Annotated in this window: 230 protein-coding genes, 4 tRNA genes, 2 pseudogenes and 1 riboswitch (2 of these 237 running past the window's edge); of the genes and pseudogenes, 114 read left to right on the top strand and 122 right to left on the bottom strand. The window is 66.7% G+C overall.

Annotated features, from left to right (window positions below; all coding sequences use genetic code 11):
- The 24 genes from E3O39_RS10835 to E3O39_RS10715 all read left to right on the top strand — a co-directional run.
- Positions 1-153, top strand: partial view of an RNA ligase family protein gene (locus E3O39_RS10835; protein ID WP_198413424.1) — the final stretch only. Its footprint begins 435 nt before the window's first position; the window shows 153 of its 588 coding nt (coding positions 436-588); its start codon lies beyond the left edge, outside the window; its stop codon occupies positions 151-153.
- Positions 150-359, top strand: coding sequence for a hypothetical protein (locus E3O39_RS10830; RefSeq protein ID WP_134447788.1), 210 nt, complete (start codon positions 150-152; stop codon positions 357-359). The genes E3O39_RS10835 and E3O39_RS10830 overlap by 4 nt, the downstream gene beginning before the upstream one ends.
- Positions 353-505 (top strand): hypothetical protein, encoded by a 153-nt coding sequence (locus E3O39_RS18975; protein ID WP_166787318.1) that lies wholly within the window; start codon positions 353-355, stop codon positions 503-505. The genes E3O39_RS10830 and E3O39_RS18975 overlap by 7 nt, the downstream gene beginning before the upstream one ends.
- A complete protein-coding gene (locus tag E3O39_RS10825; protein ID WP_134447786.1) occupies positions 502-777 on the top strand; it encodes a hypothetical protein in 276 nt (91 codons plus the stop codon). Before E3O39_RS18975 ends, E3O39_RS10825 begins: the two co-directional genes overlap by 4 nt.
- Positions 774-1,181, top strand: coding sequence for a hypothetical protein (locus tag E3O39_RS10820; protein ID WP_134447784.1), 408 nt, complete (start codon positions 774-776; stop codon positions 1,179-1,181). Before E3O39_RS10825 ends, E3O39_RS10820 begins: the two co-directional genes overlap by 4 nt.
- Positions 1,178-1,591, top strand: a complete 414-nt coding sequence (locus tag E3O39_RS10815) for a hypothetical protein (protein WP_134447783.1) — start codon at positions 1,178-1,180, stop codon at positions 1,589-1,591. The genes E3O39_RS10820 and E3O39_RS10815 overlap by 4 nt, the downstream gene beginning before the upstream one ends.
- Positions 1,588-2,262, top strand: a complete 675-nt coding sequence (locus E3O39_RS10810; protein ID WP_134447781.1) for a YqaJ viral recombinase family protein — start codon at positions 1,588-1,590, stop codon at positions 2,260-2,262. Before E3O39_RS10815 ends, E3O39_RS10810 begins: the two co-directional genes overlap by 4 nt.
- Before the next feature lies 1 nt (position 2,263).
- A complete protein-coding gene (locus E3O39_RS10805; RefSeq protein ID WP_134447779.1) occupies positions 2,264-2,569 on the top strand; it encodes a hypothetical protein in 306 nt (101 codons plus the stop codon).
- A gap of 5 nt (positions 2,570-2,574) precedes the next feature.
- The gene (locus E3O39_RS10800; RefSeq protein ID WP_134447777.1) at positions 2,575-3,147 is read left to right on the top strand and encodes a hypothetical protein; all 573 of its coding nucleotides are present in this window, start codon (positions 2,575-2,577) and stop codon (positions 3,145-3,147) included.
- On the top strand, positions 3,144-4,448 hold the full coding sequence (locus E3O39_RS10795; protein WP_134447775.1) for a DNA cytosine methyltransferase: 1,305 nt from the start codon (positions 3,144-3,146) through the stop codon (positions 4,446-4,448). The genes E3O39_RS10800 and E3O39_RS10795 overlap by 4 nt, the downstream gene beginning before the upstream one ends.
- Positions 4,449-4,478: 30 nt before the next feature.
- Positions 4,479-5,258: a hypothetical protein gene (locus E3O39_RS10790; RefSeq protein ID WP_134447773.1), complete on the top strand. Its 780-nt coding sequence runs from the start codon at positions 4,479-4,481 to the stop codon at positions 5,256-5,258.
- Positions 5,255-5,689, top strand: coding sequence for a hypothetical protein (locus E3O39_RS10785; RefSeq protein WP_134447771.1), 435 nt, complete (start codon positions 5,255-5,257; stop codon positions 5,687-5,689). Before E3O39_RS10790 ends, E3O39_RS10785 begins: the two co-directional genes overlap by 4 nt.
- A gap of 213 nt (positions 5,690-5,902) precedes the next feature.
- Positions 5,903-6,091, top strand: a complete 189-nt coding sequence (locus tag E3O39_RS10780; RefSeq protein WP_134447769.1) for a hypothetical protein — start codon at positions 5,903-5,905, stop codon at positions 6,089-6,091.
- 2 nt (positions 6,092-6,093) lie between these two features.
- A complete protein-coding gene (locus tag E3O39_RS10775; protein ID WP_134447767.1) occupies positions 6,094-6,609 on the top strand; it encodes a single-stranded DNA-binding protein in 516 nt (171 codons plus the stop codon).
- A gap of 444 nt (positions 6,610-7,053) precedes the next feature.
- Complete coding sequence (locus E3O39_RS10770; RefSeq protein ID WP_134447765.1) at positions 7,054-7,986, top strand: hypothetical protein; 933 nt, start codon at positions 7,054-7,056, stop codon at positions 7,984-7,986.
- A 316-nt stretch (positions 7,987-8,302) separates the two neighbouring features.
- Positions 8,303-8,521 (top strand): DUF3039 domain-containing protein, encoded by a 219-nt coding sequence (locus E3O39_RS10765; RefSeq protein ID WP_134447763.1) that lies wholly within the window; start codon positions 8,303-8,305, stop codon positions 8,519-8,521.
- A 69-nt stretch (positions 8,522-8,590) separates the two neighbouring features.
- Positions 8,591-9,346: a hypothetical protein gene (locus tag E3O39_RS10760; protein ID WP_134447761.1), complete on the top strand. Its 756-nt coding sequence runs from the start codon at positions 8,591-8,593 to the stop codon at positions 9,344-9,346.
- Between the two features lie 575 nt (positions 9,347-9,921).
- Positions 9,922-9,994: transfer RNA gene (locus tag E3O39_RS10750), tRNA-Trp, on the top strand.
- 312 nt (positions 9,995-10,306) lie between these two features.
- Positions 10,307-11,599 carry a hypothetical protein gene (locus tag E3O39_RS10745; RefSeq protein WP_134447757.1) on the top strand — a complete coding sequence of 431 codons (1,293 nt, stop codon included), beginning with the start codon at positions 10,307-10,309 and terminating at the stop codon, positions 11,597-11,599.
- 632 nt (positions 11,600-12,231) lie between these two features.
- On the top strand, positions 12,232-12,687 hold the full coding sequence (locus E3O39_RS19865; RefSeq protein WP_134447753.1) for a phage terminase small subunit P27 family: 456 nt from the start codon (positions 12,232-12,234) through the stop codon (positions 12,685-12,687).
- Between the two features lie 26 nt (positions 12,688-12,713).
- Entirely contained in the window at positions 12,714-14,402 is a 1,689-nt protein-coding gene (locus tag E3O39_RS10730; RefSeq protein ID WP_134447751.1) for a terminase large subunit, read from the top strand.
- Between the two features lie 8 nt (positions 14,403-14,410).
- A complete protein-coding gene (locus E3O39_RS10725; RefSeq protein WP_134447749.1) occupies positions 14,411-14,734 on the top strand; it encodes a hypothetical protein in 324 nt (107 codons plus the stop codon).
- A 9-nt stretch (positions 14,735-14,743) separates the two neighbouring features.
- Positions 14,744-14,968 (top strand): LSm family protein, encoded by a 225-nt coding sequence (locus E3O39_RS10720; RefSeq protein WP_134447747.1) that lies wholly within the window; start codon positions 14,744-14,746, stop codon positions 14,966-14,968.
- The gene (locus tag E3O39_RS10715; protein ID WP_134447745.1) at positions 14,965-17,028 is read left to right on the top strand and encodes a phage portal protein; all 2,064 of its coding nucleotides are present in this window, start codon (positions 14,965-14,967) and stop codon (positions 17,026-17,028) included. The genes E3O39_RS10720 and E3O39_RS10715 overlap by 4 nt, the downstream gene beginning before the upstream one ends.
- Here E3O39_RS10715 and E3O39_RS19860 read toward each other — a convergent pair.
- Positions 17,008-17,466 (bottom strand): HNH endonuclease signature motif containing protein, encoded by a 459-nt coding sequence (locus E3O39_RS19860; protein ID WP_134447743.1) that lies wholly within the window; start codon positions 17,464-17,466, stop codon positions 17,008-17,010. The two genes, E3O39_RS10715 and E3O39_RS19860, sit on opposite strands and share 21 nt — an antisense overlap.
- A 148-nt stretch (positions 17,467-17,614) precedes the next feature.
- Positions 17,615-17,875, bottom strand: a complete 261-nt coding sequence (locus E3O39_RS10705) for a hypothetical protein (RefSeq protein ID WP_134447741.1) — start codon at positions 17,873-17,875, stop codon at positions 17,615-17,617.
- Between the two features lie 73 nt (positions 17,876-17,948).
- On the opposite strand from E3O39_RS10705, the gene E3O39_RS10700 reads away from it, so the two are divergent.
- The 16 genes from E3O39_RS10700 to E3O39_RS10630 all read left to right on the top strand — a co-directional run bounded on the left by E3O39_RS10700 (position 17,949) and on the right by E3O39_RS10630 (position 30,338).
- A complete protein-coding gene (locus E3O39_RS10700) occupies positions 17,949-18,854 on the top strand; it encodes a hypothetical protein (RefSeq protein ID WP_134447740.1) in 906 nt (301 codons plus the stop codon).
- A gap of 72 nt (positions 18,855-18,926) precedes the next feature.
- Complete coding sequence (locus E3O39_RS10695; RefSeq protein WP_134447738.1) at positions 18,927-20,153, top strand: phage major capsid protein; 1,227 nt, start codon at positions 18,927-18,929, stop codon at positions 20,151-20,153.
- Between the two features lie 66 nt (positions 20,154-20,219).
- Positions 20,220-20,345 (top strand): hypothetical protein, encoded by a 126-nt coding sequence (locus E3O39_RS19700; protein WP_255454111.1) that lies wholly within the window; start codon positions 20,220-20,222, stop codon positions 20,343-20,345.
- Positions 20,345-20,905 (top strand): hypothetical protein, encoded by a 561-nt coding sequence (locus E3O39_RS10690; RefSeq protein ID WP_134447736.1) that lies wholly within the window; start codon positions 20,345-20,347, stop codon positions 20,903-20,905. The genes E3O39_RS19700 and E3O39_RS10690 overlap by 1 nt, the downstream gene beginning before the upstream one ends.
- Positions 20,902-21,270 carry a hypothetical protein gene (locus E3O39_RS10685; protein ID WP_134447734.1) on the top strand — a complete coding sequence of 123 codons (369 nt, stop codon included), beginning with the start codon at positions 20,902-20,904 and terminating at the stop codon, positions 21,268-21,270. Before E3O39_RS10690 ends, E3O39_RS10685 begins: the two co-directional genes overlap by 4 nt.
- Positions 21,271-21,313: 43 nt before the next feature.
- The gene (locus E3O39_RS10680; protein WP_134447732.1) at positions 21,314-21,583 is read left to right on the top strand and encodes a hypothetical protein; all 270 of its coding nucleotides are present in this window, start codon (positions 21,314-21,316) and stop codon (positions 21,581-21,583) included.
- Positions 21,583-21,993 (top strand): hypothetical protein, encoded by a 411-nt coding sequence (locus tag E3O39_RS10675; RefSeq protein ID WP_134447730.1) that lies wholly within the window; start codon positions 21,583-21,585, stop codon positions 21,991-21,993. Before E3O39_RS10680 ends, E3O39_RS10675 begins: the two co-directional genes overlap by 1 nt.
- Before the next feature lie 63 nt (positions 21,994-22,056).
- Positions 22,057-22,866, top strand: a complete 810-nt coding sequence (locus E3O39_RS10670) for a hypothetical protein (RefSeq protein WP_134447728.1) — start codon at positions 22,057-22,059, stop codon at positions 22,864-22,866.
- Positions 22,863-23,198 carry a hypothetical protein gene (locus tag E3O39_RS10665; protein WP_134447726.1) on the top strand — a complete coding sequence of 112 codons (336 nt, stop codon included), beginning with the start codon at positions 22,863-22,865 and terminating at the stop codon, positions 23,196-23,198. The genes E3O39_RS10670 and E3O39_RS10665 overlap by 4 nt, the downstream gene beginning before the upstream one ends.
- Before the next feature lie 65 nt (positions 23,199-23,263).
- A complete protein-coding gene (locus E3O39_RS10660) occupies positions 23,264-23,563 on the top strand; it encodes a hypothetical protein (RefSeq protein WP_134447724.1) in 300 nt (99 codons plus the stop codon).
- On the top strand, positions 23,563-25,863 hold the full coding sequence (locus tag E3O39_RS10655) for a phage tail tape measure protein (RefSeq protein WP_134447722.1): 2,301 nt from the start codon (positions 23,563-23,565) through the stop codon (positions 25,861-25,863). Before E3O39_RS10660 ends, E3O39_RS10655 begins: the two co-directional genes overlap by 1 nt.
- A complete protein-coding gene (locus E3O39_RS10650) occupies positions 25,863-26,711 on the top strand; it encodes a hypothetical protein (protein WP_134447720.1) in 849 nt (282 codons plus the stop codon). Before E3O39_RS10655 ends, E3O39_RS10650 begins: the two co-directional genes overlap by 1 nt.
- Positions 26,712-26,719: 8 nt before the next feature.
- On the top strand, positions 26,720-27,691 hold the full coding sequence (locus E3O39_RS10645) for a hypothetical protein (protein WP_134447718.1): 972 nt from the start codon (positions 26,720-26,722) through the stop codon (positions 27,689-27,691).
- A complete protein-coding gene (locus E3O39_RS10640; RefSeq protein WP_134447716.1) occupies positions 27,691-28,407 on the top strand; it encodes a hypothetical protein in 717 nt (238 codons plus the stop codon). Before E3O39_RS10645 ends, E3O39_RS10640 begins: the two co-directional genes overlap by 1 nt.
- A 9-nt stretch (positions 28,408-28,416) precedes the next feature.
- A complete protein-coding gene (locus E3O39_RS10635) occupies positions 28,417-29,682 on the top strand; it encodes a hypothetical protein (protein WP_134447714.1) in 1,266 nt (421 codons plus the stop codon).
- 50 nt (positions 29,683-29,732) lie between these two features.
- Positions 29,733-30,338, top strand: coding sequence for a hypothetical protein (locus E3O39_RS10630; protein ID WP_134447712.1), 606 nt, complete (start codon positions 29,733-29,735; stop codon positions 30,336-30,338).
- Here the strand turns inward: E3O39_RS10630 and E3O39_RS10625 are convergent.
- Positions 30,335-30,742 (bottom strand): hypothetical protein, encoded by a 408-nt coding sequence (locus tag E3O39_RS10625; protein ID WP_134447710.1) that lies wholly within the window; start codon positions 30,740-30,742, stop codon positions 30,335-30,337. The genes E3O39_RS10630 and E3O39_RS10625 overlap by 4 nt on opposite strands.
- A 286-nt stretch (positions 30,743-31,028) precedes the next feature.
- On the opposite strand from E3O39_RS10625, the gene E3O39_RS10620 reads away from it, so the two are divergent.
- The 5 genes from E3O39_RS10620 to E3O39_RS10600 are packed head-to-tail and all read left to right on the top strand — an operon-like array spanning position 31,029 to position 33,773.
- A complete protein-coding gene (locus E3O39_RS10620; RefSeq protein WP_134447708.1) occupies positions 31,029-31,547 on the top strand; it encodes a hypothetical protein in 519 nt (172 codons plus the stop codon).
- A gap of 22 nt (positions 31,548-31,569) precedes the next feature.
- Positions 31,570-31,818 carry a hypothetical protein gene (locus E3O39_RS10615; RefSeq protein WP_134447706.1) on the top strand — a complete coding sequence of 83 codons (249 nt, stop codon included), beginning with the start codon at positions 31,570-31,572 and terminating at the stop codon, positions 31,816-31,818.
- A gap of 6 nt (positions 31,819-31,824) precedes the next feature.
- On the top strand, positions 31,825-32,028 hold the full coding sequence (locus tag E3O39_RS10610) for a hypothetical protein (protein WP_134447704.1): 204 nt from the start codon (positions 31,825-31,827) through the stop codon (positions 32,026-32,028).
- Positions 32,029-32,031: 3 nt separating this feature from the next.
- Entirely contained in the window at positions 32,032-32,400 is a 369-nt protein-coding gene (locus E3O39_RS10605) for a hypothetical protein (RefSeq protein ID WP_134447702.1), read from the top strand.
- Positions 32,397-33,773, top strand: a complete 1,377-nt coding sequence (locus tag E3O39_RS10600; protein ID WP_134447700.1) for an SGNH/GDSL hydrolase family protein — start codon at positions 32,397-32,399, stop codon at positions 33,771-33,773. The genes E3O39_RS10605 and E3O39_RS10600 overlap by 4 nt, the downstream gene beginning before the upstream one ends.
- Before the next feature lie 218 nt (positions 33,774-33,991).
- On the opposite strand, the gene E3O39_RS10595 is transcribed toward E3O39_RS10600, so the two are convergent.
- Positions 33,992-34,067: transfer RNA gene (locus E3O39_RS10595), tRNA-Arg, on the bottom strand.
- Positions 34,068-34,190: 123 nt separating this feature from the next.
- Between E3O39_RS10595 and orn the strand changes: the two genes are divergently transcribed.
- From orn to E3O39_RS10575, 4 genes are all read left to right on the top strand, one after another.
- Entirely contained in the window at positions 34,191-34,811 is a 621-nt protein-coding gene (gene orn / locus E3O39_RS10590; protein ID WP_134447698.1) for an oligoribonuclease, read from the top strand.
- A 48-nt stretch (positions 34,812-34,859) separates the two neighbouring features.
- Positions 34,860-34,935, top strand: a tRNA-His gene (locus E3O39_RS10585).
- A 72-nt stretch (positions 34,936-35,007) separates the two neighbouring features.
- Positions 35,008-35,373, top strand: coding sequence for a metallopeptidase family protein (locus E3O39_RS10580; RefSeq protein ID WP_134447696.1), 366 nt, complete (start codon positions 35,008-35,010; stop codon positions 35,371-35,373).
- A gap of 23 nt (positions 35,374-35,396) precedes the next feature.
- Positions 35,397-36,671 (top strand): hypothetical protein, encoded by a 1,275-nt coding sequence (locus tag E3O39_RS10575; protein ID WP_134447694.1) that lies wholly within the window; start codon positions 35,397-35,399, stop codon positions 36,669-36,671.
- Between the two features lie 3 nt (positions 36,672-36,674).
- Here the strand turns inward: E3O39_RS10575 and E3O39_RS10570 are convergent, their stop codons facing one another.
- Genes E3O39_RS10570 through E3O39_RS10550 form a run of 5 tightly spaced genes read right to left on the bottom strand, consistent with a single transcriptional unit; the run spans position 36,675 to position 40,555 of the window.
- Positions 36,675-36,935, bottom strand: a complete 261-nt coding sequence (locus E3O39_RS10570; protein WP_134447692.1) for a hypothetical protein — start codon at positions 36,933-36,935, stop codon at positions 36,675-36,677.
- The gene (locus E3O39_RS10565) at positions 36,932-37,576 is read right to left on the bottom strand and encodes an ATP-binding protein (protein ID WP_241975441.1); all 645 of its coding nucleotides are present in this window, start codon (positions 37,574-37,576) and stop codon (positions 36,932-36,934) included. Before E3O39_RS10565 ends, E3O39_RS10570 begins: the two co-directional genes overlap by 4 nt.
- The gene (locus E3O39_RS10560; RefSeq protein ID WP_134447690.1) at positions 37,563-38,354 is read right to left on the bottom strand and encodes an energy-coupling factor transporter transmembrane protein EcfT; all 792 of its coding nucleotides are present in this window, start codon (positions 38,352-38,354) and stop codon (positions 37,563-37,565) included. The genes E3O39_RS10565 and E3O39_RS10560 overlap by 14 nt, the downstream gene beginning before the upstream one ends.
- Positions 38,351-39,919 carry an ABC transporter ATP-binding protein gene (locus tag E3O39_RS10555; protein ID WP_134447688.1) on the bottom strand — a complete coding sequence of 523 codons (1,569 nt, stop codon included), beginning with the start codon at positions 39,917-39,919 and terminating at the stop codon, positions 38,351-38,353. The genes E3O39_RS10560 and E3O39_RS10555 overlap by 4 nt, the downstream gene beginning before the upstream one ends.
- 3 nt (positions 39,920-39,922) lie before the next feature.
- Positions 39,923-40,555 (bottom strand): ECF transporter S component, encoded by a 633-nt coding sequence (locus E3O39_RS10550; protein WP_134447686.1) that lies wholly within the window; start codon positions 40,553-40,555, stop codon positions 39,923-39,925.
- 36 nt (positions 40,556-40,591) lie between these two features.
- Positions 40,592-40,701, bottom strand: a riboswitch (TPP riboswitch).
- Positions 40,702-40,831: 130 nt separating this feature from the next.
- On the opposite strand from E3O39_RS10550, the gene nhaA reads away from it, so the two are divergent.
- Positions 40,832-42,205 carry a Na+/H+ antiporter NhaA gene (gene nhaA, locus E3O39_RS10545; protein WP_370294804.1) on the top strand — a complete coding sequence of 458 codons (1,374 nt, stop codon included), beginning with the start codon at positions 40,832-40,834 and terminating at the stop codon, positions 42,203-42,205.
- A 3-nt stretch (positions 42,206-42,208) separates the two neighbouring features.
- Here nhaA and E3O39_RS10540 read toward each other — a convergent pair whose 3' ends face one another.
- Both E3O39_RS10540 and E3O39_RS10535 read right to left on the bottom strand, forming a co-directional pair.
- Positions 42,209-42,568, bottom strand: a complete 360-nt coding sequence (locus E3O39_RS10540) for a spore germination protein GerW family protein (RefSeq protein ID WP_134447684.1) — start codon at positions 42,566-42,568, stop codon at positions 42,209-42,211.
- 39 nt (positions 42,569-42,607) lie between these two features.
- Entirely contained in the window at positions 42,608-43,894 is a 1,287-nt protein-coding gene (locus E3O39_RS10535; RefSeq protein WP_134447682.1) for a DNA polymerase IV, read from the bottom strand.
- Between the two features lie 116 nt (positions 43,895-44,010).
- Between E3O39_RS10535 and E3O39_RS10530 the strand changes: the two genes are divergently transcribed.
- Entirely contained in the window at positions 44,011-44,568 is a 558-nt protein-coding gene (locus E3O39_RS10530; protein ID WP_134447680.1) for a TIGR03086 family metal-binding protein, read from the top strand.
- Positions 44,569-44,580: 12 nt separating this feature from the next.
- On the opposite strand, the gene E3O39_RS10525 is transcribed toward E3O39_RS10530, so the two are convergent.
- The 11 genes from E3O39_RS10525 to E3O39_RS10475 form a co-directional block, all read right to left on the bottom strand.
- Positions 44,581-45,381, bottom strand: a complete 801-nt coding sequence (locus E3O39_RS10525; RefSeq protein WP_134447678.1) for an ABC transporter permease — start codon at positions 45,379-45,381, stop codon at positions 44,581-44,583.
- A gap of 8 nt (positions 45,382-45,389) precedes the next feature.
- Positions 45,390-46,322: an ABC transporter permease gene (locus E3O39_RS10520; RefSeq protein ID WP_241975442.1), complete on the bottom strand. Its 933-nt coding sequence runs from the start codon at positions 46,320-46,322 to the stop codon at positions 45,390-45,392.
- Positions 46,301-47,497: an ABC transporter substrate-binding protein gene (locus tag E3O39_RS10515; RefSeq protein ID WP_134447676.1), complete on the bottom strand. Its 1,197-nt coding sequence runs from the start codon at positions 47,495-47,497 to the stop codon at positions 46,301-46,303. Before E3O39_RS10515 ends, E3O39_RS10520 begins: the two co-directional genes overlap by 22 nt.
- 26 nt (positions 47,498-47,523) lie before the next feature.
- Entirely contained in the window at positions 47,524-48,582 is a 1,059-nt protein-coding gene (locus E3O39_RS10510) for an ABC transporter ATP-binding protein (RefSeq protein ID WP_134447674.1), read from the bottom strand.
- A gap of 167 nt (positions 48,583-48,749) precedes the next feature.
- Positions 48,750-50,375, bottom strand: a complete 1,626-nt coding sequence (locus E3O39_RS10505; RefSeq protein ID WP_134447672.1) for an HNH endonuclease signature motif containing protein — start codon at positions 50,373-50,375, stop codon at positions 48,750-48,752.
- 338 nt (positions 50,376-50,713) lie between these two features.
- Positions 50,714-51,865: a VIT1/CCC1 transporter family protein gene (locus tag E3O39_RS10500; protein WP_134447670.1), complete on the bottom strand. Its 1,152-nt coding sequence runs from the start codon at positions 51,863-51,865 to the stop codon at positions 50,714-50,716.
- 5 nt (positions 51,866-51,870) lie between these two features.
- Entirely contained in the window at positions 51,871-52,179 is a 309-nt protein-coding gene (locus E3O39_RS10495; RefSeq protein ID WP_134447668.1) for a hypothetical protein, read from the bottom strand.
- Positions 52,179-53,684: an Asp-tRNA(Asn)/Glu-tRNA(Gln) amidotransferase subunit GatB gene (gatB, locus tag E3O39_RS10490; protein ID WP_134447666.1), complete on the bottom strand. Its 1,506-nt coding sequence runs from the start codon at positions 53,682-53,684 to the stop codon at positions 52,179-52,181. Before gatB ends, E3O39_RS10495 begins: the two co-directional genes overlap by 1 nt.
- Positions 53,684-55,231, bottom strand: coding sequence for an Asp-tRNA(Asn)/Glu-tRNA(Gln) amidotransferase subunit GatA (gatA, locus tag E3O39_RS10485; protein WP_134447664.1), 1,548 nt, complete (start codon positions 55,229-55,231; stop codon positions 53,684-53,686). The genes gatB and gatA overlap by 1 nt, the downstream gene beginning before the upstream one ends.
- 2 nt (positions 55,232-55,233) lie before the next feature.
- Positions 55,234-55,530 (bottom strand): Asp-tRNA(Asn)/Glu-tRNA(Gln) amidotransferase subunit GatC, encoded by a 297-nt coding sequence (gene gatC, locus E3O39_RS10480; RefSeq protein ID WP_134447662.1) that lies wholly within the window; start codon positions 55,528-55,530, stop codon positions 55,234-55,236.
- Positions 55,531-55,565: 35 nt separating this feature from the next.
- On the bottom strand, positions 55,566-56,813 hold the full coding sequence (locus E3O39_RS10475; RefSeq protein ID WP_166787315.1) for an alpha/beta hydrolase: 1,248 nt from the start codon (positions 56,811-56,813) through the stop codon (positions 55,566-55,568).
- 256 nt (positions 56,814-57,069) lie between these two features.
- Between E3O39_RS10475 and E3O39_RS10470 the strand changes: the two genes are divergently transcribed.
- Both E3O39_RS10470 and E3O39_RS10465 read left to right on the top strand, forming a co-directional pair.
- Positions 57,070-57,606, top strand: a complete 537-nt coding sequence (locus tag E3O39_RS10470) for a PadR family transcriptional regulator (RefSeq protein ID WP_134447658.1) — start codon at positions 57,070-57,072, stop codon at positions 57,604-57,606.
- Complete coding sequence (locus E3O39_RS10465; RefSeq protein WP_134447656.1) at positions 57,603-58,367, top strand: alpha/beta fold hydrolase; 765 nt, start codon at positions 57,603-57,605, stop codon at positions 58,365-58,367. The genes E3O39_RS10470 and E3O39_RS10465 overlap by 4 nt, the downstream gene beginning before the upstream one ends.
- Positions 58,368-58,388: 21 nt before the next feature.
- Here the strand turns inward: E3O39_RS10465 and ligA are convergent, their stop codons facing one another.
- The 3 genes from ligA to E3O39_RS10450 all read right to left on the bottom strand — a co-directional run bounded on the left by ligA (position 58,389) and on the right by E3O39_RS10450 (position 63,211).
- Positions 58,389-60,743, bottom strand: a complete 2,355-nt coding sequence (ligA, locus tag E3O39_RS10460) for an NAD-dependent DNA ligase LigA (protein ID WP_370294798.1) — start codon at positions 60,741-60,743, stop codon at positions 58,389-58,391.
- The gene (mnmA, locus tag E3O39_RS10455) at positions 60,703-61,911 is read right to left on the bottom strand and encodes a tRNA 2-thiouridine(34) synthase MnmA (protein ID WP_194088543.1); all 1,209 of its coding nucleotides are present in this window, start codon (positions 61,909-61,911) and stop codon (positions 60,703-60,705) included. Before mnmA ends, ligA begins: the two co-directional genes overlap by 41 nt.
- A 64-nt stretch (positions 61,912-61,975) precedes the next feature.
- A complete protein-coding gene (locus E3O39_RS10450) occupies positions 61,976-63,211 on the bottom strand; it encodes a cysteine desulfurase family protein (RefSeq protein WP_134447652.1) in 1,236 nt (411 codons plus the stop codon).
- An 84-nt stretch (positions 63,212-63,295) separates the two neighbouring features.
- Between E3O39_RS10450 and glgX the strand changes: the two genes are divergently transcribed.
- Together glgX and ybaK are read left to right on the top strand one after the other, a co-directional pair.
- Positions 63,296-65,338 carry a glycogen debranching protein GlgX gene (gene glgX / locus E3O39_RS10445; protein WP_134447650.1) on the top strand — a complete coding sequence of 681 codons (2,043 nt, stop codon included), beginning with the start codon at positions 63,296-63,298 and terminating at the stop codon, positions 65,336-65,338.
- Between the two features lie 29 nt (positions 65,339-65,367).
- A complete protein-coding gene (gene ybaK, locus E3O39_RS10440; RefSeq protein WP_370294844.1) occupies positions 65,368-65,856 on the top strand; it encodes a Cys-tRNA(Pro) deacylase in 489 nt (162 codons plus the stop codon).
- On the opposite strand, the gene glgP is transcribed toward ybaK, so the two are convergent.
- A complete protein-coding gene (gene glgP, locus E3O39_RS10435) occupies positions 65,853-68,441 on the bottom strand; it encodes an alpha-glucan family phosphorylase (protein ID WP_134447646.1) in 2,589 nt (862 codons plus the stop codon). The two genes, ybaK and glgP, sit on opposite strands and share 4 nt — an antisense overlap.
- An 80-nt stretch (positions 68,442-68,521) precedes the next feature.
- On the opposite strand from glgP, the gene E3O39_RS10430 reads away from it, so the two are divergent.
- Together E3O39_RS10430 and glgB are read left to right on the top strand one after the other, a co-directional pair.
- The gene (locus E3O39_RS10430; RefSeq protein ID WP_370294796.1) at positions 68,522-70,627 is read left to right on the top strand and encodes an alpha-1,4-glucan--maltose-1-phosphate maltosyltransferase; all 2,106 of its coding nucleotides are present in this window, start codon (positions 68,522-68,524) and stop codon (positions 70,625-70,627) included.
- A complete protein-coding gene (gene glgB, locus E3O39_RS10425; RefSeq protein ID WP_134447644.1) occupies positions 70,624-72,861 on the top strand; it encodes a 1,4-alpha-glucan branching protein GlgB in 2,238 nt (745 codons plus the stop codon). The genes E3O39_RS10430 and glgB overlap by 4 nt, the downstream gene beginning before the upstream one ends.
- A gap of 94 nt (positions 72,862-72,955) precedes the next feature.
- Here glgB and E3O39_RS10420 read toward each other — a convergent pair whose 3' ends face one another.
- Together E3O39_RS10420 and E3O39_RS10415 are read right to left on the bottom strand one after the other, a co-directional pair.
- Positions 72,956-73,930: a tetratricopeptide repeat protein gene (locus E3O39_RS10420; protein WP_134447643.1), complete on the bottom strand. Its 975-nt coding sequence runs from the start codon at positions 73,928-73,930 to the stop codon at positions 72,956-72,958.
- Positions 73,927-75,735 carry a hypothetical protein gene (locus E3O39_RS10415; protein ID WP_134447641.1) on the bottom strand — a complete coding sequence of 603 codons (1,809 nt, stop codon included), beginning with the start codon at positions 75,733-75,735 and terminating at the stop codon, positions 73,927-73,929. The genes E3O39_RS10420 and E3O39_RS10415 overlap by 4 nt, the downstream gene beginning before the upstream one ends.
- Before the next feature lie 226 nt (positions 75,736-75,961).
- On the opposite strand from E3O39_RS10415, the gene E3O39_RS10410 reads away from it, so the two are divergent.
- Positions 75,962-77,575, top strand: coding sequence for a DivIVA domain-containing protein (locus tag E3O39_RS10410; protein ID WP_134447639.1), 1,614 nt, complete (start codon positions 75,962-75,964; stop codon positions 77,573-77,575).
- A 28-nt stretch (positions 77,576-77,603) separates the two neighbouring features.
- The gene (locus tag E3O39_RS10405) at positions 77,604-78,653 is read left to right on the top strand and encodes an AI-2E family transporter (protein WP_134447637.1); all 1,050 of its coding nucleotides are present in this window, start codon (positions 77,604-77,606) and stop codon (positions 78,651-78,653) included.
- Positions 78,654-78,671: 18 nt separating this feature from the next.
- Here E3O39_RS10405 and E3O39_RS10400 read toward each other — a convergent pair whose 3' ends face one another.
- The 9 genes from E3O39_RS10400 to rpsB form a co-directional block, all read right to left on the bottom strand.
- The gene (locus E3O39_RS10400; protein ID WP_134447635.1) at positions 78,672-79,397 is read right to left on the bottom strand and encodes an alpha/beta hydrolase; all 726 of its coding nucleotides are present in this window, start codon (positions 79,395-79,397) and stop codon (positions 78,672-78,674) included.
- A 31-nt stretch (positions 79,398-79,428) separates the two neighbouring features.
- Positions 79,429-79,731 carry a hypothetical protein gene (locus E3O39_RS10395; RefSeq protein ID WP_134447633.1) on the bottom strand — a complete coding sequence of 101 codons (303 nt, stop codon included), beginning with the start codon at positions 79,729-79,731 and terminating at the stop codon, positions 79,429-79,431.
- A gap of 60 nt (positions 79,732-79,791) precedes the next feature.
- The gene (locus E3O39_RS10390; protein ID WP_241985041.1) at positions 79,792-80,469 is read right to left on the bottom strand and encodes a lytic transglycosylase domain-containing protein; all 678 of its coding nucleotides are present in this window, start codon (positions 80,467-80,469) and stop codon (positions 79,792-79,794) included.
- A 54-nt stretch (positions 80,470-80,523) separates the two neighbouring features.
- Positions 80,524-81,072: a DivIVA domain-containing protein gene (locus E3O39_RS10385; RefSeq protein ID WP_134447631.1), complete on the bottom strand. Its 549-nt coding sequence runs from the start codon at positions 81,070-81,072 to the stop codon at positions 80,524-80,526.
- 68 nt (positions 81,073-81,140) lie between these two features.
- Complete coding sequence (locus tag E3O39_RS10380; RefSeq protein WP_241975525.1) at positions 81,141-82,172, bottom strand: phosphatidate cytidylyltransferase; 1,032 nt, start codon at positions 82,170-82,172, stop codon at positions 81,141-81,143.
- 16 nt (positions 82,173-82,188) lie between these two features.
- Positions 82,189-82,743 (bottom strand): ribosome recycling factor, encoded by a 555-nt coding sequence (frr, locus tag E3O39_RS10375; protein ID WP_134447629.1) that lies wholly within the window; start codon positions 82,741-82,743, stop codon positions 82,189-82,191.
- A 90-nt stretch (positions 82,744-82,833) separates the two neighbouring features.
- Complete coding sequence (gene pyrH, locus E3O39_RS10370) at positions 82,834-83,550, bottom strand: UMP kinase (protein WP_134447628.1); 717 nt, start codon at positions 83,548-83,550, stop codon at positions 82,834-82,836.
- A gap of 126 nt (positions 83,551-83,676) precedes the next feature.
- Complete coding sequence (gene tsf, locus E3O39_RS10365; RefSeq protein WP_134447626.1) at positions 83,677-84,504, bottom strand: translation elongation factor Ts; 828 nt, start codon at positions 84,502-84,504, stop codon at positions 83,677-83,679.
- 10 nt (positions 84,505-84,514) lie between these two features.
- Positions 84,515-85,420 carry a 30S ribosomal protein S2 gene (gene rpsB / locus E3O39_RS10360; RefSeq protein ID WP_134447624.1) on the bottom strand — a complete coding sequence of 302 codons (906 nt, stop codon included), beginning with the start codon at positions 85,418-85,420 and terminating at the stop codon, positions 84,515-84,517.
- Between the two features lie 335 nt (positions 85,421-85,755).
- Here rpsB and E3O39_RS10355 point away from each other — a divergent pair, with 335 nt between their 5' ends.
- Entirely contained in the window at positions 85,756-86,388 is a 633-nt protein-coding gene (locus tag E3O39_RS10355) for a M23 family metallopeptidase (RefSeq protein WP_166787314.1), read from the top strand.
- A 5-nt stretch (positions 86,389-86,393) separates the two neighbouring features.
- Here the strand turns inward: E3O39_RS10355 and E3O39_RS10350 are convergent, their stop codons facing one another.
- The 3 genes from E3O39_RS10350 to E3O39_RS10340 all read right to left on the bottom strand — a co-directional run bounded on the left by E3O39_RS10350 (position 86,394) and on the right by E3O39_RS10340 (position 88,927).
- Positions 86,394-87,350: a tyrosine recombinase XerC gene (locus E3O39_RS10350; protein WP_134447620.1), complete on the bottom strand. Its 957-nt coding sequence runs from the start codon at positions 87,348-87,350 to the stop codon at positions 86,394-86,396.
- A gap of 23 nt (positions 87,351-87,373) precedes the next feature.
- Positions 87,374-88,300 (bottom strand): phosphodiesterase, encoded by a 927-nt coding sequence (locus E3O39_RS10345; RefSeq protein WP_134447618.1) that lies wholly within the window; start codon positions 88,298-88,300, stop codon positions 87,374-87,376.
- Between the two features lie 69 nt (positions 88,301-88,369).
- Positions 88,370-88,927 carry a DinB family protein gene (locus E3O39_RS10340; protein ID WP_134447616.1) on the bottom strand — a complete coding sequence of 186 codons (558 nt, stop codon included), beginning with the start codon at positions 88,925-88,927 and terminating at the stop codon, positions 88,370-88,372.
- Positions 88,928-89,091: 164 nt separating this feature from the next.
- Between E3O39_RS10340 and E3O39_RS10335 the strand changes: the two genes are divergently transcribed.
- The gene (locus E3O39_RS10335; RefSeq protein ID WP_134447615.1) at positions 89,092-90,519 is read left to right on the top strand and encodes a pyridoxal-dependent decarboxylase; all 1,428 of its coding nucleotides are present in this window, start codon (positions 89,092-89,094) and stop codon (positions 90,517-90,519) included.
- 26 nt (positions 90,520-90,545) lie between these two features.
- Here E3O39_RS10335 and dprA read toward each other — a convergent pair whose 3' ends face one another.
- From dprA to E3O39_RS10310, 5 genes are all read right to left on the bottom strand, one after another.
- Entirely contained in the window at positions 90,546-91,793 is a 1,248-nt protein-coding gene (gene dprA, locus E3O39_RS10330) for a DNA-processing protein DprA (protein ID WP_241985040.1), read from the bottom strand.
- 36 nt (positions 91,794-91,829) lie between these two features.
- Positions 91,830-93,374, bottom strand: coding sequence for a YifB family Mg chelatase-like AAA ATPase (locus tag E3O39_RS10325; protein WP_134448073.1), 1,545 nt, complete (start codon positions 93,372-93,374; stop codon positions 91,830-91,832).
- 41 nt (positions 93,375-93,415) lie between these two features.
- Entirely contained in the window at positions 93,416-93,772 is a 357-nt protein-coding gene (locus E3O39_RS10320) for a YraN family protein (protein WP_134447613.1), read from the bottom strand.
- 148 nt (positions 93,773-93,920) lie between these two features.
- Positions 93,921-94,613, bottom strand: a complete 693-nt coding sequence (locus tag E3O39_RS10315) for an SGNH/GDSL hydrolase family protein (RefSeq protein ID WP_134447611.1) — start codon at positions 94,611-94,613, stop codon at positions 93,921-93,923.
- Between the two features lie 76 nt (positions 94,614-94,689).
- Positions 94,690-95,784 carry a dipeptidase gene (locus tag E3O39_RS10310; RefSeq protein WP_134447609.1) on the bottom strand — a complete coding sequence of 365 codons (1,095 nt, stop codon included), beginning with the start codon at positions 95,782-95,784 and terminating at the stop codon, positions 94,690-94,692.
- Positions 95,785-95,893: 109 nt separating this feature from the next.
- Here E3O39_RS10310 and E3O39_RS10305 point away from each other — a divergent pair, with 109 nt between their 5' ends.
- Positions 95,894-96,334: a nitroreductase family deazaflavin-dependent oxidoreductase gene (locus E3O39_RS10305; protein ID WP_134447607.1), complete on the top strand. Its 441-nt coding sequence runs from the start codon at positions 95,894-95,896 to the stop codon at positions 96,332-96,334.
- A 13-nt stretch (positions 96,335-96,347) separates the two neighbouring features.
- On the opposite strand, the gene E3O39_RS10300 is transcribed toward E3O39_RS10305, so the two are convergent.
- From E3O39_RS10300 to rpsP, 10 genes are all read right to left on the bottom strand, one after another.
- A complete protein-coding gene (locus tag E3O39_RS10300; RefSeq protein WP_134447605.1) occupies positions 96,348-96,671 on the bottom strand; it encodes a DUF2469 family protein in 324 nt (107 codons plus the stop codon).
- Positions 96,672-96,683: 12 nt separating this feature from the next.
- Positions 96,684-97,328 (bottom strand): ribonuclease HII, encoded by a 645-nt coding sequence (locus E3O39_RS10295; protein ID WP_134447603.1) that lies wholly within the window; start codon positions 97,326-97,328, stop codon positions 96,684-96,686.
- Positions 97,329-98,078 (bottom strand): signal peptidase I, encoded by a 750-nt coding sequence (lepB, locus tag E3O39_RS10290; protein WP_134447601.1) that lies wholly within the window; start codon positions 98,076-98,078, stop codon positions 97,329-97,331. It lies immediately after the preceding gene.
- Positions 98,079-98,164: 86 nt separating this feature from the next.
- Positions 98,165-98,509 (bottom strand): 50S ribosomal protein L19, encoded by a 345-nt coding sequence (gene rplS, locus E3O39_RS10285; RefSeq protein WP_134447599.1) that lies wholly within the window; start codon positions 98,507-98,509, stop codon positions 98,165-98,167.
- A 185-nt stretch (positions 98,510-98,694) separates the two neighbouring features.
- Positions 98,695-99,210 carry an MFS transporter gene (locus E3O39_RS10280; RefSeq protein WP_134447597.1) on the bottom strand — a complete coding sequence of 172 codons (516 nt, stop codon included), beginning with the start codon at positions 99,208-99,210 and terminating at the stop codon, positions 98,695-98,697.
- A 9-nt stretch (positions 99,211-99,219) separates the two neighbouring features.
- Positions 99,220-99,996, bottom strand: a complete 777-nt coding sequence (trmD, locus tag E3O39_RS10275; protein WP_134447595.1) for a tRNA (guanosine(37)-N1)-methyltransferase TrmD — start codon at positions 99,994-99,996, stop codon at positions 99,220-99,222.
- Positions 99,997-100,005: 9 nt separating this feature from the next.
- Complete coding sequence (locus tag E3O39_RS10270) at positions 100,006-100,875, bottom strand: formate/nitrite transporter family protein (protein ID WP_134447593.1); 870 nt, start codon at positions 100,873-100,875, stop codon at positions 100,006-100,008.
- 92 nt (positions 100,876-100,967) lie between these two features.
- Positions 100,968-101,642, bottom strand: a complete 675-nt coding sequence (gene rimM / locus E3O39_RS10265) for a ribosome maturation factor RimM (RefSeq protein ID WP_241975527.1) — start codon at positions 101,640-101,642, stop codon at positions 100,968-100,970.
- Positions 101,643-101,658: 16 nt separating this feature from the next.
- Positions 101,659-101,895: an RNA-binding protein gene (locus E3O39_RS10260; RefSeq protein ID WP_134447589.1), complete on the bottom strand. Its 237-nt coding sequence runs from the start codon at positions 101,893-101,895 to the stop codon at positions 101,659-101,661.
- A 2-nt stretch (positions 101,896-101,897) separates the two neighbouring features.
- A complete protein-coding gene (rpsP, locus tag E3O39_RS10255) occupies positions 101,898-102,317 on the bottom strand; it encodes a 30S ribosomal protein S16 (RefSeq protein ID WP_134447587.1) in 420 nt (139 codons plus the stop codon).
- 280 nt (positions 102,318-102,597) lie between these two features.
- Between rpsP and E3O39_RS10250 the strand changes: the two genes are divergently transcribed.
- Positions 102,598-103,737, top strand: coding sequence for a glutamate--cysteine ligase (locus E3O39_RS10250; protein ID WP_134447585.1), 1,140 nt, complete (start codon positions 102,598-102,600; stop codon positions 103,735-103,737).
- Here the strand turns inward: E3O39_RS10250 and E3O39_RS10245 are convergent.
- The 4 genes from E3O39_RS10245 to ftsY all read right to left on the bottom strand — a co-directional run bounded on the left by E3O39_RS10245 (position 103,734) and on the right by ftsY (position 107,639).
- Positions 103,734-104,525 (bottom strand): LLM class F420-dependent oxidoreductase, encoded by a 792-nt coding sequence (locus E3O39_RS10245; protein ID WP_134447583.1) that lies wholly within the window; start codon positions 104,523-104,525, stop codon positions 103,734-103,736. The genes E3O39_RS10250 and E3O39_RS10245 overlap by 4 nt on opposite strands.
- A gap of 94 nt (positions 104,526-104,619) precedes the next feature.
- The gene (gene ffh, locus E3O39_RS10240; RefSeq protein ID WP_134447582.1) at positions 104,620-106,212 is read right to left on the bottom strand and encodes a signal recognition particle protein; all 1,593 of its coding nucleotides are present in this window, start codon (positions 106,210-106,212) and stop codon (positions 104,620-104,622) included.
- 40 nt (positions 106,213-106,252) lie between these two features.
- Positions 106,253-106,756, bottom strand: coding sequence for a DUF2004 domain-containing protein (locus E3O39_RS10235; RefSeq protein ID WP_134447581.1), 504 nt, complete (start codon positions 106,754-106,756; stop codon positions 106,253-106,255).
- 7 nt (positions 106,757-106,763) lie between these two features.
- Positions 106,764-107,639: a signal recognition particle-docking protein FtsY gene (gene ftsY / locus E3O39_RS10230; protein WP_134447580.1), complete on the bottom strand. Its 876-nt coding sequence runs from the start codon at positions 107,637-107,639 to the stop codon at positions 106,764-106,766.
- Positions 107,640-107,788: 149 nt separating this feature from the next.
- Here ftsY and E3O39_RS10225 point away from each other — a divergent pair, with 149 nt between their 5' ends.
- The 4 genes from E3O39_RS10225 (at position 107,789) to E3O39_RS10210 (ending at position 111,981) form a co-directional block, all read left to right on the top strand.
- Positions 107,789-109,201, top strand: a complete 1,413-nt coding sequence (locus tag E3O39_RS10225; RefSeq protein ID WP_166787313.1) for an FAD-binding oxidoreductase — start codon at positions 107,789-107,791, stop codon at positions 109,199-109,201.
- An 88-nt stretch (positions 109,202-109,289) separates the two neighbouring features.
- Positions 109,290-110,039: a sirohydrochlorin chelatase gene (locus tag E3O39_RS10220; RefSeq protein ID WP_241985039.1), complete on the top strand. Its 750-nt coding sequence runs from the start codon at positions 109,290-109,292 to the stop codon at positions 110,037-110,039.
- 89 nt (positions 110,040-110,128) lie between these two features.
- A complete protein-coding gene (locus tag E3O39_RS10215; protein ID WP_134447575.1) occupies positions 110,129-110,710 on the top strand; it encodes a helix-turn-helix domain-containing protein in 582 nt (193 codons plus the stop codon).
- The gene (locus tag E3O39_RS10210; RefSeq protein ID WP_134447573.1) at positions 110,707-111,981 is read left to right on the top strand and encodes an MFS transporter; all 1,275 of its coding nucleotides are present in this window, start codon (positions 110,707-110,709) and stop codon (positions 111,979-111,981) included. The genes E3O39_RS10215 and E3O39_RS10210 overlap by 4 nt, the downstream gene beginning before the upstream one ends.
- A gap of 68 nt (positions 111,982-112,049) precedes the next feature.
- Here the strand turns inward: E3O39_RS10210 and E3O39_RS10205 are convergent, their stop codons facing one another.
- Positions 112,050-112,604 (bottom strand): dihydrofolate reductase family protein, encoded by a 555-nt coding sequence (locus E3O39_RS10205; RefSeq protein ID WP_134447571.1) that lies wholly within the window; start codon positions 112,602-112,604, stop codon positions 112,050-112,052.
- A gap of 248 nt (positions 112,605-112,852) precedes the next feature.
- On the opposite strand from E3O39_RS10205, the gene E3O39_RS10200 reads away from it, so the two are divergent.
- The 10 genes and pseudogenes from E3O39_RS10200 to E3O39_RS10155 all read left to right on the top strand — a co-directional run bounded on the left by E3O39_RS10200 (position 112,853) and on the right by E3O39_RS10155 (position 122,372).
- The gene (locus E3O39_RS10200) at positions 112,853-114,562 is read left to right on the top strand and encodes a nitrite/sulfite reductase (protein WP_241985038.1); all 1,710 of its coding nucleotides are present in this window, start codon (positions 112,853-112,855) and stop codon (positions 114,560-114,562) included.
- The gene (locus E3O39_RS10195; RefSeq protein ID WP_134447567.1) at positions 114,559-115,314 is read left to right on the top strand and encodes a phosphoadenylyl-sulfate reductase; all 756 of its coding nucleotides are present in this window, start codon (positions 114,559-114,561) and stop codon (positions 115,312-115,314) included. Before E3O39_RS10200 ends, E3O39_RS10195 begins: the two co-directional genes overlap by 4 nt.
- Positions 115,315-115,349: 35 nt before the next feature.
- Positions 115,350-116,279, top strand: coding sequence for a sulfate adenylyltransferase subunit CysD (gene cysD / locus E3O39_RS10190; RefSeq protein WP_134448069.1), 930 nt, complete (start codon positions 115,350-115,352; stop codon positions 116,277-116,279).
- Positions 116,279-117,637, top strand: a complete 1,359-nt coding sequence (locus tag E3O39_RS10185) for a sulfate adenylyltransferase subunit 1 (RefSeq protein WP_134447565.1) — start codon at positions 116,279-116,281, stop codon at positions 117,635-117,637. The genes cysD and E3O39_RS10185 overlap by 1 nt, the downstream gene beginning before the upstream one ends.
- 119 nt (positions 117,638-117,756) lie before the next feature.
- On the top strand, positions 117,757-118,485 hold the full coding sequence (locus tag E3O39_RS10180; RefSeq protein WP_198413428.1) for an ABC transporter ATP-binding protein: 729 nt from the start codon (positions 117,757-117,759) through the stop codon (positions 118,483-118,485).
- Complete coding sequence (locus E3O39_RS10175) at positions 118,475-119,419, top strand: ABC transporter permease (RefSeq protein WP_134447563.1); 945 nt, start codon at positions 118,475-118,477, stop codon at positions 119,417-119,419. The genes E3O39_RS10180 and E3O39_RS10175 overlap by 11 nt, the downstream gene beginning before the upstream one ends.
- Positions 119,338-120,222 (top strand): annotated as a pseudogene (gene cobA, locus E3O39_RS10170) (uroporphyrinogen-III C-methyltransferase); the annotation flags it as partial. The gene E3O39_RS10175 and the pseudogene cobA, both read left to right, overlap by 82 nt.
- On the top strand, positions 120,219-121,622 hold the full coding sequence (locus E3O39_RS10165; RefSeq protein WP_134447559.1) for an FAD-dependent oxidoreductase: 1,404 nt from the start codon (positions 120,219-120,221) through the stop codon (positions 121,620-121,622). The pseudogene cobA and the gene E3O39_RS10165, both read left to right, overlap by 4 nt.
- Positions 121,619-121,936, top strand: coding sequence for a ferredoxin (fdxA, locus tag E3O39_RS10160; protein ID WP_134447557.1), 318 nt, complete (start codon positions 121,619-121,621; stop codon positions 121,934-121,936). Before E3O39_RS10165 ends, fdxA begins: the two co-directional genes overlap by 4 nt.
- A 46-nt stretch (positions 121,937-121,982) precedes the next feature.
- On the top strand, positions 121,983-122,372 hold the full coding sequence (locus E3O39_RS10155) for a four-helix bundle copper-binding protein (RefSeq protein WP_134447555.1): 390 nt from the start codon (positions 121,983-121,985) through the stop codon (positions 122,370-122,372).
- A 43-nt stretch (positions 122,373-122,415) separates the two neighbouring features.
- On the opposite strand, the gene smc is transcribed toward E3O39_RS10155, so the two are convergent.
- On the bottom strand, positions 122,416-126,102 hold the full coding sequence (gene smc, locus E3O39_RS10150; RefSeq protein ID WP_134447553.1) for a chromosome segregation protein SMC: 3,687 nt from the start codon (positions 126,100-126,102) through the stop codon (positions 122,416-122,418).
- Positions 126,103-126,228: 126 nt separating this feature from the next.
- Here smc and E3O39_RS10145 point away from each other — a divergent pair, with 126 nt between their 5' ends.
- Positions 126,229-127,398, top strand: coding sequence for a GNAT family N-acetyltransferase (locus E3O39_RS10145; RefSeq protein ID WP_134447551.1), 1,170 nt, complete (start codon positions 126,229-126,231; stop codon positions 127,396-127,398).
- A gap of 16 nt (positions 127,399-127,414) precedes the next feature.
- Here the strand turns inward: E3O39_RS10145 and mutM are convergent, their stop codons facing one another.
- The 10 genes from mutM to E3O39_RS10095 form a co-directional block, all read right to left on the bottom strand.
- The gene (gene mutM / locus E3O39_RS10140; protein WP_134447549.1) at positions 127,415-128,320 is read right to left on the bottom strand and encodes a bifunctional DNA-formamidopyrimidine glycosylase/DNA-(apurinic or apyrimidinic site) lyase; all 906 of its coding nucleotides are present in this window, start codon (positions 128,318-128,320) and stop codon (positions 127,415-127,417) included.
- A 69-nt stretch (positions 128,321-128,389) separates the two neighbouring features.
- A complete protein-coding gene (gene rnc / locus E3O39_RS10135) occupies positions 128,390-129,079 on the bottom strand; it encodes a ribonuclease III (RefSeq protein ID WP_134448065.1) in 690 nt (229 codons plus the stop codon).
- A 135-nt stretch (positions 129,080-129,214) separates the two neighbouring features.
- Positions 129,215-129,418 carry a 50S ribosomal protein L32 gene (rpmF, locus tag E3O39_RS10130; RefSeq protein WP_134447547.1) on the bottom strand — a complete coding sequence of 68 codons (204 nt, stop codon included), beginning with the start codon at positions 129,416-129,418 and terminating at the stop codon, positions 129,215-129,217.
- A gap of 2 nt (positions 129,419-129,420) precedes the next feature.
- Positions 129,421-129,996 carry a DUF177 domain-containing protein gene (locus E3O39_RS10125; RefSeq protein ID WP_134447545.1) on the bottom strand — a complete coding sequence of 192 codons (576 nt, stop codon included), beginning with the start codon at positions 129,994-129,996 and terminating at the stop codon, positions 129,421-129,423.
- An 11-nt stretch (positions 129,997-130,007) separates the two neighbouring features.
- Complete coding sequence (locus tag E3O39_RS10120) at positions 130,008-132,407, bottom strand: DUF3488 and transglutaminase-like domain-containing protein (protein WP_166787312.1); 2,400 nt, start codon at positions 132,405-132,407, stop codon at positions 130,008-130,010.
- Positions 132,394-133,791 (bottom strand): DUF58 domain-containing protein, encoded by a 1,398-nt coding sequence (locus E3O39_RS10115; RefSeq protein WP_134447542.1) that lies wholly within the window; start codon positions 133,789-133,791, stop codon positions 132,394-132,396. Before E3O39_RS10115 ends, E3O39_RS10120 begins: the two co-directional genes overlap by 14 nt.
- 98 nt (positions 133,792-133,889) lie before the next feature.
- Positions 133,890-134,849 carry a MoxR family ATPase gene (locus E3O39_RS10110; RefSeq protein WP_241985054.1) on the bottom strand — a complete coding sequence of 320 codons (960 nt, stop codon included), beginning with the start codon at positions 134,847-134,849 and terminating at the stop codon, positions 133,890-133,892.
- Positions 134,850-134,983: 134 nt separating this feature from the next.
- On the bottom strand, positions 134,984-135,472 hold the full coding sequence (gene coaD / locus E3O39_RS10105; RefSeq protein ID WP_134447540.1) for a pantetheine-phosphate adenylyltransferase: 489 nt from the start codon (positions 135,470-135,472) through the stop codon (positions 134,984-134,986).
- A 146-nt stretch (positions 135,473-135,618) separates the two neighbouring features.
- Positions 135,619-137,856 carry a cell wall-binding repeat-containing protein gene (locus E3O39_RS10100; protein WP_241985053.1) on the bottom strand — a complete coding sequence of 746 codons (2,238 nt, stop codon included), beginning with the start codon at positions 137,854-137,856 and terminating at the stop codon, positions 135,619-135,621.
- A gap of 434 nt (positions 137,857-138,290) precedes the next feature.
- Positions 138,291-140,531, bottom strand: coding sequence for an ATP-dependent DNA helicase RecG (locus tag E3O39_RS10095; protein ID WP_134447537.1), 2,241 nt, complete (start codon positions 140,529-140,531; stop codon positions 138,291-138,293).
- A gap of 55 nt (positions 140,532-140,586) precedes the next feature.
- On the opposite strand from E3O39_RS10095, the gene rsmD reads away from it, so the two are divergent.
- Positions 140,587-141,165, top strand: a complete 579-nt coding sequence (rsmD, locus tag E3O39_RS10090) for a 16S rRNA (guanine(966)-N(2))-methyltransferase RsmD (protein ID WP_134447536.1) — start codon at positions 140,587-140,589, stop codon at positions 141,163-141,165.
- 15 nt (positions 141,166-141,180) lie between these two features.
- Here rsmD and thiL read toward each other — a convergent pair whose 3' ends face one another.
- Positions 141,181-142,173 carry a thiamine-phosphate kinase gene (gene thiL, locus E3O39_RS10085; RefSeq protein ID WP_241975542.1) on the bottom strand — a complete coding sequence of 331 codons (993 nt, stop codon included), beginning with the start codon at positions 142,171-142,173 and terminating at the stop codon, positions 141,181-141,183.
- Positions 142,174-142,286: 113 nt separating this feature from the next.
- Between thiL and E3O39_RS10080 the strand changes: the two genes are divergently transcribed.
- Positions 142,287-142,799 carry a DUF3515 family protein gene (locus E3O39_RS10080; protein WP_134447532.1) on the top strand — a complete coding sequence of 171 codons (513 nt, stop codon included), beginning with the start codon at positions 142,287-142,289 and terminating at the stop codon, positions 142,797-142,799.
- Positions 142,800-142,819: 20 nt separating this feature from the next.
- Here E3O39_RS10080 and E3O39_RS10075 read toward each other — a convergent pair whose 3' ends face one another.
- The 8 genes from E3O39_RS10075 to E3O39_RS10040 all read right to left on the bottom strand — a co-directional run bounded on the left by E3O39_RS10075 (position 142,820) and on the right by E3O39_RS10040 (position 151,449).
- Positions 142,820-143,950, bottom strand: coding sequence for a D-alanine--D-alanine ligase family protein (locus E3O39_RS10075; protein ID WP_134447530.1), 1,131 nt, complete (start codon positions 143,948-143,950; stop codon positions 142,820-142,822).
- On the bottom strand, positions 143,853-144,944 hold the full coding sequence (locus tag E3O39_RS10070; RefSeq protein ID WP_370294842.1) for an NAD(P)H-dependent glycerol-3-phosphate dehydrogenase: 1,092 nt from the start codon (positions 144,942-144,944) through the stop codon (positions 143,853-143,855). Before E3O39_RS10070 ends, E3O39_RS10075 begins: the two co-directional genes overlap by 98 nt.
- Before the next feature lie 37 nt (positions 144,945-144,981).
- The gene (locus E3O39_RS10065) at positions 144,982-145,722 is read right to left on the bottom strand and encodes a 1-acyl-sn-glycerol-3-phosphate acyltransferase (protein ID WP_241985037.1); all 741 of its coding nucleotides are present in this window, start codon (positions 145,720-145,722) and stop codon (positions 144,982-144,984) included.
- Between the two features lie 79 nt (positions 145,723-145,801).
- The gene (gene murA, locus E3O39_RS10060; protein ID WP_134448059.1) at positions 145,802-147,130 is read right to left on the bottom strand and encodes a UDP-N-acetylglucosamine 1-carboxyvinyltransferase; all 1,329 of its coding nucleotides are present in this window, start codon (positions 147,128-147,130) and stop codon (positions 145,802-145,804) included.
- 104 nt (positions 147,131-147,234) lie between these two features.
- Complete coding sequence (gene leuD / locus E3O39_RS10055; RefSeq protein ID WP_134447526.1) at positions 147,235-147,843, bottom strand: 3-isopropylmalate dehydratase small subunit; 609 nt, start codon at positions 147,841-147,843, stop codon at positions 147,235-147,237.
- A gap of 2 nt (positions 147,844-147,845) precedes the next feature.
- The gene (gene leuC, locus E3O39_RS10050) at positions 147,846-149,354 is read right to left on the bottom strand and encodes a 3-isopropylmalate dehydratase large subunit (protein WP_174774847.1); all 1,509 of its coding nucleotides are present in this window, start codon (positions 149,352-149,354) and stop codon (positions 147,846-147,848) included.
- A 153-nt stretch (positions 149,355-149,507) separates the two neighbouring features.
- The gene (locus E3O39_RS10045) at positions 149,508-150,296 is read right to left on the bottom strand and encodes a PP2C family serine/threonine-protein phosphatase (protein WP_241985036.1); all 789 of its coding nucleotides are present in this window, start codon (positions 150,294-150,296) and stop codon (positions 149,508-149,510) included.
- Positions 150,297-150,423: 127 nt separating this feature from the next.
- A complete protein-coding gene (locus tag E3O39_RS10040) occupies positions 150,424-151,449 on the bottom strand; it encodes a TerC family protein (RefSeq protein ID WP_134447524.1) in 1,026 nt (341 codons plus the stop codon).
- A gap of 256 nt (positions 151,450-151,705) precedes the next feature.
- On the opposite strand from E3O39_RS10040, the gene E3O39_RS10035 reads away from it, so the two are divergent.
- Both E3O39_RS10035 and E3O39_RS10030 read left to right on the top strand, forming a co-directional pair.
- Positions 151,706-153,046 (top strand): hypothetical protein, encoded by a 1,341-nt coding sequence (locus E3O39_RS10035; protein ID WP_134447522.1) that lies wholly within the window; start codon positions 151,706-151,708, stop codon positions 153,044-153,046.
- Between the two features lie 150 nt (positions 153,047-153,196).
- Entirely contained in the window at positions 153,197-154,369 is a 1,173-nt protein-coding gene (locus tag E3O39_RS10030) for an MFS transporter (protein WP_241985052.1), read from the top strand.
- 41 nt (positions 154,370-154,410) lie between these two features.
- Here E3O39_RS10030 and E3O39_RS10025 read toward each other — a convergent pair whose 3' ends face one another.
- Entirely contained in the window at positions 154,411-156,900 is a 2,490-nt protein-coding gene (locus E3O39_RS10025) for a transglycosylase domain-containing protein (RefSeq protein ID WP_241985035.1), read from the bottom strand.
- A 209-nt stretch (positions 156,901-157,109) separates the two neighbouring features.
- Between E3O39_RS10025 and E3O39_RS10020 the strand changes: the two genes are divergently transcribed.
- Positions 157,110-159,404, top strand: coding sequence for a bifunctional diguanylate cyclase/phosphodiesterase (locus E3O39_RS10020; RefSeq protein ID WP_166787310.1), 2,295 nt, complete (start codon positions 157,110-157,112; stop codon positions 159,402-159,404).
- A 13-nt stretch (positions 159,405-159,417) separates the two neighbouring features.
- Here E3O39_RS10020 and E3O39_RS10015 read toward each other — a convergent pair whose 3' ends face one another.
- The 7 genes from E3O39_RS10015 to E3O39_RS09985 form a co-directional block, all read right to left on the bottom strand.
- Positions 159,418-160,323: an amidohydrolase gene (locus E3O39_RS10015; RefSeq protein WP_134447515.1), complete on the bottom strand. Its 906-nt coding sequence runs from the start codon at positions 160,321-160,323 to the stop codon at positions 159,418-159,420.
- Positions 160,316-161,260 carry an NAD(P)-dependent oxidoreductase gene (locus tag E3O39_RS10010; protein WP_134447513.1) on the bottom strand — a complete coding sequence of 315 codons (945 nt, stop codon included), beginning with the start codon at positions 161,258-161,260 and terminating at the stop codon, positions 160,316-160,318. Before E3O39_RS10010 ends, E3O39_RS10015 begins: the two co-directional genes overlap by 8 nt.
- On the bottom strand, positions 161,257-162,204 hold the full coding sequence (locus E3O39_RS10005; RefSeq protein WP_166787309.1) for an NAD(P)-dependent oxidoreductase: 948 nt from the start codon (positions 162,202-162,204) through the stop codon (positions 161,257-161,259). The genes E3O39_RS10010 and E3O39_RS10005 overlap by 4 nt, the downstream gene beginning before the upstream one ends.
- Entirely contained in the window at positions 162,201-163,217 is a 1,017-nt protein-coding gene (locus tag E3O39_RS10000) for an ABC transporter permease (RefSeq protein ID WP_134447509.1), read from the bottom strand. Before E3O39_RS10000 ends, E3O39_RS10005 begins: the two co-directional genes overlap by 4 nt.
- Positions 163,214-164,716 (bottom strand): sugar ABC transporter ATP-binding protein, encoded by a 1,503-nt coding sequence (locus tag E3O39_RS09995; RefSeq protein WP_134447508.1) that lies wholly within the window; start codon positions 164,714-164,716, stop codon positions 163,214-163,216. Before E3O39_RS09995 ends, E3O39_RS10000 begins: the two co-directional genes overlap by 4 nt.
- 36 nt (positions 164,717-164,752) lie before the next feature.
- Positions 164,753-165,814 (bottom strand): substrate-binding domain-containing protein, encoded by a 1,062-nt coding sequence (locus E3O39_RS09990; protein WP_134447506.1) that lies wholly within the window; start codon positions 165,812-165,814, stop codon positions 164,753-164,755.
- A 107-nt stretch (positions 165,815-165,921) separates the two neighbouring features.
- Positions 165,922-167,259, bottom strand: a complete 1,338-nt coding sequence (locus tag E3O39_RS09985) for an NAD(P)H-dependent oxidoreductase (RefSeq protein ID WP_134447504.1) — start codon at positions 167,257-167,259, stop codon at positions 165,922-165,924.
- Positions 167,260-167,450: 191 nt separating this feature from the next.
- Here E3O39_RS09985 and E3O39_RS09980 point away from each other — a divergent pair, with 191 nt between their 5' ends.
- From E3O39_RS09980 to E3O39_RS09970, 3 genes are read left to right on the top strand one after another with little or no spacing between them, the layout of a single operon-like run.
- Positions 167,451-168,500 (top strand): LacI family DNA-binding transcriptional regulator, encoded by a 1,050-nt coding sequence (locus E3O39_RS09980; RefSeq protein WP_134447502.1) that lies wholly within the window; start codon positions 167,451-167,453, stop codon positions 168,498-168,500.
- A complete protein-coding gene (locus tag E3O39_RS19220; RefSeq protein WP_134448053.1) occupies positions 168,493-168,810 on the top strand; it encodes a putative quinol monooxygenase in 318 nt (105 codons plus the stop codon). The genes E3O39_RS09980 and E3O39_RS19220 overlap by 8 nt, the downstream gene beginning before the upstream one ends.
- Positions 168,807-169,328, top strand: coding sequence for a gluconokinase (locus E3O39_RS09970; RefSeq protein ID WP_241975534.1), 522 nt, complete (start codon positions 168,807-168,809; stop codon positions 169,326-169,328). Before E3O39_RS19220 ends, E3O39_RS09970 begins: the two co-directional genes overlap by 4 nt.
- Before the next feature lie 78 nt (positions 169,329-169,406).
- Here E3O39_RS09970 and E3O39_RS19305 read toward each other — a convergent pair whose 3' ends face one another.
- From E3O39_RS19305 to E3O39_RS09950, 5 genes and pseudogenes are all read right to left on the bottom strand, one after another.
- Complete coding sequence (locus E3O39_RS19305; RefSeq protein ID WP_206751293.1) at positions 169,407-169,709, bottom strand: hypothetical protein; 303 nt, start codon at positions 169,707-169,709, stop codon at positions 169,407-169,409.
- Between the two features lie 41 nt (positions 169,710-169,750).
- A pseudogene (locus tag E3O39_RS19855) lies at positions 169,751-170,173 on the bottom strand (glycosyltransferase family 2 protein); the annotation flags it as partial.
- Positions 170,170-171,594 carry a bifunctional PIG-L family deacetylase/class I SAM-dependent methyltransferase gene (locus E3O39_RS09960; RefSeq protein WP_134447500.1) on the bottom strand — a complete coding sequence of 475 codons (1,425 nt, stop codon included), beginning with the start codon at positions 171,592-171,594 and terminating at the stop codon, positions 170,170-170,172. The gene E3O39_RS09960 and the pseudogene E3O39_RS19855, both read right to left, overlap by 4 nt.
- Positions 171,588-172,724: an acyl-CoA dehydrogenase gene (locus E3O39_RS09955; RefSeq protein WP_134447498.1), complete on the bottom strand. Its 1,137-nt coding sequence runs from the start codon at positions 172,722-172,724 to the stop codon at positions 171,588-171,590. The genes E3O39_RS09960 and E3O39_RS09955 overlap by 7 nt, the downstream gene beginning before the upstream one ends.
- Before the next feature lie 142 nt (positions 172,725-172,866).
- Positions 172,867-173,340: a MarR family winged helix-turn-helix transcriptional regulator gene (locus tag E3O39_RS09950; protein ID WP_134447496.1), complete on the bottom strand. Its 474-nt coding sequence runs from the start codon at positions 173,338-173,340 to the stop codon at positions 172,867-172,869.
- 346 nt (positions 173,341-173,686) lie between these two features.
- On the opposite strand from E3O39_RS09950, the gene E3O39_RS09945 reads away from it, so the two are divergent.
- Positions 173,687-175,210: a chloride channel protein gene (locus tag E3O39_RS09945; RefSeq protein ID WP_241985034.1), complete on the top strand. Its 1,524-nt coding sequence runs from the start codon at positions 173,687-173,689 to the stop codon at positions 175,208-175,210.
- Between the two features lie 72 nt (positions 175,211-175,282).
- Here the strand turns inward: E3O39_RS09945 and E3O39_RS09940 are convergent, their stop codons facing one another.
- The 5 genes from E3O39_RS09940 to E3O39_RS09920 form a co-directional block, all read right to left on the bottom strand.
- On the bottom strand, positions 175,283-176,176 hold the full coding sequence (locus E3O39_RS09940) for a glycine betaine ABC transporter substrate-binding protein (protein WP_134447492.1): 894 nt from the start codon (positions 176,174-176,176) through the stop codon (positions 175,283-175,285).
- A 180-nt stretch (positions 176,177-176,356) separates the two neighbouring features.
- Entirely contained in the window at positions 176,357-177,304 is a 948-nt protein-coding gene (locus E3O39_RS09935) for a proline/glycine betaine ABC transporter permease (protein ID WP_134447490.1), read from the bottom strand.
- Positions 177,301-178,572, bottom strand: coding sequence for a glycine betaine/L-proline ABC transporter ATP-binding protein (locus E3O39_RS09930; RefSeq protein WP_134448049.1), 1,272 nt, complete (start codon positions 178,570-178,572; stop codon positions 177,301-177,303). Before E3O39_RS09930 ends, E3O39_RS09935 begins: the two co-directional genes overlap by 4 nt.
- Before the next feature lie 591 nt (positions 178,573-179,163).
- On the bottom strand, positions 179,164-179,784 hold the full coding sequence (locus E3O39_RS09925; RefSeq protein ID WP_166787307.1) for a bifunctional 2-polyprenyl-6-hydroxyphenol methylase/3-demethylubiquinol 3-O-methyltransferase UbiG: 621 nt from the start codon (positions 179,782-179,784) through the stop codon (positions 179,164-179,166).
- A gap of 355 nt (positions 179,785-180,139) precedes the next feature.
- A complete protein-coding gene (locus E3O39_RS09920; protein ID WP_134447486.1) occupies positions 180,140-180,517 on the bottom strand; it encodes a metalloregulator ArsR/SmtB family transcription factor in 378 nt (125 codons plus the stop codon).
- Positions 180,518-180,616: 99 nt separating this feature from the next.
- Between E3O39_RS09920 and E3O39_RS09915 the strand changes: the two genes are divergently transcribed.
- A complete protein-coding gene (locus tag E3O39_RS09915; RefSeq protein ID WP_134447484.1) occupies positions 180,617-181,666 on the top strand; it encodes a permease in 1,050 nt (349 codons plus the stop codon).
- Positions 181,667-181,692: 26 nt separating this feature from the next.
- Complete coding sequence (locus E3O39_RS09910; protein WP_134447483.1) at positions 181,693-181,935, top strand: thioredoxin family protein; 243 nt, start codon at positions 181,693-181,695, stop codon at positions 181,933-181,935.
- Between the two features lie 27 nt (positions 181,936-181,962).
- Here E3O39_RS09910 and E3O39_RS09905 read toward each other — a convergent pair whose 3' ends face one another.
- Entirely contained in the window at positions 181,963-183,216 is a 1,254-nt protein-coding gene (locus E3O39_RS09905) for a chloride channel protein (protein ID WP_166787306.1), read from the bottom strand.
- Positions 183,217-183,443: 227 nt separating this feature from the next.
- On the opposite strand from E3O39_RS09905, the gene lgt reads away from it, so the two are divergent.
- Positions 183,444-184,400, top strand: coding sequence for a prolipoprotein diacylglyceryl transferase (gene lgt, locus E3O39_RS09900; protein ID WP_241975536.1), 957 nt, complete (start codon positions 183,444-183,446; stop codon positions 184,398-184,400).
- On the opposite strand, the gene E3O39_RS09895 is transcribed toward lgt, so the two are convergent.
- The 3 genes from E3O39_RS09895 to E3O39_RS09885 are packed head-to-tail and all read right to left on the bottom strand — an operon-like array spanning position 184,329 to position 185,769.
- The gene (locus tag E3O39_RS09895; protein WP_166788258.1) at positions 184,329-184,730 is read right to left on the bottom strand and encodes a DsrE family protein; all 402 of its coding nucleotides are present in this window, start codon (positions 184,728-184,730) and stop codon (positions 184,329-184,331) included. The genes lgt and E3O39_RS09895 overlap by 72 nt on opposite strands.
- Entirely contained in the window at positions 184,727-185,239 is a 513-nt protein-coding gene (locus tag E3O39_RS09890) for a hypothetical protein (protein ID WP_134447477.1), read from the bottom strand. Before E3O39_RS09890 ends, E3O39_RS09895 begins: the two co-directional genes overlap by 4 nt.
- Positions 185,240-185,250: 11 nt before the next feature.
- Positions 185,251-185,769: a hypothetical protein gene (locus tag E3O39_RS09885; protein ID WP_174774662.1), complete on the bottom strand. Its 519-nt coding sequence runs from the start codon at positions 185,767-185,769 to the stop codon at positions 185,251-185,253.
- Positions 185,770-185,968: 199 nt separating this feature from the next.
- Between E3O39_RS09885 and E3O39_RS09880 the strand changes: the two genes are divergently transcribed.
- Entirely contained in the window at positions 185,969-186,322 is a 354-nt protein-coding gene (locus E3O39_RS09880; RefSeq protein WP_134447475.1) for a metal-sensitive transcriptional regulator, read from the top strand.
- Between the two features lie 21 nt (positions 186,323-186,343).
- Here the strand turns inward: E3O39_RS09880 and E3O39_RS09875 are convergent, their stop codons facing one another.
- The 4 genes from E3O39_RS09875 to E3O39_RS09860 all read right to left on the bottom strand — a co-directional run bounded on the left by E3O39_RS09875 (position 186,344) and on the right by E3O39_RS09860 (position 189,136).
- Positions 186,344-187,108, bottom strand: a complete 765-nt coding sequence (locus E3O39_RS09875) for a sulfite exporter TauE/SafE family protein (RefSeq protein WP_134447473.1) — start codon at positions 187,106-187,108, stop codon at positions 186,344-186,346.
- A complete protein-coding gene (locus E3O39_RS09870; protein ID WP_174774663.1) occupies positions 187,105-187,242 on the bottom strand; it encodes a hypothetical protein in 138 nt (45 codons plus the stop codon). The genes E3O39_RS09875 and E3O39_RS09870 overlap by 4 nt, the downstream gene beginning before the upstream one ends.
- The gene (locus E3O39_RS09865) at positions 187,242-187,703 is read right to left on the bottom strand and encodes a hypothetical protein (protein WP_134447471.1); all 462 of its coding nucleotides are present in this window, start codon (positions 187,701-187,703) and stop codon (positions 187,242-187,244) included. Before E3O39_RS09865 ends, E3O39_RS09870 begins: the two co-directional genes overlap by 1 nt.
- Positions 187,704-187,774: 71 nt before the next feature.
- Positions 187,775-189,136, bottom strand: coding sequence for an MBL fold metallo-hydrolase (locus tag E3O39_RS09860; protein WP_134447469.1), 1,362 nt, complete (start codon positions 189,134-189,136; stop codon positions 187,775-187,777).
- 155 nt (positions 189,137-189,291) lie between these two features.
- Between E3O39_RS09860 and E3O39_RS09855 the strand changes: the two genes are divergently transcribed.
- Positions 189,292-189,660, top strand: a complete 369-nt coding sequence (locus tag E3O39_RS09855; RefSeq protein ID WP_134447467.1) for a co-chaperone YbbN — start codon at positions 189,292-189,294, stop codon at positions 189,658-189,660.
- Positions 189,661-189,694: 34 nt separating this feature from the next.
- On the opposite strand, the gene E3O39_RS09850 is transcribed toward E3O39_RS09855, so the two are convergent.
- Entirely contained in the window at positions 189,695-191,077 is a 1,383-nt protein-coding gene (locus E3O39_RS09850; protein ID WP_134447465.1) for a HAMP domain-containing sensor histidine kinase, read from the bottom strand.
- Positions 191,074-191,763 (bottom strand): response regulator transcription factor, encoded by a 690-nt coding sequence (locus E3O39_RS09845; RefSeq protein ID WP_134447463.1) that lies wholly within the window; start codon positions 191,761-191,763, stop codon positions 191,074-191,076. Before E3O39_RS09845 ends, E3O39_RS09850 begins: the two co-directional genes overlap by 4 nt.
- A gap of 141 nt (positions 191,764-191,904) precedes the next feature.
- On the opposite strand from E3O39_RS09845, the gene E3O39_RS09840 reads away from it, so the two are divergent.
- From E3O39_RS09840 to E3O39_RS18970, 3 genes are all read left to right on the top strand, one after another.
- On the top strand, positions 191,905-192,627 hold the full coding sequence (locus E3O39_RS09840; protein ID WP_134447461.1) for a DUF2202 domain-containing protein: 723 nt from the start codon (positions 191,905-191,907) through the stop codon (positions 192,625-192,627).
- Between the two features lie 169 nt (positions 192,628-192,796).
- The gene (locus E3O39_RS09835; protein ID WP_134447459.1) at positions 192,797-194,260 is read left to right on the top strand and encodes an NAD(P)/FAD-dependent oxidoreductase; all 1,464 of its coding nucleotides are present in this window, start codon (positions 192,797-192,799) and stop codon (positions 194,258-194,260) included.
- Positions 194,261-194,288: 28 nt separating this feature from the next.
- Positions 194,289-194,432, top strand: coding sequence for a hypothetical protein (locus tag E3O39_RS18970; RefSeq protein ID WP_166787303.1), 144 nt, complete (start codon positions 194,289-194,291; stop codon positions 194,430-194,432).
- Here E3O39_RS18970 and E3O39_RS09830 read toward each other — a convergent pair.
- The 4 genes from E3O39_RS09830 to E3O39_RS09815 form a co-directional block, all read right to left on the bottom strand.
- Positions 194,423-194,842 (bottom strand): hypothetical protein, encoded by a 420-nt coding sequence (locus tag E3O39_RS09830; RefSeq protein ID WP_134447457.1) that lies wholly within the window; start codon positions 194,840-194,842, stop codon positions 194,423-194,425. The two genes, E3O39_RS18970 and E3O39_RS09830, sit on opposite strands and share 10 nt — an antisense overlap.
- Positions 194,843-195,106: 264 nt before the next feature.
- Complete coding sequence (locus E3O39_RS09825; RefSeq protein WP_134447456.1) at positions 195,107-195,403, bottom strand: SHOCT domain-containing protein; 297 nt, start codon at positions 195,401-195,403, stop codon at positions 195,107-195,109.
- Positions 195,404-195,461: 58 nt separating this feature from the next.
- A complete protein-coding gene (locus E3O39_RS19495; RefSeq protein ID WP_241975538.1) occupies positions 195,462-195,794 on the bottom strand; it encodes a sulfocyanin-like copper-binding protein in 333 nt (110 codons plus the stop codon).
- A gap of 479 nt (positions 195,795-196,273) precedes the next feature.
- Entirely contained in the window at positions 196,274-198,358 is a 2,085-nt protein-coding gene (locus tag E3O39_RS09815) for a cation-translocating P-type ATPase (protein ID WP_134447454.1), read from the bottom strand.
- Positions 198,359-198,572: 214 nt separating this feature from the next.
- Between E3O39_RS09815 and E3O39_RS19850 the strand changes: the two genes are divergently transcribed.
- From E3O39_RS19850 to E3O39_RS09775, 9 genes are all read left to right on the top strand, one after another.
- Positions 198,573-199,055, top strand: a complete 483-nt coding sequence (locus E3O39_RS19850) for a DUF6153 family protein (RefSeq protein ID WP_370294784.1) — start codon at positions 198,573-198,575, stop codon at positions 199,053-199,055.
- Positions 199,056-199,208: 153 nt separating this feature from the next.
- Entirely contained in the window at positions 199,209-199,802 is a 594-nt protein-coding gene (locus E3O39_RS09810; protein WP_241985033.1) for a DUF305 domain-containing protein, read from the top strand.
- Positions 199,803-199,942: 140 nt separating this feature from the next.
- Positions 199,943-200,308, top strand: a complete 366-nt coding sequence (locus tag E3O39_RS09805; RefSeq protein WP_134447452.1) for a BlaI/MecI/CopY family transcriptional regulator — start codon at positions 199,943-199,945, stop codon at positions 200,306-200,308.
- Positions 200,305-201,378, top strand: coding sequence for a M56 family metallopeptidase (locus E3O39_RS09800; protein WP_134447450.1), 1,074 nt, complete (start codon positions 200,305-200,307; stop codon positions 201,376-201,378). Before E3O39_RS09805 ends, E3O39_RS09800 begins: the two co-directional genes overlap by 4 nt.
- A 110-nt stretch (positions 201,379-201,488) precedes the next feature.
- Entirely contained in the window at positions 201,489-202,466 is a 978-nt protein-coding gene (locus E3O39_RS09795) for a cytochrome c biogenesis CcdA family protein (protein ID WP_134447448.1), read from the top strand.
- Entirely contained in the window at positions 202,463-203,134 is a 672-nt protein-coding gene (locus E3O39_RS09790; protein ID WP_134447446.1) for a peroxiredoxin family protein, read from the top strand. The genes E3O39_RS09795 and E3O39_RS09790 overlap by 4 nt, the downstream gene beginning before the upstream one ends.
- Entirely contained in the window at positions 203,131-203,415 is a 285-nt protein-coding gene (locus tag E3O39_RS09785; protein WP_134447444.1) for a thioredoxin family protein, read from the top strand. The genes E3O39_RS09790 and E3O39_RS09785 overlap by 4 nt, the downstream gene beginning before the upstream one ends.
- 1 nt (position 203,416) lies before the next feature.
- Positions 203,417-203,623: a hypothetical protein gene (locus E3O39_RS09780; RefSeq protein WP_134447443.1), complete on the top strand. Its 207-nt coding sequence runs from the start codon at positions 203,417-203,419 to the stop codon at positions 203,621-203,623.
- 4 nt (positions 203,624-203,627) lie between these two features.
- Positions 203,628-204,062: a DUF3105 domain-containing protein gene (locus E3O39_RS09775; RefSeq protein ID WP_166787302.1), complete on the top strand. Its 435-nt coding sequence runs from the start codon at positions 203,628-203,630 to the stop codon at positions 204,060-204,062.
- A 158-nt stretch (positions 204,063-204,220) separates the two neighbouring features.
- Here the strand turns inward: E3O39_RS09775 and E3O39_RS09770 are convergent, their stop codons facing one another.
- From E3O39_RS09770 to E3O39_RS09755, 4 genes are all read right to left on the bottom strand, one after another.
- Positions 204,221-204,934: a GAF and ANTAR domain-containing protein gene (locus tag E3O39_RS09770; protein WP_134447439.1), complete on the bottom strand. Its 714-nt coding sequence runs from the start codon at positions 204,932-204,934 to the stop codon at positions 204,221-204,223.
- Complete coding sequence (locus E3O39_RS09765) at positions 204,927-205,619, bottom strand: GAF and ANTAR domain-containing protein (protein WP_134560796.1); 693 nt, start codon at positions 205,617-205,619, stop codon at positions 204,927-204,929. Before E3O39_RS09765 ends, E3O39_RS09770 begins: the two co-directional genes overlap by 8 nt.
- Positions 205,620-205,840: 221 nt before the next feature.
- The gene (locus tag E3O39_RS09760) at positions 205,841-206,179 is read right to left on the bottom strand and encodes a hypothetical protein (RefSeq protein WP_134447435.1); all 339 of its coding nucleotides are present in this window, start codon (positions 206,177-206,179) and stop codon (positions 205,841-205,843) included.
- Between the two features lie 219 nt (positions 206,180-206,398).
- Positions 206,399-206,471: transfer RNA gene (locus E3O39_RS09755), tRNA-Glu, on the bottom strand.
- A 137-nt stretch (positions 206,472-206,608) separates the two neighbouring features.
- On the opposite strand from E3O39_RS09755, the gene E3O39_RS09750 reads away from it, so the two are divergent.
- From E3O39_RS09750 to E3O39_RS09710, 9 genes are all read left to right on the top strand, one after another.
- On the top strand, positions 206,609-207,247 hold the full coding sequence (locus tag E3O39_RS09750) for an MBL fold metallo-hydrolase (protein WP_134447433.1): 639 nt from the start codon (positions 206,609-206,611) through the stop codon (positions 207,245-207,247).
- A gap of 228 nt (positions 207,248-207,475) precedes the next feature.
- A complete protein-coding gene (locus tag E3O39_RS09745) occupies positions 207,476-208,198 on the top strand; it encodes an ABC transporter ATP-binding protein (RefSeq protein WP_134447432.1) in 723 nt (240 codons plus the stop codon).
- Positions 208,195-209,496, top strand: a complete 1,302-nt coding sequence (locus E3O39_RS09740; RefSeq protein ID WP_134447431.1) for an ABC transporter permease — start codon at positions 208,195-208,197, stop codon at positions 209,494-209,496. The genes E3O39_RS09745 and E3O39_RS09740 overlap by 4 nt, the downstream gene beginning before the upstream one ends.
- Positions 209,489-210,187, top strand: a complete 699-nt coding sequence (locus E3O39_RS09735; protein ID WP_134447429.1) for a TetR/AcrR family transcriptional regulator — start codon at positions 209,489-209,491, stop codon at positions 210,185-210,187. Before E3O39_RS09740 ends, E3O39_RS09735 begins: the two co-directional genes overlap by 8 nt.
- A 197-nt stretch (positions 210,188-210,384) precedes the next feature.
- Positions 210,385-211,677: a glycosyltransferase gene (locus tag E3O39_RS09730; protein WP_134447427.1), complete on the top strand. Its 1,293-nt coding sequence runs from the start codon at positions 210,385-210,387 to the stop codon at positions 211,675-211,677.
- Complete coding sequence (locus E3O39_RS09725) at positions 211,674-213,680, top strand: right-handed parallel beta-helix repeat-containing protein (RefSeq protein WP_134447425.1); 2,007 nt, start codon at positions 211,674-211,676, stop codon at positions 213,678-213,680. Before E3O39_RS09730 ends, E3O39_RS09725 begins: the two co-directional genes overlap by 4 nt.
- On the top strand, positions 213,680-214,780 hold the full coding sequence (locus tag E3O39_RS09720; protein WP_134447423.1) for a right-handed parallel beta-helix repeat-containing protein: 1,101 nt from the start codon (positions 213,680-213,682) through the stop codon (positions 214,778-214,780). The genes E3O39_RS09725 and E3O39_RS09720 overlap by 1 nt, the downstream gene beginning before the upstream one ends.
- 341 nt (positions 214,781-215,121) lie before the next feature.
- Entirely contained in the window at positions 215,122-216,153 is a 1,032-nt protein-coding gene (locus E3O39_RS09715) for a right-handed parallel beta-helix repeat-containing protein (protein WP_166787301.1), read from the top strand.
- Positions 216,154-216,360: 207 nt separating this feature from the next.
- On the top strand, positions 216,361-216,774 hold the full coding sequence (locus E3O39_RS09710) for a universal stress protein (protein ID WP_241975375.1): 414 nt from the start codon (positions 216,361-216,363) through the stop codon (positions 216,772-216,774).
- Between the two features lie 23 nt (positions 216,775-216,797).
- Here E3O39_RS09710 and E3O39_RS09705 read toward each other — a convergent pair whose 3' ends face one another.
- From E3O39_RS09705 to E3O39_RS09695, 3 genes are all read right to left on the bottom strand, one after another.
- A complete protein-coding gene (locus E3O39_RS09705) occupies positions 216,798-217,124 on the bottom strand; it encodes a DUF805 domain-containing protein (protein ID WP_134447417.1) in 327 nt (108 codons plus the stop codon).
- A gap of 158 nt (positions 217,125-217,282) precedes the next feature.
- Entirely contained in the window at positions 217,283-217,549 is a 267-nt protein-coding gene (locus E3O39_RS09700; RefSeq protein WP_134447415.1) for a hypothetical protein, read from the bottom strand.
- A gap of 200 nt (positions 217,550-217,749) precedes the next feature.
- Positions 217,750-218,565 carry a bacteriorhodopsin gene (locus E3O39_RS09695; protein ID WP_134447413.1) on the bottom strand — a complete coding sequence of 272 codons (816 nt, stop codon included), beginning with the start codon at positions 218,563-218,565 and terminating at the stop codon, positions 217,750-217,752.
- Between the two features lie 160 nt (positions 218,566-218,725).
- On the opposite strand from E3O39_RS09695, the gene E3O39_RS09690 reads away from it, so the two are divergent.
- On the top strand, positions 218,726-219,184 hold the full coding sequence (locus E3O39_RS09690) for a MarR family winged helix-turn-helix transcriptional regulator (protein WP_134447412.1): 459 nt from the start codon (positions 218,726-218,728) through the stop codon (positions 219,182-219,184).
- Positions 219,185-219,198: 14 nt separating this feature from the next.
- Here E3O39_RS09690 and E3O39_RS09685 read toward each other — a convergent pair whose 3' ends face one another.
- The 3 genes in view from E3O39_RS09685 to E3O39_RS09675 are tightly spaced (at most 3 nt apart) and all read right to left on the bottom strand, a layout consistent with a single transcriptional unit that may run on beyond the window.
- Positions 219,199-220,971 carry a hypothetical protein gene (locus E3O39_RS09685; RefSeq protein WP_134447410.1) on the bottom strand — a complete coding sequence of 591 codons (1,773 nt, stop codon included), beginning with the start codon at positions 220,969-220,971 and terminating at the stop codon, positions 219,199-219,201.
- Positions 220,971-225,500: a hypothetical protein gene (locus tag E3O39_RS09680; RefSeq protein WP_134447408.1), complete on the bottom strand. Its 4,530-nt coding sequence runs from the start codon at positions 225,498-225,500 to the stop codon at positions 220,971-220,973. The genes E3O39_RS09685 and E3O39_RS09680 overlap by 1 nt, the downstream gene beginning before the upstream one ends.
- A gap of 3 nt (positions 225,501-225,503) precedes the next feature.
- A protein-coding gene (locus E3O39_RS09675) for a hypothetical protein (RefSeq protein ID WP_134447407.1) crosses the window boundary here: on the bottom strand, positions 225,504-227,151 show its 3' end. Its footprint extends 1,859 nt past the window's final position; the window shows 1,648 of its 3,507 coding nt (coding positions 1,860-3,507); the start codon falls outside the window, past its right edge — the gene reads right to left on this strand; its stop codon occupies positions 225,504-225,506.

Raw genomic sequence — 227,151 nt, 5'->3', positions numbered from 1 at the left:
GGTTCAGTAGCCGCCCCGGGCTTCATGCGCCCTGAGGGTGTCGTTGTCTGGCAGGCCGCAAGCCGAACCATGTTCAAGGTCACTGTGGACGGCGACGATGCACCCAAAGGTGCGGCCGGTCACGCCCTCGACATTGAGCCGGTGGCCGCATGACTTCCGGCGAGAACGTGACCCGTTACACCGTCAACACGTACTGCACAGCCCCGGTAACACTCATGGGTTTCGACCTCGAATGCAACTGGGACGGCGACGTTGACGTGTACGTGGACAGCGACAACACGGCCGTCTTCACATGCGGCAACGGACACCGGAACGACACCACGTGGGATGCGCTGTACGGGGATGAACCGCCGTGCTGACCTTCCGCCTCTGCCTACTCGGTATCGCCCTCGCAATCGTCGGCATCTTCACCAGCACCGAACTCATGGCCGCAGGAATCATCCTCGCCGTCATCGCATACACCGCGCTCGTACTGAGCCACATCGATACAAGGAGCCACGAATGACCGACATCCAGAGCACCCCCGAAGACCGCCGCGCAGTCCTCGGCTGGGACTTCAACAGCGACACCACGCCCGAAGCGTTGGCCGCATGGGAGGCATACGAGGAACTCCCGATCAACGCCGCATGGATTGGCACCGGTGCCGAACAGGACGCGTTCACCGCTGGCTACGACGCAAGACCCGTGATCAACCCAGTCGGCGACAACCTCGACCGCATCGCCGACGCACTCGAAGACATCGCCGCGTTCCACCGTGGGATCAAGGCGAACCGATGAACGGGGTGCCGATCAAACGGGAAGACATCAAGGCCGGGGATCGCTTCACGGTCACCCATTGGTACACGGCAAGCGTAGACCTCACGACCAACGTGGACACAGACGCTACCTACGAACTGATCGAGCGGCCCGTGGTGCTGCCAGTGGTCCCCGGCGTCTATGAGGACTCAAAGAGCAACCTGTGGCGGCTGCACTTCGGGTCAGAGGACGTGCCTCAAGAGTGGACCCTCAACGATGCCTTCGTAACAGACCAGGTAGCCCGCCAATACGCCCCCTTCAAACCGCTCCGTCCGGTTGCCGAGGTAGCCGCCGAAGTGCTGGCCGACGTGCGGAAGAACCTGTCTGCTCGGGTTGCATTCATGGCTGACATCGACGCGATCGAAACCAAGTGGGTCAAGTCGTGACCGCCGACTACAGCGTGCTTCCCGCCCGAGTCGAACCGGAACCGTTCTCAACCACGCTGCGATTCGACTACATGGTTCCCCCTCTCCACGCAAACAAGAAGTGGAAGCACTGGGCACCGAAAGCAGCAATGACCAAATCGGTTCGACTCGCATCGAAGCTCTCCGCTAGCCGAATCCCCGAGCTGGGCAAGTGTCGCGTGACCTTGACCTGGTTCGTGGTCGATAAGCGCGTGCGTGACGTTGACAACCTGTGGCCGCTCGTCAAGGCCCTATGTGACGGCCTCGTGGACGCGGGGATTGTGCGAGACGACCGACCCGAATTCATGGAAAAACCGGCACCCATCATCCAGTGGTTGCCCAAGACGGAAGGTCCCGCGCGTATGGAACTGAGAATCGAGCAGATCGCATGACGCTGGTCATCTACGAGACCTTGGAGCAGGGCAGTGACGCGTGGCTCGCTGCACGATGCGGGCTGGTTACCGCGTCGACCATCAGCAAGCTCATCACGGCCACGCTCAAGGTCGCCGAGAACGAAACGTCGCGCGGCCTCACACTCACCCTCGCCGCCGAACGCATGACTGGATTTGTTGAGTACGTGCACCCATCCTTCGAGATGCAGCGCGGAACCGACGATGAGCCCATGGCCCGCGACATGTATGCCGAGCACTACGCAGCCGTCGAGCAGGTTGGATTCATGACCCGCGACTTCGGCAGCTTCGTGGCGGGGTACTCACCGGACGGGCTGGTTGGTGATGAGGGTCTGATCGAGATCAAATCGCGCAAAGCCAAAGAGCACATGAAAACGGTTCTCGCCAACCAGCCGCCCGCCGAGAACGTTGGGCAGTTGCAAATGGCACTGCTCATTTCGGGTCGGCCCTGGATCGATTACCTGTCGTTCTCATCGGGCCTCGAGCTTTGGGACAAGCGCGTCTACCCCGACCCGCTCTGGCAGGCAGCAATCCTCGACGCGCTCAAGGCGTTCGAGGAGAACGCGGCCCGGATGATCGACGCATACAAGACAGCAACGGACGGCAAGCCTGTTGCGCCACGGATTGACCACTACGAAGAAATGAGTTTCTGATATGGGCGAAGTAGCCGAAGAAATCACCATCACCATTCCCGTCTCTGAGGCGGCCAAGCGTCACATCGAAACCTTGCAGGCCACGCTCACGAAGCGAAACACGCAGATCGAATACCTGGCCGCGCGCCTCGAAGAAGCGTCGGCGGGCGAACCAAACCAGAAGGCATTGCAAAAGGAATACAAGCGCGGGTGGCAGGACGCGGCAAACCAGCTAATGAGCGCCACCCAGTCCGCAGCACAGGCACTCGGGAAAGTCCGCAAAGACGCATTCGATATCTACCTACAGAGCGAGAAACGAGATTTCTGATGGACATGACTCAAAGCATCGCCCCGAAGACAGACCAGATAAATGCCGCAGATCTCGTGTCCGGCCCCATCACCGTGACCATCAACAGAGTTACCGAGGGACCGCCCGAGCAGCCATTCAACTTCCACATGGAAGAGACGCCCGGACGCGCTTACCGCCCGTCGAAGTCGATGCGAAGGGTGATGGTTGCCGCATGGGGATCGAACCCCGCAGCGTACGTCGGACACAGCCTCACGATCTACCGCAACCCGGACACCAAGTTCGGGAAGGAGCGGTTGGGTGGAATCGAAATCAGCCACATGTCGCACATCAGCAAGCCGACCACCGTGGCGCTGACCGTCACCCGAGGCAAGCGCGCACCATTCACCGTCAAGCCCCTCGCAACCACCGCCCCCACTCCCCCAGCCGACACCTCAGGTCGAGAGTGGCTGACCGAACTCACCCTGGCAGCCGACAACCTCGACGCCGTATCCGCGTTGTTCGCAGCAGCCAAGCAAGCACACGCGCCCGCTGAGACTGTTGCGGCCATCCGGGCCGTGGGGAAGCGGATCAGCGACGCGGGGAAAGCGGGCGAATGACACCCCGAATCGGTGAACTGTTCGCCGGCTATGGGGGCCTCGGGATGGGCGTGCAGTCGGTCATCGGCGGTGAGGTCGTGTGGTTCTCGGAGTTCGACGCGGCCCCATCCAAGATCCTCGCGCACCACTTCCCCGGCGTCCCGAATCACGGCGACATCACCAAAATCGACTGGTCAACGGTCGAGCCGGTAGACGTACTCACGGGCGGTTTTCCATGCCAGGACGTATCCCTTGCTGGTGCGCGCGCTGGCCTCATGGACGGCACCCGTTCTGGGCTGTGGTCCGAGTTCGCCAAAGCAATCGACGCGCTCCGTCCGGGGCTCGTTGTGATCGAGAACGTGCGCGGGCTGTTGTCCGCGAAAACGATGGAGGACATCGATGAAGAAATTGGCGATTTGGAGTCCGACCCGGCAGGTCTGGGAGAACTGGGATGGGGAGATCGACCTGTTCTCAACGCATTCGGACGTGTACTCGGAGACTTGGCCGAGCTCGGGTATGACGCGCAATGGGTGGGCCTACGAGCTGCCGATGCCGGCGCTCCCCACGGTCGATACCGAGTCTTCATTGTTGCGCACCCCCATGGCTGCGGAGGCGGATGGTGGGCCGCGGAATCCGAGCAGGCCGAAAGCGACAATGCGCCTCTCGGATCAGGTCGCGGAGCAGCTGACGCTACTCAAGACCCCGACGTCACAACTCGCGATCAACGGCGGGAGCCAGCACCCGGACAAGCGGAAGGCGGGCGGGCACGGGCCGACGCTCGCGGACGAAGTGGAGCACCTTCTCCCGACACCGGTAGTGACGGACTCTGCGGGGACACGGAACGCGACAGCGGTCCGGCGAAACCCGGACTCGAAGCACCACGGCGGGTACACCCTGACGGATGTACTGCTGCCGACACCGGCCGCGATGAATCCGAACGATGGGGAGGGGCTGGAGACGTGGGAGGCCAGGCGAGCCCGCGTAAAAGCAAGGGGGATCAACGGGAATGGGTTCGGGAAGCCGCTGTCGATAGCGGCTCAGGAACTGGCGCGATCCAATGGGGAGCATTTGAGCCCGCCATTGCCCGTTGGGAATTGGTCACCGGAAGACGAGCTCCCGATCCCACCCAAGGGGACGGGAGAGATGGTAGTCACCGTCTCAGTGCACTTTTCGTCGAATTCATGATGGGCCTCCCCGTGGGCCACGTCACGAACCCTGCTATCGGATTGACACGCAATGAGCAACTCAAGGCGCTCGGTAACGGTGTCGTCTGGCAGCAGGCGGCACTCGCGGTCCGAACACTCATGGAGCGCACCGCATGACCCCCAACACAATCGAAAGGAGGTGGCCCCGTGGCAAGACCAAAGTCAAACGGTCCATACGCCCCACTCTCGGCGACGTACTACAGAGATGACGCGATCCTGGCGGCGGGCGAACAGGCGGAATTACTGTTTGTCAGGTGCCTCGCATTCCTTGCCGACTCCGCTTCTGACGGGTACATAACCGACCGTCAAATGCGTCTCGTTGTCGGCATGGGGATGCGCAACGTGTCGGGTAGGTGCGCCCGTCTGGTCGAGTTGGGGTTGCTCACGTGCATAGATGATGCGTACTTGGTGCGAGGTTGGCTCAAGTGGAACAAATCTACGGACGAAATAGGCAAGTACTTGAAGCGGGACAGGGAGCGTAAATCCGCGGTAAAAGGGGATAATTCCGCGCGGAATGACGACGGAATCCGAACGGATTCCGCGCCCCAAATCAATACAAATCAAATCACTACACATCAAATCAATACACAAACAAACAATGCGCTTGATGATGCGTTCGATGATGCCTATTCCCATTGGCCCAAAAAGGTCGAACGGAAGACAGCCCTCGAGAGATTCAAGGTCGCAGCCAAACACCTGCCGACCCCCGAACTCGTCGCCCACATCATCCAGTTCGGGGATGCCTACGCAGCCACGACGACAACCCAGTTCACCCCAGCTCTGGGCGTGTGGATCGGCAAGGAGCGATGGACGGACGCGCTGCCCAGCGCGAACACCACCGAGCGCAAACAGACGCGCACCGAGCAGAACATCGATTTCGTCGCGCAACTCGCACGGGAACAACAGCAAAGGGAGATTGAACGATGAACATGGTCGAGGTTGGGCAGGTCCTAACGATCGCAAGCGGGTTCGACCGGTTCATCACGGTTGACCGGGTAACGACGAGCGCATGGTTCCTTGTGCTCTCGGGTGTCGATTTCGAGGAAGCCAAGGTGGCAACTGTCGCGCACTTCATCGGACCGCAGGCGAAGGAGATTTTCAGCGTCCGGCACATCCTGGCTGCTGTTGCCGATGCGGGCAGGAACGCGCCGGCTGCTATCGAGGCTGACGTGCGCTCGGCTAAGGCGCGCGGGCTGGTTGCAGTGTCGTGGCCAAGTAGGGAGCGTCTGCCCGAGCTGGTTCGGGATGCGTTGTTCACGTTGCGTGAACGGGAGCGCAGGTCGGCGGCGGAAATGTTCGACCAGGACCAGATCGCGGGTTCGCCTGTCGATGTCGGCACTGTTGGCCGGCGCGCATGACCCCCTACGTCGAAACCTCATCCGATACCGGGTTCACCGTTTTCATCGCCTTGTGTGAGGCGGCTGCACGTCGCGCACCCGATGAGTGGCTCTTGGACCAGATGCCGCAGCGACCACCGAACGAGTACGGCCGATGACAAGGCAAGCACGAACGACTATCGCCGCGGCCATTGGGTCACGGCGCACAAACGAGAAGAAATGGGAATAAGCAACATGGCAAACGACAAACTGACCGTCGAGCAGGTCAAGGAAGACATTCACTTCGCCAACGAGATCGCCACTGAATTCGGCTACGAGATCAACGGTGACGGAACCCTCATCGGCATCCAGTACGGGGACAAGGGCCACGTCATCGCGACATACATCATCGACATCACGGTCACCGAAGAAACGAGCAACTGAACATGGCAAACGAAACTGTAATCACGATCATCGGCAACCTAACCAGCGATCCCGAGTTGAGATACACGAGCGGTGGTCTCGCAGTCGCAAACTTCACGATCGCCTCGACCCCACGCAACTTCGACAAGGCGAGCAACGAGTGGAAGGACAGTGACGCACTCTTCCTCCGCGCGTCGGTCTGGCGCGAATTCGCCGAGCATGTCGCGGGTTCGCTCACGAAGGGTTCTCGCGTCGTCGCAACGGGTCGCCTCAAGCAGAAAAGCTACGAGACGAAGGAGGGCGAGAAGCGTTCCAGTTTTGAGCTCGAAATCGATGACATCGGCCCGTCGCTGAAATATGCGACCGCATCCCTCACCCGTGCATCGTCCAGTGGTGGCAGCGCGGGGCACGGCGGGGGTGCCAGCGCGTCGGGAGATGAACCGTGGGCAACCGCTGCTCCGAGTGGGCCAAGCGCTCAGCCGGGCGCTGGTGACGTTTGGAATACGCTGGGCGACTTCACGGATGGGACACCTTTCTGATGGCCGCTGAACTTGGACCGGTCACTATAATCGCGGGCGGAATCACCCTCACCCTGCAACCCAAAATTCCATGTGGCGACAACCCAGCGTTCTATGCGGCTCAGGTTGAGATGCAGCTCAAAGATGTTGCACAGCTAGCGCGCAAGATTCTTGAGGCCGGAACCGGAACACGCCAGTTCAACGAAGACGGATCCCGGGACGCAGCCTAATGCCCGCCTACATCGCAGGCAGCATCGCCAACTCCCACCTCCCGTCACAAGGCAGGAATGAGCCGAACACCGAGCATCGATGTGCGCGCTGCTATGGGCCGTACGGAAAGAGCGCCATACGTTGCGCCAATGAACCGCTGACGACAAAGGAGCGCGCAATGGCATGGGTTGCCAAGCGGGCCGAGATGAAGGAGCAGGGCAATCCGATGAACAGTGACACAGGGGACGACGAATCATGAGCAACGACAAGATGGCCAGATTGCAGAACGCGGTGACGGAGCTCGCCGGATGGTCGGGCAACGACATCGCCGGGCTGATCGAAGACGGGCTGATCGAAGACGGAGACCTCGAAGCCGAATCCCTTCCCACCCCTCCCGCAGACGCGGTTAAACGCGACCCCGATGCTCGCGATCCGGAGTGGATAGTACAGCAGCGCATTGCTGGGTGGCCTGAGATGCACCCTGAGGACTTCTGCCACAGGTGTGGAACTCGCAACATGCTCTGGGCGGCCGCGACCCGTGAGGTCTGGTTGGCTGGAACCTCGAAATGGGCGGCGGAGACCGGACGTGAGGGTATCTGCTGCCCTCGGTGCTTCGCTGATATGCACGCCGATCAGACTGGCCACAGCACGACCTGGATGTTTTCGCCGCATGTCGCCACCCCTCCCGCAGGAGAGCAGAACGAGGAGCCATACCCCGGATGTGCGGGCGATGGGGACTGCCCCGCACCCGCGCACCAGCACGGATGCTTTGCAGACCTCGTGGGCCACTGCAACGAGCCAGAAGCTCACGTCGAGGCCGCAGGAGAGCCGGAACGGGAAGCGCTGGCGAAGAGCGACCTGATCGTTGCGGCGACAGAATGGCTCGACTCACTTGACCGTGATACCAGCGCCGAAGACGAGGTGGATGCCTCGATTCTTGAAGACCTGATCAAGGGCTGCCGGCGAGAGCCTGAGCCGCGAGAGGTCACGACGGTCGAGTACGAAACCGCGACCACGACCGGCCCGCGCAAGAGTTGGGACCGCAGCATCGACGACCCACCCGACGATCGCGAGGGTTGGGAACTCGACCCGACGAAGGGCAGGCCGGGAGAGTCGTGGGATCGATTCGACTACCACGAGGAGCGCTACTGGCGTCGTCTGGTCACCCCCAGTACGGAGCAGCCCTGATGGCCGGGGCCACGTACGTCTGCGGGATGGATGACCGACCGGGACCGCGCGACGAATGCCCGGACCCGTTGCACGACCACCCGTTGCCGAGCGGCTACAACAGTGCGGCCGAAGCGGCACGTGTGCGCCTGGCCAAAGGGTGGCAGAACGTCCGCTGTTCGACATGCGGTCTCTACGGCTGGGTGACGGGGTGGGCGGCGAACGCGGAACCCCCCACCATCCCCTCTCACCCGTCGCCTGAGCGCATCCCGGGCGAATCTGACACAGCTACACCCATGGAGCGTCAAACAGGCGCAGAAACGAACGGAGAGCGCGCATGAGTGACGTACTCGAACGGACCAAGCCAGTCACCACGGACACTGGCGACCATGACACCTGCTCGCACTACTTCGAGAAGACCGACCTCGACAAGGCGTGGATCCACGGCAACCCCATCGAAGCGCTCTGCGGCAAATGGGACGTACCCATGAAAGACCCCACCCGATACCCAGTGTGCGGAACATGCAAAAACATCATCGGAAGGATGAAGCCATGAGCGGCAGACAGCCCGACTACGTACTCACAAACGACGTGCCGGAATGGCTCACAGAGCAGGAGGCGTGCCATGAGTGAACAACCCGAACCATTCCCCTGCGCGAGAGGTTGCACCTGGGACCCCATCGACGACGAACCCCCGAGGCCGAAAGGTGCGCGCCACGGCATCCTCTGTGACTCGTGCTTCTACCGGATCCGGGCGGCACTGAAACTGGTCCCGGATCTCATGGCGAACATGCGGGCGCAACTGTTCAGCCTCGGCGCTGCCGACTACTCCGAACGCGTATCGGGTGGTGGTGGAGAGTCGCCGGCACCCTTGAATATTGGGCCACTCGACGCCTCGGACGCTCTCTTCGCCAAGCTGTTGTCATGGTGCACCGTATTTGCTGCTGAACTGCACGTCGCCCCACCTGCCGTCCCATCATGGGCAAACAGTCACGAGGTGCAAGGGTCCAAGCCCGTATCGGTGGAGGCTGCGCACCTATACGCATCATGGCTGTGCGACTGGCTGCTTGACCGGGCCGAAGATGTCGCACAATCAGTATCCGCGGCCGCCTACCACGACGACCTCACGGCGGGGCACGAGGATGCGCGAGGCGTGTTCACGCTTTCGGCAATGTACGGCGTCGAAGCTCGACCCACTCGACCCGCAGACAAGCGTGATTGCGAGGTCTGCGGTGAGCGGGAAATCTTCGTGAAGCCACCAGACCTACTCGACCCCGAGGTGGCCGTAATGTGCGGCCGTTGCGCTCACGTCGTCGAACCGAACACCGATGCGTTCACCAAGTACCTCGAAGCAATAGCCAAACTCCAGGAGGTAGCGTGATCGTAGACCAGCCGAACTACACCATCAAGGCCGCCGCCGTTCGTACGGGCCGTACAACCCGGACGATCAGCCAATGGATTCACGATGGGATGGCGTGTCGAAACATCAACGGGATCATTCTTATCGAGCACACGGTGCTACTCGCCCGGTTCCGCCTCAAGGCCACCGCAAACCCAAGTGTGAAGAACGGGACAACTCGCCGAGAGAAGAGTTGCACGACTTCATAGTCAGGCACTATGCTATGCATTAGGCACAATCCGTCCCCCGGAGAGTGTCTATATTTTTGAGCAAGAGAGGGCCGTCACCCAACCGTGACGGCCCTTTTTTGCGTTAACTTTCCAGTTCGCTCACACCCCGCAACCAAACCAGCCCCAAGAGGGCAACACCGGGCGAGTGCAGCGACTGGGATGACTTGCCACTGGCTCAGGTCAGATGCTCCATCCCCGAGCTCAGGGGTGGCAAGAAACGAGCGCACGAGAGCGCCTAACAGGCATCGTGCACAAATACGGCCATTTCCGTTCGTCGGTGTCGCCGTCATAGAACAGTGTTGTCCCGTGCTGGCATAACGGGGCTTATGGGACATGGTGCAAATGGCAAGCACGGCGGTCTCCAAAACCGCAGATCGAGGTTCGATTCCTCGTGGCTCAGCTAGTGGAGGCTACTGGTTGGTACAAGGGCATGTTCCCTAAACGTGCAGCCAAACAGCAAGGCGGGTGATGGGCGGGGTAACCGTTCCTGAGGACTGACCTAACTGGTGGCTTAAGAACGAGGCGACGCTACGCGCCTACTCCACTTTCACTTCCGCGTTTCGCCCGCACCCCCGAAAGGCTACGACCTCACCCACAGACGCTGAACACGTCGCGAGTCGGTGAGCGAGTCCTGGCCTACGCCCACAAAGGCGAGTGGCATGCGGGCGAGACGCGGAACCTTCATATGCGCAAATCAACGATAGGGGCCTAATTGTCGCTGCTCGATGATGCGCTTTACATGGTCGACCTGAACGACCGCGAGTTAACCGCTGTTGCCATTGCATCCAAATGGAACCTCGGAAATTCGACGGTCAAAGATCACCGCAAGAAAATTGGCGTTGTGCACATCGCACCAGGCGCAACAATGCCCGGCGACACCAACGAAGACTCGTCAGACGGCTCCAAATCAGTTACCGCAGTTCGCAGCCGGCCAATCACCCTCGACGATGCACGCGCATGGATTCGCTCATCAGGTGACAAGCCCGAGGATTACACGCTCAGCATCAAATCCATTGCGTACGGGCTCGACATGTTCTCAAACAAGATGTCAGCCACGCCGAAACACGGCATCAACACTGAGCGCACCGAATACGGCATCGACCCGGTTGGCATCCTCGCTCAGCTCCGACTTGAATCATCGATCACAGTCGGCCCTTACACCTTTGAGATCGACGGCGACTCATCGGCGTTCTGTATCACCATCAACGACGTGCAGCTCGGCCAGTCATACAACGGCGGCTCGGCTGCAACGATCGCCAACTTCTACCGGTTCGTCGAACTGGCCAAAGAACGCATCTACGAGCTGCGTCTAATCGGCCGCAAGCTCGAGGGCCTAGTCATCGTTATCGGCGGCGACCTCGTAGAAGGCTGTGTCATCTACCCGAACCAGTCATTTAGCCTCGACCTCGACCGCAAACAGCAGATCGAAGGGGTTGTGGCGCTGATCCTCCACGCGCTCGACTCCCTCGCCCCGCTATTCGAGTGGGTCAAGGTTTTGGCGTGCAAGGGCAACCACGGCGAACACCGCATCAACGGCAAGATGACAACACTCGCAGACAACGACGACACGCACTGTGTCGAGATGGCCAAGCTCGCACTCGCCCGCGACCCCAACATGCAGCACATTGAGTGGATCATTGCCGAAGAAGAAGCTGCCGTCTGGACCGAGGTTCACGGCTGGACGCTCGTAACAACTCACGGCGACGTGTTCGCAAAGGGTGTTAGCGGGGCAACCACGGAACGCAAGGCTCACGCCTGGTTCAAGAACATGGCCGCAGCAGTCAAGCGTTTCGGGCGCATCGGTCAGGCCGACGTGCTCATCACACACCACTTCCACCACGGCGAGGGCAAAGACTGGGGTGACACGCTTTGGCGGCAAACACCGTCACAGGATCGTGGATCTCCCGGCTTCTCTCAGGCATCAGGCACCTACTCAGAACCCGGAATGCTCACATGGGTAATGACGCCCACGAGCCGCTACAAAGACGAGGCTGTTCTCGTATAGCCCCAACGCTAAGGAACAGCAATGGCACCCGACACTGACCTATCCACCATTAATGGGATTGAGGTTACGCGAGAAGAAGCTGCTGCTGCGTTGGCTGAAGCGTTCGTGATTATGGCGTCGCTTAGGATAGCCCGGGCCAAGGAGTAGACATGCCAATCTCGCCACCCAGTCTCTGCACTAACCGTTGCGGCACACTCGTCTACGGTGGCGGGCAATGCGACGAATGCCGAACACAGACACGCAAGGAAACAGAAGCGCGTCGAGGCACACGCTACAGCCGCGGGTACACAACCACATGGGCAGCACACGCAAAGAAGTTCCTGCGCTACCACCCAACATGCGAGTGCCCCGAATGTGAAGCGCTCCCCATGTGGAAGCGACAAGAAGCCACACAGGTCGACCACATCGACGGCCTCGGACCCAACGGACCACGCGGCTTCGACAACAACAACTTACAGGCGCTCTCAGCCTCACACCACTCGAGGAAGACCGCATCACGAGACGGCGGATTCGGCAACCCGAAGAGATCCGACTGACCCCCGGGTGGGGGTCGTCAATCTCTAGGAGAAAACTCACAGGGAACCGTGGGGGAGTCTTGTCTCGCGCGCTTCACTACGTCATAGGGGGGTCTTATGCCTCGGGCTACTGCTCCTGCTGCGTTGCGCCTTATTGGCGGCACTGGCAACGGTAAGGATTCGGGCGGTCGGACTGTAAAGCCGCCTCTTGATTTCAAGCGCATCCCCCCAGAGCCGCCTGACTGGTTGTCGCGTGAGGCGTTGGCCGAGTGGGAGCGTGTTGTTCCTGAGATGTCGCGTCTGGACATTCTCAAGCCGAGCGATCGGGCGGCTCTTGCGATCTATTGCGAGAACTGGGCGACGTTCGTTGAGGCTTCCCGGATCATCGCCAACGAGGGTCTGACGATCGAGGCGAAGCAGGGCACGCTCCCCCATCCTGCGGTTGGTATCGCTCGAGCTGCCGGCCGTGAGGCTCGTACTTGGGCTGGGCAGTTCGGTCTCACTCCCGCCGCGGAGAACGCGTTTAGTGCGAAGGAATCGCAACAGTCAGACGGGAACCCGTTTAGCGGGTAGATGGGCTGAGGTCACCGGAGGTTGTCATGGCGAAGGTTGACGACCTCGGCCTCTCTCCGGAGGCGCGCTGGTATTTGAAGGATCGCGGGTATGCGCTCCCTGATTGCCCGCCGCGCATTATGACCCCGGATCCTGGCCGCACTCGTGGGACGAAGTTTGACCCTGACCGTGTTGACCGGGTGCTTGCGGTGTTCAATGCACTCACTCACACGCAGGGTCGGCTTGCGGGGCAGCCGTTGCGGCTTGACCCGTGGCAGGTTGCGTATCTGATCATCCCGGTTTTCGGCTGGGTGAAGAAGAACGAGTTCGGTGAGTTCGTCCGGGTGATCCGGAATCTGTACATTGACGTTCCTCGCAAGCAAGGTAAGTCCACGCTCGCGGGTGGCATCGCGCTTTACATGGCTTTCGCTGATGGTGACCTTGGCGCGCAGGTGGTTACTGCTGCGACGACGGAGCGCCAGGCGGGGTTTGTGTTCAACCCGATCAAGATGTTGGCGGAGAAGTCGCCTATGTTGCGCGATCGGGTGAAGACGCATCAGAAGCGAATCATAATGCCGTCGACGGGCTCCTACGTGGAGGTAATCGCGTCTGCTGCCGACGCGCAGCACGGGCTCAACCTGTCCTGTGCTGTCGTTGACGAGTTGCACGTTCACAAGACGGGCGACTTGCTCCACACTCTTGAGACTGGTACGGGTTCGCGTACGCAGCCGCTCATTGCGATCATCACGACTGCCGACTCTGGCCGGCGTGAGACGATCTACGACCAGAAGCGCACCTATGTGGAGCAGTTGGCTCGTGGCGCGTTCAAGGATGAGTCGACGTATGGTGTCGTCTGGGCTGCGGATCCGCTCGCCGACCCGTTCGTCGAGTCAACGTGGAAGAGCGCGAATCCTGGGTATGGGGTTTCACCGACTGCGGGTTATCTCAAGTCGGCGGCGATCAAGGCGAAGAACAGCCCGGCTGAGCTTGCCGAGTTCCAACGCTTGCACCTTGGGTTGCGCACGAAGCAGGAAACGAAGTACATCGACATGGCGGTCTGGGACCGCAACACGTCGATGGTTTCTGAGCTCGAGTTGACCGGCCGGGAATGCTTCGGCGGTCTTGACCTTGCATCGACTTCTGACCTCAACGCATTGTGTTGGCTGTTCCCCTCTGAGGCGGGGTTTGACGCGATCTGGCGCATGTGGACTCCGGAGTCGAACCTTGTGAACCTTGATAAGAGGACTGCGGGTGCTGCGACGGTTTGGGTTCGTGAGGGTTTTCTGACTCTCACGCCGGGCAACGTGTCTGACTATGACTACATCCGGGCGCAGATCAACCGCGATCGGGAGAAGTTCGAGGTCCGCGGGATTGCGTATGACCCGTGGAATGCGCAGCAACTCACGAACGATCTCATGTCTGACAACGCGCCGATGGTTCTGACCCGTCAAGGTTTGGCCTCGTTGACCTCGCCTACCAAAGAACTGCAACGCGTTCTCCTCGAAGGCACTGAGGAACGGCCCATGTTGCGTCATGGTGGCAACCCTGCCGCCCGTTGGCAAGCAGACAACTTCACGGTGGCTATCGACGCTGCCGGCAACGTGAAGCCTGACAAGGGCAACGCGGCCGACAAGATCGACGCTATCGCCGCCCTGGTCAACGCTCTCTCGCTCGTGCTGGGTACGGAAGCCAAAAAGGTTAGCAAGTATGAAACCGAAGACCTCGCGGTCATCTAAGGAGCCTCGTGCCAAATCTCAATGACGCGCGGGTTGAAGGTCACGCCGAGATGTGCCAGGTCAGGGCTAACCCGATCGTGCCGCATGGCGTGAGGATGCGGCAGCTGGGCGATCTGCGCTACTGCACGCACGGGCGCGTTCAGGTCGTCGTCAAGTCTTACGGACGGATGGCTGGTCCGGGGACTTGGGACTGGGCCGACATATCCAAGCTATTCGATCGCCGCATGTACAACACGGCCCGCCAGTTACTCGATGCCGAGCTTGAATCGCACGCACCATCCGGCCCACCAAGAGATCTGAACCCCGAGTTTCTGCGCCGACAAAACAACTAAGGAGTCCACATGGGCAAGGACAGACTGCTCAAGCAGCTCCTACGTGAACGTTTCGTGGTCACCCTGCGCACTGGTGAGTCGTTCGACGGCTTGCTTGTGGATGCTGACGAGAAGACCGTTCGCATGGTGGATGCGTTCGCGCTTACGGACGCCGGCCGCAAGGTTGTTGACGGCGAGTTGTTCGTTCCGCGCTCAGAAATCGTGTACTTGCAGAGGCCGGGGGTTGCCGCGTGATTGTGTCCAACGGTTCGGTGCTGGGGTTCGCCCCGCAGGCTCTCGGCGAGACGACCCCGACGCTCAGTAACGGCTACTTTTACGCTGATACTGGCATGTTCCTGGCTAACAAGTTCGCGACGTATGCGGCCTTGTACTCTGCCCAGCCGGTGGTGACGACGCTCGTTGACAAGATCGCGAGTTCGCAGGCACGGCTCAAGCTCAAGGTCTGGGATGAAGCCCCGGCGACGGGCAAGGTTGAGGACACGGAATCGGATTACGCGAAGCTGATCGCCAGCCCGTGCGATCAGATGTCTACGTTCAACTTCTACCGGTGGACAACCTCGACGTATGAGGTTTTCGGTGAGGCGTTCTGGTACAAGCAGCGCGCAGGCAAAGACATGGCTGGTCGCCCAACTGGCAAGGTTGTAAACCTTCTGCCGATGCACCCTTCCCGTGTGGCTGTCCACCGTGACGCTGCCGGCCAGGTGGAGTACATCTTCACGCTGGGTGTCGCGTCCGCTGGTATCTTGCACGCGCCGTCTAACGATGTCGTGGCGTTCCTGCGATACAATCCCGAGTCTTTGATGCGCGGCCTGTCTCGCCTCGAGCCCCTGCGTTCGACCCTCGTGAACGAGGACGCCAGCCGGCGCGCGACGACATCGTTCTGGAACAAGGGCGCACGTCCGGGCATGATCATCACGCACCCGGGCGAGCTTTCCCAGAATGCCAAGGATCGGCTCAAGGCGTCGTCGGATGCGCGTCACGGTGGGGCCGATAACGTCGGTTCGACCATGATCCTCGATGAGGGCATGACTGCCGCTCCGGTGCAGCTCACGAACGATGAGATGCAGTACATCGATTCGCGCAAGATGAACATGCAAGAGGGCTGCATGGTCTACGACGTGCCCCCGCCCGTGGTCCACATCCTCGATCATGCGACGTTCTCGAACATCACCGAGCAGATGCGGTCGATGTATCGGGACACGATGACCCCGCGCCTCGAAGATTTCGAGTCCGTGGTTGACTTCGCCCTGCGCCCCGAGTTTTTCCCCATTGGCCAGCGTGTCGCACGGTATGACATGACTGATGTTCTCCGTGGTGACTTCGAGACTCGTGCAGATAAGGCCGTAACTTTGCGGAACTCGGGAATCTTCACCGGCAATCAGGCGCTCGAGCTGGTGGGGCATCCGATGTCGGATGATCCTGAGATGGACAAGCTTTACGCGAATGCCGCCCTCGTCCAGTTGGGCACGCCGTCACAGCGTGTTTCCATCACGGAGGCGGCTACTCCTTCACCCGCTATGGACGCCGAGGCGTCTGCTGCGGCGTCGGGAGCGGATGCTGCGGCGGCTGGTGCGTCCAACCTGTCCAAGGCTGTTACGCGGTCACTGAACGGCTACCTATCGCGCAAGGCGACGACGAAGGATCTGCGCGCCGGCCTGGTTGCGGGTCATCAGTCGGAGTTGGATAAGTTCTTCGGCAAGCAGCGCGAGTCGGTGAAGTCGGCGGTGGGTAAGAAGTCGGCTGGTGCGTTCGATCCCGAAGCTTGGGACGGCGACCTGACGACGATCCTGCACTCACTGTCTGAGGCTACGGCTAAGGCGATCGGCGCGAAGGTTGCGGCGGATCTTGGTGGACGGTATGACGGCGGCGACATTGCCGAGTACCTGACGGCCAATGCGAAGTCAACGGCCCAGAGCATCAACCAGACTACGGCGGATCAGATCGCTAAGGCGCTCGCGAGGGCTGCCGAGTCGGAGGAATCGGAAGATCCCGAAGATGCGATCGATGGCTTGTTCGACGGCGAGATTGCGGCGCGGTCGAATCAGATCAGCCTCACTCGTGTCGCTGTGATCGGCGGTCTGGCTGCACTCGTAGCTGCGCGCCTGTCGAAGGCGAAGACGAAGATGTGGGTTGTCACCTCTGGCAAGCCCCGCGCTTCTCACGCATCGATGAGCGGCGAAACCGTCGAACTCAACACACTGTTCTCCAATGGGATGAACGGTCCTGGCGACTACTCCGGTGGCGCTGACGAAGTGGCGGGTTGCTCGTGCGACCTATCCTTTAGTACTGACTAGGGCCGCACGGCGCTTTCTGTTGTACTCCTGCGACTTGGGATAGGCGCATGCCTTACAGATGCGATAACCCCGCCTTGGCATGTAGGTGTTCTCGCTCCACGGGTGGCCGTTGGGGCAGTTGGGAACTTCCGCCACGCGAGAGATCATCCCGCGGGTTGAGTTCTCTTCGGGTGTGACGATTTCAAGGTGAGCGGGGTTGACGCAGGATCGCACGCGGCATAGGTGGTCCAGCACCATTCCATTTGGGATGGTGCCCTTGGCCCACCGGTATGCGACCACGTGAGCGCCCAGATTCCGCGAGCCTTCCCCGCCAATGCGGAATCTGCCATACCCGTAGCTGCTCGTGCTGCTGGTCCAGATCCAACACTCGCCCGACTTGTTGACCTTGGCCCAGAACCGGGCCTCAGCCGTTCCGTTCTGTCCTTCAATCTCACTCATTTCAAACCCTTCTTCGCGTATCGCTCGAGAAACTTGCGGATCTCTTCGGACAGTATCTCGCCGCGTGCATCGGCGGCAGCTTGGGCCGCTTCCCAGAGCGCGTCAGACGTGCGCAGGGCGCGGGGCCGCATGGCCGGTCGGCTCATACTCACAGCCCCCATGAATTGTTCGCGGCGACCGCGGCGATTGCCTCGCGGCGAGTGTCGAAAGTGCCGAGGTTCTTGCCGTCCTGAGCAACGGCTTTCCACGCGTCTCGGTACGCTCCGCCTCGGACGGAGGGGTTATCGCGGCGAGTCTTGCGGGTGGAGCCAAGATAGTGCTCGCCGCGGTAAACGCGGCACTTCCCGGCGGCGTTGTCGATGCGGAAGGTGAGCGGCTGGCGGCTTTTGCTGTTCTGTGTCGTTGTCATATCTATATTCTAAGCCCAACGTATTACTTTTGTCAATACGCTTGGAGATCAATTCTCGAAGGAAGGCCAACCAATGCGCGTTGAACATAAGGATGCAACGATCACCCCCACGGGTGCGGATAACGACTTCCCCGGCACGTTCGAGGTCATCCTCTCTGCACCCACCCTCGATAGGGACGGCGACACGCTCGGCTCGGACGAGTGGAAGACCCCGCTGCCCGAGAAGATAACGTTCGACAGCGACCACGGGATGTCAGTCGCAACGACCGTCGGCTCTGGCGTCCCGAGCATCAATGAGGCGGGCCAGCTCGTCGTGTCGGGAACGTACTCGAGTCTCCCCCGCGCGCAGGAAGTTCGGACGCTCGTCAACGAGGGCCACATCAACACGACGTCGGTGGCGTTTATGACGCTCCCGAAAACGTCGAAGGATGCGAAACCGCAGCGGGAACTTCTCAACGGGGCGTTCGTGGCGATCCCGTCGAACCGGGAAGCGCTCGTGCTGTCCTCGAAGTCGGGCGCGCGCAACAGCAAGACGGATGCGGCGGCAGTCCAGGGTATCCACGACCACGCGGCCATGCTCGGCGCTGACTGTGCCGGCGCGAAGGCTTACGCCCAGAAGGACGGTATGCCCGCTGACGAAGACCAGGCCGACCCCGTCGCACTGGTTCTCGGCGTTGACGCCGCACTCGATGAGGCCATTGAGGCGTTCGCGTCCGTTGACCTTTCCACTTTGCCCGCTGAGATTCAGCAGGGCATTGCACTCGTTCAGGCCGCTTCGGTGACCATTGACGAGTTCCTAGATGTGGTCGGAATCCCCGACCCAGATGAGAACGCCGAACCTGCCGCCGAAGTTGAGCCTGCCGCCGCCGCTGAGAAATCTGCCGCCGCCGTCGCCGAGACCAAAGCCGCTGATGAAGCCGAATCGGAAGCAGTAACGGCCGCGTTCGTTGATCTGTACGCGGACACCCTCATCCCATAACTCCACTTTTAGCACGGAGCCCTGACACATGTCGGGGCTTTTTTTGTGCCCATTTCTGAAAGGAACTACCCAATGACTTCTGTCATCGAAGCCCAGTCGGGCATCGCGAACGTTGGCGTCAAGGCCAAAAACGTTCAGGCCGACTCCACCCTCACCAACGCCGAGAAGATGACGCGCCTCGACGCGCTCACCCTCGAGGCCAAGGGGTTCAAGGATGCCATCGCAATCCACGACGCGGCCAACCGCCTCATGGGTGGCGCTGAGGCCGCACCCGAGGCCAAGAGCGAGCAGCACGTTGAGACTCGCGGGTTCGCCCGTCAGGTCATCGACTCTGCCGCGTACAAGTCCATGCTCTCCGGTTCGCGTTTCGCGCAGATCGACGTGAAGGCAGCCGCGACCATCGACGAGGGAATCATCCCCGCCTTCTCCGGTGGTGCTGGTCTCGCTGGCCAGCTCAACGCCCCGCAGCTCCTGCCCGGCATCGTGCCCATCCGGTTCCAGCCGCTGACCGTCGCGGATCTTATCGCACAGGGCACCACGTCTGCAACCTCCGTGAGCTACGTCATTGAGGCCGCATTCCAGGACCTCACCGGAGTCGTCGCCGAGAAGGGCGCGATCCCGCAGCTCGACCTCACCCTGACCCGTCGTCAGGACAACGTGTCGAAGATCGCGAACATCTCGAAGGTCACCGTCGAAATGTTCCAGGACGCCGAGCAGTTCCAGGCGTACCTCCAGAACCGCATGGTCTTCGGCCTCCAGCGCAAGGAAGAGCAGCAGCTCCTCAACGGCACGGGCACCACGCCCGAACTTCAGGGTCTGCTCAACCGCGCCGGGCTTGCCGCAGCGATCACGACCACGGCGGGCCTCACCGCCGCGAAGATCATGGAAGGCATTTTCAACCAGATCACCGCCCTGCGCTCGGTCTCGTTCGTTGAGCCGGACGCGATCCTGATCAACCCGCTCGACTGGCAGACCATCCGTCTCGGCAAGGATGGCCAGCAGCAGTACTACGCAGGTGGCCCGTTCACCGGCGCGTACGGCAACGCAGGCCCGTCCAACGTGTCGAACCTTTGGGGCGTGAAGACGGTCATCACGACCGCCATCGCACAGGGCACCGCGTTCGTCGGTGGCTTCCAGGAATGCGCGCAGATCTTCCGCCGCAACGGTGTCGTGCTCGACATGACCAACTCGAACAACAACGACTTCGAGACGGACATGATCACGCTGAAGGCTGAGGAAAGGCTTGCCCTGAGCGTGATCCGTCCCGCCGGATTCGGCAAGGTCCTGCTCACCGCGTAACCCGCATCACCCGGTGGGGCTGGTCTTCGGACTGGCCCCACCCCCAACACTTGAAGGGAGAACAACATGGCACCCACCGATTTCGTTTCGGACTACGAAGAGCTGACCGGGAAGCCCCGCGTCGAGGTCAAGGTCGTCAAGGCCCCGGAGCCCACCCCGATCTTCGACGCGACCACCGCTGAGGTCAAGTAATGGCCGCCCTCGCCACGCCCGCCCAACTGGCGGCATTCTTGCAGCAGCCCCTCGCGGCTGACGACGCTTCGGCGATTCTCATGCTGGACATCGCGTCGGGCATGGTGAGGGATTTCATGCAACTCACGCTTGACCCCGTGATCAACGATGTCGTGCTGATCGATCCGCTCGCCGGGTATGTGGCGCTACTCCCCGAAACCCCCGTGACATCCGTGTCCCTGCTCGAGACGTTCGATGGCACCGTGTGGACCACGGTGGACCCGGCAACGTACACCGTTTCCAAACGGCTCGGGATGATCTCAGCCAACCCGAACACTGGCTTTCACTGGCCGTCTGCGCCTGAGTCGTGGCGGGTCACTTACTCGCACGGGTTCGCGGTGATGCCGATGTCCATTGTCGGTGCTGTCCTCGGTGCTGCAGCTCGTGCGTACTCATCCCCAGCCGGTATTGACCTTGAGCGGATCGGCGGTTACCAGGTGAAGTACGGCATGGAGGCTGATGGGTTCTCGAGCATTGAGCGCAAGGGGTTGGCACGCTACATGAATCCGCGGATCGCATGAGCCTGAACCAGCTTTTAACGCAGCCGCTCAGCGTGCAAACAATGGGTGCACCAACGAAGGATGCTTACGGCGACGAGATCCCCGGTGGCCTTGGTACCCCGTTCGTCGTGCTGGGGTTCCTTGAGCAGAAGGCCAGCGTTGAGTTTCAGGCCGACCGCGACACGACCGTCTCGGATTGGGTTGCCCACATGCGGGTGACCCGTTTGAGCGGTGCTACATGGATTCCAACACTGATCGGCCACCTTGATCAGATCACATTCCAGGGCCAATTGTTCCAGGTGAACGGTGTACCCGAGCACGCGTACAACCCGCGCTTGCAAGCCGTGTCTCATCTCATCTGCAAGCTGGTGGCGATCAGTGGCTAGCGGCGACGTAACCCTCACGCTAAATCCAGACGTTGAGGCCGAGGTGGCAAAACTGGTTGCGGATGGTGACGAGCCCTTCGCCGTTGCAACACAGATCGCATCGGTGGCCCGCTCGAATGCCCCCGAGTCGTCGGGCGATTATGGGGCCAGCATTGTCGCGGAGAAGACGAAGGGTGGCGCTCGCGTCTACTCGTCCAGCGACCATGCGGCGCATGTTGAGTTCGGCGTTCCGAGCCAGGGGCAGGCGGCGCACTTCACTTTCCGGCGCGCTGCTGACGCGCTCGGGCTCACGTTCAAGAAGAAGGGCGGCTAATGCCGAATCCTGTCTACGTGCTCCCCGACGCGGTGCTCGCGACGATCCAATACCTGCGCACGATCCCCGAGCTAACCACCCTCATCGACTCGACGCACATCGTGACGGAAATCCCGAGCGCCCCGACCTACCCGTACATCGTCGTGCAGCTTGGCGGCGGTAACGGGATCTGGCCGGCGCTGGGCAATCCGGCGTTGCAGATCGATTCCGTTGGCGGTTCTAAGCAACTGTGCGGGCAGATAGCGCGCACCGTGCAGGCCGCTGTGTGGGCTGTGGCGAACGATCGCGTGCCCGCTGGTGTCCTCGTATCGGGCACAGAGGAGATGGGCGCCAGTTGGCTTCCAGACACAATTCCTAACCCACCCTTGCCCCGGTACGTCGCCCGGTATCGCCTACTCACCCACCCGTAACCCAACCCTCTCTAAGCCTCCGATCCGGGGGCTTATTCGTCGTGTCTCGAAAGGACAAACATCATGGCTCCTGCTAACAACGCCAGCCAGGTCCGGGTCCCCGGATCGGGCCGGATCTGGAAGGCCCCACTTGGGACCGCCATCCCGGCCGACTCGACCACTGCGCCCGGCGCGGGTTTTGTTGAGCTCGGTTTCTGCACCGACGGCTTCGTAGCCAAGCAGGACTACAAGACCAAAGACGTGACGGTGTGGCAGGCGCTCGAGCCCGTGCGCACCATTCCTACCGCGCTGGTTCGATCGTTCACGTTCGAGCTCCAGCAGACGAACAAGGACACCCTGGGTCTGGCATGGGGCGGCGCTGCAATCACCGCCAACGCGACCAGCATCGGCACGGCAACCATCGCGATCACGACCGGTGTTGTCACGTCCTCGGTCGCACACGGACTCAACGTCGGCGACCCGTTCCAGTTCCAGGGGCTCACGGGTGCAACCCCGTTCGTCGTCGGAACCACGTACTACGTCCTGACCGCCCCGACTGGAACAACCCTGACCCTCGCGGCCACGGTCGGCGGCGCACTCATTGCCCCGACGATCGCGGGCACGGCCACTGGTTTCGTCAAGGTGACCGGCTCCTACTCGCTCGCGATTCCCGACGCAGCGTCTGTGGCAAACTTCATGCTGATCATCGACTGGTCTGATTCCGTGATCTCGCAGCGCATCATCATCCAGCGCGCCGCACTGACCTCGCTGCCCACGGTGAAGTTCAGCCGGCAGGATTCCATCTCCTATGCGATGGAAGTTCAGGCACTCGCGTCCATCGATGGCACCAAGTCCGTCCTTGTGTACGGCGTCGATCAGGCGGTCGGCTATTGAGCATCCTGAGCGAGGCACCCGCAGGTGCAAACGTCCTCGACCTTGGTGCGGCTCGTGTCGCCCGTGCTGAGGCTCGTGCTGCTGCCGGTCTGGCGAACCCGTACATCAAGCTCGCTGCTGGGTTCGTGGAGGTGCGCGCAGAGTTCGACATCGGCGCGGTTATCGACTTCCAGGCGGAGAACATCAAGGGCGGATTGACCAAGCTGCTCGTGGACCCTGCCGACGTGGACGCGCTGATCAACGACGGCCTGTCTGCCGCTGATCTGAAAGCGATCACGGAGTTCGTGACGGGTTCGACGCTGGGGGAATCCTCGGCCTCGCCCACACTCTAGAGACAGAGTGGGGGCCACTCGAGGCCGATTTCACCCGGTTCTACGGGACTGATTTACGGCTGGCCGTGTGGGGTGAGCAGGCGTGGGGTGTCCGCCGCCTGCTCACCCACATCAAGGGCCTGCCGCCTGACTCGGCTTATGTCCGGTCGCAGATGAAGTCCCCGCTCGGTTGGGGCAACGACGTGGAGATGTTGGCGACCGTCGTTGATTCGGTGCGCTACCTGACAGACCTGTTTATCTCGGCCAATTCGGAGAGCAAGCAGGACCCGTCTCCTCGTGTCCCGCGCCCGTATGAGGCAGCTCTTGAACCGGTCAAAGCCCCGACTATTCAGCTTTCGCAATTCGCTTCAATGATGGAGGACTAATGGCCGGGACGCTTTCAGCCGGGCAGGTTTCCCTCGGGGTAAAACCTGACGCTACCGGATTCGGTGCCGCCCTCTCGGCGGCGGTCAAGGGCGAGTCTGCGGGCATTGGCGGGGCGCTTGGTGGCGTCCTTATGACTGGGCTCAAAACGTTCGCCGCACCCCTCGCAGCCCTTGGTGCGGGCCTGTCAATCAAGCACATCGTGGACGACTCGACCAAGGCGTTCATGGACCTTACCGGTTCGGTGAAGGTGTTGCAGCGGGTGGCGGGTGGAAGCATCGAACAGGTGTCAGGTTTGCGCGGCGCAATGCAACTCGCCGGGGTCGACTCTGACAACGCATCGGGTGCGCTGACGATCTTCTCGAAGAACCTTGGGCTTGCTCATGGGGACGCGGCGAAGACGGCGGAGATGACCGCGAAACTCGGCACGTCATTCTTGGACGCGGCGGGCAATGTCAAGCCGATGTCGGACTTGCTGCCCGGTCTGGCTGACAAGTTCAAGACCATGCCCGAGGGTGCCGAGAAGGTGGCACTGGCAACGCAGCTCTTCGGCCGCTCTGGCGCGCAGATGATCCCGTTCCTGAATAAGGGTTCGGAGGGCATCGGGGCGCTGACCGAGAAGGCCAAGACGATGGGCCTGGTTATCGATGACGTTGCGGCAAATGCGTTTGTCAACGCGAAGGTGTCGGCGCGCAACTTCGACGCAGCAAATCAGGGGTTGAAAGTAACCCTCGGTGGCGAGCTAGTCCCAGTTCTCACGTCTGTTCACAACGTATTCCGCAACGCAATGACCCCGGCCATTGAGGCAGTCACGCATGTTTTGCAGGATCACCGTGGCGAGTTCCTCAAGGTTGCTGGGGTAATCGACGGGTTCGGGCAGAAGGTTGCGCCCGTCGCAACCAACGCTTTTACCTTCATCGGGAACGCCGTGCATGGTCTGTCTGACCTGCTCATCAAGGGCGATTTCTCCGAGTCGTTCCGTAAGGCATTCCACGTCGAGGAAGATTCGCCGCTCGTGTCGTTCTTGCTCAAAGCGCGGGATGCCGCTATTGGGGTGGGCGCAACATTCAAGCCGGTATTTGACGGCGTGATGCAGGTTTTCGCAAGCCTCGGCCCCGTGCTCATGCCGCTGCTCCCCCAGGTTCTCGGGTTGGCGTCATCGTTCTCGCCGTTACAACTGATTCTCAAGGTCATTGCGCCGATCATGCCAGCGATCATCTCAGCGCTGACGGCTCTCGGCCAGACTATCGGGGGCGTGCTTGCTACCGCGTTGCCTCTCGTGGTCGGCCTTGTCGGTTCGCTGGTCGAAGCGCTCTCGGGTGCTATGGCCCAGATCCTGCCCGTGGTTGTTTCGCTAGTGCAGATGCTCGCTGATGCGTTTATCAGCATCCTCCCCACGATCCTCGGCCTGTCGCAAACGCTCTGGAGCTTGACGGCCACGGTCATCCCAATTGTCATTCAGGTCATCTCGGCGCTGATCCCCGTGTTTGCTGCGCTGATCCCACCGATCTTGCAGATTGTCACGACGGTCATCACTGCGCTAATGCCCGTCATCGTTATCGTCATCAACCTGTTCGTGCAGCTCGTCCAGTTCATTATGCCCGTACTGATCCCGGTCATTCAGGTTCTCGGCGCGATCATCACCGTCGTCTTCCAGGCGATCGGAAACATCGTGTCGTGGCTGCTGACATCGATCATCATCCCGGTGGTCGGCTTCATCATCCTGTACGTGCAGGCAATGGCGGCTGTATATACGTGGCTATGGCAGAACATCATCAGCCCCGTGTTCCAGGCCATCGGCGCGATCTTCACTTGGCTATGGAACACGATGATCATGCCGGTGATCAACTTCATCATCGGCGGGATTCACACTCTCTCTGACGTGATCAACACGGTGTTCGGTGCGATCGGCGGCATCGTCACGGGCGCGTTCTCCGGGGTCGAGTCGGTGGTGCGTGGAATCTTCAACACGATCATCGGCCTCGTAAACGGGGTCATTGATGGGCTGAACGGTGCGGGCGATCTGGCACGCACCCTCACCAATGGCGCGGTGAACATTCACCTCGGCCACATCCCCCAGCTCGCTGAGGGTGGCATTGTCCCGGCGACTCCTGGTGGGCGTCTGGTGCGTGTTGCTGAGGGTGGGCAGGACGAGATTATTGGCCCGCTTGACAAGGTGCGCGCGACCCTCGGCGGCGGCACTGAGGGCAAGGGCGACACGTACAACATCTACGAGGCGATCTCGCCGCGGGCTACTGCAATGCAGGTTGCTCGCCGGCAGAACGCGATTGGGGCTGTCTGATGGCTGTTCCTCTTGCGCTCTCGTACGTGTCCATCGGCGCTGTGAACCTCACCTCGCGGGAAGATTCCGGGGTCGAATGGATCCTTGAGGACTTCAAGGGGTGGGGTTCACCGGCTGGTTCGTTGAAGCCGACACGGAAGCCACGCCAGCCGGGAGCATGGGGCGGCTTGTCCTATTCGGGCGAGCGTCCCATGACCCTCAAGGGAACGTGTATCGCCCCGACTGCCGCGCTTGCCTCGGATGCGCTGGACCGACTCATTGATTCGGTGTCGTTGGATTCGATGCTGTTTGCGGTGGTCGAGTCTGGCCGGTCCCGCTGGTGCAACGTTCGCCGTGATGGTGACGTGCTGCCGGTGTGGATCGGTGCGACGGCGTTCACATATTCGGTGCAGGTTGTCGCCTTGGATCCGCGCAAACTCGGCGCAACCCTCACCGCGTCAACGGCGCTCCCGTCAACTACGGGCGGTCTGACAATCCCGTACACGATCCCGTACAGCATCAACGCCGTGCAGGTCACGGGTCAGATCAGCCTCACGAACGTGGGCAATGTTGCGGGTCCGGTGACGGCGCGTATCGATGGACCGTGTGTCGGCCCGATCATCACCCATTTGGGCACAGGGATTGCGCTGGTGTTCTCGTCGTCGCTGGTCCTGAACGCGGGCGAATGGCTGGACCTCAATTACGAGAAGCGGCAGGTGCTCGCCAACGGGCAGTCGTCGCGTAACGGGTACATCACATCTCGAGGCTGGTCTGCCTTCGACCCCGGACAAAACACATGGAGCTTTACGGCGGCGAGCTATACGGCTGGCGCTCAACTCACAATCACGGCCATGTCGGCTGACAAATAGGAGACTTCATGGTCAACACGATTTATCCAGTAGATGCCGCAGCGGGCGCACCTTCTTATGGCGGGCGGATGTTGCGTCAAGTGAACGCGGTTGCGTTTGCCGGCGCAACGTCTGCTCGTCCCCTTGGGGGGCGTTCAGGCGTGCGTCCCGGCACGTCTACCTCGACGGTAAGCGCAACGTCTACGACTTGGACGTGTGGCGCGTTCTCTGGTGTCGCGGATCTTGAGGCAGCGGCCGAGTCGGGCATGGTGACGTTCTCGTTTGATGCCATTCAGACTGGTTCGATAACGGCGGCGAGTGCGTCTATTGCCCGCCAGGATCTCATCTATGTGCAGCTCGACATCCCTGTCGAGGATGGTTCCACGGTCCCGGTTGCGACGGTCAAATACATTGCGGGCACGGTCGCGGCCACTGACCCCGCGCTTCCCGTGTCGCGCGCATTCCCAATTGCGCGCATCAACGTGCCCGTGTCTGGTGGTGGCTCTCCGACCGTGACGTGGATCGCCCCGTATGCGGTCGCGGCTGGTGGCATCATCCCGTGCCCGTCATCGGCTTCGTACCCGGCATCCCCGTACAAGGGCCAGATGGTTTATGACATCTCGCTCAACAGTGTGTGGATTCACAACGGGACAACATGGAAGCCGCTTGCGGCAGAAGCAACAACGGCAACGGTTCTCGCCGGGTTCGCTTCCGGTTGGTCTGCTGGCGCGCAGATGACGTTCTCGAAGCGTGCGGGAATGGTTGTCGCACAGATCAATGCTGTCAAGGGCACCGCGATCACGGCGAATGAGTGGATCGGAACATGCCCGTCAGGTTTCGCGCCTGAGACTGTGGTCCGTGGCGGTGCAGCGTACTTCGGTTCTGGTGAGTCTGGGGCGTTCGAGATCCGGGCGAATGGTGACATTTTCACCTTGTTCCCTGCGGCCACGGGTGCGACACAGATCCACGGTTCCGTCAGTTACTACCGGTCGGCTCAGTAATGCGCACGATCGACGATGTTGAGGCGTATGCCCGCGCTCACCCCACCAACGCGAGCGTAAACAACGGCTCCTGGCACAACTGGTGCGAGGCGTTCGTGTACCGTGCGGGTGGGTTCACTCGCAGCTTCGACACGGCCACCCTCGCGGGCGATGCGTCCGGCGATATGTCGCAAGGTCCGGCACCACGCGGCGCTCTGCACTGGTGGGGAACTGGCGAGGGTCACGTTGGTTTCGAGCTTGGCGGCGGGTTGATCCTCATGGCCTCCAACGGCGCTACGACGTGGTGGGGCAACGCGATGGGCACGGCAACGCTTGCCGAATACCACGCCGCGAAACCGACCCCCACCTATCGCGGGTGGACGCTCCTGCATGGCACCGAGACCCTGGCCGCACCGAGTTTCGCGGCCCTCGCTGTCACCCCAATCGCAACTATTCCACCGACCCCGAAGGACGATGACGTGACCGTTTATCTGAAACCGACCGACAACTCCAGCCCCCTCGCGGATGGCATCTCGCGCATCTGGACCGATTACCGCACTATCGCGGGCATCGACTACGCCGACGTGTGGGGCGTCGATGGCAACGGCACCGCACGCCGGCTGACCGCCGTCCAGTGGCGGATCCTCAATGCGCTACCCAAGGAGGCGATCACCCTCAACGTGGTCGAACTCACCGGCAACGAGCTCGAACAGATCGTCTACGCACCGAGCTTCTAGGAGGCCGCAATGCCAGACCTCACATGGGTTGCAACCGATCTGCGGACGGGACTGCTGCTCGCCGACCTGCCCGACCTTGACGTGTCCAATGTGAAGGCAACCATCGGACGGTACGAGTCGACCACGGCGACCCTGCCCATCCCGTCCGCACCGGAGAACTGGCAGCGGGCAACACTCGAGGGTGCGGCGTGCCTCAATCTGCTATCGGACGGCAACCCTATCTGGGGTGGCAATGTCACGAAGCGCATTCGGGACGAGTCGGACAAGATCACGATTTCTTTAGTGACGGTTGAGTCTTACCTTGACCGTCGCTACGTGGGTGACGTGTCTTATGGTGCAACGGTCGCCAACCCGTCTATCCCATCGGTCGGGCAGAACAACATTGTCGCGTCACTGGTCAATGCGTACATTGCGGATGGCGCGAAACCTGGTCTGCCGATTCGAGTTCAGTTCACGACGGCCGGCGTCGGGGCTCTTCGCGATCGCACCTACTTGGACGCCTCCGACAAAACCGTTTACTCGGCACTGACTGAACTCATGGGCGTAATCGGTGGCCCCGAGTGGACCGTTGGCTGGGAATGGCAGCACAACCCGGAACGCATCACCCCTGTCTTGTACGTGGGCGATCGAATCGGTGCCGCCGTCCCCTCTGGCATGGGTCCTGCCGCCACGTTCGAGATGCCTGGTTCCGTCATCTCTGTCTCGATGCTCGAGGACTACAGCGCGGGCAAGGGTGCTAACGACGTCATGGCCGTGTCGTCGGCGTCTGGCAGCGTTCGCCCGCAGTCGCCGCGGCAATTATCGGCAGGTACCAGTCGTCCCACGTTCGAGTACCGATGGACCCCAAGCACTTCGATCACGGACGTGGGCACGCTGTCTGCGCACGCTCAGCAGGCTCTCGGAATTCTCTCGAATGGTTCCGCGACGGTCAACCTATCAGCCGTCGTTTCGGATGCGCCGGTCCTCGGCGTGGACTGGTCAATCGGCGATGATATCGGGTTCGCCATTGGTGGCCTCGAGGATGACCCGGCGATGAAGGCTGTCACGACGAAGACCGGCTTCGACCTTTTCACGGATGTTTTCCATGACATTTTCGGCACCCCTGGTAAGTCGTCCATTGCCCTCGCCAGGGCAAACACGCTCGGCCGCGAATCGGTGCCCGCTTTCCCCGGTGGCTTTGCTGGTGTCGCGCGGTGCATTGGCTGGGAACTGGAAATCTCCGAAACGCCCATCATCACCCCAACCCTTCTGAGCGCGACGATTGCAGGTTCATAATGGCTGGCCCCAGCTCCCTCAGTTCAGCGGTTCCTGCGGGTGAGGACTGGATGCCCCGCAAGGTCCTAGACCTCGAACGTGACCTGCGCGAGGTAATCCCGTCCGTACTTCAAACCCTCGCCCCGGTCATCAAGGTGTTGCAGGACACGCAGGCGACACAGGCTGCACAACAGGTCACGCTCGCAGACCAGCAGACGCAACTGACCGCACAGGTGGCAACACTGGCCGCACAGGTGGCATTGCAGGTGTCGCCGTCTGGTGCGTCCACGTCGGCTAGCGGGTTTGGAATCAGCTCGGGAACGGGTGCCGTCGCGGGGGTTACGTTCACGGTTCCGTCCGGTTACACGCGGGCGTTAATCCTCGGATCCGGAACGGTGACCGCCGCGAACACCTCGGGGACATCGGGCTACCTGTACGTCAAGGTGGTCATCAACGGTGGCAGCGGGCCAGAAGCGGCAACTATCGTTGGCGACTTCAACACGGCACCCTACGCGAACACGGTGATGAATATTTCAGCCTCGCACTCGGCCACCCTGACTGGGCTATCTGGCGGAACGTTCACCGTCCAGATTGCCGCACGCACCGGAGGTAACAACTTCGGCTCAAGTGGCACAAACTCTGCGATGATCGCGGCTCAGGTTATCTTCCTGCGCTAGTTGCAATCAAGCATGTTGTTTGCGGTCGTATAGCTATCAAGGATGCCCTTGATTGGCACACTGTAGTTGATGCCCCACTTGGCGGTGATCTGCTGCATGGCTGCTTGGTTCTGGGAGTTGTAGCTCTTGTATCGTGCGGCAGTGGCGAGGCACAGGGCCAACCGATCATTGAGCGCCGTCTTTTCGGCGGTCAACGCGGTCTGGTCGCTGGTGAGCTTGGCGATCGTCGCGGCCTGTGCTGCAACGGTGCCTGACTGGGCGTTGACGGCATCGTATGCGCGGAATGCGTATGCGCCGGCCCCGAGTGCGATGAGGGTGATGAGTGCGAATGCGGTGATTGCCGCGATTGGTGCCCGTCGTTTGGTTGCTGCCCTGTCCATTGTTTCCCCCGTCGCTGTTGTCATGTCCAGAACATAGCAGGTGTAACTACACCTTGGAAGCCCCCACATAGAGGGTCAAGGCTTCCCGTACCACGTCGGAGAGCGTGCGCCCCTCGCTTTTCGCTTTCGCCTTAGCCGCCGAATACAACTCGTCATCGATCCGAAAAACTCGGGTTGGTGTCTTCGGCTGGTTTGGCATACCCGCATTATCACACACACAAGGAGCCCTAATGTCCCGCCGCCATGCCCCCAGTTCGACCTGCCAGTGCGGTCCGTCGTGTGACTTCTGCCGCTGTGGGGAGGGGAAGTCGTGACGAAGCCCCCCATTGCGATTCACGATGTGCGCTGGACCATCGACACGTATGCCACGCATGCCGAGGCCATGCGCCTCGCTGATGAACGCTTCAACGACGAGCGCGACCGACGTTATACCGAGGTCAATATCGAGAAGGAGAAGGCGCTCAAGATTAAGGAGACCGCTGACCTTGCCGCCCTGTCGCTGGCCCGCGAATCGCAGACATACAAGGAGCAGCAGAACGATGCGCTCCGAGACAAAAACCTGAGTGAGTCCGGCATCTATGCGACCAACTCGAGCCTCAACCAGCTTGGCGAAGAAATCCGCGCCTCAACGGACATGGCAATCCAAGGCCTTGCCAGCTCCACGGCCAAGGCAATCAGTGACTTCATGAACGAGGTCAAGCCGTACATGTCCGGGCAGACCCAGCAGCAGGGGCAGGCGCAGGGCTCCCAGATCACCAAGGCCAACCTATACACCGCTATCGGCGTCGTCGTCGGGCTGCTCGGTGCCTATGCAGCTTTCAAACCGTAACTACAACTCAAGGAGTCACACCATGACCACGATCACCATCATCACCAAGAACGTCCTCAAGCGCGCCTGGACCGACCTCGAGCCCAAGCTGCTCGCGTGGCTGATCTCCGGACTCACCGCATCCATCCTCATCACCGGCCTCGATTACGTGGGCGTGCACATCTCGGCTGGTGCTGCCGGCGCAATCGTCCTCATCGTGGGCACCATCGCTGGGTATATCAAGGCGAGCACCACGACTGTCACCGCCACTCCCGGCGATCACGCAGCGTAGGCGCTCATGGGATTCAACGAAGGACAGACCGGCCACCTCGCCAAACACGACGCGATAGATGTCCTCACCGCAGCCCACACGGCACAGATCGCAGCGGGAGATGTAACCAACCCGGCCAGCGCTGCGGCGATTGCATTGGCTGCCACCTATGCAACACCCGCTCAAGCTGCTGGTCTCTCCGCAGCCCTTTCCATCGTCTTCGGAGGCTAAATCGTGGCTGGTCAGAACGTCATCGTCGCATTATCCATCTCCCCGCAGGTCCTTCTTTCGCAGCAGCTTGCAATCACCGAGGCCGCGCTGTACACGGTGCCAGCCGCAACCTCGGTGAAGATCGCACAGGGTACGCTCTGCAATGTCACCTCAGCCCCCGTCGTCGTCTACCTGTCTATCGTCAAAGCGGGCGGCACTATGGGTGATGGAACACACCGGGTCATCAGCGGCTACTCCCTCTTGGCCAATGACACCCTTTCCCTGCGTGACTACCTGGGCGGGGCCATGCTTGGTCCGGGCGACTTCATCGCCGGATATTCGAGCACGGCAACGGCTGTCGACCTCGTCATCTCGGGAACGGTGCACGCATGACCCGTTCACTAAGCCAGGGGGGCTCGCTTGCCACCCCCTCTGAGGCCGTATCCGTCGTCCGCCGCTCGCCGGACTCTACTGTCGCCCGCTATCTCGCGGCGTTCCGTGGGCGGCTTGACTCGGGCCAGGAAGATGCTGTCCTGGCTATCATCGGCGACTCGACGGGGAACGGTGATGGGGTGATCAACTCCACCGAGGCGCGGTGGCCGTGGCTCTTCACGCAGCGGCTCGCAGCACTCTACCCCGACCGTACGGTCATCTTCCGACAGATCGCTGACATCCCCACGGCTGCCTACGACGCGGGAACAACCGTGCAGACGGGCACAGGAATTGCCAACGCTGGCGTACCGTACAAGCTGACTATCTACAACGGATCAGCGTCCGGAATGAACCCGATTTGGAGTCAGTCACACCTGAATACCCTGATCCCCGTCACCCCACATCTTGTCATCATCAATCACGGGCACAATCAGGGCGGAGCAACCGATGACAACGTAAACGTCGCGTTCTATGCCCTCATTCGTGACATTCTCCGGCTCATGAGCCCCAACGTTCCCGTGCTCGTCATGGGACAGAACCCGCAAAGAACGGGGACACTATCGGTGCCCGCGAATATGCCCCTACACTTGCAGCGGATGAACCGGCTTCGAGAGATGTGTGGCACCGAGGGGTGGGGGTTCCTTGATGTGACGCGTGCCTTCCTTGACATTCCCAACTGGGATGTTACGGCCACCTTTGTCAAAGATGATGGCATTCACCCAGCCTCCCCTGCGGGCAATCTCCTCTGGGTAGACACGTTGTGGGCGTGCTACATGCAAGCGAAATACGCTAGCCCATCCGCGAACCCCGCCCGCGCTGACCGGATCTTCCTGCCCGCCACGGAGTTCGTTCCCTCCCTCATCCTCGGTGGATCGCCCGTCGCGGCCGTCCTGAATAGCTTCCTTCCCGTGCTGTCTTTCACGAAACAGGCGGGGGTAGCTGGTGCGTCAACAATCGTTCACCTCCCTGGTGGATGGAAAAGCGCGAACGTTTGGGCGTGGTGGACGACCACAGACGGGGTGGCGGGGAACGTAGCGTGGCAGATTGACCGCACCTACCTGAGTCGCATCAACTTCGATACCTCGAACGGCTCAAACGCAGTCGCTATGACGATGGCGACAGGGGCTGCACCCGTGGCAGGGGTGGCACCGACAGCGGCATTCGCCGAGGCGCACACTCTCGTCTCCCCCTACTGGTCGATGATCCCCTCAACTGCCCCCATGATGGGGCCGCGTCACACCGTGATCCGTGTTGGCCGCTCTGGGGGGAATGCCGCAGATACTTACGCGGGCACGGCGCACCTGTACGGCGTCATCCTAGAACGCTGCGCCTAACCCCGCCAATTCGACCCAGTACATCCCATTCGCCCGCCAGTCTCTTCGGAGGCTGGCGGGCATTTTCGTCGTTAACGCGCGCACCCCCAGTGTGGGTTACAGGGGCGCATCCCGGCCATGGCCTCACGGAGAGCCTATAAATCGTCTTAGGCTATGGTCTAGGCTTACAAGCCGTTCCCCGAGTGGGGGTGAATGCCCCGTGCTTCCCTTTGTTTCATTGGTGCCCCCGGTTGGAATCGAACCAACGACAAGCGGATTAGAAGGCCGCTGCTCTATCCACTGAGCTACGGGGGCGCGGAGCGCTTCAACGATACCGCAGACCCAGACCCCGCCGCCCCGGCCATCCGCCGGCCAGGCCCGGCCCGGGCTCGCTGGCGGGCCGGGGACCGCGTCGGACCCCGCCGCTAGACTCGGACCATGACAAAAAGCAGTGACCGGTTGGTCTGGATTGATTGCGAGATGACCGGGTTAGACCTGGAAAACGATGAATTGGTGGAGATTGCCGTGGTCATCACCGACTACGACCTCAACGTGATCGACCCGGGCCTCGACATCATCATCAAGCCGAACGCCTCCGCGCTCGCGAATATGAACGACTTCGTGCGCAATATGCACACGACCTCCGGCCTCATCGAGGAGATCCCGAACGGGGTCAGCGCCGCGGAAGCCGAATTCGAGGTCCTCGAGTACGTTCTCAGGTTCATTCCCGCGGAGCAGAAGGCGCCGCTCGCCGGAAACTCGATCGGAACGGACCGCTCGTTCCTCGCGAAGTACATGCCGCGCCTCGACAACCAGCTGCACTACCGTAACGTCGATGTCTCCTCCATCAAGGAACTCGCCCGTCGCTGGTACCCGCGGGTGTACTTCAACGCCCCGGTGAAGGACGGCGGGCACCGCGCACTCGCAGACATCCTCGAGTCGATTCGCGAACTCGCGTACTACCGCCAGACCGTGTTCGTGGCCGACCCCGGACCCACGAGCGACGAGGCAAAAGCGAGCGCGGCAGAAGCCGTGTCAGCATTCACTCCAAACGTGTAATAGAATTCTTGAGTTGCCGCTGCTCCTTCGGGAAGAGCGCAGCACATGGTGGTTGTAGCTCAGTTGGTAGAGCGTCCGGTTGTGGTCCGGAAGGTCGCGGGTTCAAGCCCCGTCAGTCACCCCAAGTAGATCAGGCATCCGTTCAGCACCTCACGATCAGTACTGTGTGAAATCAACACTGTGAGATGCTGAACGGATGCCGCAGCTCAGCCCCGATGAATTCAGTCACGAGGAATTCGAGAAGGTCGTCGTCGACGAGCTGGATCTCCTGCCCGACGACATGGTCGACGGGCTCGAGAACGTCATCTTCGTGGTCGAGGATCGTCCGGAGGACGGCTCCCTCGACACGCTCGGCCTCTACGACGGGGTCGCCCTGACGCACCGCGACCAGTACGGTTTCGGCGAGATGCCGGACCGCATCATCCTGTACCGGGAGTCCCTGCTGGCGATCGTCGACTCCCTCGAGGAGCTCCGCGACCAGGTGCACATCACCCTCGTGCACGAAATCGGCCATTTCTACGGGATCGATGACGACAGGCTGCACGAGCTCGGCTGGGGATGACCCGCACTTGTTAGCCTCGACTCATGAGTAAATTCCGGCCCGGCCGCGCCCTGGGTATCACGGTCGGTGCCCTGGCGATCCTTGTCATCGGCGTCTACGGGCCCGCGACGCTCCTCGGGCCGCTCCCGATGGTGAAGGCGACCGTGGTGTCGGCACCGGCCGCCGCGACAGCCGCCACTCCCCCGGTGCTCCCTGCCGCGGGCACGAGCGCCGTCGTGAGCCTCGTGCCGCCGGCCGCCGGCGCGGCAACGACCGCAACGACGGTCGCGACCACCCCGATCGCCGCAGCGGGCAGCACAACCCCGCTGCCGATGGCCGCCGCGGCGAAGATCGTCGCCGCCCTGGTCGTGCTCTCGGCCAAGCCCCTCGACGCCGGCGCCGCAGGGCCCGGGGTGCCGATCACGCCGGCCGACTACCAGGACTACCTCGATTACGTGGCCAATGGTGCGCGCACGGTCATCGTCTTCCCCGGCGAAACCTGGACGCAGCAGGAACTCCTGCAGGCGATGATCCTCGGCTCGAGCAACAACCACGCGGACACCCTGGCCCGGTGGGCCTTCGGCTCCGTCGACGCCTACGTCACGGCCGCCAACGCCTGGCTCGCGAAGGAGGGCCTGGCCGGCATCCACGTCGCGGACGCCACGGGCCTCGCGGATGCGAGCGTCGGGAACGGAGCGGACCTGGCGCGGCTCGCGGGCCTCGCTGCGACCAACCCGGTGATCAGCCAGATCCTGGCGAGCCCGGCATCCGCCCTCGTCGGCCAGCGCGGAGTCGACAACACGACCGCCTACCTGCCGGAGGAGGGCATCACCGGCCTCTCCCGCAGCTACACGGACGCCGGCGGCGTCTGTTTCCTGTTCACCGCAAGCGTGGGAACCGCGCCGGCGGCCTTCACCTTCGCCGGTGCCGTGATCGGCGAGCCGGACTACGACACGCTGACGACCGACCTGAAGGCGCTCATGGCCAGTGCAAAGGCCGGAGTCACCGACCTCCCGATCCTCGCGGAGGGCGCGGCGTACGTGCGTTTCGACGCTCCCTGGGACGCGACGGCCTCTGGCGTCGTGAAGACGGCCAAGACCCGCTTCGGCTGGCAGGCCGCTCCGGTAGGAGCACCCACGCTTGACCTGGACGCGTTCGCGACCGGCCGCTCCGGTACGACGGTCGGCCGGGTCACCGTGGATGCGAGCGGGGAGGCCGTGACCTCACCCCTCGTGCTCGATACGACGATCAGCGCCCCCGGACCCGGCTGGCGCCTGCTCAACCCGGTGCCGATGATCTCGGCACTCCTGGAGCAGTAGCGGCTACTCCGGCTGGTCTTCCGGCACGTACGGGTCGCTGTCCGTCGCGTCGAAGCGGTAGCGCACATGGATCCGGCCCTGCACGTCGCGTTCGTCGACCTCGTCGTACCAGAACAGGGTCTCGATGCCCTCGACGAGCGAGACCATGCTGATCCGGCTGTCATGCGCGCCCCGCACGAGGACTCGGGAATCGACCTGTCCCTCGAGGGGGCCATCGATGAATTCGGCGGTGTAGAACACTTCTTCGGGAGCTGGACTAGTCATGACCTAACGCTAGTCCGATTTCCCCGATCTCCCCGATTTCCCCGATCTCCACGGAGGCCGGGGGTCCCGTCGAGTTCGATCGTCGCCCATCGTCCGGGTTCTTCCCGCACGAGGAATCCCTGCCATTCTGCCTGCCACTGGTCCCAGTGCGACCGGAATGCCTCACCGTCCCGCGCGAGGGCCCGCTGCTTGCGTTCCTCGTCGTCGGCAGTGAGCCAGATCCGTACGTCGCTCAGGCCGGCATTGGCCGCTGAGAGCGTGCCGCAGCCCTCGACGAGGAGCGGAAGGGCCGGGTCTACCGGATGCCATTCCGCAGGCGCGTCCGCTCCCCAGTCATAGCGGCGCCAGGCGCCGGGCAGTCCGGCCCTGAACGGGCGCAGCACGTGTTCGGTCAGGTGTGCGCTCGCGGCGGCCAGTCCGTTCCAGCCTGGATAGATGTCGTCGAGACGGATGAGTGCGGGCCGCACTCTCGTCGGCCCGGCGGTCGACGGCCAGGCGTCGAGGATGCGGTCGGCGAGGGTGCTCTTGCCCGCACCGCTCGGCCCGTCGATCAGGATCACGATGGGCCCGGCATCCGCCCTCTGGAACGCCGCGATCGCCGCCAGCACCGGGGCGAGCAGCACCTGGTCAGGAGAGGACAAAATGCCACGTCCCCGCCCAGACCGCGACCGCGATCGCGATGCCGGCGATGCCGAGGCCGAGGCCGAGCATCACGGCGTCCCCTGCCCCGATCGCCGATGCGCGTGCCCAGGTGCGCGGCGCCGTCCCGAAGCCGCGGGCCTCCATGGCCGTTGCGAGCTTGCTCCCGCGGCGTACCGAGATGACGAGCAGGGCGAAGGCCGGCCCGAAGAAGCGGCGGAGGGCCCCGATCGGTCCGCCGCCGTCGCCGACACCCCGTGCGCGCCTGGCGAGGCTGAGGAAGCGCCAGTCTTCGATGAACATGCCGACGAGACGCAGGCCGGCGAGTCCGCCGAGCACGAACCGGGCCGGCAGGCGTAGCACCTGCGCGAGCCCGTCGGCGAGGTCGGTGGGGTCCGTCGTGGCCAGGAGGACGATTCCCGGCAGGCCGATCGCGAGTACCCGGAGCGCGATGGCCAGGCCGAGCTGGACCGAGCCGTCCGTCACCGTCACGAAACCGATTGTCAGGAGCACCGCTCCGGAGTCGCGGCCATACAGCACCGTCGTCAGGCCCCCGAAGGGCGCTGCGATCCACAACGTCGACGTGCGCAGCCAAAATTGCCGCGCGCTCAGCCCGCACCAGAACAGCAGCACGCCCTCGAGGGCGAGGGCGACCAGTGCCGAGACCCAGTCGATCGAGAGCAGCAGCGCGAGGCTCACGACGATCGCGGCGCCGAGCTTGGAGATGGGGTTGAGCCGGGCGACCGCGCTCGGGCGGATGCTCGGCGTGAGGAGGCTCATCGGCGCGCCCCCGCCGCTGAGCCGGCCGCCGACCCGGCCCTGCCACCCGCGAGCCGGTATTCGGAGTCGGCGATCGTGTCGACGAGGAGCTCGTCGTGGGTGACGAAGACAAGGGCTGTACCCGCGCTCTGCACCTCGACGAGGAGGGCGACGAGCTCCCGCCAGGTCCGGGAGTCCTGCCCGAAGGTGGGCTCGTCGAGCACAAGCACCCGCGGGCGGCTCGCGAGCACCGTCGCGACCGAGAGCCGGCGTTTCTCCCCGCCGGAAAGAGTGAAGGGGTTCGCTTCGGCCAGGTGGTCGAGCCGCAGCCTCTCGAGGAGCTCGTCGACCCGGCGGACCTGTTCCGCGGGGGCGAGGCCGAGGGCATGCGGGCCGACGGCGAGTTCAGCGCGCACGGAGCCGGAGAGGAACTGGTGTTCCGGGTCCTGGAAGACCGTACCGATCCGGGTCAGCAGGGCGCGGGAACGCCAGCGGACCGGTTCGGTGCCGAGGCCGTCCGCGAGGCCGGGACTCGCAGCGAGACGGCCGCCCGCCGGGGCGAGCAGGCCGGCCAGGGTGAGCGCGAGGGTCGATTTACCCGCGCCGTTCGGGCCCGTGATCGCGGTCGCCGTTCCCGCCCCGATGGTGAGGTCGATCCCGCCAGCGACGACCCGTGCGGTGCGTCGGGCGAACGGCACCCGCCCGACGGCGAGGCCGCTCGCGCTCAACAGGAGGTCGGGAGTCTGGGCTCCCCCCGCCTGGAGTCCGAGGTCGGCAGGTAGCCGGTTCGGCAGCCGGCCGGGAAGCCGCGGCGGGAGGTGCGGCACCCAGACCCCTGCCGCTGCGAGCCGTTCGCCCTCGGACTGCAGCACGGTGCCTGTCGGCCCGTCGGCAAGGATTCCACCGGCGGCATCGAGCACGATGACCCGATCGACGAGGTCCTGCCACACCGCAACCCGGTGCTCGATCACGATCAGGGTCGCCCCGCAGGCGTCGAGGGTGTGGCGCACGGCGTCGCGCACCTCGATGACACCCTCCGGGTCGAGATTCGCAGTCGGCTCGTCAAGCAGGAGCAGGCCCGGCCGCATCGCGAGGACGCCCGCCAGTGCGAGGCGTTGTTTCTGGCCGCCGCTGAGCGCGGAGGTCGGGTGGTCGAGCGGGAGCCGCAGGCCGACCGAGTCGAGGGCGGCACCGACCCTGCGCCAGATCTCGTCGCGCGGCACGGCGAGATTCTCGCAGCCGAAGGCGACGTCGTCGCCGACCCTCGCGAGCACGACCTGGGAATCCGGGTCCTGCAGCACGAGACCGACCCGGCCGCGGGCATCCGCAGGACGCCGCCCGTCGACGAGAAGTTCGCCGGTCTCATCGCCCTCATCCTCAGATCCGAGTACTCCGGCGAGCGCGTGCACGAGAGTGCTCTTGCCCGCGCCGCTCGCGCCGAGCAAGAGCACCCGTTCGCCGGGGCGGATGTCGAGGTCGAGTCCGGAGACCGCAGGCGCGCCCCGTCCGGCGTGCCGCCAGCCCCAGCCGCGGGCGCGCACATGCGCGCCCGCGACCGGGCGTACGGAATCGGGATCCAGGGGCATCCGCTACGCGGTGGCTCGCTGGGCCGCCCGGCCCGCACTGTCCCGGCCTGCGGCGAAGCGACTCAGGGCCCCCGAGCGCACGAGGCCGCGCAGGACGAGCCAGGAGACAAGCCCTCCGAGGAGCACGCCGGAGATCACGGCAGAGACGAAGTAGGTCACCTTGATCGCGTCGTCGACGGCTGCGTAGCTGTTCAGCACGTCGAGGATTCCGACCGCGACGCCGGCGCCGGCGCCGGCGAGGAGTGCGGTGCCGAGCTTCCAGCTCGAGTAGAGGAACAGGGCGAAGACGATCTCCGCGCCGAGGCCCTCGACGACGCCCCAGATCAGGGTCGAGAAACCCCACTGGGTGCCGATGAGCATCGAGACGACGGCTGCGACGACCTCGGTGTAGACGGCGGCGCCGGGCTTCCGCACGACGAGTCCGCCGAGCACGGCTGCGAAGAGCCAGCCGCCGGCGAGGAGGCCCTCGAGGCCGGGCGTGAAAGCCAGGACGGTGCTGAGCGGCGTCCAGGCCAGGCCCCACGCCCAGAAGATGACGCCGCTCGCGACGCCGATCACGCTGGCGACGACGATGTCGACGACCCGCCAGCGGTAGTTGCGAACCCGGGCTGCGGGTGTGGTGGTTGTTGAATGCATGATGTCGCGCCCTTTCAATGGCAATTGAGGGCACGGGTATGAGTGTTTCTGCCTCCCTGCGCTGGCATGATCCAGATCAGGTTTGACGGTCGAAGCTTAGGAAGCTTCCTCTCAGCCCGGTTGACCGGACTCCCGTGTTCGATTCCGAGTATAGACCGCACCGGCTTCCCGCCGCGGGCAGGGGCGCGGCGAGGGCCCCCGTGTACAGTGAAAGCAGGTGTGCCGGGAAGTCTGGTCGGCGTCCGCTCATCGAGCCCGAAACCAGAGGATCCACCCATGACCCCACCCACGAATCCGCCGATGACTCCACCAGGAAGCGCCCCCTCCCCTCGCAATCCTCGGGGAATCGGCGCGGTCTTCCGGCGCAGCAGCTATCCGGAATACGTGCGGATCAGTCAGATCCTCCGTCGTGAGACGGTCGGCGGGGCACTCCTCCTCGTAGCGACCGTCATCGCCCTGGTCCTCGCGAACTCGCCGGCCTCCGGCCTCTACTTCGCCGTACGCGACTTCCAGTTCGGTTACGAGCCCTGGCACCTCCAGCTCAGCGTCGGGGCCTGGGCGGCCGACGGGCTGCTCGCGATCTTCTTCTTCCTCGCCGGCCTGGAGCTCAAACGCGAATTCGTCGCCGGGGACCTGCGCACCCTCGACCGCGCTGTCGTTCCCGTTGCCGCGGCCGTCGGTGGCGTGCTGACCCCCGCCCTCTTCTTCACGCTCGTGAACCTCGGCGGTGGCGCGGAGGCGCTGCGCGGCTGGGCCGTACCGACCGCGACGGACATCGCCTTCGCCGTCGCCGTGCTCGCCGTGATCGGCTCACACCTGCCGAGCGCCCTCCGGGTGTTCCTGCTGACCCTCGCCGTCGTCGACGACCTGCTGGCGATCACGATCATCGCGTTCTTCTACACGAGCGACCTCCAGCCGCTCCTGCTTGCGGCCGCCGTAGTGCCGCTCGCCGTGTTCGCATTCCTCGCGCACCGATACTCGTACCATTTCGGGACGCAACCGTGGCTGGCGTGGCTCGTTCTCGTGCCGCTCGGCGTGCTGACCTGGGTTCTGGTTCATGCGTCCGGCATCCACGCCACCGTTGCCGGCGTGCTGCTCGGTTTCGCGGTGCCCGTGCTACGCAGTCGTCGTGGTGGCGGACCAGACGCGGGAGCGGGGCTCGCCCAGACCCTCGAGCACCGGATCCGGCCGTTGTCGGCGGGATTCGCCGTCCCGGTTTTCGCCTTCTTCTCCGCGGGTGTCGCGATCGGCGGGCCCGCCGGTCTCGCGGCAGCGCTGAGCGACCCCGTCGCGATCGGGATCATCGTCGCGCTCGTCCTCGGCAAGCCGGTCGGCATCCTCGGCGCCACCTGGCTCGTGACCCGCACGACGAAGGCATCGCTCGACCCCGACCTCGCCTGGGTCGACGTGATCGGCGTCGCGATGCTCGCCGGGGTGGGCTTCACGGTGTCGTTGCTGATCAGCGAGCTCGGCTTCGGGCACGGCACGATCGAGGACGACCACGCCAAGGTCGCCATCCTCACGGCGTCCCTGCTCGCGGCTCTCCTCGCCGCCGTCGTGCTGCGCAGCCGCAACCGGCACTACCGGGAGATCGACCTCAAGGAGAAGACGGACGCGGACAACGACGGGGTCCCGGACGCCTTCGAGTAGGGGCTACTTCTTGAGTGCCCGGATCACGTGACTGAGCGTCTTGCCGACGACCCAGACGAAGGGGATACCGACGGCGAGCAGCGAGATGACGTTGGGTTCGAAGCGAACGGTGCCCTCGGACTTCACGTAGGCGCCCACCGGGATGGAGACTCCGCCACCGCCGCCGCCGGCGCCGTGTCCGGGGCTGCCGAAGCCACCCGTGCCGGATCCTTCGGTCGATTCACCTTCGCCGCCGCCGAAACCGTAGTACACGAGCGCGACGGGAACGATCGTGATCCCGTCGACGAGGACGGGGTCACCGTATGCCGACCGCACGCCGGCGGAGCGGGAGATTTCTGCGAGCTTTTCGGGGAGGCTAGTCATCTCTTCACGATACTCCGCCGCGCTCCGCAACGCCCGGCATCAGGGATTCGCGTCGCCGCGTTCTCCCGCACGGGGGTTCGGCTTGGTGGCGTCGAGGCCCACCGGGCGGGCCTGGCTCGGCCCGAGCAGTGAGGCGGGCCGCACCGAACCGCGACCGAAGCGCGCGGTGACGGAGTCCACCGCGAGTTCGGCGCCACGCCAGTCGTCGTCGGGGTCCCAGAGGCCGAGGCCCGCCCCATCGCCGTCGCCCAGCTGCTCCACCCGCACTCCGATCAGTCGCACCCGGATGCCGCGGGCCGCGAGCACGTCGAAGCTCGCCGCGGCTTCCTCGTAGATGCGGCGGCCCACGTTCGTCGCCTCGGCGAGGGTGCGCGAGCGGGTCACGGTGCTGAAGTCGGTGTACCGGAGTTTCAGGACCACGCAGCGCCCGACGAGGCCGGCCCGCCGGAGGGAAACCGCCACCGCGTCGGACTGGCGGAGGAGCTCGCTGCGCAACCGGGCGACATCCGTCACGTCGTGTTCGAAGGTGATCTCGTGGCCGACGCTCTTCTCCTCGCGTTCGAGGGTCACTCCGCGCGGGTCTCTCCCCCACGCGAGTTCGTGCAACTTGCGGCCGGAGGCCTCGCCGATGGACTTCTGCAGCACAGGCAGCGGCGTGGCGGCGAGGTCGCCGATCGTGCGGAGGCCGAGCCCGAGGAGCGACTTCTCGGTCATGGCGCCGACGCCCCAGAGTGAGCCGACAGGCAACGGATGCAGGAACGCGAGGGTGTCCTCAGCCGGTACCACGAGCAGGCCGTTGGGTTTCGCCCTGCTCGACGCCATCTTGGCGACGAACTTCGTCGACGCGGCACCGACGGAACAGGTGAGCCCGGTCTCGTTCTGGACCCGCTCGCGGATCAGCGCCGCGATCACGGCGGGCGAGCCATGCAGGCGGCGGGCCCCGGAGACGTCGAGGAAGGCTTCGTCGATGCTGAGCGGCTCGACGAGCGGGGTCATGTCCGTGAAGATGCCCATCACCTGCTCGGAGAAATCCCGGTACCGGCTCATGTGCGGTTCGAGGACGACCGCCGCCGGGCAGCGCCGCAGGGCGAGCGCCATCGGCATGGCCGAGTTCACGCCGTAGCGCCGGGCGACGTAGTTGGCGGCGGTCACGACGGAGCGGCCGGAGCGGTGGCCGACGATGACGGGTTTGTCGACGAGTTCCGGGTGGTCGAGCAGCTCGACGGAGGCGAAAAACGCATCCATGTCGATGTGAAGCAGGGTCGCGGAGGAGTCGTCGACGCTTGCCGCCGAGACCGTGCGGTCGCTTCCGTCCTGCCTGCTCACCCTGAGACCCTAACCCACACCGCCGACCGTGCGGGCAGACCCGTTCCACGGGTAGCGTGCGAGGCGGAATGCACCGGCGACCGCAGGGGTTGCATCGTGCAACGAAAGGAGCCTTCATGGAATCGAACTGGATCGCACTTCAGCAGCAGGCCCACCAGGAGTTCAGCGCCCGGCTCGCGCACGTCACCAGCTGGGACGCGCCGACCCCCGACTCGGACTGGACCGTCCGGGAACTCGTGCGCCACGTCGTCCGCGGCCAGCAGAGTGTACCGCGGCTCCTCGCCGGACGGTCGGTCATCGAGGCTCGCCTCACCCGCGCCCCGCTCGGCTCCGATCTGCAGGCGGAATGGGACACCTACTCCGCCCTCGCGACCGCCGCCTGGTCGGAGGCCCCGGCGGATGCTCCCGTCCGGCTGGCGTCCGAAACCGTCACCGCCGCGGAGTACCTGCGCGAACAGGTCGCGGAGGTCACCATCCACACCTGGGATCTCGCCAGGGCCGTCTCCGCCGACGAGTCCCTCGACGACGAGCTCGTCGCCGCCGTCTGGACGGTCTTCGAGCCCCAGAAGGACGCCCTCGAAGCAAGCGGCCTCTTCGCTCCCCCGGTTCCCCTCCCCGACGACGCGCCGTTGCAGTCCCGTTTCCTCGCGCTCACCGGGCGCGACGCGCGCTGAACCGAGTGGGTCTCAGGGGGTGACTTTCTCGGCCCCCGCGAGGCGCTGTGCCACGTAGATCGGCACGATCGAGACCAGCACGAGGACAACCGCGATGACGTTGACGATCGGGGCCTGATTCGGCCGGAACAGGTTGTCGAGGATCCAGATCGGCAGGGTCTTTACGCTCGACCCCGCCGTGAACGTCGTCACGATGATCTCGTCGAAGCTCAGCGCGAAAGCGAGAAGTCCCCCCGCGAAGAGTGCAGAACGCAGCTGCGGGAAGGTCACGAGTCGGAAGGTGGTCCACAGCCCCGCTCCGAGATCGGCGGACGCCTCCTCGAAGTTCATGCCGACGCGGCGGAGACGCGCGATGACATTGTTGAACACCGTGACGATGCAGAAGGTCGCGTGCGCGATGATCACGGTCGCGATCGACAGCTGAATGCCCATGATCGTGCGGAACGCATTGTTGAGCGCAATGCCCGTGATGATCCCGGGGAGCGCGATCGGCAGGATCACGAGGAGGCTCACGGCGTCGCGGCCGAAGAACGCGAACCGCTGCAGGGCGAGCGAGATCAGGGTGCCGAGGACGAGGGAGACCAGGGTCGCCACGATCGCGATCTGCACGCTCGTCCCGATCGCGTTGAGGGCGCCCTCATTGTGGAACGCCTTCACCCACCACTCGAAGGTCAGGCCGGGCGGTGGCCAGGTCAGGTTCGTGCTCGTGCTGAAGGAGTTGATCAGCACGACGATGAGCGGCAGGTAGATCACCGCGAGAATGATCCCGGTGAGGACGGCGAGGACGATCCGTGCCGGTCTGCTGAGGCGCATCTCTCCCCTTACAGGTTGTCCAGGGCGCCGGTGCGGCGCACGGCGGCGAGGTATCCGAAAATGATCACGATCGGGATGAGGGCGATCGCCGCCGCGAGGGGCAGGTTGTTCGCCGCGCCGACGTTCGTGTACACGAGGTTCCCGAGCATCTGGTTGGCCCCGCCGACGATGTTGACCGTGATGTAGTCGCCGAGGGTGAGCGAGAAGCTGAAGATCGAACCGGCGATGATCGCCGGCCAGATCATCGGGAGCACGATGAGCCGAAGGGTGGAGCCGGTCCGGCCGCCGAGGTCGCCTGAGGCCTCGAGCAGGGAGTCCGGCACGCGTTCCAGTCCGGCGTAGATCGGCAGGATCACGTACGGCAGCCAGAGGTAGGCGAGGGTGATGACCGTTGCCGGCAGCCCGTATCCCGGGGTCTGACCGCCGAAGGGCGCGACCAGCCAGTCGACGATGCCGTCGCTCGACAGCACGGAGCGCCACGCATAGGCCTTGACCAGGTAGCTCGCCCAGAGCGGCATCAGCACGGCGATCACGAGCACCCGCTGCCACCGGGTGCTCGCGACCTTGGCCATGTAGAACGCGATCGGCAGGGCGACCAGGATGTCGACGACGGTCACGACCACGGCGATGCCGAGGGTGCGCAGGGTCACCGTCTGGTACAGCGAGCCGGTCAGCACGGTCACGATGTTGTCGAGCGTCCAGGTCTGCGTGATGGTTCCCGTGAACGTGTCCACCGTCCACAGGGCCGTGATCAGCAGCGCCGCGAGGGCCACGATGTACACCAGCCCGAGCCAGAACAGCGGAGCCGAGAGCAGCAGGGAGAGTCGGAGCCGGGGGTGCCGGCTCAGGAAGACCGAGATCCGGCGGGCCCCGGTGTCGCGGGGCACCGGTACGGGCCCGCCGGAATCGGCCTGGAGCATCAGCCCTTGATCTCCTGCCACGCGGTCGTCCAGGCCGCGTAGTCGGTGCAGGTCACGTCGGTCCTGCCGTCGACGCATTTGGCGATCGGCGTCGTCCAGTACCAGATCTTCGACGCGTAGTCGGCGTCTCCGGCGTGATAGGTCGCGCACTGGTTGGGGTCCGTCATGAACTCGCAGGCCTTCTGGTTGGACGGGGCCTCTCCGAAGTACTCGGTCGCTTGCGCGTTCGCCTTCGGGCTCGCGATGTAGTTGAGCCAGGCGTACGCGCAGTTGGGGTGCGCCGCTTTCGAGGCGATCATCCAGGTGTCAGACCAGCCGGTGACGCCCTCCGACGGAACCGTGACCTCGGCGGCGGTCCCGGCGGCGAGCGAGTTGCGGATCACCTGCCAGGTGGTTCCGACGACCGTGTCCCCGGTCTCGAAGGACTGCACCGACTTGAGGTAGTCGGACCAGTACTCTCCGATATTCGGGCGCTGCTGCTTGAGGAGGTCGACGGCCGCCGCGAGCTGCTTCTCATCGAGGGCGTACGGGTTCTTGATCCCGAGATCGGGCTGGTGCTTCATCAGGTACATGGCGGCATCCGCGATGTAGATCGGGGAGTCGTATGCCGTGACCTTGCCCTTGTACGCCGAAGACTTGTCGAACACGACGTCCCACGACGTCGGGGCCGGCGTGACGACATCCTTGTTGTACATCAACAGGTTGGCGCCGTAGCCGTGCGGGATGCCGTAGGAGACACCGTCGACGCTGTTCCAGGCCTGCAGCTTGAGGAAGTCGTAGATTCCGGCGTAGTTCGGGATCAGGTCGGTGTTCACCGGGGCGACGTCTCCGGCGGCGACCAGGCGCAGGGAGGCATCTCCCGAGGCCGCGACAACATCGTAGTCGCCCGTCTTCATCAGGTTGAAGGCCTCGTCGGAGGTGCCGTAGGTCTTGCTCGTGACCTTACAGCCGGTCTCGTCCTGGAAGGCGCTGACCCAGTCCACGGTCGGGTCGTTGCTGCCGTCTTCGACGTAGCCGGGCCACGCGAGGATCGAGACGGCCCCCTCGTTCGCGCCGAGGGCCGTCGGTGCGGATGCGGTGGGCTTGGTCGCCCCGGACGTCGTGGTTCCGCACGCCGTGAGGAGCGCGATCGAGGCGATGGCTAGCCCGGTCAGGGCGGTCAGTCTGGAGTTGCGGTGGGGCGCGTGGCGGTTCATTACGGTCTCCATTCTTGGTGAGCTGTTTAAGGTGCCGGGTCCAGTGATTCGGTGCGGCGGTCTGCGACGACCACGACGGTGTCCCTGTCGGACCAGGCCACGCGCACACGGGCGCCGCGTTCTTCGTCGCCGACCCGACGCGCGTCGTTCTGCTCCTGCACGACGACGCGCATGCCCGCGTCGAGGTCGACGATGAGCCGGGTACTGCTGCCCAGGTAGATCACCTCGGCGAGGACGCCTGTCGCCGAGCGGTCGCCGCTGAGCGGGGACTCCAGCCTCTCGACCGTCATCTTCTCCGGACGCACCGAGTGGATGCCTCCTCGGCCGAGCACACGGAGGGACAGCTCGTCGCTGAACACGTTGGACGTGCCTACGAAAGCGGCTACGAAGGGCGATACCGGGTGATCGTAGATCTCAGCGGGGGTTCCGAGCTGTTCGATCCGACCCTCGTTGAAGACGGCGATCCGGTCGCTCAGGGTGAGCGCCTCCTCCTGGTCGTGGGTGACGAAGATGAAGGTGATGCCGAGTTCGCGCTGGAGTTCCTTCAGTTCGACCTGCATCTGCTCGCGCAACTTGAGGTCGAGGGCACCGAGCGGCTCGTCCAGAAGCAGCACCTTGGGCTGGACGACCGTGGCCCTGGCCAGGGCCACGCGCTGCCGTTGCCCGCCGGAGAGCTGTCCGGGCTTCCGGTCGCCGAACCCGCCGAGACGCACGGTGTCGAGGGCCGCCCTGGCCCGCTCGTGGCGTTCGCGCCTGCCGACGCCGCGCACGCGCAGCCCGTATGCAACGTTGTCGAGCACGGTCATGTGCGGGAAGAGCGCATAGTCCTGGAACACGGTGTTGACGTCGCGGTCGAAGGGGGCGCGGTCGGTCACGTCTTTTCCCTGGAGCGACACCGTTCCGCTCGTGGGCTGTTCGAAGCCCGCGATCAGCCGGAGCACGGTCGTCTTTCCGGAGCCGGAAGGGCCGAGCATCGAGAAGAATTCGCCCTCGACGACGTCGAGATCAACCCCGTCAACGGCGTTTCCCGCGCCGAAGGACTTGGTCAGCCCCCGCAAGCGGATTGCCGGTCGGTCTGCGGACACGGAGCCTCCTTTGTCACCCTCGGCTAAATCATATGGAAACGGATGTCTGAAATCCGGTTCCGCGTGTTGCGGTCAGGTCACGATGACCGAACGCCTCTGAGAACGACACCCTATAGCGACGGCCCGCGTCCGGCATGGCCCCCGTTCGCCCTGGTCAGTCGCACTGCTCAGTCGCGGTTGGGTGGTCCGGTGAGGACTTGGTGGGCGCGGTGTCGGTTCGGTGGCCGCCAGAGCCTTTGCGGGTCGATCAACCCAGGGGCCCGCACCTGCGGTGAGCCCTTCACCATTCGGATCTCCCACCCGGAGGTATCGATGCTGTGGTGATGGAACCAGCACAGCAGGACCCCGTTGTCCACGGTCGTCGGGCCGCCTGTGGCCCAGGGCTTCACATGGTGCACTTCGGCCCAGTGCGCCGGGGCTTTGCACCCGGGGATGATGCACCCGCCGTCCCGGGCGGTGATCGCCCGACGTTGCGCCCGGTTGAAGTACCGTCGTTCCGGCCCGAGCTTGAGCACCTCGTTGTTCGCCCCGAACAACACGCTCTGGAAGCCGCCGTCGCAGATGCGCTGGTGCACAGTCTTCAGCGACACAGGGGCCTCGACCCCGTCGATCCAGCCGACCCCGACCCCGGAGGCGAGGTCGGCCGCGTTCACGTGCACCATCACCGTCGGGGCTGATCCGCCCATGCTGGGCGTGTCCTCGTCGCGGGCAGCGTGTTCGAACAGGGCCCGGAGGATGTCCGCGCGCTTCTCCCCGCCCGTGCGGGTATCCGCGCGGCGCTCCCGCAGCTCCGCTTCGATCACGTCCAGATCCGGGCCCGTGTCGCTCTCGCCGTCCGCGGTCTCGGCGCCGGGGATCATCTGCCCGGAGTCCATCAGGGCCTGTTCCTCGGCGGTGGGGAACGCGGGCCGGGCGTGGAAGCTCAGGAAGGCGTCGAAGAGGGTGTTCATGATCCCGAACAGTTCCGGTGTCACTCCGCCCTTGACGGGGTAGAGCCCGTTCTTGAGTTGTCCGAAGCCGATGTTGGACTTCGCTTCGAACAGGTCCTCGGTCGGGAGGACCCCGTCGGGGTCCAGGGCCGCCTGCCACTGCGCGACCATGCCCCGGATCAAGTCCGTCGTCACCGGGACACCCGCCCCCGCCAGGTTCTCCGTCTCCGGGGTGATCATGCCCGCCGCCGACGCGACCAGGGCCCGCTCCGCCGTGAGCAGGTCATCCGGCGCCACCCGGTGACTGATCACCAGCAACCCCGCCACGATCAACTCCGCCGTCTCCACCCCGATCTCCCCCGCCGTCAGCGCCGCCCCGACCGTCGGGAACAGCGGCGGTAACCAGCCGCTCCCGCCGCACGGCCGCGGCAACACCGCATCGCCAAGCTTCGTGCGCCGCTTCACCTCCCGGGCCGACACCCGCGTCACCCGGGTGAGGACATCCCACGGGCCCGTGCAGCCCATCCGCCAGGCCAGACCCTCCCGGCCGAGCACCCGGGCCCTCCGGTCCACATCCGTCGCCGTGCTCACCCGGGCCGCATCCACCGTCCGACCGATGGCCTCCACGGTGCTGAGCGCCGTCACCGCTTCTCTGTCGCCGAGCAGCCCCAGCGGGATCGCGGCCAGGGCGTCGGCGAGAACCGCCTGCGCCTCGGCGAGCCGGGCGACAGCATCCGCATGAACCGACGACACCGAGCCGACCAGACCCTCCGCGCCCTCGGCACCCACGGTGGGCTGGTCCCCCGCAGCCCCGGAACCGGGTGTCTGCGGGGTGTGTGACTGGGGATCCGTAGCTCCTGCCATACCCCGATTCTACCCCGAATCGAAGACAAAGACGAGATTTACTCACATAATTTTGTGCTTCCCATTCCGAGTTTCACACCTGAAGACGGTTGATTCTCCTGCCCGTGGTTCCGAATTCAGGAGATCCGCACGGGCGGGCAACTCCGGTCCGCGGACCAGTGCGGCCGATCCCACCCGACACCAAGAATCTCCTGAATTCGACACCGGGTGCAGACCCGAGGCAGCAGACGCCAACACCGCCGACGAGCGGTGAGACTCCGTTCATCCTGGATGGACTGTGTAACGTCCGTCGCGGCTCGAAGCCCCGACACCCCGCCCGTAGATCGCTCCCGAAGGCGCTACCCGAGCGAGGTGCCGAAGAGCAGGCCGAGCACGTAGGTGACCCCGGCTGCCGCGAAGCCGATCAGCAGCTGGCGGAGCGCACGCCGGAGCGGCGGCCCGCCGGAAAGCAGGCCGACGATCGCACCCGTCGCAAGGAGGGCGAGCCCGACGAGCACGGACGCGACCACGATCGCCGCAAGCCCCTCGAGGCCGAACAGGTAGGGCAACACGGGGAGGATGGCGCCGGAGGCGAAGAAGCAGAAGCTCGAGGACGCGGCACCCCAGCCGGTTCCGATCGCCTCGTGCTCGTCCGTCGCGGGGTCGAGAGCCCCGTGCGCGATGTCGGCGCCCTGGACCGGGGCGGCAACCGAAACCGGTCCGGTCGCCATGGTCAGCGTGCGCAGCACCTCGTGCGCCTGCGCCTCGGCCTCGTCCGCCGCCATGCCTTGCGCCCGGTAGACGAGGGTGAGCTCGTTGGCTGCGAGGTCGAGGTGCGAGAGCACCGTGCGCGCGGTCGCCTGGGGGGTGGATGCCTCGAGCAACTCCCGCTGCGACCGCACCGAGACGTACTCACCCGCACCCATCGACAGGGCGCCGGCGAGCAGGCCGGCGATGCCCGTGAACAGGATGGTCGCGGCGGGGACGCCGGTCGCGCCGATACCGAGCACGAGGGCGAGGTTGGAGACGAGGCCGTCGTTGATGCCGAACACGGCGGCGCGGAACGATCCGGCGAGGCGCTGGCGTCCGCGGGCGGCCAGCCCCCGCACGACCTCCTCGTGGATGCGTTCGTCGGCCGCCATCGTCTTCGTCGCGTCCACGTCGGAATCGTATGGCGAGCGCGCTTCCGCCCGCTGGGCGAGCGCGAGCACGAAGACGGAACCGAATCGTCTTGCGAGAAACCCGAGGAACCGGGTGCGCACGGCTCCACGTTTCGGCGGGCCGGCCTGGTCACCGAGCAGGTCCCGCCAGTGCGCCTCGTGGCGGGCTTCCGCCTCGGCGAGGGCGAGCAGGATCTCCTTCTCCTCACCGGTCCGGCGGGAGGCGAGGTCGCGGTAGACCGCGGCCTCCGCGCGTTCATCGGCGAGGTACTGGCGCCAGCGACGAATGTCAGCGGGGGTCGCCGTGGTCTCAGCGCTCGGGGAATCGGGACGTTCCTGGGCTGCGCTCATCGCAATCACGCTTCCGGGGCCGGTTCGAGGGAGGTCTGGGCGACCCGGGCCGATTCGTGCGGGCCCGAGCCGTCGAGCCCGTAGAACGGTTCGTCGAACTGCACGGTCCAGATCGCCTCCCGACCGGAGACAGGGGCGTAGAGGGCTGCGCCGTCGGTGTCCCCGGCCCCGACGATGACGCCGATGGGGTCTTCGACCATCGACTCCGGGTAGCGGCTCCGGTCGAGCCGCACCAGAACCTGCATCCCGACGCCGAAAACGGCTCGGCTCGCGGGCCCGTCCGGTGCGGGCTCGCGTCGCTTCCAGAGGGCCATTACTCGGCCGTTCCTGCCCTTTCGAGGACAAGTTCCCGTACCCGTGCGGCATCCGCTTGTCCGCGCATGGCCTTCATGACGGCACCGATCACGGCGCCGGCCGCCTGGACCTTGCCGTCGCGGATCTTCGCGAGCACGTCGGGCTGGGAGGCGAGAGCGAGGTCGATGGCCTCGATGAGCGGGCCGTCGTCGGAAACGACGGCAAGACCGCGGATCTCCACGACTTCGAGCGGGGTGCCTTCGCCGGCGATGACGCCCTCGAGCACCTGGCGGGCCAGGCGGTCGGTCAGCGTTCCCGCGGTGACCAGTTCGATCAGAGCGGCGAGCTGCACCGGCTCGACCAGGGAGTCAGCGGAGACGCCGGCGACGTTCGCGAGCCTGGCGACCTCGCCGGTCCACCACTTGCGGGAGGACTGGGCGGATGCGCCGGCTGCGACGGTGGCCTCGACAGCGTCGAGCAGGTCGGAGTTGACGACGTCCTGGAACTCGAGGTTGGCGAAGCCCCAGTCGGCCTGGAGGCGCTTGCGGCGTGCCGCGGGCGGCTCCGGCAGGGTCGCGCGGAGTTCTTCGACCCAGGCGCGGGAGGGCGCGACGGGGACGAGGTCGGGCTCCGGGAAGTAGCGGTAGTCGTCGGCGTCGGACTTGGGCCGGCCCGCGGACGTGATGCCGGTGTCCTCATGCCAGTGCCGGGTCTCCTGCGTGATCGTTCCGCCGGCGGCGAGGAGTGCGGCCTGGCGCTGGATCTCGTAACGGACGGCACGTTCGACGCTGCGGAGCGAGTTGACGTTCTTGGTCTCCGTGCGGGTGCCGAGCTTTCCGGAGCCGCGCGGGCGCAGGGACACGTTCGCGTCGCAGCGCACGTTGCCCTCTTCCATCCGCGCGTTGGACACGCCGAGCGCCTTGACGATCTCGCGGATCGCCGCAACGTAGGTGCGCCCGATCTCGGGAGAGTCGGCCTCGCCGCCCTCGATCATCTGCGTGACGATCTCGACGAGGGGCACGCCGCCGCGGTTGTAGTCGACGAGCGAGTAGTCGGCGCCCTGGATCCGGCCGGTCGCGCCGCCGACGTGGGTGAGCTTGCCCGCGTCGTCTTCCATGTGGGCGCGTTCGATGTCGATCGTGACCTGGCGGCCGCTCTCGAGTTCGATCGTGAGCTGCCCGTTGAACGCGATCGGCTCGTCGTACTGGGAGGTCTGGAAGTTCTTCGCGGTGTCGGGGTAGAAGTAGTTCTTGCGGGCGAAGCGCGAGTATTCCGCGATCTCGCAGCCGAGGGCGAGCCCGAGGCGGATGCTCGACTCGATCGCCTTCGCGTTCACCTGCGGGAGCCCGCCGGGGAGTCCGAGGCAGGTCGGGCAGGTGTTCGTGTTCGCACCCTGGCCGAATTCGTTGGCGCAGCCGCAGAACATCTTGGTCTTGGTGTTGAGTTCGACGTGCACCTCGAAGCCGAGCACCGGCTCGAACAGTTCGAGGGCCTTGTCGTAATCCATCAGTTCAGCCTTCTTCATCAGACGGCTCCCCCTTCGCTCGCGAACATTTGTGTGGGTGCCAGTTTCGGCGCAAGGCTGAGCAGGGTGTGTCCCCAGTGCGCTTCGAGCAGCTGCTCGACGGCGGCACCGAAGGTGTACAGACGGGCGTCCTGCTTGGCGGGCGCCATGACCTGCAGCCCGACGGGCAGGCCGTCCTCCGGCGCGAGGCCCATCGGCAGGCTCATTCCCGGGATGCCGGCGAGGTTCGCCGGGATCGTGGTGACGTCGTTGAGGTACATCGCCATCGGGTCGTCCATCTTCTCGCCGAACTTGAACGCCGTGGTCGGCGCGCTCGGGGACAACAACACGTCGACCTTCTCGAATGCGGCGTCGAAGTCGCGCTGGATCAGGGTGCGCACCTTCTGGGCGCTGCCGTAGTACGCGTCGTAGTAGCCGGCGCTCAGAGCGTAGGTGCCGAGGATGATCCGGCGCTTGACCTCGGGTCCGAAACCGGCGTCGCGCGTCGCGGCCATGACCCGTTCGCTCGTGAGCGGTCCCTCTGCCGGGTCCACGCGGATGCCGAAACGCACCGAGTCGAAGCGGGCGAGGTTGCTCGAGGCCTCGGCGGGGAGGATCAGGTAATACGCGGCGACGGCATATTCGAAGCTCGGTGCACTGACCTCTTCGATCTCGGCGCCGGCTGCGACGAGCATCGCGAGGGTTTCGTTGAAGCGCTGCAGGACTCCGGGCTGGAACCCGGGGCCGGACAGCTCCTTGACGACACCGATCCGGACGCCGGTGAGGGCACCGTCGACCCGGCCCGCGATCGCGGCGGCGGCCATCGAAGGCCAGCGGTCGGTCAGCGAGGTGGAGTCGAGCGGGTCGTGGCCGCTGAGAACGTCGTGCAGAAGCGCGGCGTCGTAGACGGTGCGGCTGACCGGTCCGACCTGGTCGAGCGAGGAGGCCAGGGCGATCGCACCGTAGCGGGAGACTCCGCCGTATGTCGGCTTGACTCCGACGGATCCGGTGACGGCTGCGGGCTGGCGGATCGATCCGCCGGTGTCGCTGCCGAGGGCGAGGGGCGCTTCGAACGCGCTCACCGCTGCGGCGGATCCTCCGCCGGAGCCGCCGGGAATCCGGTCGAGGTCCCAGGGGTTGTGGGTCGGGCCGTACGCGGAGAACTCGGTGGACGAGCCCATCGCGAATTCGTCCATGTTGGTCTTGCCGAGCGGGATCAGCCCGGCTTCGCGGACGAGCCGCACGACCGTGGCGTCGTAGGGCGGGATCCAGCCCTCGAGGATCTTCGAGCCGGCGGTCGAGGGCATGTCGCGCGTCGCGAGCACGTCCTTGATGGCGATGGGCACGCCCGCGAGCGGACCGAGCACGGCACCGGCGGCGCGCTGGGCGTCCACGACGGCGGCCGCGGCGAGGGCGTTCGCCCCGGCCACGTGCAGGAACGCGTGTACGTCGGTGTCGACGGCCGCGATGTGGTCAAGGTGGGCCTGCGTCGCCTCGACGGAGCTGACGGCGCCGCTCGTGAGGAGGATGGAAAGGTCGGCGGCGGAGAGGCGGGTGAGATCGGTCATGGTTACTCCTCGTCCAGGATCGCGGGCACGCGGAATTTGTCGCCGTCGCGGTCGGTCGATCCGGAAAGTGCTTCTTCGACGGACAGGGACGGCACGACGACGTCGGCGCGGAAAACGTTGGTCAACGGCATCGGGTGGCTCGTCGCGGGAACTTCGGGCGTTGCGACTTCGGCGACCTTCGCCACCGAGTCCACGATCTGGCCGAGTTCGGCGGTGAGGCGGGTGATCTCCTCCGGGCTGAGGTCGATCCGGGCGAGGTTTGCCAAGTGCGCAACCTGCTCGGCCGTGATTTCAGACATGTTGCTCCGATTGTGGTTGAGGTGAATACCCAATTCTATTCGGAGCCGTTGGTGACCAAATCCGCGTTGTCCGTTCCGATCAGCGCCATGTTGTGCAGCGACTCGCTCCCTGGCTCGAAATACGCGTTGTGGCCGAGCGAGGCCGTGAGGCTGGCCCCGGTGATCCGGTCGGTCGAACCGCGGACCCCGAGCGGATGCGCCCCGTACGATTCGGCCCCCGGGTCACTCCCGAAGAAGGCACTGTTGACGGCCGGATCCCAGTCGGCCTTGCCGACCCAGACGTTCTCGCCCGTCACATGCAGGCTGGCCGCGGACTGGATCTGGCTGCCCGGCGATCCGACGAGCACGAGGGCGTCGACATCGAAGGAGCCACGGGCGAGGGCGGTGAGCGCGACGGTCGAGCCGTAGGAGTGCGCGTAGACGGAGATGAAAGGCTGGTGCCCCCCGCGGTCCGAGCGGATGCCGAGGGAGGACTTCTCGAGGAAGTCGGCTCCGACGATGGCCTTGTCGAGGCCGCCGACGCTGAACAGGTCGGGGACCTCGTAGCCGATCCAGGCGACCGTCGCGATGCTGGCATTCGCCTGGCCCGCGCCCTGGCCTGCGCGTTCGGCGAGCACCTTCTCCTGTTCCATGTACAGGTCGTTCGCCGTGTCCGTCCAGTGCACGATCTCGGCCTCGACGGTGTAGTTCATTCCGGGAACGAGGAAGCCGACGTAGTCGGCGGTGTCGGGATTGCCGAGCGCGATGGCCGCGCGACCGCCGCCCGTGCTGTCGAGCAGGATCAGGGAGCGGCGCGGCCCCGCGTCGGCTTGCCTGAGTGCGGTGCGCACCTGGTCGAGGACGGCGAGCTCGTGGGTGGCGCTCGTGCGGTCGTCGTCGCTCAGCGTGCCCGCGAGGCGCTGCTGGGTCTCGGTGATGCTCTCGTTCAGGTATCGGGCGTTCGCCCGGCCACGCTCCCGGAACGGGATGCCCTCGAGGTTGCCGACGAGGCGGGGTGCCGCGGCGATGAGGGAGGAGCGTTCGGTGCCGCCGAGGGACGTCCACCAGCCGGTGACCTCTGTCGCGGCCGGCGGAACCGCGAGGAGGGAGTCGAGCTGTTCGGGGAAGTCCAGCACGAAGCTCGAGATGTCTGCGACCGAGAGCCGGGCAAGGCCGGCGAGGAGGCTCGACCCGCGCAGGAAGCGGAGGGAGTTGACGTCTCCGTCGATCGATACGACCGGTTCGAGGCCGAGGGGCTGCAGTCCCAGGTCGGTGTCGCTCGACACGACCGCGTATTCGTGCACCTGAAAGGCCTCGCTGGCCCCATTGAATACCAGCGAGGATGCAAGAAGAATTGCCGCGCCTAACAGCAAACCTGGGTACGTCCCCTCACGAACACCGAGCGGTGGATCGGCACGGTATCAAGTGCACACCCTGCACTTTTAGAGTATCGAAGAATGCGCCCGTTGGGGATGAACTTTGTCCCCGGTCCGGGTGCAAATATTCGGGCAGTGAAACCGGGTATTGCGCGCAGGCATATATGCGTGGTCTTATATAGGCATGTCACTGACCATTGCTTTGCTCGGGATGCTCGAGCTCTCGCCCCTCTCCGGGTACGACCTCAATAAGAGGATCGAGGCATCCGTCATTCATTTCTGGTCTGCGGACCAGTCCCAGATCTATCGCACGCTCAGCCGCCTGGTCGCTGACGGACTCGCCGAGGTCACGGTCATCGCCCAGGACGGCAAGCCAGATCGGCGCGAACACCGGATCACCCCGGCGGGTCACGCGGCCCTCGATGCCGCGCTCAGGGCGCCGCTGGAACCTGAGACCCCGCACGAGTCCTTCCTGATGCGCATCTTCTTCGCCGGCGCGCTCGGAATCGACGGCGTCCGCGAACTCCTCAGAGCGCGCAGGGAGGAAGCGAGCCGGCTGCTCGCGCGCCTGACCACTATCGAGGCCCGGGATCCCGGGCGACCGGAAACCATCGGCCAGGCCCTGCGACAGGCCACGCTCCGCAACGGAATCGTCCACGCCGAGGCGGAACTCGCCTGGCTGGACGAGACCGAATCCATCCTGGTCACGGCTTCACGGTGACCGGGTATCCGCTCGAGCACGGCGCCGAGGCCCCTGGCTCGGAGACGATCGTGTTACTGCACGGCGGCACCGTCGCCTCCTGGTCCTGGCAGCCGCAGGTCGAGGGCATGCCGGACCGGCACATCCTCACACCGGACCTGCCGGGCTTCGGCTCCCGGTCGGGGGAAGAGTGGCATTCGCTGGATCGCACCGCTGACGACGTTGCCGAGATCATCCGCTCCCAGGCCAGGGGCGGGAGCGCCCACGTGATCGGGCTTTCGCTCGGCGGCCTCGTCGCCGTGCACTTGATGGCCCGGCACCCGGAGCTGATCCAGTCCTGTCTGATCTCGGGCGCACCCGTGACCGGCATCCATGGAGCTGCCCGGTTCCTCAACACCCTCCAGCTGCGACTGTGGGACAGGGCCTGGTACTGGAAGGCGCAGGCGAAGGCGTTCGGATTGCCTGCCGACGCCGTCGACCTGTTCGTCGGCCACGGCCTGGGCATCCGGGCAGACAACGCGGCACGCGTGTTCGCGGACGTCAACCGGGGCGGCTGCCCGGATTCGCTCGGCGATTACCGGGGTCCGCTCCTCGCCGTCGCTGGAGAGAAGGAGTCCCGCCTGGTGCGGCGCAGCTTTCCCGAACTGCGCATCAGGCTCCCGCAGACACTCACCTGGATCGCTCCCGGCATGCACCACGTCTGGAGCATCGAGAACGTCGGACTCTTCAACCGGATGGTCCTCGGCTGGGTCGATCACCGCACGGCTCCCGAACCGGACTGACCGGTGACCGATCCGGCCCCGTCAGTCGGTCGGTGCGGTGACCGTACCGTCTGTCACGTCGGCGCCGGTCACGTCGGCGACGGCGCCATCAGCCACGTCGAGCGCGGCGGGGCCTCCGGTGACGAGGAGCCGGAATTGCGCTGCGTCGAGGATACGCAGCCCGAGGGCCTCCGCCTTGGTGAGCTTGGAACCTGCGCCCGGTCCGGCGGCCACGAAGTCGGTGTTCTTCGACACGCTCGACGCGCTCTTTCCGCCAGCGGAGATGATCGCCTCCTGGGCTTCTTCCCTGGTGTAGCCCTCGATCGACCCCGTCGCGACGACGGTGAGCCCGGCGAGCACTCCCCCGGCGGCCGCGGCAGCGCCCGGTCCCGGGTGGTCCGGCGTCCGGAACTGCACCCCGGCGGTGGTCCACTGGTCCACGATGTCGCGGTGCCAGTCCACCTCGAACCAGTCGATGATGGCGTCTGCGATGATGCCACCGACGCCGTCGACCTCGGCGAGCTCGTCCCGCGTCGCCGCTCGGATCCCGTCGAGGCTGCCGAAGTGGCCTGCGAGGGCGCGCGCGGCGACCGGACCTACGTGACGGATGTTGAGCGACACCAGCAGGCGCCAGAGCGGTTTGGTCTTGGCGAGTTCGATCTCGGCGAGCAGCTTGATCGCACTCGAGGACGGCTGCGGACCGGTGAGGCCCGCCCGCTTCTCGGCAGCCGTCGGGTTCCGCCGGAACGGGGTGCGCAGCCGGTTCGTGCCGTCCGCCTCCTCGCGGGGCAGCCCGGTCTCGGCATCGCGCACGACCACCTCGATCGGGGTCAGGTCGTCGAGGGTGAGGTCGAAGAGGCCGGCTTCCGTGCGCAGCGGCGGCTCGATCGGCACGGTCGGCTGGGTGAGGGCGGCCGCGGCCACCTCGCCGAGCACCTCGATGTCGAGCGCGCCGCGGGAACCGATGTGCTCGACCCGCCCGCGCACCTGGGCCGGGCAGCTGCGCGCGTTCGGGCAGCGCAGGTCGATGTCGCCCTCCTTGGCCGGCGCGAGCGGGGTGCCGCACTCCGGACAGTTCGCCGGCATCACGAACGCGCGTTCGCTGCCGTCGCGCAGTTCGACGACCGGGCCGAGAATCTCGGGGATCACGTCGCCGGCCTTCCGCAGCACGACGGTATCGCCGATCAGCACGCCCTTGGCCTTGACGACGTCCTGGTTGTGCAGGGTGGCCTGCCGCACCTCGGAGCCCGCGACCCGCACCTTCTGCATCACGGCGAAGGGGGTGGCACGGCCGGTGCGGCCGACGCTCACGACGATGTCGAGCAGCTTGGTGTTCACCTGTTCCGGCGGGTACTTGTATGCGATCGCCCAGCGTGGCGCCCGGCTCGTTGCGCCCAGTTCGGCGTGCAGGGCGAGTTCGTCGACCTTGATCACGATGCCGTCGATCTCGTGGGACACACTCGCCCGGTGCTCTCCGTAGTACGCGATGAAGGCGGATGCCCCGCTCGCGTCCGGTTCGACGCGGAAGTAGCTGCTCGTCGGCAGTCCCCAGTCGGCCAGGAGTCCGTAGACCGCGGACTGGGCGTCGGCCTCCGGATCGGCCCAGGCCCCGATACCGTGCACGAGCATCCGCAGCCGGCCGAGCCTCGCGCGCATCAGGCGCAGGGCCTCCGGGCTCTTGCCCTCCGCCTTCTGGCGCAGCGAGCCGGCCGCGGCGTTGCGCGGGTTGGCGAAGGGGCGTTCCCCGGCGGCGACCTGCTGGGCATTGAGGTCCGCGAAGGCGACGACGGGGAAGAAGACCTCGCCGCGTACCTCCATCAGCGGCGGATGCCCGGTGCCGGACAGTCGCTCGGGGATGCCGGGCACCCAGTGGATGTTCTCGGTGACGTCCTCGCCGACGACGCCGTCGCCGCGGGTTGCCGCGGTGACGAGCACGCCGTCCTCGTAGCGGAGGTTGATCGCGAGGCCGTCGATCTTGAGTTCGCACAGGTAGTGAACGGGGCGGCCGGCGTCCCGCTCGACTTTGGCGGCCCACGCCTCGAATTCCTCGACCGAGAAGACGTTGTCGAGGCTCAGCATCCGCTCGGCGTGCTGCACGGGCGCGAACAGGCTCGTCTCGGCGCGGCCTCCGACGGTCTGGGTGGGGCTGTCCTGGCTCGCGAGCTCGGGAAACTCACCCTCGAGAACCGCGAGCCGGCGGACGAGCGCGTCATAGTCGGCGTCGGAGATGACGACCTCGTTGCGCTCGTAGTATGCGTCCCTGGCGTCGATGATGCTCGCGGTGAGGTCGGCGACCTCGGCGGCGGCCCGCTGGAGCTCCGGCGGCGTGGAGTCGTCGGGCGCGGCGCTCGCGGCGTCAGGCACGGGCGGCGGGAACGGCGACCGGGGCTGGTTCAACGGCAGCCGATGGCACGGGTACGGCGCTCACGGTGCGGTCGATCGTGCACTGGCCGAGCACCCGGGTGCCGACGTAGAGCACCGCGGTCTGGCCGGGGGCGACGCCCGTCAGGGGCTCGCGCGGCGTGATCACGAGTTCGATTGCTCCTGCGTCGGTTGCTCCTGCGCCGGCCGAGTCTGCGCCAGCCGGAACCGGGACACTCACGACCTGCGCGACGGCGGGCACCGGGTCGGCGTGCGCGCGGATCTGCACGTCGCAGTCGAAGGCGATCCCGGGGTGCTCCGGCGCCAGGCCGGTCCAGGTGAACTTCGAGCCGGCGATGAGGCCGATCGCGAGCGCCTCCTTCGGGCCGACGACGACAGTGTTCGTGATCGGGCGCACCTCGAGCACGAATCGCGGCTTGCCGTCCGCGGCCGGCGTGCCGATCTGGAGGCCCTTGCGCTGGCCGACGGTGAACGCGGCGGCACCCTCGTGCCTGCCGAGGGTGTTGCCCTCGCGGTCGAGGATGTCGCCTGCGGATGCAGGGACGCGCTCGGCGAGCCAGCCGCGGGTGTCGCCGTCAGGAATGAAGCAGATGTCGTAGGAGTCCGGCTTGGTCGCGACCGAGAAGCCGCGCTCGGCGGCCTCCGCACGCACCTCGGCCTTGGACGGCGTCTCGCCGAGCGGGAACATCGAGTGCGCGAGCTGCTCGGCGGTCAGCACGCCGAGCACGTAGGACTGGTCTTTCGCCCAGGCGCTCGCGCGGTGCAGTTCGCGGTTCCCCGCGGCATCCGTCTGGATGCTCGCATAGTGGCCGGTGCAGACGGCGTCGAAGCCGAGGTCGATCGCCTTGTCGAGCAGGGCGGCGAACTTGATGCGCTCGTTGCAGCGCATGCAGGGGTTCGGGGTGCGGCCGGCGGCGTATTCGGCGATGAAGTCGTCGACGACGTCGAGCTTGAACCGCTCGGAGAAGTCCCAGACGTAGTACGGGATGCCGATGATGTTCGCGGCCCGCTGGGCGTCCATCGAGTCCTCGATGGTGCAGCAGCCGCGGCTGCCGGTGCGCAGGGTTCCGGGCATGCGGCTCAGGGCGAGGTGCACGCCGACGACCTCGTGCCCCGCCTCCACCGCGCGCGCCGCCGCCACCGCGGAGTCGACCCCGCCACTCATTGCTGCCAAAACCTTCACCGGGCAAGTGTAATCGGACGGCCCGGTTTGGCCAATGCGGCTCGGGCACGTCGAGCCCGGGAGGTCAGCGGGTGGGCACGCGGTCGTTCATGCCGGCGCGGCTGGCCTGGGCGTGCGCTGCCGGCAGCGCGGCGAGGAAGGCGTCGACGTCGGCCCCTGTCGAATCGCGGCCGAGGGTGATCCGCAGGGCGCTGCGGGCCTCCGCCTCGCTGCGGCCCATGGCACGCAGCACGTGCGAGGGCTCCGGGATGCCGGCCTGGCACGCCGATCCGGTCGATACGGAGATTCCGGCGGCGTCGAGCAGGAAGAGCAGCGACTCCCCCTCGCAGCCGGGGAAGGTGAAGTGGGCGTTGCCGGGCAGGCGCTGCTCATCCGGCCCGTCGGGTGCCGCACCGTTGAGCACCGCGGTGGGCACGACGGCGAGCACCCCCGCGATCAGCCGGTCGCGGAGCGCCCTCAGGTGCACGTTGCGGGCGGGCAGGTCGCCGAGGGCGGATGCCGCGGCCGCGAACGCGACCGCCGCTGCGACGTCCTGGGTACCGCTCCGCACCTGGCGTTGCTGGCCGCCGCCGTGGATCAGCGGGACGATACTGGCCCGGCGCGACAGCACGAGTGCTCCGATGCCGACCGGCCCGCCGATCTTGTGGGCGGAGAGGCTGAGGGCGACGATGCCGCCCGCGGAACCTCCGGCGCCGCCGGAGGCACCGGTGCGGCCCGCGCCGCTGAGCGCGTGGAAGTCGATCGGCACCTGGCCGTACGCGGACACGGCGTCGATATGCACCGGGATCCCGTGGACGGCGGCGATCTCGCCGATCTCGGCGACGGGCTGCAGGGTACCGACTTCGTTGTTCGCGGCAAGCAGGCTGAGCAGTGCGACATCCTCTGCGCCGGTCCCGAGGGCATCCGCCACCCGGGCCGGGTCGACCCGGCCTGCCCCGTCGAGCGGAAGCCACCCGGGTTCTGCCCCGTCGTGGTTTTCGAGCCACTCGACGGTGTCCATGGTCGCGTGGTGCTCGCCGCCGGGGACGAGGATGCGCCTGCGCGGGGCGCGCGCCCAGAACAGGCCCTTGAGGGCGAGGTTGATCGCCTCGGTGCCTCCCCCGGTGAACACGACCTCGATCGGATCGCAGCCCACACTCCGTGCCACGGTCTCGCGGGCTTCCTCGAGCATCCGCTTGGCATTCTGGCCCTGGCTGTGGATGGAGGCCGGGTTTCCGACGACGCTCATGGCGTCGACGTATGCCTCGATGGCCGCTGGCAGCATCGGCGTCGTCGCGGCGTGGTCGAGATAAATCGACAAAATACCCTCTTCCGCTCGGTTTTCGGCTGGCTGAGCGTGCGCCGGTGGTCACGGCCAGTCTCCGTACTCATTACTCTAGAACGCATGACTCACGCCGATCCCCTGCACAACCTCGGCGTGCGGCTTTCAGCCGGGGTCGGCGAACTCCGTGTCTGGTCGCAGAACGCCGAGGCCATGGACCTCTGCATCTTCGACGCCACGGACCCGAACTGGATCGTCAAGACCGTGCCGATGACCCGCGACGCGGACAATGTCTGGTCCGGTCGCAGTCGCACCCTGTCCGCGGGCCGCCACTACGGCATCCGCGTCTCGGGGCCTGCCGCATCCACGAATTCGTTCCACCCCGAGAAGACCATGGTCGAGCCCTATTCTCGAGGCCTCGTCAGGGTCGGCCCTGAGCAGTGGCAGTCCTCCGTCGTCGACGACGCCTTCGACTGGGCCGGTTCGGTGAAGCCGAAGATCGCGCTCGACCACACCGTCGTCTATGAGGCGCACGTGCGGGGCATCAGCAAGCTCAACCCGGCCATTCCCGCCGACCTCCGCGGCACCTACGCAGGCCTGGCGCACGAATCGACGATCACCTATCTCAAGGAACTCGGCGTCACCTCGGTCGAGCTCCTCCCCGTGCAGGCGTTCGTTTCCGAACAGCGCCTGCTCAAGCAGGGTCTCACCAACTACTGGGGTTACAACACCTTCAACTTCTTCACCCCGCACGCCGACTATGCGACCATGGCGTCCCAGTCGGCAGGTCCGGAAGCCGTGCTGCGCGAGTTCAAGGGAATGGTCAAGCTCCTGCACGAGGCCGGCCTCGAGGTGATCCTCGACGTCGTCTACAACCACACCGCCGAGGAGGGTCCCGGCGGCCCCGCGAGCAGCCTCCGCGGCATCGACAACGCTACCTACTACCGCCAGAACGATGCGGGCGGCTACATCGACGTGACCGGCTGCGGCAACACCCTCAACGTCTCCAACGAGGTGCCGCGCCGACTCGTGCTCGACTCTCTCAAGTACTGGGCGAACGACGTGCAGATCGACGGCTTCCGTTTCGACCTCGCCGCGACGCTGAGCCGCGGGGACAACGTGGAGTTCCAGCGCGACCATCCCCTGATCAAATCCATCCAGTCCGATCCGGAACTCGCCGGCGTCAAGCTCGTCGCCGAGCCGTGGGACGTGGGCATGGGCGGCTGGCAGACCGGCAATTTCCCGGACGGCTGGACGGAGTGGAACGACCGTTACCGTGACCGGATGCGCTCGTTCTGGCTCACCGACATCGCGGCGGCCAGGGACGGCCACTCCGGGAGCGGCATCGGCCGCTTCGCGACCCGGCTGGCCGGCTCCGCGAACACCTTCTCCCTCGAACGCGGCCCGCTCGCGTCGCTGAACTTCATCACGGCGCACGACGGCTTCACAATGGCCGACCTGACCGCGTACAACGTCAAGCACAACGTCGGAAACGGCGAGTCCAACCGCGACGGCACCGACAGCAACAACTCCTTCAACCACGGGGCCGAGGGACCCACGCGCGACCGCGGCATCCTCGCGACCCGGCGCAAGGCGATGCGCAACCTCCTCGGCACGCTTCTGCTCTCCGCGGGCGTCCCGATGCTGACGGCCGGCGACGAATTCGGTCGCAGCCAGCGCGGCAACAACAACGCGTATTGCCACGACAGCGAGCTGACCTGGCTGAACTGGGACCTCGACGACTGGCAGATCGACCTGCACCGTGTCACGAAGAAGCTGCTCCAGCTGCGTCGTGACAACCCGGCCCTCCGCCCGGTGTGGTTCGGCCGCTCCGGCGAAACCACCCTGAGCGCGAGCGAGATGGACTGGTACAACATCGAGGGCAAGTCGATGTCGGAGGACAACTGGCACTCCCCGAAGGAGCGCACCCTGCAATACCTCGCGGCGTCGACGCCCGAGTTCGAGGAGTTCAACCGGATCCTCCTCATCGTGCAGGGCCGCGAGCGCGACGTGACGGTGACGCTGCCAGAGCACGCCGGCGTCTCCTCGTATTCGCTGCTCTGGGATTCGAGTCACGACGACCTGAGCGACGCGGTCATCGAGCACATCCCCGGCACCCGGCTGCTCGTGCCGGGTGCGTCGATGCAGTTGTTCCGGGCGAGCTAGTCCGGCTCGGTCGCAGAGGAGTCGCAGTGGTGAAGAAGCACGACGGCGCCGGTGGGACGCCCGCGACCGTCGCGCTCACGCACGCGGGCATCCGGTTCACGCCGCACGCCTACGACCACGACCCGTCGGCGACGGGGTACGGCCTCGAGGCCGCTGCAAAACTCGGGCTCGACCCGGCCAGGGTGTTCAAGACCCTGCTGGCGGATGCCGATGGCACGCTCGTCGTCGCCGTCGTGCCGGTCGCCGGCCAGCTCGACCTCAAAGCCCTGGCGCACGCGGCCGGGACCAAGAAGGCCGTGATGGCCGACCCGAAACTCGCCGAGCGGAAGACCGGCTATGTGCTCGGCGGCATCAGCCCGGTCGGGCAGAAGACCCGCCTGGTGACCGTCGTCGACGAGACCGCCCTGCTGTACGACACCGTGTTCGTGTCCGGCGGCCGCCGCGGGTTCGACATCGAGCTGGCGCCGGCGGACCTCCTCGCCGCCACCGACGCCCTCACCGCCCCTATCGCGCGCTAGCCGGCTACGGCGATCAGGCCCATCTCTGCCGAGCTCACCAGCAGGTCGTTCTTCGGGACGACGCGCACCGTGTACCCGAACGCGCCGCCGCGGTCGAGCGCGACCGTCCCAGTGAAGAGGGTCGCACCGCCCTGCTCTGGCGAGTCGGAACCGTCCGCGGCATCCGGGTCGACGACCGCCTCGAGCGCGAGGGTGTGCACGCCGCTCAGCTCGTCGTTGGCCAGGCTCTTCCCGTAGACGACCTCGACGGTGACATCCGCGGGGTCGAGCCCGTTGAGCTGCACATGGGCACGCAGGTGCAGTTCGTCGCCGACCTTGGGAACGGCGGCGACCCCGCCGGACTCGACGTGGGCGACGGAGACGCCCGGCCACTTGGCGACGATGCGCCCCTTCCACACGGCGAGTTCGCGCGCAGCACGGTAGTTGTTCGCGGACAGGCGTGCCTCGGCGGCCCCGGCCGGGCGGTAGAGCTTCTGCACGTACTGGCGCACCATCCGGCCGGCGTTGAGTTCCGGGGAGAGGGTGGCGAGGGTGTGCCGGATCGAGGCGACCCAGCGTTCGGGAACACCGTCGCCGTTGCGGTCGTAGAAGCGGGGAGCGACATGGTGTTCGATGAGCTCGTAGAGCGCGTCGGCTTCGATCCGGTCCCGCTCGGCGGAGTCGCCTGCGGCATCAGCCGACGGGATCGCCCAGCCGTTCTTTCCGTCGTAGTACTCAGGCCACCAGCCGTCGAGGATCGAGAGGTTCAGCGCTCCGTTGAGTGCCGCCTTCATTCCCGAGGTGCCACAGGCCTCCAGGGGACGCAGCGGATTGTTGAGCCAGACATCCGTGCCGGGGTACATCAGCTGCGCCATGCCGATGTTGTAGTCGGGCAGGAACGCGATGCGGGTGCGCAGCTCCGGGTCGGCCGCGAACTGCACGACCTTCTGGATGAGGCGCTTGCCCTCTTCGTCCGCGGGGTGCGACTTGCCGGCGATCACGATCTGGATCGGGTGCTCCGGGTGCAGCAGCAGGGCACGGAGCCGCTCGGGGTCGTGCAGCATCAGGGTCAGCCGCTTGTACGTCGGGACGCGGCGGGCGAACCCGATCGTGAGCACCGTCGGATCGAAGACCTGGCCGATCCATGCCGGCACGATCCCGCCCGGGTTCTGCACGAGCCAGGCCGCGGCGATGCGCCGGCGGGCGTCCTCGACGAACTGCAGGCGCATCGTGCCGCGCACGGCCCAGAGGTCGTCGTCGGTGATCGCGGGCGAGGCCCAGTCGGCCTCAGAGGTATCGCTCGTGCCGAGGCGGTCCTCGGCGAGGTGAAGCAGCGAGGGGTCCGTCCAGGTCGGGGCGTGCACGCCGTTGGTGATCGAATCGATCGGCACGTCCTCGGCGTCGAAGCCCGGCCAGAGTCCCTTGAACATCCGTCGGCTGACCTCGCCGTGCAGCTTGGAGACGCCGTTGGCGCGCTGGCCGAGCCGCAGGCCCATCAGCGCCATGTTGAAGACGTCGGGAGACCCGCCCGGATAGTTCTCCGCGCCGAGGGCGAGGAGCTCGTCGACGCCGACACCGGGGAGGAGGTCGGTCTCGAAGTACCGCTGCACGAGGCTGCGCTCGAACCGGTCGATTCCCGCGGCGACGGGTGTGTGGGTCGTGAACACCGTTCCCGCCCGCGCGACCTGCAGGGCCTCGGCGAAGCTCAGTCCGTCACCGATCAGGCTCGAGATGCGTTCGAGGCCGAGGAACCCGGCATGGCCCTCGTTGGTGTGGAATACCTCGGGTTCCGGCCGGTTGTTGAGGGCGCTCCAGACCTTCACGGCGCGGGCGCCGCCGATGCCGAGGAGCAATTCCTGCAGCAGCCGGTGCTCGCCGCCGCCGCCGTAGAGCCGGTCCGTGACGAGGCGCAGGTCGTCCGCGTTCTCGGGAATGTCCGTATCGAGCATGAGCAGGCGGATGCGGCCGACGTTCGCCTGCCAGACGCGGGCGTGCAGGGTGCGGTTGTCGGGGAGGGCGAGCGAGACCTGCACGGCGGAGCCGTCGGCACGGCGCAGCACGGACAGGGGCAGTCCGTCGGGATCGAGCAGGGGGTAGCTCTCGATCTGCCAGCCGTCCGGGGAGATCGCCTGGCTGAAGTAGCCTGCCCGGTAGAACAGGCCGACGCCGATGAGAGGGACGCCCAGGTCCGAGGCGCTCTTCAGGTGGTCACCCGCGAGGATCCCGAGGCCGCCGGAGTACTGCGGGAGCGCGGCGGCGATGCCGAACTCCGGGGAGAAGTAGGCGATCGACGCGGGCTTGTCACCCTCGAGGCCCTGGTACCAGCGCGGTTCCTGCAGATAGGAGCGCAGCCCGTCCCTGATCGAGTTGACCCAGGAGACGTATTCGTGGTCTGCGGCGAGCGCCACGAGCCGGGCCGGATCGACGGCGCCGAGCAAGGCAACGGGATCAGTACCGATCTCGCGCCACAACTCTGGTGAGATGTGTTCGAAGAGTTGGCGGGTCGGCTCGTGCCAGGACCAGCGCAGGTTACCGGCAAGCTCATCGAGGGCTGCTAGAGCCTCGGGCACGACGGTGCGGACTGTAAATTTACGGATCGCCTTCACGCGTCCCAGCCTAGAGGCGCTGGCAGGTCTCTGTCCCGTTCCTCCCCCGGAAACCGCACAATTCGCGCTACGGTCATCTTGTGGCAAAGACAGCTAAACGTGCAAATGTTGTTCCCGAATCCGTGGCAGGCGCCGACGCCGGCACGGACCTGGCTCCCCCTGCGGGTCAAGGCAAGCGAGGCAAGGAGGAGCCGACGCGCATCTCACGCATTCCGATCCTCGACCTCGCACCCCAGCTGGCCGACAATCTGTGGCCGGCGAAGGCCTTCGTCGGCGAGGCCGTCCCCTTCGGGGCCACGGCATTCCGTGAGGGTCACGACCTGATCGGGGTCACCCTGCTCCTGACGGATCCCGAGGGGAACCGGTCCGAGCATCCGATGCACCCGGGGGCCCCGGGCACCGACAGGTGGACAGCCCTCGTCACACTTGGAAGGCAGGGCATCTGGCAGTACCGGGTGCGCGCTTGGGCCGATGGGTGGGCCACGTGGCGCCACACCGCCGAGATCAAGGTCCCCGCCGGGATCGACATCGAGCTGACGTTCCTCGAGGGTTCCGTGCTCCTCGCTGCGGCCGGAACGGACAAGCGCCGTCCGGCCGCCGAGCGTCGCGTTTTCGCGCACGCCGCAGCGAACCTCACCAACCCGGGCATCTCGGTCGACGATCGCCTCGCCCTGCTGGACACCCCCTCGCTCAACGCTTTCATCACCGCACGCCCACTCGCAGGACTGTCGTCGACATCGGCACAGCGCGCCGTGCGCGTGGAGCGCACCCGGGCCGGCGTCGGCTCCTGGTACGAGTTCTTCCCCCGCTCAGAGGGCGCCGTGCAGCGCGCGGACCACTCCTGGCAGAGTGGAACGTTCCGCACCGCAGAGGACCGCCTCCCCGGCGTCGCCGCGATGGGCTTCGATGTGCTCTACCTCCCACCGATCCACCCGATCGGCCGTTCGTACCGCAAGGGCCCGAACAACACCCTCAACGCCGGACCGAACGACCCCGGCTCGCCCTGGGCGATCGGATCGGAGGACGGCGGCCACGACGCCATCCACCCGGACCTCGGCACCGTCGACGACTTCCGGCACTTCCTCGCCGCAGCAGCGGAGAACGACCTCGAGGTCGCCCTCGACCTCGCACTGCAGGCCTCGCCGGACCACCCCTGGGTGACCGAGCACCCTGAGTGGTTCACCACCCTCCCGGACGGCAGCATCGCCTACGCCGAGAACCCGCCGAAGAAGTACCAGGACATCTACCCGATCAATTTCGACAACGATCCAGCCGGCATCCGTGCCGAGGTGCTGCGGATCGTGCGCTACTGGATGGGTCTCGGCGTGCGGATCTTCCGCGTCGACAACCCGCACACCAAGCCCCTCGATTTCTGGGAGTGGCTGATCAACCGGGTCACCGAAGAGAACCCCGACGTGATCTTCCTCGCCGAGGCGTTCACGCGCCCTGCGCTCATGCAGGCGCTCGGCAAGGTCGGATTCCAGCAGTCGTACAGCTATTTCACCTGGCGCAACACGAAGACCGAGCTCGAGGAGTTCTTCCACGGCCTCGCGACGACGACGGCGGACTTCTACCGCCCGAACCTCTTCGTGAACACCCCGGACATCCTCTCCGAGTTCCTCCAGGTCGGCGGACACGCCGCCTTCAAGATCCGGGCGGCCCTCGCCGCGACAGCCGCCCCGACCTGGGGCATGTACGCCGGTTTCGAGCTCTTCGAGAGCGTGCCGCGCCCCGGCGCCGAGGAGAACATCGACAACGAGAAGTACGAGTACCGCCCGCGCGATTTTGCGGCCGCGGAAGCGGCAGGCGAGTCCCTCGCGCCGTACGTCTCGTTGCTCAATGCCATCCGCCGCGCCCATCCCGCACTCGGCCAGCTGCGGAACCTCGACCTGCACACGAGTGACGACGGCGCGGTGCTCGTGTACAGCAAGTACCTCGATGCGGCACACACCGGCACAGGGACAAGTGACGCGATCATCGTCGTCGTGAATGTCGACCCGCATTCGGTGCGCGAGACCATGGTGCGCCTCGACGTGACCCGTTTCGGGCTCGAGCCCGGCACGGTCTTCGAGGTCGAGGAACTGATCACCGGTGCCATCTGGACCTGGACAGCAGACAACTTCGTGCGACTGGATGCCGCTGCCGAACCGGTACACATCCTGCACGTCAGAGGAGCAGCACGATGACGCCAAAGACCCCACGCCCCGCCACCGTGCCGGTGGTTCCCCCGGGCATCCTGCAGGCGATCGCCGAAGCCCGCTACTACAACCCCCACGAGATCCTCGGGCAGCACCTGATCGGCGGGACGACGATCGCGGACCCGCTCACCGTCATCCGTGCGCTGCGCCCGCTCGCGAGCGAGGTCTTCGCGATCCTCGAGTCCGGCGCCCACATCGAGCTCGTGCACATCGGCTACGGAGTCTGGCAGGGCGTGAGCACCGTCGGCCTCCAGGCATACGAGCTCGAGGCCCGGTATCCGGACGCCCCCACCTGGATCGTCGACGACCCGTACCGCTTCCTGCCGACTCTCGGCGAACTCGACCTGCACCTCATCGGCGAGGGCAGGCACGAGCGACTCTGGGACGTACTCGGAGCCCACTATCATTCCGGCACAACCGTCGCTCCTCTCCCGACCGACGAAACGGCCGGTCTGGTCGCAGGCACGTCCTTCTCGGTGTGGGCTCCGCACGCGCAGGCCGTGCGAGTGATCGGTGATTTCAATTCCTGGAGCGGCATCCTGCATGCCATGCGCAACATGGGCAGCACGGGCGTCTGGGAGCTCTTCGTCCCCGGCCTGCACCCAGGGTCGAACTACAAGTTCGAACTTCTCGCCCAGTCCGGCGAGTGGGTGCGCAAGGCCGACCCGATGGCCAGGTACACCGAGGTGCCCCCGATGACCGCGTCGGTCATCGGCGAGACGCACTACGAGTGGGCGGATGCGGAATGGCTCGCCGAGCGGGCCAGGACCCAGGCCCACAAACGGCCGATGAGTATCTACGAGATGCACGTCGGGTCGTGGCGGCCCGGGCTCGGCTACCGGGACCTCGCCGACCAGCTGATCGACTACCTGCACGAGCTCGCCTATACGCATGTCGAGTTCATGCCGCTCGCCGAGCATCCGTTCGGCGGGTCGTGGGGCTACCAGGTCACCGGCTACTACGCCCCGACCAGCAGGTTCGGCCACCCGGACGACCTGCGCTACCTGATCGACCGGCTGCACCAGTCGGGCATCGGCGTGATCATGGACTGGGTGCCCGGGCACTTCCCCAAGGATGACTTCGCCCTCGCCCGTTTCGACGGCCAGGCGCTCTACGAGCACGCGGATCCCCGCCGCGGTGAGCAGATGGACTGGGGAACCTACGTCTTCGACTTCGGCCAGACCCAGGTGCGGAACTTCCTCGTCGCGAACGCGCTCTACTGGCTCGAGGAGTTCCACATCGACGGTCTCCGCGTGGACGCGGTCGCGTCGATGCTGTACCTCGACTACTCCCGCGAGGACGGCCAGTGGGAGCCGAACATCTACGGCGGAAACGAGAACCTCGAGGCGATCAGCCTCCTGCAGGAGGTCACCGCGACGGCGTACAAGCGCAACCCCGGCACGGTCATGATCGCCGAGGAATCCACCAACTGGGGCGGCGTCACGGCTCCGACCAGTCGCGGCGGACTGGGTTTCGGCTTCAAATGGAACATGGGCTGGATGCACGACTCGCTCGAGTACACGAGCATCGACCCGATGTACCGCTCGTACCACCACAACGAGATCACCTTCTCCTTCGTCTACGCGTTCAGCGAGAACTTCCTCCTGCCGATCAGCCACGACGAGGTCGTGCACGGCAAGGGCTCCCTCGTCGCCCGGATGCCGGGAGACGACTGGCAGAAGCTCGCGAACGTGCGGGTGTACCTGTCCTTCATGTGGGCTCACCCGGGCAAGCAGCTCCTGTTCATGGGCCAGGAATTCGGCCAGCTCCAGGAATGGAGCGAATCCCGTGGCCTCGACTGGTGGCTGCTCGACCAGTCCCCCCATCGCGGACTGTTCACCCTCGTCGGCGAGCTGAACCGGGTCTACCGGGGCAACGCGGCGCTCTGGGAACGCGACACCGACCCTGCCGGGTTCGAGTTGCTCGACGGAGGGGCCGCCGCGCAGAACGTCGTCTCGTTCCTCCGCTGGGACGACTCGGGCACGCCGATCGCGTGTGTGTTCAACTTCGCCGGCCAGCCGCACACTGGTTACCGGGTGGGGCTGCCGTTCGCGGGCGTGTGGGACGAGATCCTGAACACGGACGCGCAGAATTTCGGTGGTTCCGGGATGGGGAACCTCGGCCAGGTCACGGCGACAGAGGAACCGTGGACAGGGCGACCGGCATCCGCCCTCGTCACGCTGCCGGCCCTCGCCGGCGTCTGGCTGCGCCTGCGCCGCTAGACGCCGCTGCTTGCTGAACTTCGCGAGAGTACGAAAATGGCCCCCTCCCCGGTCGGGAGGGGGCCATTTTCGTACTCTCGCGGGGCTACGCCGGCTAGTAGAGCAGCATTGTCAGGCGCTTGCGCGTGGGGGCGACCCTGGGGTCGTCCTGGCCGATGACCTCGAACAGGTCGAGGATGCGTTCGCGGATGCGGTTCTTGCCCGCGGCGTCCTGGGCGGGAAAGAGCGTGAGGAGCCGGTCGAAGGCATCCTCGACGTGCCCGCCGGAAAGATCGAGGTCGGCGACGAGGAGCTGCGCCTCGAGGTCATCCGGCGCGGCCGCTGCCGCTGCACGGATCTCCGCGAGCGTCTTGCCCTGGAGCCGGGCGAGCAGCCCCACCTGGGCGAGCCCGGCGACGGAGAGGTTGTCCCTGGGATCCCTGGCGAGTGCCGTCTTGTAGATCGCGATCGCGGCGGCGTAGTCGCCCCGTTCGATCGCCTCGTAGGCCTCGACGTGGTGCGGCGGGAGTTCGGGCTCCGGAGGGGCGACCGGGGTCGCCGCATCCGCTCCCTCCGGAGCGACCGCCGTCCCGACGACGCCGTGCTCCGCCGCGAGCTCGAGCACCCGCTGGAGGACCGCACGGACCTGATCCTCCGCGATCACGCCGTTGAAGAGCGCGACGGGCTGGCCGCCGATGACCGCGGCGACGGTCGGGATCGACTGGGCCTGGAAGGCCTGGGTCAGCTGCGGGTTCGTGTCCACGTCGACCGTGGCGAGCACGAACCGACCGCCGTACTCGAGGATCAGCCTGGTGAGGACGAGGGTCAGTTCAGCGCTCTGCTCGCTGCGCGCCGACCACAGATCGACGATGACCGGAACGTTCGCCGACAGGTCGAGGATCTCGCCGAAGTTCGCGTCCGTTCCCTGGAACACGAGACTCGGAACCGAAACCGCCCCGGCCTGACCCGCCTGTCCGGCAGCTCCGGTTGAGCCGGCTCCCCCGGCCGCCGGTGCCGGCGGCCGGTTCAGGAGGGAGGACAGATCGACCGCACCGCGCATGCTGGCGGCGGACGGGGGGACAATGCTCATGGAAGCTCCGTAGACGAGATCAGTCCCTGGGCAAAGCCAAGGAGGACAATTTTATCGCTCGAACCGGCGGCGGGAACGTGGAACAGAAGCTGGTCGGCGTAGGTGTTCTTGAAGCCCTTCGCGGTGGCGGTGAGGCCGGAGAGCGCCTTGCTGGCGACCGCGCCCTCGCCGGGGCTGACCGTCGCAGCGGCGTCGACGGGTTTGACGGTTTCCGTCTCCTCGAGGCTGACCGCGACGATGCTCCCCGAGTCGTTCGTCGCGAGGGCGATCGTGGGCCCTGTGCTCGCCTTGGCACCGAATTCGATCGACGCCGTCGTCGGCAGCTTGGCTTTCTTGTCCGCCTTGTTCGCGTCGATCTGGGTGCGGAAGCTGTCCCCTGTCGCATCGAACAGGGCGAACGACGGGCTCGCCTCGCCATTGCTGAGGATGTCCGCGTATGCGGCCGCGACCTGATCGGGCGGCAGGAGCATCAGTTTCGAGTCGGGGGCGATGATGGGTGCGCCGATCGTGGCGGGGGCCAGGTCAGGGATCTTCGCTGAGGGCTCGAGCTGCACCGCATATTCGACGAGGTAGCTCGCCCGTGCCGACTCCTGGCGGAGCACGACGACGGTCGGCGCGACATCCGGGGTGTCCTTGTTCTGGACGACGGTCATCACGACCCGGGGCCAGGTCGCAGACTGCTGCGGAAGCGAGAGCGTGAGCGGTCCGGCAGGGAGCGCGGCCAGTGCGGGGAAGTCGGGAGCGATGGCTCGCACCTTGTAGTTGGCGAGGCGCTGGTCGAAGGCGGGACCGGTGAATCGGGTCGCGAGGATGTCTGCGCTCAGGTTCTTGTCACCGTCCGCTGCGACCGCGGAGATCTTGGTCATGATCCGCTCGAGCTGCGGCACCGTCACGGCGGCCGGAGGCACGTCCTTGATCACGACGGCCGCCCCGCTCGCGTCAGGCGTCGGGCTGAGGGAGGCAGCATCGGTCGGGGTGCTGCCCGGCCAGAATTCCGCAGAGCATCCCGTGAGGACGAGTCCGGACACGAGGAACATCGGAACAACGGCGATCAGGGACCGCCCGATCGACCGTCGCCCGGTGATCTCGCTCGCCTTGATGGACTTGGGGCGGGGCGCGCGCGGAAGTCGCGGCATCCGTGGACCCTTGGGCAGGTTGCGGCGAGGGCCGTGCGACCTGCGCAGGTGGAGGAGTGCCCACAGGTACAGGATGAGCCCGACAAGGGCGAGGATGGCGCCCCCCATGATCAGCGGACCGGCCCAGGGGGTCGAGTTGTCCACGGGCCAGGTGATGCTCACCTTCGACGGCGCGGGGTTGGTGCCGTCAGAGGCGACGATCATCGAAATGCCTTCCGGCAGGTTCACGGTCGCCGTGAGTTCCTTCGTGCCGGTGAATTCCTCCAGCCAGAGGTCCGAACCGGCCGGGTTCGTCACGGTCGCTGCGGCGACCGGCGCCGTGCCTGCGGGAACATCGGTGTCTGCGGGGACGGTGTCGCTTCCGAGGCCGGGCCCGTTCTTATCGGTCGAATGGATGCTGACGTACTCGTGTCCGGCCAGCCACGCCTTCACATCCGCCGTGCGGCCATATGCCGCGAACAGGGTGTCGGATCCGGAGAGGGTGACGGTCTGGGCGCCCGGGTGCTCCGTCAGGGCACTGGAATCGATCACGGCGTACGGAGCGTCGGCGGCGATGGTCGCGCTCAGGCTACTCGTCGCGGGTTCGAGGAAAACCGTCCGCTGGGCAATGCCGAGCACGATCATCACACCCGCTAGGACGAGCGCCACGATGGCAAAAAGGAAACGCACTGATACCCTCCTGTGTCGCCAGCCGCTCCGCACACACGGGTGCTTGAACCCGGAGCGGGTCCGGGAAGCAGCGGACAGGACATTCCACGATACTGTCTCGTCCTGAAAGCTGCCTAATAGACCCCTGTAGACGGGACGCGCGGCCGCCGCGTCAACCCACTAAAATTGTCGTGGCCCCCTTGGCCGGACTAAATGCGGGGTCAGAGTTCCAATACAAGGAGATAGCGTGGCGATCGACGAAGCTGATTTCACCCAGGTTTTCCGTGGTTATGACAAAGAAGAGGTCGACAGGGCAATCCAGGGCCTGCGTCGTGACCTGATCCAGGCGAACAGCCAGGGTACGGAAGCCAACAAGGAAATCAAGCGCCTCACCGCGCACATCGACGATCTGAACGCTGAGATCGAAGAGGTCGGCAGCCCCACCTTCTCCGGACTCGGCACGAAGCTCGAGAACACCCTTCGGGTCGCTGAGGAACAGTCCACCCGCGTGATCGCCCAGGCCGACATCGATGCCGAGCGCCTGCGAGCCTCCGCCGCGAGCGAGGTCGACACCCTGCGCCGCGAAGCAACCGAACGGGCAGAACGCGCCCTCTCCGACGCGAACGTCAAGGCCAGCCGCCTCCTCGACGATGCCCGCGCCGAAGCCGACGACCTGCTCGCACGTGCCCACGACGACTACACCACGGTAACCGGCGACGCCGTGCAGGAGGCAGCCGCAATCCGCGGTGCCGTCGCCACAGAGGCCGCGGAGCTCCGGGCCACGGTCAAGCGCGAGGTCGCCGCCATCCGCTCAGAGGCGGAACGTGAAGCAGCCGAGGTGCGCGTCGTCGCACAACGTGAGGCGACGGATGCCCGTGAAATCGCCGCCGGACTGACGCGCGAAACCGAACTCACCAGGGCCGAGGTCGCCCTCGAGCTCGACCAGCAGCGCGCGGATCTGGCCAGGGAGACCGAACAGGCCAGGATCGACCTCACCGCGGAGACCGAGCAGGCCCGCTTCAACAGCGCCAGGGAGGCAGAGCAGGCCGCCATCGACCTCGCCCACGAGACCGAGCAGACGCACACGGCTCTCGCTGCGGAGGTCGAACAGGCCCGCACGGACCTCGCCCGCGAGATCGACCAGGCCCGCATCGACCTCGGCATCGAACGTGAGCAGGCCGAGACCGAACTCGCACTCGACCTCGCCCGCGAGCGCGCAGCCCTCGCCCAGGAGCTCGAGAAGGCTCGCGCCGCCCAGGCCGCGAGGGCCGAGCAGGCCGCCGCCGACCTCGCCAGGGAGAACGAGCAGGTACGCGCGGACTTCACCGCGGACGGCGAGCAGCTCAGGATCGACCTGGACAACCAGCTCACGGCCGAGCGCAAGCGCGGAGAGCACGAACAGGCCCGCCTTCGCCGCGACATCGACCAGACTCGCGCGGACCTCGACGTCGAGCTCAAGGCCCGCCGCGACGAGGCGGAGCAGGGTCACCTGGCCCGGCACCAGGAGGCCGTCGCCCAAACCCAGAAGTTCCTCGACGACGCCTTGAAGCAGCTCGCGGAGACCAACCAGCGCACCCTCGAGTTGCGGGCACTCAACGAGCAGCTGGACTCCGGCGCCCGCGCAGAGGCGAAGACGGCCCGCCTGGCCGCGGAAGCCCATGCCGAGCAGATCGTTCAGGACGCGGAAGCCCGCGCCACCGCGCTCGTCACCGAGGCCGAGAAGCGGACACGCGCACTCGTCGCTGACGCGGAGGAGCGCCTCTCCCAGATTAGGATTGAGCGCGACTCGGTCGCCGGCTACTTCGAGAGCCTGCGAGGCCTCCTCACGCAGGCGGAAAAGGTCACAGCACTGGACGATTGAACGCCACCGCCATCCCGAGGAGATCCGAGTGAAAATCCAGAACGCATTCCGCCTGGGGCTGATCGGAACCCTCGGGGTCGGGGTGGGAATCCTGATCCTCAGCTCGATTGTCAGCCTGTCGACGATCATCACCTACATCGGTGCCGCCCTGTTCATCGCGCTCGGACTGGACCCCTCGGTGTCCTGGCTCGAGAAGAAGGGCTTTCCGCGCTGGGCGGCGATCCTCGCCGTGCTGATCGCGGTCATCGGCGTGCTCACCGGGGTCATCTTCGCCATCGTCCCGATCATCGTCGACCAGATCACGAAACTGTCGCAGGCCATTCCCGAGCTCGTCAGGTCCGTCAACTCGTCGACGTTCCTGTCGGACATCCAGAAACAGTTTCCAGCCCTCCCCGTCTCCGGGATCGTGAAGTCGATCACCGACTACGTGAGCACCAACGTGACGACGATCACCACCGCGATCATCCAGTCCGGGCTCGCCGTGGTCAGCGGATTGTTCGGTGCCCTGATCATCGTGATCCTGTCGCTCTACTTCACTGCGTCGCTGCACAGCCTGAAGACCGCGACCTACCAGCTCGTACCTGCCTCGAAGCGTGCGCGGTTCGCCGACCTCAGCGAGCAGATCACGACGTCCGTCGGTCGCTTCGTCGTGGGGCAGGCCGCGCTCGCCTCATGCAACGGCGTACTGAGCTTCACGTTCCTGTCGATCATCGGCGCCCCCTTCCCCGCCCTGCTCGCCGTGATCGCCTTCCTGGGGTCGCTGATCCCGCTCGTCGGAACGATCAGCGGTTCGGTCATCATCGTGCTCGCGTGCCTGATCCCCGGGATCGGCAGTTCGACCCTCACGGCACTGGTCGCGGCGATCTACTACATCGTGTACATGCAGGTCGAGGCCTATGTCCTCAGCCCCAACATCATGCGACGCGCCGTGTCGGTACCCGGTGCCGTCGTCGTCGTCGCGGCCCTCGCGGGCGGGTCACTCCTCGGCATCCTCGGCGCGCTCATCGCGATTCCGGTCGCCGCGGCGGTGATCATGATCATCAAGCAGGTCGTGATTCCCCGCCAGAACGAGCTCTGACCCGGGCTCGCAGCTCGATCAGCCGAGCCACTCGGTCGGAAGGGGTGCGGCCGCCGGGTTCACGACGGCGACGATCTCGTTGAGGATGCGCTTGGTCTGGGTCTCCCCCACCCACAGGTGCTTGCCTCCGTCGACCGCGATGAACAGGGTCTCCGGGACACTCGTGAATCGTTCCCTGGCGGCCTCCGGTCGCAGGTAGTCGTCGTGCTCGGGGATGATCGCCACGAGCCGGCGCGAGTTGCCCGCCCAGGCCGCCAGTTCCGCATCCGTCGCACGGTGCAGCGGCGGGGACAAGAGGATCGCCCCCAGGATGGGATGTTCGAGGCCGTACTTGATCGCGAGTTCGGTGCCGAAGGACCAGCCGACCAGCCAGGGGTTGGGGAGCTTCCGCTCGGCGACGAACGCCATTGCCGCCGCGACGTCGAGCCGCTCGGCGTTGCCGTGGTCGAAACTTCCGCCGCTCGTACCCCGTGGTGAGGTCGTCCCCCGGGTGTTGAACCGCAGCACGGCGAGGTCGGCGAGGGCAGGCAGGCGCCCTGCCGCCTTGCGCAGGATGTGTGAGTCCATGAATCCGCCGTGAGTCGGCAGCGGATGCAGCGTCACGAGTGTCGCGACCGGCTCGCGGTCGAGCGGAAGGGCCAGTTCCCCCACGAGGGTGAGGCCGTCACTCGTGTGCAACTCGATGTGCTCGCGGCGGGCGGGCAGTTCGATGCCGCCCCGGATCTCGGCCACGGTGGAACTCACGGTGTCTCCCTCGTGCCGGTGTCGCCCGGCATCATCTGATTCTCCAGCAGTGGCTGTGCCAGTGCCGGCGTCCCGCCAGGTCGGCGGCCTCCCCCATGAGCCCGTCCGCGCGCCACGCGACCAGGTGAGGAGTCTTCGGTGCGATCTCGAGATTGCATCCGGGACAGACGTAACTCTTCGTCGCCCGGCTCGCCGTCACCGGCTGAACCGTCCAGAGGCCGTCGCGCCGTTCCTCGGTTCGACGCCAGCCTGCCCGCATGCGGTCGAGGCTGTCGTCCTCGCCGGCATCGTCCGGACCGCGCCTGCGACCCCTCGGATGATTGCTGCGTGGCATTGGGTCAGTCTACGTCGGGTCGGCGGGCGCGGCGAAGCGCGCCGTGCGACAGCAGGACCCCTAGTACCAGCCGGAGTCGACGGAGTGCGCCCAGGCGCCGCAGGGAGTGCCGTAACGGCCCGTGATGTAGCCGAGGCCCCATTCGATCTGGGTGCCCGCGTTCGTGGCCCAGTCGGCGCCTGCAGACGCCATCTTGGAACCGGGCAGTGCCTGCGGAATACCGTATGCACCGCTGGGGTTTTCGGCGTTGACGCGCCAGCCGGATTCCTTGTTCCAGAGGGCGACGAGGCAGCTGTACTGGTCCTCCCCCCAGCCGCGCGCGGCGACGGCCCCGGCAGCGTATGCCTGAGCAGAGCCGGGGTTCGCCACCGCGGCGGTCGGCGCCGAAGCGCTCGAACTCGACTTGCTCGACGACTTGGCCGCGACCACGACGGGGACCGGGGCCGGCTTGGGCTTTTCGGTGACCGTGTATGACTCGCGCACGATCGTGTTGGAATATGAGCCGTTCACCTGGACGACCTGCGTGGCCTGGCCTGCGAAGCGGCCGCCGGCCGACTGGTAGTACGGCGATGCCGTCGCGCCGGAGTACGGATCGACGACGGTCACGAGCACGAAGGCCGCGGCTGCGGTGAAGGCGAAGAGGAACAGGACACGGGCACGAGGTCGGGGTTTCTCGGCCCTCCGAATTGTCGGAGTGGTGGTATTCCCGGACTCAATTACGCTTAGGTGTCTTCCCACGATTTCTCGAGCCTAACCCAGATTTCGGATAACAGCCAGATAACGGTCCGAGATTCACCGAACCGCGAGCATCACGTCGACGACGCTGTCGAGCACGACATCGACCTGGATTTCCCGATACCCGCCGCGTTGCGGTCGGAAAACGGACGAACGCACATCGTCCGCCGTGATCGGAAAGCCGTCTTCGAAGTACTTGGTGAGCTTGTTCGCGAACCGGTCGACATCCGCCCGGTTGTACCCGACGCTCAGGAAGCTGACCCGGCTGAAACGATGCCCCGCCGGCCGTCCGAGTCGGTTCACGAGTTCCTGAGCACGGTCGCGGGCACTCTCGAGCCAGGCCTGCTTGCCGTGGGCTCCCGCCTCGCGTTCGCGGTCGCGCACGGCGAATGCGTCCTCGAGGCGTTCGAGGGCAGCGTCGACGTGTGCGGACGAGTAGCCGCCCTTCTGCATCGAGAACGCGGTGTGGCGGATGCTTTCGGCCGTCAATGGTTCGGAGTCGTCGGTCGCGTCGTACGCACGACGCGCGCTCGCCAGGAACTCGTCGACCTGGGTGACGTTGTAGCCGAGCGTCTTCTTGCCGGCCCGGGGGAATGTGGTGCTCACTGGATCATTCTGCCCCACGGGGAGGCCGCTGTCGAAAGCGTGCCCCCACCGGGGGTGCTTTCCGCTGGTCAGCGGAAGATGAGATACAGCGCGTACGTTGCCGCCGCCGAGGGAAGAATCGAGTCCATCCGGTCGAGGAAGCCACCGTGGCCGGGAAGCCAGGAGCTCATGTCCTTGATACCGAGGTCGCGCTTGATCAGCGACTCCGCGAGGTCGCCGAAGGTGGCGCTCAGCAGGATGACGAGTCCGAAGACCAGGCCGAACCACCAGGGTTCCCCGATCATGAACAGGGACAGCACCACACCGACGATCAGACACGCCAGGCCGGCACCCGCGAAGCCTTCCCAGGTCTTCTTGGGGCTGATCGTCGGCACCATGCGGTGCTTGCCGAAGGACAGCCCGCTCGCATACGCCGCGGTGTCGTTCGAGATCACCAGAAGCAGGAAGGCGAGGGTCCACCATTGCCCGTCCGGCTGCGCGACGAGCAGCACGGCGAAGCTGCCGAGGAACACCACGTAGGTCTGGATGAAGAAACCGGCTCCGATATCACCGAACACCGAGCGGGCAGTCCCCCGGTGGGCGGGGCTGAGCAGCAGGAACACCCGCCAGAGGCCGATGAAGAGGATGCCGGAGAGGGTGACGAGGAACTGGCCGCTCGCTCCCCAGTAGAAGGCCGCAGGGACGACGGAGACCGCTGCGATGACGACCGCGATGCGCGGCACGTTGCGTCCGGACTGCCTGAGGGCCTGCGCGAGTTCGAAGGCCGTGAACCCGACGAATGCGGCGGCGCAGACCATGAAGAGCTCTTTGATGAAGATCAGGCTCACGAGCATGAACAGGCCGAGCGCGAGGCCGATCAGGGTCGCCAGGATCAGGTTCCGACCCGTTCGGGCCGCGATCCGTTCGTTGGTCGCGTCCAGCTGCGCGCGCGTCGCCTGCACCTGGCGTTCGATGTCCGCGCGGGTGGACTGCATCTGCCGTTCGAGGTCGTTGCGGGCAGCGTGGACCTGGGCCCGGAACTCAGAGCTACCGGCCCCATGGGGTCGTTTGGGAGGAACCGGTGCAGTGTCGCCGGTTTCGTCGCGTGGCTCGTGCGTCATGACGCTGGCTCCGCCCTTAAATCTCGAGGAGTTCGGCCTCTTTGTGCTTGAGCGCGGTGTCGATCGCGTCGACGTGGGTCTTCGTGATCTGCTCGAGCTCCTTCTCTGCCCGGGCAACGTCGTCGTCACCGACTTCGCTCTTCAGCGCATCGAGTTCGTCCTTCGCCTTGCGTCGCAGGTTGCGCACGGAGATCTTAGCGTCTTCCGCCTTGGTCCGTACGATCTTGACGTATTCCTTGCGGCGGTCGGCCGTGAGTTCCGGAAGGGTCGCCCGGATGACGTTGCCGTCGTTGCCGAGGTTGGCGTCCAGGTTCGGGGTGTCCCGGATGGCCTGCTCGATGTCGCGCAGGGCACCCTTGTCATAGGGTCCGATCAGGAGCGTGCGTGCCTCGGGGTTCTGCAGGGACGCGAGCTGCTCGAGCGGTGTCTGGGTTCCGTAGTAGTTCACCAGGATCTTTGCGAACATCTGGGGGTTCGCCCGTCCGGTGCGCACGGTCCCGAAATCGTCTTTGGCGGCTTCGAGGGCCTTGTGCATTCGTACGCTTGCATCGGACAGAACATCCGCGATCACGGTAACTCCTTCGTTGAGGCTTCGACCTGGTGATTTCGACCTGGTGACTTCGACCTGAGGCCGTTTCGACCGCAGGTGACATCGACAAGTTTAGTTGGAGACGAGGGTTCCCAGATCGGCTCCGAGGATGGCGGCCGTCACATTGCCCTGCGGCGCCATTCCGAAGACCTGCATCGGCATCCCGTTGTCCATGCAGAGGCTGAAGGCGGTCGAGTCGACGACCTTCAGGCCGCGCTGCAGGGCGTCCTGGTAGGTGAGGTGGCGGATCATTTCCGCGTCCGGGTCGGTGCGCGGGTCGGCCGAGTAAACGCCGTCGACGCCGTTCTTGGCGACGAGGACGATGTCGGCACCGATTTCAAGCGCGCGCTGAGCCGCGACCGTGTCGGTTGAGAAGTACGGCAGTCCAGCCCCGGCCCCGAAGATGACGACGCGTCCCTTTTCGAGGTGACGTTCGGCGCGGCGCGGAATGTACGGCTCGGCGACCTGGGTCATGGCGATCGCGGACTGGACCCGGGTCTCGGCGCCGGCCTGCTCGAGAAAGTCCTGGAGGGCGAGGGCGTTCATCACGGTGCCGAGCATGCCCATGTAGTCAGCCCTGCCCCGGTCCATTCCGCGCTGGGACAGTTCAGCACCACGGAAGAAGTTCCCGCCGCCGACGACGACGGCGACCTCCACGGTCTGTGCGGCCTCCGCGATTTCCCGGGCAAGTGAGCTGATCACATCCGGGTTCACGCCGAGGCTTCCTGCGCCGAACGCTTCGCCGGAGAGTTTGAGAAGGACTCTGCGCTTCTTACCCGAATCTGACATGCCCTGGGGGTCCTTCCGTTGTGCGTGATCTAAAACTACTGCGTGCCGACTCAGGGCGGACACAGCAATGGAGACCGGCCTGCTCGCGCAAGCCGGTCTCCATCATTGGTACTGCGAGCCTATTGCCTAGGCGCCGACCTTGAAGCGGGCGAATCCGGAAACCGTGAGACCGGCATCCTTCAGCACCTGCGCGACGGACTGCTTGTTGTCCTTCGCGTAGTCCTGCTCGAGCAGGGCGACCTGCTTGAAGTAGGCGTGGATGCGGCCTTCGACGATCTTGGGCAGTGCCGCTTCCGGCTTGCCCTCGTTCTTCGAGATCTCGGTGACGATGCGGCGCTCGGCCTCGACGAGGTCAGCGGGGACGTTCTCGCGGTCCAGGTACTCCGGGTTCGCGAAGGAGATGTGCTGGGCGACGCTGCGTGCGGTGTCAGCATCCTCTCCCGAGTAGCCCAGGACGACGCCGACCTGCGGGGGCAGGTCCTTGCTGGTCTTGTGCAGGTAGATCGCGAACTTCTCACCCGTGACGGATGCGACGCGACGCAGCTCGAACTTCTCACCGATGATCGCGGCTTCGCCATCGATCAGTTCGGCGACGGTCTGGCTGCCGGCGGGGGCGGCCAGGCCTTCGGCGACCGAAGTGGCACCGGCAGCGGCGACCGCGTCCAGGACCTTCTCGGCGAGGGCGCCGAACTTGACACCCTTGGCGACGAAGTCGGTCTCGCAGGCGAGCTCGATCAACGTTGCGGTCGTGCCGATCTCCTTGGCGGCGACGAGGCCCTCAGAGGTGGAACGGTCAGCGCGCTTGGCGTTGCCCTTCGCACCCTTGAGACGCAGGATCTCAACGGCCTTCTCCATGTCGCCGTCGGCTTCGACGAGGGCGTTCTTGGTGTCGACCATGCCCGTACCGAGGCGTTCACGGAGGGCTTTGACGTCTTGCAGGCTGATGCTGGCCATACCGGGTTCCTTACTTGGTTTCTTCGGCGGGAGCTTCGACGGCAGCAACGGCTGCCACGTCGGCTGCTTCTTCGACGACCTGCTCGGCGGCGACGGTGGCGTCGGCGACCTCAACGGTCTCGGCGGAGGACTGCTCGGGGGTGGCGTCGGTTGCGGCGACATCCTCGGTCTTCAGCAGTTCTGCTTCCCAGGCGGCGAGGGGCTCGATTTCGGCCTCCGGCTTGGCGTGGCGCTGGATCAGGCCCTCGGCTGCTGCGTCCGCGATGATGCGGGTCAGCAGGCCGACGGAACGGATGGCGTCGTCGTTGCCCGGGATCGGGTACTGCACGTCGTCGGGGTCGCAGTTGGTGTCGAGGATCGCGATGACGGGGATGCCGAGCTTGCGGGCTTCGTCGATGGCGAGGTGCTCCTTGTTGGTGTCGACAACCCAGAGCGCGGACGGCGTCTTCGTGAGGTTGCGGATACCGCCGAGGCTCTTGTGCAGCTTGACGAGCTCGCGCTTCTTGATGAGCATTTCCTTCTTCGTGAACCCGCTCTTGGCGGTGTCCTCGAAGTCGAGCTCTTCGAGCTCTTTCATGCGGGCCAGACGCTTGGAGACGGTCTGGAAGTTGGTGAGGAGGCCACCGAGCCAGCGCTGGTTGACGTACGGCTGGCCAACACGGATGGCCTGCTCGGAGATCGATTCCTGCGCCTGCTTCTTGGTGCCGACGAAGAGGATCGTGCCGCCGTGGGCGACGGTCTCCTTGACGAAGTCATAGGCCTTGTCGACGAAGCCGAGGGACTGCTGCAGGTCGATGATGTAGATGCCCGAGCGCTCCGTGAAGATGAATCGCTTCATCTTCGGGTTCCAACGGCGGGTCTGGTGTCCAAAGTGCACGCCGCTGTCGAGCAGCTGGCGGATGGTGACGACGGCCATGAGCCGTACTCCTTGTCCGGCGCGCCGCATACGCGGCAAAACGCCAATCGGTTCGTGTCCTGATCGGTCGATCACGACTCCTGGTGCCCGGCGCACCGCCGCCTGGCTTCCGAGGAAGTAAGGACCGAATGGAGGTGTTGGCCGAATGGGCACGCGTAGTCAGCGCACGAAGCGCTGCTGCCATAACTTTAGCACCCGGCGAACCCGGTTCCAGCCAGGTCCGGGGGAACGGATGTCCCCCGCCACCCGTCCTCAACAGCCGGCGTCCCCGTCGACCCCTGCACCACCCTGCGCGAGCGGGCTCATCGCACCCGCCCGACCTCCAGTCTGTGGGCATGTCGATTCACAGCCGCACCGTCAGCGCCCTGGTCGCCGCCATTCTGGTCTGCTTCGCCGTGGCACCCGCGGCGACCGGCCAGGGTGCGCCACGCGCGCAACCGCAACCGACGCCCGAGCGAGGTCCGACGACCGGATCGGAGGCGTGGGAGTGGCCGCTCGCGATTCCGCATGCCGTGGAGCGGGGGTTCCGGGCGCCTCTCACCGAGTACGCCGACGGGCACAGGGGAATCGACCTGGCCGCTCACCCGGGCGAGCCGGTCTATGCCGTTGCCGACGGCACGGTGACCTTCGCCCAGATCGTCGTCGACCGACCCGCGATTTCCCTCAGCCACGCCGGGGGCCTCGTCTCGAGCCTGGAACCGGTCACGGCTCTTGTCGCGTCAGGGGACCCCGTGCGCCGCGGCCAGCTCATCGGCCACGTGGCGACCGGTGGCCACTGCGGCGACGGCTGCCTGCACCTCGGCGCGCGGCTCTCCGGCCGGTACGTGTCGCCGATGCGGTACCTCGGCGGTGTCCCACACGCCGTGCTGCTGCCGACAGAGTCGGCCGCCCTGCTCACGGTGCGAGGGGACTCCCGGCGAAGCGCACGTGCAAACCTGCTCTGGCGAGCGATTCTCCGGGACGCGTGACCTGGTCAGGCCCGCGGGTGAGCGTTCTGGTAGCTCTGCCGCAAACGTTCCGCGGAGACGTGGGTGTAGATCTGGGTCGTGCCGAGGCTCGCGTGACCGAGCAGTTCCTGCACGGCGCGCAGGTCGGCCCCGCCGTCGAGCAGGTGGGTCGCCGCCGTGTGGCGCAGGGCGTGCGGCCCGGCGGGACCGTTGCCGGGGATCTCGGCGAGGAGCCCTGCGACCAGGCGGTATACGGCCCGCACTCCGATGCGGCGTCGGTGGGTCGCGAGGAACAGCGCAGCGGGGCGTCCTGCCGAGCTCGAGACGGAACCCACCGTGGTGCTCCCGGCGGGTTCCTCCGCTGCGGCGAGCAGCACCGGGCGGGCGCGCTCGAGGTAGGCGATGAGTGCACGCTGGGCGGGAACGCCGAAGGGAACGACTCGTTCCTTGGACCCCTTGCCGGTCACGCGCACGGTGAGCTGGGAGAGATCGACATCCGGGACGTCGAGACCGACGAGCTCGGACACGCGCAGCCCGGAAGCATAGAGCAGTTCGACGATGGCCTGGTCGCGCAACTCGTGCGGACCGCCGGCACTGGCTCGCAGCTCGAGGTGATCGAGAAGGGCCTGCATCTGCGCCCGGTTGATCACCCGGGGCAGGGTTCGACCCGGTTTGGGCGAGCGCAGGCGCACGGCCGGGTCGAGCGCACTCACGCCCGTGCGGGTCAACCAGGCTGTGAAGCTGCGGGCGGAGGCGGACCGACGCGCGATCGTCGCCTTGGAGAGACCCGCCTGGGTCGCCACCCATAGCCAGTCACGCAGCAGGTCCAGGGACAGCCCGTCGGCATCGGCGACCCCACGACCGTCGGCGAAGCCGAGGAGACCGCGGAGGTCCGTCCGGTAGGCCCGGACGGTGTTCGGCGAGAAGCCACGCTCCGCCGCCAGGTAGACGGCGAAGTCCTCGAGAAGGGCTGCGAGGGGCATCCGCCCGCCGCCCGCCGGCGCACTCACGCCTGGCGTGAGAAGGCCTCGGTCCGCTCGTCGGGGCTCATCGCCTCGATGCGGGCCAGGAACTCGGAGTCGAAACGCGTCGCCGGGTCGAAGTCGCCGAGCACGACGTGCGAATGCACGACGCTCTCCGGATAGACGTGCACGAGATTGATCGACTGGCCGCCGCGCACACCCGTGAGTTGCCGGGCAGGCGCACTCGGGTCGATGGTGTAACAGGTGGCCGCGGCCACCGAGACGGGGATGCCGGCGAAGAGCCCGGTCGTGGCGTAGTGCAGGTGCCCACCGAGGATGCCACGGATGTCACTTCCGGCGATGACCTCGGCCAGGCCGGCCTGGTCTCGGAGTTCGAGAAGGCTCATGAGGGAAACCATGGTCGGGATCGGCGGGTGATGCAGGGCGAGAAGCGTACCATGCGGGGCCGCTTCGCGCAGCACCTCGGCGAGCCAGGCCAGCTGCTCGGCGGAGATCGCGCCATGGTGGTAGCCGGGAACGCTCGTGTCGAGAGCGATCAGGCGGAGTCCGTCAAGGTCGTGCACCGCGTCGACGGGTGCGGCAGCGGATGCCCCGTTCCCGGTTTCGCGGAGCAGTTCGCTGCGGAAGGGCGCCCGTTTGTCGTGGTTGCCCATCACCCAGATGACGCGGGCCCCGAGCCGGTCGGCCGCGGACTCGACGAGGTCCCGGATGCGCCGGTAGGCATCCGTTTCGCCGGTGTCGGCGATATCACCGGTGAAGACGAGGGCGTCGATCGGCTGCCCCGAACGTTCCAGCTGGGCGAGGGCCTCGTGCAGGGGCGTGTCGGTGTCGACGGTGCCATAGAGGGGTCTACCGGCACCGAGGAAGTGCGTGTCGCTGATGTGCGCGATCACGTGGCTCGCCGGCCCGTACTGGCCCAACTGAACCTGCCCCACTGGAACGCCACTCATGACTCACCCTTCGTCCGCTCCAGACTAGGGCCTGGCGCCGACACTCCCCCGGCGCCCCGGCAGCGTCGATCAGTCCTGCGGGTCTTCGCCGACGCTGCCGTCGGCACGTTCGCGCAACAGGTCGAGGTGACCGGCGTGCCGTGCGGTCTCCTCGACCAGGTGAATCAGGATCCAGCGCAGGCTGAAACTGCGGCGCACCGAGACGGCGTCGAGCGAGCCCGATGCCGCGATGATCGCGTCGCAGCGGCGCGCCTCCTCCGCATAGTCGGCGAGCAGCTCGGCCATGGTCACTTCGGGCGGCACGTGGAACTCCCCGTCAGGATCCGCGTCGGTCCAGTCGAAGCTCAGACCCTCCTCACCGGCGAAGACATCGCGCAGCCAGGATCGCTCCACGTTCATGAGATGTCGGACGATGCCGTGCGCGGTCATGCCGGTCGGAGTGGCGACGGGCCGGAGACCCGCGTCGGAGGCATCGCCGACCTTCCATGCAACGAGGTCCCGCTGACGCTGCAGGAACCCCGTTATCGTCGTGCGTTCATCGCCGAAGTGCGCGGCTTCGGTGACTCCGACGCGCACGCCGTTGATGCTGCCGGAGCCGTCGGAGGCCGGGTTCGCGTAATCAGGCATACCCCTTTGTATCCTGTTTCGCGAGAGTGCGCTTTCGGCCCTTTAACCCGCGTTCATGGGCCAAAAGCGCACTCTCGCGGACCAGCGGCGGGCGGCACCTGGCCGCGGGCCCGCGATGCGCGCAGGCACTGGTTGCCGGGGACGGCCCGGACTACCATGGCGCCATGTCAGCTCAGCCCGGCGCATACGACGAAGCACTTGGGCGAGCCAGGGAGCACGCTCTCGCGTGGCTTGGTTCGCTCGGTACCCGCCCGGTCGGTCCGCGCGCCGACGCCGACACCCTCTCCGGGATGTTCGCCGGTCCGCTGCCTGAGTCCCCCACCGCCGCGGCATCCGTGGTCGACGAGCTGGCCGCCCTCGCCGAACCCGGGCTGATGGCCATGCCGTCTGGTCGGTTCTTCGGCTGGGTGATCGGCGGCACCCTCCCGGCAGCGCTGGCGGCAGACTGGCTCGTCAGCGCCTGGGACCAGAATGCCGCCATGCGCTTCGCGACGCCGGCCACTGCCGCGGCCGAGGAGGCCGCCGGAGCGTGGGTGCTCGACCTGCTCGGGCTGCCGTCCGGTTCGGATGTCGGATTCACCACCGGGGCGACGATGGCCAATTTCGTCGGGCTCGCAGCCGGGCGCCAGTCAGTGCTCGAGCGGGTGGGCTGGAATCTCAGCAGGGACGGACTTTCCGGTTCGCCCCGCGTGCGGGTGTTCGTGGGCGAGGAGCGGCACGCGGTGATCGACCTCGCACTCCGGTACCTCGGCCTCGGCGAACCCGTCGCCGTAGCGGCCGATGAGCAGGGCCGACTTGATCCCCGTGCCCTCGCGGCTGCGATGCAGGACGGCGAGGGTCCGGCCATCGTCTGCCTGCAGGCGGGGAACCTGCACTCCGGTGCCTTCGATCCGATGACGACGGCAATCCGGGTGGCGCGGGAACACCACGCCTGGGTGCACGTGGACGGCGCGTTCGGCCTCTGGGCCGCGGCGAGCCCGAAGTACCGCGGGCTCGTGGCAGGCGTCGAGGGAGCCGACTCCTGGGCGACCGACGCGCACAAGACGCTCAATGTGCCCTATGACTGCGGGATCGCGATCGTCGAGAAACCGGCGACTGTCCGGTCCGTGTTCGGCGTGCACACGAGCTATCTACTGAAACCGGCGACGGACGGTCCGGGCGACCCCTTCGAGAAGGTGCCGGAGCTCTCCCGCCGGGCACGGGGCATCCCGGTGTGGGCGGCACTGCGCTCGCTCGGGCGATCCGGCACGATCGACCTCGTCGAGCGCCTGGCCGGTCACGCCCGCTCGCTTGCCGAGGGCCTCGCGCGCATTCCCGGCGCCGAGGTCGTCAACGACGTGGTCTTCACCCAGGTGTGCGTGAGCTTCGGAAGCGATGCCCGCACCCGGCGGGTGACGGAGCTGTTGCTCGGCCAGGGCACCACGTGGATGTCCGGTTCCGTCTGGCGCGGGCGCGAGGTGCTGCGCATCTCGGTCAGCAACTGGTCGACGGATGCCGCCGATGTCGCCGACTCCCTCGCGGCTGTGCGGCGGGCGTGCGAGGCCGCAGGCCACGACGGCGAGGAGACGCCTGGGGGCCTGTACCAGGGCTGACGGTTTCGCGGCAGGCCGAGCCTGGCTCAGGCGTTCCGCACCCAGCCGGTCTCTCGCTCGCGCGCGGCGCCTTCGAGCCCGAGGGCGCCGAGGGCGGCGCGCACGGACATGGTGGAGAGGCCCGCGCGGCGGGCGAGGTCGCCGATCCCACGCGGGGACCGCCCGCTCAGGGCGTCGAAGACCCGCACCTGTTCGCTTGTGCGCCCGGAACCCTCGAGCCCGAGTTCCGATTCGGGGAAGTCCAGTGTCACCTGGACCAGGTGCTCCGCGACGAGTTCCGCCATTTCGGCGGCCGTCGTCACGCAGACGGCGTCGTACTCGCGGATCAGCCGGTGACACCCGGCCGAGGCCGGTGACGTGACCGGGCCGGGTACGGCGCCGAGCGGCCGCCCGAGGGTGGCCGCGTGCCCGGCGGTGTTGAGCGATCCGGAGCGCCACCCGGCCTCCAGGACGATGGTGGCCAGGCTGGTCGCCGCAATCAGCCGGTTCCGTTGTAGGAACCGCCACTTGGTGGGCGCGGCCCCGCACGGGAGCTCGGAAATGACGGCCCCCTCCCCGGCGATCCGTTCGAGGAGGTCGACGTGCCCGCTCGGATATGGCCGGTCCACTCCCCCGGCGAGAAACGCCACGGTTCGACCACGGCTCGCGAGTGCCGCTTTGTGCGCCATCCCGTCGATCCCGTACGCCGCGCCGCTGACGATCGCGAATCCGCGGTCGACGAGGCCGGCAGAGGCTTCCATCGCGACATGCTCGCCGTATCGGGTAGCAGCCCGGGCGCCGACGAGGGCGATCGACTGGGCGAACGCGCCGAGGGCATGTGCAGGGCCGCGCCACCAGAGGGCGAGCGGGGCGTGTACCCCGAGGTCCTCAAGCCCGGCCGGCCAGTCGGGGTCACCGGGAATCGCCAGCCATGCCCCCGATCGGGCTGCCTGCCGCAGCGCAATCGTGACGACGATGGGATCGAGCCGCGGACGCCAGCGCTCCAGAGCGCGGTCGAGTCCGGCGGCAGCGATCACACCCTCCGCCACCCCGGCGGTCAGGAGTTCCCCGGCGATATGGTCGTGGGTCCAGGCCTCGATAATCATCCGCAGGGCGCGAACGGCGCCGAGCGCCGCGACAACGAGGCCCGCAGTTCCGTCGCCGGGTTCGCTGATGCACGACCACGCCGCTCGAGCGTGCAGCTCCGCCGCGAGTTCCCGGGTCAGGGTGGCCCCGGGTGCGCGCACGCCGGTCGCGAGGTCGATCATGGTGGTCTCATCGGGTTCGAATGGCATCGTGCGTCGTGTCCTTCCGTCGGTGGATGTCCGGCTTCAGCCGGTGCGCAGGTAGAGCGCCTGTCCGAGCTGCTCGACACCCGGCCGATCGGCGCCCTCGAGGTCGGCGATCGACCAGGCGACGCGGAGCACCCGGTCATAGCCGCGCATAGTGATGCCGCCGCGCTCCAGCGCTCGATCGAGCGCAGCGGTCGTCGCCCGGTCCAGCCGCAGGTGCCTGCTGCGGAGCCAGGACCCTGGGACCGCTGAATTGAGCGACCAGGGCGTGCCGGCGAGGCGCTCCCGTGCGGCGCGCCGGGCCCGGATCACACGTTCCCGCGCAGCCGAGGTCGTCAGGCGCGGTTCTTCGGCGGCGAGCTGCAGCTGGGCCGCCGTGATCCGGTTCACGTGAAGTTGGATGTCGATCCGGTCCAGGAGCGGCCCGGAGATGCGGGCGAGGTACCGCCGGCGCGCGCTCGGCGGGCACGAGCACTCGAGGCCGGCAACACCGTACTGCCCGCACGGGCACGGATTCGCGGCCATCACGAGCTGGAACCGCGCCGGGAAGTGGGCGACGGCGTTGGCGCGGTGGATGCTGATCATCCCGGATTCGAGCGGCTGCCGGAGGGCGTCGAGCACGGCCGATGCGAACTCGGGAGCCTCGTCGAGGAAGAGCACCCCGTGACAGGCGCGGGCGGCTGCACCCGGCCGGATCTGTCCACTGCCGCCGCCGACCATGGCCGCCGCCGTCGCGGTGTGGTGCGGTGATTCGAGCGGCGGCCGGGTCACGAGGGACCGGCCGAGTCCGCGCCCGGCGAGGGAGCGCAGCGAACTCGCCTCGAGGGAGGCGGCCGGGTCGAGGTCGGGCAGGAGTCCGGGCAGGCGGGCGGCGAGCATGGTCTTGCCGGAGCCTGGCGGGCCGAGCATGAAGAGATGGTGGCCGCCTGCTGCGGCGATCTGCAGGGCCAGGATGGCGTCCTCATTGCCGATGACGTCGGCAAGGTCCATCGAACCGGTTTCGACGACGTCGTTCCCGGCGGGTCCGGCTTCGGTGGGCCACTCGATGGATTCGACCGGCACGGGCGTCAGCTCCGCCCCGTGCCAGATCGCCGCCTCGCGGAGGGAGGCGACCCCGATCACGGTGATGCCGGGCACGAGTTCCGCCTCCGCGGCGTTTCCGGCCGGAACCATGACGGTTCGGTGGCCGAGACGCGACGCCGCGATCACCGCCGGCAGCATGCCCGGGACTGGTCGAAGGCGCCCGTCGAGGGCGAGCTCGCCGATGTGCACGACCGAGCCGACCGACCCGGCCGCGACCACCCCGTCCGCGGCGAGGCACGCGAGCGCGATCGCGAGGTCGAATCCCGAACCGTGCTTCGGGAGCGCCGCCGGCGACAGGTTGATCGTGAGCTTGTTATGGGTCAGTGGGCAGCCGGAGTTCTTGGCCGCGGCCCTGACCCGCTCCGTCGCTTCGGAGAGCGCGGCGTCCGGCAGGCCGATCAGCACCATGCCGGGGAGCTGACCCGAGATGTCGGCCTCGACTTCGACGAGCGCGCCCGTCAGCCCGAGCAGGGCGACGGCGTGGGTACGGGCGAGACCCATCAGGCTGCGCCCATCAGACGGCACGCACTAGAACACGCTCACTAGAACACTCCGGGCAGGTGCTCGATCACCGGAACGGCGCCGGGGGCGAGGACCACCGCGATCGCGTCGATCCTGATTCGCTCCGGCCAGGCATCCGCCTGCTCGCACCACGCCGCCGCAAGCCGGCGGAGCCGGGCGAGCTTGACGACGGTGATCGCCTCGAACGGATGCCCGAAGCCGATCCCCGAGCGCGTCTTCACCTCGACGAAGGCGACTTCGCCGTCCTGCTCGACAATCAGGTCGATTTCGCCCTGCTCGCACCGCCAGTTGCGGGCGAGGAGCGTATACCCGGCGTCGGTGAGGAACCGCGCCGCGTGCTCCTCACCGAGCCTGCCCAGATCATCTTTGCGTGCCACGAGTGCCTCCCACGGACAGGATGCCGGGGGTGGGCGAGCATCCGCGGGGGCCATCGTCGACCGGTGGACAGCGGGCAGACGTCGACGTCTGGTGAGGAGAGTCGGGAATTCGCCTTCGGAAAGTCCGTACACCGTCGAGGGGCGACTCCTAGATGCCGAGGCTCCTGAGTGCCTCGTCCATGCGATCGGCGAGCACCCGATACCCCTCATCGTTCGGGTGCAGGCCGTCGCCGGCCTTCCATTCCGGGTGGCCGTCGAGCCAGTGCGAGGCGCCGGGAATGTAGACGGCGTCGATCGCCGCAGCGCCCGCGCTCACCCACTCGATGATCTGTTGAACCGAGCCGGGTCGATCGTCGGTGTACCAGAACGGCTCGACCACGATGACGCGTGCGACCGGCAGCGCTTCACTGATCCAGGTGAAGTCGGCCGTGATGGCGGAGCGGATGCGGTCGGCGCGAGCGGGCATCGAGAAGTTGTCGTTGAGACCCATCGTCACGATCACGATGTCGGGGCGGGCGGCGATGACCTGGTCGACGAGGTCCTCTGACACGTCTGCCCGGTGGTTCACGAAACCGAGACCGTTCACGCTCGGGTTCACCTCGGTCCAGCCGTGCTCGATGGAAAGGAGCGTCGACCACCGGTGTTCGGGGCTCGAAGCCCCGGTCCCGAGCGTGTACGAGTCCCCGTAGAACGCCACGACGGGACCGGTACCCGGAGACCCCGCAGGAGTCACCGGAATCGGTTCGGCCGGTACCGCACGTCCAACCGAACCGATCACGGCGACGAGTCCAACGACGACGGCCACGGACCCCACCCAGAGGGCCATGACGGTTCGGGTCATTCGTCGGGGTGCACTCACACCAGTCATTCGGAGCGGGATCCGTTCTGGTTTGCCCGGCAATGCGGGAAAGGACCGGTCACGACACCAGCAGCGGCGTGCCGTTCCCCGCTGCCGCGAACGCGGCATCCGTCGCCCGGAGCACGCGCAGTACGTTCGCCCCGGCGAGGGCGGCGAGCTCGGTCAGGAGCGCCGGGTAGCCGTCGACGCCCTCGAGACCGACCGGGAATTCGTCTGTGCCGTCGAAGTCGCCGCCGAGCCCGATGTGCCGAATGCCCGCGACCCGGCGAGCGTGCTCGATGTGGGCGATGACCTCGTCGAGGGTCACCGTCGGCGCGGCGCTGTCCCTGGGCCCGTCGAACCAGGCGGCGAAGTCCGGGGAGAGGAACTGCGGCACGAAGGTGAGCATGAGCACGCCGTCGTTGTCGCGCAGGCGCTCGAGCACGTCGTCCGGTACGTTCCGCGGGTGGTCCGTGACGGCGGCGCACGAACTGTGGCTGAAGATCACCGGCGCCGTCGTCACGGAGAGCGCCGCGTGCGCGGTCGCCGGGGACACGTGGGACAGGTCGACGAGCATGCCGAGCCGGTTCATCTCCCGCACGTACTCGACGCCACGCGCGGACAGGCCGCCGTGCACGGGCTCGTCGGTGCCCGAGTCGGCCCAGGTCGTGTTGTGCACATGGGTGAGGGTGAGGTACCGCACGCCGAGCCGCGCGAACATCCGCAGCACGGCCGGGGAGTCGTTGAGGCTGTGCGCGCCCTCCGCGCCGAGGAGGGACGCGATCCGGCCGTGGGACTTGGCCGACTCGACGTCGGCGGCGCTGCGGGCGATCTGGAAGTCGTCCGGGTAGCGGGCGGCGAGGCGGTAGACCCAGTCGATCTGCTCGAGGGTGCCCTGAACGGCGTCGGCACCGAGGGATTCGTCGCTCACATAGACCGACCAGAACTGTGCGCCCACCCGGCCGGCCCGGAGGCGCTCGATGTCGGTGTCGGTCGTCAGTCCCCGTTCGAGTCCCTCGACCGAGTACGCGCGGTTCTCCCGGCATTCCCAGGCCCAGTCGTTGTGGCCGTCGACGAGGGGTGCGAGTTCGAGGGCGTGGTCGACGACCGCGCCAACAGGGTTCGTTGGGGCGGTCGTGGCGGCATGGTTCTCGGCAGCGGATGCGGGGGGCATGGTCCAACGCTAGTGCCGGGGTTCCCCGCGCGGAACCCGGGTTCCCGTGTGCACCGGCACCGGCACCGGCACCGGCACCGGCACCGATGCAGGTTACTAGGCTGGACCCATGGGACTACGCGACAGGTTGGTCGACCTCGGCATGAAGACGATGAGCCTGATGCACCGGGCCGTGCTCAAGGCATCCGGTGGACGTTTGCTCGCCTCGTTCGGGCCGATCCCGGTGGTCGAACTGCACACGATCGGCCGCTCGACGGGCAAGCGCCGCACGACCATGCTCACGGCCCCGATCCACGACCGGAACCGCTTCGTGCTGATCGCCTCGAAGGGCGGCAGCGACCGGAACCCGCAGTGGTACCTCAACCTCGTTGCGAACCCCGACGTCGAACTCACCGTGCACGGCACGACGAAAAAGCTGAGGGCACGCACGGCAGAAGCAGCGGAGAAGGCGGAACTCTGGCCGCAGATCGTCGCCGCATACAAGGGGTACGAGGGCTACCAGCAGAAGACCAGCCGGGACATCCCCGTCGTGGTCTGCGAGCCCCGTTAGAACGACCAGCCGGCTACTCGTCGAGCGCGAGTTCCTTGGGCAGTTCGAATTCCTTCGAGGCGAGTTCCTCGACGTTGACGTCCTTGAACGTCAGCACGCGCACGGACTTCACGAAACGGTCCGACCGGTACACGTCCCAGACCCAGACGTCCTTCATGTTCAGTTCGAAGTAGAAGTCGTGCTCGGTGTCCCGGCGCACGAGTTCGACCTCATTGGCCAGGTAGAAGCGCCGTTCCGTCTCGACGACGTACTGGAACTGCCCGACGACATCCCGATATTCGCGGTACAGGGCCAACTCGACCTCGCGGTCGTAGTCTTCGAACTCTTCTTCTTCCATGGTGAGACAATCCTACGCTGAGATGGTCAGCCACGATTTGCGATGGAGCCCTGTCGGTCCGAGGCGCCCGATCGCAGCCATGTGCTCCGCACTGCCGTAGCCCTTGTTGCCCGCCCACCCGTAGCCGGGCGTGACCGCATCCGCTGCGATCATCAGCCGGTCGCGGTGCACCTTCGCGATCACGGATGCCGCGGACACGGACGCACAGTCCTGGTCGGCCTTGATCCGGGTCAGCACGGAGAGGGGCGTCGCGAGGGCCTTGTTGAGGTAGTCGTCGTTGCCGTCGAGCAGCACGACGCTCCCCCGGACGTCCACGCCGGCGGCGAACAGTTCGGCGAGGGCCCGTTTGCCCGCGAGCCCGAGTGCGGCGATGATGCCGATCTCGTCCACCTCCTTCGCGGAGGCGAGTCCGACCGCGGAGTGCAGCACCCAGGCGACCGCGAGCGGTGCGAGGGCCTCACGGCGCCGCTCGCTGAGCATCTTCGAGTCGCGGAGACCGACCGGCATCGTGCCGTGCGTGCCGTCGATCGCGGCGACGCCGACCCCGACCGGTCCGGCGAGGGCACCACGTCCGACCTCGTCGCAGCCGATCACGCAGCTCGCGCCTTCGGCGAGCAGGCCGAGCTCGACCTCGAGGGTCGGATCGCAGACGGCCATCTACTTCGTCTCCGGGGAAACCCCTCGGAAGACTTCCGGGTAGTCGTCGAGCCAGGTCCAGCGGGACAGCGGCCAGCTGATCACGAGGGCGCGGCCGACGACGTTGTCGATCGGCACGAAGCCCTTGCCAGGGGTGTCCCCGTTGTACCGGGAGTCCTTGGAGTTGTACCGGTTGTCGCCCATCACCCAGAGCGAGTTCTCCGGTACGACGACGTCGAAGTTGTCCTTGGACACGGCGCTCGCCCCGGCAGGGAGGTTCACATACGGCTCGGAGAGGGGCACGTCGTTGACGCTCAGCTGGCCGAGGGCGTTGCAGCAGCTGACGTGGTCGCCGGGCAGTCCGATGACGCGCTTGATCAGGTGGTCGTTGCTGTCCGGCGCGGAGAGGCCGACGACGGAAAGGAGCCAGTCAAGGCCGGCGGCGACGGGGTTCTGCTGCACGGCAGCCTGCGGGAGGAGCCACCCGCCGGGATCGCGGAACACGACGACGTCACCGCGCTGGATGGGCATGAGCTTCGGTTCCAGCTCGTTCACGATGATGCGGTCGTTGACCAGGAGGGTGTTCTCCATCGACCCCGAGGGGATGTAGAACGACCGGACGAGGAAGGTCTTGATCAGGAACGAGATGAGCAGCGCCACCACAAAAATGATCAAGAGGTCGCGAAAGAAGATCGCAACGCCGCGCTTGCCGCGCTGTGGTGCTTCTGATGCCAGGCGATCCGATCGCGTGGGCAGAGAATTGTCTGTCATTAAACCGCCTGAGCTCCTGACCCAGTGTACGGGTCAGGAGCTCAGGGTGAAACGCAGCCGGGGCTGGGAATCGGGTGTGACGAGTCTTAGTCGCGCTTTTCCTTGATCTTGGCCTTCTTGCCACGCAGGTTGCGCAGGTAGTACAGCTTCGCGCGACGCACGTCTCCGCGGGTGACGACCTCAATGTGGTCGATAACCGGGGAGTGCACCGGGAAGGTACGCTCGACGCCGACCTGGAAGCTGACCTTGCGAACGCAGAACGTTTCGCGGACGCCTTCGCCGGAACGGCCGATGACGACACCCTGGAAGACCTGCACGCGCGAGCGTGCGCCTTCAACGATGTTGACGTGAACCTTGACGGTATCGCCGGCACGGAACGCCGGGATGTCCTTCCGGAGTGATGGGGCATCCACCTGGTCGAGAATATGCATATTTGTTCGCTCTCTGTATCCGCCACAGGACGAAGACGGCTGAGGTCGCCCGCGCACACACGTGCTGGGCGACGACTGATGAGGTTAAGACCGTGCCGAACGGTGCAGCTCCCCTGTGGCAGAGGCATGCTACGGCACAATCGCTGATTATGTCACGATCCGCGCCTCCGGCAAAACCGGGCCGGCTAGGTGTCTTTCGGCTTCTCCCGCACGACGATGACCGACGGGTCCGGGGTGGGTTCGAAGCCGATGGGCGACGAATGCTCTCCCGCGGCCGGTTCGGTCGGGGCGCCACCTCTGGCGGTCTCGTCGATCAGCACGATCATCGCCTGCATCCGGCTCCTGGCACTCGCGAAGAGCTCCCAGATGGCGAACCAGAAGGCTGCGAGCCCGACGAGCACGACCAGGAACGGCAGCCAGCTCGCACCCGCCGTGAAGCCGGAGGCCACGATCAGGGCGTGCCACAGGGTGAGCACGCCGACGTCACGCCAGGACACCGCCCGCTCCAGTCGCACCTCGGTGCGGGCGAAGAAGAGCAGGGCGACGGCCAGCAGGCCGAGGCCGAGCACGATGCCGCCGAAGAAGCTGCCGAGCACGGCCCATCCGCTCGACTTGAAGAGGGACGCGCCGATCAGGAGCCACGCCGGAAGCACGAGCACGGCAAGGAATTGCCAGCGATAGAAGACCCTGCGTAGGAACACGAAGCCAGACTACTCGCGGACGCCTTCGGCTGGCTCTGCGTTCGCTGGAGGCAGAAGGTCGGGCCGGACCCGCATGGTGCGCTCGAGCTGCTGGTCGTGGCGCCACGTCGCGATGGCACCGTGGTTGCCGCTCAGGAGCACCGGGGGCACGTCGAGACCGCGCCAGCTGGACGGCTTGGTGTAGCTCGGGTATTCGAGGAGTCCGTCCTCGTGGGACTCCTCGACGAGGCTCTCCGGGTTGCCGACCATGCCGGGGATGAGCCGGCCGACGGCCTCGATCATGGCCATCACCGCGACCTCTCCCCCGTTGAGCACATAGTCGCCGAGGCTGACCAGCCTGACGCGCCCGCGGGAGGCGAAGTGGTCGAAGACGCGTTGGTCGATGCCTTCGTATCGCCCGCAGCCGAAGACGAGGTGCGGTTCCGCGGCCAGTTCGCGGGCCATCTTCTGGGTGAAGAGGTCGCCGGCCGGGGACGGGAAGATCAGGAGCGGCCCTGCGTCGTTCGCCGTGGCATCCGCTGCCGCGTCGCCGCCAGCTTCAGTGGGCGCGCCGGTGGTCTCGTCGAGGATCGCGTCGAGAGCCTCGCCCCAGGGTTCCGGCTTCATCACCATGCCGGCGCCGCCGCCGTACGGGGTGTCGTCGACGGTGTTGTGCCGGTCGTGGGTGTGGTCGCGCAGGTTGTGCACGAGCACCTCGATGAGTCCGGACTGCCTGGCCTTGCCGAGCAGGGAGACGTCGAGGACAGAGAAGAACTCCGGGAAGATGGTGAGGATATCGATGCGCACGAAGAAAGCCTAGGCGTGGACGGGAACGGACTCGTCCGCGGTTTCGGCGTCGGTCGCGGTCGTAGCGCTCGCTTCCAGGTGGGCGGCACGGTTGACCCGGGTGCGGTGCGAGAAGTACACCGGCAGGGCGGTGAAAAGGATCGCACCGAGCAGGTTGCCGACGAGAACGGGGATCTGGTTCCAGAGCAGCCACTGGCCGATGCTGATCGGGGCGCCGAGCATCATGCCGGCGGGGATGACGAACATGTTCACGATCGCGTGCTCGAGTCCGAGGCTGAAGAAGATCGTGACCGGAAGCCACATCGCGAGGATCTTTCCTGCGGTGGACTTCGACGTGTAGAACATGATCGTGCCGATCGCGACCATCCAGTTACAGAGCATCGCCTTGATGATCGCGACGACGATTCCGCCAGGGCCGACCGCTTCATACGGCAGAACCTTGTGCTCGGCTAGATGCACGATGGCCTGGACCATCGGGTCTGTGGTCACGGTGCCCATGTAGGTGATCGAGACGACGTAGAGGAAGCCGAAGAGCACGGCGCCGAACAGGTGGGCGGCGATGACGACACCGAAATTGGTGAGGCCCTTTTTAATGGTCGTTCGTCCCTCGAGGATCGCGAGCGGGATCAGCGCGAAGCTTCCCGTGACGAGCTCGAGTCCGAGCAGCAGGATAATGGCGAATCCGACCGGGAACAGCACGGCGCCCACGATGGGAAGCCCGGTCTGGGCGGCCGCGGTCAGGGACACCGCCGTTGCCGCGCCCAGGATCGCCCCGGACAGGGTTCCGCGGATGATCATCTGCTTAATGGTCAGGTTCGATTTAACGACACCCGAATGAATGATGTCATCGATGAGTTTGTCGGGCTGGACGTACGACACAGGCGGTTCTCCTTGCAAGGGCTGCCGCGTCGTGGGGAGTGGAGGAGCCAGCGGGCGCGGCGCGCCTTCCCCCGGGTTGATCCCGGTCGCGCCTATGCGCCGTTCTGGTCTGGTGTGTGCTCGGCGTCCGGCTCGGCACCGGCGTCGGGTTCGTGCGGTGCGCCATCCGCTTCGAGCGGGGCTTCGGGCTCGTCGTCCGGCTCCTCGGGGAGCTCTTCGAGCAGTCCGGGCGGAGGGGTGATCGTGACGATACCCGTCGCGATGTCGACGGAGGGAACGATTGCCTTCACGAAGGGCACCATGACGTCACCGGTCGCGGTCTTGACGATCAGGAGATCCTGGGCCGGAAGGTGTTCGAGACGGCCGATGGTACCGATCTGCACCCCGTCACGCACGACCTTGAGGCCGACGAGCTGGTGGTCGTACCAGGCGTCTTCTTCGTCGGATTCTTCGTCGTCGTCCTGGTCGATCCACAGGATGGCCTTGGCGAGTGCCTCAGCCGCTTCCCGGTCGGGGACATCCTTGAAGAAGCCGACGGCGTGCTGGTTGTACCAGCGGAGCTCGACGAGCTCGATCTTCTTACCGTGCCACGGGGACCCGGTTGGAACCTGAAGCGTGAACACGGCGCCCGGGACGAAACGTCGCCCCGGGTCATCCGTGAACAGTTCGAGCTTGATGGCGCCCTTGAGGCCATGGGCCTTGGTCAGGCGACCAACCCGCAGCTGGGCTCGGGGCGACTGGGCTCTGGGTACCAGAGTGTCGTTCACGAGGCTCACCGCCGGCTCAGAAATCGGTGTCGACGACGTCGACCCGCACGCGCTTGCCATCGGCCAGGGCAGCCACAAGGGTGCGCAGGGCCTTTGCGGTCCGTCCGGAACGACCGATGACGCGGCCGAGGTCCTCGGGGTTCACGCGAACCTCGAGCACCTCGCCACGCGGTGAGTTCTGGGCAGCAACGTGCACATCGTCCGGGTGGTCAACGATTCCCTTGACGAGGTGCTCAAGCGCGGGTGCGAGCAAAATTACGCCTTGTCCTCTTCTGTTGCGTCAGCGGCTTCGGCGACGGGCGCCTCTTCCTTGACAACGGGCTTCTCAGCCTTGGGCTTGAGAACCGGCTTCTTCTTCTCGTCGGCGACGAAAGCGACCTTGGCCTCTTTGATCTTGACGGTGCTGACGGCGTTCTTGTCACCCTTGAACTTGCCCCAGTCGCCGGTCAGCTTGAGGAGAGCCTCAACCTGCTCGGTGGGCAGGGCGCCAACGCCGAGCCAGTACAGTGCACGCTCGGACTTGATCTCGATGACCGAGGGCTCCTGCGTGGGGTGGTAGATGCCGATTTCTTCAATGACGCGACCGTCGCGCTTGGTGCGCGAGTCGGCCACAACGATGCGGTAGTACGGCGCACGAATCTTGCCCATGCGCTTCAGACGGATTTTGACAGCCACAATTCTCCTGTGTATTTGATTTTTGGCGAACTGAGGGCCGTGAGCGTGGGGGCACACTCGGCACAAGCTCAAGATGGTTTTTTCCTGCGTCAGAGTAGAGGGTCGGGCGCAGGAGAACTCGACTAATCATTCTGTCAGATGTCGGCCCCAATGTGATAATCGACCGGGCACCGGGTGTCCGCCGAAAGCGGATTCCGCGTTCGTGCGGGAGGCCGCCTGCAATCGGTGTCAGGATTGTGACCAGCACCCAGCCGGGTGCCACGCGACCAAAGGACCGCACGTGGGAATCGAATTCGCCCGATCAGCGCGATCGACGATCGGCATCGAATGGGAGATCGCGCTCGTCGACCGGTCGACCGGTGACCTCGTCTGCATCGCCGACGAGGTGCTCGATGCCCTGCGCGGCCCCGACGGGTCGCCGCACCCGCACATCACCGGAGAGCTGCTGCTCAACACCGTCGAGCTCGTCTCCGGTGTTCACACGACCGTGGCGGGCGCCGTTGCGGATGTCTACGGCCAGGTCGACGAGGTCAGGGCGATCACGGACCCACGGGGCGTCGACCTCATCTGCAGCGGCTCGCATCCGTTCGGCCAGTGGTTCGACCAGGAGGTCACGGACAAGGAGCGGTACCACAAGCTCATCGACCGCACCCAGTGGTGGGGCCGGAACATGATGATCTGGGGCATCCACGTGCACGTCGGCATCGAGGACCGCGACAAGGTCATCCCGATCCTGAACGGCCTGCTCGGCTATCTCCCGCACCTGCAGGCGCTCTCGGCGTCCAGTCCGTTCTGGGCGGGCGTCGAGACCGGTTATGCGTCGAATCGCGCGCAGATGTTCCAGCAGCTGCCGACGGCGGGGCTGCCCTGGATCCTCGAGGACTGGGCGAGCTGGGAACGGTATGTCGAGGACATGACCCGAACCGGGATCATCGACGACATGACCGAGGTGCGCTGGGACATCCGCCCCTCTGCCCGCTGGGGCACCATCGAGATTCGCGCCTGCGACGGCGTGTCGACGGCCACCGAACTCGGGGCGATCGCCGCGCTCATCCAGTGCCTCGTCGAGTGGATGTCCACCGAGCTCGACGCAGGACGCCCGGTCCCGAGCATGCAGCCGTGGTTCGTGCGCGAGAACAAGTGGCGTGCGTCGCGATATGGGCTCGATGCGGAGATCATCCTCGACTCGAGCGGCGCCGAACGACTCGTGACCGACGACGTGCGCCGGCTGATCGGCGTGCTCTCCCCCACCGCGGAACGCCTCGGTTGCCTCACCGAACTGCTGCAGCTGAACGGCATCCTGGATGCCGGCGCGAGCTACCAGCGCCAGCTGCGCGTCGCCGCGGCGAACGGCGGCAGCCTGCCCGCCGTCGTGGCCGCGCTCAGCGCGGAACTCCGCGGCGGCACCTTGCCCGTTTAGGCGGCGTTCTTGGCGTCGCGCCAGGCCAGCCAGTCGGTCAGTGGGGCGAGGTCATACGCCGGGCCGGAGAGCCCGATCGTGAACAGGCGGGCCCCGAGCGCATAGAGCTCGTCTGCCTCGTCGACCGTGCGGCCGCGCAGTTCCGTGGACACCTCGATCTCGGCCGGATCGCGCCCGACCGTCGCGCACCAGTCTGCGAGGACGCCGAGCTTGTGCTCGAGTACCTCGGGGCTCGAGAAGGAGTGCCAGATGTCGGCGTGCTTGGCGACGATGCGCAGCGTCTTCTTCTCCCCACCTCCGCCGATCAGCACCGGGATCTTCCGGGTGGGCGGCGGGTTGAGCTTGTCCCAGCGCGCCTCGATGCGTGGGAGGTTCTCCGCGAGGGCGTCGAGCCGGGTGCCGACGGTGCCGAACTCGTAGCCGTACTCGTCGTAGTCGCGCTCGAACCAGCCGGAGCCGGTGCCGAAGATGAAGCGGCCGCCGCTGATGTGGTCGATCGTGCGGGCCATGTCGGCCTGCAGGTCGGGGTTGCGGTAGCCGTTGCAGTTGACGAGGGCGCCGATCTCGATCCGGGAGGTCTGCTCAGCCCACGCGGCGAGGATCGTCCAGGATTCGAAGTGAAGCCCGTCCGGGTCACCGGAAAGCGGGAAGAAGTGGTCCCAGTTGAAGGCGACGTCGGTGCCGAGTGCTTCGACCTCTGCGACGGTGTCGCGGATCTTCGTGTACTCGGCATGCTGGGGCGCCACCTGCGCGCCGATGCGGACGGGACCGGGCTTCGTGAGTGTCATGCGCCCAGCCTAAACGCCCGAGGCATACCTGTCCGGTCGAGAGTTACCCGCTGAGCGGTCACTCTCGACCGGAAAGGTACAGGGAGCGGTACGGTTAGCGGCCGAGCATCTTCTGCAGGGCGGCCATCTCCTCGTCGGTGGGACCGCCGGGCTTGCCGGCGACTGCCGGCTTGCGGCCGCCGAGGCCGAAACCGGTGCCGCCGCCGGTCGGTGCCTCAGCGCCGGCGCCCGCCGGCTTCTCACCGGACGCGATCGCGAGGTTCTCCGCGGCACGCTTGGCCGGGTTGCCCGACTTCGAGCCCTTCTTCTTCGCCTGCTGGGGCTTGCCGCGCCCACCGCCGAGGCCGGGCATCGGCCCCATGCCGGGGATGTTCGGCATTCCACCTCGGGCGACGGTCTTCATCATCTTCGCGGCCTGCTCGAAGCGCTGCACGAGCTGGTTCACCTCGGTCACGCTCGAGCCGGAGCCCCGCGCGATGCGCAGCCTGCGTGATCCGTTCAGGAGTTTCGGGGTGGTGCGCTCGGCCTTGGTCATCGACTGGATGATGGCCTCTGTGCGCACGATCTCGCGCTCGTCGAAATTCTCGAGCTGCTGCTTCATGGCCCCGGCGCCCGGGAGCATGCTCATCATCTTCTTGATCGAGCCCATGTTGCGCAGCTGCTGCATCTGGCCGAGGAAGTCGTCGAGGGTGAAGGTGTCGGTCTGGAACTTCTCGGCGAGCTTGCGCGCCTCGTCCTCGTCGAAGGCGCCCTGGGCCTGTTCGATCAGGGTGAGGATGTCACCGAGGTCGAGGATCCGGCTCGCCATCCGGTCGGGGTGGAAGGGCTCGAAGTCGTCGAGGCTCTCACCCGTCGACGCGAACATGATCGGGCGTCCCGTCATCGAGGCGACCGAGAGGGCTGCTCCACCGCGGGCGTCACCATCGAGCTTGGTCAGCACGACGCCGGTGAAGTCGACGCCGTCCTGGAACGCCTTCGCGGTCGCGACGGCGTCCTGGCCGATCATCGCGTCGATCACGAAGAGGACCTCGTCGGGGTCGATGGCCCGGCGGATGTCTGCGGCCTGCTTCATCATCTCGGCGTCGACGCCGAGGCGGCCGGCCGTGTCGACGATGACCACGTCGTGGAGCTTCTGCTGGGCGAACTTCACGCCGTCGCGGGCGACCGTGACGGGATTGCCGACGCCATTGCCCGGTTCTGGTGCGTACACGGGCACGCCGGCCTGCTGCCCCACGACCTGGAGCTGGGTGACGGCATTCGGACGCTGGAGGTCGGCGGCGACGAGGATCGGGGTGTGCCCGTCCTTGGCGAGCCACTTCGCCAGCTTGCCGGCGAGGGTCGTCTTGCCCGCGCCCTGAAGGCCGGCGAGCATGATGATGGTCGGCGGCTTCTTCGCGAACTCGAGGCGGCGCTGCTGGCCGCCGAGGATGCGGATGAGTTCCTCGTTGACGATCTGCACGACCTGCTGGGCCGGGTTGAGCGCCTTGCTGACCTCGTCGCCCAGGGCGCGCTCGCGCACCTGCGCGGTGAAGTCCTTGACGACGTCGAGGGCGACGTCGGCGTCGAGGAGGGCGCGACGGATCTCGCGCACGGTGCCGTCGACATCCGCCGCACTGAGCTTGCCCTTGGTGCGGAGATTCTTGAACGTCTCGGCCAGGCGATCTGAGAGGTTTCCAAAAGTAGCCATTGTGGTTCTACTTTAACCGGTGTTGCCCGGTCTCGAATCCTCAGCTGTCCAGCGAGATCACGATCGTGTCGCCGTGCACGTCGAGCGTCACGACGATCAGGGCGTCGGTCTCGGTAGGGCTGATCGAATAGTCGAGCACCGCGAAGTGCTCGTCGTTCTTGATGTGATGCGGGTGGAAGCCGATCCGCTGCAGCTGGATGGAGCGGAGGAAGTCGATCTGCTTGTCGCCGGAGTCCCAGATGAGGGCGTCGTCGATGACCTCCTCATCGAGTTCCTCGAGGCACTGGTTGATGTAGAGCGCGGTGACGGACCCCTCGGCGCTGAGTTCGGCGACGAGCGATTCGCGGGCCTGCGAGTCGAGGTCTTCGAGGGAATTGATCATGAACGCCGCGATGTCGAGCGCCTCGACGGAAACCGAGGACTCATCGGGCGAGCTGAGGTCGATCTCGATGTCCTGGTCGCCCAATTCCGCCGAATCCGACCAGTAGATCTCGCCTTCGTCGTCGCTGCCGAGGATTCCGAAGAAATCGTGTTCGATGGTCATGGTCGTCCTATCCGACGAGTTTTTGCGCGAAGACGTGCGGGGTGAATCCGGTGAGGTCGTTGATGCCCTCGCCCTGGCCGACGAGCTTGATCGGAATACCGGTCTTCTCCTGCACCGCGAGCACGAATCCGCCCTTGGCGGACCCGTCGAGCTTCGTGAGCACAAGCCCGGTGACCCCGGCGTGCTCGATGAACGCCTCGGCCTGGGCCAGCCCGTTCTGGCCGGTGGTCGCATCGAGCACGAGCAGCACCTCGGCGATCGGCGTCTGCTTCTCGATGACGCGACGGATCTTGGTCAGCTCGTCCATCAGGCCGCCCTTGGTCTGCAGGCGGCCGGCTGTGTCGATGATCACGATCTCGGTGCCGGTCGCGATCGCGCGCTCCACGGTCTGAAAGGCGACGGATGCCGGGTCCTGGCCCTGGGCCTGCGGCTTCACGATCTCGGCGCCCGCGCGTTCGGCCCAGGTGGCGAGCTGCTCGACAGCGGCGGCCCGGAACGTGTCCGCAGCCCCGATCAGCACGCTGCGGTCATAGACGCGCAGGAACTTGGCGAACTTGCCGATCGTGGTGGTCTTCCCGACGCCGTTCACGCCGACGACGAGCACGACGGCGGGGCGCGCGCTGAGGTTGAGGGTCGAGTCGAGCCGGGAGAGGCGTTCCTCGAGGCCTTCGCGCAGCATCCGCTGCAGGTCGGCCGGGTCTGTCGTGTGGTACCTGGCGACCTTGGCGCGCAGGTCAGCGACGATGTCCTCGGTGATCTGGGGGCCGAAGTCGGCCTGGATGAGTGCGTCCTCGAGGTCGTCCCAGGTGTCGGCGTCGATCGTCTTCTTCGCGAACATGCCGCGCAATGCGCCGGAGAGTGACCACGGGGTGCGTTCTGCCATGTCTCTACCCTAAGCGCGGGACCCTGCCTCCGGGCGCGAGCGTGCCATCGACACCGGGTCGGCCGCGGTTTCAGTCGCGGGGTTGGCTGCGAGGCGGGATAGGCCGAGACTCGGCCGTGTACGCGTTTCCGACTCGTTGTGGAGGAATGATGACACCTGAATCTCCGTCCGACCGCGCGCTCACCGACCTCGCGGAGGCCATGGACGGCAGGCTCGTCCGCGCATACGACGATGACTGGGACAGTGCCCGCGCCCCCTGGAACCTCGCGATCGACCAACGGCCGGTCGCCGTCGCGTACCCGGCCGGGCCGGAGGACCTGCGGCGGATCCTCGCCGCCGCCCGCGCCGACGGGCACCGGGTGGTGGTGCAGCCGCGCGGACACGGCCCGAGCGGCGACCTCGCCGGATGCATCCTCGTCCGCACGAGCGCGTTCGACGAGATCGTGATCGATCAGAAACGACGCGTGGCCAGGGTCGGCTCCGGCGTGTCCTGGGGTGCCCTGCTGAGCCGCCTCGATGGTTCCGGGCTCGTGGCGCTCGCCGGGTCCAATCCCGATGTGAGCGTCGCAGGTCACGTCCTCGGGGGCGGTCACTCCTGGTTCAGCCGCTGGCGCGGGATCGCGGCCCGCAGCATCCGTGCGGTCGAACTCGTCGATGCAGGCGGTGAGCCGCGCCGGGTCACCGCGGACAGCGATCCGGAACTGCTGTGGGCGCTGCGCGGCGGCGGCGGGCTGTTCGGCATCGTCACCACGCTCGAGATCGACCTGTATTCGGCTCCCGACCTCTTCGGCGGAACGATCGTCTTCCCCGCATCCGCCGCAGGGACCGTCTTCGGTAGCGTTGCGGCGATCATGGCGGATGCCCCGCCCGAGTTGAGTATCTTCTTCGGCCTGACCAATCTGCCCGACATCGAACAGGTGCCCGCGCCGCTCCGCGGCCAGACGATCGCGAGCGCCGAGGTGGTCTTCGTCGGAACCGCTGAGGACGCCGCGCCCCTCCTCGCACCGCTGCTCGCAAGCGCACCGGTGCTCGCCGACGAGACCCGGCCGTTCACGATCGGGCACCTCGCCGAGGTCGCGGCCGAACCGACCGAACCGGCCGCCACAATCGAGTGGACGGCCGCGATCACGTCCTTCGCCGGTGGAGACGAAGCGGGCCTCGGCGCCCTCGCGCGGGCCTTCCAGGAGGCCACTCCTGCGGGCCTGACCGTTCTCGGCCTGCGTGCCCTCGGCGGTGCCATCGCCGAGCAGGGGGCGGATGCGGCGGCGGTCGCCGGCCGTCTCGACGCACGTTTCCTGGCCTTCGCCGGTTCGTTCCTCACGGAACAGCGGCCCGCCGACCCGGAGGCCGTGTTCGGTCCGCTCCGCCGGGCGCTCGAGGGGAGCACCCTCGGCCTGACCCTCCCGACCTTCCTCACCGCCGGCCAGGATCTGACCTTCAGTTTCCCTCCTGAATCGCTCGAGCGCCTCGCGAACGTCAAGCGCAGGCTCGATCCCGGCGGGATCTTCGTCGGCAACCGGCCCCTCGGGCCCGGGGCCGCCGCGACCACGGACACGGACTGACGAGCACGACCGGGCGGGACAGGGAAGCAGCGAACCGAACCGGGCAACCGGTCGCCACGCGAACGGCCTGCGCGTGCAGAATAGAGGGGTGACGGCCTCAACCACTCCCGCCCTCGTCGGCATCGCCCATGGCACCTCGTCCGCGGCCGGGCAGGCGGCCGTCGCCGGGCTCATGGCTGCCGTGACCCTGGCGGAACCCGAGCTCCTCACCGCCCTCGGCTATGTCGACGTCCAGCAGCCTGACGCACCCTCGACGCTGGCGACGCTCCCGGCCGGCGTGCCGGCCGTCGTGGTCCCGTTACTCCTGTCCGCCGGATACCACGTCTACGTCGATCTCACCGATGCCGTGACCGGCGAAACCGAGGCCTCCGCGCGTTCGGTCATCCTGACCGAGGCGCTCGGACCCGACGACCGCCTCATCAAGCTCCTCCGCGAACGACTCGACGAGGTCGCACTCCACGCCGACGACTCGCTCGTGCTCGCGGTCGCGGGCTCGAGCGACGCCCGCGCAGTCGCCGCGTGCCGCGTCGTCGCCGAGCGGCTGTCCCTCGCCGCCGGACGCCATGTCGCCCTCGGTTTCCTGTCCGCCGCGCGCCCACGCCTCGCGTGCGCCATCACGATCGAGCGGATCCTGCGGCCCGGCCGTCGGGTCGTGGTGAGCAGTTATCTGCTGGCCCCTGGCTTCTTCCAACGGCTGGTCGAGAAGGCAGGAGCGGATGCCGTCACGGCGCCCCTGCTCCTCCCCACCGAGCCGGCGAGCCCGCTTCTCGTCGCCGTCGTCACCGACCGCTATCGCACCGCACTCACCGCCGCCTCCGCCTCCGCCTCCGCCGACTGACCGTCTGCACCTCAGGGCACGACTCCCCGTCCCCAACAAATAACACAACAGTTATTGCGCAATAGTTGTTGTGGAGATAGCGTGGCGGCATGTCTCCTGAAACCGGTGGTACCGCACACCTCACGAGCGCAGCATCCATGCGCGTCCTGGCTCACCCGACCCGGCTGCGTCTGCTCGGCCTCCTGCGCGAGCTCGGCCCCCAGACCGCCGCCCTGCTCGGCGACATCGTCGACGAGGCCCCGGGCACTGTGAGCTACCACCTGGCCAAACTCGCGTCCATCGGTTTGATCCAGGAGGCCGCGGACGTTGGCACCGATCGCCGCGAACGCTGGTGGCGGTCGAGCCACGCGCTCACATCCTGGGAGCCGGCGGACCTGCTCGGCGACCCCGCGGCACTGGCAGCATCGACCGCTCTCCAGCGCGCGATCGTGCAGATCTACGCCGCCAACTTCACGCACTACCTCGACAACGTGCCCGCTCTTCCCGTGGACTGGGTGCGTGCAGCCCCCAGTTCCGACCGAGGGCTGCGCCTCACGGTCGCCGAGCTCGCGGAGCTGCGGAAGGATCTCGAGGTCATCACCGAGAAGTTCCTGGCACTCAGCGCCGCCCACACCGAAGCGGACGGCTCCGAGCGGGTCAGCCTGGTGTACCAGGCCTACCGAACCCCGTGACGAAGACCGTCGCGACCACCCGCGCGCTGCGGTCTCTCACCGCACTGCTCGCGGCGCACGTCGTGTCTCAGACCGGGAACGTCGTCACTCTCTTTGCGGTTCCGTTCTATGTGCTCGCGACGGGCGGAACGGGGATCGAGGTCGGCACCGCGGCATTCTTCGCGACGGCGCCGGTCATCATCGGCGGCCCCCTCGGCGGGGTCGTCGTCGACCGGATCGGCTACCGGCGCGCCAGCATCCTCGCCGACCTGATCAGCGGGGTGACCGTTCTCGCCATCCCCGTCCTCGCGCTCACGATCGGACTCCCGTTCTGGGGCCTGCTCGCCCTGGTCTTCCTGAGCGGCCTCCTCGACACCCCCGGCCAGACCGCGCGGCGGGTCATGCTGCCCGCGTTCTCTGCCGAGGCGCACGTCCGTCTCGAACGCTCCGTCGGGTTCCTCGACGGAGCCGAACGCCTCGCCCGCCTCCTCGGCGCCCCGCTCGGCGGCATCCTGATCGCCGGCATCGGCCCCCTGAACGCCCTCTTCGTCAACGCGGGCACCTTCGCGCTCTCGGCGATCATCACCTGGCTGTTCGTCGCGCGTCCCCTCACCGGCGAGCGGATGCCCGCCGCGGCCGAGCTCCCGGCAAACGATGGCTACTGGTCGGCACTCGCTGGGGGTTTCCGGTTCGTCACGCGCGATCCGCTCCTGCGTGCGGTCGTGCTCCTGGTTCTCGTCACCAACGTGTTCGACGCCGCCCGCGGCTCCTCCCTGCTTCCGCTCTACGCCCACGATTCGCTGGGCGGCGCCGCGGCATTCGGGGTACTCGTGGCCGTGATGGGCGGAGGCGCGCTGCTCGGTACCGTCGTCTTCGGGTTCTTCGCGCACCGGCTGCCGCGACGGGTCACGTTCTCGGTTTGCTTCGCCCTCGCCGGAGGTCCGTCTCTCATCGCGTTCGCGGCCGGACTCCCCTTCCCGTGGCTGATCGCGGCGACAGCCCTCTCCGGCGTCGCCGCGGGTGCCGTCAACCCGATTCTCGGCACGGTCGAGTTGGAACGAGTACCAGAGGGCATGCGCGCACGGGTGTTCGGGCTGATCAACGCCGGGGCCTGGGCCGGCGTACCTGCAGGGGCCCTGCTCGGCGGAATCGGCGCCGACACCGTCGGTCTGCAGGCCTCCTTCTTCATCATCGGCGTGCTCTATGTGGTCGTCACCCTCCTGCCGCTCGGCATCCCGGTCTTCCGGGAGATGGAACCGCGCCCGTTTTCGCAGCCCGCGCCCGCCGCTTAGGGTGCGGCCTGCGGAAACAGACGCGGCGGTCGGCGGCACGGAACAGTGGCGGCGCCGGCGAGACGCGGCTAACGGCGCACGCGATAGGTGAGGATCGCGAACTGGCCCTGGGCCGTCGCACTCACGAGCTCGAGGCGGTCGGACTCCACCCTCCTGGGCAGCAGCGGTGCCGCACCGGGCAGGGCGACCGGCGCCACCGAGAGCATGATCGTGTCGAGGGCGTCGGCATCGAGGAACTGGCCGGCGAGGTCGCCCCCACCGACCACCCACACGTCTTTCTCCCCCGCAGCGGCGAGAATCGCCGGCAGTGCCGCAGCGACGTTCCCGCGCACAAAACGCACGTCTGCCCCGTCCGGCGTTGGCAGGTCGCGCGAGGTGAAGACGAACGTGGGCCGGTCGCCGTAGAACTCCCGCCACTTGTGCGGATTGGCGAGCAGCTCCTCCTCACGCAGCACCCACTCGTATGTCGTGGAGCCCTCCACGACAACGCCGATGCCGGCGAGAAAGAGGTCCTGGTCTTCGAGTCCCGCCGTGTCGACGGCGAAGAGCCAGCTCAGCGAATTCGACTCGTCCGCGATGAAGCCGGTGAACGAGGTCGCCGTGTTGTAGATCACCTGGGTCATGGGGCGAGACTATGCCCACCCTCCGACAGCGGACAGGGACCAGAACAGGACAGGGGCCGTTACGGCAACGACCGACACTATAGGAGCGGATGCCGCCAGACGCATCCGTGTGACGCTCTGCTACGGTGCGTGACTGGTCGTTACGACGCACACGAGTGATTCCACTTCATTCTCGATAGATTCTTTCAACGCACCCCGGCTCACGCTGCTCTATGGCTCGCGCTGTGCCGGCGCCGAAGGAGGATCCCGTGTCACCGAACCAGACCGAAGCGGCCACGCCGGCCAGGCCCCACCGCCAGGCCGGCCGTCCCAACGGCCAGTGGAAGGTGGACGGAACCGCCCCCCTCAACGGCAACGAAGCCTGGAAGCAGGAGGACGGCGGCCTGAGCGTCCGCGAGCGGGTCGAGAACATCTACTCGAAGCAGGGTTTCGATTCGATCGAGGGGACCGACCTGCACGGCCGGATGCGCTGGTGGGGCCTCTACACGCAGCGGAAGCCCGGTATCGACGGCGGCAAGACCGCGACCCTCGAGCCGCACGAGCTCGAAGACAAGTACTTCATGTTGCGGGTGCGCATCGACGGCGGCCAGCTCACGACCACCCAGCTCCGGGTCATCGGCGAGATCTCCCATGAATTCGGCCGCGACTCCGCCGACCTCACCGACCGGCAGAACATCCAGCTGCACTGGATCCGGATCGAGGACGTCCCCGAGATCTGGACCCGCCTCGAAGCGGTCGGGCTGCAGACCACGGAGGCCTGCGGCGACGTACCCCGCGTCATCCTCGGCTCCCCCGTCGCCGGCATCGCCGCGGACGAACTGATCGACCCGAGCGGGCTGATCACCGACATCACCGCACGCTACATCGGCGACGAGAGCCTCGCGAACCTGCCGCGGAAGTTCAAGACGGCCATCACCGGAAGTCCCAGCCAGGACGTCGTGCACGAGATCAACGACATCTCCTACGTCGCGGTCGAGCACCCCGAACTCGGCGTCGGCTTCGATCTCTGGGTCGGCGGCGGCCTTTCCACCGCCCCACGCCTCGCCGAACGGCTCGGCGTCTTCATCACTCCCGACCGGGTCGCCGAGGTCTGGCACGGCGTCGCGAGCCTGTTCCGCGATTACGGCTACCGGCGCCTGCGCAACAAAGCCCGCCTCAAGTTCCTGCTCGCCGACTGGGGACCCGAGAAGTTCCGGCAGATCCTCGAAGACGAGTTCCTCGATTCATCGCTGCCCGACGGCCCGGCCGCCCCGCCGCCCACCCGCGCAGGCGACCACGTCGGCGTGCACAAGCAGACCGACGGCCGCTACTACATCGGTGTCACCCCGTTCGTCGGCCGCGTCTCCGGCCCGACCCTGCTCAGCCTCGCCGACCTGCTCGAGGCGAACGGCTCGACCCGGTTGCGCACGACCCCGCACCAGAAGCTCGTGCTCCTCGACATCCCGGAGGAGAACGTCGAATCCCTGATCGTGGCCCTCGACGAGATCGGCCTCGCCGCGCGCCCGAGCCTGTTCCGCCGGTCGACGATCGCCTGCACGGGCATCGAGTATTGCAAGCTCGCGATCGTCGAGACCAAGAAGTCTGCGACGGATGCCGTGCTCGAGCTCGAGAAGCGGCTCGCGTCCATCGACGTCCCCCAGCCGATCAGCCTGCACGTCAACGGCTGCCCGAACTCCTGCGCCCGTATCCAGACGGCGGACATCGGGCTCAAGGGCCAGCTCCTCCCCGACGGGAACGGCGGTCAGGTCCCCGGCTTCCAGGTGCACCTCGGCGGCGGCCTCGCCTCGCAGGACCGCGAAGAGGCCGGTCTCGGCCGAACCGTCCGCGGCCTCAAGGTGACCGCTGACGACATCGCCGACTACGTCGAACGCATTGTGCTCCGCTTCCTCGCCGACCGCGGCGAGACAGAGACCTTTGCCGTCTGGGCGCACCGAGCCGACGAGGAGGCCCTGCAATGAGCGACACCACAACCGGAACCGGACCCACGACCGTCACCACGACGGCCGTCGCTCCCCGGCGGAGCGCCGAGGAACTCAAGGCGCTCGCCGCCCGCGGAGCCGCTGAGCTCGGCGAGGCCGGCTACGCCGAGGTCGTCGCCTGGGTCGCGGCGAACTTCCCCGTCGCCCACGTCGCCGTCGCGTGCTCGATGGCCGACGCCGTCCTCCCGCACGTCGTCGCCGCGCAGCTGCCCGGCGTGGACGTGCTCTTCCTCGACACCGGGTACCACTTCGCCGAGACCTACGAGACCCGCGACACCGTCGCCCGGCTTCTCCCGGTGCGGATCGTCGACGTGCTCCCCGCGAAGACCGTCCCGGAACAGGACGCCGAGCACGGCGCGGAACTCTTCAGCCGCGACCCGAACCTCTGCTGCGCGATGCGCAAGGTCGAACCCCTGCAGCGCTCGCTCACGGGCTACGAACTCTGGTTCACCGGCGTGCGACGCGACGAGGCACCGACCCGGGCGAACACCCCGCTCGTGACCTGGGACGAGCGCAACGGCCTCGTCAAGGTCAACCCGCTCGCGGCGTGGAGCTTCGACGACATCCTCGACTACGCCGGCTACCACCAGGTTCCGGTGAACCCGCTGCTCGAGCAGGGGTACCCCTCCATCGGCTGCGCGCCGTGCACGAAGCCCGTCGCCGCTGGCGACGATCCCCGATCCGGACGCTGGGCGAACCTGGCCAAGACAGAATGCGGGCTCCACGAGTGAACGCCGTCACGACAGCCACGACCACCACGACCGCCATGACATCCGCGCCGCCCGTGCAGGCGGCCGGGAGCCACCGGCTTTCCCAGCTCGACGTGCTCGAGAGCGAGGCGATCCACATCATCCGTGAGGTCGTCGCAGAATTCGAACGTCCCGTCCTGCTGTTCTCCGGCGGCAAGGACTCCGTCGTCGTGCTGCACCTCGCCGCGAAGGCCTTCTGGCCCGGCAAGGTGCCGTTCGGGCTGTTGCACGTGGACACCGGCCACAACTTCCCAGAGGTCCTCGCGTTCCGGGACGCGACGGTCGCGCGCCTCGGCCTCCGCCTCACCGTCGCGAAGGTCCAGGACTACATCGACGACGGCCGCCTGCAGGAGCGCGCCGACGGCACCCGCAACCCGCTTCAGACGCTCCCGCTCCTCGACGGGATCGCCGCAGGCCGCCACGACGCGGTCTTCGGCGGCGCCCGCCGCGACGAGGACAAGGCCCGCGCGAAGGAGCGCATCCTCTCGCTCCGCGACGAATTCGGCCAGTGGGATCCCCGCAACCAGCGCCCCGAACTCTGGAACCTCTACAACGGCCGTCACACGGTCGGCCAGCACGTGCGCGCGTTCCCGATCAGCAACTGGACGGAGTACAACGTCTGGCGCTACATCGAACGCGAGGGCATCGAACTGCCGCCGCTGTACTACGCCCACGAGCGCGAGGTCTTCCGCCGCGACGGCATGTGGCGGGCGATCGGCCCCGTCTCAGAGCCGCGCCCGGGCGAAGCAGTCGAGACCCGCACCGTCCGCTACCGCACGGTCGGCGACATGAGCTGCACCGGCGCCGTCGAATCGGACGCCGCATCCGTCGCCGCCGTCGTGCGCGAGGTCGCCCTCTCCACCATCACCGAACGCGGCGCGACGCGCGCCGACGACCGCATCTCCGAAGCGGCCATGGAAGACCGCAAGAAGGACGGGTACTTCTGATGACTCAGGCACTCCTCAGCCCGGCGGATGCCGGCACCCACGACGGCGCAGACGCCCCGGGAACCCTGTTCCGGTTCGCGACCGCCGGCTCCGTCGACGACGGCAAGTCGACCCTCGTCGGGCGTCTCCTGCACGACTCGAAGGCGATCCTCGCCGACCAGCTCGAGTCCGTCACCCGAACGTCCACGGAGCGCGGCTTCGGCGGCGACGACGGCGGCATCGACTTCGCGCTGCTCACCGACGGCCTCCGCGCCGAACGCGAGCAGGGCATCACGATCGACGTCGCGTACCGCTACTTCGCGACAGCGCGCCGCTCCTTCATCCTCGCCGACTGCCCCGGGCACGTGCAGTACACCCGCAACATGGTCACCGGCGCTACGACGGCCGACGCCGTGATCATGCTCATCGACGCGCGCAAGGGCGTGCTCGAGCAGACCAGGCGGCACCTCTCCGTGGTGTCCCTGCTGCGCGTGCCGCATGTGATCATCGCGGTCAACAAGATCGACCTCCTCGACTACGACGAGTCCGCGTTCGCAGCGGTCGCAGCATCGGTGCGCGCCGTCACGGCCGATCTCGGCCTCGGTGCCGTGCACGTGCTGCCCGTCTCTGCGCTCGTCGGAGACAACGTCGTCGACCGTTCGCCACGGACCCCCTGGTACGACGGGCCGAGCCTGCTCGAACTGCTCGAGAGCCTCCCGGTCGTCGACGAGGTCGAGACCGCGATCGAGGCGTTCCGGCTGCCCGTTCAGCTCGTGCTCCGGCCCCAGGGCGCCGTCGCCGTCGCACCGGAGGATGCCGACTCCTTCCGCGACTACCGGGCGTACGCCGGGCAGGTCGCTTCGGGCACCGTCCGGGTCGGCGACAGCGTGAGCGTCGCCCCGGGCGGGGCGACGACCGTCGTGACCGGCATCGACTTCGCCGGCATCGAACTCACCGAGGCGTTCGCACCGATGTCTATCGCCGTGCGCCTCTCCGACGACCTCGACATCGCCCGCGGTGCGGTCATCGGCGCAGCGGGCACCCTGCCCGAATCGACCAGGGAACTCACCGCCGCGTTGTTCTGGCTGGACCCGCGGGCACTCAGGCCGGGCGACCGCACCCTGGTCAAGTTCGGCACGAACACCGTCCAGGCCCTCGTAGCCGCCGTCACCGGGCGCCTCAACCTCGACACGCTCGAACTCGAACCGGCCGGCAGCCTCGAGGTCAACGACATCGGCGAGGTCGGCCTGCGCCTCGCGGCTCCGCTGCCGATCGAGACCTTCACCGAGAACCGCCGTTCCGGCGCGTTCCTCGTGATCAACGCGCAGGACGGTGCCACCCTCGCCGCAGGGATCGTCACCGGCTCTGGAGCACGGTGAGCGCCGTGTCCGTGACAGAGCGCGACCGCACCGACGGTTCAGGGAACCGGCCGCAGGGCATCAGCGTCAGCACAAACACCGCGCCTGCCGCGGTCGTCGCAGCGGACGTCGAGACCGCGATCCGGGTCGAGGGACTGTCCAAGCGGTTCGGCAAGGCCGGACCCGTGGTGCTCGACAACATCAACCTCACGATCAAGCCTGGCGAATTCGTCTGCCTGCTCGGCGCATCCGGATGCGGCAAGTCGACCCTGCTCAACATCATCGCCGGCCTCGAACACCCGTCGGAGGGCACCGTCACGGTCGCGAGCGGGAAGAGCGCCGTCATGTTCCAGGAGTCGGCCCTGTTCCCCTGGCTGACCGCGAGCCGCAACGTGGAACTCGCCCTCAAGCTGCGCGGGGTCCCGCGCGGCCGGCGTCGCGGCGAGGCACTCGAGCTCCTCGACCTGGTCAACCTCGCGGATGCCGCGAACAAGCGCCCGCACGAGCTCTCCGGGGGCATGCGGCAGCGTGTCGCCCTCGCCAGGTCACTCGCGCAGGACCGCAAGGTCCTGCTGATGGACGAGCCCTTCGCCGCCCTCGACGCGATCACCCGCGATCTGCTCCACGAGGAACTCGAACGGGTCTGGCATGAAACCGGCCGCACGATCGTGTTCGTCACGCACAACGTGCGCGAGGCCGCACGGCTCGGGCAGCGGGTGCTGCTGATGTCGAGCCGTCCCGGCCGGATCAGGAACGAGTGGCGCATCGAGGACAACGGTCCGCGCCGGATCGAATCCCCGGAGGTTTCCCGCCTCTCCATCGAGATCACCAACCACCTCCGAGAGGAGATCCGCCGTAATGCCGCCTGAGACCCGTTCCGAGACCATCACCCCCGGCTCCCTGGAGCCCGACGCCGCGTCCGGCTCCTCGGTGAGCACCCGGGCGGACTTCCGTACGCTCGAAGCCGGGCTCGACGCCCTGCAGACGTCCCCCCTCGTCGAGAAGGGCCCGTGGCGCCGGTTCGCCGACGGCGTCCTGCCGCCGGTCGTGCTCCTGCTCGCCCTCATCGCGGCGTGGCAGTTCTATATCGTGATCGCCAAGCCGCGCCCCGACCTCACTCCCGGTCCGCTCGACGTGCTCACCTCGATCACCGACCTCTGGTCGACCGGTCACCTGCAGACGGCTGTGGTCACGAGCCTCTCCCGCGGCGGGATCGGGTTCCTGATCGCCGTCGCGATCGGAACCCCGCTCGGCCTTCTCCTTGCGGAGTGGCGGCTGCTCCGCCGCGCGCTCGGACCGCTGCTCTCCGGGCTGCAGGTGCTTCCTTCCGTCGCCTGGGTGCCCGCTGCGATCCTCTGGTTTGGCCTGAGCGATGCGACCGTGTACTTCGTCGTGCTGATGGGCGCCGTCCCCTCGATCGCCAACGGGCTAGTCGCCGGCGTCGACCAGATCCCGCCGCAGCTGCGCCGCGTGGGCACCGTGCTCGGCGCGAACCGCTTCGAGATGGCCACCCTCGTCGTGCTGCCCGCCGCGATGCCCGGCTACCTCGCGGGCCTCAAGCAGGGCTGGGCCTTCTCCTGGCGGTCCCTGATGGCAGCGGAGATCATCGCCGTCGGCGGCTCGATCGGTTTCGGCCTCGGTTCGATGCTGCAGCAGAGCCGCGAGCTCGCCGACCTGCCCGGGGTGCTCGCGACGATCCTGGTGATCCTGTTCGTCGGCATCCTCGTCGAGCTCGTGCTCTTCGCCCCGGCAGAACGCCGGTTGCTCCGCCGCCGCGGCCTCTACCTGACGGCCGGCCGGTGAGCCCCGACACCGTGCGCCCCGGCACCGTGCACCTGGTCGGTGGCGGACCCGGCGATCCCGGCCTGATCACCGTGCTCGGCCGCCGGCTGCTCGACGAAGCGGATGTCGTCATCGCCGACCGGCTCGGCCCGCGCTCCCTGCTCGGCGAGCTCGATCCCGGCGTTCTCGTGATCGACGTCGGCAAGCTGCCCGGCCACCACCCTGTGCCCCAGGACGAGATCAACGCACTCCTCGTCGAGCACGCCCGTGCCGGCCGCCGGGTCGTGCGCCTCAAGGGCGGCGACCCGTACGTGCTCGGTCGCGGCGGCGAGGAAGCAGCGTACTGCCGCAGCAACGGTATCCCCGTCGAGGTCATCCCCGGCGTCACGAGCGCCATCTCGGTGCCTGCTGCGGCCGGCATCCCGGTCACCCATCGCGGGGTGGCGAACGGGTTCACCGTCGTGACGGGCCACGAGCTGCTTCCGTCCCTGCCAGGGGGCAGCGACCACACCGTCCTGCTCCTGATGGGCATCTCCGGCCTCGCCGCCTCCGCGGCGATGCTCGCGGACGGACCCCGCGGCGGAGACTGCCCGGTCGCCATCATCGAGGACGGCTACGGCTCGAACCAGCGGGTCACCTTCGGAAGTCTCGCAACCATCGCCGGACTCGCCGCCGAACGCGGCGTCCGCTCCCCCGCCGTCGTCGTGGTGGGGGACGTCGTCACCCTGAGCCCGCTCCACCCCCGGTACAGCAACCAGCTCGCGTCCGACGAACCCCGTTCCGGCCGGCTCATCCCAGAACCATCCCGAAAGGCTTTTTCATGACCCCCCATACTCTCCGCGTCGCCATCATCGGCGCCGGTCCCGCGGGAATCTACGCCGGCAACATCCTCGGCAAGGCCGTGCGCGACGCCGGCGGCACGATCGGCATCGACCTCTTCGACACCCTCCCCGCTCCATACGGCCTGATTCGATACGGCGTCGCCCCCGACCACCCGCGGATCAAGGGCATCGTCACAAGCCTGCACGAGATGCTCGATGCCGGCACCATCCGGTTCCTCGGCAACGTCGGCTACGGGACCGATCTGGGCCTGGACGACCTGCGGGCCCACTACCACGCAGTCATCTTCGCGACCGGGGCGATCCGCGACGCGAAGCTGCCGATCCCCGGCACCGAGCTGCCCGGCTGCTTCGGGGCCGCCGACTTCGTCTCCTGGTTCGACGGACACCCGGACGCCCCGCGCGACTGGCCGCTCGACGCCCACCAGGTCGCCGTGATCGGCAACGGCAACGTCGCCCTCGACGTCGCCAGGATGCTCGCAAAGCATGCGGACGACCTGCTGCCCACCGACATCCCCGAGAACGTCTATTCCGGCCTGGCCGCCTCGGCAGTCACCGACGTGCACATCTTCGGTCGACGCGGGCCTGCCCAGGTGAAGTTCACCCCGATCGAGCTCCGGGAGCTCGGCGCGGTGCCGGACGTCGACGTGATCGTCTACGAGGAGGACTTCCCGAGGGACGAGGCCTCCGAGCAGTTCCTCGCCGCGTCCAACAACCAGGTCAAGGTGATGAGCCGCACCCTGAACGGATGGCTCACGAAAGAACCGAGCGGGGCCTCGCGCCGCCTGCACCTGCATTTCCTGCATTCTCCCCTCGAGGTCTACGGCACCGAGAGTGTCGAAGGCATGCGCTTCGAGCGCACCGCGCCCGATCCCGCCAACCCCGGCGGTGTCACCGGGACAGGTGAGATCCTCGACTACCCGCTCCAGGCGGTCTACCGCGCCGTCGGTTACCGCGGCAGCCCCCTCGCCGAGGTGCCTTTCGACGAGACGCGCGGCGTGATCCCGAACGACGGCGGTCGGGTCCTCGACCCGGCCGCGCGGCCCATTCCCGGCCTGTACGCCACCGGCTGGATCAAGCGTGGCCCCGTCGGCCTGATCGGCCACACCAAGAGCGACGCGCTCGAGACCGTCACGCGGCTCGTCGAAGACCTCGGCAACGGCCTCCTGCCGGAGCCGGTCGAAGACGACGCGGACGCGATCCTGGCCGTGCTCTCCGCCCGCGGCATCCGCTTCACCGAATGGGACGGCTGGCTCGTGCTCGATGCCCACGAACGTGCCCTCGGAGCCGCGGACGGCTCGGCGGCCGATCGTGAGCGGGTCAAGGTCGTTCCGCGGGACGAGCAGGTCGACATCAGCCGGTCCGTGGAACTCGTCGCCTCGTGACGTACGTCATCGCGCTGCCGTGCGTGGATGTCAAGGACCGCGCCTGCGTCGACGAGTGCCCGGTCGACTGCATCTATGAAGGCGAACGGTCCCTGTACATTCACCCCGACGAATGTGTCGACTGCGGTGCCTGCGAGCCGGTCTGCCCGGTCGAGGCGGTCTACTACGAAGACGACCTTCCCGAGCAGTGGAGCGAGTATTACCGCGCGAACGTGGACTTCTTCGAGGAGATCGGGTCGCCGGGAGGCGCGGCCAAGACCGGTGTGCTGACGTTCGACCACCCGCTGATCGCGGCGCTGCCCCCGCAGGCCTGACCGGGCGCCACCGACCGGGCGCCACCGACCGGGCTACAGTGGTGGCATGTTCGGTGGCGGGTTCGGTGGGAGCGAGTTCAACGCGCTCTCGGCACGGACCGCGGCGTGCGTCGCCGCCTGCGACGCGCTCATCGCCGCGAGCGAGGACTGCGCTGACGCCTGCCTGGCCCAGTCCGGCGACGGCGATGTCACCGCGTGCTTCCTCGCCGACCTCGACTGCATCGAAATCTGCACCACGACGAGCCGGGTGCTGTCCTGGCACACCCGGACAGACGGGACGACCGCCGCCTCCATGCTCGACACCTGCATGGAGGCGTGCCGCTCCTCGTCCATCGCCTGCGAGCGGATGCTGCAGCACCGGCCGGACTGGACGAGCTGCGCCCCCGAGTGCCGCAGGGTCACCGACGCCTGTGCGGAGGTACTCGCCCTGCTGTGACCCGGCCGTGACGCGGGGGCCACTGTCCCGGCCTGTCCGCGGTTCAGGACGCCCGTTCCTCCTCGCGCACGATCCGCTGGCCGACGACCGCCGATACCCCGTCCTGGCGCATCGAGACACCGTAGAGGGCGTCGGCGATTTCCATCGTGCGTTTCTGATGCGTGATGATGATGAGCTGGCTGGCCTCGCGGAGGCCCTGGAAGATCGTGAGCAGCCGGCCGAGGTTGGCGTCGTCGAGGGCAGCCTCGACCTCGTCCATGATGTAGAACGGGCTCGGGCGGGCCTTGAAGATCGCGATCAGCAGCGCGACTGCGGCGAGGGAACGCTCCCCGCCGGACAGCAGTGAGAGCCGCTCGATCTTCTTTCCTGCCGGCTTGACGCTGATCTCGATGCCGGTCGTGAGCAGGTCGTCGGGATCGGTCAGGCGGATGCTGCCAGACCCGCCGGGGAACAGGACGGGGAAGACCTCGGCGAAGGCCAGGCGGGTGTCCTCGAAGGCGCTTCCGAAGATGGCGCCCATCGTGACGTCGAGGTCGTCGATGATCGTCAGCAGGTCGGCCCGGGTGTTGGTCAGGTCGGTGAGCTGCTCGGTGAGGAATTTGTGCCGCTGCTCGAGCGCGGCGAATTCCTCGAGGGCGAGCGGGTTGATCCTGCCGAGTTGGGCGAACCGGCGCTCGGCGGAGGCGTGGCGGCGCTGCTGCTGCTCGCGGTCGTAGGCCACCGGCTCGCCATCCGGGTCGTCATCGGGCGGCACCGGCTGGTCCGGACCGTATTCCGCAACGAGGATATCTTCGACGAGGCCCAGTTCGCTGCCGGCGCGTTCGAGGAGGCCGGAGAGGTGCAGCTTCTTCTCGTAGATCTGCAGTTCGAGGCCGTGCACGCTCTCGGTCACGGCCTGCAGTCGGCTGCGGAGGGCACCGTCCTCGCGGCGCAGGGCCGCGAGTTCCTCATTCTGGCTCAGGCGCTCGGCCTCGGCGGTGGCGAGGCGGAGGCGTGCCTCGCTGACGGAGACGTCGACCGCGGCGAGCACGGCGGGGAGCGCTTCGGCGACGCGGGTCGCGGCATCCACCTGGCGACGGCGGATGACCGCACGCCGGGCGGCGGCCTCGGCTGCGGCCTGGTCGCGCTCGAACTGCCTCGCGAGGCCTGCGGCGCGGGCCTCACCCGAGCGCACGCGCTCGCGCGCGGTCTCGACGCGGAGCCGCGCCTCGACCTCGTGTTCGCGCGCAGCTTCGAGTTCGGCGTGGAGCGCGTCACGAACCGAAACGTCGAGGATCGGGCGGGGGCGGGACAGCAGGGTGACGAGACCGGCCTTGGTGCGCTCGGCCTCTGCTTCCGCACCGGCGACGGCCTGTTCGGCGACAAGGACGCCGGCGGAGATGCGCTCGAGCTCCGCCGTTGCGGCCTCGAGCCGCACCGTTGCCCGGTTCGTCTTCTCTGCCTGGGCCGCGAGGCGGGCGTCGAAGGCGCGAAGCGCGGCGAGCGCCGCGACGGACTGGTCCTTGCCGAGGCGGAGCAGGCTGCGCTGCTCAGCGAGGTCGCCGCTGACCTGCTCGATGCGGGATCGGACTTCGCCGAGACGGTCTGCCGCGGTCTCGCGGTCCGCGACGAGTTCGAGCTTGCTGCGCCGGGCCCCGGATCCGCCGCGGAGCACGAACTCGCTCAGCACGTCGCCGGCCCGGGTGATGATCGTCAGCGGAATGCTCGCCGCGCGGGGGCCGGTGGCAGCCGTCCCCGGGGTGGAATGGCCGGACGTGAGCAGGTCTGCCGCGGCCAGGGCGGAGTCGAGGTCTTCGGCGATGACGGTGTTCTCGAGGAGTCCGAGGACACCGGCAGGGGCATCGAGGACCGAGGCGGCCCAGACCAGGCCTGCCCGTTCGGCGAGGCTCGGGCGTGCGTGCGCGCCCGACGCGCGCAAATCGGGGGTTCCGCCGGCAGCATCAGCTGGGGCGCCGTCAGCGTCGGGAGTCGCTGGCGTGGCGAGGATGAGCTCGACCCGGCCGAGGTCGTCCGCCCTGACCCGGTCGAGTGCGGCGAAGCCGGCTGCGCTGTCATCCGCGAGCACGGCATCGGCGAGGGAGCCGAGCGCGGCGGCGATCGCCGCCTCGTAACCGGGATGCACCCGCACGTGTTCTGCGACGAGCCCGCGGATGCCGTCCAGCCGGGCGCCGAGGAGGGCTGAGGATCCGTCCTTCTGGTCGAGGGCCAGGGACAGGGCGCTCGCGCGCGCGGCGAGGGCGTCACGTTCGCGTTCGAGGAGGTGGAGTTCTTCGCGGAGGCGTTCGACTTCGCCCTCCGCGGCGGACACGACGGCCTGGGCCGCCTCGTAGTCTTCGGACAGCCGGGTGTTCCCGTCGGCCGCGCCGGTGTCGCCCGGATCGCCGTTCACCGCGCCGGTCCCTGCGTTCTCCGCGTTCGCCTGCTCGGTCTCCGCTTCCAGGGTGGCGAGGAGGGCCTCTGCTTCCTGCACGCGTCCGGCCGCGGCATTCCGGGTGTTCTGTTGGCGGAGCACGTCGCTGCGGACAGAGGCGAGGCGGGAGGCGGCGGTTTCGGCCTGGCCGCGCAGCTTGGACGCTTCGAGGTCGTGGCGGGAGATGAGCGCGGTCTGTGCGGCGATGTCCTCGTCGACGGCGTCGAGATCGCGGCGCGCGGTCGACGTGGCCGCCCGCGCGGCGGCCCAGGCGGACTCGGCGACGGCGATGCGTTCGGTGAGCCGCACGATCTCCGCCGCGGCGTCCGTGAGCATCGCCGGGGTCACACTCGGGCCGGCGTCGACCGATTCGGACTGGGAACCGAGAAGGGCGAGGCGCTGGTTCGCGAGCGTGTACAGCCCGCGGAGGCGTTCCTGCACGGATTCGAGGCCGAAGCTCGTGCGCCGGGCGGCGTCGACGGCGTCGCCGATCTGGGCCTCCTCGAGGCGGTGCAGGCGCAACTGCTTCTGGTCGAGCTGTTCCTGGAGCACGATGCGTTCGGAGTGCCGTTCGCTCTCGCTGCGGCCGTGGGCGTCGAGGGTCCTGCGCAGGCCGACGACGTCGTCGGCGAGCAGGCGGGCGCGGGCATCACGCACGACGGCGGCGATGGTCTGGGCCTCGCGGGCGATCTCGGCCTGGCGCCCGAGCGGCTTGAGCTGGCGGCGGATCTCCCCGGCGAGGTCGCTCAGCCGGGTCAGGTTGGCCTGCATCGCGTCGAGCTTGCGCAGGGTCTTCTCCTTGCGGCGGCGGTGCTTGAGGATTCCGGCGGCCTCCTCGATGAAACCGCGCCGGTCCTCTGGGCTTGCGCGCAGGACCGCGTCAAGCTGGCCCTGGCCGACGATCACGTGCATCTCCCGCCCGAGGCCGGAGTCGCTCAGGAGCTCCTGCACGTCGAGCAGCCGGCAGCCCTGGCCGTTGATCGCGTACTCGCTTCCGCCGTTGCGGAACAGGGTGCGCGAGATGGTGACCTCGGTGTAGTCGATCGGCAACGCGCCATCCGTGTTGTCGATCGTGAGCGTCACCTCGGCGCGGCCGAGCGGGCCCTTCGTCGAGGTGCCCGCGAAGATGACGTCTTCCATCTTGCCGCCGCGGAGCGTCTTGACGCCCTGCTCCCCCATCACCCAGGCGAGAGCGTCGACGACGTTGGACTTGCCGGAGCCGTTCGGGCCGACGACGCAGGTGACGCCGGGCTCGAAAGCGAAGGTCGTGGGCTGCGCGAACGATTTGAACCCCTTGAGGGTGAGGCTCTTCAAGTACACCGTTGCGCCCTTCCCGTGAGTAGATATCGGCTCTCCCACGGTACCGGACGCAGCCTCCCGGGCCCGAGAGGCGCGGCGCTGCCCGCGGGGGTTTCGGCAGTGCCGACCGGACGCTACTCTGCCTGCATGGACGACCTCGTGCCCAGGATCGAGGAGCTCTCGATCCCGGAGGAGCCGGGTGCAGAGGGCTGGGACGACTTCGTCGCCGCCGCCGAGGTGCACAACACGGTCGAAGCGGATGCCTACGGGACCCACGAGCTGTCCGTGACGGCGGAGGAGGCACTCCCGGAGTGGCTCGACCAGGATTGGGAGCCGAGGAGGCTGTTCGTGGTGCGGGCCGCGGACGGTTCAGCTCCTGCCGGCGGGAGCGACGAGGCTGCGGCTGACGCCCCGGCGGACGACCCCGCCGCGGCCGACGTGATCCACGTCGTCGCGCGCGGTGTGTGTGAGTTTCAGGGCCCCGGCTCGGAGACTGCGTGGCTTCGCGCCGATGTCCTGCCGGGATACCGCAACCGCGGCATCGGTACCGCCCTGTTCGCGTTGCTCGAGTCGGTCGCCGAGGCCGACGGGTGCGTGAATCAGATCGTCTACGCGGCCTCGCCGGACTCACCGGGCGAACGCCTGGTCGCCCCGACCGGTTTCGGCTCACTGCCGTTGCGGAACCCCGAGGTGCGCTTCCTGCTCCGGCGCGGCTACCGTCTCGAGCAGGTCGAGCGAGGCAACCGCCTCGCACTTCCCTACGACCGCGAGCGGCTGGACCGGCTGCTGCGCGCGGCAGAGAAGCGCGCGGGAAAGGAATACGAGATCATTCAGTGGGACGGCTTCACGCCGATCCGGTGGCAGCCGGACATGGCGATGCTCTACGAAAGAATGAGCACGGATGCTCCCACCGCCGGCCTCGAGGAACCCGCAGAGTCCTGGCCCCTCCATCGGTTCCTCGACAGGCAGGCCCGGCTCGCGGACGGACCACGGACCGTCTACACCACAGCCGTCGTGCACCGCCCGTCCCGCGCACTGGTCGGGTTCACCGAACTCTCCGTTCCCGCTGAGACCGACAGGCCGGTCAACCAGGAGGACACCCTCGTGGTGCGGGAACATCGCGGGCACCGGCTCGGCCTGCTGCTCAAGGCCTGGAACCTGGAGAGCATCCTCCGGAACGAGCCAGGACATCCGTCGGTGATCACCTTCAACGCGGAGGAGAACCGGCACATGCTCGACATCAACGAGGAGCTCGGCTTCCTGCCGATCGGCTACGAGGGCGCCTGGCGGCGGCGCACGCCCCTTACGGACGCGTGAACCCTGGTTGACTCGGTCAGTGGAGGCGCTGGCAGACCGGGCAGAGGTGCGAGGACCTGTTCATGAACTGCTCGCGCACGAGGAGGGTTCCGCACCGCGGGCACGCGGTGCCCTGCCTGCCGTAGACGGCGAGGCTGTGCGAGAAGTAACCGGACTGGCCGTTGACGTTCACATACTGCGCATCGAAGCTCGTGCCGCCCTCGGCGAGGGCGCGCATCAGCACCGTGCGCACGGCGTCGAGCAACCGGATGCCTTCGGTGCGTGACAGGGACGACGCCGGCTGCTCGTAGTGCAGTCCGGCCGCGAACAGGGCTTCGTCGGCGTAGATGTTCCCGATGCCGCTGACCCAGGTCTGGTCGAGCAGCACCCGCTTGATCCCTGAGCCGCGCCGGGCCAGGGCGGCGAGGGCGGCATCCGTTCCGAAGTCGGGGTCGATGAGGTCGCGGGCGATGTGGGCGACCTGGTCGGGGATCAGCCCGCTCCACGCACCCGTGCCCGCCCCGGCATACCCTCCTGGCAGTCCGTCGCCGGTGGGCTGCATCCGGTCTATCGCCATGCTGCCGAAGATCCGCTGGTCGGCGAAGTTGAGCCACAGTTCCCCGTGGTCGGGGTGTTCGAGGTGCAGGCGGATGCGCAACTGACGGTCTGCCTCCGAGCCCGGTTCCCGGAGCAGGACCTGGCCGCTCATGCCGAGGTGGATCACGAGGGCGCGTCCGGTGTCGATCGGCAGCCAGAGGAATTTGCCGCGGCGGACGGCGCCGAGCAGGCGATGCCCCTCGAGCTGCGGGGCGAACGGGCCGGTCAGGGGGTCGTGCCTGCGGAGGGAGCGTGGCTCGAAAACCTCAACGGCGGTGACGCGAGCACCGGTCACGGCGGGTTCGACGCCCGCGCGCACCACCTCGACCTCAGGAAGTTCTGGCAAGGAAGCGTCCAGACGATGGTGGCGGTGCCGTCGGATGCGCGGGAATGAGTCGAGCGGACAACGGCCAGGTCAGCGCGGGACGAGCCGGTTCCACGCCTCGAGGGCGGCGGCCATCTCGGCGTGCTTCTTGCTGGTGCCTTCTCCCGTTGCGACGACGATGCCGACGGTCACGGTCGCGATGAACACCTTGGAGTGGTCGGGGCCGCTCTCGGCGATCGCATAGACGGGTACGCCGGCGTCGAGCCGGGCCGCCGCTTCCTGCAGGCTCGTCTTCGGATCCATCGAGACTCCGAAGTGACCAGGGTCGTTGAGCATCGGCGCGATCAGCCGCAGCACGAAAGCCGTGGCGGCGTCCGGACCCGTGTCGAGGTAGACGGCACCGATGAGCGCCTCGACGGTGTCGGCGAGGATCGATGACTTGTCACGACCACCCGTGAGGATCTCGCCCCGCCCGAGCCGAACGTAGGCGCCGAGGCCGAGGCCCCTGGCGATTTCAGCGAGGGCGACACTCGAGACCAGGCTGGCCCGGCGCTTGGCCAGGTCGCCCTCGTCGAGCAGCGGATACGTGCGGTAGAGCATGACCGTGACGGCCTGGCCCAGGATCGAGTCGCCGAGGAATTCCAGGCGCTCGTTCGTGGGCACTCCGCCGTTCTCGTACGCGAAGGACCGATGGGTGAGCGCCAGCCGAAGCAGGCTCTCGTCGATCTGCACGCCGAGCGCGGACACGAGGGCCGAGGGGTCGGCTTCCGCGCCGGTCATCGGGTGACCGGCTGCGGCGTGCCCGGTCATACGGCGACCGCCCCGACGGTACCGCGACGCGACGAGCGGATGTTCCGGGTCAGAAGACGCGGCATCCGTCGGAGGAGCGGTACCTGGGGCGTGTACATCGCCGAATTAAATGTCGGCGACCTTGCGGCCCTTGTATTCCATGAACATCGCGGTTCCGGCGGTGTCGGTGACGACCTTGGCGCGGTGCGGGAGGCTGTAGACGACCTTGCCGTTTTCCATGGTCTTGACCAGGGTGGGGGCTTCGGCCTTCCAGCAGGAACGACGTGAGCGGGTGTTGGAGCGTGATTGCTTGCGCTTCGGGACTGCCATGACTACTTCTCTTCTCTTCTATCCGTTTCAGCGCGGATGTCTTCATCCGTGCCGATGCTTTCGGAAGCCTGGAAATTCACAAGCGCTGCCCACCGGGGATCGCGCATCTGTTCTGGTTCGAATTCAGGGGAAACGGCAAGCCGCTGCCCGGTCTCGGGGTCGAGACCCGGGCAATCCTGCCGGCAGACCGGCTGGAAAGGCAGTGACAGAACCACTGCATCCCTGATGAGCGGTTCAAGATCCACATGGTCCTCGACAACCGCACACTCATAAGCTTCATCAAGAGAGTACGCGAAAACCTCGTGAAACTCGACTCGGACAGGCAAGTCGATGTCAATCAGGCATCTTCCGCACTCGCCGGACGCGATTCCGGAGATCTGCGCGGACACCAGAAGGCTCTCGTGCAGGGTTTCGAGGCGGATGTTGACGTCGAGCGTCGACCCGGCCTTGACGGCAACGAGTCCCTCGCCGAGGTCGTCGGGAACGATGAGGTCGATGTGGCGCTCACGCATGGTGCCGGGGCGGTTGATGAGGTCACGCACGTCGACCTTGTACGGGGTCTTCTGAAACTTGGTCACGGGGGGAGATTCTACGCGTCCGTGACGGGTGCGCGCCCCCGTTCGCCGAGGAAGAGCCATAGGGACGCGGGAAGGAGGCGCGCACGCCAGCGCACAGCCGTGCTCGCACCCATGCTGATCCTCGTCGAGACCGTGTCGAGGTCGCCGAGGAGCGCCGGTTGCGGCGCCCCGGCGACCGGGCGGCCGTACCGGTGTCGCTCGGCCGCGGCCAGCAACCGGGCAAGTGCTGCACCGGCTGCCGCCCCACCGGTGCCCGTGAGGCCGGGCAGGGCGCCGATCCGCGCCGCGAATTCCCGGGGCGTCTCCGTGGCGCGCACGCTGACCCCGAAGTCGACGGCCGTGTCGACGAGCTCCCGCCAGGCATCGGCGCCCCCTGCCGTGCCCCTGGCGAGGTCCCTGCGCCGTCGTCTGCTCCGAAGCAGGCGGATGCCACCCGGAGCGGCGAGTACGACGACGAGCGCTCCGAGGATGAGCGCAACGCGTCCGGGCGTGCCTGCATCGTTCCCGGGCGTCTTCGCGGCTCCGCTTCCCGTCGACAGGGCCTGGCCGGGGTCGTCGAACGGGCGCGGCGCGGACGACGGCACACCGGCCACCGTGCCGCCGAGTGGGGTGGACTGACCGGCCGGCTGGGTGTAGCTCGGAACGGTCCCGCGCCCGGGGGTGGGTTCGAACGGCAACCAGCCGATGCCGGTGAAGTACAGCTCCGGCCACGAGTGCAGGTCATGGGCGTCGACGTTGAAACGGTCCCTGCCCTCGATGAAGTCCGAGGAGCGGGAACCGGGCAGATAGCCGATCGCGATGCGCGCCGGGATGCCGAGCGACCGGGCCATCACCGCCATCGCGGAGGCGAAATGCACGCAGTAACCGCGCTTGACCTCGAGGAAGGTACCGACAACGTCGACCCCGCCGCCGTCGTAGCCGTCCTCGACCGGTGCGGTGGTGTCGTAGGTGAATTCGCTCCCCCGCAGGTACTCCTGCAGGGCGACGGCAGCGTCATACGGGGTCGTCGTTCCCGATGTCACCGCGCGCGCGGTCTGTTCGATGATCAGGGGGCTGCTCCGGGGCAGGCGAAGGCTCGACTCGACGCTGACCGGGTACCGGCCCGTCGCCGCGCGAAGCTGCTCGGGAGTGGGCTCGAGGGCGAGCGAGGTGACGGTGTATTCCTGGCCCCGGGTGCTGCTGTTCGTGCTCGCAATCGTCCCGGTGGGCCCGTTCCAGTACCAGTCGCCGACGAGCCCGGATACCTTCGTGGCCGCGCCAGGGGTGGGCAGCCAGGCCGAGGCGACCCCGTCGATGACGACCTGGGTGGACTCCTCCGTCGTGGCGACCTGGGCGGAGAGCCCCGGCGGCCGGTCGATTGCGTCGACGGTGTTCCCGGTGTTGGTCGGCTCGAGGCGGGCGGTCCAGCTCGGCCCGACGAACCGGTCCAGGGTGAGCAGCTTGAGGTAGGGCGGCTGAGCGGCACTCGTCCGGTAGTGCAGCGCGGCGCCGGCCTGCGAACTCCGGAGATCCTGCCCGAGGTTGACCATGGCGCTCACGCCGTCGCCGAAGAGCAGCGGTCCGGTGGCCCGGCCGCCGACGCGCCCGTCGCCGGGCAGGTTGGGAACCGCGATGCTGAGCACGAGCGCTGTGATGATGCCGAGCCCGCCGATCAGGAAGGCCCCGGTGACGGACCAGCTCCGCCCGGCAGGCCCACGAGAGCCGGCGATCCCGATGCCCTCGCCCGTTCCCGCTGTGACCCCGCCGCGCCGGCCGAGGACGTCGATCCGCAGCAGCAGCAGGAATGCCGCGGCCGTGAGCACGAGGGTCAGTTTCTCCGCACCGTTGTCGAGGATGAGGCCGGGGACGCCGACAGGCACCAGTACGGGCAGCCCAGCGAGCGCCGGCGCCCGCAGGGTGATCGCGAGGGCGTCCATCAGCACGGCGATCACACCGGCCCCGATGCAGAGCAGGAACAGGATGCCGGTCACGGGATCGGCCGGGGTGCCCTGGGACTGCACCGAGGCGATCCCCGATTCGACGAGGGTACGGAACCGGTCGATCGTATCGCCGGTCGGCACGAGCCAGAGCAGCCCTGTTCCGCCGCCGAAGAGCAGGGTGACGCTCCCGACGATCACGCCGGCACCGGCGAGTGGGACGACCCAGGGCCTGGGGCCGAGCGAGCGGATGCCCGCGGAGACGACGAAGACGGCTCCCGCTTCGACCGCCATCAGACACCACCAGCCGGTGCCCTGCAGGAGAGGACCCAGCGCGGTCATCCCGACGAGCAGGAGCAGCGCGAGCGCACCGGTCACGGGCCAGCGGGAGCCGGAGGAGCGCTTCCCTGTTCTCCGGCCACCAGGCGTTTCCGGTGACGGCGACGGCCTGGCCGTCATCGTCTGCTCTGGCAGGATCCGTTCACGCAGGCTCATGCAGCGCCCCTCTCCCGCCGACGGAGTCGAGCCATGCCTCGGGCAGTGCGATAGCCGAACGCACCGGTATGCACCGCCAGCCGGCCTCCCTGAGCCGCTCAGAGGCATCCGTCGGCACAGGTTCGAGTACGAATGCAATCGCCGGCCGGGCACTTGCCGCGAGCGCGGCGAGAACGGCGAGGTCGAGGGCTGCCCCGGCGCCGAGTACAGCGAAGGTCGGAAGCGCCCCGCGGGGGACGCGTGAGCGCGGGGGCGCGAGGGGCCCATTGGGTTCGCCGGTGCCGGCGTCCCTGGCTTCAGCAGGGACCTGGAGGATGCCCGCGAGGTCCTCGAGCAGGTGCGAAATGCCGCCTGATCCGCGATAGGAGACCGGATCTCCCGACCCGGCCGTACCTCCCGCACCGTTCCCGGCCACGGGAGAGCCGCCGAGCCCGGTCGCGCCGAGCGGGGCGGCATCGGTTGCGGCCGTGGCACCGTTCGAGGCACGGCCGAGCCGGGCAGTTCCGAGTTGGGCAGGGCCGAGCTCGACGACATCGACCCGGTAACCGGCTGCGAGCAGGTGCGTGCAGACGGATGCCGCCACTTCCACCCCGAGCTCGAACGCACTCGCTCGCCGCGCCCGGTCGACCTCGCGAGCGCCCGATTCGGCGGGCGCGAGCGTGTCGAGCACGAACCGCACCCCTGAGTCGCTCCGGTGTTCCTCCTGCCGCACCATGATCTCGCCGTGGCGTGCGGTGGCCGGCCAATTCACCCGGCGCAGCGAATCCCCTGGCCGGTACTCGCGAGCGATCAGCTCGTCCGAATTCTGGTTGAGCAGTCGCTGCCGTTCGAGGGCTTCTCCCCCACCGAGCATGCTCGCGTGCCCCCGGCCGGGAAGGGGCGTCACCCGGGGAGTCACGACCAGTTCATGCCGGCCGCCGACCGCCCAGCGCGCCATCACCAGTCCGAACGGGTCGGACCGGGCGAGCACGACCGGCCCGTACTCGTACCGTCCCCGCGCGTGCGGTGCGAGCGGGAACTCGAGGCGCACGGTCCGGGCTGCCGCGTCAGGGCCCTCGCCGAAACCGTCCCAGCCGCCGCTGCGGCCCCACGCGCCGCCGAGCCCGGAGAGCGGCGGCAACGGGAGATCCCTGGGCATCGGTGTCGTTCCCATCGGGCCGGTCTCGCGCCAGCGCACCCCGGAAAGCGGCTGCACCCCGACGTTCTCGACGGTGAGCAGCTCAGTCGTCTGCCCGCCCGCGGAGACGAGGTTGGGGCGGAAGTCACGGCCGACGCGCACCCGGACGGGTCGGAGGGCCACCGACAGCCCGGCGACGATCGGCACCGAGACCAGCAGGAGGGCGATGAACAGCAGGTCCCGCCGGTTCTCCGAGAATGACACCACCGTCAGCACCGCTCCCCCGCTGAGGAAGGCGCCACCCCGGAGGGTGAGCCGGGGAAACCGAACCGGCCGCGAGGGAGGTCGCCGCGCAGACATGGCGGCTACGGGCGACCGGAGGCGCCGAGCGGCACCGGGGTCGCCGCGAGGATCCGGCGCACGATGTCCTCGAGCAGCGGGCTCGAGTCCTGATGCTGGTGCCCGAGCACCCGGCTGCTCGCCACCAGCCGGTGGCCGAGGACGGCGACGGCAAGCGCATCGATGTCGTCGGGGAGCACGAAGTCACGGCCCTGCAGAGCGGATTGCGCCTTGGCGGCACGGATGAGCTGCAGGGTTGCCCGCGGGCTCGCACCGAGGCGGAGGTCCTTGTCCGAACGGGTGGCCCGCACGATGTCGACGGCGTACTGCTTGACGGCGCTGGAGGCGAAGACACCGCGGGCCGCCGTCATCATGGCCCGCAACTGGGCGCCGGTGACGACGGCGTCGATTCCGGCGAGCGGGCTCGAGGTGTCTCGGGATTCGAGCATCGCGAGCTCGGAGGTCGTGTCGGGGTAGCCCATCGAGATCCGGGCCATGAAACGGTCCCGCTGGGCCTCGGGGAGGGCGTATGTGCCCTCCATCTCGATCGGATTCTGGGTCGCGACGACCGTGAACGGGAGCGGAAGGAGGTAGGTCGCTCCGTCGACGGTGACCTGGCGTTCCTCCATGCACTCGAGGAGGGCCGACTGGGTCTTCGGGCTCGCCCGGTTGATCTCGTCGCCGATCACGATGTTCGCGAAGATGGCCCCCGGCTTGAACTCGAACCTGCGGTCGACCTGGTTGAAGACGCTCACGCCCGTGACGTCGGAAGGGAGCAGGTCCGGTGTGAACTGGATGCGGCTGACCGAGCAGTCGACTGAGCGGGCGAGGGCCTTGGCCAGCATGGTCTTGCCGACGCCGGGCACGTCCTCGATGAGGAGGTGGCCCTCGGCGAGGAGCACGGTCAGGGCCGTGACGACGGCGGGGTGCTTGCCTGCGATGACCGTTTCGACGTTGCGGACGATGGCCCGGCCGGCCTCGGCCACGAGGTCGAGGTCGAGGTCTGCGTCGGGCGGGGGGTCCGCCCCCGGCGCGGCCGCCGGTACCGGTCGGATGCCCGGGGCGCGCTGCGTCGGGACGCCCGCGGGGACATCCGTTGTCGCGCCGGCGGGCGGGGCGGTCACACGGGTGCCTTTTGCAGGTACTGCGCGACGACGCGGGGCACGTATGGCGAGATGTCGCCGCCGAGCGCGGCGACCTGTCGCACGAGGGAGCTGGACACGTGGGCATTCGCAGGGTCAGGCAGCATGAAGATGGTCTCGACGCCCGCGAGGTTGCGGTTCACGATCGCCATCGGTGTCTCGTATGCGACGTCGACCTGGGAACGGATGCCCTTGATGAGCACGCTTGCCCCGACCTCGAGGCAGTAGTCGACGAGCAGTCCCATGCTCCAGGACGCGACGATGATGGTGTCCGGGAGGCCGGCGTCTGCGATCGCCCGCTGCAGAAGGGAGACGCGCTGGCTGATCGGCAGGAGGGCCGTCTTGTCGGGGTTGTGCACGACGAGCACGTGCACTTCATCGAAGAGGCCCGCCGCCCGTTCGATCACGTCGAGGTGACCCAGGGTGACGGGGTCGAATGAACCAGGGACAACGGCGATCCTGCGCATACGCAATACCCTAACGCGCGAGCACGTCTCGCGCCTCCCCGGGCGGCACACTCTCGGCATTCGCCCTGCTGGGAGGCCAAATTCGCCGGCCAGCGATCGCGCGCGAAAGGCCAGGCGGAGTCTCCCGCCTGGCCTTCGTGCGCGATCTAGCCGACCAGGGCCAGCGACTGGGCCATGACCGCGTCGGACACCGCGAGGTTTCCGCCGAGAATCACGATCCGGCCCGGCTTCAACCGGGCGAGCTCCGCCGCGATGACGGCGGGAATGCCGTTGGGCTGGACGAGGAGCACCGGTCCCTGGTTCACGCCGGCGGCACCTGCACCGGACAATGCATCCTGGTAAGTCTCGCCCGTGGCCAGATAGACCACCGGCACACCCGGTGTCGGGAACGTCCCAGCGGAGATCGCGGCCGACGTGCCATAGGCATCCTGACCCCACAACCGCGTCGTCGGCGCGATCCCGGAGAGGCTCGCGAAGACACCATCCGAGACAGCCAGATTGCCGCCGAGCACCACGATCCTGGCCGGCTTCAACCGGGCAAGCTCTGCCGCGATGACACCCGGGATCCCATTGGGCTGGACGAGCAGCACCGGACCCTTGTTCACCCCGGCAGCACCGGCACCGGACAATGCATCCTGGTACGTCTCACCCGTCGCAACGTACGCGACCGGCACACCCGGCGTCGGGAACGTCCCAGCGGAGATCGCGGCCGACGTGCCATAGGCATCCTGACCCCACAACCGCGTGGCCGTCGCCGCGGCGGGCGCAGCCACTGCGGCGCTCGCGACGCTCGTCGCGGAAACCGCGGGAAGGCCGGTGGCCGTGCCGGTGACCGTCACGGTGACGGTCTTCCCCTGGTCGGCGAGGACGGGTGTATACGTCACGGCTGTTGCACCGGGAACGGCGACCCCTCCAATCGACCACTGGTAGGTGAAAACGATCGGAACCGGGGTCCAGGCTCCGGGAACGGCGGTGAGGACCTGTCGGACCGCGGCAACACCTGTGATGGTCGGGACGGCCGGCGTCACGAGGGTCGCAGGGGCCCCGACGGTGTCGTACAGGGCGTAGTCGTCAGTCACGAGCGTGCCGTTGCTGATCAGGTTGAGTCCGAAGCTGATCCCGGTGACGCCGGCAGGCACGACCGGCGTCGTCCAGGCCACCTGGGTGTACGCGGTCGCCGCGTTATACAACGGGCCAGAGGTCTGGTAGATCCAGCCACCGTCCGCGTTGCGATAGTAGAGGTCGAATTGGGTGGGCACGGTCGATTTGTACCAGGCTCTCAGGGAATAGGTGTGACCGGGGGTCGCCGTCGGTGCACAGGTTCCGAGGTCCTGCATCAGGGCGAGTTTCGCATCGCCGCTGGTCAGGCCCGTCACCACGAGCTGTTCTGCTTTCGTACCGGTATGCGCTTCTGCGGCTGTGGTGAGCGTCGTGAATGTCGCGGTGCTCACTCCAAACCCGCCCTGCTGCCAGCACTCCGGCGGCAGCGTGGTTCCGGCCGGCGGCACCACCGTGCTCGCCGTCTCGAGGCTGGGGTTCAGCACGCCGTTCTCACCGGCGGCCGGAGCTGCCCGGAAGCTGTTCGTGGACGCCACCAGAGGCTTCCCCGTTCCGCCGAGGACCTCGTGAACGGTTTTGACGATCGTGTTGGTGGTTGAAAGGGGGGATGTGGGCGTGCGGACCTTGAGCCAGTCGACGAACTGCTGGAAGAGCGTTGGCGTGATGGTCAGGTTCAGCGGGTCGCACACCCCCGGTGCGGTGTCGCAGACGTGGTGGAAGGTCAGCTGGACCCAGCCTCCGCCGTGGGTCTCGGCATCCGTCACGGTCTTCTGCAGGGTGGCGAGGGTCCAGGTCGAGTCGACTTCCTCGGGAGCCCGGGTCTGGAACGCGTCGGCCGGCGGAATCGTCTCGGCGAACACACCGGTCGTGCCGCCGACGTCGCCGAGCATGCGTCCGCTGTTGAAGCCGCACGCACTCACGGCCGCCGCGACTGCGGGGCTCACGGTCGCGAACGGGTAGGCGAAGTCCGTCGTGGTCTTGAATCCCCAGTCGTCGAGGGTATTCCGGCCCTGGCAGATCTGCTTGGTGACCTCGGCGGCGGGCAGGGTCGTCAGGTCGGGGTGGCTCACGGTGTGGCCCCCGATCTCGTGCCCGCTTGCTGCCATCGCGGTCAGTTGCGGGACGGTCAGATAGTTGGATGCGCCGATCCAGCCGGTCGTGATGAAGAAGGTTCCCTTAAGTCCCGCCGCGTCGAGGATCGAAACGGCCGCACTCTGGTCGGCGTCGCCGTCGTCGAACGTGAGGCTCACGACGGTCACCGGGTCGGTGGTCGCGGCCTGGGACGGGAGGGCCGTCCCCAGAACGGAACCGAGGGACAGCAGCATCACGGACGCTGTTCCGAAGGCGCGCCACCTGGGCCGCCGCCGGAGGGGACTACGCAAGGTCACTCGCAGCGAGTCGCTTGTGTAAGCGGGTTCGGACTGGGACATGTCAACTTCCGTTCGGGCGTCGGGAATCGAATGGTGGGCGAGTGCGTGGGCCGGGTGTGTTCCAGCGCTGTGTGGTCGACGATTCCCGGTGGACGGCACCCGGGTCGATGAAGCTCTTCACCGAGCCCGGATAGACTCCCAAATCGTCCCCGATCGCGCTGGTGCGCAACCCGGGGGAAGGACCTGTTTGATTGTTGAGGCACCGTAGCACCGCGCTCGCGGGACGGGATAGGCCGGGAATCACCCCCACTTCGCGGGTCGCCGGGTGCCCGAAACGACCCAGACCGGTGGCGATGGCGTCGGCCAGGTCTCATTCGGCGGCGCGGAGTTCAGCCCTTGGTGAGCGAGGCCCGTTCCGCGTCGTCGAGTCGCCGGCGCACCGCATCGCGCAGGGCAGGCACGCTCGCGAACTCGGGGTCATCCGCCGCGAGCTCCTGTGCGTGGGTGCGCGCCTCGAGGATGAGTTCGCCGTCGGTCGCGACCCGGAGCAGCCGCAGCGAGGAACGCCCGCCGGACTGCGTGCTGCCGAGCACATCGCCTTCCCTGCGCAGCTCGAGGTCGATCTCGGCGAGCTCGAAACCGTCGAGGGTTGCGGCGACGGCCTCGACCCTCGACCGGGCGAGAGAGTCGACTTCCGCACGGGTGACGAGCAGGCAGAGCCCCGGCACCCCGCCGCGGCCGACCCTCCCGCGCAACTGGTGGAGCTGCGAGACGCCGAACCTGTCGGAGTCGAGCACCACCATCACCGAAGCGTTCGGCACGTCGACGCCGACCTCGATCACCGTGGTGGCCACGAGCACATCGATCTGGCCCGCGGCGAAGGCGAGCATGGTCTGGTCCTTCTGGTCCGCGGTCATCCGGCCGTGCAGCGGTTCGATCCTGGCCGCTGCGAGCTCCGGCCGGGAGCGCAACCTCTCGAGCACGACCTCGACGGATTCCGGGGGCACGGCCGGCGCGGCGTCGGCGGCGCCCTTCTCTGTCGCCGGCTGTTCGAATTCCTCGCCCTCCTCAAGTTCCTTCGGCGCGATCGCAGGGCACACGACGAAACCCTGCCGGCCGAGGGCGAGCTCCTCGGCCAGCCTGGTCCAGACGCGCGAGAAGGTCTGCGGCTTTTCGGCGAGCGCCACAACATAGGTCTGGATGCCCTGCCTGCCTGCCGGGAGCATCGCGATCGTCGACACGTCGAGGTCGCCGAAGACCGTCATGGCCACCGTGCGCGGGATCGGTGTCGCCGTCAGCACGAGGAGGTGTGGTGGCACAGCACCCTTGAGGCGGAGTGCCTCCCGCTGATCGACGCCGAAGCGGTGCTGTTCGTCGATGACCACGAGTCCGAGGTCGAAGAACGACACCGATTCGGCCAGGAGGGCGTGCGTGCCGATCACGATCCTGGCCTGGCCGGAGACCGCTCGCAGCAACGCCTTGCGTCGAAGGGCGACGGGCAGTTTGCCGGTCAGCAGCACGGGCACAAGTTCTGCGGCCAGGTCGGGGCCGAGGATCTGCACGATCGACCGCAGATGCTGGGCCGCGAGCACCTCCGTCGGCGCAAGCAGGGCGGCCTGCCCCCCGGTGTCGGCGACGGCGAGCATCGCCCGCAGCGCGACGAGCGTCTTGCCTGAACCGACCTCGCCCTGCAGGAGCCGGTTCATCGGTGCGGTGTCGGCGAGGTCCCTCGCGATCTCGGCGCCGACGGTCAGCTGGTCGCCGGTGAGGGTGAACGGAAGGCGGGCGTCGAAGCGTTCGAGGTACCCGCCGGGGACGGGCACCCGTGCGGTCGACTTCGTCGCCCTGGCGGCGTTTCGCTGCTGCACGAGCGCGCTCTGCAGCACGAATGCCTCGGTGAACCGAAGGGTGTCGCGGGCCCTGATCCAGTCGGCGTCGACGGCGGGTTGGTGGATGAGCTCGAGGGCCTTCCGGTGCGGCAGCAGGCCGCGTTCGGAGCGGAGCGCAGGCGGGAGCGGGTCCTCGACGGGGCCGAGGTGCTTGAGTATCTTTCCGACGATCGTCTGGAAGTCCCAGCTCGCGACCGCGGCGGTCGCCGGGTAGACCGGGACGGGCTCGACGAGCCAGGCCTCGCCTTCCGTGGGAATCTCGTGTTCCTGTTCCTCGTCGCTCCCGGCGACGAAGAGCTTGTAGTGCGGATGCGCCAGCTGCAGCTGGTTCTTGAACGAGGTGACCTTGCCGGTGAACATGCCGCGGGTGCCCGGTGCGAGCAGCTTCTCGCGCCAGGCCTGGTTGAAGAACGTGAGGGTGAGGATGCCGCGGCCGTCGGAGATCTTGACGGTCGTGATCGAGCCCTTGCGGGTCTTCATGTCGTGGGTGGAGATCGAACGCACCTCGGCGAAGATCGTGACCTGTTCGTCGAGCGGCAGTTCGCTGATCGCGCTGAGCTCTCCGCGCCTGGCGTAGCGGCGAGGGTAATGACTGAGCAGGTCGCCGACGGTGCGCATGTCGAACGCCTTGGCGAGCGATTTCGCTTCGGCGGCCGTTATCGTTCCGTGTGCCGTGAGCGGGGTATCCAGGGTCAGGGCGCCGGTGAGCTTCTCGCCGTCCGCCGCGGTCGCATCCGTCATCCTTCGATCGTAGGCGCGGCCGCCGACACTGCGGTCCGGCTAGGCTCGAACGGACATGACGCGCATCATCTCCGGGTTCGCCGGTTCCCTGCCCCTCGCTGTTCCCAAGTCGGGCACACGCCCCACGAGCGACCGGGTGCGCGAGGCGATCTTCTCCGCCCTCGACGCCCGTGACATCATCCGGGGCGCCCGGGTGCTCGACCTCTACGCGGGCTCCGGTTCCCTCGGGCTCGAGGCCGCGAGCAGGGGTGCCCGCATCGTGACCCTTGTCGAGAACAGCTACGGGGCCGCTCAGATGTGCCGGAAGAACACCGACGCGGTGCTCAAGGCCGCCCCGAAGAAGGACGCCCCGTCGATCCGCGTCTCCGCGCAGGCCGTGCAGTCATTCCTCGCGGCGACGGGCGACGGGTTCGAACTCGTCTTCCTCGACCCGCCGTATGAGCTCTCCGACGTCGAACTCGGGCACAACCTGCTCGCCCTGACCCCCCTGCTCGACCCGGACGCCCTCGTCGTCGTCGAGCGCAGCTCCCGCTCCCCCGAGCCGTCCTGGGGTCCTGGCCTCGCTTCCGAGCGCCGCAAGGACTACGGCGACACGACCGTCTGGTACGCCGCCCCGGTGCTCGCCGGCCCGTAGCCGCCGCAGGCGCGGTCAGCCGAGGGCGCCGTCCCAGCCGCGGTACGGGTCCCAGCCGCCCTGCTCGTGTGTGCGGCCGTCGACGAGGACCGTGCCCGCGGCATCCGTCGCCGTGCCGATCACACGGAAGCCCTCCGGCAGCACGGCGCCGGCAGGGAAGGTCGCGAGCAGGCCGTGGTCCTCGCCGCCGCCGAGCGCGAGCCCGACGCTGTCGCCGAGGGAGTCCGCCGCGAAGTCGATTCCGACCCCGCTCGCCTTGGCCAGGCGCCCGGCATCGATGAAGAGGCCGTCGGAGAGGTCCATCATTGCGGTCGCCCCCGCGAGGGACGCGGCAGGGCCGCGGTCGATCGGCGGTGTCGGGGCGAGCTGGGCGCCCACCTCGACCGGGTAGCGCTCCCGGACGGCCGCGGCGAGCGCGGCATCCGGAACACCGTTCGTGTCGACTCCGTGCCGGAAGAGCAGTGCGAGGCCGGCCCCTGCCTCACCGAGCCCCCCGGCGAGGGCCACGACGTCGCCTGCACGCGCTCCGGAGCGCAGAACCGGTTCCCGTCCCTCCAGGTCTCCGAAGGCCGTCACGGCCAGCGTGAGGGCGTCAGAGGCGGACAGGTCGCCGCCGACGACGCCACACCCCGGCGCGAGCGCAGCGCAGCAGTCCCGGAGCCCGTCGGCGATGCCCTCGATCACGGAGATGGGGGTCGACGGCGGGGCCGCGATCGCGACGACGAGCGCCGTCGGGCGCGCGCCCATGGCCGCGACGTCGGACAGGTTGGTGGCCGCGGCCTTCCAGCCGAGGTCGTGCGGGGTCGACCAGGCCATCCGGAAGTCCGGCCCCTGGATCATCATGTCGGTCGTGACGACGTATCGCCCGTCGGGGGCGCGGAGCACGGCGGCATCGTCGCCGGGGCCGAGCAGCTGAGTCGCAGCATCCGGCAGCCGCGGGAAGATGCGGGCGAGCACCTCGCCCTCGCTGAGCTCGGCGAGGGTCTCGGTCGCCGGTCCGGCGTTCATCGCAGCGGCACCGGTGTCTCGCACAGCCCGCGATTCCGACGCAGCCGCCGGGGATGCGTTCGCGGCAGGGGTTCTCGCAGCAGTGGTCATCTTCAAACGGTAGCCTGAATGGAATGTCTCTCCGCTCCCGTACCCGCCGCAGTCTCGCCACGTCGACGCTCGCCCTGGCCGGCGTCGTGCTCCTGAGCGGATGCACGGCGAGCGTCGCCCTCGAACCCGCGGCGGACGCAGTGAACCCCGGTTGTGCAGACGTCGTCGTTCACCTGCCGACGCTCGTCGCCGACCAGGCCGAACGCGAAACGAACGCCCAGGCGACGGGTGCGTGGGGCAGCCCGGCCGCCGTGCTGCTGCACTGCGGCGTCGCGGTGCCTGCCCCCACGACGCTGCCGTGCCTCAACGTCAACGGCATCGACTGGATCGAAGACGACTCCGCCGCTCCGCTCTACCGGTACACGACCTACGGCCGCACCCCGGCGAGTGAGGTCGTCATCGACTCTGGCAAGGTCAGCGGCTCGACGGTGCTCGTCGACCTGGCCGCCGTGATGGCGGTCATCCCCGCGACGGCCAAGTGCCTCGGGGCCGCCGACGTGACCCTGCCGACCGACGGCGGAACCCTCGCGCCCTGAACGACGCCTGCCGCCCCTGATCAGGCAGGAAGCGGGTCCCGCGCCGGGACGCCGCGGCGGGCGAGCGCGACTGAGATCAATTCGTCGATGAGCGCGGGATAGGTGTAGCCGCTCTGAAGCCAGCACGTCGGGAACATCGAGATCGGCGTGAAGCCGGGCATGGTATTGATCTCGTTGATGACCCAGCCGGTGTCAGTCAGGAAGAAGTCGACCCGCGCCAGCCCGGCGCCGTCGATGGCGTCGAACGCCCGGATCGCCATCCGCTGCATCTCGGCGAGCTCGGCCGGGGTCAGGGCCGCAGGGCACACCAGTTCGATGCCCGCTGCCCCCAGGTACTTGGCGTCGAAGTCGTAGAAGTCACGCCCGGTGACGAGTACTTCTCCGGCGACGGATGCCCGCGACGGCTCCCCCGGACGGCCCTGCAGCACGGCCACCTCGAGTTCGCGGCCCACGAGGCCCGCCTCGATCAGGACCTTGTCGTCCTCCGCGAGGGCGGTCTCCATGGCACGGACCAGCTCGGCGGGGTCTGTGACCCGGCTCACGCCGACGCTCGACCCGGCGCGGGCCGGCTTGACGAAGGCGGGCAGCCCGAGTTCGGCGAGGGCCGCGTAGGCCATTCCCGGCGCTTCGGCCCAGTCGGCCGCAGTGATCGTGCGCCACGGTGCGACCGGAAGGGAGGCCTGCTGAAAAACGGTCTTGGTGAAGTGCTTGTCCATCCCGAGCGCCGAGGCGAGCACGCCGGATCCGACGAACGGCAGGCCGAGGAGTTCGAGGAGACCCTGGATGGTGCCGTCCTCACCGTACGGGCCGTGCAGGATCGGGAAGACGAGGTCGACGCTGCCGAGCACGCGGGCTGCGGCGCCGGGGGCGTCGACGACACGGAGCGTGCGGTCGAGGGACGATTCCGGCCAGTGCACCCGGCTGCCGTTGTCGGTGACGACGGGAAGCTCCGCTGCCGAGGATCCGAGCGCGAAGTGCGCCGGGTCATCCGCTTCGAGCACGAACGCGCCGTCGCGGGTGATCCCGATCGGGATCACGTCGTAACGCGACCGGTCAATTGCCGCCAGGACTCCGCCGGCCGTGGCGCAGCTGATCGAGTGTTCGCTTGACCGACCCCCAAAGAGCAGCGCTACCGTGAGCTTGTCCGTCATCAATTGTCCTTTCGCCCTGCGGTTCCGCCGAATCCGTGGTGAGGTGAGGGGCGATGTCCCGCGGTTTCAGCGTACCGGCCAGCACCTGCCGCACCTGTTCGACGATGGGCATGTCGACACCCTTGGCCCTGGCGAGATCGAGGATCGGTCCGACGGAGGCGAGGCCTTCCGTGGTCTGCTGCATCTGCTTGACGACATCCGCGATGCTGTAGCCCTGGCCGAGGAGCCGCCCGGCCGTGTTGTTGCGGGAGAGCGGGGACTGGCAGGTGGCGATGAGGTCGCCGAGGCCGGCGAGGCCGGCGAGGGTCTCCGGCTGGGCGCCGTATGCGACGGCGAAGTCGGTCATCTCGACGAGGCCGCGGGTGATGATCGAGGCCTTGGTGTTCTCGCCGTAGCCGACACCGTCGACGATGCCGATCGCGACGGCGATGAGGTTCTTCAGCACGCCGCCGAATTCGGTGCCGATCACGTCGGTGTTGACGTAGGAGCGGAAGTAGCTGTTGGTCGCGAGGATCGCGACGGCCTGGGCGGTCTCGAGGCTCGTCGAGGACACCACGGCGGCCGTCGGCTGCTCCCTGGCGATTTCGAGGGCGAGGTTGGGTCCGGAGATCGCGGCGATGTGGTGCGGGTCGACGGGCAGCATCTCTTCGATGATCTGGCTCATCCGCTGGCCGGAGCCGCGTTCGACGCCCTTCATGAGCGACACCAGGATCGCGTCGGGCTCGAGGAACGGTTCCATCAGGACGAGGTTCTCCCGCAGCGACTGGCTCGGGACCGAGATGAAGACCTGCTCGGCTCCTGCGAGGGCCTGGTCGAGGTGCGGGGTCGCGCGGAGGCCGATCGGGAGGTTGATGCCGGGAAGGTAGTCGCTGTTCCTCCGGCCCTCCGTGATCTCGCGGGCCAGTTCCGGCCGGCGGGCCCAGAGCACGACGTCGGCGCCGCCGTCGCTCAGGATCTTGGCGAAGGTCGTCCCCCAGCTTCCCGCTCCGAGCACGGCGACGCGCGTACCGACAGGGACACCCTGCCGTTGTTTAGCCTTCAAAACGGCCGGTCTCCTTCTGGTCGTGCTCGGAGGGGTTCCAGCGTTTCGCCGGGGCCTTCTCGCCGCGGAGGTCCTCGAGGAGCCCGGTGATGGCATCCATCAGGATGGCCGTGGCCTCGTTCAGGGTCGCCGTGTCGAGGCTGCGTCCCTTGAACTCGTCGAAGGACAGCGGATCGCCGATTTTCACGTGGATGGTCTTGCGGGGAATCGGGCTGATCCGTTTCGAATACCGCGGCATCAGGTCCTGGGTGCCCCAGTGGGCGATCGGCACGATCGGGATGCCCTGCTCGAGTGCGATCCGCACGGCACCGGTCTTCCCGCGCATCGGCCAGAGCTCGGGGTCGCGGGTGAGCGAACCCTCGGGGTACACGATGACCATCTGGCCGCGCTCGACGAGCCGCCTGGCGGCCTTGACCGGTTCGTTGCCACGCGCGACCCCGCCCCGTTCGACGGGGATCTGGCCGGACTTGCGCAGCAGCCAGCCGAGTACGGGGATCTTGAAGACGGATGCCTTCGCCATGAACCGGGGAGCACGCCCGAGCTTCCACGCGAGTGCGCCGACGACGATCGGGTCGATTTCACTGAAGTGATTCGGCGACAGCACGAACGCCCCGGTCTGCGGGAACTTCCGGACGTCGGTCACCCGGTACCGCACCGCAAGGTTGACCGCAGGGAGCACGATCGTCGCGAGGATCCAGAACACCGACGGCTGTGTGGTTTCCTTGCGCACCCTCACCGGTTTCGCGGACGGATCGGGTTCGACGGACGGTTCGGATGACGGACTTGCTCCATTGACTGGCACAGGGCCATTATCCTTCGAGATCGAAGTCCGCCCCCAACAGCCGCAGCTTCGTGATGAAGTTTTCGTAGCCACGGCTGATGATTCCCACGTTGCTGACCGTCGAGGTGCCCTCGGCGGTGAGCGCCGCGATCAGGTGGCTGAAGCCGCCGCGCAGGTCGGGAACCTCGATGTCGGCGCCGTGCAGCTTCGTCGGCCCCGCGATGACGGCGGAGTGGTTGAAGTTGCGCTGTCCGAAGCGGCACGGGTGGCCGCCGAGGCATTCGCGGTGGATCTGGATCGTCGCGCCCATCTCGACGAGGGCGTCGACGAAGCCGAAGCGTTGTTCGTAGACGGTTTCGTGCACGATCGACACGCCGTGGGCGTGGGTGAGGGCGATCACGAGCGGCTGCTGCCAGTCGGTCATGAAGCCGGGGTGCACATCCGTTTCGATGACGACGGGCTTGAGGTCGCCGCCCGGGTGATAGAAGCGGATGCCGTCGTCGTGGATCTCGAAGGCGCCTCCGACCTTACGGAACACGTTGAGGAAGGTCAGCATCTCGGACTGGCGTGCGCCGCCGACGAAGATGTCACCGTCGGTCGCGAGCGCGGCTGCCGCCCAGCTCGCGGCCTCGTTCCGGTCGAAGAGCGCCCGGTGGTTGAAGCCCTCGAGTCGTTCGACGCCCTCGATGCGGATGACCCGGTCGGTGTCGACCGTGATGATCGCACCCATCTTCTGCAGGATGTTGATCAGGTCCATGATCTCGGGCTCGATCGCCGCGCCCTTGAGCTCGGTGATGCCCTCGGCGCGTACGGCGGTGAGCAGGACCTGCTCCGTCGCCCCGACGCTCGGGTACGGGAGGGAGACCTTGGCCCCGTGCAGGCCGTTCGGGGCCGACATGCGGATGCCGTTGGGCTGCTTGTCGACGACGGCGCCGAACTTGCGCAGCACCTCGAGGTGGTAGTCGATCGGCCGGTCGCCGATGCGGCAGCCGCCGAGGTCGGGGATGAACGCCTCGCCGAGGCGGTGCAGCAGCGGTCCGCAGAACAGGATCGGGATGCGGGAGGACCCCGCGTGCGCGTCGATCGCGGCGAAGTGCGCGCTCTCGACGTCGACGGGGTCGAGTAGGAGTTCTCCGGGCTCTGGCCCGTCGGTCACCTTGACGCCGTGCACCGCGAGCAGCTCGCGCACGATGCGCACGTCGCTGATGTTGGGCACGTTCTTCAGGATGCTCGGGCTCTCGCCGAGCAGGGAGGCGACCATGGCCTTGGTGACCAGGTTCTTCGCGCCCTTGAGTTCGATCCGGCCGATCAGCGGGATGCCGCCGCGAATCGTGATCTTGTCGCCTTTCAGCCCCACAGCGGCCCCCCAGCTCTGTGCGTTCTCACGGTTTTGTTCGTCTTCGAGGAGCTGCGCCTTCACGGCTGCGTCTTCACGATTCTGGGCGATCTCGCTGATGGTACTCACAAATTTACCTGCCTTGCGGGGAGAGTACGGGGCCGCCACGGCTCCCGATGGGATTCGAATTCTGCGATCCGCGCTTCATCACGCAGGGTCAGGCCAATGTCGTCGAGGCCTTCGAGCAGGCGCCAACGGGTGTAGTCGTCGACCTGGAATGGCACTGTGAAATCGCCGACGCGTGCTGTACGCGCAACCAGATCGACGGTGAGTTCTATTCCCGGGTCGGCCTCGATGATGCTCCAGAGCTTCTGGGCATCGTCCTCGGTGATCTGCGCGGCAAGGAGGCCCTGTTTGCCGGCATTGCCGCGGAAGATATCGCCGAACCGGGGGCAGAGCACCACGTCGAAGCCGTAGTCGCGCAGCGCCCAGACGGCGTGTTCGCGAGACGATCCCGTGCCGAAGTCCGCGCCGGCGGCGAGAATGCGCGCGCCCGCGTACTCCGGCCGGTTCAGCACGAATTCGGGGTCCGTTCGCCAGGCGGCGAAGAGCGCGTCCTCGAAACCGGTCTTGGTGACGCGTTTGAGGTAGACGGCGGGGATGATCTGGTCCGTGTCGACGTTGGAGCGGCGCAGCGGCAGGGCGATGCCCGTGACGGTTGTGAACTTGTCCATGGTCAGAGTGCTCCATCCAGTGCCGGTGCCGCAGCAGGGGCCAGTTCGGCCGGGATCGCGTCGGCGGGGACGAGGCCGTCCGCGACGAGGTCCCACGGGCTCGACAGCGTGCCGCGGATGGCGGTGGCCGCCGCGACGAGCGGGGAGACCAGGTGGGTGCGTCCGCCCTTGCCCTGGCGGCCCTCGAAGTTGCGGTTGCTCGTCGAGGCGCAGCGTTCGCCGGGGGCCAGCTGGTCCGGGTTCATGCCGAGGCACATCGAGCAGCCCGCGAATCGCCATTCGGCACCGAAATCGGTGAAGACCTTGTCGAGGCCTTCCGCCTCCGCTTCGATGCGAACCCGGGCGGACCCGGGGACCACCAGCATCCGCACGCCGGGGGCGAGCGTCTGCCCGCGCACGATGTCGGCGGCGGCACGCAGGTCTTCGACGCGGCTGTTGGTGCACGAGCCGAGGAACACGGTGTCGACCCGGATGTCCTTCATACGAGTGCCGGCCGCGAGGTCCATGTATTCGAGGGCACGCTCGGCGGCGGCGCGCTCGTTGGCGTCGGCGACGTCGGCCGGGTCAGGCACGGTCTCGCTCAGCGAGACGCCCTGGCCGGGGTTGGTGCCCCAGGTCACGAAGGGCTCGAGGGTGTCGGCGTCGAGAACGACCTCCGCGTCGAACACGGCGCCCTCATCGGTCGCGAGGGTCTCCCAGTACGCGACCGCGTCGTCCCAGTCCTGACCGGCCGGCGCGTGGGCGCGACCCTTCAGGTAGGCGTACGTCGTCGCATCCGGTGCGACCATGCCCGCGCGGGCGCCCGCCTCGATCGACATGTTGCAGATGGTCATGCGGCCCTCCATCGAGAGGGCGCGGATGGCGCTGCCGCGGTATTCGAGCACGTAGCCCTGTCCGCCGCCGGTGCCGATCTTCGCGATCACGGCGAGGATGACGTCCTTGGCGGTGACGCCGGGGCGCAGGGCGCCTTCGACGGTGATGGCCATGGTCTTGAACGGCTGCAGGGGCAGGGTCTGGGTGGCCATGACGTGTTCGACCTCGCTCGTGCCGATGCCGAGGGCCATCGCCCCGAAGGCGCCGTGCGTGGAGGTGTGCGAGTCGCCGCAGACGACGGTGATGCCCGGTTGGGTGAGCCCGAGCTGGGGTCCGACGACGTGCACGATGCCCTGCTCGATGTCACCGAGCGAGTGCAGCCGCACGCCGAATTCCTCGCAATTGCGGCGGAGCGTCTCGATCTGGGTGCGGCTCGTCAGGTCCTTGATCGGCCGGTCGATGGCGAGCGTCGGAGTGTTGTGATCCTCGGTCGCGATCGTCAGGTCCGGTCGGCGCAGCGGCCGGCCGGCGAGGCGCAGCCCATCGAAAGCTTGCGGGCTCGTGACCTCGTGCACGAGGTGCAGGTCGATGTAGATGAGATCCGGGGTTCCGTCGGAACCCTTGCTGACCAGGTGTTTGTCCCAGACCTTCTCGGCCAGGGTCCGCGGGCGTTCGCCGGACATCGATGCGTTAGTCATGTGTGTGCGTCTTCCTCAAGATTTGATGGCAGCCAACGACAGTCTCCGCGACGAGGGAGGCCTCAGAATTGGGACTCGTCGCGGCAGATAAGAAGGAGTCGACCGAACAGCACCCGGACAGGCTAACACTTCGCGCCGAGTCTTCGCCGAAGGTCACGACGGTGACACGACCGATTCGACGAAGACGACCGTGACATTGTCGTGCCCGCCGCGCGCGAGCGCCTCGTCGACGAGGGCGTCCACAACGGCCTGCTGGCCGTTGGCCTGCTGCTCGGCGAGGAGCCTCGAGATGTCGTCAGGCTCGAGCTCCTTGGTGAGGCCGTCGGAACAGATCAGGAAGGCACGGTGACCGGATGCCGGCACGAGCCAGACGTCAGCGTCGACGAACTCATCGGTTCCGATCGCCCTCGTGATGATGTTCCGTTCGGGGTGCAGTTCGGCGGACCGAGGCGTGATCAGTCCCGCGTCGACGAGTTCCTGCACCGCGGAGTGGTCGACGGACAGCTGGGCGAGGTGAACCCCGTCCCACGTGTAGATGCGGGAGTCGCCCACGTTGAAGGCCATCCAGTGCAGGCCGATGTCCGCACCGGCATCGACGAAGGCAACCCCGGCCAGCGTCGTGCCGCTCACCGCGGTTCCGAAGTCCTCCGCGCCGCTCAGGTCGCGCACCGCTTCGTTGGACGAGTGGATGGCGTCGAGGATGCGCTCGGGGGTTGAAGGACGGCCAGCCTCGATGTGTTCTTCGAAGACTCTCAGGACGGTCTGGCTCGCCTCGTCGCCGTGGGCGTGCCCGCCCATCCCGTCGGCCACGAGAAAGACCGGAGAGTGCGCCATGAAGCTGTCCTCATTGAGCTGCCGGACCTGGCCGACCTCGCTGCGCGCGCCGACGGTGAACGAGACCGTCACCGTTGGGAGGGTCATCGTGTCTGCGCTCTGGACCAAGCCGGTACTCCCTCGTGCTGCGGCGCGTGTTCCGAGCCGACCCGATCGCGCCTCGACGAGGCGTCAGAGACCCACGGTACCAATTCGGGGGGGACTTTTCGCGCCGCCAGGACACGTCGCGCCCGCGCTATTCCTTCGTGGTGAGCGACAGTTCCTCGCCGAGACTGTGGCCGCGGGCGCGGGCGTCCCGGTTCGCCTTGATCAGGCTCGCGACCGTGGCGACGGCCATCGAGACCACGATCACGCCGAGCGACGTCCAGGTGTCGATCTCCGGCGCCCAGCCCACACCATGGCCGCCGTTTATGAACGCGACCTCATTGGTGTGGAGCGCGTGCGAGACGAGCTTGACTCCGATGAAGAACAGGATGAAGGCGATGCCGTACTTGAGGTACACGAGCCGTTCGAGCAGGCCGCCGAGCAGGAAGTAGAGCTGCCGGAGTCCCATCAGGGCGAAGACGTTGGCCGTGAACACGATGAACGGGCTCGTCGTGATCCCGAAGATGGCGGGGATCGAGTCGAGGGCGAACACGAGGTCCGTCGTGCCGATTGCGATGAAGACGATCAGCATCGGGGTGAAGACCCGGCGTCCCTTGACGGTGGTGCGGATCTTCGAACCGTCGAAGGTCGGGGAGATCCGCAGGCGGCGACGGATCATCTTCACGAACGCGTTGTCGGCCTCGTTCGCGTCCGGTTCCTTGGCGACGGCCTGATGCACGGCCGTATAGAGAAGGAAAGCGCCGAAGATGTAGAAGATCCAACTGAAGTTCTCGATGAGGGACGCCCCGAGAAGGATGAAGATCAGGCGCAGGACGAGCGCGATGATGATGCCCACCATCAGTACTTCCTGCTGGTATTTCCGCGGCACGGAGAATCTCGCCATGATGATGACGAAGACGAAGAGATTGTCGATGCTGAGGCTGTACTCGGTGAGCCAGCCGGCGAGGAACTGACCGGCGTGTTCGGCATCGGCCAGGAGCAGCATCGCAAGCGCGAACAGCAGGGCGAGCACGACGTAGAAGACGACCCACAGGCTGGCCTCGCGCATCGAGGGCACGTGCGGGCGCTTGTACACGATCAGCAGGTCGCCGACCAGGACCAGGGTCAGGATGACCAGGGAGCCGATTTCGAACCAGAGGGGAAGGGCGAGATCCACGGAGGGGCCTTTCGAGGAGAGGGAGGGCAGGCAGAGAACCTGAAAGTCTCTCCCGCGACAAAAGATGCCGCCGATCCGACCGGAACCCCTGCACCGCGGTCCGTGTTGACGATCAGATCACTAAACCCAGTGGGCTTTGAGGGATACTCCCCTTCACGGGGGTAAGCCTAGCGGATTTCCGTGCCGAATCCGACGGACCGCGCCATAATGTGCCTGCGCCGGAGAGTGGCGCGCACTCTCGAGAGGCACGGACCCGATGGCGCAGATCGAAACCCCCGAGCAGCAAATCGAACGACTTTCGGCCCAGGTCGCGCACTTGCAGGCCCGGCTGCAGCCCGCACCGCCGAGCACTCCCGGCGTGTCTGAACCCACCAAGGCATCGCTCCGGCTGCGCGCATTCTTTGCCGCGCTCCTGATCGCCGTCGGCGTCATTCTCGCCCCGGTCGCCGTCGTCGCCGCGTGGACCAAAACCGAGGTCACCGACACCGGCCGATTCGTGGCCACCCTGTCGCCTCTTGCGGATGACCCGGCATTCCAGGCGTTCCTCGTTGACCAGATCTCCACGGTGATCGACGACCAGGTCGACTTCGAGAGCATCGCAACGGACCTGTTCGACGGAATCGCCCAGCTCAACCTGCCGCCGAGGGCCCAGACAGCCCTCGGCCTGCTCAAGCAGCCGGCCATCGAGGGTGCGCGGTCGCTGGTCCGCACGGCGACACAGCGGCTGATCGCTTCGGACGCCTTCGCGAACATCTGGGAGCAGACCCTGCGGGTCAGTCATTCCCAGGTCATCGCGGCGCTTCAGGGCGATACGGGCGGGCCGCTCACCATCGGAACCCAGGGTGAGGTCGGCATCCAGCTGGCGCCGCTCATCGCCGCGGTGAAGAGCGCCCTTGTCGCCCAGGGCTTCGCTCTCGCCGATCGGATCCCGGAGATCAACCGCACCATCCAGGTCGCCCAGTCCGACTCCCTTGTCCAGGCACGGGTCGCCTACCAGCTCCTCGACGTCCTGGGGTTCGTGCTGCCGTGGGTGAGCCTGGTCCTCCTGGCGGCCGGTGTCGTCGTGGCCAGGCGGAAGGCACGGGCGCTGATCTGGGCGGGTCTCCTGCTCGCGCTCTCGATGGCCGTGCTGGCGACGGGAATCTCCGTCGGGCGCATCCTCTTCGCAGGCTCCGTCTCGCCGCAGTACCTGCCCCGGGATGCCGCACTCGCCACCTACGACGCGATCGTGCCGTTCATCAGCGCGACGGCGCTGGCTGTGGGGACCGCAGGCGTGACCGTCGCCGTGGTGGCGTACCTGGCCGGGCCCTTCCGCGGCGCGATCGTGGTCCGCCGGCTGACCGTGGACTCTGCCAGGAGCATCCGCTCGTCGGCGGAACGTCGAGGAGGAACCACGGGACCGTTCGGGGTCTGGCTGTACTCCGTGCGGCGATACGCGCGGGTCGTCGTTGCGCTTGTGGCCGGGGCCGTCGTGCTGTTCGTCCGCCCGCTGTCGCCGGGCGTGATCATCGGCACCGCCGTCACCGCCCTCGTCGCGATCCTGCTGATCGAGCTCCTCCAGCGCCCGCCAGCGGATGGCGTTGCCGCAAGCCTGTAGCCTTCGACCGTGAACGTTGAGAGCACGGATGAGACCACGGGCGAGACCACGAGCGAGACCACCGCGGAGACCACCGCGGAGACCTCAGGTCCGGGCGGCTCCTCCCCTGCCTCGGTCTCGCGGCCGCCGGTAGCGGCCCGCCGTGCCCGCATAGCGGTCGGCGTGCTCTTCTTCACCAACGGTGCGATCTTTGCGAACCTGTTGCCGCGCTATCCCCAGATCAAGGCCGACCTCGGCCTCACGAACGCGGAATTCGGCTTCGCGGTCGCCGCATACCCGCTCGGCGCGCTCATCGCCGGGTTGACGGCCGGGATGCTCGTGCGCCGGTTCCGCTCCTCCCGGGTGGCGATCGTCGCCACGGTGTTCACCGCGGTCGGCATCCTGCTTGCCGGGGTGGCCCCGGCCTGGCTTCCGCTCGCGGCCGGATTGTTCCTGGCCGGCGCGATGGACTCGATCACCGACGTCGCCCAGAACTCACACGCGCTGAGGGTGCAGCGACTGTACAAACGCTCCATCCTCAACTCGTTCCACGCTGTCTGGAGCATCGGTGCGGTATCCGGCGGCGCACTCGGGTCCCTCGCCGCCGGGCTCGGCATTCCCCTGGCCGTGCACCTCACGCTCTCCGCCGTGCTGTTCAGCCTCCTGGCCGTGCTGTCGTACCGCATGCTCCTGTCCGGCCCCGAACCGGACGAGACTCGTGCCGCCACTGTTCCGGCCGGCGTGCAGACGCGCACCGGACGAGCGGTCGGCGTGTTGGCGAAATACGCGGTGCTCCTCGCCCTCGTGCTCATCGCGGCGTCCGGGGCCATCGTCGAGGACGCCGGCAGCTCCTGGTCGGCCATCTACCTCTCCGTCGACCTCGGCGCATCAGCCTTCGTCGCCGGCCTCGGCTTCATCGCGCTCCAGGGCATGCAGTTCATCGGGCGGATGCTCGGCGATCGGCTCGTCGACCGGTTCGGCCAGCGCGCGGTCGCGAGAACGGGCGGCGTGATCGTCTGTGTCGGCATGGGAAGCGCCCTCCTGGTCCCGTCGGTCCTGGGCACCGTGGTCGGATTCGGCCTCGCAGGACTCGGGGTCGCGACCCTGATCCCGGCGGCCATGCACGCGGCGGACGAGCTTCCTGGCTTCCGCCCTGGCTCCGGGCTGACGATCCTCGCCTGGCTGCTCAGGGTCGGTTTCCTCGTCTCGCCGCCCGTGGTCGGCGCGATCGCCGACGCGTCCTCGCTCCGGCTCGGCCTGCTCGTCGTGCCGGTGGCCGGTGTGCTCACCCTGCTGTTCGCCGGGGTCCTGTCCGGCCGGGAGCCTCGCGGACCCAGCAGCTGATCTTCTCCTCGCGCCGAAGTGAGCGCGGGCAGTGCGCCGGCTCAGCCTCCCGCGGCGGCCAGCCGGCCGACCAGAATCGTGACGGCATCTCCCGGTCTGGCGGCGCTGCCGGCCGGTGGCGACGTCGTGACGACCGTGCCGACGAGAGCGGAGTCCTTCACATCGGTTTCGTTCTTCACCACGGTGAAGTTCGACAGGGCGGCGCGGGCCTCGGCTTCACGTTTGCCCGAGACGTCCGGCACGACGACGAGCGCGGCGTTGCTCGTGCGCACCGTCACGGCAGCGCCGCGGGCCGCGCTTGCTCCCCCACCGGGCTCGGTGTTCGCGACAACGCCGGCAGGCAGCTCGGAGTCGATGGTTCCGCCATTCACGAAGAGGAAGCCTGCGGATTCCAGGGTCGACTGCGCCTGGCTGAGGCTCTTGCCGCGAAGGTCAGGAATGGACACCTGGGCGGCGTTGATCACCGCGCCGGAGGCCGCGGGAAAGGCAACGCCGGGATACTTCGCATTCGCGACGCTCATCACGTCCGGCCACATCCGATGCCGTGCCGTCGCGGCCTGCTGGCCGTTGAAGGAGGTGGTGCGCTGATCTCTGTCGCCCGTGACGCTCATCACGCCGGCGACGGTGGCGACGGTCGTGCTCGCCCCGCTCATCCAGGTGTCCTTGTTGCCGTCTGTGGTCCCGGTCTTGCCGATCATCGGCGACTTCGGACTGGTCGCCTTGAACGAGGCGGATCCGGTTCCGCTCGCCATGACCTGCTGCATGGCATAGGTCATTCCGGCCGCGACGGTCGGGTCGACCGACTGGTGGCACGCCGACTGCGGCACGGGAAGTGCGGTTCCGTCGGAGCCGGTGATGTGGTCGATCACGATCGGGCTGCAGGTGGTGCCCTTGTTGGCGATGCCGGCGAAGGCTACCGCCATGCTCAGGGGCGCGACCTCGTTTGTGCCGAGCACCGCGGAGGCACCCTGCTCGAGCGGGCCGCCGTCGGCGCGCGTGACGTCGAAGGCCTCCGCAGTCTTGCGGATGCCGCACAGGTCGAGTTTCTTGGCCATGCCGATGAAGCCGGTGTTGATGGACCCGATCGTCGACTGCAGGGCGCTGTAGTTGGCGCCGGACTCACTTGAATCGTTCTTCGGGTTGTAGCCGGGGAAGCTCACGGTGCCGCCGGTCGCGCAGCTGTCGCGGAAGGTGCCCCAGTTGGCCTTGCGCCGGGAATCGACCCGCTCATTGAGCGAGTGGCCCTCGGTCAGCCATTCGGCGAGGGTGAACACCTTGTACGTCGATCCAGGCTGGAACCCGTGCGATCCGCCCTGGTCGACGTTGGTATTGTAGTTGATCCCGGTCAGGTTCGACCCGGTGATCGGCACATCCGGGTCCTGGCTGTAATCCTTGTTCTGCGTCATGGCGAGCACCTTCCCGGTGCCCACAGCAACGGAGACGATCACGCCACCGACGTCCCAGCCGGGGTAGGTATCGGGGACGTTGGCCTTCATCGTGGCCTCGGCAGCCTGCTGCATGTCGAGGTCGAGGGTCGTGTAGACGTTGAACCCGCCGCGGCGGAAGTTGGCCATCCGGGTGGTGTCGTCGGCGCCGAAGGTCGGGTCGTTCTGCAGTGTATTCACCACGAGGTCGCAGAAGAAGGCACTGCCGCCGGCAGTCTGGCAGCCGGTCGAGGGCACGTGGATGCTGGGCTCGATGGCCGTGGCGATCGCGGCATCGTGGTCGGCCTGGTTGATCTTGCCGTACTTGAGCATCTGGTCGAGGATGTAGTCGCGGCGGTCCTTGTTCGCGGCGTAGCCGTTCGCGGCGCCGTTGGTCTCGCTGTCGGGCTGGTCGAGCTGGAACTTGACCGGGTTGTTCACGATCGCGACGAGGCTCGCGGCCTGCGGGAGCGTCAGCGTCGCCGCCGTCGAACCGTAGTAGTACTCCGCGGCCGATTCGATGCCGTAGACGGTGCCGCCGAAGCCGGTGATGTTCAGGTACTGGCGGAGGATGTCGTCCTTCGCGTACTTCTTCTCCACGCCGATCGCCAGGCGCATCTCCTTGAGCTTGCGATCGGGAGTCTTGGCGATCGCGGCGTCATAACAGTCCGACTTCTTCTGCGCATCCGTGAGCACCTCGCACTTCTGAACGAGCACGTTCTTCACGTACTGCTGGGTGATCGAAGACCCACCGCGAACATCACCGGTGGCGACAGTCGTGACGATCCCGGTCACTGTGCCCTGCAGGTCGATGCCGCCGTGGTCATAGAAGCGCGGGTCTTCACCGGAGGTCGCGGCGTCCTTGACGAACTGGTTGATCGCGTCCGAGGCGACCTCGACACGGTTCTGGTCGTAGAACGAGGCCAGGAGATACGGGACGCCGGTGCTCGTGGTCGCGTAGATGTTGCTCTTCTGCGAAAGCTGGTCGATCTTCAGGTAATCGGGCAGGTTCTCGAAAACAGTGATCGCGTTTGTCGCAGCAAGGCCGGAGAGGCCCAGGGCGGGAGTAACCGCGGCCGCCACGAGAACACCGGCAACGACACTCATCCCGACAAAACCCAGCAATCCGCCGACCGCTTCGAAATTCCGCCTGGTATTTGGTTTTCCGTACACGTATCCCCCAATTTTATGCCCGGCCATCCGGCAAATTCGCTGCCGCACTGGCTCCCCCGGGACCAATCTATCCCGAAGATGCCGCACGCCGGGGTTCATTTCGAATGCGACCGACGCAGCTAGGTTTATCGAGAGGGAGATCTATGCCAGCCGATACCAGCACGGAGCGCGTCAGCGCGTCTCGAAGGACGAGCCGATTCGGCCGATGGCCGAACTGGACCCTCGGGCTGATTGTGGCTGCCTTCGCGGTCGCTACGATCTTCGGTACCGCAGGCGACGTGAGTTCGCTCGTCCTCGGATTCTTCGCGTTGTGGATTCCCGTCGTCGTGTGCTGGATTGCGATCGGCCGGACACGGTCCCGGCGCAGGGACCTGCACCTGATGACCGCCGCCGTGACGGTCCTGGCGGCCGGAGACACGTTCTTCGCACTGGCGACGACCGGAGGCGAATCCCTGCCGCGTCCGTCCTGGGCGGATGTCGGCTTCCTCGGCTTCTACCCGCTCATGTTCGCGGCACTCGTCGTTCTCGCGAGGCGCACAATCCGGGGTCTCGCGTCTCCGATCGTCCTGGACAGCGCCGTCGGGTCTCTCGGTGCGGCCGCCCTGTTGGCCGTGCTGCTCGATCCGATCCTCAAGGCGGCCCTCGCGACCCCGGGATCGTTCGCCACGACCGTCGCATTTGCGTATCCGCTCGGAGATGTCCTGCTGGTGGCCTTCTTCGTCGGGATTGCAGCCTCCCACGGCACCTCCATCGGCCCGGGCTGGACCCTCCTTGTTCTCGGTCTCGCTGTCTTCACGGCCGCCGACATCATCAGCGTGTCCCTGCACCTGAACGGCCTCTACGTCATCGGCAGCCCCCTCGACATCGGCTGGCCCCTGAGCCTCGCCCTGATCGCGTCTTCGGTCGACAGGGAGGCCCGCCTCGGCTCGCACCCTCGCCAGTCGACGTGGGCGATCCCCGAACAGACGGTTCCCGCGATCGCCACGGCCGCGGGTCTCCTGGTCCTGATCATGGGAACCCAGCTGAAGATCTCTCCGCTCGCCGTCGTCCTGGCGGCCCTGACCCTCACCGTGGCGGCACTGCCCCTGATCTTTCGCCAGCGCATCCGTATTGCGGATGCGCATCGCCAGGCGCGGACCGATGAGCTCACGGGGCTGCCCAACCGCCGCGCCCTCTACGCCGATGTGCCCGCCCGGCTGGCCGCGAATCCGCACCGGACGAGCGCGCTCCTCCTTCTCGACCTCGACAAGTTCAAGGAGGTCAACGACAGTCTCGGTCACGATGTCGGTGACCTGCTCCTGTTCCAGGTCGCCGGCCGGATTTCCGGTCAGCTGCGCACCGAGGATCTCTTCGCGCGCGTAGGCGGCGACGAGTTCGTGATCTTTCTCGACGGTTCGGATTCGGTCAGGGCGGAAGCGGTGGCCTGGAAGCTGCGCGCGACCCTGGCCCAGCCGTTCATCCTCGCGGGCATCTCGGTTCAGGCCAGCGCCAGTATCGGGATCGCCGGGTACCCCGACCAGGGCGAGGACCTGACCATGCTGCTCCGCAAGGCGGACATGGCGATGTACACGGCGAAGGCGACCCACAGCGGCCACCACGTCTACCGGGGCACCGACGACAATCACGGGGAGGATCGGCTGCACCTGCTCGAGGAGTTGCGCTTCGCGCTCGTCGATGACCAGCTGGTGCTGCACTACCAGCCCAAGATCGACCTCAAAACCGGGGACGTCTGCGGGGTCGAGGCCCTGGTCCGCTGGAACCACCCGACGAGGGGTTTGTTGCAACCCGACGATTTCCTCGATCTCGTCGAGGAGTCAGGGCTGATGCATGCGATGACCGAGATCGTGCTGCGTGAGGCCCTTGACCAGGCCGCAACCTGGTCTGGCCAGGGCCGGACGCTGACGATGGCGGTCAACATGTCCCCGAGTTCCCTGATCGACACGGTGCTGCCCGAACGGATCAGCGCGATGCTGTCGTCGCGTGGCCTGTCCCCCACAGTGCTGGTCCTGGAGATCACCGAAGATTTCCTCCTCTCCGACCGGGAACGCGCGCGCAGCATCCTCACCCGGTTGCAGGCGACGGGAATTCGGATCTCCATCGATGACTTCGGGACCGGGTACAGCTCCCTGGCGTACCTGCGTGACCTGCCGATCGACGAGCTCAAACTCGACAAGTCCTTCATCATCCCGATGAAGGACGATCCTCGCGCAACGGCCCTCGTCGTCTCGACCATCGACATGGCACACAGCCTCGGCCTGCGCATGGTGGCCGAGGGCGTGGAGGACGCTACGGCATACTCGGAGCTCATCGGCTTCGGCTGCGATGTCGCTCAGGGGTTTCTGATGTCCCACCCTGTGCCTGCGGCCGAGCTGGAAGACTGGTTCGCCGCGAGAGCGTTGGCGGCGGACCATGCGGCCACGGCGAACTGGCCGAGTTGAACTGAAGCACCGCTCACGGCTGCCGCACGGCGATGTCATAGGAATGAAGAGCGGTTTCAGCGAAGAGTTGTCGTCGTTCGACGGGGCTGAAATCGACCGTCAATCTGTCGAACGCACCATACAGGTCACCGAAAGTCGAGTAGAGACTATCGACCGGAAAGTTGCTGCCGAACATGCAGCGGGCCGGACCAAACAGGTCGATGGTTTCGAGAACGAATGGACGCAGGGAATCCTGCGTCCAGGTGTGGTCGTTGGTACCCAGCGCCGAGATTTTGGCCACTATATTCGGCTGCTGGCTCACTGCCCGCATACCGTCCCGCCATTCTCTCCACGAATCCGCGTCGCGGCCGATCGGCATGCCGGCGTGGTCGAGGATGATGCGGGTCTCCGGAAACCGTGCGGCGAGTTTCGCCGCCTGGTTCAGCTGCGAGGGAAACACCTGCAGATCGAAGGACAGACCTAGGGCGTTGAGCCGAGCGAAGTTACCCAGCCAGACCGGGTCGCTGATGATGTCCGACCTGCTCGTGTGCGAGTAATACGGATCCGGGTGCCAATTGAGAATGTCGCGAATTCCGCGCACGACCGGGTAGTCGCCGAGCCTCTCAAGGTGCGCGGGGGTATCCGCCCCGAGCAGGGAAACGTGCGCAACGTGAACGCTCGGCAGAGTGCGCTCGTCGTGCACCGCCTGGATCCACTGTGTTTCAGCGAGCGCGTCCGCTGCGCCGTTCTCAATGTGCACGGACGCGATGAGTCGCAGGTTTCCGACATCGTGCAGGTAATCGTCCAGGAGATAGTGGCGCCGGATCGGCCGGTCGTCGCCGTGATAACGGTTTGAGTCTTCCACTCCGGCGAGCCACGGGTACGGCCGGCTGAGATCGGTCAGGTGGTGATGGGCATCGACGATCTCCAGGTCAGGCATCAGCTGCCGCCTCCGAGAGCGTTCCGCGACGGGCTGCCGCGGACGATGCCCGTTCGAGCGTGCTGTAGAGGCCGGTATGGTCGAGCTCGCCCTCGCCCTCCGCCACCATCCGCTCGAAGAGTTCAGTGACGAGAGCGGTCGTCGGAAGAGTCACCGCCCGGTTCGCAGCGCTTTCGGCGATGAAGTGCAGGTCTTTGAGCTGGTTCGTCGCGCTTCCTCCGGAGGAGAAGTCGGCGGTGACCCAGTTGGCCCCTTTCTGTGCAACGAGCTCCGTTCGCGCGAGACCGCCCTGGAACAGTTCCTGAAGCACGCCGACGTCGAGTCCGCCCGCGCGCGCGAGGAGGAAGGATTCGGACAGGGCTGCGATGGTGCCGGCCACGACGATTTGATTGCAGGCCTTGGCGAGCGAACCCGCCCCGCTCGGACCGAGATAGCGCACCGTACGCCCGAGGTGAGCGAAGACCGGTTCCAGGGCGCGTGCGGTCGCCTCGTCACCACCGACCATGATGCTCAATTGCGCGTGCGCGGCACCGACGACACCACCGCTCAAGGGCGCGTCGATCACGGTCACACCGTGCCGTTCCAGCATGTCGCCGGCGAAGTCAGCAATGGCGACCGGGGAAACCGTGCCGTGGATGACCAGGACCGGGCTCTCGATGCCCTGCTCGGCCCAGCCGGCCAGCAGCCCCTCCGGCCCGGGCAGGAGTGATTGCACCTGCCAAAGGTCGGGGAGCACGGTCAGGGTGATTTCCCGGGCAGCGGCCCTGGGGCTGGTCGCGATGTTCGCGTACCAGGCACGCAACTCTTCGGCCCTGGCCGCCGTACGATTCCACACGGTGATCGGGCCCCAGCTGGCGAGGAGGTTCTTCGCCATCGGGGTACCCATCGGCCCGAGGCCGAGCAATGCCAGCGGCGTTCGGCGGGTGATCGGGTTCATGATTCCTTCCTGGTTCCTGCGATGTCGATCAGTTCCGAGGGTGCGACGTCGTCGAGCAGGGTAAGGGCCTCGAAACCGAGTTCCTCTCGCGCGCGACTCAGGTCCAGGCCGACCGCACGCCCGGTTGATCCGCCGAACGGGACCGTCGGCAGGAATGCCGCGACGGCTGCGGCAGTCGTCCCCCGCAGGTACGTCAGGGGGGCCGCCACGAGAATGCCGGGGGCAGGCGGTGTCTCCCTGATGAGGGCCGCTGCGACGGACCTGGCCGCATCGTGGTCGTGCAGGTAACTCCAGCCCTCGGCCGCCTGCCTCCGCGCATCCGCCGCCATCGCCGCGCGGAGGTGCTGTCCGAAGGTGCGCCCTCCCTCTGCCGTGATATCGCGCACGAGGGGGAACCGTAGTCCGGTGACGGAAGTCCCCCAGCGCCGGGCGACCATCCTGGCGACGTCTTCGTTGGCGAGCTTCGACAGCGAATACCAGTCGGTGATGTCGGCCGGGAGATCTTCGTCGTAGGGGATCCGCGCGGGCAGGGTCCCCCGGGTGCCGAGCGGGATCCCATTCGCGTTGATACTGGACGCGTACACGATCTTCGCCACGCCCGCCCGCGCTGCCGCCGACATCACGACGAAGGACCCGATCGTGTTCACCCGATAGGTTTCGACATGGTCGGTGAAGCCCAGGCCCGGGATTCCGCCCAGGTGAATGACCGCATCCATGCCGGCCACCGCGCGGTCCACAGCCTCCGGATCACAGATGTCACCGGCCAGGAACCTCACGGCGACATCGGGAAAGGCAGCGAGCAGGGTCGCGTGGGTGCCGGGAAGGTCGAGCACAGTCACCTCGGCACCCAGTTCTGCCAGATGGGCGACGGTCGGCCGCCCGATGAGGCCCGCACCCCCCGTGACGAGAACGCGGGCCCCACCGATCCGGCTGAGAGCACTCACGCAGCGCCGTCCTGGGGAGCCTTGGCCTTTCTGAAGCGACCGAGAAGCGGCCAGCCCCTGCCGCCCTGGTCGAGGGAAACGGCGATGATGACCACAAGGCCCGTCACGATCTGCTCGTAGAAGCTCGGCACGTTAAGCAGCACCAGACCGTTCGTGAGCGCCCCGAGGATCAGGGCGCCGACGAGGGTACCGGCGATGCGACCTTCACCGCCCATCAAGTTGGCACCGCCGATAACGGCGGCGGCGATTGCGGTGAGCAGATACGAGCTGCCCGCCTCGGATTGCGCCGCGTTGATCCTCGCCACGACGACCAGGCCGGCCAGGGCCGCGAGCCCGCCGGAAAGCGCATAGACAGCGACCTTGACCCGGCTGACCCGCACGCCCGACAGCCACGCCGTTTCCTCGCTGCCGCCGGTGGCTATCACGTTCTGACCGAAGACCGTCTTGCGCAGCAGCAGCCACGAGCCGATTCCGACGAGCGCGACCAGGATCACGACGACCGGAATACCCACAATATAGCTGTTGAGCATGAGCACGAACGACTGGGGAACGTTGTAGACGGGCTTGCCGTTGGTGACCACGTAGGCACAACCCTGGAACACGCTCATCGTGCCGAGGGTCGCGATGAACGGCGGAAGTTTGAGCCGCGTGATCAGCAGGCCGTTGGCACCGCCGCAGACGATGCCGAGCACGAGCCCCGCCAGGAGGGCGAAGATCGGCGGCACGTTGCCGTTGACCATGAAGTTCGCGGAGACGATGCCGACGAAGCTGGCGATCGAGCCCACGGAGAGGTCGATTCCTCCGGTGATGATCACGAAGGTGAGGCCGAGCCCGATGATCGCGTTCACGCTGGCCGAGACCGCGACATCGCGGAGATTTCCCAGAGTGAGGAAGTTCGGGTTCAGCAGGCCCAGCACCAGGAACAGCACCGCCGCGGCAATGTAGATCCCGAGGGCCTGGAAGTTGATCCGTTGCCGGACGACGGTGGTCGTCCCAGTATCGAGCTTGGTCATTCTGTTCCTTTCGCCACGCCCATAGCGCTGGCCACGAGGCTGTGTTCGTTGATGTCGCTGCCTGAGTGCTCCGACGAGAACCGTCCCTGGCGCATCACGAGCACGCGGTCGCTCAGAGAGATGATTTCGGGCAGGTCCGAGGAGACCACGATGATCGCGTGCCCCTGTTCCGCGAGCTTGTCGATGAGTTCGTAGATCTCGACCTTGCCGCCGACGTCGACTCCCTTGGTGGGCTCGTCGAAGAGGAAGACGCGTGCGTCGCGCCACATCCACTTCGCAATGACGAGTTTCTGCTGGTTGCCACCGGAGAACTGGCGCGCGTTGAGCCGCACGTTCGCGGGACGCAGGGACAGCTGCTGCCCCATCAGCTGGGCGACCTGGATCTTCCCGGTATCGGTGGTGAACGGGCCGAATGCGTTGAACTGCTTGTCAGCCGTGAGGGCGACGTTCTCGAAGGCCGGGCTGTGCAGCACCAGGCCCTGCTGTTTTCGGTCCTCTGGGATGAAAGCGATGCCCGCGTCGCGACTGTCCCTGGGGGAACGGATCTTCACCGTCTTCCCGTCGATCGTGACAGTGCCGTGCGTGTCGTTGTCAGCCCGGATGATCGCCCGCAGGAACTCGGTACGACCGGAGCCGACAAGTCCGGCGATTCCGACCACCTCGCCCCGGCGCACAGAGATGTCCTCTGGGCCAACGCCGAACGGATGCCGGACACCGGTCGCCCGGAAGAACTCCGGCGCGTTCGGTCGGACCGGGTGCCTCCGCACGAATGCGAGCAACTCACGGCCGACCATGCGGCGCACAATCTCCTGCGACGACGTGTTCTCGATGCGGTCGTTGAAGGCTGCCCGCCCGTCGCGCAGGACGACGATGGAGTCGGACACGCTCATGACCTCGGGCATCTTGTGAGAAACATAGATGACGCCAACGCCACGCCCGTGGGCGATCTTCCGGACCTGGTCCAGAACGGCCTCGACGTTGTGCTCGAGCATGCTCGTCGTCGGTTCATCGAGGGCCACGATCTTCGCGCCGAAGGAGAACGCCCTGGCGATGGTGAGGGCGTGCCTTTGGGCCGGACTGAGACGCGAGACCGGAGTGCGGGCATCCATCGGGAACCCCATCTCAGCCACGTCCAGCAGCGCTTGTTCGATCTGCGGAGCGCTCACTTTGCGCTGCACCCTCGTCCGGCCGAGAACCAGGTTCTGCGCGACTGTGAGCTGGGGAACCACGGCAGGTTCCTGGTGGGCGATGTTGATGCCCTCATCGAGTGCCCGGCGGGGAGTGAATTCGCCCCGCCGGACACCGTCGATGCTGATCGACCCGTGATCCGGCGCCAGGGATCCGCCGAGAATGGCCAGGAGTGTGCTCTTCCCCGCTCCGTTTTCTCCGGCGAGCGTCATGATCTCGCCACGGTCCAGGGTGAAGCTCACCCCGTCGAGCGCTCGCACGCCCGGAAAAGACTTGACGATTTCGTGGACCTCAAGCAATTGCGTCGTCACGGTTCAACCTTTCTTGCTGTCTGAATCGGAAACGGGTTACGGCATACCGGTCGGGTACTTGGCCACGTTGTCCGCGTCGATCACGAATGCGGGAACGTCGACCCAGCCGGGGACCGTCTTGCCGGCCAGGAGCCAGAGCGCCGCGTCGACGCCCGAAGCGCCTTCCGTGGTCGGCTGCTCGCTGACCGTAGCCGTGAAGTTACCGGCCTGAATCTCCTTCTTCGCCTGCGGGATTCCGTCAGTGCCGACCAGGATGACCTTGCCGGTCAGACCCTTGGCCGCGATCGCTGCCGCGACCCCGAGCGCCATTCCGTCGTTCTGGGAGTAGAACGCCTTGATGTCAGGATTTGCCGTGAGCATCGCGGTGGCGATTTCCTGGGCCTTGGTCTGGTCCCACTTCGCAGTCTGCGACGCCACCAGGGTCAGGTTCGAGTGCTTGGCAAGCCCTGCCTTGAAACCCTCACCACGGTTGAGAGCGTTCGACGATCCTGGATCGCCTTCGATCATCGCGACATTGCCGCCGTCTGGAAGCTTCGCGGCAATGTAGTCAGCGGCGGTGGTCCCAATCGTCGTCGCATCCGGCCCGACGTAGACGACACCGGGGATGGTGCCCTTGGCATCGTTGAGGATGATGGAGGGCACGCCGTCGGCGAGGGCCGCCGTGAAGACTGTGTCGAGCGCGGTCGCAGAGATCGGCGACGCGAGCAGGGCGGTGCAGCCCTGGTTCGCGGCGCTCTTGGCCTTGTCCAACTGCTCGGTGATCGATGATTCATCGGTGACGTCGAACGTTTGGTACGCGACGCCCAGTTTCTTGGCTTCCGCTTCGAAGCCGTCGCGCTCGAAGCCCCAGAATTCGTTGGAGAGGGTTCGGGTGATGTAGCAGAGCTTGGCTCCTTGGGGCACGACGGGAGCGCCGAGCGTCTTCTGGAGGTCGGCGATCGGCGTCTTGGCCGAGGCGTCAACGAGTGCGGTGATATCGGATCCGCCGCCGGAGGTGGATGGTGTGCCGACCTCGGCGGTCGCCGTGCAGCCGGCCAGGAGGCCGATCAGGGCGACCCCGGCGACGGTTCCGCTCATGATGCGAGTTCGATGTGTCATTACAGGCCTTTCTTCATTGGAAGGTTTGTCAACAGCGTGGTGCTGTTTTTGTGCATGCCGGACAGCGCTGCCACACCCGGTGCGGATGCGGCAGCCCGGCGGTGCGTTCAGGGGGCGAGCAGTGCTTCTGTCTCGCGGCGGACTTCGAGCGCCTCGGCGAGCGAGTCGTCGATGATGATGTCATCCCAGCTCAGGATCTGACCCTTGACGACGTCGTTACGCAACTCGACATGGTGGGCGAGCGCCACCGGCAGGGCCTTCGATGCGACGGAGTGTCGAGCCGACACCAACTTGCCCCACACTGTGTAGCCGCCCTCGCCGTCGAGGAACTCGCCGGCCTTGAGATCTTTCTTGGCGGTCGCCACGACGTCGCCGTAGAAGCCGATGGGGCTTCCCGTCGCAACGCCAAGGAGGGCAGCGTTGGCAATGGAGACGTTGAGCTCGAGGCCGACGTAGTGATACGGACGATACAGTGCGGCGTACTGCTTGGTCGGGTCGGGGTGCCACGGGTATTCATCGAAGCAGCGGGACACGTAGTCATTGGTCGCCTTGACCACGACGAAGACGCCTTCCTGGGTGTTGTGCGGGATGGGACTGCCATCGCGCCGCACGCTCGACATGACATCGACGGAACCCTCGTGGGCGAGTGCGCCGCCCACGCTGCTCGGACGGCAGATCGTCGCGATTTCCTCCACATCGCCCGGAGTGAAGGTGAGGCCGGCATCTGACGGCACGAGTGCCGCGGCGTTGGCGACCGCCGCCATTTCAATGGCGGCCTTGGTTCCGTCCCGGAAGGACGTGTGCATGTAGGGATTCAGCTGGCCGGAATCGGTCAGCTCCTTCGGGAACTCCCAGTTCTCCCAGACGTTGTCGGGGTTCATGTCGTGATAATGCTCGAGGTATTTGGCGCCCTTGCCTGCGCACACAACATCGAATCCGCTTGTCCGTGCCCAGTCGACGAGGTCCATGATCAGGGCAGGCTGGTCGCCGAAAGCCATCGAGTACACGACGCCTGCGGCCTCGGCCCGTCGGGCCAGAGCGGGGCCTGCGAGGGCATCCGCTTCGACGGTCACCATGATGATGTGCTTACCGGTTTCGATGGCGCGGAGTGCGTGGTGGGTACCCACGATCGGGTTGCCGGTCGCCTCGACGATCACGTCGATGTCTGAGGTGAACAGCTCTTCGGCAGCGCTGATGATCGTTGTGCTGCGCGTGGCGAGCGCCGAAGTGATGTCGGGGGCCAGCTGATCTTCTGGCCAGCCCACGAGGGCGAATGCACCCTGGGCCCTGGCGACGTTTATGTCGGCAATGGCGACGACGTGGATGCCGGGGATATTGCGGGCCTGGGCGAGGTACATCGTTCCGTAGCGCCCAGCGCCGATGAGCCCGACCCGGATAGGGCGACCATCGCGCTCGCGATCCTCGAGGAGTTTGTACAGATTCACGTATAGGCCTCTCTGGCTTGGAATGCCGCCGGAGAAGAGTCCTCCTACGAGGACTGTCTGCAACTCCGTCGTTGCGGATCAAGAATTTCCGGCCCTTGTGGTACCGGTACCACTTTTTTACCAGTCGGCTGTATGCTGTGTCAACACCCGTTTTCCATTCAGAGATCGCATCGTTATGTGAAGGAAGCTCAATGGCGAAGTCCCCGACGATCCGCGATGTCGCAGGTGCGGCTGACGTCTCGATATCCGTCGTCTCCCGCGTGCTCAATGACACCGGTCCGGTCGCTCCCGGCACCAGGGCACGCGTCGTCGACGCCATCGAACGACTCAGGTATCGCCCTCGTGCCGCCGCGCGCGAGCTCAGCCAGGGCCAGGCCCTCACCATTGGCCTCGTGCTCGCCGACCTCACCAACCCATTCTTCGCTCGTCTCGCGGATCGGATTGTGTGGGAGGCCCGCGCCCGGGGCGCGCAGGTCGTTCTGATGACGACCCAGGAGGACCCGCATCTCGAGGCCGAGTCCCTCGACACCCTTCTCGACCGTTCCGTGGGCGGCGTGATCGCCACGCCGACGGGAGGGAATGTGGACGCATGGGAACGGCTCCGTGCCGTCGGGGTCAACGTCGTCTTCGTCGACCGCACGGTCGCGGAACTGGCCGACACCGATGTCGTGAGCATCGAGAACGCCAATTCAGCCGAGACGGCGACTGCCCATCTGGTCAGCCTCGGTCACACCCGTATCGCCCTGATCTCTGGACCGTCCAGCACGTCGACCGGACGCTCCCGTACCGGCGGCTATCAACGGGCTCTCGACCTCGCGGGGATCGCCCGCGACCCTGAACTCGTTCGGGCGGTGCCGTTCCGGGGCGACGCGGGCGGTGATGCCGTCGCAGGTCTCCTCGCCCTCGAGAATCCACCGACCGCGCTCGTCGTCGCCAACACCGCCCAGGTGCAGAGCTGCATGCGCCGGCTCGCCCAGCTCTCGGTGTCGATCCCCGACGACCTCTCGGTGATCGTCTTCGACGACGGCCCCTGGACGGAACTGGTCAGCCCGCCACTGAGCATCATCCGCCAACCCATCGACATGCTCGCCCTGCACTCGGTCGAGCTCGTTCTCGGCCGAATGCAGAACAGACTGCCCAGTGGAGGGCGCGCCATTAATGTCCGAGCCGAGTTCGTCCAGCGTTCCAGCTGCACGCCTCCGAAGAAATACCCACAGAGGACAAGTGATCGAATTGCCTGAACCCGTCGTCGTAACCGCCTATTTCACCCCAGCCGCGGGACAGCACGCGGCGCTCACTCACGCGCTCTCCGTGGCCATCGCCGAGGTGCACACCGAACCAGGCTGTGAGCTCTACGCCATCCACGACGCACCGGACGGTCGAATCGTCATGATCGAGAAATGGTCATCGGCCGAGCTACTCGACGACCACGGCACGAGCCCGGCAACCGCCCGACTCGTCGCATCCGTCGAAGGCCTACTCAGTGCTCCCACCGAGGTCACCCGGCTTGTCCCGATTCCGGCCGGCACACTGAGCCAGGGCGCACTGTGACCAGCGCCGCTCCTGCGCACCGGATCGTCGTCATGGGCGTCTCCGGTGTGGGGAAGTCCACAGTCGGGGCCGCCCTCGCCGACCGGCTCGGACTTCCGTTCGTCGACGCTGACGACCTGCACCCGGCAGCCAACAAGAACCTGATGTCACAAGGCATCCCACTCACCGACGAGGACCGCTGGCCGTGGCTGGCGCTCGTCGGCGCAGCACTCGCCCAGGCGCCGGCCGGCATGGTGATTGCCTGTTCCGCTTTGAAGCGCGCCTATCGCGATCTGATTCGTTCCACGTGCCCGGATACACGGTTCGTCCTTCTCGACGCCGATCGGGACCTTGTGGCTTCCCGGCTGAAAGCCCGTGCCGGCCATTTCATGCCGCCCACGCTCCTCGACTCGCAACTGGCAATTCTCGAACCGCTCGCTTCCGACGAGCCCGGGTGCACGGTCCCTGCCGCCCTTGCGCGCATCGAGGTCGTTGACCGCGCCGCTTCAACCTTGTTGGACTCTGCCTGCCAATTGTGATCCCAGCCGGATTCGGACCCGAGACAGGTCGGTTCCCGCCTCCGCTGTCCTCGGCCGCGTGCCCGTTCACCGGTTCGCTCACGGGAGGGCGCCGGCGTCGTCGACCTGCAGAACACCCGTCTCCATGATGACGGGGAGGCGAGCGGTCTGAGCGCGCAGGTAGCCGGCGAAACCCCCGGGCGTGCGTCCGACGAGTCGCCCACTCGTACGAACCGGGATGCGTGCCGTGCGGATCTCGCACACCCGCAGCCTCCGCAGTGCAGCGACGAGTGCAATGTCCTCGTCGGCGTCGATACCGGGGAATTCCCCGGCAGCGAGGTACCGGTCTGCCCGCACACCGAGATTGGCCCCGTGCACGTGCGGATGTCCCTCACGAGCCACTGCTCTGCCGCCCAGCGAGCGCGCATTTCGCCGTCGAGGCACTCGTCCGGCTCGACGGTGCCGAGAACCAGATGCACATCGTTCCTGGCGAAGGCAAGCTGGCTCGCGAGCCAGTTCTCCGGGACGGCTGAATCGGCATCCGTCGACGCGATCCAGGTACGACCCGTGAAGTCCGCAGGGGTCTTCAGGACGCCGCGGACGCCCGCACGCCGTGCCGCACCGACGCCTCCCGTGTCACTGCGGACCAGATGCACGCCCGGAAAACCCGCGGCAATGGTCTCGGTCCCGTCCGTACAGCGGTCGAGCACGATCACGACCGACACGATCGGCGGCGCCGGATCGAGGGTCGCGACCACGGGCTCGATCGCGGCCCCCACCGCGGCGAGGCACCGAGGAAGCAGTTCCTCCTCGTTGTGCGCGGGGATGACGATGACCAGGTGGTCGATTTCACCGGGCCCGATCATGGGACGAGTCCCTCGTGCTGGGCCACGGATCGTGCCGGCTCGGGCTGCCACACCTCAAGCAGGAAGTCACTTTCGCGATGCTCGACGGTTCGCACGAGGCCGGGCACCGTCGCGAGCATGTCGTGAACCCGGTCGCCGCTGAGCGGATACTCGGGAACCGGATGCCTCCAATGGCAGGCGAGGAGGACTCCGCCGGGGGCGAGGCTGTCCCGGCAGCGCTGGAAGAACCGTTCCAGGTCTGCGGTCGCCAGGTAGTAGCCGACTTCGGATACGACGATGAGGTCGAAGACTCCGGAGGGCCATTCACCGGGCAGGGTCATCCGTGCGAAGCGGACGCCGGGGCGCCCGGCGAGCCGTTCGCGGGCAATCGAGAGCGGTTGCTCCGCGATATCGACGGCCATCACGGTGTCGCACCGGGCGGCGAGGTCGGCCGTGAATACTCCGATCGAGCAGCCGAGCTCCAGGGCGGCACCGAATCGTTCGCGCGGCAGCGCAGCGAGGGTCAGCGCGCGTTTCCGACGTTCGTACCAACGCGTCTCGAAGCCCCACGGGTCTCGCGCCTCCCGGTAAAACTCGTCGAAGAAAGATCTCGCCAGGCTCGCTGTCCCGCTCGCATCCGGGGACGGTGCCTCCGCTGCGGTGCCGTCGACGAAGATCTCGAAGCCCCTCGCGAAATGGGCGGCCATCGCCGGCGGCACGACGGCCTCGTCTCCGGGTTCGTCGGACAACGCCAGCACCTGGCTGCGGTGCAGCGCGAGCGCCTGCAGCTTCCGCGCGTGGTCCTCGGGAGAGAGATCGAACCTGCGGATCAGGCCCAGCGGCCATTCCCCGTCCGGTGTCGACCAGTGCCAGGCCCAGATCGGGTACTCGAGCAGGCGGGCGCCCGACCATGCCGCTCCGGCCGCTGCCACGTCGCCGGCGAGCGCGTGGTCGGGATGCCCGTCGGCCCGCCACGGTGCGACAATCCAGGTGCCCGCGGCTGAGCCTTCCGTGATCTTCTCCGCGCCGGAAGACGGCGGCCCGAGCACGGATGCCAGCGCCCGCGCCGCCGCCTCCCTGTTCCTCTCGAGGTCGCCGTCCGGCAGTCCGGCGAAGTGCAGGCGAGCGGATGGCGCCAGGTGCGCCACCGCATCCGTCACCTCTGTCCTGCGCACACGTGAAAGGCGACCCTGGCTATGCGTCGGGGATTCCGGATGGGACGCTTCACCGTCGCTGAGGACAAGGACATCGACCGGGATCCCGCGTCGCGTCGCACCGGAGAGGAGCCCGCCGGCACCGAGGGTCTCGTCGTCGGGATGCGCCGCGACGATGATCAGCCGGGCGAGGTCGTCGAGGTCAAGCCGCGCCGCAGCCGTGATCCAGGGAGCGCCGGCCCAGGCCTGCTCGGCGGTGCCGAGGTCCCGATGGCTGAAGATCACCACGGTGAGACTCCGCGAGCACCATCGAGCAGCAGAGCTCCAAGCCTGGCCTCGTCGCGTTCAGCGTGATGCTGTCGAATGTACAACTGCAGATCGGCGACACGCTGGGCGTGGCGCGCGTCGAAGGCCAGGGGTTCCGGCCCCAGGGCATGCCCGGCCCGCTCGATCACCTGCTCTGCGGTGCGCGCGACGATCCCCCGCACGCGCGCCGCACGCACGGCCCCGAGTGTGCCGGTCGCGGTCCCGTCGTCGATCGCGCTCGCAGCGGCCGCGAGTGCCTGCCCCGATGCCGTCAGGAGCATGTCAATCGCGCCAAGATGAGCAAGACTGACCTGATCCGGCGTGCGCTCCCCGGCCTCCCGGTAGACGCGTCTGGCGACGCCGACGGCCCCGCCCCACCAGCAGGCTGCGACACCGATCCCTCCCCACGCGAAGCCCGGTCGGTCGAGGTACCAGCCGTCTGCGCCGACCGGCACTGCCGGAACGCCGCGAAAGTCGACCGGACCACTCGGAAGCGATGCGAGTCCCCTGGCCACCCAGGAGCCGTCCGACACCGTGATTCCCGGCACGCGGAGGTCGACGGCGAACAAGCGACGCGTGGTCTCCGAGGTGTGCGCGGTGACGAGCGCGTGGCTGAGGGCGCCGGCGAGCGAGCACCACGGCTTGACACCGTCGAGCCGCCAGCCGGACTCGGTCTGGCGCGCCTCGAGGCGCGTGCCGCGTCCTTCCGCCGCGAACACACCCCACGTCCGACCGTTCCCGGATTCGACGTGGATTCCACTGCCGGACTCAGCGGCCTGTTCCAGGATCGAGAGCGCATCCAGGTGCGCCTCCACGACGCGGGCAGCGGTCAGGTCTGCCGCCGCGACCGTGGCCAGCGTGTCGAAGAGCCGTTCGGTTCGCCCGGAACCCGGTCCCGCCCCGTCAAGCCGAACGCCGAGCGCGATCGCCAGTCGCAGGGCCTCCTGGGTGTTCCCGTTCACCTGGAACGCATGGTCGGCCACCGCGCGCAGGTCTTTGTCGCCCGCGTCCAGCGTCGACCTGGCCAGCCGAACCGGCTCGCTCGTGTTCGCAGCGTTCGACTCGCTCACCACGTGACACCGAACCCGGCCGAGGCCATACTTGTCCCCCATCTCACAACTGTTCATCGTGCGGAACGGCTGGTCGGCTCCCCAGTCGCTCGCTCGTGTCGGCAGCACCATATCAGGAACCGAGGAAACAAAAGAGTCCCAGACGGGGAGAACTTGACACCGATCTGTCTTGAGTTGGAAGCGTTCAGAGCCCCAGGGTCAGCAGATCCGCGGCCTGGGGCTCCCCTGCCGCATCCGCGAATGCTTGCAGTGCGTGTTGAAGCACGGTCCGTCGATCCGGCGTCATTCTCGACAGGATGGTGGAGATATCCGACCGGCGTCGTCCGGTGGCGTCGTCTACGAGTCGCCTGCCACTCTCGGTGAGTTCGAGGAGGACCTCGCGCCGGCTGTCGGGGCTGGCCGCCCGCTCCACCCAGCCTCCGGCGACCATGCGATCGACGAAGCGGCTGAATGTCGATGGGATGACTCCCATTCGCTCCGCCACAGCGCCCATCCGGGTTGGGCCGGTCGAACTGAGCAAGACCAGGACCCGGAACTGCGGCAGGGAAACGACGTCCAGCGTTGCCACAACCGAGCGGGCAACGACGCCGAGCAAGGCACGGGAGGCGGCAAGGGTCGCGTCGGCCGCTCGTGCGTCGGCTTCAGTGAGGACGTCCATCGGTCAAACCCCGTTCCAGGCAAGTGATACCGTGATTATTGCACACATGCAACAATTGTCTAATTGCACATTACGGAGCCTGATGGCACAGCCCACTCTGAGCCTGCGGGGACGAATGAGATCCCTCTTGTTGGAGCCCTTGCACACGTGGTTCAACCGGATCCTCACCGGCTCCGGACGACTCATTTTCATGTCTGTCGTGGTTGGCGCAGGTGTCGGTTTCGGCGCAGTTGCGTTCCGTTGGCTGGTGGCCACCGCGACTCTGATTTTCACGGGAACGGTCGATTACTCAGCCTCCGTCGGCCATCCGGCAAATCCCTGGGTTCCGTGGTTGGGGGGCGCATTCGTGATCGTCGCTCCGGCCATTGGCGGTCTCCTCTACGGCCCCTTGGTGAACAAGTTCGCACCGGAAGCCCGGGGGCATGGCGTTCCAGAGGTCATGTACGCCATCACCAAACGGGGCGGCCGGATTCCCGGCAAGGTTGCGATCGTCAAGTCGCTCGCTTCGGCCATCACAATCGGTTCCGGTGGGTCGGTGGGTCGCGAGGGCCCTATCGTCCAAATCGGGTCAGCACTCGGTTCCACACTTGGCCGGGCAGTCCGGCTGCCCGAATCCCAGCTCAGAACCCTCGTCGCGTGCGGCGCCGCAGGCGCGATCGCAGCCACGTTCAATGCTCCGATCGCCGGAATCTTTTTCGCCCTCGAACTGCTGCTCAGGGATTTCGCCGCCCGTTCCTTCGGCGTGGTCGTCCTTGCCTCAGTGACCGCATCGATCGTCGGCCGCTCGATCCTCGGCGATCACCCCTTCCTCAGTCTGCCGACGTTCACCATCGTCAACCCGTCTGAGTTCACGCTCTTCGCCGTGCTCGGACTCGCGGCAGGCCTGACCGGAGTCGGGTTCACGAAGGTCCTGTACGCCGTGGAAGACCTCTGCGACTGGGCCTGGCGGGGCAAACCGGAGTGGTTGCGGCCGGTCGCCGGCGGCCTCGTGCTCGGCCTGGTGCTCTTCGCCTTGCCCCAGATGTACGGGGTCGGTTACCCGGTCCTGGAGAAGGGCGTCCAGGGCGGCTATGCCCTGGGCTTCGTTGCGCTGTTGCTCGTCGGCAAGGTCGTTGCGACGAGCCTGACCATCGGCATCGGCGGCTCCGGAGGAGTGTTCGCACCGTCACTCTTCATCGGAGCGATGCTCGGTGCCGCATTCGGCGACGTCGCCGGCATGGTGTTCCCCGTGTTCGCCGGGCAAACCGGAACGTTTGCCCTGGTCGGCATGGGCGCGGTCTTCGCCGGGGCAACGCGGGCCCCGATCACGGCAGCCATCATCCTGTTCGAACTGACCGGGGAATACTCGATCATCCTTCCCTTGCTGCTCGCGATCGTGATCGCGACGGGCGTGTCCCGGCTTCTCAGCGGGGACACGATCTACACCCTCAAACTTCGTCGCCGCGGCGTGAGCGTCGACGGTGGTCCCGGTGGCATCCTGCTGCATTCCACGCTCGTGCGTGAGGTCATGACGGATGCTCCCGATGCGGTGAGTTCCCGGCTCACGCCCGCCGCAGGAGCGCGGATACTCATCGATTCAGGCAAACGCGCCCTGCCGGTTCTTCATAGCGACGGAACGTTCATCGGAATCGTGACCGTCGCTGCCATATCCGACTCCCTGGGCAACGATGACGACAGTAGCGCGATCACCCTCAGTGCCCTGATCGAGACGCCCACTTCCGCGAGCCCCGATGACACGCTGGACAGTGTGCTGGATCGGGTGCTTGCGGCCAGCGAGAGCGATGGCCTGCCCGTCGTCGATTCGTCCGGAATGCTCCGCGGCTGGCTCACGCTCAATGCCGTTCTCCGAACTGTCACGGCCAGGCCCTGAGACGGCAGGCTTCCGCACCCGAACGCACGAACGGCCCGTGCCGGAGCACGGGCCGTTCGTCACAACAGTGGCTTACTTGGTGAGCGAGTCCACGTAGCCCTGATTGTCCGCGATCCACTTCGCAACGATGGGGCCGTAGTCCTGGCCGTCGTAGTCGACGAACATCGCGGTCTCGAGCGAGTACAGCTGATCGAGGTCCATCTTGTACCCGGACAGCCACTTGGTGGCCTGCGGGAAGTCAGTGCCGAAGTCCTTCTTGCCGTAGGCGTGGATGGTCTCCGTGGCCCCCAGGGTGCCTTCGGGGTCTTCGAGGTTCTTCAGGTCGAAGGAGCCATACGCCCAGTGCGGCTCCCAGAGGGTCACGGCGATGTTCTCGCCGGTCTTCGCGGCCGCCGTGAGCTCGGTGAGCATCGCGGCGGTCGACGAGGTCTGGTAGTCCATGTTCTCGAGTCCGTAGGTCGGAATCGTCTTGTTCGTGACGGCCTCGGTCAGGCCGGCCCCCGGTTCGATTCCCACGATCTTGTTGCCGAACAGGTCGGCGTTGGCGGCCAGTTCCGCGATCGAGTTGATCGGTGCATCCGCGTTCACGGCGATGGTGTTCTTCGCCTCGGTGTTCCAGGCCGCGAGTTCGGTGATCTTGTCACCGTATTGCTTGAGGTACGTGGCGTGGGTGTTCGGAAGCCAGACGTCGAGGTTCACGTCGTAGTCGCCGGTGGACAGCCCCGCGTAGACCGCGGCGACGTCGGCGTACTCGAGTTCGACGTTGTAGCCCTGCTTGTCCAGAATGGCCTTCCAGAGCTCGGACGCCGCGACACCCTCGTCCCAACCGTTGAACACGGCGATCGTGAGGTCTTTGTTGTCGGAGTTGCCGTTGCCGACGGTCTGCGCGGGTGTTGCTGCACAGCCCGTGAAAGCGAGAAGCCCGACGGCTCCGAGGGCGATGATGCTGAGGGAACGGTTCTTCATGTGTCTTCCTGTCTTGTCACCTGCTGTGGGTGACCGGGGTTGACGGATGCGCCGGGCGGCCGAGGCGGCCGGGTGCGACACGGAGACAGGTGTCTCCGTGAGTATTGGGGGTGCCGGTCAGGACGAACTCGACCGGCTGGAATCGCGGAGTGCCGTGTGAGGTACCCCGCCAGTTGCAGGTCAGACTCCGGCGGGCTGCGGCGTCTTCACGTCTGCGACGGGCGCGCTGATCGGGCTCTCGGCCGCCACTGCGGCGGCCTGCCGACGGTGCTTGCGCCCGGCAAGGAGACGACCGATCGGTGTGATTCCCGTGCCGAGCGATGCGGTCATCCGGTCGAGGAAGATCGCCAGGATCACGACCGCCAGTCCGGCTTCGAATCCCAGCGACACGTCGATGCGGCTGAGACTCGCCACGACCTGCTGGCCGAGACCGCCGGCGCCGACCATTCCCGCGATGACGACCATCGACAGGGAAAGCATGATGACCTGATTGATTCCGGCCATGACGGTCGGCATCGCCAACGGGAGCTGGATCTGGCGCAGGATTCTCGCCGGGGACGCACCGAATGCCTCGCCCGCCTCGACGACCTCGTGATCAACGCTGCGGATGCCGAGCTCGGTCAGGCGGACGCCCGGTGCCATCGCGAAAATGATCGTCGCCACGATACCGGGCACGACTCCCACCCGGAAGAGGATCAGCGCGGGAATCAGGTAGACGAACGCGGGCATGGTCTGCATGAAGTCGAGAATCGGCCGGATGATCTTGGAGGCCAGGGCGGACTTGGCGGCCAGGATCCCCAGGGGGATGCTCACCAGGATGGCGAGGACGCTCGCCACGAGGACCAGGGCGAGCGAGTCCATCGCGTTCTGCCACTGGTCGACACCCACGATGACGATGAGGCCGATGACGGCGCCCACGGCGAATTTCCAGCCACGGACCATCAGGCCCAGTGCAGCGGCCACGAGGATGATCACCCAGAACGGCGGTGAGGCAAGGACGAGGTCGACGAACTCGTAGGCGCCGTTGAAAATGGTGCGCACGAAATCGAAGAGAAAGCTGAAATTGTCGGTGACGAAGGCGATGAAGTCGTCGGCCCAGCTGCCGAGCGGGATGCGGAAGTCGTTCACAGCTGTGCTCCTTCCAGCGCGGTCTCGCGCAGGGTTTCGGTGATCACGCGGAGCGAGATGGTCGATGGCGGTTCGGTGACCGGCACCTCCCCCGTCGCGGTGGTGACGTTACCGAGAGCGGCAAGCAGGGTGACTCGCGGGATGACACCGAGCAGACGGTTTCGCGCATCGACGACGGCGATCGGCAAGTCGCTCTCCACCGCCAGCTCGACGAGGTCGACCAGGGCGGTATCCGCTGAAACGGCCGTTGCTTCCTTGATGATGGGGCGAAGGTCCGGGTGGCTGGCCTTGACCTGCTTGAGCACATCGCGGTCACGTACGACCCCGACGAAGCCGAGGTCACGCCCGACCACGAACGTGGCGGAGGTCTGCAGGTCGCGCATCGTACGCAGGGCGGCACGCGGGCCGGACGTCACGGTGACCATGGATCGCACCGGCTCCATCACGCTCCCGGCCGTGAGCACCCGGGCCCGGTCGACGTCCTGAACGAACTGGGCGACGTAGTCGTTGGCCGGGTCGGTGAGGATGTCTTCCGGGGTGCCGATCTGCACGATGCGACCGTCGCGCATGACCGCGATCCGGTCCCCCAGGAACATCGCCTCGTTGAGGTCGTGGGTGATGAAGATGATGGTCTTGCCGAGTTCGGCCTGCAGCTCGATGAGCTGTTCCTGCATCTCGCGGCGGATCAGCGGGTCGAGTGCCGAGAACGCCTCGTCCATCAGGAGAACGTCGGTATCGGCGGCGAGCGCCCGACCGAGGCCGACCCTCTGCTGCATCCCGCCGGACAACTCGGACGGCATGCTGTCGGCCCAGCCGTCCAGGCCCACCAGGCGGATGATGGTGCGGGCCTTCGCGAGGCGCTCCGCGCGAGGCATGCCCTGGACCTCGAGGCCGTACGCCACATTGTCGATCACGCTGCGGTGGGGTAGCAGGGCGAAGTGCTGGAAGACCATGGACACGCTCCGGCGACGCACATCGCGCAGCTTGGCGGCCGGGAGTCCGGTAATCCGGGTGTCACCGACGGTCACTGTCCCGGAGGTCGCCTCGAGCAGGCCGTTGAGCATGCGAATCAGAGTGGACTTGCCCGAACCGGACAGTCCCATCACCACGAAGATCTCGCCGCGCCGGACCTCGAAAGAGGCATCGATCACGGCGGCTGTTCCGAGGTGCGCGAGGTCTTCACGACTCGCGCCGCCCTCGAGTTTCTTGACGATGTCATGCGGTCGGCGGCCGAATGCCTTATACAGGTGGTCCGCCTTGACGGCGATTTCGGGAGCTGGGGATGTCGAGGCTGTGTGCTCCGCCGAGGCGGCGAATTCCTGTGCGTGTTCGGCAACGATCTGGGTCACGGATTCTCCGGAGCGCGACGACGAAACCGGCTTCACAGCCGGCACGTCGGGGGCTAGCTGTATCGGGCGGGTAGGCCGAGACCGGCCCTGACGCCACTAAGTGGCGTGAGCTGGAGCGACCATGGGGCCACATCCGTCTGGCCTCACCATACGACCGCGGCTCTTCCAGTCTTGCTGGGGGCTGCGCGCTCGCGTCCTGATGAGGTTCGTAAGAACATTCACAGCCTAACACCATGAAGGTCTCAGGCCCGTGCCGAGGATCTGCGTGGACGCTGGCGACGCCACTTAATCAAGAAAGCCCGGTTCCCTTGATTTCGAGGGAACCGGGTAATTGTGGCCTCAACGGGATTCGAACCCGCATGACGATCTTGCCGTCGGCACCTCACGGCGGCGATCAGGAACTGTGCTGGACGGCGCGACCGGTCGGGAAGCGGTCGCGATGCTGGCCCAGGCTCAGGACGAAAAGCTCTTCCGAAAAGCGGGCCCTCGGAGGGTAATTGCCCTCTCGCCTCAGCAGATGGCGACGAGGACCGTGTCGAGGGCGACTCCACTCGTTTCAGCCGGGGACTCGGGGTCGGTGGCCAGGTCGCGGCTGACGGTCTCGCAGCGCAGGATCCGCTCTGGTCCGACGATCGAAGATAGGAGCTCGGGCGTATAGAGAATGTCGGGATTGCCAGGGCCAGGGCCGCCTGCGTCGATGTTGCCTCGGTCGTGACCAAGGACAAGGAGGTGCCCGCCCGGAGCGAGCCAGCCAATCGCCCTGGCCAATACGATTCGAAACAGTTCCTCCGGCAGGTGCAGGTACATCACTGTTACCAGGTCAAAGCGTTCTTCGGTTTGCCAGGTCGTGGCATCTGCGACCAGCCAGTCCACATCGACGCCGGCCGCCCGCGCGTGCTCCCGGGCCTGGCCAATTGCCTCGGCGGAGAAGTCGAGCCCGGTAACGTTCCAGCCGCGGCTGGCCAGCCAGATCGCGTTACGCCCGTCACCTGAGGCCATGTCGAGGGCGAGCCCCGGGGTCCAGGGCGAAACAATGTCCTGCACGAGCTTTGCTGGTACGGCCGACCAGAGCCTGGCGTGGTCGCCGTCCCGTGCCTGCCGGTAACGACTATCCCACTCGTTCGCGTCCACTGTGAGGTCCCTTCGATCAATCCGGCATCCGGCGTGGCGATTGTCGCACGGTTCGCTGTCGGGAACCGAGCGAGCGTCAAGGGTTGGAGAAGCATCCACTAGTGCGGCCAGCCCGGAAACGGGATCCTCGTCCGAGCGGCCTGCTCGAAAGCCCTACCGGTCGTGAACGCTTGCGAAGAGGCCGCCTATTGGACGACGACCAGTTATGGGATGGGGCGAACGCTGGTGCGGCGATTCTCAACGGCACCTACCGCTTATGCGCTCGCGACACAGATAGAGTTGGCGCCCCTGAGCACCTAGGAGCCGATAGAACGGGCACCGCAGGCGTTCACGTGAGGATTGCGCTCGGGTCGGCTCAGACTACCTGGGTCAGTGTGCGGGTAGCCGTGTCGAGCGTGCGCGCGATGGCGTGAATGGCCTCTGGAACGACGCGGTAGTGCACACTCATCCCGTGTCGTTCCTTGGTGAGGATGCCGCTGGTTTCGAGTTTCTTGAGGTGGTGACTGACCGTTGGCTCAGAAAGCTTGACAACGGGGGCCAGGTCGCACGTACACGCTTCCTGGTCCGGCTGGGCCAGAAGGTAGGCCAGGAGCTGCAGGCGGGTGGGATCAGCCAGAGCCTTGAGGCGGACCGCGAGTGCCATCGCATCGTCCAAGGCCAGCGTGGCGCTAGCGCCCAGGGGATCGCAACAGATCGGCGAGGCGTCCTCCAGGAGGGGAAGGGTCTTGGGCATGGGTCCATCATCCCACCTTCTTGACATATATCAAAGAGGTGGCACACTAATGATTAGACGCACGTCGAATACGTATGCGTTCCTAGTCAAGGAGTCCTCGTGAACATCGCCGAACGGATACCGACCACGACCCGCGGCCGGGTCGGCGTCCTGATTGCGGGGATCGGCGTGTGGGCGCTGGCCTACTGGGCCAACGAGTGGCTCTGGAACGTCATCCTCTACGATGCGTTCGGCCTCGACCCGAAAAACCAGATCACCGAGACCATCCACTTCTTCCTCTACGACTCGCTGAAGATCCTGCTCCTGCTGGTCATCATCATCTTCGCCTCCACCGTGCTCCGCTCCTTCATGAGCGTGGAGCGCACGCGGGCCTTCCTCGGCGGCAAACGCGAGGGCGTCGGGAACCTCCTCGCGGCGGCCCTGGGCGTCATCACCCCGTTCTGCTCCTGCAGCGCCGTACCCGCCTTCATAGGCTTCGTCGCCGCGGGCGTGCCGATCGGCGTCACGATGAGCTTCCTGATCGCGAGCCCCCTCGTCAACGAGATCGCCATCGGCCTGCTCTTGACCCTTTTCGGGTGGCAGATCACCGCCCTCTACGTAGTCTCCGGTCTGACCATCGCAGTCGTGTCCGGTTACATCCTGGGTCGCCTGCACGTCGAACGCTGGGTCGAACCCTTCGTCTTCGAAGTAAAGCTCGGCGGCCAGACCATTGACCCCTCCCTCGGCCTGACCTTTGGGCAGCGGATGCAGATGGGTGTCGAAGAGGTCAGGAGCCTGATCGCGAAGATCTGGGTCTACCTCCTCGTCGGCATCGGTCTCGGCGCCCTGATCCACGGCTGGGCGCCGACCGACTTCTTCGCCACCTACGCCGGCCCTGGCAACCCCTTCGGCGTGCTGATCGCCGTTCTCATCGGCATCCCGCTCTACTCCAACGCCGCCGGGGTAATGCCCTTGGTCGCAGCCCTCTACGACAAGGGCCTGCCGATGGGCACCCTGCTCGCGTTCATGATGGCCGTCGTCGCACTGTCCCTGCCAGAGATGATCCTGCTCCGCCGGGTGCTCAAGCCCCAGCTCCTCGCGATCTTCATCACGACCACCGGCCTCGGTATCGTCGCCGTCGGCTACCTCTTCAACGCCATCCTGGCTTGATCACCGCACCCGAAAGGAATCCCCTCATGAACATCAAGATCCTCGGCCCCGGCTGCCGCAATTGCGTCAACCTCACCAAGGCTGCCACCACCGCCGTCGCCGAACTCGGCCTCGAGGCCAGCATCGAAAAAGTCGAGGACTACACCGCGATCCTCGGATATGGCGTGATGAGCACCCCTGCCCTCGTCATCAACGAGAAAGTCGTCGTCTCCGGCCGTGTACCGACCCTCGCCGAAGTGCGTACACTCCTGACTGCCGCGAGCCACTGACCGGACTCCATCGGCACATGATCCGCGCTAGTCGATGCCGAGGAACCGTCTCCGCCCGAGGAGGTATTCCACGACGACACCACCCGCAACCGCAAGCGTCATGGGGATCAGCAGTGCCGGTCCCTGCCCGGTGAATTCGAGCACCAGGACCAGAGCTGTCAGGGGTGCGCGCATGGCAGCGGCGAGGAATGCGGCCGCGCCGACCAGGGCGAAGGCCGCCACCGGAGTACCGGGCCACAACGTGCCCCAGAGCCCTCCGGTCACGATGCCGAACGCGGCACCGATCGCGAGCGAGGGCGTCAGAGTTCCTCCGGCGGCACCGCTGCCGATCGTGGCGATCGTGGCTCCTACCTTGGCAACGAGGAGCACCGCCACCAGCCCGATCGGCACGACGGCATCGAACGCGGTCTGGCCGAGTGAACGTCCGTTGCCGAGAATTTCTGGAAGCAGGAGCGACAGTAGTCCAATGGCCGAGAACACCAGCGGCATGACGACCAGAATCAGCCAGCCCTGCGGACGCCGTTTCTCGGCCCCGGCGGCCAGTCGCACGAAACCGACCGCAGCGAACCCGATCACGGGTCCGGCAAGAAGAGACCAGACCAGGAGCGATGGGGTCTGAGTGAACTGCGGCACGGAATACAGCGGGGTCGTGGGCACAACGATTTGCGCGACCAGTGTCGCGATCGCGGACGTGGCGAGGGCCGGCAGGACCGTGGCCAGAGTCAGCTCGGCGAGCAGGATCTCGACGGTGAAGAGCGCACCCCCGAGCGGCACGTTATAGACCGCGGCGAGCCCTGCCCCGGCGCCGCACGCGACCAGAACACGACGTTCGCGGGCAGTGACGCCTGCCTTCTCGCTGAGCCAGCCCGCCGCCAGTGCGCCCAGCTCGCGGGGGGCCATCTCGCGGCCGATCGACGCGCCCAACCCGACGATCACGATCTGCAAGGCCGAGTTCACCAGGGTCGCGAGCACGGGCATCCGCTCGCCGGCAACGCTTCGGTCCACCGGGACGATGGGTCGCCCCCAGCGACGCACGGCCCACCAGCCGACGGCACCGATCACGCCCGCAACGCACAAGGCGATCACGCGTGTCTGCGGTGCGGACCTGGCCAGCCCGTCGAGATAGGTGCCTTCGGAGTAGCCGTAGGCGAGGTGTTGAATCGCTCGAAGGAGGACGCTCACCGCGAGCCCGCCCAAACCTGCCCCGACACCGACGAGCGCCGTGACCACGACGATTCGGGCGACCCACGACGGAGTAACCGAATTCGGGACGGGCCTCACGTTTCGATCGTAGCGTTCGGGGATCGCTCCATTGGGTGCACCGCTCCCTCACGGGTCGCCCCTCTATGAGAACCTTCCCAGCATCCGCCTATGCGGCCGCACTGGTGCGGGGCACCCAGCGGACCCGAATAAGCTTTGGGCGGTTCGAGACATCGGACCCCTCCGGAACCTCTGGGAGACCTTCGTCCGCCAGCTGCGCCGAGACCGACGATCGAAAGGTGAACACGGTGCTTCACACCAGCATTCCGAGCCCATCCATCAGTTATTTCGATCTGGGACCCCTGCGTGTTCACTTCTATGCGCTCTGCATCCTGACCGGCATCGTCATCGCCGTCTGGTTGTCCTCGGCGCGGTTGACGGCTCGTGGCGGCAAGCCGGGCATGGTGATGGACATCGCCATGTGGACGGTCCCGATCGGAATCGTCGGCGGTCGCCTGTACCACGTCGTCACTCATCCGACCGATTATTTCTTCCCCGGCGCGGATCTCTGGAAAGTGCTGTTCGTCTGGGAAGGCGGACTCGCGATCTTCGGTTCGATCCTCTTCGGCAGCATCGGAGCCTATATCGGCTGCCGTCGGGCCGGCATCAGATTCTTCTCGTTCGCTGACGCCCTCGCCCCCGGCCTGCTCCTCGCGCAGGCGTTCGGCCGCTTCGGGAACTACTTCAACCACGAGCTCTATGGTGGCCCGACGACCCTCCCCTGGGGACTCGAGATCGAGTCGACGAACGCGGCCTTCCCCACGGGGCTGCCGGCCGGGACGCTCTTCCAGCCGCTCTTCCTCTACGAAATGATCTGGAACGCGATCGGTGTCGTGCTGATCATCTTCGTGCTCGAGCGCCGGTTCAACCTCCGCTGGGGCAAGACCCTCGGCTTCTACCTGCTCTGGTACGGCGCCGGACGGGCGTTCCTCGAGTCGCTCCGCCTGGACCCGACCGAGTATTTCCTCTTCGACCTCAAGATCAACGTGGACATCGCGCTCCTCGCCGCCATCGCCGGGATCGTCCTCATCATCGTCCAAACCCGGCGCCACCCCGGACCGGAACTGTCGATCTACCGGAATCCGGAGGAGCCCCCGGCCGACGGCCTGACCGCGACGGATGCCCCGTCCGACTCACACGCGGATGTAAGCCCAGCCCTCGAACTGCCGAGCGGTCAGATGGGCGACAGCCGCAGGGACGACTGACACACTCGGAAGCAAATCAGCGGCGTCCAGCCCGACGGACCGCATGCTGTTCTGGCAGGACAGCACCCGCACGGGCGTTGCAGCGAGCTCGGTCAGGGCGTTTTCCAGGTCCGATCGCGCGCGCAGGAACAACACGACCGACCCCTGGACCACGATCTCGATCGTGAGCGTCGGGAGTTGGGCGCTGGCATTGAGCGCGGATCGGATGCCGGCCTGGATCAGTGTCGCATCGGCGCCGCTGACGTGCAGGAGGAGCCCGGCACCGGTCACTGCTTGACCGCGCCCGCCACCGTCAGGCTCCGTGTCGTAGGCTGTCCCGACCTCCGTCACGGACGGCCGCCGACTCTCGGGAACAACGGGCGGCACGTCGTGCATACTTCGCCGTCTTCGGTGCCGTCGATGCCGCCTGACGTACCTGACCGACGCTGGCTACGCGTTGCCTTGTATTCGCTATTCAGCCGTGCCAGCAATGCCCACACCAACAACGCGATCGCCGCGACGCCGACGACAGGACGAATGCCCGGCTCGAGCAGAGGCACTGCAGTGCGCGGATCGGTCGACAGATAGAGCGAGATCAGGCCGAGCGCCGGCCAGCGAAGATCACACAGGGTGGCATCCGCACCGATCGGTGCATCGACGTAGCTGGCCACGACCAGACCGATCAGGCAAGCACCCCCTACCGTGACCGCATCCGCCCACCAGGGACCGGGGAACACCAGGGACCCGCCAACGATCGCGACGGTTCCGGATGCGAGCGTCAGTCCGGTCAGGGCCATCGCGGCGACGGTAACGATGATCAGCCGACGACGTGTCGGCCAGGACCGCAGTTCACGAATCATGCCCGGAATTCTCATCTGGTCAATGCCTCCCGGCTCGGTACAACGATGGGACTCGGCGCAGCAGACGCCAAAGTGCATGAGCTCTCCCGAGTGAGGCGGGCATGCAACGCCCAGCCCAGCAGAAGGATGGATGCCCCGGCCAGGTACGGCTGCACCGGCTCGAAGAACTGCAGCGCTCCGCTTGCACCGAGGGCGAGGAGAACGATCTTGTTGCATACGGGGCAACCGACCGCGAAGAAGGTGATCATCCATCCGGCCATACCGAGTCGTCCCTCTGCGCGACGGGGCGCTGCACCCTCCGGGTACGCGACGTATGTGGCGGACACGAGCCCGGCGAGTATCGCGCTCGCGGCGAGCACCGGCCAGGACCAGGACGTCGGGGCGACTGCGCGTGCGAAGAACGGCGTGTCGATCAAGTCGGTCGGAATCGCGATGACCAGGTAGGTGCCGACCGCAGCAGCGAGCGCGATCCACCAGCGGCGGGCCGGCCATCGCCGGAGGGATGCGCCCGCATTCAGGATGGAATCCACCAGCCGTCTCGCCATCCCTCGCGCTGAGTCGACGCCGACAGTTCGTCCGTTCTGCATAGCTGGCCTCATCACACATAGGAAGGGATATCCGCGAAAGCGTATATACCCATAGGGGTATTTTTATACGGTACGGGGTATTCTTTTGAGGGTCAACCTCACCCGAGCACATGGACACCTCGCGCCAGCACAGGAGCACCGAATGGCATCATCCCCAGAATCTGCGCCAAACCTGCAGATCCCTTCAGCGTCTCGCCGCGACGAACCGGTCGCCGCCTCCCCCGCACCGACCACATCCGACGACCTACGCAAGACCGTCAACAGGCTCAAACGCGCCCAAGGGCAGTTGGCCGCCGTCATTGCCGCTGTTGAGTCAGGCGCGGATTGCCGAACGGTTGTCACGCAGCTCGCAGCGGTATCCAGCGCGATCGACCGTGCTGGGTTCACGATCATCTCAACGGCGATGAAAGAATGCCTCAGCGAAACAAACGCCGACTCGGCAAGGACGCCGCTCCGGGTGGAAGAACTCGAGAAGCTCTTCCTGGCGTTGTCCTAGGCACGTGCGGCTGACGTACGTTCAGCCGATCAGTGCCGTGATCGCTACATAGGCCGCGACACCGAGAACCAGGACAGCGAACCCCCGCTTGAGGACAGTGTCGGACAGGCCTCGTCCGAGCCGGCCCGCTACCAGGGATGAGCCCATGGCAGACGCGGCGAACGCGCCAGTGACCGCCCAGTCGATCTGGACCTCGTCGAGGTGCGCTGCAAATCCGGCGACGGAATTAATGACGATGATGACCAGCGAGGTGCCCACCGTCACGCCCATCGGCAGGCCGAGGACCAGCGTGAGTGCCGGCACGATGAGGAAACCCCCGCCGACGCCGAGCAGTCCGGTGAGAAATCCGACCACGGCACCGGCGGCAAGAGCCCTGGGCAGGCAACTGCGCCAGTTGACACGTCCACCGGGAAGAGCACAGGGGCCACCGGCCGACCGGGTTGGGAGGAACATTCTCACACCGGCGACCACCATGATCACCGAGAAGGCGCCGAGAAGCACACGCTGGTCGAGCATCCGGTTGACCGTCGTGCCCAGGTAGGCGGTGGCCACTCCGGCCACGCCGATGATGAAGGCGAGGCGCCAATGCACGCCGCGGCGAAGCCGTGGGAGCACGGCAACGGCGGAGGCTGCTCCGACTACGATCAGGGAGCTCGGAATGGCCTCGGCGAGGGGCAGGCCTACACCGTAGACAAGGGCGGGGACCGCGAGTATCGACCCGCCCCCGCCGACCAGGCCTAGCAGCGCCCCGACGATCACGCCCAGGACGAGGGCAGTGACGATCACGGAAGCTGGGGCATAACCAGTGGGATGTGCTGTGCGCCGGAGATCATCCCGTCAACCAGTTCATCGCTTTCTCGAACGTCGATGATCCGGACCTCGCCATGTCGGGTGAATACCTGCTGGGGAGCGAGTTCCATTAAGGGCGCCTTTCTAGTGAGGTGTCGGTGCGGTATCTCGACCACAAAACCGCGGAGAGCAGGACGAGCGTGAAGCCGCCGACCAGGATTGGGCCCACGGCGTCGGGGCCGATGGTCGCAATGAGGTCAAGAGTTCCCCAGCCGATGCCGAGATCGGTGAAGAGGGATAGCAGGCCCATTCCCCCAACGAAGAATGCGACGAATACGGATACCCCGGTCACGATGAGGTTGTAATACACCTTCCGAAGCGGGTCCGTGGACGCCCACTGGTAGACACGATTCATCAGGATTCCGTCGGCGCTGTCGGACAACGCCATTCCGGCCATGAAAATGACGGGGAGAGCCAATGCCGCGTACCACGGCAGGTCGGTCTGAGCACCCCGGCGACGACGAGCAGGCTGATTGGCGCAGCCGTATCCAACCCCAACCCGAAAAGCACTCCGATTGGGAACATCTTCCAGGGAGTATCGACGAGCCTGGAAGGCTTCGCCTCTCGGCCGAGTGTCCTGCCGTTCGGAGCACGGTCACGGTGCTAGACCGCCTTCTCAGCCATCGGCATACCGGCCGATTCGACATCGGCGAAGGAGGCGTCCACGTGCACGACGTCCCGGCCCGCACGCTGAAGCAGACTCGCGGCAACGCCGGCACGGTAACCCGACCCGCAGTGCACCCAGATGGTGCCCGCTGGGATCTCGTCCATCCGGGAAAGGATCTCGTGCAGTGGCACGTTGACCGCGCCGATCAGGTGCCCGTCGGCGAACTCGTCGGTGCGTCGCGCGTCCAGAAGCACGTCGCCTGCGGCGTGGTCGCGCGCGAGTTCCGCCCAGCCGACGCGGGGGTAAGAAGCAACCGGGGCATCCGGGGCGAGCGCGCGCGGCTCGGTGCCGATGGCTGCATCCGGGGAATCGATGCCGATCCGCGACAGGTCACGGATTGCGTCTTCGGCGTCGGCGTGTGTGCCGACGAGAGTGAGTTTCTCGTCCCAGGGCAGAACCCAACCGAGATAGGTCGTGAAGTTGGAACCATTGCCATACTCGAAGCTCACGGCCCCCTGCAGGTGGCCACTGGAGAACGCGACGCGATTACGCAGGTCGACGACCCATTCACCGTCGGCGAGCCTGCGGGTGAGCTCTGCGGCATCCAGAGACTCGGGCACCTCGAGGTCAGCCGGACCGGGACCCTGCATATTGGCCGGTGCCATGTGCGCGTAATACGACGGGTACGCGGTGAGGTTGGCGATCAACGTAGCGACGAAGTGCTCCTCATCGGCGTCGGTCAGGGCGTGGTTGGTCGTGATCTGCTCGCCGATGGTGGATGAGCCGGCTCCGGTGGCGGGGCCGCTGGAGCAGAACGAGCCGAACCCGTGTGTCGGGAAGAGCGCCGCGTCGTGCTGGGCTTCGTGCACGAGCTTGCGCACGGACGCGTACTGGTCATGGGTGAGTCCGACGGTGTCGATGGCGGCAACCAGGTCGGTACGTCCGACGGAACCGTACAACAGGCTTCCACCGGAGAAGACGGCTTCAGTAGTGCCATCGCTGACGATGTAGGAAACGTGGGTGTGCGTATGTCCCGGGGTGGCGACGACGGTGACCCTGAAGGCGCCGATCTGGACAATCTGGCCGTCCGTGACCGGTTCTCGTTCAAACGAAACGGGGTCGGCCGCGTTGACCAGGTACTCGGCGCCGTGCGCCTGGGCAAGATCGTACCCACCGGTCACGTAGTCATTGTGCAGATGAGTCTCGGCAACGTGGGTGATCGTGACCCCCGCTTCGAGGGCAGCGGCCTCCACTCGGTCGGTGTCGCGTTGCGGGTCGATGACAAGCGCCACGACGCCGTCATGCACCAGGTAGCTGCGATCCCCCAGTTGCGGGGTTTCGATGACGATGACGTCCATGGTCCGTGGTCCTCCAAGTCTCGATGCGGGTCGGTTCTATCGCATCATAATACCCCCGGGGGTATTTTTTCGCAAGAGAGGGAACGTCCGGGCGCAGACATGTCGAGCGCACGGCTCTCTTGCGGGAAATACCCTAGGGGGTATATTGTCGGACCATGGCTACCACTGACATCACCGAAATGACTTTCGACGAGACCATCACCGACAACAGCATCGTGCTGGTGGACTTCTGGGCCGGCTGGTGCGGCCCGTGCCGCATGTTCGCGCCAACCTTCGCGGCCGCGTCGGAGAAGCACCCCGAGATCATCTTCGCGAAGGTCGACACTGAGGCAGAACAGGGCCTGGCTGCCGCGGCCGGCATCCGCTCCATTCCCACCCTGATGGCATTCCGGGACAAGATCCTCGTGTTCTCCCAGCCCGGAGCGCTCAACGCCTCATCCCTCGGCGAGGTGATCGCCGGAGTGCAGGCTTTGGACATGGATGCCGTGCGCGCGAGCATCTCCGCGCGGCGAACGACGGCCTGACCTGCCAACGGCGCATGGTTCGACCTCGCCGGCCCTAGCCCGTGGCGGGCAGCCGGATAGTGATCCTGGTTCCCTCACCCGGTGCGGACGACGCCTGGATGGTCCCGCCGTGGCTGCTGACGATTTCGCGCGCGACAGCGAGCCCGATGCCCGAACCGGCGACCTGTTCCGCCGCACGGCCCCGCCACAAGCGGTCGAAGATGTGTGGGAGTTCTTCCGGCGGGATGCCCGGCCCGGTATCGGCGACCGAGAGCACCGCCTGACCGTGGTCGACGGAGATCGTGACGGTCACGCTGTCACCCGGCCGGCAATATCGGGCTGCATTGGCGAGGAGATTGCCGATGGCCTGGTGCAGGCGGTCGGCATCCGCCCGCACGAATGCGGGTCCCCCGGGCTCGAGTGTCAGGGTGAGCTCGGCAGCGCGCAGTTGGGGTTCCCGGAGGGCGCATTCGTTCCGGGCGACCTGCGCCAGGTCGACGGATGCGAGGTGCAGGGAGAGTCCAGCGGTTTCCACCGCCGACAATTCGGCCAGATCGGCCACCACCCGGCCCAGGCGCAGCGACTGGTCGTGCAGGCCGGCGAGGCCCTCCGGCGTGGGCTGCACGAGTCCGTCGCGCAACTCCTCCAGTCCGGCCTGCAACGCCGCCAGCGGGGTTCTCAGTTCGTGGGCCACATCGGCCGTGAGGTTGCGCCGGTCGCGATCGGACCGAACCACGGCATCCGCCATGCCGTTGAAGGCGACGGCCAGCTCGCCGAGCTCCCCCGGGCCGGGACCCGTGGCACGGGAGTTCCGATCGCCGGCCGTGAACGACCGGGCGGCCCCCGTGATCGCCTGGATGGGCCTAACGAGGAGCCGCGTGACCAGGAAGCTCGCGCCGAGTGCCATGACAAGTGCCACGATGGCGGCCACGGCGATCCAGGGCCAGGCCACGTCGACCACCTGCGTCGCAACCATGGCGCCGAAGTTCATTCGAACGGTGCCGACCTGGCTACCCTCGCTCACGATCTGCGCCGACACCACCGTCTGGCCCATCCCGGAGCCCTGCCCCATTCCCTGGCCCATACCCTGGCCCATTCCCTGATTGTTGGCATTTCCGCCGTTGTCAGCACTGGATTGAAGGGTGGTACCGTTCACGTCGAGAATGGCGAGTCGGGCCGATGCCGCCTCGCCGATCGCGAAGGCGCGGCCCAGATCGGCCTGTTCCCAACCACCACCAGAACGGTAGGCGTCGGCAGCCGCCGCCGCGGCTGCCGCAACAACCCGTTCACGGTCGGCCTGCTGCGAAACCTGCACTCCGCGATCCACACCCACCAGGGCCGCGCCGGTGAGCACGGCCACCGACGAGACCGCGACCAGGATAAACGCGAGCAGGAACCGACGTCCGAGTGGGCCGAGCCCTAGACCACGGGTCGTCATGACGCATCGTCCCGCCGGAGAGCAAGCCGGTAACCGACGCCGAGAACCGTCTCCAAAACTTCCGCTCCCGAGGCCCCGAGCTTGCGCCGGAGGTTCTTGATGTGGGAGTCGATGGTGCGCTCGTAGCCGGCATACTCGTAGCCGCGCACCCGGTTGACCAGCTCGTAACGCGAGTAAGCCCGCCCGGGCGCGGCCGCGACCGCTGCCAGGAGCCCCCATTCGGTAGGGGTCAGATCGAGGAGGGCTCCGTCCAGCCACGCTTTGTGCGAGGCCTCATCGATGCGGAGCCGCCCGTTGCCGTAGGCGACAGGGCCGGCCTCCCCGGGCAGTCCGCTGTATCGGTGGAGCACGGCCTGCACCCGAAGCACCACCTCGGCGGGACTGAACGGCTTGGTCACGTAGTCATCGGCGCCCAGCTCGAGGCCGTGAATCCGGTCGTCCGTGCTACTGCGGGCCGTCAGCACGATCACGGGAAGGTTCTGCATTCCGTGGGCCTCGCGGAGGATCTCGGTGCCATCGATGTCGGGAAGGCCGAGGTCGAGGAGTACGAGGTCTGCCGAGTCGAGCAGACGCAGCGCCTCCGCTCCCGACGCGGTCGTCAGCACCGAGAATCCAGCCCGTTCCAGATACCGACGGAGCACGTCCCGGATGTCACGTTCGTCCTCGACGACCAGCACTGTTGGCATGACTTCACCCTATCCGCCGCCCCCGTTCGCGGTGCCGGCGCCTTCAGTTCTCCACGCGATCTCCACACACCCGGCAGACCCCCTGCACCGCGGGGAGGGAGTTTGTAGGTAGCAACAACCCACAATCTGAAGGAGCACATCATGCGCAAGGGAATCATCATCACCACGGCGATCGCCAGCGGAGTCGTCATCACCGCCCTCATCGCCACACCGAGCATCGCCGCCATGAACCGCGGCGGGGATCCGCAGGGTACCGGACCAACAGCATCCAGCAGCCAGCCATACGCCCAGACTGAGCACATGAACCGCATGGGCGACGGCATGGGCTCCGCCTCCGAGATGGGCGCAGGCATGGGCGCAGGAAACCGTGCCGGCATGCAGGGCGACGCCAGCAAGGGTGTGGGCATGGCCGCCGGCCTCGCCGACGTGGCAAGCGGCACGATGACCGATGAGCAGAAGGCCAGCCTCACTGCGATGGCGGCCGAGGAGAAGGTCGCCCATGACCTGTATGTCGCCTTCGCCGAGAAGTACGACGCGGCGGTCTTCAGCCGGATCGCCCGGTCTGAGACGATGCACCTGGATGCCGTTCGCACTCTTCTGGAGCGCTACAGCATCACCGACCCGACCATCGGCCTCGAGGTCGGTATGTTCCCGACCGACGCCAGCCAGAAGCTCTACGACACCCTGCTTGCCCAGGGCTCGGCGAGCCTGGACGCGGCCAGGGAAACGGCCCGCACGGTCGAGACGACCGACATCGCCGACCTGACGGCGGCTTCGGCCGGAGTCACCGCTCCCGACGTTCTGGCCGTTTACGAGCACCTGCTCACCGCCTCGCAGCACCACCTGTCCGCCTTCGGTGGCTGACACGAACAGACGGTGGAGGGGCGTCCACAGACCGTGGGCACCCCTCTTCCCTTCCTGCGATGAACCGACAGCGCGAAAGCAATACCCCATCAGGTATAAGCGATACCCCCTTAGGTATAGGAGTATGGTTCAGAACAACAGCATCGAGGCTGGGATTGAGAGGTCTGACATGGCACGAGTCGTCATTCTGGGAGCCGGGGTTTCCGGCCACACCGCTGCGCTGTTCCTCAAGCGGAGACTGGGCAGGAAGCACGAGGTGGTCGTGGTGTCACCGAACTCGAACTGGAACTGGATCCCCTCGAACATCTGGGTCGGCGTCGGCAAGATGCGCCCCGACAAGGTGGTGTTCCCGCTCGCGCCGATCTACCGGCGGAAGAGAATCGTCTTCCGCCAGGCCCGGGCCGTCGCACTGCGACCGGACGGGGATGCCGACAGTCCCCGCGGAGCCGTGGATGTGGTGTACACGGACCCGAAGCGGGCCGGCCAGACCGAACGCATCCGTTACGACTACCTCATCAATGCGACGGGCCCCCGCCTGAACTTCGAGGCGACCCCGGGCCTCGGCCCGGACGCCGGTCACACCGTGTCGGTCTGCACGCCCAGCCACGCCGTCGAGGCGGCCAAACGCCTGACTGCGGTCATCGAAACGTTGAAGACCGGTCGCCGGCAAGTCCTGGTGATCGGAGTGGGCCACGGGACCTGCACCTGCGAGGGCGCGGCGTTCGAGTATGCCTTCAATGTCGAACATGAGCTCCGCGCGGCAGGGGTCCGGGAACGCGCAGAGGTCATCTACCTGACCAACGAGCATGAGCTGGGCGATTTCGGCGTCGGCGGAATGACCTTCAGCCAGGGCGACCGCAGGATCACGAGCGAGGCCTGGATGGAGTCGCTCTTCCGCGAACGGGCGATGAAGGCGATCACCCAGGCCGCGGTCACCGAGATCGAACCCGGCCTCATCCACTACCGGCAGATCGACGGTACGGAGAACACCCAGCCGTTCGATTTCGCCATGCTTCTCCCACCGTTCCGTGGCGTGGGCCTTGAGGCCTTCGACAGGGATGGATCCGACATCACGGGTTCGATCTTCGCTCCCAGCGGGTTCATGCGGGTAGACGCGAACTACGAAGCCAAACCATTCGACCAGTGGACGGCGCAAGACTGGCCCAAGACATACCAGAACCCGCTGCACCGCAACGTGTTCGGCATCGGGATCGCGTTTGCCCCGCCGCACGCGATTTCCCGCCCCTATGCGACCCCCGACGGCGTACTGGTCGCACCCGCCCCGCCACGAACAGGCATGCCCTCAGGCTCCATGGGCAAGGCCGTGGCAATGACCATTTCCGACATGGTCCTGAACGGCTCCCCCGAGCCGACCCACACGGCGTCGATGGGCGATATGGCGGCCGCCTGCATCGCCTCGACGGGAACGGGAATGCTCACCGGCACCGCGGCGGCCATGTCGATGTCGCCCATCGTGCCGGACTACTCCCGGCACCCGAACACGGCCGGCCGAGATCCAAAGGAGACAACCGGAGACATCGGGCTCGCCGCCCACTGGGTAAAACGGATGCTGCACACCCTGTTCATCTACAAGGCCAAGGCCTACCCGCTTTGGTACCTCATCCCCGAATAACCTGCTTGACCGACCAAGGGAGATCAGCGTGGACGACGCACAGGCACGAATCGATGCAGCGCCGCTGCCCGGGACGGGCGAATTGCGACGACGAAGCAACCCCGTCCTGCAGTTCATCCGCTTCCTCGGCCTGAACTGGACGATGTACCGACTCGCCAAACATCACGACTGACTGTCACCAGATGCGCGGGTCGCGTCGGCGGGGCAACCGCGCCTTCCGTGCGGTAGCCAGGGATACTCGGCGAGCAGGCGCTCCACCGCGTCGACCCCGCCGGCAAGGTAGTCCGCCCACGCCCAACCGGTGCGACCCGGCGCACCGGACTGGGTGGCCCATCGATCGCGGATGTCGCGAAGCGCCTCGTGGGTATCCTCGTCGGGAGAATCCGAAAGGAGACGGATTGCCCGACGCACCTCGGCAAGGGCCGCAGCCATTCCTTCGAAATACTTCAGGCTCTGCAAGCGGTCAGCGCCGCGCGAAAGAGTGCAGAGCGACTGGCCACCGGAGACGGCAACCAGTCGCTGATGTGTCTCGCTCTGAAGCCTGAGTGCGGAGGCGATGAGTGCCTCCCTGCTCGTCAACACTCGTTCGAAACCCCTCGCGAAGACGGGACAGTGCTGGTTAGTTGCAGGTGCAGCGTTGGGCGGGCGGAACATCGGCCATCACGCTGGCCACATGCTCGCCGCATCCAGCCCAGGTGATCTTGTTGCAACGGTCGCAGCGGACGGGACTACACATGGGTTTCTCCTTCATTGATGAAACGGAAGTACCAGTATACCCCGGGGGGTATCAGATTGCATCAATGATCTGTCAGATGACGAACGGTCCCTAAGATTCCTGATCCTTGTCTAGCGCTTTCCATCGCCGCCGTCGGCACCGGACGATGGAATGCCAAGCACTTTCAGCTGTTCTCGATATTGATCGGCGCTCAGATCGCCGGCTGCGAAGCGCTCGTCTAGAATCTGGCGAGCCTTGCTCGGCTGCACGGCCCCTTCATCGCGCGACGTTGCCGCCCGCTGATCGTGGTGCTGTACCGAACCGCCAAAGGATCGGACCGCCCAAATGGCCAACAGCACGATGCCGACGACGACCAACAACCCGAAGGGCCATCCCCACGCCATGTAAGACCCGTTTCCCCACATCATATTTTTCTCCCTTGCTCTGTTCTGTTTCGATAGCTCAAGAATTCGCGTGTTCGTCGAGTCAGGACACGATCAGCTCCTGGTGCATCCCCGCGGCATAGTGGCCTGGCAGGTTGCAGACGATCTCGTATCGTCCCGGCGCCAGGTTGAGCGTCACCCAGCCGGCGCTCCCGGGAGCGATTCCGGAGCCTTCACCGGCGTTGCACGTTGCGGAGGCCTCGCCGAGACTCGCGGTCTCGTCGACTTTGTTTTCGCTGGAGGTCGGCCTGCTGCCCGCGACCTGCGAATCCGTCAGCGGAAGGATGACCAGTTCGTGGCGGATGCTGCCCTCATTAGTGGCCAGGAAGGAAACGACTCCTGAGCCGACACGGGATCGATCGATGCTGAGACTCATGGTCCCGCGTGGCATCGTTCGATTCCCCGTACTCTTACCCGTCATCCCGTTGTCAGCGCCCATCCTCGAGTTGTTGCCCATCATGGGTCCGCCCATGCTCCGCAGCGACACATTCACAATGGATCCCGCTAGTGGCGGCTGCACGCACGACGATCCGGCCGAGTTACCAAAGACTGGCGCGCTCCCGTTCGTGGCGGTGACGACACCGACGGACAGCCCAGTCAGACCGACGATTGTCGCGACAGCTCCAGCGATCGCCGTTACGACGAGTGCGTTCATGCGCATTTTGCTTCTCCTCTGACGATTTCGTTGAGGGTGTCCACTCTGCGCGCCCCGTATGCAGGACCGTTGGCGAGCGTGTGGAGACTGTATGGAGGATTGACTCGGGGGCTTACTTGCTGGAAGGCGAGCGTTGGGATGTTGTCCGGCTATCCGGCCTCATGGTTGGAGCCAAGTCCTGGTGATGGGGTGGTTCATCCTCAGGGATTCCCTGCAGGCCGCGGCAGGCGTAGGCGCTTGAGCATCAGCGCGTTGAAGGCGACGATCACGCTGGAGCCGGACATCGAGATCGCCGCGATCTCGGGGCTGAGCCGGATTCCGAATGCGGGGAAGAAGACGCCAGCCGCGATCGGCAGGGCGATGGCGTTGTATCCGATCGCCCAGCCGAGGTTCTGCCGCATCTTCCGAACGGTTCCCTTCCCGATCCGCAGCGCGACGGGGACGTCCAACGGATCGGACCGCATCAACACGACATCCGCCGTCTCAATGGCGACGTCGGTGCCGGCACCGATCGCGATCCCCAGGTCGGCCTGCGCCAGCGCCGGGGCGTCATTGACTCCGTCGCCAACCATGGCAACGCGTTTGCCGGCGGCCTGAAGTTCGGTGATCTTCGCGGACTTGTCTTCGGGCAACACCTCGGCAATCACGGTATCGATCCCGAGCTGGGAGGCGATGCGTGCGGCGGTGGCTTCGTTGTCTCCGGTGAGCATGACGACCTGGATCCCGGCGTCATGCAGGGCGGCGACGGCTGCCGCAGCGGTCGTGCCCACGGCATCCGCCAGCGCAACGACGCCGGTCGCCTTGCCGTCCACGGCCAGCAGGACCGCGGTGCGTCCTGTTGACGCCAGCGCATCTCGTTGGTCCTTGACTGGTTCGATATCAACGCCTTGCGCGGTCATCAGCTTGCGGTTGCCGACAAGCACGCGGCGCCCGCTCACGGTCGCCCCGGCCCCGTGACCGGGTACGTTCTCGAAGTCGATGGCGTCGCTCACGGTCACACCCCGTCCCGCAGCGTAGCTGACCACCGCAGCGGCGAGCGGATGCTCCGACTCGCGCTCCACGGCGGCAGCGAGTGCCAGCAGTTCGTCTTCGTCGATTCCGATCGCGACGAAGTCGGTCACTTCCGGCTTGCCCTGGGTGAGGGTGCCGGTCTTGTCCATCACCACGGTGTCGATCCGTGCGGCCGTTTCCAGCGCGGTCGCAGTCTTGAACAAGACGCCGCGCCTGGCGCCAAGTCCGGTCCCGACCATGATCGCTGTCGGGGTCGCCAGCCCGAGCGCGTCCGGGCACGTGATGACGACCACGGTGATCGCGAACAGCATGGCCGTGGGACCGGTTGCGCCCGAGATCAGCCAGACAAGGAGGGTGGCGATTCCGCCGATCAGGGCGACCAGCACGAGCCAGAACGCCGCCCGGTCGGCCAGGCGCTGGCCGGGAGCCTTGGAATTCTGGGCCTCCTGCACGAGCGCGACGATCTGGGCGAGTGCGGTGTCCGCGCCCACCTTCGTCGCCCGGACCCGGAGGGTGCCCGTGGTGTTCACGGTGGCGCCGATCACCGTGGAGCCGGCCGTCTTGGCCACGGGAAGACTCTCCCCGGTGACCATGGATTCATCGATATCGGAATCACCGGACTCGACAACGCCGTCGGTGGGGACCTTGGATCCCGGGCGCACGAGCATCAGGTCGCCCGGAACAATGTCCGCGGTGGGAATTTCAACGGGTTCGCCCTCGCGGATCACGAAGGCCTGCGCGGGGGCCAGCTCGAGCAGGGTGCGGACGGCGTCATTGGCGCCGCCCCGTGCCCGCATTTCGACCCAGTGCCCCAGCAGTACAAAACTGGCCAGGACAGTGGCGGCCTCGTAGAAGACGTCGCCGCCGCCGGTCAGGGTGACCACGACGCTGTAGAGCCAGCCCGATCCGACGCCGACGGCCACAAGCACCATCATGTCGAGCGTTCTCGCCCGCAGCGCCCGGTAGGCGCCGTCGAAGAAGATCCATGCGGAGTAGAAGATCACCGGAAGTGAAAGGATCAGCGCTGCCATGTCGTCACGGAGCCCGAACGGTGCCTGAAAAGTGAACCCAATGACCTCCCGGCCGATCGGCGATAAAAGCGTGATCGGAACGGACAGGATCGCGGCCACCAGGAACCGGTTGCGCATATCCCGGATCATGCTGCTCATCGTCATGGTGCCATGGCCGCCGCCGTGCCCCATGCCGTCTTGCCTCGTCGTGGTCGTGGCTGTCGCATGCGCATGCATGATCCTGGTCTCGGCCGATGGGCTCATATGAACGATTCTCTCGAGGAAATTGCTGGTGCTCGACACCGTGTCTCTCGGTGCCTACATCATCAGCCTATACCCCCCATAGGTATAAGACCCTTGGTGACATCTGGCTGTCTCTTCGTGGAATCAGGTGGGCCCTCTCAGACCGCGCGGAGCATCCGTTGACTACAGTGTGAGCGTTGCCGCCTCCGGACGGCACGGGAAGGAAGGGGACGCCATGGTGGAAGCTCAGCCGTGCAGGCGCGCGTTCACAGCCGCCGCGCAACTGCGCCTTTCGCTCCTCGGAATCCTCTCGCTTGCGGCCATCGTTTTCGGATTGGTAGCGATGCATGCAGGGATGGCGGCAGAATCCGAAGCCTCACCGCATTCCCACGCTATGTCTGACGCACATTCGAACATGTCAGTCCTCAGCGCAGGGGGGTCGGACTTCGAACTGCCGTCCGCCTCGATTTCCATGGCATCTGCATCTGGAACGTCGCACCTGCCGTCGACTTGTCTCGGCATGTGTGCCACCGATTGCCTCATGACAGGGTCCGCGTGTGCCGCCGGACTCATCGCGCACTCCCCCAATCCTGCAGCCCAGCACGCAATTGCCCTCATTGCCGACCGCTCCTCCGTGCGCGCAGCACCCACTCTCCCGCTGCGCCTCCCTCCACAACGACCGCCCTCGCTGACGGCCCTGTCGATTAGCCGCGTCTGATCAACAACCGGCTGTGAGCCTCCACCTGGTGCGGCGGACTCTCCCCATTCCAGCAATTTCCGTGTCTCGCTTCACCCGCGAGCACGCTCGCCGTCTCCAGATCTTCTTCCGCAGACGACAATCACGATCCTTGTTTGACAGATTGGACTCCCCTTGATTTCCCTACGCATTCCCCTCCTGACCGCCACCGCGCTAGCCGCAGCCATCGCCCTGTCCGCCTGCTCGACCGGTGCCACCACGGCCGGCGGCGCCAGTGCATCCGCATCCTCCGCCCCCGCCGCATCGACAGCGGTGTTCAACGATGCCGACGTCTCGTTCGCCATGCCGATGGTCGACCACCACCAGCAGGCGATCACCATGGCCCAGACCATGCTCGACAAGACCGGGGTCGATCCACGCGTCACCGCTCTCGCCGAGCAGATCAAGGCGGCCCAAGGGCCAGAGATCACGATGATGAGCTCCTGGGTCACAGCCTGGGGTGCGACCGCCACCAACATGCCCGGAATGGACATGAGTTCAGGTTCCATGACCGATGGGGACATGGCCGCGCTCGACGCTGCGACCGGCCCGGCCGCGGACAAGCTGTTCCTCCAGCAGATGATCCAGCACCACCAGGGCGCGATTGACATGGCCAACGTCGAGCTCAAGGACGGGCAGAACCCGGAAGCACAGGCATTGGCCACGAAGATCATTGCCGACCAGACGGCGCAGATCAGACAAATGCAGGACATCCTGGCCACCATGTAGCCGACCCCCTGACAGGCCGCGGAGCGTTCATGGCACTCCGCGGCCCCTGGCCGCCTAATCAACTTAGGTGACTACGATTGACGTGAACTCCCATTTCCGGTCGGTTCGCGAGGGACACCAATTTTCGAAAGGGCTCGACGATGGCAAAGTTCGGTGATCTGGAAAACGCGATCATGAACGAGGTCTGGCAGGCCGAGAACCCGCTCCTGGTGCGGGAAATCCTCGACAGGCTCGATCGCGGGCTCGCCTACAACACCGTGCAGACGGTCACCGAGATCCTCAATCGCAAGGGCTGGCTCAGTAAGGAACGGGACGGCCGAGCATTCCGCTATGGTCCCGCGGCCACCCGGGACGATTATGTGTCCGGACTCATCCGCGAGGCGCTGTCCTTCGCCGACGATCGGGCGGCAGCACTCGTGGGCTTCGTCGACGAAATGCCCGACGACGAAGCAGCCGAACTCCGCCGTTTGCTTTCCGCCGCGCAGGACAACGAGCCGGAGTCATGACTGTCGCAATCATCCTGACCGTGTACGCGATAGCGCTCTCCCTTGCCGCCCCCCGGCTCCTGTTGCGCGCGAACTGGGTCGATCGCGCGCCTCGGCTCGCTATCGCGTCCTGGCAGGCCCTGACGGTCGCGGTCGTGGGCTCGCTGGCCCTCGCCGGCCTGTCCTTCGCGATTCCCATCGCCGGCCTGGGCGGACAGGGCATCATCGACGACCTCCAGGCTTGTGCAATGGCGCTGCAACAGCGGTATTCGACGCCGGCCGGTGCCGCCGTCGGTATTGGTGGGGCGCTGCTGGCCGGCGCCGTCATCACTCGCTGCTTCTGGGGCCTGGCATCAACGGGCGCCCGGATGTCACGGGAGCGCAATGCACATCGTCGAGTTCTGGACATGGTTGGTCGCCCGGATTTCGATCGCGATATCGTCATCCTCGATTCCACGGAAGCGGCGGTTTACTGCATGCCGGGAATCCACCGGCGCACTGTAGCCACCACGGCCGCGCTTCACGCTTTGACGGACGAGGAGCTCATCGCGGTTTTGGCCCATGAGCGCGCACACCTCACTGAACGGCATGACCTCGCCCTGGCATTCTCCGTGGCACTGTCGCAGGCCTTTCACGGGCTCCCGCCTTTCCGGCTGGCTGCGCGGGAGACGGCTCGCCTGGTTGAACTTCGTGCCGACGATGTCGCTGCCGCACGAACTCACCGGCTCACGGTCGCGGCGGCGCTCCTGGCCGTCGTAGCCGTGCCGCCGCATGCAGTGCCGGCCGTCGCACTCGGAGCCACTGGAACCGGGGCTGCGGCCCGCGTCCGCCGACTCCTCCCTCCACGCCAGTCTGTGGGTCGCGTCCCCGCGTGCGTTGCAGCGGCCGCGATCGCGCTGCTGCTGGTCGCGCCCGGACTCGCCCTCGGCTGGCCGGCCGTGACGAGCGCGGACCACGCGTTGTGCCCCGCCGAGCCGGAAACCAGCCTGTCGGCGTCCCTTTCTTCTTCCGGCAGCGCGCCTGCGCCTGCGCCCGCCGCGCATGCCCCGTGTGCCGTCGACAGCATGGACGAGGGTCGCTTCTCCAGCTGACTTTCAGCTTCGGCACGCCAGCTAGACAACTGCATCACCATCACCTAATCTCCTTAGGAGGATAGGTGAATGTCCGCGCAGGACGCGGCCCGAGTGAAGGCGACGAATATATGGAAAATCTACTGTTCGGCGGCACTCTGCTCGCCGCCTTCCTGGGCGGCCTGGTTGCCCTGCTCGCGCCCTGTTGCGTGTCGGTGATGTTGCCCGCCTACTTGGCGTCGGGCATGCGTCGGCGTTCCGGCATCGTGGGAGCGACCTTAGTCTTCGCTGCCGGGGTCGCGACCATCATCGTGCCGATCGGTTTGGGAGCAACGGCCCTGATCGGCCTGATCTCCGGCCAGCACGCGATCGTCTTCACGATCGCCGCCACGGCAATGCTGATCGGAGGAATCGCAATGCTGTTCGGCTGGAAGCTGCAGCTTCCGATGCTCGCCCGCCGCGTTCCCGCCGGTCACGGCCTCGCCTCGGTCTACGGACTCGGAGTGTTCTCCGGCGCGGCCAGCTCGTGCTGCGCTCCGGTACTGATCGGCGTAGCGGTCCTCTCCGGCGCAACGGCTTCGTTCCCCGCGGCACTGGCCGTTGGCCTCACCTATGTGGCCGGAATGGTCGCCCCCCTCGCCGTCCTGGCGCTGGTCTGGGACCGCAGGGACTGGGGCTCAAGCAAGTGGCTTCAGGGACGCCAGATCACCCTGCACCTGGGCCGGTACCGCCGCCGCCTCGCCGTCGGCAGCTTCGCCTCCGCCGTCCTACTCACCGTGATGGCCATCCTCACCTATTTCCAGGCCGCGGTCGGACCCGGCATGACCTCAGGCGGCTGGCTCGCCCAGTTCGGCGCCGACCTCCAACACAGTGTCTCCGTCGCGACCAAGGCGCTCGCCTGGCTTCCCGGCTGGGCCGTGGCGATCGCGCTGGTTGCCTCCGGCGGCTATTTCGTGTGGCGCGCCACCCGCCACACCGAGCCAAAGCCCCCGGAACCAACCTTGGCAACACCCGACGGGCCGGCTCAGTCCGCCGACTCTGAATCCAGCTGCTGCAGCGATGCAGCCCTCGAAACCCCCGCACGCACAGGACAGGACACCACCAAATGAGTTCCGCCCCCAAAAACACGCAACAGTCCCCCAGCATCCGGTCCCGCCGCCCCGGCTGGTTCGGCTGGATCACCGGGCTGCTGATCGCCGGCATCGTCCTCGCCGGGCTATACGGCGTCTTCGCCAGCGCCAACGCCCCGAAGACGGCAGCCGCCGGTACGACGACGCAGTCGTCGTACGACGTCGGAACCCCCGGCATCGGTCAGGTCGCACCAGGCTTCACGCTCGCCGACAACTCCGGCGGACAGGTGTCCCTGGCCGACTACTCCGGCAAGAGTGTGCTGCTCTTCTTTCAGGAAGGCCTGGCCTGCGAACCATGCTGGACGCAGATCACCAGCCTGGAAACGGACGCCGCGAAGCTCCAGGCCGCGGGAATCGACGCCGTCGTGTCCATCACAACCGACCCGGCCCAGCAGATCGCTCGGAAAACCACCGACATGGGCCTGAAAACTCCGGTCCTGTCCGACCCCGACCTGGTCACTTCGAAAAAGTACCACGCCAACGAATTCGGCATGATGGGCACCAGCACCGATGGCCACAGCTTCATCCTCGTGGGTCCCGACGGCACCATCACCTGGCGCGCCGACTACGGCGGGGCTCCGAAGTACACCATGTTCGTGCCCGTCGACCAGCTTCTCCTCGACCTGAAGACCGATACGACGTCATGATCACCCTGACCCTGCTCACTCAAGGCGACTGCCCCTCCTGTATCGCGGGAAGGAGAGTACTTGCCGAATTGTCCGCCGAATTCGCCCTCCAGATCGACGAGGTCGACGTGAACAGCGACACCGGCCGCGCGATCGCCCGTGAGCAGCGCCTGGCCTTCACCCCCGGGCTCATAGCCGACGGCCGGCTGATCGCGCACGGGCGTCTGTCGACCCGCGCCCTCCGGCGGAAATTCATCACCATGGTCAAGACCACCCAATCAACCCAACCAGAAGGATCCTGACATGCAGCAATTCCTGTACATCCTCCCCGCCCTGATCTGCCCCGTCGGCATGGGCCTGATGATGTGGTTCATGATGCGCGGACGCGGCCACGGCAAAACAGCCGACGGTCCCGAAGAACAGGAACTCGCCCGCCTGCGCGCCGAAGTCGCCGCCCTCCGTCCACACGCCGCGGCATTCGATGAACGCCGCGGCACCGACATCCGTTGACGGCGTGCAGACCTTTCCGAACCAGACATCCGAGCACGTCACCGGGACCGTGAAATACGACGCGCTGCCACCGGTGGGTGGAGACCACTCCGTCACTCTCCTGAACTGTGGCGTGTATTCCGAGAACGTCCCCAATGAGAATGCGGTGCACTCTCTCGAGCACGGCGCCGTCTGGGTCACCTACGACGCTTCAACGGTGACGGGTGATCAGCTCGCAGCGCTGCGCGAGGTGATCCCCTCCACATATGCGATCCTCTCTCCGTTGTCCGGTCTTCCGTCGTCGATCGTCGCATCGGCATGGGGCGCGCAGCTCGACATCAGCGACCCTTCCGACCCCCGGCTCGCGGCATTCATTGCCCAGTACCGCGGGGCCGCAACCGCTCCGGAACCGGGTTCGCCCTGCACCGGCGGCCTTGACGGTCCCGGCAAAGAGTCCTGACCCAACGCGATCCGGATCCCGCTCGATTGTCTTCCGAGCGACACACATCGGGTTCGGCTCGCCAACCAGGAGCACAGCATCGCCTGGACCCCTTCATGCGATATGCGTCCGGCCCCTCATCGCGCGCGAGCTACCGAGGCGAACTCGGGCCGGATGCCTCAGATCACAAGGGTCTGGTCAACGAGACCTTGGGCCACTCTCGACAACAGCAAGCGGTTGGTTCGGGCGTACGTCCGCAGCAGGATGAACGCTTCCTCCATGGAGATGCCGCGAGAGTGCGCGAGCACGCCTTTGGCCTGTTCGATCACCACTCGGGACGTCAGTGCGTTGGTGAGCTGTTCGCGAACGGACATGCTTTCCCGGAGCGTGCGTTCCTGCAGGATTCCAATCGTGGCCACGTCGGCTAGCGCCTGTGCGGCTCGAACGTCCCGGGGCGGCAAGGCTCCGGGAACGCTGGACAGCAGGTTGAGTGCACCGATCGTGGTCTCGCGCAACCGCAGTGGGATGGCGAAGACGGCAGCGAATCCCTGTTCCCGGGCGCTGTCCCGAAAACGTTGCCACTCGGGAGGGCTGTCCTCAACGTCCGGCAGCGATACGACAGAGCCTGTCGTGAAGGATTCCACGCAGGGGCCCGCACGGGCACTCAATTGCATGACTTCGACAAGCCTGCTCGCCTCACTTGTCGAGGCGATCACCTCCAACTCGCCGTCGGCATCCGCCAGGAGGATGCCCGCCGCCGAGATGTCGAAGAGATCCGCGCAACTCTCGACCAGCGTCTGCAGAAGATCGACCACGTCATAGTCGGCCACGAGGGTGTCGGCGAGGGTCGCGAACGTGTCGATCAAGCGATCCTCGCGGGTGCTGTCAATCATGAGACCCTTCGATCTGCTTTTCGTTCACGGCAAAGCTCAATCGACGGTCGATGATCTCGGCTGAAATGTCGAGCATGGATCGTCCGGCGGCGAACGCATGTCCCTGGATCACGAGGAAGGCATCCGTGGCGGGAATGCCCAGCTGCGCCAGGACCATGCCCGTGGCCTGATGGATCTCCCGACGAGAGAATGCCCGCCGGGTGGCCGTGTCGGCCTCACCCACGAGGTCACTTTCGGACAGCCGGAGAGCTCGAGAGAGAACCATCCGGCTCACCACGGTTGCGAGGATCTCGATGTGCCGGATGTCTTGCTCACCGAGACGAAACGGGTGGTTCGTGTACAGGTCGATCGCCCCGATGCGCAGCGGGCCCAGCATCAATGGAAAAGCAAAGAGCGCACCGAAATCTTCGGCGATGATTGCTTCCGAAAAGGCCGGCCACACGTGGTTGGGCCGTTCACGGATGTCCGGCTCCAGGACTGGCGCCGCAGTCTCCAGCGCGTCCCAGCACGGGCCCTCACCAAGATCGAATTGCAGCTCGTCGAGCCGGAACGATTGCGCGTCGCTCGCGGAAATTGTTTCAGCTGCGAGAATGTGGCCGAACGTGGAGATGGACAGCCCGTCGACAGGCAACAGAGCCAGAAGGGGCTCATACAGGCGCGATTCGTCACCCGTCAGTGCGTTCAACGAGTCCTCCGTCGCGGCTAGTCGGTCAGGCATCGACATCGCACCCGCGATTCTTACTACCTGCTTGGTTCACACGCCTCCGTTGCATATCCGCAACGTACTCCACCGACTTCGGAATAACATCAATCGGCACAAACAGATTCGCATCGTCACGATCCCGACCCCCGTTGGCTACACCAGGGAGACGTGCCGTTCGCGGTCTGGCACCTACTTCGTCATCATCAGAGATCGTCCAGGTCCGGGTCACTCCATTCGCAGTCCGGGACTGCGATCGTTTCCAGGTACCCGTTCTGGCTCGGGGCGGAAGCCAGCACTTCGAGATTCGAGAGGTGAGTGACGGTCTCCGACGCATCGGGTTCAGGCCACGGTGATTCTTCTGGAATGACCAGGAACGGGCTTGCCGGTGCGAGGAGCAACGTTGCAGTCACGATCGTGCCGTTGATGAGAACAACGGGAATGCGCGCGACCGCGGAGCAGTTCTTGACATTGAGGACGACCAAAAGGGCAACGAGTGCTTCACCGATTCGATCTGCCGTCAAGAACGAGGCGCCACCGAACATAATTCGTCTCATGCTCCCACGCTGAACTCGTTTGCGGCCGGGCACAAGGCCTTGTACGCCCGTGCTTAACTTGGCGCCTGACAGTGTCGCAACGGCCCTCGATCAGATGGCCCCTAAATCGGATGTTGCCAGAATTTTGCCAAACCCGAAAACGGGCCTTCCGGTGCGCTTAAACAAGAAGGCCCGGCTCCCTTTATTTTCAAGGGAACCGGGCAATTGTGACCCCAGCGGGATTCGAACCCGCGTTACCGCCGTGAGAGGGCGATGTCCTAGGCCGCTAAACGATGGGGCCGTTTTTGCAACTTACCGAGTATGCCACACGGATCGGGTCCGCTCCAAACCGAGCAGACGACACGGCACGTCGTCGGCTTGCATCACCCGGCCATCTGGGTATTAGCTCGGTCCAGACACCCGACAGAACGGACCGAAATGAAACTGACCAAGCTCGAGCACGCGGCCCTGATCGTCGAGGTAGCGGGACGCAAGCTCTACATCGATCCGGGTTCCTACACGACGGCAGTGACCGACACGGCACGGGCGGATGCCGTCGTCATCACACACGAGCACCCGGACCACTGGACCCCCGAACAGCTCGACCGCATCATCGCCTTCAGCCCCGATGTGCGGATCTTCGGACCGGCGGGGGTCGTCGCAGCGGCATCGGGATACCCCGTCGAAGTCGTCCACGACGGCGACACCGTGACGGTCGGCGAGTTCACCCTTCGCTTCTTCGGGCGCACCCACGCCGTCATCCACTCCTCGATCCCCGTGATCGACAACGTGGGCGTGCTCGTCAACGACCGGTTGTACTACGCCGGCGATTCCTTCACGGTCCCGGCAGGAGTGGATGTCGACACGCTCGCCGTTCCGGCCGGCGCGCCCTGGTTGAAGATCAGTGAAGTGATCGACTACGTGCTCGCCGTGAAGCCGCGCCGCACCTTCCCGACCCACGAAATGCTGCTGTCGCGCGCAGGCAAGGACCTCTCCAATCTGCGTATCACCGCGGCGACCGAACAGGTCGGTGGGGAGTTCTTCGCCCTCGAACCGAACGAGACCCTCGACCTCTGAACCGCACCGGCCGACATCCGCTGGCGTGACACCCGGAATGCACGTCGTACGCTGGGATGACTGGGAGATGAATGTCGGCTGGTTCCCAGTCGTCTCCCAGCGAGCGCCGTGAATGTGCAGCTACTGTAAATTTATTGTCTGCGCACTGTTTTCGCCAGCATCCGCTGGCCATGACGGCTTCCGCGGGTCGAGCGAAGCGCTCCAGTCACCCAACGAAGGAAAGCCAGCATGAGTGTTCCCGTCCTGTCCGCGCAGGTCATAGGCAAGTCCTATGGCAGTGGAGCCAACCGCTTTGATGCGCTCAAGGGCGTTTCCCTCGACATCCAGGCGGGCGAGTCCGTCGCCATCGTCGGCAAGAGCGGCTCGGGCAAGTCGACGCTCATGCACCTTCTCGCGCTCCTCGACGATCCAGACTCCGGCGTTCTCCTCGTCGAAGGCACAGACGCCAAGAAGCTCAAGGCGAAGGAACTCAACCGGCTCCGCAACCAGGACTTCGGTTTCGTGTTCCAGCAGTTCTTCCTCACCGCGAATGCGACTGTGCTGGAAAACGTCGTCCTTCCCCTCACGATCGCCGGCGTCGGGGCCAAGGAGCGCAAGTCCCGCGGCATGGCCGCACTGGAACAGCTCGAACTGGCCGACAAGGCCAAGAACAAGGCGAAGAACCTTTCCGGTGGCCAGAAGCAGCGCGCGGTCATCGCGCGCGCGCTGGTGAACAACCCCAAGGTCATCTTCGCCGACGAGCCCACCGGAAACCTCGACTCCGCCACTGGAGCGGTCGTGGAAGACATCCTCTTCAAACTCAACAAGGAGAACGGCATCACGCTCATCATCGTGACCCACGACACAGAGCTCGCAGCCCGCTGCGACCGCCAGATCTTCATCCGCGACGGCCTCGAAGAGACCGCCGACTCCCCCACGGGAACCCACAAGAGAGGCGGGGCCCACTCGTGAAGTTCCTCGATATCGTCCGCTCCGCCATCCAGAACAGCTTCCGCAACAAGCTCCGCACCGGTCTCACCGTCGTCGCCATCTTCATCGGCGCCTTCACGCTGACGATCACGAGCGGCATCGGCACCGGCGTGACCGCCTACATCAACGGACAGGTTTCGGCGATCGGCGCCGCCGACGTGCTCACCATCACCAAGGCAGCGGATGCGACGGCCACGGCCAGCGACGGACCGGCTGCCTACGACCCGAGCAAGTCCACGACCGTGAGCCTCGGCAACGGGTCGCGCCCCGGCTCGACCATCCAGGCGCTGACCACGGCGGACCTCGCGAAGATCAAGGCGACCGCAGGCATCCTGAGCGTCGACCCCGCCGTGCGGGTTTCGCCGGACTACGTCGAATATGCCGGAAACGGAAAGTTCGAGCTCACGGTCAGCCAGACCGGGACCATCACGACGGCAGACCTCGCCGCGGGGGCTCAGCTCGACAACAGCAGTTCGAGCGACCAGCTCCTCCTGCCGACGACCTACCTCGACAACCTCGGCTACGCGGACGCCAAGGCGGCCGTCGGCACAACAGTCAGCATCGGCATCACCGACTACACCGGAACCCAGCAGACCGTCACGGCCACCGTCGTCGGCGTGCAGAACGAGACGCTCCTCGGCAGCGGGGCCGGGCTCAACCGGAGCCTCGTCGCCCACCTGCACACCGTCGCAACCACCGGTGAGCCCGCTGGAGTGTCCGCCGGCTATGCGACCGCGGTCGCGCACTTCGACGTCTCGGCGACGAAAGCACAGATCACCGCGATCAAGGATGACCTAAGCGCGCAGGGCTACTCCTCGCAGACAGTTGCCGACACGATCGGCGCCTTCGAGACTGTGATCAACGTCATCATCGGCGTGCTCAACGCTTTCGCAGTGATCGCCCTGATCGCCGCCGGATTCGGCATCGTCAACACTCTCCTGATGAGCGTGCAGGAACGTACCCGCGAAATCGGGCTGATGAAGGCCATGGGCATGAACGGCGGCCGCGTCTATGCCCTGTTCAGCATGGAGGCGGTCTTCATCGGCTTCCTCGGCAGCGCACTCGGCGTCATCGCGGCGATCGGTGTGGGTTCGCTCATCAGCAACCTCCTCGCGAACGGGATATTCTCGGCCCTGCCCGGTCTCCAGGTCGTGCAGTTCGCTCCGGCCTCGATCGCCATCATCGTCGGGGTGGTGATGCTGATCGCGTTCCTCGCCGGCACCCTGCCTGCGAGGGCCGCCGCACGTCAGAACCCCATCGACGCGCTGCGGTATGAGTAGCTCCGCGGCATCCACGCAGAGCACCCCCACCGGCCCGGGGCCCGACGAGGGGCTGCGCGCCCGCAAGCGCGCCGCCACCCAGGCCGCGCTCGAAGCAGCCGCGATCAGCCAGGCCAGTGAACACGGGTACCACCACGTCACCGTCGACATGATCTGCGAAGCAGCCCAGGTCTCCCAGCGCACCTTCTTCAACTACTTCGCGACGAAGGAGGCCGCCTTCCTCGGAGCGTCCCCTCCCATTCCGTCCGAGGGCGCGGTGAAGAGATTCATCACGGGCAACGGTGGATCCGTGCTCGCCGAACTCGTCCTGATGATCGAGTCCGCGATTGTCGCGAGCGAGCCGGACCGCGACGTTCTCCGGGCCAGGCGCACGCTCATCGAGAACACCCCCGAATTGTTCTCAAGCGAGATCATCCGTCTTGCCGAACTCGAAGACCGGCTCGCGGGCATCGTCCTCCAGCGTTTCGAGGCCCGCGGACGCACGGAGGCGACCACGCCGGACATTCTCGACGAGGCGCACATGGTCGTCGGTCTGGCGGTCAGCATCCTCCGCTTCGCGATGCGCAAGGCATCGGAATCCGACTACTCCGCCGATCCCCGTGCCATCCTGCGCCATGCCATCGGGCTTGTCGAGCGCATCACCGGGGTCAATCCGTTCACAACGGATGCCCGTGAACCTCGGAGAGACTAGCTCACGGTAAGAGCTCCCTGTGTATCCACATACTGCGGTTGCAAAACGTGAGGAATTGTCTACTTTGGTTCAGTAGAGACCTCACGCCGCGCTCCTGGGTGCGAACGGAATCTCGCAACTGAATCAACGCACACCTTCGACGAGTCAGCCCGTGGTAACGCTGACCAGCACAATCGAGCACAAGGAACCCGATCCCTATGCCACCAGAAACGACAGTGTCCGCTGACCCCGGCTACGCGTTCGACTGGGGCGCCATCGGGAATGCGGTTGTGCACGACGCGGCAGTCGTGGCTTCCTATTTTCCCCTGGCGATTGCCGGAACCATCGTCTGGGGACTCTGGCTCTACCGCTTCATTCTGTCGCATCGGGCCCCGCCGATCGTCACCGACTTCCGGACGTCGACCTCCGTGATCGTGCCCTCATTCCACGAGGATCCGGACATCCTGTTGAGCTGTCTCGATACGTGGCGGGCCCAGAATCCCGACGAGATCCTTATCGTGCTCGACGTCGCGGACGTCGACACCTACGAACGCATCGTCCGGATCGGCGATCCACGTGTCCGGCCGATCCTCTTCCACCACGTCGGCAAGAGGTCAGCACTCGGGGCCGGGATCAGGGAGGCGAGGCACACCCTGCTCGTCCTGACCGACTCGGACACCTGGTGGGAGCCTGACCTGCTCCGGAACGTGCAAATGCCCTTTGAAGACCCCTTGGTCGGGGCGGTCGGCACCCGGCAGAACGTCTACCAGAGCGGCACGAGCGTCTGGCGACGGATCGCAGACTGGCTGGTCGACCTGCGCTACCTCGACTACGTCCCCGCCATGGGACGGGCAGGGGCTGTGCCCTGCGTGTCCGGACGGACCGCGGTGTACCGCCGTGCCGCGGTCCTGCCCGTGCTCGACCATCTCGAGAACGAATTCTTCCTGGGCCGACGCTGCATCTCCGGCGATGATGGCCGGCTGACGTGGCTCGTGCTCGCCTCGGGCTACAAGACCGTGCACCAGGCATCCGCGCGCGCTCTCTCGATGTTCCCGACCGGCTTCCGTGCGTTCGTGAAGCAACGCGTGCGCTGGAGTCGCAACTCCTACCGGTGCTACCTCACGGCCATGGCCAGGGGCTGGCTCTGGCGGGTACCGTTCATCACCAAGGTGACCGTCCTGCAGATCCTCCTCACCCCGCTCACGATGGGTATCACCCTGTTCTACCTGGTCTTCAGTCGCCTCGAGTTGAGCGTCGCCGGGTTCGCGGCAGCCATCGGCTGGCTGCTTCTCGGCCGCGGCATCCGTGGGATCTCACACCTGCGCCGCCACCCGAAGGACCTGTTGCTCCTGCCGCTGCTCGCCCTCGCCGTCATCCTCGTCGCCCTCCCGATCAAGACGTATGCCCTCGTCACCATGAACAAGCAGGGCTGGCTCACCCGCCACAACGACACCATCGGCGGTGACGGCCAGGACGCGCGCACCCTTACCCAGGCGGCGGTGGCCCCGTGACCCGGACCAGGGTTGCGCCGGTCCGGGTTCCCCGCACCCGGACACCGAGGGTGACGGTGATCGCGAGCAGGCACCGCCAGTCGGGGCGTCCTCCCGGCGCACGTTTCGTGCTGCTGGGCATGCTTGCCGGCATCCTCGCCGGGGTACTCGCGGCAGCGCTCATCCTCGTCGCAACGGGAGTGTTCCGCTCCCCCACGAGCGCCTTCGGGCGGGCCGAGATCGCGCGCAACGGAAATGTCCAGGGCGTGCTCTATCCCGGAGACCCGACCCGCGAGACGAGCCTCGTGAACGCGGAGAAGGCCCGGCTCAGTTATGTCCGCAGCGTCTCGGCATCCGCCCAGTGGCGGGTCGCCGGGCTCCAGGGTCCCTACCGACTCACCACGGGCAGTTCCGTGACCCTCGTCCTGCCGGCCCGTGCACAGCCCTACCTCGTGTCCGACCTGCTCACCCTCGCCCCGACGACCTTTGTGCGGCAACCGGACGGCGGTTATCTGCTCTCCGAGAACATCGTCGTCCTGACCGGCGCGACCCTGTCTCTGACGGCGACGGATGGGCTCACCCTACGGCTCCGCAGCGACCCGAGCACGTTCGTGTCCGTGATCGGACTCGGCGGCTCCGTCCTCATCAACGGCACGGCGACGGCCCCCGTGGCGATCGAGAGCTGGAACACCCGGACCGGGGCGGTCGACACCGACACGTCCGACGGTCGCGCCTATCTCCGGATGATCGACGGCACGGTCTCGGTCGGGCACGCGCGCATCGCGAACCTCGGGTTCTGGAGCGGGGAGACGGGCGGGCTCGCGCTCTCAGGGACGGATGCCTCCGGTACGGACAGGTCAGGAGCCGACGGCTCGGTCACGGCGGATGCTTCCGGCACGGCCGATGCCTCCGCCCCGGCCGGCGCAGGCCCGCTCGCAGGCGCCCCTCTCGCCGGCGCCCCCGTGCTCCCTCCCGAACTCCTGCGTGCTCCCGCCGGATCCGTCGCCTCGAGCGGGCCCTCCGCAGCGACCCTGTCCGCCGGGTTCCAGGACGTCACGATCGACGGCAACGCCTTCGGTCTTTTCATCACGCACGCCGCCGGCGTCACCATCACCGACACCCGGATCATGAACAGCCTCGTCGACGGCCTCGTCTTCCATCGGTTCGTTACCGACACGACGGTAACCCGGACGAGCTCCGTCAACAGCGGCGTCGACGGATTCACGGTGGCCAGATCGAGCTCGGGGATCATGTTCGACCAGATCACCGCAACGGACAACGGGCGTAACGGAGTGTCGATCGACGGCCGCTCGCTGGCCGACGGTCCGAGTGCCATCGGAACCGGTGTGGAATCCTTCGGTTCGAGTACAGTGACCCGCAGCACGGTCGAAGACAACCGGAGGTACGGGATCGAACTCAGCGGAGGTCAGGCGCTCGGGGTGTACTCGAGTCTCATCGCACGCAACGATATGGGCATCGTGCTCGACGACGGGGCATCGGGTGTCGTCGTGGCCGGAAATACCCTGAAGGACCAGGCCCGCCAGTCGATCGCGATCCGGGACCGGGTCACCGACACGAGTGTGCGCAACAACGCGATCAGCGGCAGCCAGACCGGCGTGTACGTTCGAAACGCCGGTGCCAGTGTCACCGACAACACCATCCGAGCCGTCTCCAACCACGCCGTGAGCCTCGTCGGGGACGCCAGGTCGGTGAGGGTCGTGAGCAACGCGCTCTCGGGCTCCGGCGCCGTTCCCGTGTGGGACGAGACCTCGTCGGGGGCCGTCGTCGCAGGCAACAACCTCGCCGGCTGGCAGCGCGCGACGACGGCAATCACCGTTGCGCGGTTCGTGTTCCAGCCACTCACCGTGGTCTGGCTGTTGCTCGCGCTGTTGCTTCTCGTGACGGCACTCACCCGCAGCGGTCCCCAGTTCGGTGCGATCCGGCATCCGTACGCCGAGCGTGTACCGCTCACGTCGCTCTCACGCGGCATCGTTTCGCGCGAGTCCGTCGGCGGCGCCCCCTGATGCCCGATAGCGACGACCGGGCGGATGCCCCGGCGCGCCGCCGCACGCCGTCGCGCCTCCAGTGGGTGCTCACCGTCGGCATCCTCGGCCTTGCGATCATCGGCGTCGCCGTCATGGCCATCGTCGCCATCACCGGCCAGACCCAGAACATCACCCAACCCACCTCACCCCCGTCGACGGCACAGGCTCCTCCGGTACCAGAGACCGTGACCGGCTGCCCGCCGTTCACGGTCACGGTGACGACCGCGCGCGAGCTTCAGGCGGCCCTCGACGCTGTGAATCCCGGGACCGTGATCGGTCTGGCCCCCGGCGTCTACCAGGGCACCTTCACGCTCCGCAGTGGAGGCACCGCCGATGCGCCGGTTGCGCTCTGCGGCACGGCAGGGAGCATCCTCGACGGTGGCGGCGTGCAGGGCGGATACGTGCTTCACCTCGATCGGGTCGCCTACGTGCACCTGGTCGGGTTCGCCGTACGCAACGGCCAGAAAGGCGTGATGGCGGACCAGACCCGGAACTCGCTCATCCAGGGCCTCCAGGTATCCCAGATCGGCGACGAGGCGGTGCACCTCCGCAACAACAGCACAGAAAACCGCGTCGCCGACAACCAGATCAGCGACACCGGCCTCCGCCGGCCGAAGTTCGGTGAGGGCATCTATGTCGGAACGGCCGAGAGCAACTGGTGCGACGTGAGCGGGTGCGAGCCGGACCGGAGCGACCGGAACACGATCATCGGCAACAAAATCTCGGCGACGACCGCGGAAAGCGTCGACATCAAGGAGGGCACAAGCAACGGAATCCTCCAGCAGAACAGCTTCGACGGTTCGGGAATCACCAGCGCCGATTCCTGGGTCGATGTCAAGGGCAACGGCTGGATCATCGATGGCAACACCGGCGTCAACTCGCCGATGGATGGGTTCCAGACGCATGAGATCCTCGACGGCTGGGGTGTGGGCAACACCTTCCGTAACAACGAGGCCACGGTGAACGGCCCCGGCTACGGCTACGCGCTCAAGCCGGCCAACAACAACGTAGTCGAGTGCAGCAACACGTCCGCCGACGCCGGCGAGGGTTCCTCGAACGTCCGGTGCGCCGACGGTTGACCCCCGGGAAAACCAAATGTTCATTTGAGTTTTCCTCAGGACCGTGTATCGTCGTGTGAACTAAACGTTCCAAGTTTCCGGCAGCATTCTTGCCGTAATCTGCAGGCTGCTGTTGATCCCCGCCCCGCCTCTGCCATCGTGCACGCGACCGGTTCGGCTCCTGTCTTATTACAGGGTGCTGCCGATGTCACTTGCCTTATTCTGTCGACGCTTTCGTACCGTCGACGACGTTCCGTAGTGCCCTGTCCACTCCGACGGGGAGTTGTCGATCTCGTGGTCCACCCGAGGTTCGACCGGTTAGGCATTCTTCCTGTTCCACACCACAGGAAGCTGCTGATTTCGTGCTCCACTCATTCACCCACCCGTCCCGCTCATTCCCACTCTCCCCCGACACCCGGCGACTTTCGCCGCGCCGCATCGCCGCAGCCGCCCTCCTGACCGGCGCCGTCGCGGTGGCGGGGGTCGTTCTCACCCCCGGACCGGCCCACGCCGCCACGGTCACGAACGTGTCGACATCCGCTCAGTTGAAGACCGCACTCGGCAACGCGAAGCCCGGCGACACCATCCACCTCACGGACGGCACCTACACCGGCAAATTCGAGGCCTCCTCCGTCGGAACAGGTGCGGCGCCGATCACCCTCACCGGTTCACGAGCCGCCGTGCTCACCACCGGGTCGACCGGTTCCGGTTACGCTCTGCACGTCACGGGAGGACACTGGAACCTCACGGGGTTCCGGGTCGACAAGGCCGCCAAGGGCATCGTTCTGGACGATTCCGACTACACGATCATTTCCAGCGTCGACGTCGGACACATCGGCCAGGAGGGTGTGCACGTCCGCCACAGCAGCACGAACGTCGTGCTGCGCAACTCCTACGTGCACGACACCGGACTCACCTCGGCGAGCTATGGCGAAGGCGTCTACGTCGGCAGCGCGAACAGCAACTGGAGTTCTGTCATGGGCTCCTCGTCCAGCCCGGACAAGTCCGACAACGTGCTGATCCAGGACAACCGGATCGAGGACAACCCCGCGGAGGCGATCGACATCAAGGAAGGCACGACCGGCGGACGCATCACCGGCAACACCTTCCGCCATTCCGGCTACTCCGGCGACAACTCGGCCGATTCCTGGGTCGACGTGAAGGGTAACGGCTATTCGGTCTCGGGCAACTCCGGATCCTCGACCCTCGAGGACGCGTTCCAGGTGCACTCCGTGCTCTCCGGCTGGGGCGGCGGGAACGATTTCGCCGGCAACACGGTCACCGGCGGCGTCCCCGGCTACGAGGTCAACAACGCCTCGAAGACCGCGGGCAACGTGGTGCATTGCAAGACCTCCGGTGCCGGAAGCGGCCTCACCAACAAGGGTTGCAAGTAAGTCTCACGCCTCCGCACGGAGTTGCGGAGAAAACACATTCCCACCCCCACCGAGGTGTTTTCTCCGCAACTGACCGACCGCCCAGTGGCACCTCGCATTGACCGCGCGACGCAATGGCCGCATGATGGCCACACAGGGCGAGCCGTCCTGCCGAGAGAGCGGACGAATCCCATGAGTGACACCGGTGCGTTTCAAATTGTTGTGGGCGTGGATGGATCAGAGCCGTCAGTGAAGGCGCTCGAGTGGGCGATCGTCGAGGCGAAGCTGCGGAGCGCAGAGCTCACCATCGTCACGACGTGGTCGTATCCGATCATGGCGGGGACCCCGGGAGATATCGTTCCAGAAGACTCCTTCAAAGAGGTCTGTGAGCGCATCCAGGCCGAGGCTCTCACAGCCGCGACCGATGCCGGCCTCACCGCGACAGGCCGCATCGTGCGCGGTAGTGCGGTCACCGTGCTCCTGGAGGCCGCCGAATCCGCCAGTCTCCTCGTCGTCGGCTCGCGGGGCCGCGGCGGCTTCACGGGCCTGCTGATGGGGTCGGTCTCCAACCAGCTCGTGCATCACGCCGCGTGCCCCGTGCTCGTCGTCCGGTCGAAGCGCGCCCCGCTGTCCCAGGGGTGACACCAGCGCCCGGGGCCCTGTGACTATCTACTCGGCCGGCAGAGCAGCACGATCAGGATGATCACACCGACGATCGGGAGCAACAGGAACCAGAGCCATTTCCAGGAGAAGCCCGCATCCCGCAGGCGCCGGACCGCGACTGCGAGGAACGGCAGCACGATGACCACGATCCAGAGCGTGGAGAACAACCCGAACGCCGACGTGGGATTGATCGTCGAATCCAGGGTGCTGAGCGCGAAGTCGACGATCGTCACGAAGACCACCCACCACCAGTACTCTGAGCGGCGGGCGACTCCGGTGAACTGGCCGTATTGGCTGAACACGGACGAGATCGCTTGGCCGAAGGTCATTGGGGTTCCTGACTCAGAAGATGGATGCCGGTGCTACCGGACGTCCTTTCATCCTCCCAGATTCCGGCTAGCGGGTCTTGAGGTGGCGCATCTTGACGATGCTCACGGCGCCGGCGCCCGCAACGCCGTGCAGGCGAACGTGGACGTGATCACACGCGCTAGGTAATCCTGAAGGCCGCCATGGCGTTGTCGAGGAACTCACCGAATGGCCGCTGCTGATCCGACTCAAGCCACGCCACGCGTGCCGCCTGAACGATGGCCGCAGGTCGAGGGTCGCTCGCAGTCACGCTCCCGGCGAGCCGGGTGACCACTCGCCCGACGAGCAGCTCCTGCACCCGCTGCATCTTTTCGAGGTAGCGAGCGTTCAGCTGGGCGCTCCCCCGCACGATGCGCTCCATCGCATGGTTCGTCACCGGTTCGTCCACGGGCTTAGACCGCCCCGCGCCGGGTGTTCTTCGGCGAGATGGCCACGCAGGCCGTGCCCCACCTGCTCAACCAGCGTCTCGCCGAGCTGGCCGAGTGGAACCCCGTGTCGCTCCTCGCCGAAGGCAAATAACACCGTGGCGACCGTGCGGGCACCCTCATCAACCGAGCGATGCCCGCAGGTGAATCGCCGAGGACGGAGTCAGGAGCGGGTCGCGACCTCATCCCGCGAAAGCTCGATTCCGGCGAATGTGGGGTCGTCGTCGAAGGACTTGATGCGAGCCACCTGGTAGATGATCAACGCATAGACCGCCTTGGCGAGAATATCGGCGACGGAATAGCCGACCTGCTTGTAGACCCAGGCATCCGATCCGGAGATGTTGAGCAGCGGCAGCAGGTACGCGATCGGGTAGACGCCCCAACTGAGCAGGAGCAGGAACCGCAGCTGGCTCAGGATCTTGCGGACACCGGTCGGCTGCTGGTCGAGGGACTTGCTCAGTTGGACGAAGAGCACGAAGAGGATGTAGGCGAACGGGATGGTTGACAGCAGACCGAACAGTCCGCGAAGGCCATTGTCGCCGCTGATCTCCCCCGGATAACCGAGGATGATCATGAGCGCCGCGGCGGGAACGAGCCTCCGCAGGAGCGCCGACTGGACGGACCGCACGAGGGCGAGTACGGCGACGAGCTCGACGAGGAGCAACGGAACGGTGAGGAGCCAGTCGACGTAGCGGTAGCCCTCGTTGAAGCCGGCGCCGACGGCCTGAGAGTAGTCGCCCGTACCGCCGACGGCATCGGTCACGAACGCCGCCTTGAACGAGTCGAAGATGCGGAAGTAGTGGTAGGCGGCGATGCCGCAGACCACGATGGCCACCGTGATGGCCTGGCGGTACCGCGGCAGGATACGAGGCAGGGCGATCACGAGGAAGACAGCGGTGAAGAGCTGCGCCGCGATGACGAGCGACAGGAAGTTGTAGACGGTCTCGTACTGTCCGTGCGAGAGGATATCTGGAATCATGGCGTACTCCGTAGAAGTTCAGCGTTCCCGAGATAACTTAGTGTTTCAATTACATAGTAAGTAAGCTAAATCGTCAACATCTTTTTGGCCCGATTTCGCTAGGATCAGGTACACCAGTCGTGACGACACAAGGCTCGCTCCAGCGCAGGCCGGAGGAAACATGGACCACTCGGAACGGCCCCCGCACACGCTCAGTGGCTTTCCGGCCGCAGCTACCGAATTCGTGAGCGCCCTCGACGGCAACCGCCACCGCATCGCCGAGCGCGCCGGCGTCTCCGGAACCGAACTCCGTGCGCTCTTCCGGATCGCACGGATGGGGTCCATCACTCCGAAAGACCTCGCAACCCACCTCGGAATGACGACGGGAGCCGTGACAGCGATCTCCCGCCGCCTGGTCGACATCGACCTGCTTCATCGAATCGACCACCCCGGCGATCGCCGCAGTCTCTACCTGGAGCTGACTCCCCACGGACACGACGTCATGGGCGAGATCCACCGTGACTTCACCGACATGCTGTCGGCCTCCACCACGACACTGGACGCCGCGCAGCTCGAAGCGTTCACCGCTGCGCTCGCATCGGTAGCCGCTGAGGTGCGGATCAGATCGGCACAGCTCTGAGGCCTGGCCGGAACCTACACTGTCGGCGGATGCGTCATGTCGGTGAACGACAGAGCCGAGTCCCAGGCGAGACGACTGGAGGCCTCTCCCCGACCTGTGCGCACCCGATAAGCCGCCCACCGCGCGTAGCGCCCATCGGCCCGCCGCGCCAGCACCGGCACGGCACGCAGGTGCACGCCCTCCCTCGGCAGTTCTTCCCCCGGGAACGTCAGGGGCGTTGGACGTAGGGTGATTCCCCTCGGCAGGACGGGAACTCCGTCGCGCAGCAGTGCGGCTTTGCGCAGCGATACCTGACCGGGCGTCAACGCCACGGGTGCCAGCGGGATCCAGTGCGCGGGCACGACGGATTGCAACCTGTACGCCCGCTCCCCCTGGGTGAGGCCCTCCGGCCACGGATCGGGGACGGGCGGACGCTCGCTCGCGCGCCGCCGCGGATCCCCGCTTCGCCCCTGTACCGAGTTCTCGATGGCCCAGGCCATGTTGGCCATCTCGTCGCGCAAGAACAGCACGTCTTCGAGGGCCTCGCCCACGAGTGTGCCGACGGCCACGGGAGGCAGCACGATGCCGGGGAGCATCCGTCCGGCCGCCGAGGCAACGCCGAACATGGTGAACGCGGGATCGGCGAGCTCCGGAACCGTCACCACGTCGCCGAAGTCGTCGGTCAGGGTGACGGTTCCGACCCTGTTGACCGCGCCGAGCAGGCCGTCGACAGGCACGGCCAGCCAGTCATCACCCGAGGACAATGCGAATTCGGCAAGGCAGAGCCGTGCGAGGTCATTCGTCTGCGCCTCGATGGCGCCCACGTCGACCGCGCCGTCCTCGAGCTGCCAGTAGCGGTCGGCCGGCATGCCGGGGAACCGCAGCGGAGTGGCGAGCATGGTCGCCTCGCTGCCGACGGGGGTGCCGGCCGGTGCCTCGTCCGGCAGCCCGGCGCTGGCGCCCTCGACCCATTCGAGGTCGCTCCAGCGTACGGATGCCGAGCCGAATTGGGTGCCCCGGGCGAACACGGCGTCAGCCTCGTCACCGAAGCGCAGCGCGAATCGGTACTCCAGGCGTTCGGTCGACCAGGCGCCCCCGGAATCCGGCTCGCCGCCGAGCCAGGCCAGCCACTCGGCGATCGCCGAACGTGCGGCCGCGGCATCCGTCGCCTCGTCGATCCAGCCGGGATCCCCGGCGCGCAGCTCGGTGGCGAGTGTTCCCCCGTCGGGAACGGCGCCGCCGAGTACGACGAAGAGGCGGGCGGCCTGCGGGTCGTCGAGTCCGAGTGGATCGTTCGGGTCGTCGTCGAGGGCGAGTGGATGGCGACCCGTGAGCGTGCGTGCGAGCGCTTCTTCGCCGACGTCCGCAAGGAGGTCCACGAGCTGGGCTCCTGCCTCGGCGCGCTGTCGCAGGCCGTCGCCGAACGCGAGCTCCGGCACGTCCTGGATGAGCTCCTCGAGAAGCGCCCCCTCGCGCCACGGCCGCCAGTCGGCGTCTGCCAGATCGATCGCGGCGCCCGGCAGGGGGGCCCAGGCCGTGATCGGCAGCGCGCTCGACGCCACGTGCACCGACACGACGGATCCGGCATCCTCGCCGCTGAGTTCGCCGAACTGCCACTGCCGACCGAGCATCCACGCGGCATCGCCGATGCGCGCCTCGGCACCCGGGGCAGGGTCGCCGGTGACCGAGTCCGGCTCGAGCCGCACCATGGCCGGCGGGTCGGCAACCTGCAGCAGCTTCAGGATCCCCGCCAGGTTCTGGTCGGTCACCGCGCTGACCATCATGTCGATGGGAATCTTGACGGCCATCACTTCACCTCCGACAGGAACGGGATGCCGACCCCGGACCATTTCACCTTGGCCAGCTCCGTGAACTGGAGCCCTGTGCGGATCTGCAGCCAGGGGCTCGCCACGTAGATGGCGGGCAGGATGGCCGCGTCCCCCGGCGTGTGCTCATAGGTCACCAGCCGGGCCTTGGCCAGTTCCACGGCTTCCAGAACCGTCGCCACGACGGAATCGGTCGTCCACCTGGTGCCGTCTGGCGACACCGCGGAGAGCAGCACCTGCGGCGCCCTGGCCGATGCCTGGTTGGCGTGTACGGCGAGCCCGGTGGTGGCCCTGGCCGCGCGCAGCGGGTTGTCCGGCGCAGCTGGATCGAATGCTTTGGGGTCTGGTTGAAACGGCAGTGTCTCGGCCCAGCCGTCGATCGCGAGTCCGGCAAATGGGCCGGCGAAGTCGTCATGGCCGCCGACGAGTTCGACGACGAGGTGGCTCGCGGATGCCGCCGGCCAGGGGACGTCGTCGGGGAGAGACCCGGCCAGCCAGCGCTCCGTGCCCGCAGCCGGATCTCCGGTGGCGTCGTCGTGCTCGGTGAGCTGCACGATGCGGAGCGGGATCGGGATGCCGAGGGCCCCTCCGAGCAGTTGCGCCTCGGCGAGGCGGCCGACGCCGGCCTGGACCGTCGCGTGATCACGCAGGAAGGCGTTGATGTGTGCATGGGCCGGCTGTTTCTTCATGGCCGGCGTGACGATGGCGGTGTGGAATGAGTCGGAACCGGCGGGCTCCGTCAGCAGGGGCAGGAGCAGGAAACCGTCGCCGAGGATCCCCTCGGCCACGGCGCGGCAGGCGTCGACGATCTCGCCGGTGGTCGCTGGGACGTCGCGCGCCGGGTCGCGCAGGGCCACGAGCGTCGCCCGTGCCTGACCCAGGCGTGCGAACGCCGCCTGCCACGCGCCGACGGCCCAGGCGACGTTCGCGGGAATCGCAGTATCCGGAATCAGGGGGACGCCGAAGGCCGCGAGCCCGCGCACGGCGTCGATCACGTCGGCCACGGCATCCTCTTCGACCGCGAGGCCGTCGGAGTCGATGGCGGCGATGACCGCCTGGCCGGAGGCGAGCACAGCAGCGAGGGCGTCGAGCACAACGCCCACACGCGCGAGCAGCTCGTCGGTGTCGATCCGGCGTTCCGGGGCAACGCCGGTGCGCACGAGGGAGTCGGGGCCGAGCGGCGTTCCACCGGCAGCGAGCGAGCGAAGGCTGCCGGCGAGAGTGGCGGCGCGCAGCAGCCCGTCGGCCAGCGGCGAGTCGCCCAGAGCGGGTATGGCCGCACGCAGCTCCCGGTCGAGTGATGCCGCGTCGTCCGCGAAGACCAGGTCCAGGGCGGCCCAGCCTGCCTCGGCGAGGGTGTGACTGTTGGGGGCTTCGGTCACCGTGATGCCGGCAGGATCACCGAGGCGACGCGCCGCCCACGCTTCCAGCCTCGGTTCGGCGAGCGCGCGCGGGCAGGTGCTCGACCAGCCGGTCGCGCCGGCCGGGATGGCCGCGAACACGCCGTGGGTGAGGATGCGACCGGTCTGGCGCACGCCCAGGATACCGAGGTCTGGATCGACGGCGGCGCCGCTGGCCATGGCATCCATCGCGGCAGAGGCGCGCGACGGGTTGCCCGAAGAGTACTGCAGGACGCTCTCACTCAGAAGGGCATCCGAGACGGCGTCGAGTGTGGCCGCAGCTCCGCGCATGGCTGCGACCAGAAGGTCCCACTCAGCGTTCGACACGGGGTCCCAATTCTCGACGAAGGCGTTGTCTGGCTTCCGGCTGAGGCGGGCGCGCAACGGCGGGTTGACCACGGTGAGCGTATCGAGCGGGAACAGCCGCAGGAGTTCTGCGCCGTCGACGACATCGGCGGCGGCGACGCGCGCTGCCGCGACCTCCTGGGCCTCGTCGTTGCCGAGCTGATCGGTGGCCGCAGGCGCGATCTGCCGCAGGCTCAACTGGAACCGGGCCGCCGAGGTCCCGGCGAGGCCGCGTTCGATCTGGTACCCGAGCAGGGCGCCGATCGACTGCCCGGCCGCGACCCCTTCGAGCACGCGCCGGAGCTCGACGCCGCGCCGACTCGACAGGTCGATGGCGAACGGTTGTTTCCCCGGCAGTGCGCCGATGTTGGAGCGGTGAGCGCTCGCGAGGACGCCGGCGGCGACGGCGTGCGAGCTGCTGGGCGCGTGGATCCAGCCATCCGGATCGCTTCGGTTCGTTCCAAGACGGATCTGCTCGACGTAGCCGAACGCGCCGATGGTCATTCCGACGGGGGCGGTGGCCGCCAGGGTGGCCCGGCGTGCCGTCGCGATGCCCGTCGCCCACGCGTCGACTCGATGGGACGCCAGATCGAGCGCAGAGGCGACGGCGATGCGACGCTCGTCGAGCGGCGCCGCCGCGAGCGCGATCATGGCGGCGCGAACCTCGCCGCCCACGCCGAAGGCGTAGAGCAGTTCGGTAATGGCGCTGCTGCCGAGCCACCTCGCCTGCGCCGTGTCGCCGAAATCGAGCGCCACCTGCGCCAGGGAGGTGCGGGCCTCGGCCACTGGTTCGATGGCGGCGATGCTCACACGCTCGGTCGGCTGGCCGTCGAAGTGCTGCACGGCAGCGACCCGCTCGGCGGCGGCGAAGAAACGCTCAGGGGCCGTATCGTCGACGGCGGCGTCGGCGGATGCCGCCACCGTGATGATCCTCCTGATCTCGGGGTCGAGCTCCACGAAGTCGATCAGCGGGCCGACGAACTCCTGGGGCGCGGCGCGGAACCTCAGTCGCTTGGCGCCGTCCCATGCGATGTCGAGCAGGGCCTGCAGCACGCTGTCGACCTTCGGTGTTGTCCCGGCCAGGATCTCGGCCACGACGTCGGCATCGCGCTCCGAAACGAGGGGCAGACCGATGGTGCGGGAGTCGTCGTGCGGCGCCGGAGTCTGCAGGATCTTGGCGGCATCGACGGAGAACTGCGCCAGCACGGCCGTGCGCAGGTGAGCCTCGGCCTGCAGTTGGGCGGGATCCGCTCCGGTCGCGGCGGCGAAGGACGCGAGCTGAGGGCCGTCGACCGCCGGTCGGGCGCGCACGCCGGTGGCCACAGGGCTGGTGCCGAGCATGTCGAGCAGGTCCTGGTCATCGAGTTGGCCTCCGGGACGCACATGGGGAACGACGGGTGATCGGCTCACCCAACGGGCGAGCGTGCGCCGGATAAGAGGTACGAGCTGCGCCGTGGTCTCGCCGGAGCGCGGCTGCCAGGCGTCGAGATCCGTGACCGGCAGCACGCCGTATGGCTGGGCGCCGATGCGCAGCGCGGGGGCCGCCCCCGCTCCGCGCACGTAGTCGCGGTGCAGGCGCCGGGCCGACTCGATGCTTCCCGGGGTGACCGCGGGGATGGCGAGGTCGTCAAGGCGCTCGAGCACAGGCTCCCAGGTCGCGAACCAGAGTGCGGTATTGGCGGCGGCCTGAGCCTCGTCCAGGGTCGAGACCGGTCCGGCGGGGATGAGATGCTCGACGGATGCGGCGTCGAGACCGAGAGCTGCCGCGAGCAGGATGGCGTCCCGCGACGGCGTGCGCGATTCCACTGGCGGGGCGCCGGCGCTCGCGGCCGGACGATAGGGCGAGCGTTCGGCATCCGCATTGTTGGTGGCGGTTCCGGCGGCCAACAGGGAGACACCGTCGCTGAACCGGTGACTGGTGAGGAGGTCGACGAAGTCGGCGGCGTTGGCCTCCTCAGAGACCGAGTTGCGCGTTCCGACCACCACGACGCGGTCGATGAGCGTGGTGCCGCCGGGCAGCTGCACCTCCACCCCCAGGCCCGCCTTCTTGGCCGCCTCGAAGTCAACTGTCCACTCCGAGCCGACCGGCACGGTGAGGCCGGCTACCTGGCTCAGCTCGTCGTCGCCGAACGCGATCGGCGAGAGCGGCACGTCGGTCGCCACCGGCGAACCGGTCACCGTGATCGGTGCTGCTCCGTTCGGAAACACCCGCACCACGAACTGGTCGGGAAGGCAGCGGGCCACGGTGCCGTGGGCCACCTCCTCCGGTGATGCAGGGAAGATCGGGGCGCCCTGTCCTCGGGTGGCGAGGTTGGTGGGCGTCGTGACTTCGGCTACCCACCCGGCACGGCGTTCTCCCACGGCCGCGGTGAGTGCGGGCCAGGCGACCGCATCGGCGACGTCGGTCCAGACGGCCGACCAGTATGCCGCTCCGGCGGCGACCTCGGCATCCGTCACCGAGCGCAGCAGGCTGTCGATGTGCGCCTCGTCGGGCGAGATGCGCACCCGAAGCGTCGAAGTGCCCGGGGTCAGCTTGCTCTCGATGCGGACGGGTAGCAGCACCAGCGGAACCTCGGGAGACGCATCACACGGGTCGAGGCGGTCCCGCAACCCGCCGATGATCTCGCGCAGGTCGTCGTCGAGCGCGAGGATCTCGCCGCGCCGAACGTGGTCGGCCGGCCGCCGGATGAGCGTTCGGCGCTTCTCGGCAAGGGTGGCGATGCGCTCCCGAACTCTGGCCAGGACGGCTGGGGTCTCGACGGGCATGGTCTACGCCTCTCTCACGATGAGGTCCGTCGCCTGGAATGCGACCCGCACCGGACGGTGCAGGTGCTTCTCGGCATAGGCGGCGGAATGCGGTGCTGTGTCGGTGAGGTGCTTCTGGTCGGCCGGCAGCTGGGCGTCGGCCGGCCGCTGGAATCGGGTGGCGCTGGGATGCTCGGCGATGGTGATCCACCACTGCTCCCCGTCGAGCTCGTCGACGGAGAGGTCGACGCCCACGAGCGCGATGTCGGGATCGAGCACCTCGGAGAAGAGCACGGGGGCGGTCTGCTGCGGAGAGCCGACCTTCTCAAAAACCGGATCGCGCACAGTGCCCTGGTTCTTCACCGCCTGGATGATGAGATCAGGGAAACGCCGCACAAGCTCGCTCTTGACCACGATCACGGCACGGCCGTCGCCACCGCCGAGGGAGATCTGCGCCGCGAGAGGCGTCGCCGGGAACAGGTGGATGGGTGTCGCCAGCTCGTCGGCTGTCGGGTTCCAGAAACGGTGGAAGTAGGTGCCGCGCTGGTCGGTCGGGTAGCCCCGCCAGAGCAGCTCCCGGCCCATTTCGTCGCTCAGGCCGACGAAGAACGCCGCCATGAACTCACTGTTGGTGGAGAGTACAGTGACGAAGTCGCTTGCCGGCAGAAGGCCGAGCCCGGGGACGAGCCACTCACGGTCGTACTCCTCGAGTGCGCGGTACATCGGCCGGTCGAAACGCGGCGCCGCCATGATCGGTGCGATACGCGGCTGGGCGAACCAGCGATCCGCGAGGCCAACGCTGAGGTGAAGTCTCCCGGCGAGGGAGGAGCGCACGGTGTGCCGGGGATCGATCTCCCCGATGATGGCGGCGGATGCGACGGCCAGGGCGTCGCGGTGCGGCACGGCATCGATCGTGAGCAGGGCCCCGGGATCGATGAGCGACGTCATCTCGGCGCGCAGCACGTCGAGCGGAAGCTCGTTGATGCGATCAAGGGCGGGGGTGAGCTTCACCTCGGCCAGGTCTGCGAACTGGGCCAGTCCGGCATCGAGTTCGGCCACGTCCCTCATGTCGCCGAGTTTCTTGAGGTGCTGCGCGTCGATGACCCTGAGGCCGCGTCCGCCGATGAGCACGTGGCCTTCGACCGGGACGCGACGGAATTCGCCGCCGCCGAGGGGAACCCGCACCGCGCCACCGCCCTGCCGGAGGCGGCCCACCGCGCCGCCGATGGGTGATCTCCTGATGATCGGCGCGCGCGGGTTCAACGGTGCGACGATTCGGCCGACCTCGAACGGGTGCAGGTCGACAGGGTGTACGTCAACGGGGTGTACGTCAACGGGGTGTACGTCAACGGGGTGCACGTCAACGGGGTGCACGTCGACAGGGTGCACGTCGACAGGGTGCACGTCGACAGGGTGCACGTCGACAGGGTGCACGTCGACAGGGTGCACGTCGACGATGCCGAGGTCGACCAGCAGCCGGTCGTTCAGCTTCACGGCCGTACCTTTCAGGCGTTCGCGCAGCGGGCTGGCGATCGTCGCCTTCGAGAGCGAGATCTCGGCGGCGAGCGGGCCGATGCGCTGGGCACGGATGGACTCGATCGCGGGAACGGATGTCGAGCGCAGCAGCCGCTCGCTCCACCTTGTGGCGAGGTCCGCGCGCAGGTCGAAGCCG

The organism is Cryobacterium sp. MDB2-A-1 (assembly GCF_004402675.1).
GTDB classification, from domain to species: domain Bacteria; phylum Actinomycetota; class Actinomycetes; order Actinomycetales; family Microbacteriaceae; genus Cryobacterium; species Cryobacterium glucosi.
This window is presented reverse-complemented; position numbering and strand designations above follow the sequence as displayed.

Bases quoted from the DNA above. Each gene is read 5' to 3' on its own strand.
- E3O39_RS10830 (WP_134447788.1), top strand. From the start codon at position 150: ATGACTTCCGGCGAGAACGTGACCCGTTACACCGTCAACACGTACTGC.
- E3O39_RS10825 (WP_134447786.1), top strand. From the start codon at position 502: ATGACCGACATCCAGAGCACCCCCGAAGACCGCCGCGCAGTCCTCGGC.
- E3O39_RS10820 (WP_134447784.1), top strand. From the start codon at position 774: ATGAACGGGGTGCCGATCAAACGGGAAGACATCAAGGCCGGGGATCGC.
- E3O39_RS10810 (WP_134447781.1), top strand. From the start codon at position 1,588: ATGACGCTGGTCATCTACGAGACCTTGGAGCAGGGCAGTGACGCGTGG.
- E3O39_RS10805 (WP_134447779.1), top strand. From the start codon at position 2,264: ATGGGCGAAGTAGCCGAAGAAATCACCATCACCATTCCCGTCTCTGAG.
- E3O39_RS10800 (WP_134447777.1), top strand. From the start codon at position 2,575: ATGACTCAAAGCATCGCCCCGAAGACAGACCAGATAAATGCCGCAGAT.
- E3O39_RS10795 (WP_134447775.1), top strand. From the start codon at position 3,144: ATGACACCCCGAATCGGTGAACTGTTCGCCGGCTATGGGGGCCTCGGG.
- E3O39_RS10785 (WP_134447771.1), top strand. From the start codon at position 5,255: ATGAACATGGTCGAGGTTGGGCAGGTCCTAACGATCGCAAGCGGGTTC.
- E3O39_RS10780 (WP_134447769.1), top strand. From the start codon at position 5,903: ATGGCAAACGACAAACTGACCGTCGAGCAGGTCAAGGAAGACATTCAC.
- E3O39_RS10775 (WP_134447767.1), top strand. From the start codon at position 6,094: ATGGCAAACGAAACTGTAATCACGATCATCGGCAACCTAACCAGCGAT.
- E3O39_RS10770 (WP_134447765.1), top strand. From the start codon at position 7,054: ATGAGCAACGACAAGATGGCCAGATTGCAGAACGCGGTGACGGAGCTC.
- E3O39_RS10765 (WP_134447763.1), top strand. From the start codon at position 8,303: ATGAGTGACGTACTCGAACGGACCAAGCCAGTCACCACGGACACTGGC.
- E3O39_RS10760 (WP_134447761.1), top strand. From the start codon at position 8,591: ATGAGTGAACAACCCGAACCATTCCCCTGCGCGAGAGGTTGCACCTGG.
- E3O39_RS19865 (WP_134447753.1), top strand. From the start codon at position 12,232: ATGCCTCGGGCTACTGCTCCTGCTGCGTTGCGCCTTATTGGCGGCACT.
- E3O39_RS10730 (WP_134447751.1), top strand. From the start codon at position 12,714: ATGGCGAAGGTTGACGACCTCGGCCTCTCTCCGGAGGCGCGCTGGTAT.
- E3O39_RS10720 (WP_134447747.1), top strand. From the start codon at position 14,744: ATGGGCAAGGACAGACTGCTCAAGCAGCTCCTACGTGAACGTTTCGTG.
- E3O39_RS19860 (WP_134447743.1), bottom strand. From the start codon at position 17,466: ATGAGTGAGATTGAAGGACAGAACGGAACGGCTGAGGCCCGGTTCTGG.
- E3O39_RS10705 (WP_134447741.1), bottom strand. From the start codon at position 17,875: ATGACAACGACACAGAACAGCAAAAGCCGCCAGCCGCTCACCTTCCGC.
- E3O39_RS10700 (WP_134447740.1), top strand. From the start codon at position 17,949: ATGCGCGTTGAACATAAGGATGCAACGATCACCCCCACGGGTGCGGAT.
- E3O39_RS10695 (WP_134447738.1), top strand. From the start codon at position 18,927: ATGACTTCTGTCATCGAAGCCCAGTCGGGCATCGCGAACGTTGGCGTC.
- E3O39_RS19700 (WP_255454111.1), top strand. From the start codon at position 20,220: ATGGCACCCACCGATTTCGTTTCGGACTACGAAGAGCTGACCGGGAAG.
- E3O39_RS10690 (WP_134447736.1), top strand. From the start codon at position 20,345: ATGGCCGCCCTCGCCACGCCCGCCCAACTGGCGGCATTCTTGCAGCAG.
- E3O39_RS10685 (WP_134447734.1), top strand. From the start codon at position 20,902: ATGAGCCTGAACCAGCTTTTAACGCAGCCGCTCAGCGTGCAAACAATG.
- E3O39_RS10675 (WP_134447730.1), top strand. From the start codon at position 21,583: ATGCCGAATCCTGTCTACGTGCTCCCCGACGCGGTGCTCGCGACGATC.
- E3O39_RS10670 (WP_134447728.1), top strand. From the start codon at position 22,057: ATGGCTCCTGCTAACAACGCCAGCCAGGTCCGGGTCCCCGGATCGGGC.
- E3O39_RS10655 (WP_134447722.1), top strand. From the start codon at position 23,563: ATGGCCGGGACGCTTTCAGCCGGGCAGGTTTCCCTCGGGGTAAAACCT.
- E3O39_RS10650 (WP_134447720.1), top strand. From the start codon at position 25,863: ATGGCTGTTCCTCTTGCGCTCTCGTACGTGTCCATCGGCGCTGTGAAC.
- E3O39_RS10645 (WP_134447718.1), top strand. From the start codon at position 26,720: ATGGTCAACACGATTTATCCAGTAGATGCCGCAGCGGGCGCACCTTCT.
- E3O39_RS10640 (WP_134447716.1), top strand. From the start codon at position 27,691: ATGCGCACGATCGACGATGTTGAGGCGTATGCCCGCGCTCACCCCACC.
- E3O39_RS10635 (WP_134447714.1), top strand. From the start codon at position 28,417: ATGCCAGACCTCACATGGGTTGCAACCGATCTGCGGACGGGACTGCTG.
- E3O39_RS10630 (WP_134447712.1), top strand. From the start codon at position 29,733: ATGCCCCGCAAGGTCCTAGACCTCGAACGTGACCTGCGCGAGGTAATC.
- E3O39_RS10625 (WP_134447710.1), bottom strand. From the start codon at position 30,742: ATGACAACAGCGACGGGGGAAACAATGGACAGGGCAGCAACCAAACGA.
- E3O39_RS10615 (WP_134447706.1), top strand. From the start codon at position 31,570: ATGACCACGATCACCATCATCACCAAGAACGTCCTCAAGCGCGCCTGG.
- E3O39_RS10610 (WP_134447704.1), top strand. From the start codon at position 31,825: ATGGGATTCAACGAAGGACAGACCGGCCACCTCGCCAAACACGACGCG.
- E3O39_RS10600 (WP_134447700.1), top strand. From the start codon at position 32,397: ATGACCCGTTCACTAAGCCAGGGGGGCTCGCTTGCCACCCCCTCTGAG.
- orn (WP_134447698.1), top strand. From the start codon at position 34,191: ATGACAAAAAGCAGTGACCGGTTGGTCTGGATTGATTGCGAGATGACC.
- E3O39_RS10580 (WP_134447696.1), top strand. From the start codon at position 35,008: ATGCCGCAGCTCAGCCCCGATGAATTCAGTCACGAGGAATTCGAGAAG.
- E3O39_RS10575 (WP_134447694.1), top strand. From the start codon at position 35,397: ATGAGTAAATTCCGGCCCGGCCGCGCCCTGGGTATCACGGTCGGTGCC.
- E3O39_RS10570 (WP_134447692.1), bottom strand. From the start codon at position 36,935: ATGACTAGTCCAGCTCCCGAAGAAGTGTTCTACACCGCCGAATTCATC.
- E3O39_RS10560 (WP_134447690.1), bottom strand. From the start codon at position 38,354: ATGAGCCTCCTCACGCCGAGCATCCGCCCGAGCGCGGTCGCCCGGCTC.
- E3O39_RS10555 (WP_134447688.1), bottom strand. From the start codon at position 39,919: ATGCCCCTGGATCCCGATTCCGTACGCCCGGTCGCGGGCGCGCATGTG.
- E3O39_RS10550 (WP_134447686.1), bottom strand. From the start codon at position 40,555: ATGCATTCAACAACCACCACACCCGCAGCCCGGGTTCGCAACTACCGC.
- nhaA (WP_370294804.1), top strand. From the start codon at position 40,832: ATGACCCCACCCACGAATCCGCCGATGACTCCACCAGGAAGCGCCCCC.
- E3O39_RS10540 (WP_134447684.1), bottom strand. From the start codon at position 42,568: ATGACTAGCCTCCCCGAAAAGCTCGCAGAAATCTCCCGCTCCGCCGGC.
- E3O39_RS10530 (WP_134447680.1), top strand. From the start codon at position 44,011: ATGGAATCGAACTGGATCGCACTTCAGCAGCAGGCCCACCAGGAGTTC.
- E3O39_RS10525 (WP_134447678.1), bottom strand. From the start codon at position 45,381: ATGCGCCTCAGCAGACCGGCACGGATCGTCCTCGCCGTCCTCACCGGG.
- E3O39_RS10515 (WP_134447676.1), bottom strand. From the start codon at position 47,497: ATGAACCGCCACGCGCCCCACCGCAACTCCAGACTGACCGCCCTGACC.
- E3O39_RS10505 (WP_134447672.1), bottom strand. From the start codon at position 50,375: ATGGCAGGAGCTACGGATCCCCAGTCACACACCCCGCAGACACCCGGT.
- E3O39_RS10500 (WP_134447670.1), bottom strand. From the start codon at position 51,865: ATGAGCGCAGCCCAGGAACGTCCCGATTCCCCGAGCGCTGAGACCACG.
- E3O39_RS10495 (WP_134447668.1), bottom strand. From the start codon at position 52,179: ATGGCCCTCTGGAAGCGACGCGAGCCCGCACCGGACGGGCCCGCGAGC.
- gatB (WP_134447666.1), bottom strand. From the start codon at position 53,684: ATGAAGAAGGCTGAACTGATGGATTACGACAAGGCCCTCGAACTGTTC.
- gatA (WP_134447664.1), bottom strand. From the start codon at position 55,231: ATGACCGATCTCACCCGCCTCTCCGCCGCCGACCTTTCCATCCTCCTC.
- gatC (WP_134447662.1), bottom strand. From the start codon at position 55,530: ATGTCTGAAATCACGGCCGAGCAGGTTGCGCACTTGGCAAACCTCGCC.
- E3O39_RS10470 (WP_134447658.1), top strand. From the start codon at position 57,070: ATGTCACTGACCATTGCTTTGCTCGGGATGCTCGAGCTCTCGCCCCTC.
- glgX (WP_134447650.1), top strand. From the start codon at position 63,296: ATGACTCACGCCGATCCCCTGCACAACCTCGGCGTGCGGCTTTCAGCC.
- glgB (WP_134447644.1), top strand. From the start codon at position 70,624: ATGACGCCAAAGACCCCACGCCCCGCCACCGTGCCGGTGGTTCCCCCG.
- E3O39_RS10420 (WP_134447643.1), bottom strand. From the start codon at position 73,930: ATGAGCATTGTCCCCCCGTCCGCCGCCAGCATGCGCGGTGCGGTCGAT.
- E3O39_RS10395 (WP_134447633.1), bottom strand. From the start codon at position 79,731: ATGCCACGCAGCAATCATCCGAGGGGTCGCAGGCGCGGTCCGGACGAT.
- E3O39_RS10380 (WP_241975525.1), bottom strand. From the start codon at position 82,172: ATGACGCACGAGCCACGCGACGAAACCGGCGACACTGCACCGGTTCCT.
- pyrH (WP_134447628.1), bottom strand. From the start codon at position 83,550: ATGTCAGATTCGGGTAAGAAGCGCAGAGTCCTTCTCAAACTCTCCGGC.
- tsf (WP_134447626.1), bottom strand. From the start codon at position 84,504: ATGGCCAGCATCAGCCTGCAAGACGTCAAAGCCCTCCGTGAACGCCTC.
- rpsB (WP_134447624.1), bottom strand. From the start codon at position 85,420: ATGGCCGTCGTCACCATCCGCCAGCTGCTCGACAGCGGCGTGCACTTT.
- E3O39_RS10355 (WP_166787314.1), top strand. From the start codon at position 85,756: ATGTCGATTCACAGCCGCACCGTCAGCGCCCTGGTCGCCGCCATTCTG.
- E3O39_RS10350 (WP_134447620.1), bottom strand. From the start codon at position 87,350: ATGCCCCTCGCAGCCCTTCTCGAGGACTTCGCCGTCTACCTGGCGGCG.
- E3O39_RS10345 (WP_134447618.1), bottom strand. From the start codon at position 88,300: ATGAGTGGCGTTCCAGTGGGGCAGGTTCAGTTGGGCCAGTACGGGCCG.
- E3O39_RS10340 (WP_134447616.1), bottom strand. From the start codon at position 88,927: ATGCCTGATTACGCGAACCCGGCCTCCGACGGCTCCGGCAGCATCAAC.
- E3O39_RS10335 (WP_134447615.1), top strand. From the start codon at position 89,092: ATGTCAGCTCAGCCCGGCGCATACGACGAAGCACTTGGGCGAGCCAGG.
- dprA (WP_241985040.1), bottom strand. From the start codon at position 91,793: ATGCCATTCGAACCCGATGAGACCACCATGATCGACCTCGCGACCGGC.
- E3O39_RS10325 (WP_134448073.1), bottom strand. From the start codon at position 93,374: ATGGGTCTCGCCCGTACCCACGCCGTCGCCCTGCTCGGGCTGACGGGC.
- E3O39_RS10315 (WP_134447611.1), bottom strand. From the start codon at position 94,613: ATGACCCGAACCGTCATGGCCCTCTGGGTGGGGTCCGTGGCCGTCGTC.
- E3O39_RS10310 (WP_134447609.1), bottom strand. From the start codon at position 95,784: ATGCCCCCCGCATCCGCTGCCGAGAACCATGCCGCCACGACCGCCCCA.
- E3O39_RS10305 (WP_134447607.1), top strand. From the start codon at position 95,894: ATGGGACTACGCGACAGGTTGGTCGACCTCGGCATGAAGACGATGAGC.
- E3O39_RS10300 (WP_134447605.1), bottom strand. From the start codon at position 96,671: ATGGAAGAAGAAGAGTTCGAAGACTACGACCGCGAGGTCGAGTTGGCC.
- E3O39_RS10295 (WP_134447603.1), bottom strand. From the start codon at position 97,328: ATGGCCGTCTGCGATCCGACCCTCGAGGTCGAGCTCGGCCTGCTCGCC.
- lepB (WP_134447601.1), bottom strand. From the start codon at position 98,078: ATGACAGACAATTCTCTGCCCACGCGATCGGATCGCCTGGCATCAGAA.
- rplS (WP_134447599.1), bottom strand. From the start codon at position 98,509: ATGCATATTCTCGACCAGGTGGATGCCCCATCACTCCGGAAGGACATC.
- E3O39_RS10245 (WP_134447583.1), bottom strand. From the start codon at position 104,525: ATGACACTCACGAAGCCCGGTCCCGTCCGCATCGGCGCGCAGGTGGCG.
- ffh (WP_134447582.1), bottom strand. From the start codon at position 106,212: ATGGCTACTTTTGGAAACCTCTCAGATCGCCTGGCCGAGACGTTCAAG.
- E3O39_RS10235 (WP_134447581.1), bottom strand. From the start codon at position 106,756: ATGACCATCGAACACGATTTCTTCGGAATCCTCGGCAGCGACGACGAA.
- ftsY (WP_134447580.1), bottom strand. From the start codon at position 107,639: ATGGCAGAACGCACCCCGTGGTCACTCTCCGGCGCATTGCGCGGCATG.
- E3O39_RS10225 (WP_166787313.1), top strand. From the start codon at position 107,789: ATGACACCTGAATCTCCGTCCGACCGCGCGCTCACCGACCTCGCGGAG.
- E3O39_RS10215 (WP_134447575.1), top strand. From the start codon at position 110,129: ATGTCTCCTGAAACCGGTGGTACCGCACACCTCACGAGCGCAGCATCC.
- E3O39_RS10205 (WP_134447571.1), bottom strand. From the start codon at position 112,604: ATGACCCAGGTGATCTACAACACGGCGACCTCGTTCACCGGCTTCATC.
- E3O39_RS10195 (WP_134447567.1), top strand. From the start codon at position 114,559: ATGAGCGACACCACAACCGGAACCGGACCCACGACCGTCACCACGACG.
- cysD (WP_134448069.1), top strand. From the start codon at position 115,350: ATGACATCCGCGCCGCCCGTGCAGGCGGCCGGGAGCCACCGGCTTTCC.
- E3O39_RS10185 (WP_134447565.1), top strand. From the start codon at position 116,279: ATGACTCAGGCACTCCTCAGCCCGGCGGATGCCGGCACCCACGACGGC.
- E3O39_RS10175 (WP_134447563.1), top strand. From the start codon at position 118,475: ATGCCGCCTGAGACCCGTTCCGAGACCATCACCCCCGGCTCCCTGGAG.
- E3O39_RS10165 (WP_134447559.1), top strand. From the start codon at position 120,219: ATGACCCCCCATACTCTCCGCGTCGCCATCATCGGCGCCGGTCCCGCG.
- E3O39_RS10155 (WP_134447555.1), top strand. From the start codon at position 121,983: ATGTTCGGTGGCGGGTTCGGTGGGAGCGAGTTCAACGCGCTCTCGGCA.
- E3O39_RS10145 (WP_134447551.1), top strand. From the start codon at position 126,229: ATGGACGACCTCGTGCCCAGGATCGAGGAGCTCTCGATCCCGGAGGAG.
- rnc (WP_134448065.1), bottom strand. From the start codon at position 129,079: ATGACCGGCGCGGAAGCCGACCCCTCGGCCCTCGTGTCCGCGCTCGGC.
- rpmF (WP_134447547.1), bottom strand. From the start codon at position 129,418: ATGGCAGTCCCGAAGCGCAAGCAATCACGCTCCAACACCCGCTCACGT.
- E3O39_RS10120 (WP_166787312.1), bottom strand. From the start codon at position 132,407: ATGAGCCTGCGTGAACGGATCCTGCCAGAGCAGACGATGACGGCCAGG.
- coaD (WP_134447540.1), bottom strand. From the start codon at position 135,472: ATGCGCAGGATCGCCGTTGTCCCTGGTTCATTCGACCCCGTCACCCTG.
- E3O39_RS10100 (WP_241985053.1), bottom strand. From the start codon at position 137,856: ATGCTGCTGTCCCTCGGTTCCGTTCTGGGGACGGCCCTCCCGTCCCAG.
- E3O39_RS10095 (WP_134447537.1), bottom strand. From the start codon at position 140,531: ATGACGGATGCGACCGCGGCGGACGGCGAGAAGCTCACCGGCGCCCTG.
- rsmD (WP_134447536.1), top strand. From the start codon at position 140,587: ATGACGCGCATCATCTCCGGGTTCGCCGGTTCCCTGCCCCTCGCTGTT.
- thiL (WP_241975542.1), bottom strand. From the start codon at position 142,173: ATGAACGCCGGACCGGCGACCGAGACCCTCGCCGAGCTCAGCGAGGGC.
- E3O39_RS10080 (WP_134447532.1), top strand. From the start codon at position 142,287: ATGTCTCTCCGCTCCCGTACCCGCCGCAGTCTCGCCACGTCGACGCTC.
- E3O39_RS10075 (WP_134447530.1), bottom strand. From the start codon at position 143,950: ATGACGGACAAGCTCACGGTAGCGCTGCTCTTTGGGGGTCGGTCAAGC.
- leuD (WP_134447526.1), bottom strand. From the start codon at position 147,843: ATGGACAAGTTCACAACCGTCACGGGCATCGCCCTGCCGCTGCGCCGC.
- leuC (WP_174774847.1), bottom strand. From the start codon at position 149,354: ATGACTAACGCATCGATGTCCGGCGAACGCCCGCGGACCCTGGCCGAG.
- E3O39_RS10035 (WP_134447522.1), top strand. From the start codon at position 151,706: ATGGCGCAGATCGAAACCCCCGAGCAGCAAATCGAACGACTTTCGGCC.
- E3O39_RS10025 (WP_241985035.1), bottom strand. From the start codon at position 156,900: ATGAGTGTCGTTGCCGGTGTTCTCGTGGCGGCCGCGGTTACTCCCGCC.
- E3O39_RS10020 (WP_166787310.1), top strand. From the start codon at position 157,110: ATGCCAGCCGATACCAGCACGGAGCGCGTCAGCGCGTCTCGAAGGACG.
- E3O39_RS10015 (WP_134447515.1), bottom strand. From the start codon at position 160,323: ATGCCTGACCTGGAGATCGTCGATGCCCATCACCACCTGACCGATCTC.
- E3O39_RS10010 (WP_134447513.1), bottom strand. From the start codon at position 161,260: ATGAACCCGATCACCCGCCGAACGCCGCTGGCATTGCTCGGCCTCGGG.
- E3O39_RS10000 (WP_134447509.1), bottom strand. From the start codon at position 163,217: ATGACCAAGCTCGATACTGGGACGACCACCGTCGTCCGGCAACGGATC.
- E3O39_RS09990 (WP_134447506.1), bottom strand. From the start codon at position 165,814: ATGACACATCGAACTCGCATCATGAGCGGAACCGTCGCCGGGGTCGCC.
- E3O39_RS09980 (WP_134447502.1), top strand. From the start codon at position 167,451: ATGGCGAAGTCCCCGACGATCCGCGATGTCGCAGGTGCGGCTGACGTC.
- E3O39_RS09955 (WP_134447498.1), bottom strand. From the start codon at position 172,724: ATGGGGGACAAGTATGGCCTCGGCCGGGTTCGGTGTCACGTGGTGAGC.
- E3O39_RS09950 (WP_134447496.1), bottom strand. From the start codon at position 173,340: ATGGACGTCCTCACTGAAGCCGACGCACGAGCGGCCGACGCGACCCTT.
- E3O39_RS09940 (WP_134447492.1), bottom strand. From the start codon at position 176,176: ATGAAGAACCGTTCCCTCAGCATCATCGCCCTCGGAGCCGTCGGGCTT.
- E3O39_RS09920 (WP_134447486.1), bottom strand. From the start codon at position 180,517: ATGCCCAAGACCCTTCCCCTCCTGGAGGACGCCTCGCCGATCTGTTGC.
- E3O39_RS09910 (WP_134447483.1), top strand. From the start codon at position 181,693: ATGAACATCAAGATCCTCGGCCCCGGCTGCCGCAATTGCGTCAACCTC.
- E3O39_RS09890 (WP_134447477.1), bottom strand. From the start codon at position 185,239: ATGATTCGTGAACTGCGGTCCTGGCCGACACGTCGTCGGCTGATCATC.
- E3O39_RS09880 (WP_134447475.1), top strand. From the start codon at position 185,969: ATGGCATCATCCCCAGAATCTGCGCCAAACCTGCAGATCCCTTCAGCG.
- E3O39_RS09870 (WP_174774663.1), bottom strand. From the start codon at position 187,242: ATGGAACTCGCTCCCCAGCAGGTATTCACCCGACATGGCGAGGTCCGG.
- E3O39_RS09860 (WP_134447469.1), bottom strand. From the start codon at position 189,136: ATGGACGTCATCGTCATCGAAACCCCGCAACTGGGGGATCGCAGCTAC.
- E3O39_RS09855 (WP_134447467.1), top strand. From the start codon at position 189,292: ATGGCTACCACTGACATCACCGAAATGACTTTCGACGAGACCATCACC.
- E3O39_RS09850 (WP_134447465.1), bottom strand. From the start codon at position 191,077: ATGACGACCCGTGGTCTAGGGCTCGGCCCACTCGGACGTCGGTTCCTG.
- E3O39_RS09845 (WP_134447463.1), bottom strand. From the start codon at position 191,763: ATGCCAACAGTGCTGGTCGTCGAGGACGAACGTGACATCCGGGACGTG.
- E3O39_RS09840 (WP_134447461.1), top strand. From the start codon at position 191,905: ATGCGCAAGGGAATCATCATCACCACGGCGATCGCCAGCGGAGTCGTC.
- E3O39_RS09835 (WP_134447459.1), top strand. From the start codon at position 192,797: ATGGCACGAGTCGTCATTCTGGGAGCCGGGGTTTCCGGCCACACCGCT.
- E3O39_RS09825 (WP_134447456.1), bottom strand. From the start codon at position 195,403: ATGATGTGGGGAAACGGGTCTTACATGGCGTGGGGATGGCCCTTCGGG.
- E3O39_RS19495 (WP_241975538.1), bottom strand. From the start codon at position 195,794: ATGAGTCTCAGCATCGATCGATCCCGTGTCGGCTCAGGAGTCGTTTCC.
- E3O39_RS09815 (WP_134447454.1), bottom strand. From the start codon at position 198,358: ATGAGCCCATCGGCCGAGACCAGGATCATGCATGCGCATGCGACAGCC.
- E3O39_RS19850 (WP_370294784.1), top strand. From the start codon at position 198,573: ATGGTGGAAGCTCAGCCGTGCAGGCGCGCGTTCACAGCCGCCGCGCAA.
- E3O39_RS09805 (WP_134447452.1), top strand. From the start codon at position 199,943: ATGGCAAAGTTCGGTGATCTGGAAAACGCGATCATGAACGAGGTCTGG.
- E3O39_RS09800 (WP_134447450.1), top strand. From the start codon at position 200,305: ATGACTGTCGCAATCATCCTGACCGTGTACGCGATAGCGCTCTCCCTT.
- E3O39_RS09795 (WP_134447448.1), top strand. From the start codon at position 201,489: ATGGAAAATCTACTGTTCGGCGGCACTCTGCTCGCCGCCTTCCTGGGC.
- E3O39_RS09790 (WP_134447446.1), top strand. From the start codon at position 202,463: ATGAGTTCCGCCCCCAAAAACACGCAACAGTCCCCCAGCATCCGGTCC.
- E3O39_RS09785 (WP_134447444.1), top strand. From the start codon at position 203,131: ATGATCACCCTGACCCTGCTCACTCAAGGCGACTGCCCCTCCTGTATC.
- E3O39_RS09780 (WP_134447443.1), top strand. From the start codon at position 203,417: ATGCAGCAATTCCTGTACATCCTCCCCGCCCTGATCTGCCCCGTCGGC.
- E3O39_RS09770 (WP_134447439.1), bottom strand. From the start codon at position 204,934: ATGATTGACAGCACCCGCGAGGATCGCTTGATCGACACGTTCGCGACC.
- E3O39_RS09760 (WP_134447435.1), bottom strand. From the start codon at position 206,179: ATGTTCGGTGGCGCCTCGTTCTTGACGGCAGATCGAATCGGTGAAGCA.
- E3O39_RS09750 (WP_134447433.1), top strand. From the start codon at position 206,609: ATGAAACTGACCAAGCTCGAGCACGCGGCCCTGATCGTCGAGGTAGCG.
- E3O39_RS09745 (WP_134447432.1), top strand. From the start codon at position 207,476: ATGAGTGTTCCCGTCCTGTCCGCGCAGGTCATAGGCAAGTCCTATGGC.
- E3O39_RS09735 (WP_134447429.1), top strand. From the start codon at position 209,489: ATGAGTAGCTCCGCGGCATCCACGCAGAGCACCCCCACCGGCCCGGGG.
- E3O39_RS09730 (WP_134447427.1), top strand. From the start codon at position 210,385: ATGCCACCAGAAACGACAGTGTCCGCTGACCCCGGCTACGCGTTCGAC.
- E3O39_RS09720 (WP_134447423.1), top strand. From the start codon at position 213,680: ATGCCCGATAGCGACGACCGGGCGGATGCCCCGGCGCGCCGCCGCACG.
- E3O39_RS09705 (WP_134447417.1), bottom strand. From the start codon at position 217,124: ATGACCTTCGGCCAAGCGATCTCGTCCGTGTTCAGCCAATACGGCCAG.
- E3O39_RS09695 (WP_134447413.1), bottom strand. From the start codon at position 218,565: ATGATTCCAGATATCCTCTCGCACGGACAGTACGAGACCGTCTACAAC.
- E3O39_RS09690 (WP_134447412.1), top strand. From the start codon at position 218,726: ATGGACCACTCGGAACGGCCCCCGCACACGCTCAGTGGCTTTCCGGCC.
- E3O39_RS09685 (WP_134447410.1), bottom strand. From the start codon at position 220,971: ATGGCCGTCAAGATTCCCATCGACATGATGGTCAGCGCGGTGACCGAC.
- E3O39_RS09680 (WP_134447408.1), bottom strand. From the start codon at position 225,500: ATGCCCGTCGAGACCCCAGCCGTCCTGGCCAGAGTTCGGGAGCGCATC.